This window comes from Aquabacterium sp. (assembly GCF_029946005.1).
Classification (GTDB): Bacteria; Pseudomonadota; Gammaproteobacteria; order Burkholderiales; family Burkholderiaceae_C; genus Aquabacterium.
On sequence record NZ_JAQSDR010000006.1, the window covers coordinates 57672 to 288357 of the forward strand.

Sequence of the window (230686 nt, forward strand, 5' to 3'; positions counted from 1 at the left end):
AACCAATGAACTTCACGACGTTATTTCAGGGCGCTTCTCACAGAGCAGACGAGCTTGCGGCCACGGTATCGAACGATGGGGATTCCTCAAACGAAGCGGAGATGTGCGCAAGCCCGATGAGTTTGAAGCGCTCGTTCGCAAACTGTGGCGCTACCAGTGGCTCCGCGAACCCGTCAAGTTCAGCGACGCTTGGTCCAATCTCTTCTTCGAGCTCACCCAGGGCAACCCTGACATCATTGTCAAGCTGTTCGCATCGGCACAGAGACGGGCACTCAACAGCAATCTTGAAGGATTAACGGAAGAGCTTATTCGTGAGACTTTTGCTGCTGAGTTCAACTCAGTGCATCGGCCACTACAAGCTGTTTCGACGCAAAATGCCGAAGAGCTAGTCCAGTTCATCGACATCGCTCCGGCAAACCTGAGGACCGGCCCTGGATTCGCAGAAGCGGCGAAGAAGCTCAATGTCGAGAAGTACGAAAATCCTTCGCTAACTGGCGCTCAACCATCCGCGCCCAGAGCTAAGCGACCACGCTCGACCGCGGTTGAGCAAACGCCTACGGTACCGGATGGCGCAAGCACGAAGCGTAAGAAGGTCGTCAACCTGGCAGACGCGCTTTCCGCTGGGCAGAAGGCGGACGTCGAAAAAAGGCTTCGCAAGTCCGGCGGTCTGGCTTCTTCACATGAAGAAATCTGACTGAGCAAACGCAATGCTCCGGATGCCGCGACCCTATCCAGGCGAACTGCTATCCAGCGCAGTTGTCAGGGGCTGCAGGGTCTTTGGACTTTCGTTGTCGAGCCTGGCTTCCAAGGTGATGAATCGGCAAGGGCTGACTCTGCCTCTATTCACCGTGTCTCCATTGAATCTTTACGCCGAGCTGTTCGACATGGAGCCGTCGTTGCTGCTTGCCAATCACTCGATAATTCCCTATGCCACGGCATTCAGTACGCGGGAATCGTATGAAAGAGTTGTCGATGCAGCGATAGCTACCGACGCTTCGTCCCTGCCACTCGGTGCGAGCATTCAAAGTGCCATTCACGGCATCGCTACCAAAAGGTTTTGCACTGAATGCGTTGCTGATGACCTTAGCCAGCTTGGTGAAAGCTACTGGCGCCTGGCTCACCAGCTCCCTGGCTCCTTTATTTGCACGACGCACAACACCGTCCTAAGGAAGACCCGAACGCCCATTGCGACGTCGTCCTCTCGGAAGCTTGAACTACCACAGCACACTGCCGGGCTCCCCTGCATCCCCCGACATCCAGGGGAAGTCTGGTCAGCGGTGGCGAAAGCGTCCCATTTGTATGCACAGCGCGGGCTGCGTCACCCTGAAAATCGCTGCGGGTCCTTCTACAGGAGTCTTGCTGAACGTTGCAACGCGGTCATGCCCGGGCGGGCCATCCAAAGCGACCTGGTAGCTCAAGCAGTCATTGACAGGTTCGGTGCGAACCTCCTAGAGCTTGCTGGCGCGGGGGTCTCAACCAATCGACAAAATTGGCCCACGCTGCTGCTCCAAAAGAATTCAGTCCTGCCGGCGGTCACACTCAAGCATCTCCTCCTTGAACAGCTACTGGCCGGCCGAGACTGTGAAGCCACTGACATGACGTTCAAACCTCCAGGGCCGCCAAGTCGCCCGAAAGAACGCCTGGACCGGCAATATGTGGCGGCAGCCAAGAAAGCCATCGTGGCCCTAGAAAAGGACGGACACCCGATAACCACCAAAGCGTTTCTATCGGAAGCGGGATGCTGGTCGGCCTATCGGCATCATCCGAAGGGCACATTCCCAGACCTTCAGACCCTCGTCACCAAGCTGCAGACCTCGACGAACGCCCATCGCCCGCAGGCCCTGATGATGTTGGAGTTCATTCCGGACTTGAAAGAGCTCGCCCTTGCCCGCAAGAGCGGCCAATGTTTCGAGTTCAAGTTAGGAACCCGACAGGACCTGGTCCAGGCCGGACACCTCCTTGACAGCAAGACGATGGCGGCACGGCTGGGACTGCATTGGAAGGAGATGAAGCCGATGCAACGGGAGGGGCGCATCCTCTGCATCGACTACATGCGCAGGGACCGATACCCCGCCTTTTGGTGCGACCCGAGATATGACCGGACCACGCTTGAGCAGGCCCACCTGTCAATCGCAAGCCTGCCTGTTCGGTTGCGTTGGCAAGCCCTTGTAATTGGGTCCCTCAAGCCGAGCAATGAAATCCGTTTTACACCGTTGGAACAGCTGGCCAAGGGAAACAAGCAGCGCTTCATCGGCGACGTAGCCGATGCAGTTGCCCACCTCGTGCAGTGAGCGCAACCCACGACATTTCAGTCTCGAACCGCGGTGCCTATACAGGTTCAGCTTAGGCAAAAGAAAGAGCGCCGGGGTTTCCCGCCGACGCTCTGGAGAAGTGCTCAAGCAAATGCTCAAGCATTGCGATGTTCTTACTTCAATGCCAAGCTGACTAGCAGCACGAGGTAAATCAACTCGCCCATGTCAATGGTCAACGTCGATTTTCCGAAGTTGTAGGTGTATTTCAAAGTTTGTCCTTATTGCTCGGGTATTGCAATTAGTAAAGTGGCTCTTGATTCGGCCCCCCGGTGCGCTAACACCCGGGGGCTTTTTTCTGGGCCTCGGGTGCTATCAAGCTGTTGGCCAATTTCCTTCAAAATCAACGACTTAGGTCAATCCTTCGTTGAACAAAAAATGAAATTAGAAGCGCGCCTGGCTTGAGCCGCCATACTGGCCGGACTCCCCCTCGCCGACGGAGTTTTCCAGCTTGGCCGAGTGGCATACCGGGGGCTAGGCGCGACACAAGCCCCGTCCTGACTAACCTCGGCTGCTCGAATCAGCATATCCGGCAAGCCCCCTCCGACTGGTTACTTGCTCCGAAGCCGCTTAGGAAGCATTCGGTTTAGCTCCGCGTCTGTGAAGAACAGTTCCTCATCGGCTTTAAGCGCCTTCTGAGCGGCCCCGTAGGCCTTCGCATTTGTGCGCGGAGCTCCCTTGTAAATCTCCTCAAGCAGTTGGTTGAGACGGTCGCGCTCCTTCCGAACCTCGTCCACCGCTCGGCCATCGTGCATATCCACTAAAAGGCTCAGAAGAGATTCGCGAACGCCCCAGAGCTGAGAGCCCACAACGGCGTGCTTCTGGGCTTGTTCACCAAGTGACGCCTCCTTGAAGTACAGCGTCAGGCTCAATAGGACCGTAGAAAGGACAGCGCCCACAATTGTTCCCACGCGAGAATCGCCGAAGACCGCAAACAGCAGACTGCCGGCGGCAAGTGCTGAGAGGCCAATCTCGACAGTCTTGATGAACCGGTAGTGCTGTATGTAGCCGTCCGCCATCTTCTCGTGGGTCTTATGGGTATACGCTGCTCTGCCATACATCTCCCGAAGCTGACCTTCCAGGGACGTAGTGGCGGAAGGGGTGGCCCCCGATTCAGGCTGGGAAAGTTGGACCATAAATTTCCCTAAATTTTTGCTTTGCAGAGCGCTCATACCCGCCCTTTAGGTATTCAAGGGCCTCAAGCGCACGCAGCTCCGCTTGGCGAGCTTTGTACTCAAATGGTCCTTTTCGGTACACATATGAGCCGCTCCCTGGAGCGAGCCAATGCTGCTGACTTGAGATTTGGTTGGCCAGGAAGTTGAAGAAGTCCCGGGTCATGTAGTCATAGTAGAGGTATGACTTATCGCGGTGGGCCCAGGACTCTATGAACTGATATGCCAAGGTATCGAGCAGCATTCCACCCATGGGGACACTGTTGTAGTCTCGCCAAGCCCGAGCCATCCGCGCTAGCTCTACTAAGTTCCCCTTACATAAGCTGTTGCGCGCAGAGAACGCGTCCATCTCCTTCTTGGGGTTGCACACCCGCCAGGAGCCTCCATTATTGGAATCAGCAAACGTATAGCTGCCGTCTTTGTTCAAAAATGCGGGTAATAGCTCGTAGGTAACGCCGTCATCAAAGGCTATGGCTACAACCTGCCCGTCTCCGAAGATAGCCGAAGTCGAATAGGTCTTTTGCACCGCCGCGCGCACCGCGCTCAGCAACGCTGATTGCTTGTTTCCCGAGTAGGCGTCGTACTTCTCATACGTTGCATAGGGTAGGACGTAAAGCAGGTCCACGTCACTGACGGAGGGAATTGCTGTGCTTCTCCCCATCGACCCAACATAGAAGCGATTAGCGGTATCGGAATCCAAGCTCCTAAAGTCTACGTTCAAGACTTTGGTAATGCGACCAGTCCGGTAGCCAAAGGACTGCCGCTTCTTTAAGTCAATACGAATATTGCCGCAGAAATCTGAAAACCATTCACCTACACCCATTTTTTTCCGTTCGTCGTCGGCCAGAGTTGAGGCCCTATTTTCCATTGAAGCACCGAAGGTATAGACCTGCGCCTATGCACAGGGCTAGGACACAACGAATACACGTACTTCAAGCTCCCCGTGTGTCTTCGACAGGTCTGTTTCTATTCCGCGGGGATTTCTCACTCGATGCTCGGGGTCATACACAAGGCAAAACAGCGATTTGCAGCTGGGGTGCGACTGATATTGAGCGATATCGAGAATCAGCTGCTCGCCAACTTCTTTCGCTCCCAAGCCTTTCCGGGTCATCTTGGCTTCCACTGAGATGGAGGCGTCCTTAAGCAAGAAGTCCATACGAGTTGACTTCCCCGCATAGCTGGGAACGACTTCTTCTGCGCGAACATCGTCGAAGAAGAGGTGGAGCGCCGAGTGTAGTAGGTCTTGCACGTCGTACTCGTCAACTACGTTTAGAGTCGGCCGGTTGTCATGCCGATGCCGCAGCTCCCGGACAACCAGCGAAAAGCGCGTGCATAGGCGCGCCAGCACGTCCTTTGGGTCAATCGCACTCACCGCATCGCTTGCCTTGCTTGCAATGAGCCTGTCCGTCCACGGGAACTTAACTCCGCATCCCCGGCAGAAAGGGGGAACTGGCGTAGTGCAGCCAAAGGCAATAACGCCAGGCACGGAGTAGTCACCGAGGATGTCTGCCAAACAGTTTGAACACTTGTGGACAGTGCTGGCCCCGCATTCCTCACAGAACTCTCTTCGGAACTCTGGCGAGCCATAGTACCGGTCGGTCTGTTGATGACCGTTCAAACAGACTTGCTGTGCGTCATAGCCTTCACGCATGTTGCCCCCTTACTCAGCCCTGTCCAACCGACGCAGCACGCTGGAATTGCTGCCAAACCATCTTGGCCAGCATCCCCTGCATCGCCGCGAAGATTCGTTCGTCCTTCAGCAACGCCCGGGGGACCTCGATGAGCCGAACGATGCGGGTCGTAATTTCCGCCTGCCGGATGCCTTGTGGGTCCCCGGACGGAAGAAAAATTTGGATTGTTTTGGCGCGGGGCTGCATGACTACTGACTCAAATGTTCAGCTTGAGCCGTTGGCTCTCGTACAGTCCGTCCAGTTCGAGCTGGTGGTTCTCCAGCCTGAAAAAGTAGAAGTTGCCGTCGTCACCGCGCTTTCCGACCATGAAAGCTCGCCCGTGGTGCTGACCCTTCGCCCCGGCCTTGGCCTTTTCCCATTCCTGAAGGAACTCGCCCTTGACTTCGACAAGCGCCTGCCCGGCAGCATGGGCGCGGCCTTTCACGGCCACCACAAAATCGGGGTAGAAGCCAGTTACACCGCCGGACCAAGCCCACAGTGCGACGGAGCCGGGCTTGTCCGAGGGATTTCGGTGCCACCAAATCACTTCGTCATCGGTGTCCAGCAAGTTGGCGAACTCGCGCTCGTCCTTGTTCAGGCCGGGCGGGAACACCCCGTAGATGTTGCGCGCGGAGCGCGGCAAGCCGGCAGCCTCAATGAGCGCATCCGGTACCGTGACATCCCGGACTTCCACAAGGCTTGCACGAACTCGCTTGTGCGCCTCGCGCACCAACTTGGGGTTTCTCACCAGCACGAGGTCAAGCTGCCGACGAATAACTTCAGCATCGGCTGGCACTGCTATTCCCTGGCGCACCAATGCATCCCGGAACCGGTCCTCCAAACGATTGAGGAAGTCACGCTCATCGACATCGCGGAAGGGGAGCGCCACCTGTTTAGCTCGCTCCGCAATCACAGAGGGCGAAAGCTGCGCGAGAATGCTCTCGTCCAACATCGACTCCTCTTCCGTAAAGAGGTCCTCCGTCCGTTGTGTGAGTTGCGTGCCGGTTCGGTCCCTGTCCCCCAAAACACGGGTGAAGTCCACGAGTCCGACGACCTGCTCTTCGAAATTGTCCGGCATGCTCGGAAGCAACTCAGTTTTCAAAGTCAGGGGCGCATCGGCTTTGCGCAGATATCGCTTCTTCGCGACAGCGGTAGCAGCGATGACATCAGCCAGCGTTGCGGACGCGGCAGGCGGGGTTGCCGGCGGTGCGGACCCCGACGCGGCCGCTCCTGCCGAAACGCCACCGCTGATGTTCAGCAAATCGAGTTGGCCGCGCCCTTGCAGTTGAGCAACAAGGTTCCTTGCGGTTTCCAAGACTTCGGCGCTAACGTTGCTCAGGCCCGTCGACCCCCTCTGCTGGGGAGGGGTCACAGTGGCCAGGCTTGCCTCCCCGTCACTCGTTGCGGCAAGAACAGTCTCGGATTCCCCTTGCGAATTGACCAACGTCACATCCGAAGAATCTGCGCCGACCTCTAAGGTCAGGATGGTTTGCTGGCCCAGCTGGGGCTCTTGAGCGCGCATGGCGTTAATCAGCCCTGCAGCGCCACGGAGGCCTTCTTGGTCCTCTTGGTTCGCCAAAAACACATACCCGTTCTTCAGCAGTTCAGGAACATCCTCGCGTCCCTGCAAAAGCCGGTGAACGCGCATGATGCGACCAACTACTTGGGTGCCGAATTCCCGGTCCCGAACGCCACGTAGCGCGGCAAGCGTGAAGGCCCGCGGTGCGTCGAAACCCATCGCGATTGCCATCTTGAAAATCAGCACCTCTGCAGACGGGTCGTTGGCGACTGCGGCTAGGTTGTTATCCGGCTCGTCTGATGTGTGCTTGCGCACCGAACCAGCAGGGAATCCCAGTTCGCTGACGAGAACCCGCTCCACATCGTCGACAGACTCGCCGCCGTTAGGAACCTGCACCAAGAGGAGCGGGGCGACGCCGACCCCCAGCTGTTCAAGCTCCAGCTTGATTCGGCGGTGCATGGATGCGGCCTGCGCCAGGGCGATTCTCTCGAAGTCCAACATCTTGGACTCGTTGCCGGACCGCGCAATGAACTTCACAGTCTTAACGCCGGCTTTGAGCAGGCCGGCCTCTACGCCCTGCTCGCGGGTGATGGTTGCCCATTCATCCGGGTTACCCAGTTTGTAGCCGGTCTTCTGGCTGAACTTGATGGCGTCCTCGTCGCGAGGGGTCGCCGTCATGAGCAACGCGTAATCAGGCTTCAAGATGGTCGAGAAAAACGTCGAGGCCTCTTGCGCCTTGTGCAACCCATGGTGGGCTTCATCGACTACGCATCCGATGCGGTACCCGAGTTCCCTGGCCTGCAAAATCAGGTCGTCCACAGAAAGACCGTCATCCCGAGTTTCGCGCAGGACGCGGCGCGCCAGGGTGGATGCGACAGACTGCCAGGAAAGGGCGTAAACGCCGCCAGGACGCAACGATTCGGTGAACCGGTCCGACTCGAGGGACAGCAACTTGACCGCCGGTGCCTCAGCCTGGAAGGTGCGCTGAGCCTGGCCGACCAGTCCTACGAAAGGCACGAACCAGAACCAGACCACCTTTTCATTGGTGGAGAAGGACTGCACGGTGTCCACGGCGATGAGGGTCTTGCCGACCCCCGTCGGGGCCTGGAGCATGACGGCCCCCTGGTTCAGTCGAATCTGCGTCAGCGTTTCGGCGCGGTCAGGCAGCCCAGAGAGTGCGTCGTACTGTGCCTTGAGGTGTTTGAATCGAGTGACCAGCGCATCGCGCATCTGGCACTGAAATTTCTTCAGAATCGTTGTCATTCTTCTTCTCCTCCACCGACCACCTGCTCAGGCCCGGCGTCCTCCAGTAGAGCGACTGATTTGCGAAAATTGCCGAGCAATGTGTCCGGCAGCGAAAAAACTTGTGCACGGGGCACTGCCGCAGCAAATCGTGGGGCGGCCCATGCGTAGCAAATCACCGGGCCCTTGTGTTCGCCGGCGGCCGCAGTGAACTTGGCGACATCGCTCGCCTTTGTGCCCGTTGGATAGGCAATTGCCACACCCTCCGCGGTCGTAATCCAACCCATCGTGCCGTTCAAAGTGGAAATCGGAAGCTGATGCGCCAACGACACCGCATTCCAAACGACCTGGTTAGTCAACTCGCGCTCGAGCCGATGGCGCAGGATTGGTCGAGCACGAAGGTACGCGAATGTCCCGCCGTTTTCCACAGGAAGCACACGGCGCAGACGCTGTGCGCAGACGTCGCGACAGATGTTCTTTTGCCGCTCTTCCTCGGTCCCGTCAATTCTGGCCTCCGTACTGGAGACGGCAATGAACGTGCGATTGCCCCCATCTTCGGCATTGAGCTTTGCCACAGCGTGCGCAGTGGTCCCGCTCCCTGCGAAGAAGTCAAGAATGATGTCGCCCGGTTTGGCCACGAAGGTAAGAAGCTGGGTAAGCAACTCAGTTGGTTTCGGGTTGTTGAACGGAAGAACATCCCCAAAAATAGCTTTTAACTCGTTTGGCCCTTTTCGGCCGTCCAACTCGATGACGCTCGGGAGCTTCGACAGGTAGTCCTTGGCGTAGACTTTGAGTTCAACAATCTTATTTTCGTCGGCGCCATAAAGAAGCTGGTCGTTGTCGATTAAGGACTTCATCGTGTCCCATGGAAACCGGTAACCCATCAGCGGTTGCTTACAGGGGCGGCCGGTCACGTCGTGTGGCACGTCATATCTATAGCCCTCTTTGCCAGGGTTGTGCACACTGCGGCTACCGGCATACACGCCCTTGTGGTCGATGAACTTGTAGTCGGAAAGGGGCCCCAAAAACGACTTGTTTTCTCGGTACCACTCTGTGTAGGCCGACTGAAGTTCGACGGGGTCACTGTGCTTCTCGGTCAGCTGACGCCCGATTTCGATGAGAAGCGTCTTTGCTCCAAATTCCGAAGATTTCCACACGGGTGCGTTGGCGGCCTTCTTCTTCGTGTACACCAGCACGTACTCGTGCTCGACAGCAATCCGCGTGGGATTGTTATCAGTGACATTGTTCCAAATGATATTGCCAACAAAGTTCTTCGGGCCGAAAACGCGGTCTAGCAGTAGTTTGAGGTTGTACAGCTCGGTGTCGTCGATGGACACCATGAAGACACCGTCGTCAGCCAAGAGGTCGCATGCCAGTTGCAAACGGGGGTACATGAACTCCAGCCAAGTGGAGTGCCGATACCTTGAATTCGGGTCGAAGAACTTATCGTTATAGACCCAACCCTGGCGGTTGGATGCAGTGCTGCCGGTGTTGTACGGCGGGTCGATGTAGACGACGTTGACGCGACCTGCATGTGTCATGAGCAGATGCCGGAGCACATCGAAGTTGTCGCCTTCAATGACTAAGTTCTTGTATGGCCCATCCCCGTGAGAGAGGTCGGAGACCAGTTCCAGCCCGACGAATTCGTCGTTAAGGTGCCTGTCTTTTTCGATTGCGTCTCGCTCCCAAACCAAGCCGAAATGGGCATGGGCATCGCGCTGCTTCAAAAGCTCGACAAGTTCAGGGGCAGAAAGATGCGAGTAGTCGCGTTGAGGCATGGATGCAGTTATTAGTTTTTGGTCGTTTTGGGCTCGGCCGGCGCAGACGCACGCGGCACTCTCTTCGGCTCGATGTGTAGCTTCTGGGCATACGCCTGCACCATCACCTCGAACATGTTGGTCAGCGAGCGCGTTTCGGCAGCTGCGCACAACTCCCAGAGCTCCCGTACTTCAGGAGTCATCTTGAGCGTCGTTGTGGAGGTTTTGGTTTTTGGTCTGGCCATGGTGTCAATGGATGTAGCACCCGCTCTTTAAATATTCCTAACGGCAATACTCTAACAGAGTGTACCGATTGCTAAGAAATTTGGCGTAATCAAACACGCTTCATATTTCATCGACTCATCGTCGGCATTTAAAAAATATCTTTTATGAAGTGCCTCTGCCTGTACCTCGCTGCCCTTTGTCTTAAATCTCACCTCGCGGAATAAAACCAATCTCTTTACGCTCAGCAGGCAATTTTCGAGGAGCTGAATATGGGTTGGATAGTTGGGTTAAGGGACACTTTTGAAGGCATCAAGCTGGTCGAACGAGACGAGGCTAGCGGTACCGTGAGTATCGTTTTTCCTGAGGAGGCCTCACTCTCCATCGCGTCAGACACTTCCAAGCAAAAATGGACAGGCCCCCAGACAGCTAGCTTCTCAGAATTTGAGCCCTGCACTGATGCTGCAACGCTAGACCGCTTGCGCATTCCACAAGACGCGCAACGGACCCAAACATTCTTCCAACTAACGCTAGGTGGTAAGCGGTATTACATTCCTTCGCAAGTGCTGATATCAGGCTTGTTTGGCGTGGACAAGCGCGCATCAAGATGGATGCTTACCCCAGCAGGCATACAAGTAGCGGGCTCAGTAACCATCGACAAACAAGGCGCTGGGCGACTCACAGCAGCCAAAGGTCAAAGAATATTTGACTATCGGCATGCATTCATCAAAGCACTTTTGACATGGACAACCTACTATCCCTGCGCGCGGAGAGCCGAAGCCAGCATATTTTTTAATGCATTGCGTGGCCGCTTTGATTTGAAGCTTCCCTCAGGAACGATGCTTGCCACCTTCCGCTTCGTTGACATAGAAAATGAGTCACTCATCACCAGCATTAGGGTGTCATCTGTATTTCCCTCAGAGTCGTCCACCGGCCAAGGACTAGGCAAGGAAATCGTGTTTCGCCTTCCCGTGGATGGCGCTCACCGAAAATTGCAGGCCGCGCGACAGTCGAAAGGCGACACCGACCTTGTCGCCTTTAAGACTCGTCCCAAACTGTCTGAATCCGAGTGGGCGGCCTGCAAGCCAATCATCGAATCCAAGAACAGGATTCGAAGTCCGCGCATTAAATATCGCCTTGAACAAATTATTGAAAAATTCGCACGAAAGACGGCTTGGCGTCAGCTGGGCTCGGACGCAGCGGATGCCTTGGCGACTCGGGTCTTCTTTGTGTCTTTACAGAAAGACGGGCGGTGGGAACGTATCAAGGAGGCCTTGGTTCAATGCAGACGACCAACACTTGATGCTTCCTGAGCTACTCAGTCTCAATTTCCAAACTCCCCCAGCTTGGCCTCGCGCACTCGGGGTGAAGTCGATTCAGTTACCCAGCCCGGGCATGCGAGGCCACCCACCAAAGGGGTCAATTGAGGGCGATGGCCGGCGCTCGCCTGCTGTTGAGTGGTGCAGGCCCGCATAGCTCCGGTACCGGCGAAACGACCCAACGACCACGCCAAGCACTCAAACACTCAAACACTCAAGCGAGTCTTCGGGCCTGATGACCTCGTAGGTCGCGTTGGCTGGCCTTAGAAACGTTTCGCTATAAGGACATAACAGGGTATTATTCGAGAACTTTTATGCAACTACCTGCCCCATCATTGGCCCCAGCACAACCACCTGCAATGGGGCAAGGTGACCCGCTCAATGCGGAGGCTGCGCTTCGAGCTATCCAATCCGGCGCGCGATATTTTTTCGAAACACGCGACTTCGCACAGCTCGTCCGACGCGACGTCAACAGTCCCGCCGTCAAGAAGGCGCTCCATCGCCTAGTGAAGCAAGGACTCGTGGTGCTGGCGACGAAACGGCCCGCAGGCTGGCTCATCGTACCGGCTGAGCAAGCACACTATGGGGCTCCTCCTGCGACATGGTGGCTGGACGACTGCTTGACGCGAATCGAGCCCCACTACTACGTCGCCCTGCTCTCAGCCGCGAGGCATTGGGGCTCAGCGCACTACGCCCTTCAAGATACCCAGGTGATGGTGGGCAAGCCGCGATTGGCGCTCACGCCGGGTCGGTTGAAAGTCGAGTTCTTCAGCAAACGTGCAATTGCCAAAACACCGACGATACAAGTCACGTCCGGCGTAGCACCGTGGCGAGTGAGCACCCGAGAAGCCACTCTATTGGACTTGATACGGCACCAGCCCGACATTGGTGGCATCGAAAGCGTCATCCGAATTGCACGGGACCTTTCCCCGAAGATTGAACTCGCCGGACTGACTCAGTCACTGACCGCCATGGGCCAAGTGCCCGTTGCACAGCGGCTGGGGTTCATCCTCGAACGTTTGGGCATGAAGAAGCCCGCGCAACGCGTGGCTGACTGGCTCAAGTCCCATCGGACAATACCGTACCGGTTGGAGCTGCAAGTGTCCATGGATGAGCGCAGCCTCGTCCGGGACGAACGCTGGAACATCCAATACGACGCCCGGCGGCTGAACATATTTGAGGAGATTGCTTGATTAGCGCACGTGAACTTTCAGCTTGGCGAGCGCATGCCCCTTGGACAAGTGACTTGATGGTCGAGCAGGACTACCTCCTGAGCAAGGCCGTTGCGGCCATTTTTGAGGATAAATTCTTGAAGAGCCACGTCGCGATGCGAGGCGGCACCGTCCTTCACAAAGGACACCTGGCTCCTGCGAGCCGATATTCGGAAGACATTGACCTCGTTCTGGTTGGAACTCGCCCAGCTGGTGACATCAAGAAGGCGCTTCATCGGGTACTCCGGCCTATTCTCGGCATCCCCTCTGAGTCGGTGCTTGCTGACCTTCAGCTTGCTGTACGAAATCTCGTTGCGAAATCGAAAATCCTCCGCACCACCTACACCTATGACCCGCGGAGCAGTGAGGCGGCATTCGCCCATCTCAAGGTGGAGACGAACATCAACGAAAATCACAGCTTCTTTCCACTCGTCCCAATTGACGTGCAAGTACCCGACGGCGAAGGCGGCGTTCGGCCTGTGTCCGTAGTCTCGTATGACCTCGACGAGATGCTCGGGACCAAATTGCGCGCCCTGCTACAGCGAGAGCATGGGCGCGACCTGTTCGACCTCTGGTGGTCTTGGGAAGTAACGAACCACCCGGCAGCCCTTGCGCGCGTGAACCCTGCGCGAGTTGGGGCCGCCTTTCGCTTCTACATGGGCCAAGAAGGCAGCGCATTTAAGGCTGCAGATGTCCAGCGCGAGCTCGACCGGCGCATGACGTCGAGAAAATTCTTGGCCGACATGGACGGCTTCATGCCAGCCGGACAAAGCTACTCACCTCAGCAGGCCTGCGAGAAGTTTTATCGTGTTTTCCTGCCGCATCTGGACGCATAGGAGAAGAGACGGCTCATCAAATGCACAGAGTGCGGACTCGACGTACGCGACAGTCAACTGCCAACGCGACAGGTTCAATTATCTCGCCCCGGGCGCGGAGTATCCAGGGCCGAAATTCCTGCAATCTGCGCAAGCTGTTGCTGCTCCCCCCGCTTTCCAGCGAATTGGAAAGCGGCAGCAGCAGCTAAACAAGCAGAGTTGGGCGCAGAGGGCGATTGGAAACAGCTTTAATGCCCTGCCCGCGCACCGGAAGTTAGCGCAACGGAAGCGACTATTTGTCAGGCTACTTTGCGAAACAGTGGTCGTTCCCAGGGATGCCTGGAAACGACTTTATTGTCCGCGACCACAATGGCCGATTGGTCGCCGATGGTCAGTCCGGCCAGCACACCGGACAGTCGCGCATCAGGCACTTGGCGCTGGATAGACTGGCGGATAGCCTGCCTGAGCCGGTCCACCGCACCGGCTGACCACCAATGGCCGGGCGATTGCAGCAACTGCGGTGGAGGGCCTTTTTTGTGGCGGACCGAACCACTTGCCCGCACGCCCTTGTCCAGCAGCCACAGGGCAACGTCAAAGCCGCCGGGGTTGCCAGTGGCAACGGGCGACTGCAAACGAACGGTCCAACGCCAGACCTGGCCCGCCTGCACCTGAGGCATGGCAGCGTCGAACCGCCAATACAGCATCACACGCTCTGGCATACCCTGCTCCAGGGCTTTGCCTTGAAGCGTGAGGCTTTGAACCGCCACATCGAATCCCAGGCTGCCAGCCCGCAGCGTGGGCAACCCCACCACCTGCCCTTGGAGCAACAGATCTTGGTCTTGCCATGAAGGTGGGAGGGTTTGCTGCGTCAGCGCGTGGGCACGCCAAGTTGTGCTGCCCCAAGCCAAGCAAGCACATGCCAGCCACACCAAGGGCCACGCGGCACGAAGCTTTGGCTTGCTGCGCATCAGCCAGACGCTCATCAACACCATCAGCACGGCCAAAGCGCAAGCACTCTGAGCCCAGGCCAAGGCGGTCAATCGGGATTGCTGCAGTTGCAATGCCAAGCCCACCACCCAGGCAGCCATGGCCATCGTCCACAGGCTCATGGAAGGCTGGAAGCGTGATGTGGAAGGGTGTCGTTGATCATCAAGCGGTCTCAGCGGTTGCCTCTGGAAAGAAGCAGATTGTTGCTGTCAACCGCACACTGGCAGGGCACCCCAACAGGTGATGGACAAAGCACCCCGGGGTGAGGTCAGTCGCGCACCGGGTCGATCGAAGTTGGCTTAAGCGCGACGGGGCGACCCGGCGGCTGCCAGGCCGGCGGCATCACCACATGCAGCAAGGCTGCCTTGAGGGTGGGGGCCTTGAGCATGTCCCGCCCCAAATCGATCCACGCGTCAAACTCGACCCGCAAGGGGTTGTAGCTGAGCTGTGGTTTGACCAGGCCATAGCGAATGGGAATGTCATCGCGCTCGGCCACGTAAGTGCCAAACAGGCGGTCAAAGATGATCAGCACGCCACCATAGTTGGCGTCCAGGTATTGCGGATTGCTGGCGTGGTGAACGCGGTGTGCCGAGGGCGTGTTGAACACGCCTTCCATCCAGCCCAATTTTGGGATCCAGGTGGCGTGAATCCAGAATTGGTACAGCAGGTTCAAGGTCAAGGTTTGCGCGACCAGTCTGGGCTCGAAGCCCAGCCACACCAAAGGCGAAAAGAAGATGAACGTGCCAGTGAGCTTGCCAAACAGGCCGATGCGCACGGCGGCCGTCAGGTTCAGCTCGTTGGGCGAGTGGTGCACCGAATGGTTGCACCAGAACCAGCGCACACGGTGAGCTGCTCGGTGAAACCAGTAGTAGCAAAACTCCTGGCCCAGGAACAGCAGCATCACCGTCTGCCAGCCATCCAGTTGCAGGTGGGTCAGGCGGTGCTCCTGCGCCCACTGCGTGACGGGGGTGGACAAGGCCAGGGGCACCGTGAGGTTGATGGTGATGCGCAGCACCAGGTCCAGGAAGGAGATGCCCGAGGCACGCCAGTCGTAGCGGGCCCGGCGGGACAACACCCAGGCCTCAAGCAGCGAGGCCAGCACGATGGCGGGCACCACCACGAACAACAAAATGGCGTCAATGTGGTCGAGCTGACTATTCATGGTGGGTGACCGCGCGGCTGGCCTTGTTCAAAGCACCTTGCATGGCTTGCTGCAGCGTCTCCACGCCGAACGGCTTGGGCAGCACGGCAATGCCCTCTTCGATGGCTCGGCACAACTCTTTCGTGTAACCCGTCACCAGCAGCACCGCCAGGCTGGGGTATTCACGCCGAATCATCGCCGCCAGGTCAATGCCACTGGCCTGCCCCGGCATGATGACATCGCTGATGACCAAGTCAACACTGTGGTGATGGCTCAACAGCCAAGGCTGCGCAGCATCGGCACTGCCCAGGTGGGTGACCTGGCAGCCCAGCGCACGGATCAGTTCACACGTGGCCTCGGCCACTTCGGGGTTGTCCTCGACCAGCAGCACCCTGGCCACCAAGGGTGGCACCGAAAGCAACACGTCTTCGGGCACCGCTTCAACCGGCGTCGCAGGGTCCACCGGCAAACGCATCACCACGCTGGTGCCTTCACCGTAGATCGATTTGACCACCACCTCGCCTTTGGCCTGCACGCAAAACCCGTAGACCTGACTGAGGCCCAATCCCGTGCCCTCGCCGGGCGCCTTGGTTGAAAAGAAGGGCTCGAAAATGCGGCCTCGGATGGCCTCCGGAATGCCCGCGCCGGTGTCGGCCACCACCAGCTCAACGGCGGTGCCACTCAACGTCGACCCTTCGGCCACCAGTTCGGCACGCTCCAGATTGCGGGAGCTGATGACCAGTTGACCACCGCTGGGCATGGCATCTCGCGCATTGATGACCAGGTTCAACAAGGCCAACTCCAACTCGGCCGGGTCCACGTGCAACTGATGCGTGTCGGCGGCCAGCTCAATGCTCAACTGCACAGAGCCGCCCAAGGTGGTTCTGAACAAATCGGAAAGCGCGGGCAGGCTGTCTTGCAGCAGGACCGCTTCCGGCCTGAGGGCCTGACGGCGCGAAAAGGCCAGCAGTTGCCGCGTCAGCTTGGTGCCTGCCGTCACCGCCCGGTTGATGGCCCCCAGCGGCTTGCTATCCTTGACGGCGGGGTACAACTGCCCCATCAGGTAGGCGTTGGTGTTGACCACCATCAGCAGGTTGTTGAAGTCGTGCGCCACCCCGCCGGTGAGCTGTCCCAGCGCCTCCAGCTTCTGGGAATGGCGAAGTGCTTCTTCGGCTCGCCGCCTTTGCTCGGACTCTTCCTGCAAGCGCCGCACGGCATTCAACTCTCTGGAGGCGCGCCTCAGTGCGACCGAGGCCACATAAGCCAGTGCCAGCCCTGCAGGGAAAGTGGCCGCCGCCAAAACCACCAGGCGGCTTTGCCACTGGGCCATCAAAGCCGCACGGTCAATGGAGGCAGCAACGTACACCGAGTAGGGAGCCAGCCGCCTGAGTGACACCAGCGGCCCTGCGTCATTGGTTTGCTCGGCGATTTCGGCGGAGAGCGCCGATGTGGCGTTGTCCTTGACCAGCTTGAAGATGTCCGCGTCCAAGGTCGCCTGACGCCCCCCTGCATCAGCTGCGGGGTAACGGGCCAGGACGGTGCCATCGTCACGCATCAATCGCACGTTCAGACCAGGTTCGGTCTCGGCCATCTTTCGGTAGAAATCAGTGAAGTATTGCGGCAGCAAGGCGACGGCCACCACGCCCAGAAAGCCGCCGTCTTCACTGCGCCTGCAGCGACTGACGTTGAAAAATTCGCTGCCTGTCGTCCCACCGATGGCCAGACTGGAGACAAACCACGCGTCCGAACGCTGCTTGCAAACGGTCAGGTAGTCCTGGTCTCGGACGTTCAAATCCGCAGGCACCGGGAACAGGCGATTGGACGCCAGGGCACGGCCGTCCTCGCCCCATATCCAGATCGACCGAATCTGCTCCACTTCGGAAACCGCCTGCACCAGCCGACGATGTAGAACTTCTTCCCGAGCGCGGATGTCCGCCGCCGATTGAGCGCCCAGCTCGTCCAGGATGAAATTGACGATGACGCCATTGGTTTCGATGACGCGCGAGGCGTGCTCCCGCACGATGGCGGCCGCTTGGTCAACCCGGGCGTGCCCTTCCTGCAGGGTTTGGCCCCGCGTGTACCACGCGATGCTGCAGAAAAACACCACCGGCAGGACCAGCGACATGGCGATCCACACGCGCAGCCACCACAGGGAGCCTTCAGACGGCGTCGCAGTGTCGTCGTCCGCAGCGTCAGGTCGGCTCACGCCGATGAAGCGCTCCAAGAAAAAGACCACGGCCAAGGCCGAGATGAAAAAGATGGCGACGTGGAGCTTGCTGGGGTGAGGATGCAGGCTCGGGATCAGTGCCCAAACCACGCAGCCCAACACCGTCCAGATCGCCGCAGCCCGCCCGGCCACGGCCTGCACCGCAATCAGCGCGGTGAACGCCAGGACAAAAGGAACGGCATCGGCCAGCCAGGGTTGCAGCAAGGCCCGCGTGCCCATGCCCACCACCACCCCCGCCAGCACCACACCATGCCAACGCCAGGATTTTTTTTCAGCTGAACCACTCAAGCCTTGTCTCCGATACGCCGACCACCAGGGAATGCTTGGCAGTCTACAACCGGCCGGGCCTTCCAGGAACAGGCTTGATCGGCCTGTGTCAACATGGTGGGGTTGTTGGCTGATGCAAACCCTATGCCCCATTTCTTGCAGAATCTGCGGTCTCGTCTGAGCAAGCTACACGACCTCTTCCATTGGCCGCTGGCTTCGCTGCGTGGCTACCTCACCGCCGTCATCATCGTGGCGACGGTGCCCATGTCCGGGCTGGCCTGTTACCTGGTCGTTCAGGAAACTCTGGCTGGCAACCAAGCACTGGAAGACAGTTTGCTGCGCACCGCGTCCACCTTCGCGCTCACGGTCGAGCGCGAGATGGTGTCGTCGATTGACGCGCTGGCCATCCTCTCGTATTCCGACTCGTTGCAGCGCGACGATGTGGCCGGATTTTTTGCCACGCTCACCGCCCTGCCCAAGATGCGCAGCACCTGGAGCAGCGCCTACCTGCTCGAACTCAACGGCGATGTGATCTTCAACACCCGTCAACCCCCGGGTAAACCCCTTGAAAAAATCAGCGACCGATCGGCCTTGGAACGCCTGATCCGCACCGGGGGGCCCGAGGTGACCAGCCTGATGGAAGGCCCCAACGGACAGCGCACCACCGGGGTTCTGGTGCCCGTGTTTGTGCAAGGCAAGGTCAAGTACGCGCTGGGGGCCTGGATCACGCCGGCGAACTGGCAAAAGCTCATGAACGGAGTGACCATCGCGCCCGGGGGCTTCGTGTCGATTTTTGACTCGCGTTTTCAGATCATCGCGCGCAGCCTGGATCCACAGCGCTTTGTCGGCCAACCTTTGCCACTGGGCGCTCAACAGGTAATGGGCGATCAGATCGCGGGCATTCAGCGCGCTCAGGTCGCGAGCGACAAGAGCACCGACGTGTACGTGGCCTGGAAACGCATCCCTCTGGCCAACTGGGGCATTGGCGTGGGCGTACCCGCAGCCCCCATCGACCGCAACCATGCCCGGTCGATTGCCACGGCGCTGGGTGCCGGTATGCTGTCTCTGGCGGCGGGCTTGGCACTGGCCATGCTGGTGGCCAGGCGCGTCACGAAGCCCTTGCAGCAGTTGGCTGTGGGCGGACCGCAGGCCGTGCAGCACCCCAGCGAGGTGCGAGAACTGGCCTTGCTGCAAAGCGCACTGCGCGTGCTGGAAATGCAGCGCGAGTTGGCCCGCGAACGGTTGCAGGCCAAGGCCGACGAGTTTGAAACCCTGTTTCAGAACAGTCCCATCGGCCTGGCCATCGCGCAGGACAAGGATTGCCACAGCGTTTTGCGCAATCCCGCGCTGGCCGCCATGTTCAATGAGCTGGAAGACGGCCACCTGCCACCGCACGTGGTGCTCAAGGAGGGGCAAGAACTGCTGCCCGATGAGCAACCCCTGAAGCACGCCGCCTTGACGGGCGCCAAAACCAGCGACGTCGAGCTGGACGTGGTGCACCAGGACGGCCGCGCGCTGCGCTTGATCGCCCACGCCGCGCCCTTGTACGACCACGCCGGCCGCCCTCGTGGGGCGATCGGCGCCTACACCGACATCACTGAGCGCAAGCACGCCGAAGAAGCCCTGATCACGGCCGAACGCCGCCTGCGCGAAAGCCAGCACATGGTGGAACTGGCACAGGCCGCCGGTCACGTGGGCTTTTTCGACTACGAGTTCGTGCCCGACCGCACCACCTGGACCTCAGGCATGGCCCCGCTCTTCGGCATCAAACTCGCGGAGTTCGACGGCACCTGGGACGCCTGGATCAAGCTCATTGACGAGAGCGACCGCCAACAGGTTCAGGACACCCTGCAAACGGCCACGCGCCAAAAGCAGGAGCAGGCCGTGTTCGAGTTCCGCACCAGCCTGCCGGATCGGTCGGTGCGCTGGCTGTCGGGCCGCGTGGTGCTGAAGTACGACGAATCCGGCCAACCCTTGCACATGATCGGCGTGATGGTCGATGCCACGCAGCAAAAGTCGGTGGAACTGGCCCGGGCCGATTTTGTGGCCCGAGAGCAGGCAGCGCGCGTGGAAGCCGAAAATGCCAACCGCGCCAAGGACGAGTTCCTGGCCATGCTGGGCCACGAATTGCGCAACCCCCTGGGCGCCATTGCCGCCGCCTCCGAAGTACTGAATCGTCTGGGTTCGGAAAACCCCGCCGCCTTGAGTGCCCGCCAGATCATCTCCCGCCAGACCCGGCACCTGGCCAGGCTGATGGACGACCTGCTGGACGTGGCCCGAGTGATCACCGGCAAGATCATGCTGACCCGCCACCCCCTGGACCTGGCCCAGGCCACCCAACGCCTGGTGACCACACTGGAGGTGTCCGGCATGCTGAAATCCCACACGCTTCAGATCGAGCTGGAAGAGGTCTGGGTGCAGGCCGACGGTACACGCATCGAGCAGATCATCTACAACCTGCTGACCAACGCGCTGAAGTACACCCCCGATGGTGGGCACGTCAAGGCCACCGTGCGCAAGGAAGGCGACATGGGTGTGCTGGAGGTCTCCGACAGCGGTGTGGGCATGACTGAGCCGCTGCTGTCGCGGGTGTTTGACCTGTTCGTGCAAGGTGACCGATCACTGGACCGTCGGCAAGGTGGGCTGGGCATTGGCCTGACCCTGGTCCGCCGCCTGACCGAGTTGCATGGCGGCAATGTCGCCGCGCGCAGTGAGGGGCATCAGCAAGGCAGCACCTTCATCGTTCGGCTGCCACTGGTAGCGCCTGAAAGCACTGCCCTGCCCGGCCCCCAGGACACGTCAATGCCGAATCGGCATGTGGTGGTGGTGGAGGACAACGAGGATGTCCGCGAAGCCCTGCAGGTTCTGTTGTCCCTGGCTGGCCACAGCGTGTTCACCGCCGAAGATGGCCAGGCCGGCGCCCAGCTGGTGATCGACACCCAACCTGACATCGCCTTGATCGACATCGGCCTGCCCAAGCTGAACGGCTATGAGGCTGCCCGACTCATTCGCCAGGCTGGCTACAAAGGCCAGTTGGTGGCCCTCTCAGGCTATGGTCAACCCAAGGACGTGGCACAGGCTCTGGAAGCCGGCTTTGACGCCCACCTGGTCAAGCCGGTGGATCCTCGGGCGTTGGAGGCGTTGATGAACAAGGTCTGAGTTCGGGCATGGCCATTGCTGGCATGAGGATGTGCAAGCCGCACGTTTCTCAAACGAAGGAGCACTTTCATGACTCAGCAAAACCAACCAGGTCAAAAGAACTCGCCCGCTCAGCAGCAAGGCGGCGATCGGCAACCACAAACCAATCGCCAGCAAGAGCAAGACCACAGCCAGCGTCATCAACCAGGCTCTGGTCAAATGGACTCACCCAGCAAGAATCAGTCACAGCAAGGCGGACAAGCCACCCGCAAGCCGTCTGACACCAAGACTGATCAGCGCTGAGACCTACTCACCATGAAGACTGCTGGGCAAGCTCACGCACTGCCCAGCCATGCGCCTTCAAGGCACTTCAGCGGGCCAGTCGGCTCAACAAAACCCCGGCGAGCAAACCAACGGCAATCGCGGTCAAAGGCTGTTCACGAATGTGGGTGCGGGCACTGTCCAGCCACTCACCCTCCCATGCCCCCAAGGCATCGGCCTTGGCATGCAGGGCCTCAGCTGCTTGGCTGGCGGCAGAATGAACGCCTTCAACCGCTGGCTTGACCTTGGCCACCACCGTGTCAATGGCCTCATGGGCTCGTTGGGCCACGCGGTCCACCGCAGCGCCAGATGTGAAGGCGTCGCCGTCTTGAAGCAAGGTTTGCGTTCTGTCATTCATCGAAATCTCCTGAGTTGAAAAGACCCACGAAAACTGGCAAATGGCATGCCTTGTGCATCAGATTGGAAAGACCGATGAAAAGCCGGGGCCTCAGGCCAGGAATCGGCAAGATTTTCTGAACCGTGTAAGCGCTGCCGCACACATGGTGCGCGTGGATTGAAACCAGCGTTCTGCCAACATACCAAAAGAGGAGCACTGCCCGCGCGGTCCGTCATGACAAGCCCACCGGTTTCTTCGACCCCCGCACAAGCCTTTGAGCTTGTGATGCGTGAAATGCCATTCCAGCGCTTCACTGAAAGCAGCGACGACGTATTCTGGCTGGCCGACCTGAACACCCAGCAGTTGGTCTACATCAATTCCCGCTTCGAGCATTTTTGGGGCATCGGCAGCGACGCGCTCCTGAAAGATCCGACGCGATGGAATCAAGCCGTGGTGAGCCAAGACGCCCACCTCTTGCCCACCCCCTTCTTCTCGGACACCGCTGCGTCCGAGAACTCCGTGCGCGAATACAGAATTGTGGACGCCCGAGGGCAAAGCCGCTGGATCCGCGATCGGCGCTTCTACGTGCGCGATGCTCAGGACAAAGCTGTGCGCGTGGGCGGCATCGCCGAGGACATCACCGAGCGCAAGCAGGCCGAGATTCAGCGGGAGCAAATGCTGCAACGCGAGCAAATGGCCCGCGGGGAGGCCGAGGCGCTGGCCTTGTCCAAGGATGAGTTCTTGGCGGTGGTCACCCATGAACTTCGCTCACCCTTGAACGCATTGCGCGGCTGGGCCCACGTGCTGCGTCGCGCCGGGCCGCTCAATGCGCTGCAGGAAAAAGCACTCGACGCCATCGACCGTAACACGCAGGCGCAAGCCCGCCTGGTGGACGATCTGCTGGACAGCCAACGCATTCTTTCAGGGACCTTTGAACTGCAGTGGGGACGTGCCAACCTGGCCTCGCTGATTGATGACGCGGCAGCGTCCATGCATGACCGGGCCGCCGTCAAGCGGATCACCCTGGACGTGAGCCACGACGACAGCATTGACGCCGTCTCGGCCGATGTGAACCGTTTGCGGCAGGCCGTGACCAACCTCTTGTCCAACGCCATCAAATTTTCGCCAGAAGATGGCATCGTCCATGTGCGCACGTTGCGCAAGCCCCAAGCCTTGGCCATTGAGGTGAAGGACAGCGGCATTGGCCTGGCCCCCACCCAATTGCCATTTCTGTTCAACCGATTCCAGCAAGCCGATAGCTCCAGCACCCGTCGGCAAAGCGGCCTGGGTCTGGGCCTGTCACTGGCCCAACAGGTGATTGAATTGCATGGCGGCCACATCCACGTCAGCAGCGAGGGTGTCGGTTTGGGCGCCACCTTCACCATCGAGTTGCCAGACCAACCCAGCCTCGCCGCCCCCCCCGCTTCGCAGCACCAGTTGCCCCTGAGCGCACTGGCGGGCAAGCGCGTGGTCGTGGTGGAGGATGACCCCGATGGCCGCGAGATCCTCGAGCTGCTGCTGCGAGACGCCAAAATCGAACTGCTCAGTTTTGACCGCGCGGCAGGTGCTTACGAACACCTGGCCCGCGCCCCCGCCGAAGAACAACCCCATGCCTTGATCTCGGACATCGCGATGCCGGATGAAGACGGCTATGCCTTCATCCACCGCGTTCGTGAAATGGAAGCTCGCCTGCACCGGCCTCGCCTGGTGGCTTTGGCACTGACGGCTTTCTCGCGCAAGGAAGACCGACAACGGGCACTGGCCGCAGGCTTCGACGAGCATGTGGGCAAGCCCATCGACTCGCAGATGGTGCTTCAAACGCTGGAAGCTGCCCTGGACAAAGCCGCTGCAGGGGTGACGACCTGAAAAAAAAGCGCTCCGAAGAGCGCCTTTCCCACCGTCGAGTGGGATTGAGTCGCGTGTGGGCGACTCAGGATTGACGACGGCGACGGTACATGCTGCCCGTGGCCACCAGGCCCGCCAGCATCAGTGCCAGGGTGGTGGGTTCCGGAACCGCGGTGGTGGCCGAGCTCAGCGAATAAAAACCGCCAAACCCGCCCGTGGCCTGACCCACCACGTTGTAGTAGTAAGCGCCAGGCGCACTGAGGTCAAACGTGTGGAAGGTGCTGCCGGTCGTGCCGTCGAAGGCATAGCTGCCCAGGAAGGCATCTTCAATACCGGTTTCCTTGTACAGCTTGACCATGCCGTTTTCGATGTTCAGCAAGCCGGGCGAGCCCAGGGCCACCGCAGAACTCACCACACTGGAACCTTCGCCCAGCACAAAAGAGAAGATGTCATTGATGTCGCCAGGTTCGGACAAATTGCTACCCAGCTCAAGCGTGCCGTGGTTGCCCCAATCGGTGGTATTGGCGTGCGCATTGAATGCCAGAACGCTGGCAATGGCGACGGCTAAAAATTTAAGGCCCATGTGTATTCCCCCATGTGAAAACAAACTCAAATCGAGTTCGGATTTATATAGCAAACGGTGTGCCCAACTCGTGACCGGGCGGATTTTTCAGTTTTGGGCCTGCCATTTGCCTGAAAGGTCGTGAGGCGAGATCACGGTGAACTCGTCCGACCCATCATCAGGAGTTTGACCATGAACAAAGACCAAGTGTCCGGCCGAGCCGAAGAAGTCAAGGGCAAGATCAAGGAAGCCGTGGGCAAGGCGACCGACAATGATCGACTGAAAGCCGAAGGCAAGGCCGATCAACTGACCGGCAAGGTCAAGGGTGGCTATGGCGATGCCAAGGAAAGGGTCAAGGACGCCATCGACAAGGCCTGACCTCTCGGGGGAGTGACGGTGCACTCGTCACTCCCTGTTAGCGCGTCATTTTTACGGCACCGTCTGCCTTCACCGCCCATGAACGACCACCCTGCTCTCCGGATGCGCCTGGGCCCTGCGCCCGCGCCGTCCCCGGTACCGCCCCACACCACCCCGGCCCCACCGCAAGCACCGTCACCACCACAGGGCCCGGATCTACCGCCCCCGGAGGTCGAAGACCCGCCCCCTGACGAGATCAAGATTCCGGTGCATGAACCCCCGGTGATGCCCACGCCGATGGCGTTGCTTGACGTCACGTCGAACCACTTGAAATTGGACCCACGCCATGACCTCACAGAACACCCCAGAACAATCGCTCTGGAAACTCATCCGCGACATCCGCTTTGGCATGCTGACCACGCAAACCGAATCGGGTGATCTGTGTTCGCACCCACTCACCACACAAAACCGGCAAGAGGACGAAGACTCAGTCCTTTGGTTCTTTATCTCGGCACGCAGTGACACCGTGCGTGATGTGCTGGCCCGACACAAGGTGAACGTGGCCTACGCCTCACCCGAGGACGACCGCTACGTGTCGATCAGCGGGCGGGCGCGCCTGGTCAATGACCCGGCGAAGAAACAAGCGCTGTGGTCGACCATGTCACAGGCTTGGTTTCCGGGGGGCGTTGATGACCCCGACTTGGCTTTGCTGGCCGTGGACATCCACCAGGCTGAATACTGGGATGTCAAGAGCAGCAAGATGGTTCAGTTGCTCAAGATGGCCAAAGCGGCCATCACCGGCAAACCGCCTTCCCACATGGGAGAGCATGAACAAGTGCACCTCGGGTGACCAACGCTGCGTTTGAGCAGACCTCCTTTTTTGGCCACAATCGGCGCCCAAGGCTGACCCTCGGGCGCCTGGGTGCGTTTGGGCTCGCCGATTTGCCCCTGCACACTTCGAAATCTCAGGGAAGTTACGGACACACAGCGGGTGATCGCTCATAATTGTTTTTGAACTGGTTTTTACACATTCAAGGATCTTGGAATGCCTCACGCATTGGTGGTGGATGACGAAGCCGACTCGGCTGAGATGATGGCCACATTGATCGCGATGGAAGGTTTCACCGTCGCGACAGCTGGCTCGCTGCGGGATGCACGCAAGCAACTCGCGCTGCAGGAACCCGACATTGTTCTGCTTGACCTGATGCTGCCCGATGGCAGCGGCATGCAGTTGTTTGACGACGGCAAGAACCTGGCCAACACCGAAGTCGTTTTGATCACCGGACACGCCAGCCTAGAGACCTCCATCCAGGCGTTGCGCCTGGGGGCCGTGGACTACCTGGTCAAGCCCGTCAACATGAAGCAGTTGCACGGCATCTTGTCGCGCGTGACCAAACCTTCGGCCCTGAAAGCTGAGGCGGCCGATCTGCAAACGGGCCTGGAAGAAGAAGGCCACTTTGGCTTGCTGTGGGGCCGCTCGGCCGTCATGCGCCATGTGTACGAGCAGATCCTGCGAGTGTCCGGCACGGCGGTGACGGTGTTCATCACCGGCGAAAGCGGCAGCGGCAAGGAAGTCGTGGCCAGCACGGTTCACGACCTGAGCCGTCGGCGCGGCAGGCCCTTCCTGGGCGTCAACTGCGGCGCCATCTCGCCCCACCTGATCGAAAGCGAAATCTTCGGTCACGAGAAAGGCAGCTTCACCGGCGCTGATCGGCAGCATCAGGGCTTCTTTGAACGCGCGAGTGGCGGCACGCTGTTCCTGGACGAAATCACCGAGATGCCATTGGAGCTTCAGGTCAAGCTGCTGCGCGTTCTGGAAACCGGCACGTTCATGCGCGTGGGCTCCACCCAGGTTCAGGAGACCGACGTGCGCATCATCGCGGCCACCAACCGCTCACCCATGCAAGCCGTGAAAGATGGCAAGCTGAGGGAAGACTTGCTGTACCGCTTGAATGTTTTCCCGATCCACCTGCCCGCCTTGCGCGAGCGGTCCGAAGACGTGCCTTTGATCGCCGAACACTTTCTGGAAGAGATTTCGCGCCGCGAAGGCCAGGTCAAGACCTTTGAACCGCAAGCCCTGAGCCGGTTGTCAGACTATGGCTGGCCTGGCAATGTTCGCGAGTTGCGCAACATTGTTCACCGTGCCTACGTCATGGCCCGTGGCAGCGTCATCATTGATGAGTGCCTGCCCACCACCGACACGCCTTTGCCCGTGCTGACGGGCGCACCAATGCTGTCGATCCGCGTGGGCACCACCTTGGCTGAAATCGAGCGTCAGGTGACGCTGGCCACCCTGGAGTACCTGGGGCGACACAAGGAGAAAACGGCAGCCACCCTCGGTGTCAGCCTGAAGACCTTGTACAACCGCCTCAAGGAGTACTCCACCGTGCCCGCCAGCATGGATGCCGACTTGCCCCCTGACTCCTCATCCTGGGGTGATCTGGGCCATTGAGCAAGCAAGGGCCGGAGCGCGGCTCAACGCTGATTGAGCGTCTGCTGCTCCGGTGTTGCTGCCGACCGCCGCCGGTAGAACGGGACCACCATGTCTTCAATTTCGGCAAAGGCTGCCTCGGCCAGGAGTTGGGCTTTGCGTGTGGCATACCAACCCTTGCGCGATTTGGACGCGTCCCTCGTCGCTTTGGTGGACTCGAATTCATCACGCAAGGCATGGCGTTGGTCAGAAGATGACTTCATCGTGAGCTCCATTGAAAAAATCAGCGGGTGAAAGCAGGCATGGCTGTCATGGTTTTTACCTTCATGCCCCAAGGCGCTTCGGCAAAAAAAGTGGACGACCGATCCAGCAACAATTGGTCGAGCCTTTTGAGGATGGACGGAATGTCCAACGGTTTTTGCCAAACTTCCAGGAACGTGGATTCGTTTAAATTTTGAACATCGGCCGCCGTCACCGCGATGGCAGGCACGGAGGACAAAACCGCTTGTCCGCGCAGACGCTTCAGCAATTCGGTGCCATGGCAATCCGGCAGGTTGAGGTCCAGCAACAACAAGGCTGGTGGTCGTTTGATGGCGGCTTGGTAGCCTTCCTCACCAGTGATGGCCACGGTCAACTCCAGGGAGGGCAATTGCGCAAACAGGGCCTGCATCAACTGCACGTTGACAGGATGATCTTCCACGTACAGGACCTGGGGGCGGGAGTGGTGGACAGCTGACACGTCGATTCCTCGGCGAGGTTGAGTTCACTTGGGGACAGCAAGCGTTATGCCACCCACCATCCCGTGTTTTTGCCTTCCAAAGGCGTCGCCATCCTCTCAAGTCGGAAAAGATTACGGAAAAGCGTGCAAGCCCGTGGCGATCTCACGCGGATGCTTCAAGAAGTAACCGATGTAGCTTCAGGCCCTTAGATTGCTCACACGGGAGTGCATTGGGCATTTGCCCCTTGCCGATGGAGACCTCGTCATGCCCGCAACGACAGAACAACCCGCCACGCACGCCGCCGAGGGAACTTGGCAAAGCCACCATGGCGGCGGGAATATGTGGCCCGTGGCACAGTTCGCCAAATCGAAGGAAGGCATGCCGTCGGAGTTGACAGCGGCCATGGCGATGGTCAAACGTGCTTGCGTCAAGGCCAGCCGCGACCTGGCACAGGTCAGTCCGGGCATGGCCGAGGCCATCGACTTGGCCACCTCGAACGTCATCTCGGACCCCTACACGGCCTTGCAGGTGGCGGCCAGTGTGGGCGTGGCCCACAATCTTTTGCCCGCCTTGGTTTGCTTGAACACTGAGTTGGAATTGACGGCCGCCTCGAAGCATCCGAAGACGAGCCAAGAACTCGTCCACCATGTGGACCAACTGATGCTGGCCCACCAGTCCATCCTGGCCGCCCTGCCCCGCGAACATCAACTGGTCATGCATCAAGGCACGTCGCGGCCCGTGCGCGAGCAAGTGGCCAAAGCCTTGACCCTCACCTTGCGCCTGCCTTTCACCGGCACCTTGAACACGCTTCCGATCGAGCGCGACACAGATCAGCTGGTCAGCCTGCATGGCACCTTGACATCAGCGGCGATGGCCCTGAACAACATCGCACAAGCCATGCGCAACTTGGCCTCGGCTCAACAAGATGCCATGCAGTGCGATGCGTTGGCCATGGTGTGTCGTCAGGTGACAGACAACGATGCTTGTCTGGCCACTCGGGCCCATGACGATGAAATCGACAGCCACAGTTTCAAGCCCCTGCTGGCCCACAAACTTTTGCAGAGCATTCGCCTGCTGACGGACGCGACCACGGTATTCACCGAGTACTTCGTGCGTGGCATCACGGTGAGCAGTGACCCCATCTCCCATGGCTTGGCCAGTTCATTGATGCTGGTCACTTCCAACAACACCATCCAAGCCGTTTGATGTTCACCCAGCACCACAGGAGATCAGCATGAACCGCAATCTTTACCACCTTGCCCTGGCCGCGTTGTTCACCGGGACTGTTTGGTCACTGCGCCAGCAGGGCCAGAAAAGACGCCAAGCGGCCTTGCGCTCCAGAGCCAAGCCCGAAGCGGTGCAGACCTGGGAACATGAAGGCGGGGCTTTGCCCCGCACTGGAAGTCAGATGGGCCCGGACCCCTCACTGCCGTGATTGAAGGGCAGTGCCGACCACGAAGTGGCGGCATTCCGATCCTCACCACCGCGCCGCCAATGCCTGTCCTTCACGATGGCGGCGATGAACTGCTCGGCCACATGTTCCAAAGCCAGTCCGTGTAGGTCGGTCACGATGCCATTGCCGGTGTGTTCATCAGCGCGGGATGGCACCGGAACACCAACTTCCCTCAGCAACTCAACCCCGTGTCCGGTGGCGGCGACCGACTTGCCCTGCTCGTACGCTTCTCGCATGAAGTGACGCGCGTCCGGGTCTTCTTGCAAGATGGCGATGCTGCCTATCCCGCCAGGGACATACACCGCATCGAACATCACCGAGGGCATGTCGAGCCAATGGTGATCAACCGGCACCTGCCGACCTGACTCACCCCAAAGGGGCCCAGCGCGGTTGGACACCACATTGACCTGGGCCCCGCCGCTTTCCAAAACACGGCGCACTGCATCAAGCTGGACCTCATTCAAACCATCGCTCGCCAGCACCGCCACTCGGCGCGATGCCAACACAGGCGATGGTGGTTCTGCTGCCATCGAGTCGGCCTGCAGCATGCCGAAGGCCGCGAGGGACGAGTCCATTGCAGCATCGATGAATGGTGGGTTTCTCATGAGGTCCTCATCGCCTGATCAGTTGAAGAGGAAATAAAGGATGACCAGCACGATCGTGGGAACACCCAACAACCAACCTAAAAAATACTTTCCCATTTTGTTTCTCCAGAGTTGCAGATGCCTGTATTCAGCAAAGCGCGTGCCTTCATCTCAGGCATGCCGATTGCCGTTGCGATGCATGATGAACAAACATGGCAAGACAGGGACGCTGCTGGTGTTGGGAATCCTGACCACGGCCATCGCCACCGTGGCCGTGTGCGAATACCAAGGCTGGCCCTTCCTGAGAGGCCCCCTGGAGCGCACCCTCAGTCAGAAGCTGCAGAGGCGCATCGTGTTGGGCGACCAATTCTCCCTTCACCTGCTGGGTGCCATTCGTCTGAGCACCAACGCCTTGACAATTGGCTCACCCGGTTCGGCTCCTGACCTCTTGAACGCCGTGAATGCTCGGCTTGACTTGCCCTACTCGACCGTTTTCGGATTGATGGGCGTTGGTCCCCGTGAACCCATCCGCATCACCTCACTTGAGCTCGACCGCATGGATGCCACCTTGAGCCGCGATGTTCAAGGTCAAGCCAACTGGCAATTTGCGCCAAAGTCGGCAAAGCCGACCGATTCGCCAGGCTTGGACCTGCCTCGCTTTGACAAGCTGGTCGTCAAAGCGGGTCGTTTGCAGATGCAGGACGACTTGATGAAATTGAACCTGGATGCCCAGGTCAGCACCACGGAAGGCGATCAGGCCCAAGGCGGCAGCGGCCTGCTGATCAATGGCAAGGGACATTACCTCAAGCGCCCCTTTGACCTTCGCATCAAGTCCAGTGGCGTGCTGCCATTGGCGGCCTCGCCCGACTCCGCCATGGCAGTGCCCATCACGGTGGAGGCCAGTGCCGGGCAGTCAAAGTTTCGCTTCAATGGCCAAGGGGTGGACGTTCTGACCCTGTCTGATCTGGATGGCACCCTGACCTTGTCAGGCCCATCCCTGGCAGCCGTGGGTGATGCCGTGGGGGTGACCTTGCCCACGACCACGCTGTTCTCATTGAAGGGCCGTTTGAGCAAGAAGGGTGATGTGTGGTCGCTCAAGCAAACCAACTTGGATGTGGGCACCAGTCAGTTGGGGGGCTCATTCACCTTTGACCGCCGACCCAAGGTTCCCTTGCTCACTGGCGAGTTGACAGGTTCACGCTTTGTCTTGAGCGACCTGGCCCCGGCCTTTGGCGCACAGGCTCCCGGTGCCAAGAATCCGCCCCCGCCGGGCGGCAGAGTCGTGCCGCAGCGAACGTTTGACATCCCCTCATTGCACGCGATGAACGCCGACCTGAAGGTGCGCTTGAAGCGCGTGGAGCTGGGCTCCTTGTTCGCACGGCCACTGGAACCTCTGGATGGGCAACTGAAGCTGCAATCAGGCGTGCTGACCATCTCGGACTTGCTGGCCAGCACCGCCGATGGGCGAGTCAACGGGCGCGTCAGCCTGGATGGCAATCCCAAGCCCCCCACCTGGAGTGCTGATGTGCATTGGCAAGGCATCCGCCTGGAGCAGTGGCTGAGCCCTCGCAACCAGTTTGTAGGGAAGGAAGAGCTGGACAAAGGCGCACAAAGTCGCTACGTGACCGGCCAGTTGGGAGGCCATGCCAAGCTGCACGGCCAAGGCAACTCGGCCTCTCAGATGCTCGCCACGATGGATGGCGACGCCCAGGCCTGGGTGCAGGATGGCACCGTTTCCCACCTGGTGGTGGAGGCCATTGGCCTGGACGTTGCCCAAGCCCTGGGTGTGGTGGTGATCGGCGATGATCTGATGCCCATGCACTGCGCCGCAGTCCGCGTGAAAGCGCAGCAAGGCGCCTTGAAGCCGGAGGTCGGGGTGATCGACACCAAGGATTCCACCATCCTGGTGTCGGGCTCGCTGTCACTGGTGGATGAAAGCCTGGATCTGGTCATGACCGCCAAGCCCAAGGACTTCAGCCCCCTGACCTTGCGGTCACCCTTGAGGGTGCAAGGCACATTTGCCGATCCCAAGTTCCGGCTGGAAGCCAAGCCCCTGGGCTTGAAGGTCATTTCCGCGGTAGCCTTGGGTTTCATCAACCCCCTGGCCAGCATCATTCCGCTGATCGACTTGGGCGACAAGACCGATGGCGGTTGTCAGCAGGCCCTGGCGAAACTCAAAGGCGACCGGCCCAAGGCCCAGGTGGCCCGTCCATGAAAAAAATTACGCAAGGACCCATGTCGATTACACCCCGTGTCACCCGCTCACTGAGCGTCTCGCTCCTCATGATGATCATGCTCGCCTTGACCGCCTGCAGCGTGGTCAGACTGGCTTACAACCAGGCCGATCACCTGGCTTACTGGCAGCTGAACCGCGCCTTTGACTTCAATGAAGAGCAGTCGGTGCAGGTGAAGGGCGCGATCAGGCAATGGTTCCAATGGCACCGCCGCACCCAATTGCCGGTGTACGTGCCTTTCCTGGCGCGCGCGGAGAAGGAGGCGCTGGCGCCGGTGTCGTCGACCCTGGCCTGCGAACGCCGCACGGAACTGGAGGGCTGGGGCCGCAAGGCCATCGACCAGGCGGTGCCCGCCATGGCCGATCTGGTCCTGTCGCTCAGCCCCGATCAGGTCAGGCACCTTGAAAAGCACCAGGCCAAAACCAACGAAGACTTCCGGGATGACTACCTGGAGGACGACGTCCAGGACCGCCACAAGGCCGCCGCCAAGTTCGTGTTCAAGGTGGCCGAGATTTTTTATGGCCGACTCAACGAATCACAACGCGACCACGTGAAAATCGAGATTGCCGCCCTGCACCTGAACGCGCAAAATGTGTACGAGGAGCGCCAGGTCTACCAGCGTGAGTTCGTTCAACTGATCCGCAAGCTCAGCGCCCAGAAAGCCACCCCGGCACAAGCCCAGGCGGCCCTGCGCGAGTTGTTCCAGCAGTTTTTCGACCCACCACGCGAACCTTTGCGCAGCCAACGCCAGCAGTGGATCGCGGCGGGCTGCAAGCTGACGTCAAGCCTGCATCAACAGACTACGCCGGAGCAGAAAGAAAAAGCCGCGCAACGCCTGCGCGACTGGGAGTCGGACCTGCGCATTTTGAACAAGCAACCCGCATGAACACGATGAACTACTTGCAAATCTATGGCGGCACCGCAGGGGTGATGCTGTTGCTGGACATACTTTGGCTGGGCTTCATCGCCAAGCCCTGGTACCAGCAAGGCATCGGGCACCTGATGGCCTCGCAGCCTAACCTGGCCATCGGCGCCTTGTTTTACCTGCTCTTTCCCTTGGGCTTGGTGATTTTTGCCGTGCTGCCCACGGGTGACGATGCAGGCTGGACAAAAGCCGCCTTGATGGGTGCCCTGTTCGGATTCTTTGCCTACGCCACCTACGACATCACCAACCTGGCCACCTTGCGCGACTGGCCCCTCAAACTGTCGATCATGGACGTGGTGTGGGGCAGCCTGGTCAGTGGCTTGGCTGCGGGCGCAGGCAAAGCCGTGCAGATCCACGTCGGACATGTCTGACAAATTCTTAGGCGACAGCCTACGGCCCGGTAGCCACCATGGAGCCACAGTCACAGGCATCTGAATCCGTCAAAAAGGTCTCTTCATGCTCCAAACACGACCGGTCCTCACCCTGGCTTTGACCGCGCTGATGACCTCTTTGAGCGCGGTGGCCTGGGCTGACGCCAAATTGCCAGTGTCGGCCGGCACCGGCCTGAACCCACAGCTGCCGAAGCCCGACAAGTCATTGATCCCCACGGTGAACATCGCCCCCGCCAAAGGGTGGCCCACCGGAGGCAAGCCCTCATCCGCCAGCGGAACCACCGTGGCCCGGTTTGCCGACAAGCTGGACCACCCCCGTTGGCTGTATGTGCTGCCCAATGGCGACGTGCTCGTGGCAGAAACCAACGCCCCCCCCAAGCCGGAAGATGGCAAAGGCCTCAAAGGCTGGGTGATGAAGAAGGTCATGAAGAAGGCAGGCGCTGGCGTGCCCAGCGCCAACCGCATCACCCTGCTGCGCGATGCCAACGCTGATGGCGTGGCCGAGACCAGAACCGTTTTCCTGCAGGGCCTGAATTCGCCTTTTGGCATGGCTCTGATCGGCAACATTTTTTACGTCGCCAACACCGATGCGGTCTGGAAGTACGCCTACAGCCCCGGCCAAAGCCAGATCACCGGATCCGGCACCAAGGTGGTCGACCTGCCCGGCGGGCCCATCAACCACCACTGGACCAAGAACCTGATCGCCAGCAAAGACGGCAGCAAGCTGTACGTGACCGTCGGCTCCAACAGCAACGTGGCCGAGAACGGCATGGACGCTGAAAAGGAGCGCGCCGCCATCCTGGAGGTGGACCTCAAAACCGGCAGCCGACGCGTCTTTGCCTCCGGCCTGCGCAACCCCAATGGTTTGGGCTGGGAACCCGAAAGCGGTGCCTTGTGGACCACTGTCAATGAACGCGATGAGCTGGGCAGCGACCTGGTGCCAGACTACATGACCTCGGTCCGCGATGGTGGGTTTTATGGCTGGCCCTACAGCTACTACGGCCAGCATGTTGATGACCGCGTCAAGCCTGCCAACCCTGGCTTGGTGGCCAAGGCCATCGTGCCCGACTATGCGCTGGGGCCACACACCGCTTCTTTGGGCCTGAGCTTCTCGCAAGGCACCACCTTGCCGCTGCAGTTCTCCAACGGCGTGTTCATCGGCCAGCATGGCTCCTGGAACCGCGAGCCCCGCAGTGGCTACAAGGTGATCTTCGTGCCCTTCAGCAAAGGCAAGCCCACTGGCGAGCAACCTCTGGATGTGCTGACCGACTTCGTCAACAAGGATGGCGATGCCCTGGGCCGTCCCGTGGGCGTGGTCATCGACAAGCAAGGCGCACTGCTGGTGGCCGATGACGTGGGCAATGTGATCTGGCGCGTCACGGCCCTGCCCACATCGCCGCCCCCACCAAAAACCCCCTGAAGGAGTTTTTCATCATGCTCAAACCCACCCTGGTTTCGCCCTTCCCTGTGCGCTACGAGGCGCGGTTTGAACACCTTGAAGATGACGAAGCCGCCACCGAGAAGGGCTTGTTGGAAACCTTGCGAGGCATCTCCGAGAAAACCGCCACCGCCACCGCCGAAGGCCATGGCTTGCGCAGCGTTCATGCCAAAAGCCATGGCCTGCTGCGCGGTGAGTTGAGGGTGCTCACGGGTTTGCCGCCAGTGCTGGCCCAAGGCCTGTTCACCTCACCCATGGCCTACCCCATCGTGATGCGCTTGTCGACCATCCCCGGTGACTTGCTGCACGACCGCGTGTCCACCCCACGGGGCATGGCGATCAAGGTGGTGGGGGTTGAAGGCGAGCGCTTGGCAGGCACCGAAGGCCAGGTCACGCAGGACTTCGTGCTGGTCAACGGCCCACGCTTCGCGGCACCCACTGGCAAGGGCTTCTTGAAAGGCTTGAAGCTGCTGGCCAGCACCACGAACAAAGCGCCCGGCTTGAAGAAAGTGTTCTCCGCCGTGGCCCGTGGGGCTGAAAAGGTCATTGAAAGCGTGGGCGGTGAAAGCACCACCTTGAAAAGCATCGGCGGCCACCCCGAAACCCACATCCTCGGCGAGACGTTTTATTCGCAGGTGCCCATGCTGCTGGGGCCTTACATGGCAAAGTTGTCAGTGGTTCCGGTCTCACCGGGCATGCTGTTGTTGAAGAACGCCCACCTGGATCTTCACGACAAGCCCAACGGCCTGCGCGATGCGGTGCTTGACTTCTTTTCAAGCCACAGCGCGGAGTGGGAGGTGCGCCTGCAGTTGTGCACCGACATCAACTTGATGCCCATTGAAGATGCCTTGGCCGAGTGGCCCGAAGCCGTCAGCGCTTACCTGCCTGTGGCCCGCGTCACAGTGCCTCCACAAACAGCATGGAGCGAAGCGCGCTCGGCGGTGATCGATGACACCTATTCCTTCAGCCCTTGGCATGGCTTGGCCGCACACCGTCCTTTGGGCGCCATCATGCGGCTGCGAAAGTCCGCCTACGAGATGTCCGCACAATTGCGTGCCAGTCAAAATCGCCAGGCCATCCAGGAGCCACGCTCCCTGGACGACCTCCCTGACTGACCTCAGGCCACCACGTGCTTGCGCCGACGGTCAACCGGAGGCACCTTCAGCAACTGGCGGTACTTGGTGACGGTGCGACGTGCCACCTGCAGCCCTTGTCGCGCCAGCTGACGGGCGATCTCCGCATCTGACAAAGGGCTGCTCAGATTCTCGGCATCAATCATGTCCTTGATGACCCCACGGATGGCCGTGGCCGAGCACTCACCGCCACTGGCCGTGGGCATGGCGCGCGAGAAGAAATACTTCAACTCGAACACGCCCACGGGGGTCGCCATGAACTTGTTGTTGGTCACGCGGCAGACGGTCGATTCGTGCAAACCCACCTCCTCGGCGATTTCACGCAAGCCCAGGGGCTTCATGGCCAAAGGGCCAAACTCCAGGAAGTGGTGCTGGCGCTTCAAGATGGCCTGCGACACCATCAGGATGGTCGAAAAGCGCTGCTCCACATTGCGCACCGTCCAGCGAGCTTCTTGCAGATTGGCGGCCAATTCGGCATGGTTGGAATCGCGGTGCTTCTGGAACAACTCAGCGTACATCTGGTTGATGCGCACGCGCGGCACCACGGCAGGGTTCAGCGAAGCCACCCATTCGCCACGCACTTGCTTGACGATGACATCGGGTGTCACGAACTGGGTGTCCGAGGCCGTGCCAAAACGCCAACCAGGCCGGGGATCCAGGTGACGGATGCGCTCACACGCGGCATCGATGTCGGCCGCCTTGCAACTCAGTGTCTTGGCCAGGCCAGCCACGTCCCGCTGGGCCAGCCGACTGAGGTAGTGCGTGGCGATGATGCGGGCCAAATCACGGACCTGCTCGTCTTCGATGGAAGGCACTTGCAACAGCAGGCATTCAGACACGCTGCGCGCACCCACCCCCATCGGGTCCAGGGTTTGAACCTGTTTGAGCGCGGCCTCCATCTCGGCCTCATCGGCAACCGGCGACAGCTCGGTCAAGGCCGATAACTCCATCAAGGGCGTGCGCAGGTAGCCGTCGTCATCCAGGGATTCAATGATCGTGACCACCAGCACCCGCTCACGGTCGCTCAAAGGCCAGGCATTCATCTGGTTGCGCAAGTAAGCGCGCAAGCCCAGGTCATCGGCCACCATGTCGATCATGCTGGTGTCGGAGTCGCCGCCTGAACCTGTGCGAGCCCCCGTGGCCGATTGCCAGCTGTCGCGCTCCCAGGAGGGCTCGGCATCGCTCATGGCCGAAGGGGTCTCGGCATCCATGGCTTCAGAGGCGGCCTCGGCCACCGGCTCGGCCACTGCAGGGGTCTCACTGGCATCGGACGCATCCGGACCGGCGGAGTCTTCCGGCTCCAGAAATGGATTCTTGCCCATCGCATCGCGCACTTCCTGGGCAAAGTCCAACGATGACAGTTGAAGAAGGCGCACCGCTTGCTGCAAGCGAGGGGTCAGAGTCTGATGCTGCCGGTGTTCCTGGCGAATGGCCGGTGAGTTCATGGGGCGTCTCTCTGAGGTGTCATGGGAGTGACTCTCTTTGCAACACCCGTGCCGGATTGATTGCCCTGGGAAAACTGCATTCAGATCGCCTTGATGGGCCTGCAAATTTCAAAAAACATGTGCGGTTTACCGCAACAACTGCCGATGGGCAGGGTTTTTGCTCTAACGCCTAGGTTTGGCCTGGCCGCCTGTCGGTTTTCCCTCCTTGAGGGTGCGGTTATAAACCTCGTCAGTCACGGGAGAACGGTCCGTGTCCACCAGCCCGCGTTCAATGTCCGCGTGGGCTTGCTTCATCTCAGGCCTGGGCTCGCTGGTCTGGCTGTCCGCAGACTCGTCATGCTCGTGCGGCAAACGGGGCGAAGACTTGCCCTTGACTCGGGGCAAGGTGTCACCTTGCGGGGGGGAGTTTTTTTCAGTGGGATTCATGCTCTTCAGCGGGCAATCCACGTGCCGATCTCGCCAACGGGTAATGCTCGTCCACCACGGCTCCCAACGCGCCACCGAGCAGCAGGATCTGCGCGGAGTAATACACCCACAGCATCACCACCACAAAAGAGCCTGCAGCCCCATAACTTGACGCCACACTGGCGTGGACCAGGTAGAGCCCGATCAGGTGCTTGCCCACAGAAAACATCACCGCGCTGCTGATCGCTCCCACCCACACGGCAAGGCGGCTGGGCTTTCTTTCAGGGAGCCAACGCAGCAGCGCGGCAAAGGCCATCACCAGCACGCACGTGGACACCGCCACGTCCACCAGCCCCATCAGTTCCGCCATGGTGGGGTAGCGGGTGGCCATGTAGGTGCTCAAGGCGGCCAGCACAGCGCTGAGCAGCAGGGAGACGATCGCCAGAAAACCAAACCCCAGGACCAGCGCAAACCCGATCAGGCGTGCGCGAACAAAGGTCGACAAGGCCGAGGACGGTGCGGGCACCACCCGCGCAATGGCATTGAGGGCGCGCCGCAACTCCGCAAACACCCCCGTGGCACCCACCAGCAAGGTGGCCACACCCAGTAGGCTGGCCCACAGGCCATTGGGGTGGCGCCAGGCTGACTCGATCATGGCTTCGATGCTTTTGGCGGCCGCCTGGCCCACCAGCCCTTCAATCTCGCCGACGATCTGCCCCCGGGCTGCGTCCTCACCAAACACTGCGCCCGCAATGGCGATGGCCACGACCAGCAAAGGCGCCACGGCGAACATCGTGTAAAAGGCGATGGCCGCCCCCAACTGAGGGCCCCGGTCATCCGACCAACGGATCACCGCTTTGACCAGGATCTGCAAGGGTTGCCGCAACATCGGCGGCATCAAACTCCAGAGTCGATCAAACCAGCTTGTCATGCCGTCAATAACGGTAACGCAGGCCCACCGTGGCCGTGTCCACGTTGTCACGGCCGGTCACGAACTTGAAATCATGCCGATTCAGGTCGGCCGAGGCTGACCATCTCTCGGACACATCCCAGTTCATGCCTACACCGTAAGAAAGCCCGAAGCCCTGTGCCGAACCGGTAGGGACTGCCGGATTGGTGGCCAAGTCCATGCGCGTGCGCGCATAGTTGGCGCCCAAACGGCCCGTCAGGCTCAAGCTTGAACCCAAAGGCAGCTCGCCCAACACGTTCACATTGATGCCTCTCACGCGGACAGCATTGCCCACATGCTCTAGGTTGCTCATGCGCATGTAAGCCAGCTCGAACCCCCAGCGCTGACTGAATTCTCCACCGCCGTACAAGGTGATGGCCCTGCCGCTGCGGCGACAAACCATGCCCTCGATGCAAGGCAAGCGGGCCGATCCAATGCTCAAGCCCACATGGTGCTTCTTCTGGCGTGGCGACCAAGCTCGAGCATTGGGACCCGATGCTTCGCTGCCGTATTCAAGGTTGCTGGCAAACGGCCCCTCCAGGGCAGGCGGTTCCCCAGGTGCATCCGCTGCATGGCTGAATTGCGAACAAACGCACAACATGAGCATCCACCACGTTCGTGGTAAGGCTGGTCGTTGCGGAAAGTTCATCGCGGCTCCTGGCATAAAAAAAGCGCGCTGCGCGGTGTGATCAAACAGTGATCAGCAACCGGCGTGCCGTGCATGGCGCGCCTTGACTGCGATGTGCATGCGGCACGCTGCTTGCCTGCCATCGTAGGCATCAGTGCACCTCTCCAATCGCTGGAAATGCGGCTGATTCATTGCTTCACCACCGCGTTGAAACGCATCAACCAAGGAAGACACCATGACGAACGACCAAATTGTTGACACACTCAACGACCTCATCGAAACCTCCAAGGATGGCGAGCAAGGATTCAATGCTTGCGCCAAGCACGTCACCAGCAGCGAGCTGAAAAGCCTGTTCATCCAACGTGCGGTCGAATGCCAACGCGCGGCAGCCGAGTTGCAGCCCTTTGTGTTGCAGTACGGCGGAAAGCCCGAGCAAAGCGGCAGCGTCGCCGGGGCCCTTCACCGCGGTTGGGTGGCTGTGCGCGACTCCCTGACCGGCTACAGCGATGAGGCCGTGCTGGAAGAGTGCGAGCGTGGCGAGGACACTGCCCTGGCTCGCTACCGCAAAGCCCTGAAGGAAGACGCCCTTCCCTCTGCATTGCGCGCGGTCATTGAGCGCCAGCTCATTGGCGTTCAACGCAATCACGACCAAGTTAAGTTGCTGCGCGATCAACACAAGGCCACCCTGTAGAAGCTTCTGCAGGCTTTACCCGCACTGAGGAGAAACCATGAAAACCAAACGTCAAATCTTGGGGCTGGCAGGCATCGCGGTGTCTGCCACCCTGGCCTTGAGCGCGTGCAACCGGCAGGATGATGTCAGCGCCAGAACAGCGAACTCCGCCGATACGCCACTGCAGGACAGCGCCATGGTGGCGGCCAATGATTCAGCCGCTTCTGCGTCACCCACGTATCCCACTGGCGACGCCAGTCTCACGCGGGACCCCGGCAGCACCATGAACAGCGAGCCGACATCGGCAGGCGTTCCCACCAACGCATCGCCCACCGCGGCTGCCACGGTGTTGAACGCGGAAGAGAAGAAGTTCCTGGCAGACGCGGCCCTTGGTGGCCAATATGAATTGGCCTTGGCGCAGTTGGCCACCGCGAATGCGTCGGATTCCTCGGTGAAGTCTTACGCCGCCATGCTGGTGAGCGACCACACCATGGCCAACCAGAAGTTGCAACTGCTGGCCCAGCGGCGCAATGTGGTGCTGCCCACCACCTTGCCCACGGACAAGCAGCAAGTGATTGACCGACTGACCAAGTTGACCGGTCCGGAGTTTGATCGGCAGTTCATCCAAATCGTGGGTTTGCATGACCACAAGACGGACATCGGCCTGTTTGAAAAAGCCAGCCGTGAAGCCAAGGACAACGAGGTTCGCGAGTTCGCCTCGTCCACCTTGCCCACCTTGCGGGCTCACCTCAGTGCGGCGCAGAACCTGTCTGCCAGCTTGAAAGGTGGCGCAGGCGCTTGAGGGGATGATGGCGTGGGCAGCCAGTCCTGTCAGGGCTGCTCATCGCCCCAGCCTTGAGGCCGGTTCCCCTGAGGCGCTTCTCGCTCCTGCGCAAACAACTCTTCCAGCTGCTGACGCCCCTGCTTGGCCATGGCCACCAAGGCCTTCTGATCCTTGTGGTGCGGCCAGAACTGGTCGAGCTGCTGCACGGAATGGCGGCGAAAACGCATGGCCATCTGCCTCGCATGGTGGGGATGCCAACCCATCAGCTCCAACACACTGCGCCCGCTCATCAGGGCCGAGTCCAGCGTCTCCCGCTCAATGAGTGTCACGCCTCGGTCCCGCAGCGCGTACCAGTGCTGAACATTGCGTGCCCGCGCCACGATGGCCAAGTGCGGAAAATGGGCTTTGGCCAGGTCCACCAGTTTCAAGCTCTGATCGACATCGTCAACCGCCACGACCAGCACCTTGGCGGCTGCCGCGCCTGCTACGCGCATCAGGTCGAGCCGGGTGGCGTCGCCGTAATGCACCCTGAAACCAAAGCCGCGCAAGGCCTCGACCTGTTCGGCATCGTGGTCCAGCACGGTGGCTTTCAGGCCATTGGCGTACATCAGCCGGGCCACGACCTGCCCGTAGCGACCAAAGCCGGCGATGATGACCGGCGCTTCCTGGCGCTGCGTCAGCGATGCATCTGGCGAAGGCGCTGCCAGCCTGGCAAAACGGGGCAGCACCCATCGGTCGATGGCAACCAGCAGCACAGGGGTGATGAGCATTGAGAGGGCCACGGTGCCAATCAGCAGTGATGACACCTCGGCGGAAAACACCTGAGCCCCCGCGGCCTGTTGGAACACCACGAACGCGAACTCGCCCCCTTGGGCCAGCAACAGCGTGAACACCGGCCGCTCGCCCACGGGCACTTGGACCAGCTTGGCCAAGCTCCACAGCACCACGCCCTTGATGGCCAGGAAGCCGAACAGAATGCCCACCACCAACCAAAGGTGCTGCGACAAGGCGCCAAAATCGATCGTCATCCCAACGGCCATGAAAAACAAGCCCAGCAGCAAACCCTTGAATGGCTCCACATCGGTTTCCAGCTCGCGCTTGTACTCGCTTTCGGCCAGCAACACCCCCCCGAGGAAAGCGCCCAACGCCATCGACAAGCCCACGGCTTGCATCAAGGCAGCGATGCCCACCACCAGCGCCAGCGAGGCGGCGGTGAAAATCTCTTGCGACTGGCTGCGCGCGATCCAGCGCAGGGCGTGGCGCAACAACAAACGCCCCACCACCACGATGCCCACGATGACGGTCAAAGCGCGCAAGGCCTCCAGCCCGGGGTTGCCCGCCGCCTCAGCCTTGGCGCCCAGCAGAGGGATCAAGGCCAGGATGGGGATGGCCGCCACGTCCTGGAACAACAAGATGGCGAAGCCTGCCTGTCCGGCCGAGGTGGGCAGCATGTTTCGCTCGTTCATCACCTGCAAGGCCACGGCGGTGGACGACAGGGCCAAACCAAGGCCCGCCACCACGGCGATCTGCCAGGAGACCCCAAAGGCCATCGCACCCGCCGTCAACGCCAGCGCGCAACCCACGAGCTGCAAACTGCCCCAGCCGAAGATGGGGCGGCGCAAGGCCCACAGGCGAGGCGGCTCCAGTTCCAGGCCAATCAGGAACAGCATCAGCACCACGCCAAATTCGGCAAAGTGCAGGATGGATTCGGTGTCGGCCACTAACTTCAGCCCGAAAGGGCCAATGGCAATGCCCGCCGCCAGGTAGCCGATGATTGAGCCGAGCCCGAGCTTCTTGGCCAAGGGCACCGCGATGATCGCGGCCGACAGGTAGACCAGGGTGCTGAGCAACCAGTTGCTGTGTTCCATGCTCAGGCGTCCTCGATCCGGCGATCGCGGACAGGCACTTCGCACAAGGGACACGCGTCCAGATCGGCCATCTCCGGCCATTGCGGGTAAGTGCTCAAGCGGTCTAGGTACACCTGGACGTGCGCCTCAAACTCCTGACGCGACACGGCGTGGGCGCCATGCAAAACCAGCGGCGGCAAGAAGCGCAGGCCACACAAGGCAGCCGTTTGCTCATAGGGCGGCAAGAAGGCGTCGAAAAAATAGCGGTTGTAGCCTTGGGGGCTGTAGGCCTCGGGCGTGCCCCCGGTGGTGGTCACCAGCCACAGGTCCTTGCCGCGCAATGCGTTACCGCCATGGCCGTAAGCCCAGCCCAGTGTCAGCACATCGTCCAGCCACAATTTCATCAGCGGCGGCATGCTGTACCAATGAATAGGGTGCTGCCACACGATCAAGTCGGCCTGCTCGGCCAGGGCTTGCTCTGCGGGCACGTCAATCACATGATCGGGGTACAGCGCGTACAGATCGCGCACAGTGACATTCGCCAGCGACTGCCCCGCGTGCATCAAGGCGCGGTTAACCCGCGAATGACGCAAATCAGGGTGCGCGGCGAGGACTAGGATGGAGGGAGCAGCCAACATTGGGGACCACAAAATGACGCAGGTGCGCCTTTGTACCCCAACAGGCCGCGCGGCCTGAAGGCCGACTTACTCTCCCAGCCAGTCCTTCAGTTCGTCGGCATGCTCTTGCTCATCGCTGAGGATGTCTTCCAACAGGCGGCGGGTGGTGGAATCCTTGTCGCCAATCAGGTCGATCATCTGGCTGTAGGTTTCGATGGCCACGCGTTCTGCCACCAGGTTCGCGCGAATCATGGCGGTCAAATCGAGCGATTCGTCGTACTCGGCATGACTGCGCTTGGTCAAGCTGTCGGGCGAGAAATCGGGTTCGCCCCCCAGTTGCGAGATGCGGGTGGCGAGGCGGTCGGCATGGGCCGCCTCCTCATTGGCGTGCACCAGGAACTCCTCGGCGATCTTGGGCGAGGAGCGGCCCTCGGCGGTGAAGTGGTGGCGCTTGTAGCGCAGCACGCACACCAATTCCGTGGCAAGCGCATCGTTCAACAGCTTGATGATGTCCTCACGCCAGGGCGCATCGTGAGGGGTCACCGCGCCTTTGTCCAAGCCAGATTTGGCGGCGTTGATCGCGGACTCATCCAGCACCAGTCGGTTGCCTGGGGCTTTTGATGTCGTGGGGGCGTCGGTGCTCATGGGGATGTCCTCGTCTGCTGGGGTGATGCCATGACTTCAATTTACGTTCGGCCACGGTCAGTCTGCATCGGCGCTGGGCGCGCGCGTTTGTAGGACATCACCGCATCTCAATCGGGCAAGGGGATCAAGAACCAGGTCTCCGGCCCCAGACCATCCCAACGCACGGCTTCACCCGGCTGCAGCACCTTGGCGCCTTGGCCGGACGCCTTGGCCATCTCCAACGTGGCGGCAGGTCGGCACAGCTTGAAGTGAAGCGTGTGGCCGCCGCGACGCACCGTCATGTCCGCATGCTGCCAGTGCGAGGGCAAGCACGGCTTGAAGGTCAAGCTGCCATCGCGTTGCTGCAGGCCAAAGATGGATTCGATGGCGGCGCGGTACAACCACGCCGCGGCACCGGTGTACCAACTCCACCCACCGCGCCCCACGTAGGGTGGCTGCGTGTAGACGTCCCCGGCCATCACATAGGGCTCGATGCCGTAGGCTGGGCCGCGAGTGGGGTGCGCGGTGCGGTGGGCCGGGCTCAAGTAGGTGAAATAGCGGTAAGCCGCGTCGCCATCGCCGCGCTGGGCCTGCGCCATGAGCGCCCAGACACCCGCGTGCGAGTACTGGCCGCCGTTTTCGCGCACACCGGGCGGGTAAGCCTGGATGTAGCCTGCGCTGGGCTCGGCATGCGCCAACGGTGGGTCGAGCAGCTTGATCAAGCCGGCTTGCTGATCCACCAGATGGGTTTCAACCGCCGACATCGCCATGCGCTGATTGGCCGGCGTGGATGCCTGCGACAGCACCGCCCATGCCTGGGCGATCAGGTCGATTCGGCACTCGGCGTTGGCGCTGGCGCCCAGGGCCTGGCCGTCGTCGAAGAAAGCGCGGCGGTACCACTGCCCATCCCAGGCGTGCTCCTGCAAGGCGTTTTTCCAGCCGGACATGGCCTCTTCCCAGCGCCGGGCACGGGCAGTCTCGCCCTGCCCTTTGGCGATGGGCACAAAGTCGGTCACGATGCGGCACAGGAACCAGGCCAGCCAGACCGACTCACCCCGGCCTTCCGAGCCAACCCGGTTCATGCCATCGTTCCAGTCGCCCACGCCCATCAGCGGCAAGCCGTGCACCCCCACCTTCAGGCTGCGGTCGATGGCGCGGGCGCAGTGCTCGTACAGGCTGGCGGTCTGGGCGCTGATGGTGGGCGTGTAGTAGGCGTCCTCTGCGCCTTCGGGGATGGGGGCACCTTCCAGGAAGGGGATTTCTTCGCTGAGCAGGCTGGCATCACCGGTGGTGTTCAGGTAGTGCACGCTGGCATAGGCCAGCCACAGCAGGTCGTCCGAGAAATGCGTGCGCACGCCAGCCCCCGTGGGCGCATGCCACCAATGCTGCACATCGCCTTCCGGGAACTGCCTTGAAGCGCCCAGCAGGATTTGCTGGCGCAGCATGTCGGGCGCCGAGCCTGCCAGGGCCAACGAGTCTTGCAACTGGTCTCTGAAACCAAAGGCGCCACCGGCCTGGTAGAAGCCAGCCTTGGACCACAGTCGGCAGGTGACCGTCTGGTAGAGCAACCAGCGGTTGACCATGGCATCAAACAAGGGGTCCGGGGTCTTGACGGTGGTGGCGCTCAGGCGCTCGTTCCAGTCTTCGCGCACCTGCTGCAGGCGCAAGCCGGGCGACACAAAGGCGCTGCTGACCGCCAGGTGCCGGGCTTCGTCCAGGCTGTTGGCATGGCCCAGCAGGAACACCTGCTCCACCTCCGTCCCCGGCTCCAGCGACAGCCGCACGGACAAGGCGGCGCACGGGTCGAGGCCCACGCCGCGCTTCTGTCCAAAGTAGTCGGGCACGACCAAGCGACCGCGAGCGTCGAAACACTCGCGGCGATCGCAGGTCCAATCATCGGACACGCCGGCATCGTCGATTTCGCTGACCATGGCCAGGAAGGCGGTGCCGCCGCCAAAGCCCGCCGAGTGCTCGCGCTGCGTGGCCAGCAGCGCGGTGATGCGCCGCGCGCCGCCAATGCCGCGCGGGTCGGGCAAGGTCTGCGTCAGGGTGCTGGTGCGCACTGAGTGGCGATCGGTTCGGTTGGCGCCCATGATCCACTCCACCAGGTTGATGGCGCGCAAGTTCAGTGTCTTGCTGCCCTGGTTGAGCAACTTGAGCCTGATCTGTTTGATGGACTGCCGGGGATCCACGCACCAGCTGACCTGCACGTCCAGATCGCCCTGCCGATGGCTGATCCGGGTGATGCCTTGCCCATGCCTGACGCGGTAGCTCACTGGCGCGCCCCCCAAACCAGCCGGTGTGACGTTCCAGACCTCGCGCGTCCGTTCGTCTTGCAGCAACAGCCACTCTCCGGAAGGGTCTCCAACGGGGTCGTTGGACCAAGGAGTGACCTGGTTCAAACGGCTGTTCACGGCCCAGGTGTAGCAGCCGCCCGCCTCCGATATCTGACCGCCAAAGGCGGGATTCGAGAGCACATTGATCCACGGACGCGTAGGCCGCTGGCTTGGCGTGACCTCAAAACGAAACTCACCACTGGCCTCGTCGAAAGTGCCGGTAGGTGGCCTTGGTGGTGAGCCGGGCGAGGTGCCCACGGGCACCGTCACCTGGGGTGGATAGCCGCGTTCTTCCAAGGCCTGCTCATGCCGCTCGCACCACTCGCTGATGTGGTGGGCCAGGGGGCGCCCATCGGCGTTCAGGTGCAGGCGGGCCAGGGTGTGCAGGGTGCTAAGGTCTTCCACCGACAACTCGTTGCTGCGCAGCACATAGAAACCCGATGCCGCCGTGGGACCAGGGTTGCCGGCGATGTCTGCGACATAGCGTTCGCGCAGGGTGCCAATGTCGCGCTGAAGCGCCATGAGGTAGGAGGTGGGCTCAGCATTGACGATCACCAGATCGCAAACCACCGCGCCCCAGGTCCACAGGCGCAGGGCCTGGGCCAGGGAGCGAACCAAGCCCAATCCTTGCGGAACACCGGCCGACACCAGCACGATGGGCCGGTCGCCTGAGATGCCGAAGCGCCACAGCAGCTTGCGGTCACACGCATTGGCCGGGCCTTCCTCGCTGAGGTTGATGGGGCGGGTCACCACCATGGCCAGTGCCGTGGTCAAGGTCTGGATGGCGGCGAAAGTCTCCGCATTGAGTCGCAGATCGCGCAACTTGATGCCTGCGAGCGTGGCCGACATCAAGGATGCTCGCTCAATGTGCGCGCGCTGGCGGTACTTGTCCATGACGGACCGCAAGGTCGCGACGTTGTCGGACGCCACCGTGCCCAAGGTCAGGCTGGCCTTGGATTGCGCCGGGATGCGCAGGCGCACTGACAAGGCCGCCACCGGATCCAGGCCCGTGTTCAACACCACCCCTTCGCCAGACTGCGATTGATCAGGCTCGGGTGGCGCGTCAAACAAACCCTGCGGGCGGCTCACATCGTGGTTGCGACCCAACCAGCGCAGGCGGTCGGTCTGGATGCGCACTTCGGTGATCAGCGCGGCATCGCCATCGGCCAGGAAGTGTGCGGCCGACAGGCCCTTCTCGGTGACCAGGCGAGGCCGACGCTCGAACATCAAAGCCTGCTGCGCGGCCACCCACTCCGCCCTGACAAACAGGTTGGAGAAGGCGGGGTGGGCCTCATCGGCGCGCGGGTCGGCCAAGGTCACATCGAAGGCGGACATGAACTCCAGGTCGATGTCGCGGTCGCTCACATTGCGGATCTCGACCTGGCGAAACTCGATGTCGTCTTCCGGGCTGACCCACACCGTGACGCGCGTTTCCAGCTCGGGCCAAATGGCCTCGAAGCTGACGCGTTCGGCGTGGTACGTGCTGTGGTAGTGGGCACCTGGGTCAGGCGCGGGGTGCTGCGTGAGTGACACCGGGATGGTCGCCTCGTCCCAACGCAGGTACATGAAGCTGCCGCAAGCATCGCGCAAAACATCATCTCGCCAACGCGTGATGCCCGCGTTGCCCCAGCGACTCCAGCCCGCACCGTTCGGACGCAAGGCCACGCTGTAGCGGCCATTGGACAAGAGGTGCGTAGGCTCCACGGCAGCAACGCCCGGCGCCACATCGCGCAACATGCCCAGTGCCTCGCGTTGATGGGCATCCGCGACGGTGCTGGCCGGCGGCGTGTGCAAGGTCGAGATCTCACGCGGTACGCGCTCGTGCAGCAAGGAGGCCACCGCCTCGACGTGCGCATTGGCCATGCCCCATCGGCGCGGCGCACCGCCGAGCAACACATTGGCCAGCGACACGATGCTCATGCCTTGGTGGTGGGCCATGAAGGTGCTGACGCGCGAGACGCGATCCACGCCGGTCTGGCGGGATGGCGAGAAATCCAATGCCTCGATCAAGCCATATTGTCCGCGGCCTCGCAACAGTTCGATGCGGCGCAGATTGCTCACAGCCTGGTGAGGCACCAGTTCTGCCGCCAGCACTGTGGCGTAAGGCGCAATGACCAGTTCATCCAAAGGCGTTCGCCTCAAGGCCAGACGGGGAACGCCTTGTGGTGAATACTGGTAAGCCAGGGTGTGGTCGCTGGCCGCATACGCGGACTCCGACATGCCCCAGGGGGTGCGCTGCTTGTGCGCGTAAGCCATTTGCTCCAGCACTGCGGCGTGCCCCGCGCTGTGCAACAAGCTGCCATGCGGCTCATCCAGCACCAATGAAGGCATCAGGTACTCGAACATCGAGCCCGACCATGATCGCAGCCCCGCATGCGTTCCCGCTGCATACGTGGGCCGACCCAATGCCGCCCAGTGGTTGACTGGCACATCGCCCTTGGCAATGGCCAGCAGACTGGTCAGACGAGACTCCGAGGCCAGCAGATCGTAGAAGCTGGCGTCCAGTTGCTGCTCGGCGATGCGGTAGCCGATGTGGAAGAGGTGCCGCTTGCGGTGGTACAGGAAGCTGTAGTCGGGTTCCCAGGCGATGCGCTTGAACTGCTTGGCCAGCTCGTCAAGGCGCGCGACGAGGGCCGGGTGCGCTTCGCCCTGCAGCACCTGGTCGCGCCAGGCCGACCGCAAGGTGCTCAGATGGTCGGCCAGGCACCACAGCAGGTTCTGGCTCTCCGGTCGGGCCTCGGCCAGGATCTGCAAGGCTTCCAGTTCCTGGCCCGCCTCCTTCAACAGCGACTGCCCGCCCTCGGGCATCTGAAGCCCTCTGCTCAAGGGATCAGCCAGGACCATCAGTTGCATCAGCACCTGATGACCCGGCAACTCGGCCAACATGGGCAGCATGGGCAACAAACGCTGGTGCGAGGCCTGCAAAGCCAGCCTGGTCGCTTGATCATCCAGCGGTGCTAGTCGCAACTCAAGGCAGGCCTGCGCCACGGCCAGCAAATGCCCACTCAGGTTGCCACTGTCCACCGTGGAGACATAGCTGGGCAACAAGGGACGCAAGGTTTCCGTGTCGTACCAGTTCAGGAAGTGGCCACGGTGGCGTTGCATCGCGAGCATGGAGGCCAAGGTGGCTTCCAGCCTGTCCAGCATGTCCAGAGTGCCAATCCAGCCAAACTGGCGAGCGCAGGCGGTGCTGAGCAGGTAAAGGCCAATGTTGGTCGGCGATGTCCGGTGCGCCACCATGTCATAAGGCAAGGTCTGCAGGTTGTCCGGTGGCAAATGGTGGTCCTGCGGGCCCACACAACGCTCGAACAGGCGCCAGGTGTCGCGGGCCAAGCCAGACAGGTAGAGCCGATCAGCCGAGGGCACAACATGCAGCCCCGCGTCCACACTCGGCCGACTGACCCACCAGGTCCACAAGGGCGACCCGGCCCACAGCAGGCACAGGCCCAAGCCCAGCCAGGGATGTGGCGAAGTGAAGAGCAACAAGGTGCCCAGGATCAGCGCTGCCGCCGTCACGTTTCGATGGCGCCAAATGGTGGCCGCCAAGGCCTGACTGGTGGATGCCTGTGCGGCCGCGGCCGTGGTCCACTCCAGCAGGTGCCGATGGCTGACCAGCATGCGGTACAGCGTGCGCACAATGGCATCGGCGGCCATCAAGGCCCCGTTCAACAACTGGGCCAGGTGCCACAGACCGGCCCCCACGGACCGAACCACGTCCGCCAGAGCCTGGCGGTAGAAGTGAGCCTTGGCGATGTCATCGCGGCTTGGGGCCAAGCCCGCCACAGCCCCCAGCAACGGTCCGCCCGAAAAGGCGATCAACACCAGGGCGATCACCGCCCACGGCGAAATCACACCGGTGGCCAGGGCCAAGGCCAGCAAGGCGAACGACATGGGCGCGACCAGGGAGCGGCGCAGGTTGTCGATCATCTTCCAGCGGTTGATGCCGCTGATGCTGAACCAGCCTCCACGGATCAGGAAGCTCAATAGTTGCCAGTCACCGCGGATCCACCGGTGCAAGCGCGAGGCCGCGACATCGGCGTGGAATGGCGCATCTTCAATCAGCGTGATGTCGGTGACCCCGGCGCAACGCACCAGGGATCCTTCCAGCAAGTCGTGACTCAGTACACGGCCTTGCGGCAAGCGGCCCGAGAGCACCGCGTGAACCGCCTGGACGTTCAGCAGACCTTTGCCGGTGAAGGAGCCTTCATCAAACACGTCCTGGTAGACCTCGGAGCTGGCCGCGCTGTAGGGATCGATGCCCAACTGGCCCGCGAACAACCAGTGAAAGCGGGTCATGTCTCTGGGGGCTGGCAGGGGCGTCACGATGCGGGGCTGCAAGATGCCATGCCCACTGATGACCCGGGTTCCCCGTGCGTCCAAGCGAGGCTGGTTGTGCGGATGCGCGGCCACGCCCACCAGGTCGCGCAAGCGGCCGGGGGGCAGTTGGGTATCGCTGTCCAGGGTGAGCACATAACGCGTATGCGGTGCGATGCTGGACGCCAGCCCCAAGTTCAGGAATGCGCTGGCATGCCCCGTGGCCAAAGCCTCCACCAAACGCTCCAGCTTGCCCCGTTTGCGCTCCCAGCCCATCCACGTCTGCTCGGTCTCGCTGAAGTGGCGCTCGCGGTGCAGCACGATGAAGCGCGGCGCCTCGTGGCCATCCACTGGAAATCGTTCGTTCAGCTCACCCAGGCGGTGCACCACGGCTTGCAGCAGGGCCGCGTCGGTGGGCAGGCTTGCCACATCGGCATCGGTCCAATCGGTCAGCAACGCGAACTGTGCATGGGGCTCCGGGTTGGCCAAGTAGTGCAGGCACAGTTGGTGGGTCAAGGCCTTCACCGACGCGGCATCGGTCAACATGGCCGGAATCACCACCATCACGCGGTGCTCTGATGGGATCCCGTCGCATAATGCCAGCCGTGGAAAACGGACCGGCCGCACCGACTCGCTGATCAGGCGGTTCACCATCGCCACCACGGCCTCGGAGGCCGGGAAGATCATCAAGATCACGGTCAGGCCCACCAACCAAGCAGGCCCCTGCCAGCCCACAGCCTGCGGCCCTTGGTGGCTCACCACCCAGGCCACCAAGGCCGCCGTGCCCAAAGCCAAGGCCGCCAGGTAAGCGGAAACCGCCCCTGCGCGCCAAGCGAAACGCCAAGCCATGGCCGCGTGTTCCTGCAGCCCCAGGGCACTCATCAGCTGAGGGCGCCCGGGACCTTGCAGCCAATGGCTGGCCACAGTCACATCGTCGGCGAACTCCTGCGGCATGGGGGATGCCTGCGCGCGGTTCATAAGCGCCAACAGCGCATGCGCCACGGACAGCTCGCTCCGCCCGCTGCGACGGGCCAGATCTTCAATGTCATGCAAGGTCTGACTGCGCGTGTCGTCGCGCTCGGCCTCGAAAGTCGGGGCCGACATCATCAGCTGCATCAGCGAACTGGTTTGCGCGACGATGTCGGTCCATTGCGCATCGCCAATCGCGCGCAAGGCGCTGATGGCGTTGCTCACGCTCAAGTTGTTGGCCGTGCGCTCGACGGGCTGCTGCATCTGCACGGCGGCCAGGTCGGGCAGGGTCTTGTTCAGCCACTCGTGGTAACGCTCATGTCCCACGCCAGCGATCTGCGTGTCCTGCAGGCGCTGGGCTATTTGAGTGAGGAAGGCGTGCCCGGTACCGCGCGCGTTCATCAAGGCCAACAGCGCGTCCAGTTGGTGGGGGCTGTAGGTTTCAATGCGGTCGCAGCACTGATTGGCCACCTCGCGCGCCGCCTGGCTGGCGGCCACGTTCTCGGCCAGGCGGCGCAGGTTCTCGATGAGCACCACGCGCAAAGTCGTGGGCAGGGCCCAAAGCTCGCCCAAGGTCAGGTCCCGAACTTCCTGGTAGGAACGCAGGAAGTGCGTGAGCAGGTCTTCATCAAAGGCGCTGTCGTTGTGGGCCACAAAGGCCCAGGCCACGCCGTAGACACGCGGCAAACCCGCCAGGGGCTCATCGATGAGCACGGGCAGGTCACGGAAATAGCGATGGGGCAAACCATCCCGGATTTCCTTGAGCTGCGCTTCGATCAGATGAAAATTGTCCAGCAGCCACTCGGCCGCTGGGCTCACGTCATGGCCGGTGATGGCCTGAGCGCTGATGTAGTGGTGAGCTTCGCGCAGAACGCGGATGTTGTCTCTCAGGCGGGGAAAGAACGCGGTCGACCGCAACGCCGCGTTGCGCGCCCGGTGGGTCGCCGCCAGACTGCGACCGTGGTCGGCAAAGCGGCTGACGCCAAAAATCTCGGAGCGGTTCGCGGGCGCCACCGGCCCACGGGAAGACGACAGGATGTCGCACACCTCTGCCGATGCTTCTGGCAGCAGCAGAAGCAGAGGAGATCGGGCCATGACGGCTCAGAGCGCCAAAGACGCTATGCCAATGATCATCGTCACCGTGACCAAGGAAGTCACAAAGCGCGGGGCCACAAAGCCATGGGCCGCCTCGGCCAGGCAATGCAGGCTGAACCAACGCCCCTTGGAGTCCTGGCAAACGTGGAAATGACCACTCAAAGACGACAGTTCCATGGGAGAGGTGTCTGCTGCGTCAGGGATCGAAGCGGTGCTCCAACGAGAAGAGAGGGTGCGTTGCGAGTTCATGCGAGACTCTCCTGGTGATTTTGAAGTCCATGCTAGGCCTCGCATCACCTCGCGTCTGTCGGCTCAACGCGTCGGGTCTGGTAGGACGTTTCCTACGCTTCGTCGCTTAACTCCAGGTTCGTCAGGTAAAGCCGCAGATCGAACTCGTGCTGGTGGTAATCGGGCTCCATGTGGAGGCACAGTTGGTAGAAAGCCTTGTCGTGCGCTTTCTCCTTCAAGTGCGCCAACTCGTGCACCACGATCATTTTGAGGAATTCAGGCGGGGTGTCCTTGAAAAGGGCTGCCACGCGAATTTCGCGCTTGGCCTTGAGCTTGCCGCCCTGCACGCGCGAGATTGCCGTGTGCGTGCCCAATGCATGCTGGATCATCTTGAGCTTGCCGTCAAATGCCACCTTGTGGATGGCGTCCGCATTGCGCATGTGGCGGGCTTTCAGGTCCAGCACGTAGTCGTACAAGGCCTTGTCGGTGCGCACCTCGTGCTTGTCGCCGTATTTGCGCTGCAGCACCTCGCCCAGTTTGCCCTGGTCGATGACCTTCTGCACCTGCACCAGCACGTGCTCCGGGTAACCCAACAGGTACTTCAAGCCACTCATGGCGCGATTTGCTCCGCGTAGTCGTACAAGGCGCCCAAGATGGTTTCGCCGCGCTCGTCGGCCGTCTCGCTGAGTTCATCGATGCGGTCAAAGAAGGCCTGCAGCGACAAGCCACCACCCACGCCATCGTGCAAGCGCTCAACCCGCAGTTGCTGCCAACGCTCCTGGTCAGAGGCGCTCAAGGTCTGCGGGAAATTGCGGGCGCGGTAGCGGAACAGCAATTCGTCAAGGCGCGGGTCTTCGAAACCGGTGCGGCGTTCGGCCAGCAGTTCGGGGCTCAAGGCCCGCAGGCGGTCCAGCGCGTTGCGGTCATCCTTGCTCAAGAAACCGCCGTACAAATCTTCATCGACATCCGCCGCCTGATCACGCGGCGGGCGCGCGAACACATCGGGCCAGATGCCCGCCATCGAAGCACCTTGGCGGGCCGCCACTTCAGCGTGGCGCAAGGCTTGATCCAGGTCCAGGCCCCACCGGGCCGCCACGGCGGGCGTGAGCGTCTTGAGGTTGCCGATCACGATGGGCGACTTGTTGATGTGGATGGAGCGCAGTGCCAGGCGGGTCATGCCCTCGGGCAGCTCATCGGCCTTGCTGAAGGTGCGCAGGCGGATGGCCTCGGCCTTGAGCGAGAACAGCTCGCTCGGGTCCACCGACAGGTCCCACACGATCAGCTCGTTCTTGTTGGTGGGGTGCGGGGCCAAGGGCCACACGATGGCCAGGCAGCCACGCTCCACCCCGTATTGGCCCGACACGTGCAGGAAAGGCTTGCCCACGCCGATCTCGGCCAGCACGGCGTCCTTCTTGCGCAACTTCAAGCAGAACTCGAACAGCTTGGGTTGCTTTTGCAAGATCAGGCGCGCCAGGCCAATGGTGGCGCGCACATCGGACAGCGCATCGTGCGCCGCCTCGTGCGACAGACCGTTGGCGGCCGTCAGGTGTTCGAGCTTGAATGAAGGGCGGCCATCGTCGTGCTTGGGCCATTCGATGCCTTCGGGGCGCAAGGCCCATGTACAACGCACCACGTCCAGCAAATCCCAGCGCCCGCAGTTGTTTTGCCATTCGCGGGCATAGGGGTCCATCAGGTTGCGCCAGAACAGGTGGCGCGTCACCTCGTCGTCAAAGCGGATGGTGTTGTAGCCCACGCCGACGGTGCCGGGCCAGGCCAGCTCGCGTTCGATGGCCTGGGCAAAGGCGTGCTCGGGCAGGCCTCGTTCCAGGCAGGTTTGCGGCAGGATGCCCGTGAGCAGACAGGCCTCGGGGTCGGGCAGGTAATCGGGCGCGGGCTGGCAGTAGTGCATCACCGGCTGGCCGACTTCGTTGAGCTGCGCGTCGGTGCGGATGCCCGCGAACTGCGCTGGCCGGTCGCGGCGGGGCACACGGCCAAAGGTCTCGTAGTCGTGCCAGAAGAAAGTGAACTCGCTCATGCCGCGTCCTGCACCCATTGGGGATCAATGCCTTGCTGGCGGCACCAGTCTTGCGCCATCGTTGAATAAGCCTCGTGATGAAACGAGAACCAGTCGTCTCGCAGCTCAGGCAAGGTCTGCATGGCTTCCCTGAAGGCCTCGAAAGGCTCGTCATCCTGGAACGCGGCGGTCAAGGTCGCGCGCGCCAAAGGGTTGCCCAACTGGGCGATGAAGGCGTCGATGACATGTAACGCAGGTTCCGCCTGCACCGACTCGATCCAGCGGTAGCGCGGGTTGGTGGCCAGATCGGGCGGCAAGGCTTCCAGCCCCTCGCCCGCGTAGATCACCTCGCCGCTGTCCAGGTCCAGGTAGTGGCTGGGGTCGTCCAGCTCATAGCGCGTGGCCAGGGCGATGATGAGGTCGTCCAGGTCAATGATCAAAGTCTTCATGGTGGTCATCACTCAAAGCGGATGTCAAAACGGGACGGGGCTCACGGTGTGCACCCATTCGCCCGTTCGCGGATGCTGCAGTTTCAACTCGGCCGCGTGCAGCAGCAAGCGACCGGCCTGGGCGCGCACGGCGGCACTGGCGTACAAGGGGTCACCCACGATGGCATGCCCGATCGACATCATGTGCACACGCAGCTGGTGAGAGCGGCCCGTCACCGGCTCAAGCTCAACCCGCGTCGTGTTGTGCAAGGCATCGCGCGCCACCACTTGCCAACGCGTCAAAGCGGGTTTGCCGTCGGCCCAATCCACCTTCTGGCGCGGCCGATTGGGCCAGTCGGTGATCAGGGGCAACGCCACTTCGCCAATGTCGGTTGCCATCTGGCCCGCCACCTGCGCCACGTAGCGTTTTTGCACCTGCCGCGTCTGGAAAAGCGCGCTCAAATCTCGGTGGACCTGCGCGCCCAGCGCCATCACCAGCAGGCCCGAAGTCTGCATATCCAGGCGATGCACGATCAAGGCTTGCGGGAACGCCAGCAGCACGCGCGAAGCCAGGCTGTCATGAAACTTCTCACCCCGACCCGGCACGCTCAGCAAACCGCTGGGTTTGTTGACAATCAGAAAAGTGTCGTCCGCGTAGGCGATGTCCAGCCCTGTGTGCGGCGGCGGCGCGTAATCGGCCAGCTGGTGCAGGGCCGCGCTGCCCGCCTCAAGCGGCTCAGTCATCATGAACGCAACCCCTCATCACCCCAAACCCGGACATCACAAAACCCCATGGCGCCAAGCCTAGCGCAGAACCTGGCAGGCCCTGCCACAATGGTATTTTCGCATCGCGTCTGTTTTGCACGGAGAGTCCACATGGCCAAAGTCCCCAAGCATGCGTTTGCCAAAACGCTCAAAACCTTCAAGACCGCATCGGGCAAATCGCTGCAGTTTTACTCGCTGCCCGAATTGACCAAGCAGTACCCCAACGTGGCGCGACTGCCCGTCTCCATCCGCATCGTGCTTGAATCCGTGCTGCGCAACTGCGATGGCAAAAAGGTCACCCCGGAACACGTGGCTGAGCTGGCCCAATGGCAAGCCGTGGCGCTGCGAACCGACGAAATCCCCTTTGTGGTGTCGCGGGTGGTGCTGCAAGACTTCACCGGCGTGCCACTGCTGGCCGACCTGGCCGCGATGCGCAATGTGGCCGCCAGCCTGGGCAAATCCCCCAAGTGCATCGAGCCCCTGGTGCCGGTGGACTTGGTGGTTGACCACTCCGTGATGATCGACCACTACGGCACCAAGAACTCGCTCGACCTGAACATGAAGCTGGAATTCCAGCGCAACCAGGAGCGCTACCAGTTCATGAAATGGGGCATGCAGGCGTTTGACACCTTTGGCGTCGTGCCCCCTGGCTTTGGCATCGTCCACCAGGTCAACCTGGAATACCTGGCGCGCGGCATTCACAAGACCAAGGATGGCGTGGCCTACCCCGACACCCTGGTCGGCACCGACAGCCACACCACCATGATCAACGGCATTGGCGTGGTGGGCTGGGGCGTCGGCGGCATTGAGGCCGAGGCCGGCATGCTGGGCCAGCCGGTGTACTTCCTGACGCCCGACGTCGTCGGCTTCGAGCTGACCGGCCAGTTGCGCGAAGGCGTGACCGCCACCGACCTGGTGCTGACCGTGACCGAAATCCTGCGCAAGGCCAAGGTGGTGGGCAAGTTCGTCGAGTTCTTTGGCTCCGGCACCACCACCCTGGCCCTGCCCGACCGCGCGACCATTGCCAACATGGCCCCCGAATACGGCGCCACCATGGGTTTCTTCCCGGTCGATGAAAAAACCATCGATTACTTCAAGGGCACCGGCCGCACCAAGGCCGAGATCGAAGCCTTTGAGGCGTATTTCAAGGCCCAGAAACTGTTCGGCATCCCGCAGGCAGGCGAGATCGACTACTCCAGCGTCGTCCAGCTGGATTTGGGCACCGTCACGCCCTCGCTGTCTGGCCCCAAGCGCCCGCAAGACCGGATTGAGCTGGGCAATGTGAAGAGCCAGTTCATCAACCTCTACAGCAAGAGCGCCGCCGACAACGGCTTCAACCAACCGGCCGACAAGCTGGGCCACCGCTACAGCCTGGGCGGCGGTGAAGTGGCACCGCCCGCCACAGCCACGCCCGCTGGCGCGCCCCGCCAGGTGGTGGAGATGGTGGCCAACCGACCCACGTTGGAATCGGCCAAAGGCAAGCCGGTCAAGAATGTCGAGGTGGTCAACATCGGCAATGGCGACGTGCTGATCGCCGCCATCACCTCCTGCACCAACACCTCCAACCCCAGCGTGCTGCTGGCCGCTGGCCTGTTGGCCAAGAAGGCCGTCGAAGCGGGCCTGAAGGTCAAGCCGCACGTCAAGACCTCGCTGGCGCCTGGCTCACGCATCGTCACCGAGTACCTGGAAAAAGCCGGCCTGCTGCCCTACCTTGAAAAGCTGGGCTTCACCCTGGCCGCCTATGGTTGCACCACCTGCATCGGCAACGCGGGTGACCTCACACCCGAGATCAACGAAGTCATCACCCGAAACGACCTGGTGTGTGCGGCCGTGCTGTCGGGCAACCGCAATTTCGAAGCCCGCATCCACCCCAACCTGAAGGCCAACTTCCTGGCCTCGCCGCCGCTGGTCGTGGCCTACGCCATCGCGGGCAACGTCACGAAGGATTTGATGACCGAGCCCGTAGGCCAAGGCAAGGGTAAGGATGGGAAAATTCGAGACGTCTACCTGGGCGACATCTGGCCCAGCAGCGACGAGATCTACAAGCTGCTCAAGTACGCCTTGAACGGCAAGGCCTACCGCGAGAACTACGACAAGGTCACCAGCGACCCGGGCAAGCTGTGGAACAAGATCAATGGCGTCAAGGGCAATGTGTATTCATGGCCCCAAAGCACCTACATTGCCGAGCCGCCCTTCTTCAAGGACTTCACCCAGGAACCCGTCTTCTCGGCGCCCGGCGTGACCGGCGCCCGCGTCATGGCCCTGTTCGGCGACTCGATCACCACCGACCACATCTCGCCCGCAGGCTCGTTCAAGGAGACCACGCCCGCTGGCCAATACCTGCTGGCGCATGGCGTGCAGAAGGCCGACTTCAACAGCTATGGCTCACGCCGGGGCAACCACGAAGTGATGATGCGCGGCACCTTTGCCAACGTGCGCATCAAGAACCTGATGCTGCCGCCCAAGCTTGACGGTTCGCGTGAGGAAGGCGGCTACACCCTGTACCAACTGGAGGGCGAAGACAAAGGGGCCAAGCTGCCCATTTACGACGCTGCCATGAAATACCAGGCCGCCAAAGTGCCCACCATCATTCTGGCGGGCGAGGAGTACGGCACTGGCTCCAGCCGCGACTGGGCCGCCAAAGGCACGCAGTTGCTGGGCATCAAGGCCGTGGTGGCGCGCAGCTTCGAGCGCATCCACCGCTCCAACCTGGTCGGCATGGGCGTGCTGCCCCTGCAGTTCAAGGGCACCGACACCTGGGAGACGCTGGGCCTGAAGGGCGACGAGACCCTCGACGTGCAACTGGGCGACGTGATCAAACCCCAGGCCGATGCCAAGCTGATCATCCACCGTCTGGATGGCAGCACGCAGGAGGTGACCGTCACGTTGCGCATCGACACGCCGATCGAGGTGGACTACTACCAGCACGGCGGCATCCTGCCGTTCGTGCTGAGGCAGTTGCTCGAGGCCTGACTCCTGTTTCAGGTGAAGATCTGTCGGCTGGCCCAACCGCCAGCCAGGCTCAAGGCCGCTGATCCACCAGGACAGCGGCCTTTTTCTCGTCAAAGCCGACTACCTTCACCTGCCCATCCTGTTCAATGACCGGCCGCTTGATGACGCTGGCGTTGGCCAGCATCAAAGCCTTGGCGCTGTCCGCATCGTTCACACCAGCCTTGATGGCGTCGTCCAGCTTGCGCCAGGTCGTGCCCTGCCGGTTGACCAGCACCTCCCAGCCCACCGCCTTGATCCAGGCGTCCAGCCGGTCCGCCGGCACGCCCTGCTTCTTGTAGTCGTGGAACTGGAACTCAAGGCCCTGCTCGGCCAGCCAGGTACGAGCCTTCTTCACCGTGTCGCAATGGGGGATCCCATAAACCGTCAACATCCGCAGCCCTTTCACCAAAGCCCCATTCTGCCTGCCCGCCCACGCGGTACGATGTTGCCCATGATGACGAACGCCGACCCCCAAGAACTGGCCAAATTCAGCGACCTGGCCCACCGCTGGTGGGACCCTGAAAGCGAGTTCCGCCCCCTGCACCAGATCAACCCCCTGAGGCTGGACTGGATCGACCAGCAAGCCCACATCGCGGGCAAACGCGTGGTGGATGTGGGCTGCGGCGGCGGCATCCTGGCCGAATCCATGGCCCGACGTGGCGCCAACGTGCTGGGCATCGACCTGGCCGACCGGCCCTTGAAAGTGGCACAACTTCACGCCATGGAAAGCGGCGTGGCCAACCTGGACTACCGCAGCATCTCTGCCGAAGCCCTGGCTGCCGAACAACCCGGTCAGTTCGACGTCGTCACCTGCATGGAAATGCTGGAGCACGTGCCCGACCCTTCGTCGGTGGTGCGGGCTTGCGCGCAGATGGCCAAACCGGGTGGCTGGATCTTCTTTTCCACGCTCAACCGCAACCCCAAGTCCTTCCTCTTCGCCATCGTGGGAGCAGAGTACCTGCTCAAGTTGCTGCCCAAAGGCACACACGAATTCGCCCGCTTCATCCGCCCGGCCGAACTGACCCGTTGGGCGCGTGAGGCCGATTTAGCGACCACGCAGATGAAGGGCCTGGAGTACAACCCCATCACCCGCCGCTATTGGCTGTCGGGCGACACCAGCGTCAACTACATGATCGCTTGCCGCAAGCCCGCCAGCGCATGAGCAGCGGCAGGTTGAACTGGACCGCGCCGCCCCAGGCGGTGCTGTTCGATCTGGACGGCACCCTGGCCGACACGGCGGGCGACCTGGGTGGTGCACTCAACCTCTTGCGGGTTCAACGCGGCCTGCCACCCATGCCGCTGGACTTGCTCCGCCCGCACGCTTCCGCTGGCGCGCGCGGCCTCATCGGCGTCGGCCTCGACATCCACCCCGGCCATGCCGAATACGACGATCTGCGACTGGCCTTCCTGGACGCCTACACGCAATGCCTGAGCGACACCACCGTGCTGTTCGACGGCGTGGCCGAGTTGTTGGATCAGCTTGAACAAGCAGGGCTGAAATGGGGCGTGGTCACCAACAAGCCCCACCGCTTCACCATCCCGGTGATGCAGGGACTGGGCCTGGACAAGCGAAGCATGAGCACCATCAGCGGTGACAGCACAGCCCACGCCAAGCCGCACCCCTTGCCCTTGCTGACCGCCTGCGAACAGATCCAATCAGATCCGGCCGCCACGCTGTATGTGGGCGATGACCTGCGCGACATTCAGGCCGCCCAAGCTGCCGGGATGCCCAGCGCCGCCGCAGCCTGGGGTTACCTGGGCCACAGCCACGACATCCGCGACTGGGGTGCGAGCGTGATCACCGAGCAGCCGCTGGATTTGCTGGCCGTGCTCGGTTTGAAACAACGCTGAGCGAGTGGGTTTTTAAGCCGACCGGCCGTAGTTGTCCTGGAAGCGGACGATGTCGTCTTCACCCAGGTAACTGCCCGACTGCACTTCGATGATCTCCAGCGGAATCGTGCCAGGGTTGACCAAGCGGTGCACCGTCCCCAGTGGGATGTAGGTGGACTGGTTCTCGGACAGCATCAAGACCTTGTCGCCATTGGTGACCTCGGCCGTGCCGCTGACCACGATCCAATGCTCGGCGCGGTGATGGTGCATCTGCAAGCTGAGGCTGGCCTTGGGCTTGACCATGATGCGCTTGACCTGGAAACGTGGCCCGAAATCGATCGAGTCATACCAGCCCCAAGGCCGGTGCACACGGCGGTGCACGGTGCCTTCGCTACGCTCTTGCAAAGCCAGCGTATTGACGATCTGTTTGACGTCCTGGCTGCAACTGCGGTCGGCCACCAGCACGGCATCGGGTGTTTCCACCACGACGATGTTGTCCAGGCCCACCGTGGCCACCAGGCGGCTGGTGGCATGGACCAAGGTATTGCGGCTGTTGTGCAGCAAGGCATCGCCCTGGCTCGCGTTGCCTTGGGCATCTTGAGGGCTGACCTGCCAGACGGCATCCCAGGCACCCAGATCGGACCAGCCCGCATCCAGCGGCACCATGCGCACCACGAAGCCGCTGGCCGGCTTGCCGGGGCACTGCTCCATCACCGCATAGTCGACCGACTCGGACGGCACTTGCGCAAACTCGGCCTTGCCGGGACGCACGAAACTGGCATCGGTGGTGCGCACGTCAAAAGACTTGCGCGTGGCCTGCAGGATGTCCGGGCGGAAATACTCCAGCGCGGCCAACCAGCGTGAGGCGCGCATCACGAACATGCCGCTGTTCCAGAAGTAGCCGCCCTCAGCCAGATAGCCCTTGGCAGTTTCCAGGTTGGGTTTCTCAACGAAAGCGACCACGCCGCGCGCACCGTCAGCCTGAGCCTGCTCGGTGCGGATGTAGCCAAAACCGGTTTCAGGGCGATCGGGCGTGATGCCCAAGATGACGATGTCACCTTTGGCGGCGCAACGCACCGCTGTTTGCAAGGCCTTGGTGTAAGCGGCCTCGTCGGTCACGGTCTGATCGGCGGGCGTCACCACCAGGATCGGGTCATCGCCCTGCGCCACGGCTTGCAAGGCGGCCAGCGCCACGGCAGGAGCGGTGTTGCGACCCACGGGTTCCAACAGCAGCGACGAAGGCTCACCCTTGAGTTCACGCAACTGGTCCAGCACGAGGAAGCGATGCTCTTCATTGCCGACCACGCAAGGCTTGGCGACCTCAATGTCTTCTGCGCCCAAGGATTGCAAACGCAGGTGCGCTTGCTGGAACAGGCTTTGATTGCCTTGCAGCACCAGGAACTGCTTGGGGTACAAGGCGCGAGACAGCGGCCAAAGGCGGGTGCCCGAGCCACCGGCCATGATCACGGGAAGCAAATTGAGTTTCATACGGTTCTATTCAGCAAATTTCAGGCCTGATTCCTGAACCAGGCCATTGGTCATCCAGCAAAGCCCTGGGGGTTGTTGAACTGCCAACGCCAGGAATCAGCACACATGTCGTCCAGGCCGCGCTGAGCCCTCCAACCCATGGTGTTGAGCGCATGCGCTGGATCAGCGTAGCAGGCATCGATGTCACCCGGACGACGAGGGGCGAAAACCACCGGAATGTCACGCCCCGAAGCCTTGCCATAAGCCTTCGCCAACTCCAGAACGCTGTAGCCCTGCCCTGTTCCCAGGTTCACCGTCAACGAGCGGTTCTGCTCGGCCAGGTACCGCAGTGCGGCCACATGTCCATCGGCCAGATCGCAGACGTGGATGTAGTCGCGCACACCGGTGCCATCTGGCGTGTCGTAGTCATTGCCGTAGATGTTCAAGTGCTCGCGCTTGCCGGCGGCGACCTGGGCCACGTAGGGCATCAGGTTGTTGGGAATGCCGCGCGGGTCTTCGCCAATCTGGCCGCTCTCATGGGCGCCCACGGGGTTGAAATAGCGCAGGTAAGCCACGTGCCAACTGCTGTCGCAACGCTCCAACTCGCGCAGAATTTCTTCGCCCATCAGCTTGGTCTGACCATAGGGATTGGTCACCCGCAAGGCCGCCTCTTCCGTGATGGGCAACTGGTCAGGCTTGCCATACACCGTGGCCGACGAGCTGAACACCAGATTGAACACGCCATGGCGTTTCATGGACTGGGCCACCGACAACAGACCGCCCAGGTTGTTTTCGAAGTAATCCAGGGGCTTTTCAACGGATTCGCCCACGGCCTTCAAAGCCGCGAAGTGCACCACCGCCGAAATGCCACCAAACTCGGATTGGCCCAGTTTGAAGCATTCGTCCAGCACGGTGGCGTCTCGCACATCGCCCTCGACAAACCGCGGTTTGATCTTTCCAAGGTGCTCCAGCCGTTGCAGCACTTTGGGCGAACTGTTGACGAAACTGTCCACACCCACCACGTCAAACCCGGCACTTTGCAGCGCCAACCAGGTGTGGGAGCCGATGTAGCCGGTGGCGCCGGTCAGGAGGATGCAAGGCATGGTCAACTCTCAGTCAATGGTGAAACTGGCACTGCAACTGAACTGGCGTCCATCATGGCCAACGCGTTGGGTGTTGGTGGACACCTGGGGATTACTTTCAGCCGACTGCTTGTATTGCTGGACCGTGCAGCCCAGGGCGATGGCGCGCGAGAAGTTGTAGTCGGATGAAAGTGATACCACGGTGTAGTCACTTGAGGTTTTCCCAGACAGACCAATCAGAGCAACAGAACGGGTTGTGGTCACGTCATACCGGTCCCAGCCCAAGCCAGCAGTAAAGCCTAACTTAGCGGTTGGCGTCCATCGCATCCGGCCATCCACGGAGGTGGTGACGCTGTTGATGGTGGTGTCCACGTACCGACCAGGTATTTGCTGAATTCTTTCTTCGAAAGTCTGAGGTAATTGCAAATTATTCCGTAGGCCAGTTCCGCTGCCATCGTTGTTGGTACCGCGTGATGCCGACAATGAATAAGTCGTCAACCCGGTAGGCTTGTAATCCCAATTCAAGCGCCCAGTGAATCCCTTGAAATCAGCATTCGAGTCTGATTTGTATGTATTCTTGGCATAACTCAAAACCGCATCCAGGCGGCTGAAGCCGGTCACCTGCCAATTGGTCGAAAAGTCAAGACTGTTTTGCTTGACTTCCTCCGGCACGCCAGCAACGATTTGGTTGGGGTACTTGCTGTTGGCGGTAGAGGCACCCACACCAAAACTCAACAAATCGCTGGTGTTGTAGACCAATCGCAACCCGCCTGAATTTTGCTCCCGGTTCTGATATTCATACGAAGCCAGCGAATATGAATTGCGTGCCATTCCTACCGAACCCAGCAACGACCAGCGCCCAGCGACCCCATATTGCACATTCGCCCCGACATTGTGCAAAGTCGCCATGTTCTTTGCCAGGCGATTACTCAGGAGATTGTTTTCAACCGAGTTCAGCCTTTCACTGGTGGAACCATTGAGCGCCACAACCCAGTTGGAGGCGATGCCCGACGTGAACCCCGCACTCAGGTCATAATTATTATTATCCTGATCTTTGAAGTTTTTATGCTTGTCAATACCAAACTTGCCAGAAGCCGTGTAAATCTGACGTCCATAGCTTTGATTAAAACCCAGGGTCACCCCGGTGCTCGAGACGACTTCGGTCTGATCTTCGGCATTTCTCGCGTAATTGCTGTCATAGGACACCACCTCGCTCAACTTCAGCGAAAAAGGCTCAGCATTGGCAGGCATCACACAGGCCAGCAAAGCAGCCACAGACACCGAACTCAGCGTGTATTGATTCAATTTTAGTTTCACAGCTAACCTCTTTCAGTAAGCGTTGCGGTCAAAGATCATCAGGCGGATGGTGCGGATGATGATCTGCAAATCAAGCCCCAGGGACCAGTTCCGCAGGTATTCCAGGTCAAACTCAACCCGAGCCTGCATCTTGTCGATGGTCTCGGTCTCACCGCGGTAACCGTTCACCTGCGCCCAACCGGTGATGCCAGGCCGCACCTTGTGGCGCACCATGTAAGCCTTGATCAAACGACGGTATTCCTCGTTGTGCGCTACGGCATGGGGGCGTGGGCCCACGATACTCATGCGCCCCTGCAGAACATTGATGAACTGCGGCAATTCGTCAAGGGAGGTTCTGCGGATGAACGCCCCAAAAGGCGTGATCCGTGAATCACCCTTGGTGGCCTGCTTGACCACCGCGCCGTTGTCTTGCGAGCGCATGGACCGGAATTTGTAGACGACGATCTCCTCGCCATCCAGACCATTGCGCTTTTGCCTGAAGATGGCTGGCCCCGGCGAGCTCAGTTTCACCCCGATGGCCAGGCCCAGCAAAATGGGCGAGATCAGCACCACGATGATGCTGCCCAGGACAATGTCAGACACCCGCTTGACCAGTTCATTGGTCCCTGTGAAGGGGGTTTCGCAAATGCCCACCACCGGCACGCCATTCATGTCCTGCAGGCGGCCCTGGATGATGCTGATGCCGAACACGTCCGGCACGAAATACAGCGAGGCCGTGGTGCCTTGCACGGCTTCCAGCAACTCCACAATGCGGGGCTGAGAGCCCAGCGGCAAGGTGATGTAGACCTCGTGGATGCTGTGGGCATAGACGTAGTTGGCGACATCGCGCAGGCCGCCCAGGCGCATGCTGACGGCCTCGGACAGCACGCGGCTGTCGGTGCGATCATCGAAATAGCCCACGAACTCGGTGCCCTGATCCAGGTTGCTTTGCAGGGCGCGGGCGACTTTTCCGCCCAGGGGCCCCGCCCCCACCACGATGGCGCGCCGACGGGCATTGGGCTGAGAGGCGCGGTGCTTCAGGATGGCCTTGCCAATCAGCACCGCAATCCACTGCAGCACCGGCGTTACCACCGCCCACGACAACATCACCGTGAAGTCGAAGAACATCAGGCTGTTGGTGGCATACCCGCAAAGCCACAGGATCAGCAACATGGACACCCATGAACTGGCAATGTCCACACCCGCTTCAAGGCGAGAGTCGTTGAACCGATTGCGTCCCGGGAAGGTCAGGGCGAACACGAGCAAACAAAGCGCCATCGATGCGCGCAAGACTGGCTCGTCGTAATACGCCATGGTGCCCAGCAGAGAAGCCACCGTGACCAGTGGCTCCAGGAAAGCTGCGATGAAAGACGTGACCGACTGCGGTGCGTTGAAAAACGTTCGGTTGTAGTTGCGGTTATTGAACATGTGCACCAGGGGCAGACCCCGAGGCCCCGGAAATCGTTGAACTCTGCCTACGTCATGGTCGGCGTAGACAGCCCATGACCACAGCTGGCCCAGGGTCGGGCGCCATGCATAAAGTCTGCCAACGATTGTGGCTCAAAAAACATGACAAATGAAACGGTGCACACCCCAATTGGTAGCCACCCGTTTCAACTGTCGGGCCACACCTACAATTAGTTCATGGCAATTAACCCCCTCTCCTGGATTGGCCCGCTGGCACTGCCGCGGCTTGCACTGCTGCTCAACCACGTGGTGGCCAGCGAACCCGTGGCCGTGGCCAAGCTCAAGGCGCACGTGGGCCGGACGGTCGACATCCGCTGGACTTCGTCGTTCGTGCCGCCTTTCGCCGCATGGCTGGCACCGGGCAGCACCAGTGCCGATTGGGCGCCCAAGCCCGTGCGGCTGACCGTCACCCCGGCCGGGCTGTTTGAGGTGGCCACCGCCGATGGCGCCACCGACGCCCCTGTGGGCCTGACGCTGACCGTCCACCTGACCGCCCCCTGGACCATGACGAGGCGAGCGCTGCAAGGCGAACGCCCCGAGGTCAGCATTGACGGCGATGCGGCACTGGCTGAAACGGCCTCCTGGCTGATGAAAAATCTGCGCTGGGACATCGAAGATGACCTGGCGCGCTGGTTGGGCAACACCCCCAGCCAGGTCCTTCGCTCGGTGGGCGAGGGCCTGAAGGAAACCGTGCTGCGCTGGCGCCCGGATGCGGGCCGTCGGCCTGGCTTTCACGACGCCAAACGCTGAGAAGCCGCGGGAACCCTGATGCGCGCCTTGTTCATTGGCTTGATCTTTTTACGCTACGGGCTGGACGCGCTGGCGCTGGACAGCCTGCGCCGCCCCAGCCTTCGCCTGCTGTCCCGAATCATTTCAACGGGGCGCCGCCTGCATGCCCCGCGCGGCGAGCGCTTGCGCCAGGCCCTTGAAAGCCTGGGGCCCGTGTTCGTGAAGTTCGGACAGATGTTGTCCACGCGCCGCGACCTGCTGCCCCCCGATGTGGCCGACGAACTCGCCAAGCTGCAGGATCGGGTCCCACCCTTCCCTGGTGAAGAGTCGATGAAGCTGGTAGAAAAAGCATTGGGCAAGCCCATTGCCGCCATCTTCAAGCAGTTCGACGCCGAACCCGTGGCTAGCGCCTCCATCGCACAGGTGCACTTTGCCGTGCTGCACGACGGGCGCGAGGTGGCCGTCAAGGTGCTGCGGCCCCGCATGCTGCGCGTGATCGATGACGACCTGGCTTTGATGCGCAAGCTGGCCGGTTGGGTGGAATTTTTATGGGCAGATGGCCGACGACTCAAGCCGCGCCTGGTCGTGGCCGAGTTCGACAAATACCTGCACGACGAGCTCGACCTGGTACGCGAAGCCGCCAATGCCGCGCAACTGCGCCGCAACATGAAGAACCTGGACCTGGTCCTGGTGCCCGAGATGATCTGGGACTACTGCACCGGCACCGTGATGGTGATGGAGCGCATGAAAGGCGTGCCGATCAGCCACCTGGCCCGCCTGCGCGATGCTGGCGTCGACATCAAAAAGCTGGCTCGCGATGGCGTGACCATCTTTTTCACTCAGGTGTTCCGCGATGGCTTCTTCCACGCTGACATGCACCCGGGCAACATCCAGGTCAGCCTGGCGCCTGAAACCTTCGGCCGCTACATCGCCCTGGATTTCGGCATCATCGGCACGCTGACGGAGGTCGACAAAGAGTACCTGTCGCAGAACTTCATCGCCTTCTTCCGCCGCGACTACAAACGCGTGGCGGAGCTGCACATCGAAAGCGGCTGGGTGCCAGCCAACACCCGGGTTGACGAACTGGAAGGCGCGGTGCGCACCGTGTGCGAGCCTTACTTCGACCGGCCGTTGAAGGATTTGTCGTTGGGATTGGTTTTGTTGCGTCTGTTTCAAATTTCACGACGATTCAATGTGGAGATCCAGCCACAACTGGTGCTGCTGCAAAAAACATTACTCAATGTCGAAGGCCTGGGTCGGCAGCTTGATCCTGATCTTGATTTGTGGAGCACCGCCAAGCCATTCCTGGAGCGCTGGATGAACGAGCAAGTTGGCTGGCGCGGCCTTCTGGAGCGGCTGAAACAGGAAGCCCCCCGCTACGCCAAACTCTTGCCCGAGTTGCCTCGCTTGCTCCACCAGAACCTGGAGCGCAGCGACGTCGGATTGCGGCGCGACCTGGCCGCCATCTTGAAAGAGCAACGCAAGACCAACCGCACCATGACGGCCGCCCTGTGGGTGGGCATGGGTTTCGTCATGGGACTGCTGGTGGCGCAACTCTTGCTGAAGCTGCACCTGGCCGGCATGATTTAGGCGAGCAAGGCCTTACACTGCGCGCCGATCCTCGGCCCGACAGTAGAAGGTTTTTGGCGACATGAACACCACTTTGCTCTGGTTTGTGATCCTGTACCTGGTGGGAACCATGGCCATCGGGGTCTACGCCGGCACACGCATCAAGAACACGACCGATTTCGCCGTCGCGGGGCGCAGCCTGCCCTTGGCCATGGTGATCACCACCACCTTCGCGACCTGGTTTGGGGCCGAAACGGTGATGGGCATCCCGGCCAAGTTCGTGCAGGGCGGTTTGAACGCGGTGGTTGAAGACCCCTTTGGGGCGTCCATGTGTTTGGTGCTGGTGGGCGCCTTTTTTGCCACCAAGCTGTACAAGATGAAGCTGCTGACCATCGGCGATTTCTACCGCGCCCGCTTTGGCGAAGGCGTGGAAATTTTCTGCTCGATCGCCATCATCCTGAGCTACCTGGGCTGGGTGGCGGCACAGATCACGGCCCTGGGCCTGGTGTTTTCGGTGTTGTCCGGTGGCCAGATCGAACCCTGGGTGGGCATGATCATCGGCACCAGCCTGGTGCTGGTCTACGTGTTGATCGGCGGCATGCTGGCCGTGGCGTGGACCGACTTCATCCAGATGATCGTGCTCGTCGTTGGCTTATCGGTGATCGCCGTGATGGCGAGCGAGCAGGCAGGCGGCGCGGACAAGGTCATCGCTCTGGCCCAGTCCAACGACTGGTTCAGGATCTGGCCGGAACACACCCCTTCGGGCTGGATCGCCTTCATCGCCGCGGCCATCACCATGATGTTTGGCTCCATCCCTCAGCAGGACGTTTTCCAGCGCGTGATGTCGGCCAAGGACAGCAAAACCGCCAGCCGCGGCGCGGTGATTGGCGGCTTCAGCTACCTGGCCTTTGCCTTTGTGCCGATGTTCATCGTAGCCGCGTCGATGATCATCATGCCGAGCGAGGCCCAGGCGCTGCTGGCCAATGACCCGCAAAAAGTGCTGCCCACGCTGATCCTGACGCACATGCCACTGGTAGCGCAGATCTTCTTCTTTGGCGCGCTGGTGTCGGCCATCAAGTCGACCTCGTCGGCCACGCTGCTGGCGCCCTCGACCAGCTTCGTCGAAAACATCCTTCGCAACATCAAGCCTGGCATGAGCGACAAGCAAGTGCTGCTGTCGCTGCGGATCACGATTTTCGTGTTCACCGCGCTGGTGTTGGCCTATGCCATCGCCATGCAAGGTACCCCCATTTACGACCTGGTGTCCTCCGCCTACCAAGTGCCTTTAGTGGCCGCCTTTGTGCCCCTGACGATGGGGCTGTACTGGAAGCGCTCGACCACGCAGGGCGCCGTGATGTCCATCGCCCTGGGCATTGGCACATGGGGCACTTTCATGCTCCATGCACCGTGGGGCGAAGCATTTCCCGGCCAGTTGGCGGGCCTGATCGCGGCGCTGATCGGCATGGTGGTGGGCTCACTGGCACCCCAGTTGATCAAGAACCACCACGATCGAAAGCACCACCTCGGCTGAGCAGGGCACGTAGAATACTGGTCTTACTGGAAAACCCGAAGGTTTGAGATGCCGATTTACGCCTACCGCTGTGAGTCTTGCGGTCATGCCAAGGACGTTTTGCAAAAAATGTCCGATCCCGTCCTGTCCACTTGCCCGGCCTGCGGGGCCGAAAGCTTCAAGAAGCAACTGACGGCAGCTGGGTTTCAATTGAAGGGCTCGGGTTGGTACGTGACCGATTTCCGCGGGGGCACCAGCACGGCCACTGCACCGGAATCGAAAGACAAGGCCGCCTCGGGCAGCCCCGACACGGCCGCGCCAGCCGCGACGCCATCGGCCACACCGGCCGCCCCTGCCAGCAGCACCACGCCGTCTTCGGGGGGCAGCTCGCCTGCCAGCACGGCCTGAACGACGGCCCATCCACAGATCGCACCCGCTGCGATCACCCGGCCTTTGCGGCCTCATCTTGAAGCGCATTTGTGAAGAAATACATCCTGACCGGCTTGCTCGTGTGGCTGCCTTTGACCATCACCATCTGGGTGATGATGCAGGTACTGGGCGTGCTGGATGGCGTCTTCGCCGGCCTGATCATCGCCGCGCAGACCGTGTTGCCCGAAAGCCTGCGCCCCGGCCTTGAATCGCTGAGGAGCATTCCTGGCCTGAGCGCCATCGTCATGGTGTCGGTGCTGCTGCTGACGGGGCTGGCCGTGACCAACTTCGCCGGCCAGTGGATCCTGGACCAGTCGAACCGGGTCTTCTCCAACATCCCGATCGTCAAATCCATTTACACCTCGGTCAAGCAGGTGTCGGACACCCTGTTTTCTAGCAGCGGCCAGGCGTTTCGCCATGCGGTGCTGGTGCAATACCCACGTGCGGGCTCCTGGACCATCGGCTTCGTCACTGGCAAGCCCAGTGGCGAGGTGGCGGCGCACCTCAGCGATGACCACCTGACCTTGTACGTGCCCACCACCCCCAACCCCACCTCGGGCTTCATGCTGATTGTGCCGCGCAGCGACGTGATCGAATTGCAAATGTCGGTGGACGAAGCCTTGAAATACATCATTTCCATGGGCGTGGTGGCCCCGCCGCTGCACGCGTCGGCGGTGATCAACCAAGTCAAGCCACGCCACACGGCCTGAGCACCTCAATCCTGAGGGACAATCGAGGGTTCCGGGCGGGCTCGCGCTTTTTGCGGCGGCCGCCCCACGAACACGATCGATCATCCGGAGAATAACGATGCGAACCACTTACTGCGGACTGGTCAGCGAAGCGCTGATGGGCCAGACCGTGACGCTGATGGGCTGGGCCCACCGTCGCCGCGATCACGGCGGCGTGATCTTCATTGACTTGCGCGACCGCGAAGGCCTGGTCCAGGTCGTCTGTGACCCCGACCGCGTTGACACCTTCAAGGTGGCCGAAGGCGTGCGCAACGAGTTCTGCCTGAAGCTGACCGGCCTGGTGCGCGCGCGCCCCGCTGGCACCGAAAACGCCGGACTGACCAGCGGAAAAATCGAAATCCTGGCCCACACCCTCGAAGTGCTGAACCCGAGCGTGACGCCGCCCTTCCCGCTGGACGACGAGAACCTGTCCGAAACGACACGCCTCACGCACCGCGTGCTCGACCTGCGCCGCCCCTACATGCAGAAGAACCTGCGCCTGCGCTACCGCGTGGCCATGGAAGCGCGCAAGTTCCTGGACGAGAACGGCTTCATCGACATCGAAACGCCGATGCTGACCAAATCGACGCCCGAAGGCGCGCGCGACTACCTCGTGCCCTCGCGCGTGAACGACGGCCAGTTCTTCGCCCTGCCCCAGTCGCCCCAGTTGTTCAAGCAATTGCTGATGGTGGCGGGCTTTGACCGCTACTACCAGATCACCAAATGCTTCCGCGACGAAGACCTGCGCGCGGATCGCCAGCCCGAATTCACCCAGATCGACATTGAGACGTCCTTCCTGGGCGAACAAGAGATCCGCGACATGTTCGAGGGCATGATCCGCCGCGTCTTCAAGACGGCGCTGGACGTGGACCTGGGCGACTACCCCGTCATGACCTATGCCGATGCCATGCACCTGTACGGCTCGGACAAGCCGGATCTGCGCGTCAAGCTCGAGTTCACCGAGCTGACCGACATCATGGCCTCGGTCGACTTCAAGGTGTTCTCGACGCCGGCCACGACCAAGGGTGGCCGCGTGGCCGCGCTGCGCGTGCCGGGTGGCAGCGCCATCAGCCGTGGTGAGATCGACGCCTACACCGAGTTCGTCAAGATCTACGGCGCCAAGGGCCTGGCCTGGATCAAGGTCAATGAGCTGGAAAAAGGCCGTGAAGGCCTGCAATCGCCCATCGTCAAGAACATCCATGACGAGGCCTTGAACGAGATCCTCAAGCGCACGGGCGCGCAAAACGGCGACCTGATTTTCTTCGGTGCCGACAAGGCCAAGGTGGTCAACGATGCCATTGGCGCCCTGCGCGTCAAGATCGGCCACAGCGACTTCGGCAAGAAGTCTGGCCTGTTCGAACACAAGTGGGCCCCGCTGTGGGTGGTCGACTTCCCGATGTTTGAGCACGACGAAGAAGGCGACCGCTGGAACGCGGTTCACCACCCGTTCACGGCGCCCAAAGACGGCCATGAAAACCTCATGGACACCGATCCCGAGAAGTGCATCGCCAAGGCCTACGACATGGTGTTGAACGGCTGGGAACTGGGTGGCGGCTCCATTCGGATTCACCGCGCCGAAGTGCAGAGCAAGGTCTTCAGCGCGCTGAAGATCGGGCCGGAAGAGGCGCAACTGAAGTTCGGCTTCCTGCTGGATGCGCTGCAATACGGCGCGCCTCCGCACGGTGGCCTGGCTTTCGGCTTGGACCGCTTGGTCACGCTGATGACCGGCGCCGAGTCGATCCGCGACGTGATCGCCTTCCCGAAGACGCAACGCGCCCAGTGCCTGCTGACGCACGCACCAAGCCCGGTCGACGAAAAGCAGTTGAAAGAGCTGCACATCCGACTACGCAATCCGCAGGCGGGCACGGCCACGGCCTGACCTCACTAAGAGGGATCGCCCCAGGGCGACATCCTCAGTACACTGCGCGGGCCGCCCTTTGGGGTGGCCCGTTTTCATTGGCCTTCAGGATATTGGACATGCAGCATTCACCTCACCGCATTCACCGCCACGCTTGGGCCTTGCTGTCAGCGGCAACGCTGTTGAGTCTGGGCCTGGCAGGTTGCGGCGACAAGGTCACCCAGCAGGCCAAGACGGAGCTGGGCCAGGGCGGCTCGGTGGTCTCGGGCTCGGCCGGGCCCAAGGGCGCGCAAGGCGCCGACGGTGGCCTGGTGACCTGCACGACGCCGGTGGCCACACTGGCCCTGGCCGAGAACCCCAACGGCTACACCATGACCTCGCATTACCAGTTGCCCGCTTCGCCCGTGCCACTGCTCAAACTGATCGCCCAGCAAAGCGGCTGCTTCCGCGTGGTGGACCGCGCGGCGGGCCTGCGCAGCACCATCCAGGAAAACGAACTGAAGGAAGCGGGCATCGTCCGATCCAACAGCACGGTGTCCAAGGGCAAGGGCTACGAAGCGCAGTACACCCTGGTGCCCAGCCTGACGTTCAGCGAACAGGATGCGGGCCGGGGCCTGAGCGGCGTGATCGCGGCCATCCCGGTGCTGCGCGACATCGCCGGGCTGGCGGGCCTGGTCGATCAGGTCAAGATCAAGGAAGCCCAAGTGGCCTTGCTGCTGACCGACAACGAAACCACCGAACAATTGGCCGCGTCCACCGGTTCAGTCAAGGTCACCGACCTGGGTGTGGGCGGATTCGTGGCGGGCAAGTTGGGCGGGGCGGGTGGCATGGGCTGGAGCAACTCCAACGAAGGCAAGGTGATCGCCGCGGCATTTTTCGATGCGCACAACAAGCTGGTGACCCAGGTGCGCGAGTTGCAAGCCAAACAATTGCCGCCGTCGGCGGCCGTGCTGGGCAAGCCATGAGCCAGCCTCCCGAGGCGAGTGCCGCTGTTCGCCCGCCCAAAATCCCGCTGTCGGTGCTGGTGGTGATCCACACGCCCGAGCTGGAGGTGCTGTTGATCGAGCGCACCCAGCAACCCGGTTTTTGGCAGAGCGTGACCGGGTCGAAAGACCTGGAGGATGAACCCTGGGACCTCACCGCCGCGCGTGAAGTGGCGGAAGAAACCGGCATCGTCATCGGCAGCCCCGCCGTGCCGATGGCCGCCCTGCAGGATTGGGCCATCGAGAACATTTACGAAATCTACCCGGTCTGGCGGCACCGCTACGCCCCCGGCGTGACCCACAACACCGAACGGGTTTTTGGGTTATGTGTGCCTCGTAACACCCCGGTCACGCTGGCACCCCGAGAGCACACCGCGTGGGCCTGGCTCCCCTTGCAAGAGGCGGCAGACCGCTGCTTTTCGCCGTCCAACGCCGAGGCGATTTTGCAACTGCCTCGATTTAGCGGGAAAGCCAACCCTTCAACGGGCTGAAAGACAGCCTCAGTTGCGGCTATGGTGTCAGGGTGAACGCCTTTGTTCGCGCCGCTGTTGGAATGATTCGCCGTGCTGAACCCTCTCCAGTCCTCGCTGTTGCCGCCCTCGACGCAGTCGTCCACGCACCTGCGGGTGGCCACGTACAACATCCACAAAGGCGTGCGAGGCATGGGCCCCACCAAACGCCTGGAAATCCACAACCTGAGCCTGGCGGTCGAGGCATTTGACGCCGACATCGTGTGTCTTCAGGAAGTGCGCCATTTCCACAGGGCCGAGGCCAGGCGCTTTTCGCGCACCGATTACGGGCCCATGTGCTGGCCGCAGCAGCCACAGGCCGATTTTCTAGCGCCCGAAGGCTATGAGGTGGCTTACCGCACCAACGCCACCACCAAAGATGGCGAGCATGGCAACGCTTTGCTGAGCCGCTGGCCCATGGGCAACATTGGCCACCACGACGTGTCTGACCACCGGTTCGAACAGCGCGGTTTTTTGCACGTGCCCGTGTTCTGGCGCGGCGTCGAGATCCACGTGATCGTGGTGCACCTGGGCCTGATCCACGCCAGCCGTGTGCGGCAGGCCGAGCACCTGGCTGCCCTGGTGATCAGAGATTTGCCGCCCGATGCACTGGTGGTGGTGGCGGGCGACTTCAACGACTGGAATGAGAAGCTCGACCCGGTGTTGCACACCGCCAATCTGAAACGCGCCGGCTTGCCCAAGGCCCCGAACACACCCACCTTCCCCTCGCGCATTCCAGTGCTGGCACTGGATCGGGTCTACACACGGGGCTTGACCTGCCAATCGGTGATGGTGCCGCGCGGTGGCGCTTGGCCGCGCATGTCGGACCACTTGCCCCTGGTGGTCGAACTGGACATCGACAACACCTGATGAACCCCCTGCCCGAACAGAGTTCGGCGCACGCGCTGCGCGGTTTGGCCTGGTATGGCCAGCGCAAGCCCATGTTCACGGGCGGCAACCAGGTCAGTTTGTTGAAGGGCGCCGCACAACAGTTCCCGGCCTTGTGCGCCAGCATCGACGCAGCCAAGCGGTCGGTGTGGATGGCCACCTACATGGTGTCGCCGGTTGGTCAAAGCCAGTCGGTGCTGCAGGCTTTGACCCGGGCTGCCCAGCGAGGCATCGATGTGCACTTCGTGGTGGACGGCGTCGGCTCGCGTGATGCCCCGGCCTCGCTTTGGCGAGACCTGGAGACAGCAGGCATCAAGCTGGTGGTGTATCGGCCTGTGCGTGGTTTGTTGAATTTGCTGGACTCGTCGCAATGGCGGCGCATGCACATGAAGCTGTGCGTGATCGACGATGCGGTGGGCTTCGTCGGTGGCATCAACCTGATCGATGACCGCTACGACCTGGCGCTGGGCTGGTCGTCAAACCCTCGATTGGACTATGCCTTGCAGGTGAACGGCCCCGCCGTCTTGCCGATGGCACACACGGTCAAGGCCATGTGGACCCGGGCCACGTTGGGCCGAGACTGGCGCGACGACATCGTTCACTGGATGGCCGATCACCGCAGCATGAAGCGACTGCGCGCTTTGTGGCTGAAAGCCCGTTTGCGGCTGTCACCGGGCGAGCAAAGGCATCTGTCGGCGGCCTCCGCCACCCACCTGCCCATGCGCTGCGCTTTTGTCTTGCGCGACAACCTGCTGCAGCGGCGCACCATTGAGCACGCAGCCTTGCAGGCGATCCAGCATGCGCGCACGCGGGTGGACATCATCACGCCTTACTTCTACCCCGCCCGCGCCTTGCGGCATGCGCTGCGCAACGCCGCCAAGCGCGGGGTGGTGGTCAGGCTGCTGTTGCAAGGCAAGGCGGACTACAGGATCGCAGCGATCGCAGCCCAGGTGCTGTACCACGACCTGCAACTTCACGGGGTCCGCATCTTTGAATACCAGCCGGCACTGCTGCATGCCAAGGTGCTTTGCGTGGACGATGAGTGGGCCACCATCGGTTCGTCCAACCTCGACCCCTTGTCGCTGGTGTTGAACCTGGAGGCCAACCTGGTGGTGCGCGACCGGGGCTTTGTGCGCACGCTGTCGGCCGCTTTGCTGCACGACTTTGAACAGAGCGTTGAGATCCCACCGCCACTGGTTCGGCAACGCAGCTGGATGACGCGAGTGCGGCGTTCAACCATCGCCTGGATGGCCAAAACTTACCTTCGATTGGCGGGCGTCACCGGGCGGTATTGAGGCGGGACAGCGTCGGCTCAGGGCAAACGCCACAAAGTGCCGTAGGGTGGCGAGGCGGGCCACTGAGCCGCCTGTTGCGGTGCTTGCTGCGGATGGTCATGGGCCCAACGCCGGGCCAGCATCCAGCCGGCGTGTGCGACCAACACGGCGTTGTGGCTGACAGGGGTCCAAGCCGCCGCCCTGGCCAACAAGGACTGCAGGGCTTCGCCACCCCCGGGGGCATGGGTGGCAAAAGCCTCGCACCACTGATCGATGTGATTTTGCGGAATGTCGCGCCAGGGCAGTCCATCCCACGTGCCGAAGTCCAACTCCAGCAAGGCGGGCATTTGCAGATGCGTCCAGCCCCAGCGCCTCAGATAGCGGCCCACCGAGGCGCAGCGCTGCAGGGGCGAGGTGTGCACCACCTTCGCCAGGCCATGCCGACGAGCGGCCTTTTGGATGCGTCGGGCCCAGCGCGTGGCCCGACGGGCGGGCACGGCCACATCGGTGCGTCCGATGCAGCGGCCTGCCACCTTCTCGGGTTGGGGATGGCGCCAAGCCCACAAGGTGGCTGGTTTTGCCGGATTGCTCATGCGAACCAGGAGGCCACTGCGGCCCCGTGCTTGACCACCGCCAACCAGGCGAGCAAGGCCGCGACTTCGCTGAATTGCTGGGCCGCTCCGAGCGTGTCGCCGGTGTAGCCGCCCAGGCGTTGTCGGTACCAACGCGCGCACACCAGGTTCACCACACCGCAGGCCAAGCAAGCGGCCAGCAAGGCGGGCAGAAGGAGGGCCAGGGGATCATTGAATGGCGAGGCCAGGAGCAGGCACAAGCTGGCCAACAGCACCCAGCACCAGGCGACCAAAACCGCACTGGACCGCACGCTCAAGGCCAGGGGCTTGGCCTTGGCATGCTCGATGTCACCCGCGTAGGGCAACCAGCGCATCAAGGTCACGGCCACGGCACGCGAGGCCGCGTGAGCCCAGATCAAGGCCAGCGCAGGCCACCACAGGCCGTGCTCGGCCAGGCCATCCAAGGTAGCCGCTTTCAGCCCGAGCATGAGGACCAGGCTGATGGCACCATAGGCTCCGATGCGCGAGTCCTTCATGATCAGCAGAGCTTTGTCGCGGCTGACGGTGCCACCCAATGCATCGCAGGTGTCGCTCAGGCCGTCTTCATGGAAGCCGCCGGTCAGCCACACAGTGGCCACCATGCTCAACACCACCGCGATAGCCGGGGGCCACACTTGGGCGGCAGCCCCCCAGACCAGCGCGCCAAAGGCACCGATGCCCAGGCCCACCAGCGACAGGTGACGCGCGCATTCGTTCAGCCAGTGCGCCTCGAAACCCACCCAGCGCGGCACGGGCACGCGGGTGAGGAACTGCACGGCCACCAAAAGCAGCCGCAGTTCATGCACGAGGCCTTGCGCCCGCATCAGGCGCCCTGCCCTTGGCCTGTTGAGCCGCCATCGGCGGTGCTGACACCGGCCGATTCAAAGCTGGCCATCTCGGCCAGGATGCGGCAGCTCGATTCCAGCAGGGGCCAGGCCAGCGCCGCGCCGGATCCCTCGCCCAGGCGCAAGCCGAGGTTGAGAAGCGGCTGCGCCTTCATGTGAGACAGCATGCGGGCATGGCCCTGCTCATCGGACTGGTGAGCGAACACGCAGCGTTGCAAGACCAGCGGCTGCAGCGCCTGCGCCACCAGGACCGCGCTGCTGGCGATGAAACCATCGACCACGATGACCCGGTTCTGCGCGGCGGCTTCCAGCACGGCGCCGACCATCATGGCGATCTCGAAACCACCCATGGCGGCCAACACCTGCAAGGGTTCAATGGCTTGCTCGTGGCGAGCCAGCACCTGGCGCAAGACGGCGAGCTTGCGCTGAACACCGGCGTCGTCCAGGCCCGTGCCGCGGCCCACGCAGTGCTCGATGGGCAGGCCGGTCAAGCGCGCCATGAGGAGGGCTGCGCTCGACGTGTTGCCGATGCCCATCTCGCCCAGCAACAAAGCATTGCCGGGCAGGCCACGCAGCACGTCGGCGCCCGCGTCCAGGGCCGACTGGCATTGGGCTGGGGTCATGGCGGGGCCCTGGCTGGCGTCGGCCGTGCCGGGTGCGATTTTGCGCAGTTGCAGGCCAGGGCGAGGCGCGAAGTCATGGGCCACGCCCGCGTCCACCACGGTCAGGGCCAGACCGTGCTGGCGGGCCAGCACGCTGACCGCTGCGCCTCCGGCCAGGAAGTTTTCCACCATTTGCCAGGTCACGTCGCTGGGGAACAGGGAAATGCCTTGTGCGGTCAAGCCATGGTCGCCCGCGAAAACCACCATCTGCGGCTGCGTCAATTGGGGCGCCTCGGTGCCCAGGATCAAGCCCAGTTGCAGGGCCAGGGCCTCCAGGCGGCCCAGCGATCCCAAGGGCTTGGTCTTGTGGTCGAGCAGGTGCTGCAGGCGCAGGGCGCGGGCGGGGTTGTGCAGGTTGGTGATGGCGTTCAGGTCGGTCATGGTTGGGATGCTCCGGCGTCGAAGCCCAGGGCTTGCGGGGTGGTGGCAGCGCAGCGCGCAATGGCATTGAAGATGTGGAGCAGGCCGCGTTCGATGGCGGCTGGTCCGGGCGACAGGATGTCGGACGATGGGATGTCTTGCATCATCGCGTTCAGGGCGGGGAAGCCTTCGCGGGCCAGCACCTTTTCAGGTTCGAAGCGCTGACCGCACCAGGCACCCATGATGAGCTGCGGCTCGGCTGCCAAGACCTGCTCCGGCGTGACGGCGCGCTCGCGCGAAGGAAAGCGCTGGGCGGTCTCGGCGAACACGTCGATGCCGCCCGCCAACTGGATGATCTCGCTGATCCAGGCAATGCCGCAGATCAGGGGCGAATGCCATTCTTCAAAGTAAACGCGGGGCTTGAAAGGCAGCCGCTGCGCGGCCTGAGCCACCTTGGATTGAATGGCTTCCAGCTCGCTGACCAAGCCCTCGGCAGCTTCGGTGCGCTGCACGACCTGCCCCAGTTGTCGGACCATGTCGGACACGCCAGCCAGGCTGCGGTGGTTGAACCACATCACCGCCACGCCAGCCTCGGCGCAGGCATCGAGCAAGGGGCGTTGAACTTCAGAAAATCCGATCACCAAATCGGGCTGGACATCGAGGATGCGCTCAAGCTTGCCGGTCTTGAAGCCGCTGACCTTGGGCTTGTCTTCGCGGGCCTGGGGCGGGTAAACCGTGAAACCCGAGATGCCTGCGATGCGGTCTTGCGCGCCCAGGCGGTAAAGCACATCGACCGATTCAGTCGACAGACAGGCAATGCGTTGAGGGCCTTGCGGTGTGTTCATGCGTGGGGGGATTTGAGGAGGTTCATGAGCGTGCCGGGGGCGAAGTGCTGGTTGATGAAGTCGGCCAAGCCGTCGAACACGGTGTCGAGTGATGGGGTCTGCAAGCCGAACAGCGCCTGCATGGCGGTGGGGGATTCGAACAAGCCGTGCAAGTAAATGCCCAACACGTTGCCTTGCTGCCAGCCCAGGGGTTCGCCCTGGGCGTTGTGAAGGATCTCCCGCAGCCCGCTTGGGTTGGGGGCGGCCACTGTGCGGCCATGGTGAATCTCGTAGCCTTGAACTTGGGTGCCGCTCAGGCCGGACCACGCGTGCGTCGCTTGCCCAAAGGTGGCCCGGGTCTCGAGCAGCAACTTGTCGCGCTCGAAGGTGGTCACCAGCGGCAGCAGGTTCAGGCCTGGGTTGGAAGTCGGCGCACCGGTGGACGTGGGGTCGGCTTCCACAGCCTCGGCATCGATCAGGGCCTGGCCCAGCATCTGCAGGCCACCGCACACGCCCAGCACGGCGCCACCTGCGGCCGCATGGCCTTGGATCGCGGCGTCCAGGCCTTGGCTTCGCAACCAGACCAGATCGGACGTGGTGTGCTTGGAGCCCGGTAGGATCACCCAATCAACGCCGACCAGATCGGCGGGATGGCGCGCCCAAATCAGGCGCACGCCGGGTGCGGCACGCAGAGGCTGGAACTCATCCAGGTTGCTGATGCGGGGATAGGCCACGATGGCGATGCGCTTGATGGCCTGGGCCGTGCCCGGCCCCGTGGCGTTGTCGTCGAACACGCCGTCTTCTTCGGGCAGGCCATGGCCGCGCCACATGGGCAGGACGGCCACGGTGGGCACGCCCGTCAAGGCTTGCAGTTGCTCGGGCCCGGGGGCCAACAAGGCGGCGTCGCCCCTGAATCGGTTCAGGACATAGCCGCGGATCAAGGCGCGTTCATGTGGTGGCAACAACTGGTGCGTGCCGAACAAATGGGCAAAGGCCCCGCCCCGGTCGATGTCGGTGACCAGCAGGCAAGCGGCCTGGGCCGCCAAGGCGGTGCGCATGTTGACGTAGTCGCTGTGGTGCAGGTTGATCTCGGCGGGCGAGCCCGCGCCTTCGATCACCACCACGTCGTTCTCGACCATCAAGGCTTGCAAGGCGTCGCGGGCAAAGGGCCACAGCTGCTCGCTGCGCTGGCGCCACGGCACCTGGTGCAGGTCGGGGCGCACCTCGCCCAGCACCACGACCTGGCTGGCGGTGTCGCGCTCGGGCTTGAGCAGCACCGGGTTCATGCGCACCTCCGGGCGGGCACGCGCGGCCAGGGCCTGGAAGTACTGCGCGCTGCCGATCTCCCCCAGGCGGCCGTTCAAGCCAGGCACGACCCGGGCGTTGTTGCTCATGTTCTGGGCTTTGAAGGGCGCCACTTTCAAACCTTGGCGCGCATACCAACGGCAGAGCGCCGTGGCCAGCCAGCTTTTGCCAGCGCCACTGGTGGTGCCCAGGACCATCACGGCTTTGGCACTCATGGGTTGATCTCCGCGTGGGCCAGCGCATGGAACAAGGCCTGTTGAGAGCCGGGCGCCTGGGCGCTCAAGCGCACCCACCCCGGCATGCCAAAGCTGGTGGCATCGCGCAGCTTGATGCCATGCGCTCGCAAGCCGTTGACCGACTGCGCAGGCCGCGCCAGCATGAAGGGCACCACGGATGGCTGGCAATGCCAACCCAGGCGCGTCAAGGCCATGGTCTGCGCGGCCATCCACAGCAGCAAGGTTTGGCGTGATCTGGCCAGCCAAGCTTGGGTGCCCGCCTGATGCCAAGCCTGCAACATGGCCACGCCTTCGGCCGATAAAACCCAACTGGGGGCCAGGGCCTGGACGTTTGCCACGCCCAGCAGGGCATCCTCAATGGGTGCGATCACATACCCGGCGCGCACACCGGTCAGGCCCAATGCTTTGTTGGGTGAACACAGCTGCCAGCATTGATCAGCGAACGCCGTGGGCACGGGATCCTGCCCCGTCAGGCGCAAAGGTTCGTAAGCGCGGTCCAGCACCACGGTCACGGGACGCTGACGCTTCAACTCGGCCAGCGCCGCCCAGAATGCTGGCGGCAGGGTTTGGCCCGTGGGGTTGCAGGGTTCGCACAACCAGACCAGCGAAGGGCCCACCTGCGCCTTCAAGGCAGCCAGCAAGGCCTCTCCATCGGCATGGCCCTGCGCATGAAGGCCCAAGGCCAGCGCGGCGGACCGGTAGTCGCCATAGCCCGGTTGCGGCACCCACACCTGACGCACGCCTTGCAAGGATGCAGCCAAGGTCAATCGGCGGATGGCCTCGCTGCTGCCCGCCGTGGGCAACACGCGCCCGGCCTCGACGTCCAGCACCTGGGCCAGGTACTCGCGCAAGGCTTGGTAGGCGGGATCAGGGTAACGCTGGCGATCGGCCGCGTGGATCGCTTGAACCACTTCGTCGGGCGCCCCCAGCGGGTTGGCGTTGCTGGAGAAATCATGGGCGATCGGCGGGCCGCTGTCGGGGCCACCGTGTTCGTTCAGGGGCGGCATCATCCGTGGCCTCCTTGTGCCCAGCAGGCAGACAACAACATGAGCAAGACACTCAACACGGCCGCCCACCACACCGCCCGCTGCGCCCAGGCCAAGGCTTGCGCGGTGTGCCGCGCCTCGGGCAACTGAGCAGATTCGTTCAACACGTACACCCCCGGCTTGCCCAAACGGACCTTCAGCAGCAAGGCCATTACGCCCATGGGCCACCCGCCGTTGGGCGATGGCGTGGCACGCGCCTGCCGCGTGATCGACGACCAGGTTGGCATGGCCCCTGCCGACAGGCACAGCAGCAAAGCCGTGATGCGAGCGGGCAGCCAAGACAGGATGTCGTCGGCACGGGCGGCCCATTTCCCGGCCCATTCGTAGCGACCGCGGTAGCCCCACATGGCATCGGCCGTGTTGGCGAAACGGTAGAGCGCGGCCGCGCCCAGGCCCCCCACGGCGAACCACAACAGGGGTGCCACCAGCGAATCGTTCAGGTTCTCGGCCAGCGATTCAATCGCGCTTTCACGCACGGCCACCTCGTCCAACTGGCTCACGTCGCGGCTGACCAGGCGTTGCAGTTGTGCCCTGCCTGCACCAAGGGATTCGCCCAAGGCCCCTTCGACCGAGGCCACCTCGTCACGCAGCATGCGCCACGCCAGCAGGGGTTTGAGCAGCACCCCCAGCAACAAGGTCTGCACATACCACGCGCATTCCGACAAGCCACGCTGTGCACCCCATGCCAACATCATGACCATCCCGCCGCCCACACACCAGGCCACCGCGCCACCCAGGAAAGCAAACCCCGGCCGCCAGGCACTCAGGCGCGGACCCAGCCAAGCCAGGTAACGACCCATGGCCACGACAGGGTGCGCCCACGTCGGCGGCTCGCCCCAAAGCCGGTCGATCAGCAAGGCCACGGTCATGGCCAGCAGGGGCACCCACGGCGACATCGGGTCAGTCTTCGATGCCGCGTTGGGCGGGCACGCCTGCATGGTAGTGGTGCTTGACGGCGGCCATCTCGGTCACGGTGTCCGCGATGTCGATCAACTCTTGGGGGCAGCCACGGCCCGTCAACATCACGTGGACATGGCTGGGGCGGTTGCGCAAGGCTTCGAGCACGGGTTCCAGCGGCACCCATCCGTAGCGCAGCGGGTACATGATCTCGTCGAGCACCACCATGAAATGCTCACCAGCGTTGATGGTTTCAAGCGCGCGGGCCCAGCCATCGCGGGCCAGTTGGGCCGAGTGCTCCAGGTCGCGGCTCTTCCAGCTGAAGCCGTCGCCCAATCCTTCAATGGGCACGCCGAGTTGCTCGAACACGCGGTGCTCGCCAAAGCGGGCACTGGGCACCTTCATGAACTGGTAGATCTTGACGGCCTTGCCACGGCCATGGGCACGCAGCGCCAGGCCAAAGGCCGAGGTGCTTTTGCCCTTGCCATCGCCGGTGTTGACCAGCAAGAGGCCACGGCGTTCGCCATCGGGTTTTTCAACCTGGCGGTCAACGGGGGGGGATTCGATTTCCATGAAGGTCTTTCCAATCTTGGGGGTCAGGGATCAGGCTCGGACGGGTCGGCGCAGTGCTTGCCACGATGCACCACCGACCACCAGCAAGGCCATCACAGCAGCGGCCAAGGCACGCGACAGCTCCCGGCCAACATCCATTTCAGCTTCGGGATTATCAGGCTGACGCTTCAGCAACAGGCCTTGAAGGCTGGGGGCCGACCTCGGCTCGTCCACTGGTTTTTGAACCGGCGCTGGACTAGGTTGCTGTGCGATGTGGGGCACTTCTGATTGGGTGGGCTCGTGCAACTGCTGCGCCACCCAATGCCGCACGGGCCCCATCTCACCGGGCAAGGGCGCCTCACGGGTCAGTTCCTTGTACAACTGGGCCACCTGCTGCTGAGTGGCCGCGTCGGGTTGCCAATACCCCATGCGCTGGGCCTGCACCAGGCGTTCCAGCGATTGGGCGTAGGCCTGTGGGTGCGTGCGCAGCCATTGCGGCAGCCCCAGCTTGTGCTTGTCTTGCACCAGCACTTCGTAGAAATTCTGCCAGTGGTCGGGGCGCACGGTGTCGGGCGCGGTCACTTGCCAGCCCCAGGCAAACTGCAAGGCCTTGAGCACTTGCAAGGTGCCTGAGTAGCCCTCGGCTTTCTGGGCTTGCAACCAGCCGGGGTGCAGGTAACGCGACTGCATCTCCAGCGCGATGCTGGTGGCGGCCGACTGCGTATGCACCTCGCTGGCGTCTTGCAGCTGGTTCACATACAAACCCAATGCTTCGGTCTTGCCCGCGCTGCGCGCCGCCGCCGCCAAACCGCCCAGGTACTGGAAGGGGTCATCGGACGTGACCATGGCGTACAGGTGCGAGGTGCGCGACAACACCGCCGCCTGCGTGTGCCGCAGGTGCGAGCCCAAGGCCTTGGCGGCCACGCCCTGGGGCAAGCCCTCCAGCGGTTCTCCATCAACATAGGGCTGGCTCATGCGCTGCAGGAACATCTCACCCAGGCGGCTGTCATCGCGTTGAACGCCTTCGGACTGAACCGCCGCCGACAAGCCCGTGCCGTAGTCGCCGCTCACGTTGCCGAACACCCGCGCCCGGGCCAACACCTGCGCCAGCGCACGCGGCACGCCTTCCTTGAGCAATTCAGCCGCGACCACGGCGGTGTTGCTGGAGACCGCATTGCCCGGCTCGGCCGTGGAGGCCGCCGCGACCGCCTGGTCCACCAAGGCCATCAAGGCCGGGAACTGGTCGCGGTAAGAACCGGTGATGCTGAGCAACACGTCCACGCGCGGACGCTGCAACACCGAAGCCGGGATGACATGCACGCCCGTCGGCCTGCCCGAGTCATCCCACACCGGTTCAACCCCCAAGGCCACCAGGGCTTGCGCCTCCATGATCCCTTGATGGCGCAAGGTCTCGCCCGCCCACAAGGACAAGGCCATGCGCGTGGGCGTTTGACCGCCATGCTCGGCACGCCAGGTCTTGAGCCAATCGTTGAACAAGCCTTTGGCCACCTCATGGGCTTGCCGGGTGGGCAGGCGACTGGGGTCCAGGCCTGTCAGGTTGCGGCCAGTGGGCAGGCTGTCGGGATTGCGGATGGGGTCGCCGCCATAAGCCGCGGTGATGAAGTGCCCCGACAGGGCCGTGAGCAATCCGGGCATCTCGCCTTCGGTGGACAGCAAGGCTTCCAGGGCTTGTGCCCGCTCGGCCAGCTTGAACAAGGCGGGGGAATCAATGGGCTTGCGCGCCGCTCGGTTGGGCACCGGTCCACTGGGCAAGGCGGGCCGCAGATCGAGCGTGCTGGCCTTTTGCGCGTCAAGCAAGGCGACGTCCAGCCAACGCGAAGGACGCGCCGTGGCCAGAGACTCGTGGTTGATCAGGAAGGCCTCGTCGATGTCTTCGCCCAGCGCCTCGATCAAGGGCTTGCGCAAGGCCTGCAAGATGGTCTGATGACGCTGTGCGGCTTCAGGCACCCGCCCAAACACCGCCAAGCCCTTGGGCTGGGAACTCTGCGCCAGCGTGTCCAAGTAGGGGTGCAGCAACTCCAGGAAGCCAGAAAAATCCGCCGCGATGCGCTCGGCCGTCCAACCCAGGTCACGGTGCAATTGGTGCTCCACGAAGTTGCCGATCAACTGGCGTTCCAACGCCTGCCGCGTGGGCCCGGCATCCACGGTTTCCCACTCGTGCATCAGCTCGTGCATGTGGGCCATCTTGGCCTCGAAACCCGCGGGCGAAAACACCGGCGTCTTGTGGCTGACCAGCACCGCGCGCCCACGCCGCTTGGCCGTCAACGCCTCACCCAGGTTGTCGACGATGTAGGGATAGACGACCGGCACATCGCCCAAGGGCAGCAAGGCGTCATCCCAGACGTCCAGGCTGCGCGCCTTGCCCGGTGCCCATTCCTGCGTGCCATGCGTGCCAAAGTGGATCAAGGCATCGGCCTGCCGGGCCCACAGGTACACCGCCAGGTAATGGTGGGACAACGGCGTCTTGCTGCGGTGCATGAAAGGGTTCTGGCCCAGGTGCAAGGTTTCTTCACGCGGCGGCTGGGGCAGCACTGCCAAGCGCCCGACCTGCATGCGCGGGATCACAAACACCCGTTGCCCCTGATAAGACACCACGTAGCGGCTGCTGCCCGGCGCGCCCCATTGCGCCTCGATGCGCTGGCGGACCTTGGCGGGCAGTGTCGCCCACCAGGCTTCGTAGTCTTTCAAGGGCAAGGCGGCGGCCTGGTTCTTGGCCAGCAAGGCCTGGAGGTCTGAGCCGGGGTAGTAGGCGGCCAGCATGGGCTTGAGCCCGTCGATCCACTGCGCTTCAGGCACGGCCTGCGTGGTGTACTCCGCCTGCGCCAAGCTGCCGGACACCTGCTCCAGGCTGCGCGGCACGTTGAGGAACGAGGCCCCGAAATTGCTGCCGCCCGGCGGGTAGTTGTAGACCATGGCCACCAGGCGTTTGTCGGCCACTGGCTTGGTTTGCAGGGCGATCAGGCGGCGCGCCTTCGCCACCACTGCCTGGGCCTGGCGTTCGATCAACTCAGGGCGACGGCCTTGGTCGGCGTGGGCGACCACCATGATCGGGTCCACGGCGCCCGCGCCTTCGGGCTGGGCCAGGTAAAACGGCACATCGCTTTGCGACAGGCCGCCCTCGTCCTGCTCCCAGGCCGCCGTGTCGGCAGACCGGTACGGCTGTGTCAACAGCACCGGCGCGCCCCAACGGGCGAACAAGGGCTGCAAAGCGGCACTTTGCGGCAGCAACTGGTGAATGACCACGACCTGAGCGTGCAGGTGACGATCTGCCCCATTGGCCCCATCGGGCCCAGGCACCTCCAACAAGCCAGACAAACCAGCCGCATCCACCTGCTGACCAAAAGCCGCGTAAGCAAACATGCCTTGCTTGGCGAACATGCGCAGCCACGCATCGATCCACTGGGTGGCGCCATTCACGAAGTGATACCGGTGCACCAACAACACCACCGCGGGTCGGCCACGCAGCGCACCTTGTGCTTGCTGCCATTGCGACAAAGCCTGGGCATCGGCAAACAAGCCGGGTGCGTCCGGGTGGTACAGACCACGGCTGGGCCAGGCCTGGGGTGCGGGCAGCTCAGGTGCTGGCAAGCCTTTGATGAGGGCCTTGGACAAAGCCAGGGCATGCTCGGTGTTGCGCTCGCCCCCCGCTTGCAGGTAGGCCGCGATGCCTTTCGCACCACCCTGCGGGGTGACCCACACCACGTTCCGGGCTTTCAGCAGAGGCTGACTCAGCAAATGCTCCAGGCGGGCCTGCGCGGTGACGTGCGGCGCATCAACCCACGCCATCGCCGAAGCTTCCAAGGCCGCATCCAGCGCCGAGGCCTCGGACGCGGTGAGCCTGCTGCTGCCCCGCAAGGGGTACTCGATGTGCTGCACGCTCAGGCCCTGCTGGCGAGCCAGCCGCTCGATCATGGCGGTGCGGGGAGCGGGCGTGACATCCGTGGTCAACCACAGCACCACGGGCGACGCCGCCTGCGCACTCACACACAGGCTCAGCAACAGCAACAGCCACACCAACAAGCACCGCACACCAGACATGGCCATGCTCAACGGCCTCCCGGCCCTGTGGCTGCCGCGGATTTAGGCGCCGAGGCACCCGACTCCGGCACGTACACGATGTTGCCATCATTGAGCTTGTAGGCCACGCCTGCGCGCTGGCCTTCACCGGCACCGGCAGTGCCCGCGCCCTTGAACTTGATTTCCTTGCCGTTCTCGCGCACCACCACCTCCATGTTGGGCTGGCCCGGGTTGCGGATGATGGTGACGTTGTCCTGCGCATTGCTCTGGCTTTGCGCGGCCACGGCCGTCAACAAGGCCACCACCAACACCAGGAAGACATCGACCAGGTTGACGGCCGACAGCATCGGGTCGTCGTCGTCTTCAGCCAACACGTGGATGTGCTTGAAGCTCACAGCGCCACCTCGCGCGCCTTGCGCACGTTCAACAGTTCGGCCAGCAACCAGCGGCGACGCACCGAGTAGACGGTCAGGCCGATGGACGCGGCCGCCAAGGCCAGCACCACCCCGGCGAAAGCGCCGCTGAACACTGACAAGGCCTGCTGCCCCTGGCCGGCGGCCACGCTTTGAAGCGCCGGGCCCAAGGGGATCATCGTGGCGATCAGGCCGAGCATCGGGCTCAGGCGGCTGAGCAAACGCACCGGCTCGATCTGCCGAACCACGGACAGTTCCAGCTCTTCCATCGACAGCTCGGGCGTGACGCGCAATGCCGTGTAGCGTGGATTGCGCCAGCGCTGCCAGCCCTCCATCATGGTCATGCCACCAGTCCACAAGGCATACACAAAGCCCAGGGCCACCAGCGTGAGCACAGGCCACAGCAGCGACTGCGCCACTTGAGAAAAACCAGATTCAATCATCATGTCGGGGCTCCAGGAGCGAACAAGGCGGAGACGGCCGCCGGATTGGAGGGAAAGTACAAATGCATGAAGGAGGCGTGCAAGCGGCCATCGCGGTAGATCCCTTCGGCCTTGCCCAATGGACGCTGCGGCAGCGTTGAAGCCACCGGGGTCATGGGGCTGTCCATGCTGGCGTGGTGGAAGGTGTGGCCCCGCAGGGCGCCCTCGGGCAAGGTCACGCCGTGCATGCCCAGGTTGACGAAGCGCTTTTGCAGTGCCGCCTTGCCGGGCATCAAACCGAGCATGGGGGCCACCTGTCCCTGCACATCACTGAGTGAATCCAGCAGGTACAGCATGCCGCCACACTCGGCCACCACAGGCTTGCCTTGGGCATGGTGGGCATGGATGGCGGCCTTCATGGCGCTGTTGTGCGCCAACTGGTGCAAGTGCAACTCGGGATAGCCGCCGGGCAGGTAGAGGCTGTCGGCCTCAGGTAAGGCGGCGTCACTCAAAGGCGAGAAGGAGATCAACTCCGCGCCCAGTTCGCGCAAGGTGTCCAGATTGGCCGGGTACAGGAAAGAGAACGCGGCATCGCGCGCCACGGCGATGCGCACTCCTTGCAAGCTACGCTCAAGGGCCACGCTCTGTTCGGACTGGGGCGGCTCAAAGTTCACTGGTGCTGGCAAGGCGGGTGACAAGCGGCCCAAGGCCTGCGCCGCCTGGTCGATGCGCTGCTCCAAGTCCGCGATTTCTTCGGCCTGCACCAAGCCCAGGTGCCGCGACGGCATGCCATAGGCCTCGTTGCGCGGCAGCGCGCCAAACCAGGCCATGCCCTCGGGCAGGCTTTCACGCAGCATCTGCGCGTGCGACTCGCTGCCCACCCGGTTGGCCAACACCCCAGCCATGGTCAAACCTGGGCGGTAGCTTGCCAAGCCCAAGGCGATGGCGCCAAAAGTTTGCGCCATGGCCGAACCGTCAATGACGGCCAGCACCGGCAAGCCAAAACGCATCGCGAGGCTCGCGCTGGAGGCATCGCCATCGTGCAAGCCCATCACGCCCTCCACCAGGATCAGGTCAGATTCGCACGCGGCCTGGTAAAGCATCTCTCGGCAATGCGCCTCGCCGCCCATCCACAGGTCCAACTGGTACACGGGCTGGCCGCTGGCACGCTCCAGGATCATCGGGTCCAGAAAATCAGGCCCAGTCTTGAAGACCCGCACGCGCAAGCCTTGCTGGCGGTGCCAACGGGCCAGGGCTGCCGTGGCGGTGGTCTTGCCCTGGCCGGAAGCCGGGGCGCTGATCAACACGGCGGGGCATTGCACGCTGGGCTTCCTCATGCGGTGTGAGGCATGGCCAACCACTGCCCCTCCACGTTGAACAACTTGAGCCGGTGGTCAAACACGTCTTGCAGCGCAGCGTGAGACGACGGCGCATCGACCGGGCCATGGTGGCGCACCAAGCCCTTGGCCATCACCACCAGGTCATCGGCCTGCAAGGCCATGTTCAGCTCGTGCAGCACGCTGACCACGGTCACGCCCTGCGTCACCAGCCCCCGCACGATGCACAGCCAGTCGGCCTGGTGCGGCGGATCCAGGTGGGCCAAGGGCTCGTCCATCAAAACGATGGGCGCCTGCACGGCCAATGCCCGTGCCAGCAATACGCGCTGACGTTCGCCGCCCGACAGGTGGGCCAGGGTGCGGTCCTTCCAGGCCCAGCAATGGGTTTGCGTCATGGCCTGTTGCACGGCGGCATGGTCGGCCGGGCTGGCAGGCGCCAACCACGCCTGGTGCGGCAAGCGGCCCAGCATGACCACGTCGAACGCACTCAGGTCATCGGCACCGGCTTCACTTTGCCCCAGCCAGGCCAAAGCGCGAGCGCGCTCCTTGGCGGGCCATTCATGCAGTGGTCGGCCCTGCAAGCCAATGTGCCCGACGAAAGTCTGCAAGCCCGCCAGGGTGCGCAACAGCGTGGACTTGCCCGCGCCATTGGGCCCGACGATGGCCGTCCAGCGGCCCGCTGGCAGCTTCAAGGAGATGGGGTGCAACACCAATTGCTTGGACAAATGCACCGACCGGATCTCAGCGCTCAGCGCGGTGGTGTGATGAGGCGTGTTCATGTCACCCACCCCGGTTCATGCGCCACAGCAAATAGCCACCACCCAACACGGCGGTGAGCACGCCCACCGGCAGCTCTTGCGGCGCCCACACCCAACGCGCGACGATGTCCGCCCCCAGCAGCAGCACGCCGCCAAACAGGGCTGACAGCACCAGCACCGGGCCATTGGTGGCATTGACGCGGCTGCGCACCAAGTGCGGCGCCACCAGGCCCACGAAGGAAATGAGACCCGCCTGCGCCACAGCCGCCCCGGTGGCCAGCGCCATGGCCGCGATCAGCAGCATGCGGACACCCGCCAGGCGCACGCCCAGACTCATGGCGGCCGAGTCGCCCAGGGTCAGGGCATCCAGCGCGCGGCTGCAACCAAAGGCCACCAGCGCGCTCACCACCAAGGTGCTCGCCAGGATCGTCACACTGTTCCAGCCCAGGAAGCCCGTCGTGCCCATCATGAAAGCCTGCATGGCCCGCATGATGTCGGGCACCATGAGCATGGTCAGCGCGCTCAAAGCACCCAGCACCACACCCACCACCACGCCGGCCAACAAGAGGCGCAAGGTGTGCTGCACGCCACGCGCCAGGATCAAGGTCAGTGAGACCGCACCCACCGCCCCCACGAAGGCCGCGCCGGTCAGGCCCAGGCGCAAGCTCCACGCCGATGCCACGGGCGAGACGCCCAACAAGGCCAACAACACCGCCACACCCAAGGCCGCTCCAGATGAGCTGCCCAAGAGGTAAGGATCCGCCAAAGGGTTGCGGAACAGGCCTTGCGCGATGGCGCCGCCCAGGCCCAGCAGGGCCCCGGCCAACCAGGCGCCCGCGCAACGCGGCGCGCGGATGTCCCACACGATCTGCATCGCCGTGGGATCACCCCAGGGCGGCGACCAACCCGTGCTGCCCACTGCCAGGCCCAAGGTCATGAAACCAAGCGTCACCACAACCAACACGAACAGCAAAGTGATCGGCCTCATCGAACCGCACCCGCCCCCATGGTCACCGCCGACGCACGCAAGCAGTTCGCCATGATCTGCGCCGCCTCCCCCATGCGCGGGCCGGGGCGCGACAAGACATCGCCCTGCTCCAAGGTGAACGCGCACACATGCTTGTCGCGCACCGCGCGGATGCGCTCCCAGCCTGGCCGTGCGCCCACGCCCGCCGAATGGCGCTGAGAAATCATGATGACCTGGGGATCGGCCCGCACCACGTACTCCGGGTTCAGCTTCGGAAACGGCCCCAAGCTGGTGGGCACGATGTTCTTGGCGCCCAGACGGGTCAGGGTTTCGCCAATGAAAGACGACTCGCCAGCGGCATAGGGCGCACTGTCAACTTCGTAGTAAACGCTCAGGCCTCGCGCGTTGACGGGCACCGTCTTGGCTGCGGCGTCCACCTGGGCCTCCAGCCGCTGCCACAAACGCAAGCCACCATCGGCGCTGCCCAGGATCTGGGCGACCTTGCCCGCCACGCGTTGCACATCCTTGTAAGTGCGGGGCTCCAGCGCCACCACCTTCAGGCCCAGCGACTCGAGCCGCTCGCTCACGCGCGATGACAAGGCCAGCAGCACCACATCGGGCTTGAGGGAGGCGATCAGCTCGATGTTGGCGTCGTCCAGACCCCCGGTCTTGGGCAGGTTGCGCACCGAAGCCGGGTGGTTGGAGTAGCGATCGGTGCCCACCAAGCGCGCGCACCCGCCCAGTTCACACACCGTCTCGGTCAACGATGGCAACAAGGTGATGATGCGGGTCGGCGGCGACTCCAGGCGCACGGTCACGCCGCGGTCATCGACCAGGGTCACGCCCGGCGCGGCATGGCTCACCTGCATTGCAGCAGCCATCAAGGCACACAGCATCCCCCACCGTATCGTCTTCATGCTCATGTCATTCCCCGTGCGGCGTCACCGGCCGCGTCCATGCCTGCCCCGCCACCATCAAGGTCACCTGGCCACAACGCTGTGCCACCGCCTGATTGAGCCAACCCAGTTCATCCACAAAGGCGCGCACCTCGCGCGACATGGGCACGATGCCCCAGCCCACCTCGTTGGACACGAAGACCACAGGCGATGGCAGGTGGGGCAACACCGCCAACAGCGCCCCGCGCTCCGCACGCCATGCGGTCAGATCGGCCTGGCCTTCCGCAGGCATCAGCCAATTGGTCAACCACAAGGTCAGGCAATCCACCAGCAGCAACCGCCCTGGCAAGGCCTGTGCACGCAAGGTCTCGGCCAGACGCAAGGGTGCCTCGGCCGTGGCCATGCCCACGGGCCGCTCTTGCTGATGGCGTTGGATGCGTTCGCGCATCTCATCGTCAAAGGCCAGCGCCGTGGCCACCACCGTCACGCTGTGCGCCTCCGACTGCCGCAGCCAGGCCTGCGCCAGCCGCTCGGCCTGGCGCGACTTGCCGCTGCGTTGTCCGCCAACGATCAGGTGGTGTTCGGGCATCACAACTCCGGTGTCCAGCGCACACCAATGATGGCCGTGCGTGGGGCGCTTGAGTAGGTTTGAGCGTTCTCGTACTTCTTGTCAGCCACGTTGTCGATGCGCGCAAGCAGGCGCCAGTGGGCGTTGATTCGGTAGAGCGCATCCACGTTCACCACTGTGTAGCCGCCCAGGGGCTTCTTGTTGGCCGCATCGTCAAAGCGCTTGCCCACAGCCAGCAACTGCGCGCCCAAGGTCCATTGTTTCAAATCCGTGTCGAGCCGCAGTGAGGCATGACGACGTGCCCGACGCTGAAGATCCGCATCATTGAGTGCGTTCTTGGAAGAATCAAAATCAATGGCCCCTGACAGGCGCACAGGCCCCAATGGCAAAGCCCCGTTCAGACTGATGCCCTTCAGGTGCGCCAACGCGGTGTTCCTGTAGCAATAAGCCGGGTCTTGCACACACGTTTTGGTGCTACCAGGAGGCCCGACGATGAGGTCGCTCACCCAGTTGTTGTAGGCTGTCATGCCCCATTGGGCCCCGTCTTTTTGATACCGCACGCCAACATCGGCGTTGCGCGAGGATTCAGCTTTGAGCGCGAGGTTACCGAATTGGCTGAAGCGTTGGTACAAGGTCGGCGCGCGATACCCCGTGCCCCAAGACGCGTGAACATTCCAATGTTCTGCGAAGTCCTGGCCCGCAGCCACCGATCCCGTGCTGTGCGCGCCAAACTCGCTGTCCCAATCGTTGCGCGCATTGAGTTGAATGGCCGTGCCATGCGCACGCCACGCGTAGCCCAAGCCCAGGCCGTCGTCGCTGCGCTGGCCTTCGCCAACGGTGCCTGACAAGACGACCTGGCTGTTTTCAAGCGTGTCTTCGCGGCGCTCCAGCAGCGTGGTCACAGAATGGGCGCCCCACTTGAGTTCATTGAGCCAGGAGGCCGTGTCCACGTGGGTTTCGGTGCGGTAGTTCTTGTCCAGCGGCGTGCGGTATTGGTCGACCGACCGCCCCCCCGTCACTTGGCTCGACCAGTGATCCCACCATTGCGCGGTCCATTGAAGTTTCAAATCACGCCGATCCCGCAAGGCGTAGTCATCGCGGCTGGCGACGGTTGAGTCATAACGGCTGAGCATGTGCTGCTGCGATGCGATCGCCTCGATCCGGTGTGCCGCCGAGGGCGTGAAACCAAAACGGAGGTTGCCCCCCTCCGTGATGTACCCATCCCGGTCGGCCATTCGGGTGCCTGGAACAGCATTGTTCTTCGCACTAAAGCCATCGCTCTGCTCTCTGGCCACCGAGACCGCGTAGTCAAACAGGCCCGTCGCACCGCTCAAGCCAGCATCGGCCTTCAAAAATCCCAACTCTCCAGCCGACAGGCCCAGCTCAACGCGCGCAGGGCCTTTGCCCTTCTTCGTGAAAATCTGGACCACGCCCGAAATCGCATCCGAGCCATACAAGGCGCTGACCGGGCCACGCACGATTTCGACGCGGTCAATCTGCGACAGGTTCAACAGCTGCCATGACGCGCCACCGCTACCGTTTTGCGTGTCGATCCGAACACCATCAACCAGCACGGCAATGAACCTGGTTTCACCACCGCGCAGGTACACATTGGCATCCGCGCCCGGCCCACCACTGCGCGCCACCTGGAACCCAGCGACGTGGCTCAGCAAGTCCACCATGGTGCCCGAAGTCTGCCGCTCAATGTCCTCTCTCGAAATCACGGTGACGTCGGCCAAGACCTGCGACAGAGGCACCGGGGTGCGCGTTGCCGTAACGACCAAGGGCTCGAGCGCGCCCTTGCCCGCCGTTTGCGCCCATGACGAGCACCCAAGGCACAACAAAGCTGCGCCCAACACCAAAGATTTGAAGTTATCCATGGTGCAGCCCATTAAAACTGGCGAGCCAGTGAGAGTTTGAAAGCCCGGCCGGGCTCGGGGTACAGCGCGCCGGTGGCGCAGCTGTAGGCGTAGTTGTAGCTGTTTTGATTGGTCAGATTGGCGCCCGACACCGCGACCGTCCAGGTCTTGTCAGACCAGGCGTAGCGTGCATCCAGCGTGGTCGAAGACGGGATCTTACGGGCGCATTGGTTGGATGCGTCGTCGTTGAAACGCATGGCCGCCAGATACTGCACCCCCAAGTCAATCAATTGGCGCTCATTGAAGCGGTAGGTTGTCCGCAAGGTCGCGCTTTCAGGAGCTACCAGGACTTGCTTTAAACCGGCGTTGGCGCCCGACCGGTAGGTGGCATTCACATGCTGCCAAGTCGCTGACCAGTCCCATGATGGCAGGGGGCTCCAGCGCCCTTCGAGCTCATAGCCTTGCCGACGCGTGGGGTCCAGGTTCGTGTTGGCAAACGCCATTGGATCGTAGGCAATCTCATCTCTGGTGGTCTGCAGGAACCAGCGCCACGTGGCGCTGCTCGCACCCTTCGCCCACTTCAACCCCAACTCGCGGTCGCGGTTTTCTTGCGGGCGCAAAGCTTGTTGAAGCGGGGTGTAGCGGTTTTCATCCACATTGGGCAAACGGTACGAAGACGCCCAACGCCCATACACATCCAGGCCCGTCAGCACGGTCTGACTCAAGGCCAACTCGGCCGCGTTCAGATGATTCTTGCGGTCATAGATGACAGCGGATGATTTGCCCTCCTTCTCGACGTGTTCGGTGCGCCAACCCGCCGCCAACCGGGTGCGGCTGGGAAAGGCCAAATTCGTGTGAATGAAGGCCGCGTGGCTCGATTGCTTCCCGGCTTCCGTGCCACTCACGAACGACCAGTCCTGCGCTTCAACGCCAACCACCCCACTGGCATCGATGGCCCCCCAATTGTCAGCGTAAGCCAATCGCGGCGACACTTGCGTATTGCGGCTGGTGCTATCGCTCGCAAAAGAAGACCCCACGTAGTAGCTGCGCGATTGACGCTCACGGGTACCCACATCGATCTGCGACGTCCACGCTCCCACCTTGTGTTCGACGTTGATCACCGACCGAGTCTCGTCCGTCTTGGCAAAATCCAGCGGTGTGTTCGCCTGGCGGGGATTTGCCGCGAACTGCGCGAAGCTCAAGGTCCCCGGCATCCCCGAATCGGTGTTTTCCTGCTGGACACGGCCCTTGATGCGCCAGCCTGCATGTGCCCACTGGATGCTCGCGCTGCCGCTGTCCTGCTTGTAATGAGCATTGTCCCGGTAGCCATCGCTGCGCACACTGCGCACCGCGGCATCCAGCGTCACATCGCCCAAGCCCCAGGTACCGCTGCCTTGGAGGTCATGGCCGTTGAAACTTTCAAACGCGGCGCTAACGCGCCCGCTAGAAATCGCTTGGTCGCCTCGCTTGAGGATCACGTTGATGACACCGGCGGAAGCACCTTCGCCCCACAACACGCTGGAGCCGCCACGAACGATTTCGATGCGCTCAATCTGGTCAAGCGGAATGGCCGACAAACGGGCCGGCATCAGCTCGTTCTCGCTGAGCCGGATGCCATCCACCATCACCACCATGTTCTGGTCTGCTACCTCGCCATAGCCCCGCAAGTCCAGGCGGTACTCGCGCCCACCCGAGAGGTCGGTCTTGGCGGAAACCCCGGCCAGCTTGCGAATGGCCTCATTGGCATCTGACACACCCGAGCGGGCAATCTGCTCCGAGGTGATCACCGAGGCGCCAATGGGCGCCGATTTCAGCAACTGAGGCATCCGACTCGCGGACACGAACACCGTCTGCAGCTCAGGCAATGCCGACACTTCAGCCGCGTGGACCTCTGCACCTGGCAGCCAGCCCCAAGACACCGCGACGGCCACGGCCGAACGCACCCCAGGTGCTAGGCGCACCGAATTCAAAAACAACATGATGGATACAACAGATAAAGGCTCGCGCCAGCGTCCCCGCAGGCAATGAGCGACATGGTGCAAAGCACCCCCTGTTGGCCGGTATCCGGGCTGAGCAGTACAACCCGTGCGGCCTTCCCAGATGCGTGGAGCATCCAGTGGCAAGAGAGCACGGGCGAAGGACTTGGCAAATGCGCCGAGCCCTTGACCACCGACCGTTGCGGGGGCAGCGCAGGTAGGGCGCGGCATGTGTGAATGCCTGAACCGTCCTGCTTCCCGTTTAACTGCACCAGGGAGAACCCCAGCGCGAGCACCAACACGGCGATTGTAAAGGACTTGGCAAGCAGGCCTACAATGACCGCCATGTCCAGAATCGATGATCTCACCGAGCGCGTTGAGCGGTTGCTGCTGCGTCACGAAGAGCTTCAGCGCACCCACGACCTGTTGCAGCAGCAACTGGACGTGACCACGCACGAGCGTGATTCTCTCAAGGCCCGATTGGCTGCAGCCCGGGCCCGCATCGACGCCCTGATCGACAAGCTGCCCGCGTCCTTGCCTGCCGACGCCTCCTCGACCCACTCGCCCGACGCATGAAACAAATCGAAGTCTCGATCATGGGCCAAAGCTATTTGCTGGGTTGCCCTGAAGGCGGAGAAGCGCGCCTGAAGGAAGCCGTCTCGCACGTGGACCGCGAAATGTGCGCCATCCGTGACAGCGGCAAGCTCAAAGCACGTGAGCGGATCGCGGTGCTGTCTGCGCTGAACCTGGCTTACGAGCTCACCGAGCGGCCTGCCGTCACCGCGCCTGCGGCCAGCACCACCGCCGATTCAGCCGACGTGCCATCGCCTGAACATGTGGATCGGCTCATTGCCCGCATCGACCAGGTGCTGGGCCAAGATGGTCACTTGATTTAAACCCCTTCGCAACGGGGTATTTCCACACCCATCAGGGCGCGGCGCACGTAGAATGAATTCGTTCGTCGCGTTCGTGGAAGCTTTTAATTCCTTGAACCGATGCTCTTAGAGCCAGGGCTTGGAACATTGCGAAGTGGGTGTGATCGTCTCGCGTCAGACGAACCCGAAGCCTCGCTGACCTCGCCCACCTGAATCCCCTGGGTTCAGGAACGCGGCAACCAGTGCGCGGCGAACACCTTATGTGTGCACGAACTGAATGCTGGCCAAGGCCACACGGTTCCCACCGGTGTCACGGGCACTGGCCATGGCGCGATCTGCGCTGCGCATCATCTCTTCGACCGAGCCCGCGGTGTGCGGAAAACTTGCCACCCCCATGCTCACCGAAAACGGAATCTGCTGCCCGTTGTGCGGCACGATGTGCCCCGCGCATTGACGGCGCAGTTGCTCCATCCTGGAATGGGCCGTGGCCAGGCCAACGCCCGACAGCAACACCACAAAGCGATCGCCACCCAGGCGGCACGGGGAGTCCATGGCGCGGGTGTTGGCGCGCAGCAAGCGGCCCAGGGCTTCGACCACGCGTTCGCCCCCCTCGGGCCCGTGCAGGCGCAGGATTTCTTCCAGCCCGTCGATCGACACCGAGACCAGCGCGAACTCGCGTTGCTCGCGGCTGGACAGGTCGGCCTCGCGGCGCAGTTGTTCTTCGAAGTGGGCGCGGTGGTACAGGCCGGAGGCGGCATCTCGCACCTGGTTGTCCTGCATGTCGCGGCGCAGGTTATCGTTGGCCTTTTGCTGGGCTTCCAGCTGCTGCAGCGCGGAGTGCAATTGGGTTTCGCGGCGCTTTTGTTCGGTCACGTCCTTCCAGACGGACAGCAACTTGCCCGCAGGGGCCGCCTGACCTTCTGCAGCGGGCGCTTGGCGCCACACGGTAAAGTCACGGCGTTCGCCGGAGCGCTCCAGGCGGTGCTCGGTCAAAAAGCCTTGGGTCAAGGACAGGGCCTGCTGATCAGCAGCGCGCAAGGCCACGGCCTGCACGGCATCGAAAAGATCCGCGTCCTGCGCGCCCACCACCGTGGTGCGCGGGCCGGCCAACAAACTGGAAGCGGCCTCGTTGGCCCACTCGTAACGTCCACTGGCCACATCCTTGACCAGCAAGGCCACCCCCAATTGATCAAGGGCATGCACCAGAGCGTCTGACAACACGCCTCTGGACAGTGTCTCCACAGCGTTTGAATCGGCCATAACGTTGATTGGTGTGATCATGAGTTCTTGGAACAACCCGGTGCATTCGAGCATGCATGGGGCCGAAGGCCTTCAGGGCCAAATCTTGGCTTAAATTAACGCGGCTGGCTGCCCTTCAAACATGGGATGTGAGCCACCTTTACAGTACTTGTGTGCGCTTTACCACGGTGCATTGACCTCTATTCCCCTCCTTGGTACCCGCCATGACCCAACTCACTGTTTTAGGTTGCGGCTTGATGGGCGCGCCGATGACGCGCCGCCTGCTCGCCGCTGGATTTTCGGTCACCGCCTGGAACCGCACGCGCGCCAAGGCCGAAGCCCTTGAATCCGCAGGGGCACTGCTGGCCAACTCGCCAGCGCAGGCCGTGGCGCGGGCCGACATCGTGATCACCATGCTGGAGCATGGCCAGGTGGTGGAAGAGGTCTTGTTTGGCCCGGCCACCGACAGCGCCGCCCAAGCCCTCAAGCCTGGCGCATTGGTGATCGACATGAGCTCAATCCTGCCCGAACAGGCCCGGGACCATGCCGCGCGTCTGGCTTTGTCGGGCGCCACCAGCCTGGACGCCCCCGTCTCGGGCGGCACCGTGGGCGCCGAAGCTGGCACCCTGGCCATCATGGTCGGAGGCCTGGCCGAAGACTTCGAACGCGCGCGGCCGGTGTTCGCGGCACTGGGTCGGCCTGTGCACGTCGGCCCCATCGGCAGCGGGCAACTGGCCAAGCTGGCCAACCAGATGATCGTGGGCATCACCTTGGGCGCGGTGGCCGAGGCCCTGCTGCTGGCCGAGCGCGGGGGTGCCGACCCAGCCAGGGTGCGAGAAGCCCTGCGCGGGGGCTTTGCCGAAAGCCGGATCCTGGAAGTGCATGGGCAGCGCATGGTCGATGGTGATTTCGCCAAACGCGGTTCGCTGGCCATCCAGCTCAAAGACCTGAACAACGCGCTCCACACCGCCTCAGCGATGGGTTTTGACGCGCCCATCACGCAGCGACTGGCCGCGCTGTACGCCGATGCGGCCCACCATGGCTTCGATCAGTTGGACCAATCCGGCGTGTTCTGCGAGTTGCAGCGCCGACAAAATCCACTGGTATTCAGCGACCCCGTGGTTTGATACACTGGTTTTGAAGGGCCGGTAGCTCAGTTGGGAGAGCGCTGCGTTCGCAATGCAGAGGTCGTCAGTTCGATCCTGATTCGGTCCACCAGTTTCAATGGTTGCGTCGGTCGTAGCCCTGTTTGACGTAGTAGCGCCGCTTGGCCTCGTACATGTGCTGGTCGGCCCGGTGCACCAGCGCCTCCATGCGTTCGCCATCCACACTGGTGGCCGAGCCAATGGCCAAGCTGATCTGCGAGCTGCCCGCGTTGAACTGGTTGTTCAGCGCCAGCAATTCACACAACTGCTCGACCCGTTTTTCGCACCCACGCGCATCGGTGTTGGGCAGCAGCAAGGCGAATTCGTCGCCCCCGATGCGAGAGGCCGTGCAGGGCCGGTCCACCGCCTTGCGCAGGACCTCGCCCACGCGGCGAAGCATGGCGTCGCCACCGGCATGGCCCAGTTCGTCATTGACGCCCTTGAGGTTGTTCAGGTCCACCACCACCACACTGATTGGCCAAGGGCCGTGGCGCTCCAGCCGGTTGATCTCGTCCGTGAAGAAGGATCGATTGCGCAGGCCGGTCAAGGCATCGTGCATGCCCAGGTACTCCAGGTAGGCCTCGGCTTTTTTACGCGCACTGATGTCGGTCAGGGACACCAGCACCTTGTCCCAACGCTCTTCGTGGCCAGGCAGCACCGAGAACTGCAGGTACACATGCACCTTCTCGCCGTCCAGCGCGTAGTTCACCACTTCGCGTTGCTGGAACAGCTTCCCATTCCACAAATCGACCAGTTGCTCGGCAAAATGCGGGCGCATGTCATCGCGGAAGACCTTGTCGGTTTGCGCCAGCAACGACACCTTGTCGGCAGCACGGAACATGTGCACGGTCTGCTGGTTGATGTCCAGCACGCGGATCTCTTGCAGGCAACGGGTCACGAATTCAGGGTGCACATCCAGGAAGACCCGAAAGTCGGCAATGCCTTGGCCTCGCACCTCTTCAATCAACTGTTTGATGCCCGTGAAGTCTTCCAGCCACAAGGAAACCGGTGAATGCTCGAACAGGCCTTTGGCCTCCAGCTCGCTGGTCCGCAAAGCGCGCTCGGTGCGCGAACGTTCGGTGGTGTCCTCGATCGCTAGCAGCACGCGCGACCACGTGTCCTCGTGGCCAGGCAGGATGTTGGCCTTCAGCGAAATCGACAGGCGCTCGCCATGCAAGGTGTAGTTCACGGTCTGGCTGGCAAACTGGGTGCGACCAGCCCACAACTGCGCCAGCTCTTCAATGTGCTGCTCGAACATGTCATCGCGGAACACCAGGTGCAATTGGGACGACAACTCGGCCAGATCCTGGGCACCATAGAGCGACAAGGTGCGTTGGTTCACCCTCAGGATGCGCAGGCACTTGGAGCACTCGGCCACGCGCTCAGGGTGTTGGCGCAAAAAGGCGCGCAGGTCGGTCACCCCTTGCTTGCGCCATTGCGTGAACAGCGTTTTCAAAGCGCTGTAGTCCTCCAGCCAAAGCGACACCGGTGCCAGCTCAAACATGTCGGCATAGAGATCGTCCATCGCGCGGGGTCTTTCCAGGGGGGCTCAAGTAGGGTGATCGACACGGTAGCAGATGCAACGAAGGCATGATGGCGTTTTTTCGTTTCTTCGCGCTGCCTCCATGACCTCCAGTTTCATGCGCACGGCCCTGGTTCTGGGACTGCTGACCGCCATCGGCCCGTTCGCCATCGACATGTACCTGCCCGCCTTGCCCGCCATCGGGCAAAGCTTGCACGCGGACACGGGCGAGGTGCAATGGAGCCTGATGGCTTTCTTCCTGTCGCTGGGCTTGTGCCAGCTGATCTACGGGCCGTGGTCGGACATGGTCGGGCGCAAGACGCCGCTGTATGTGGGGCTGGTGCTGTTCGCGGTGACCAGCGTGGCCTGCGGCCTGGCGCAAGACATCCACACCCTGACGGTCTGGCGCTTCATCCAGGGCATCGGGGCCTGCGCCACCATGGCCATCCCGCGCGCCATCGTGCGCGACCTGCACACCGGCACCGATGCCGCCCGGTTGATGTCCCTGCTCATGCTGGTGTTCAGCGTGTCACCCGTGCTGGCGCCCTTGGCAGGCAGCATCGCCATCGAACTGGCCAGCTGGCGCGCCGTGTTCTGGGCGGTCACGGTGGCGGCGGTGCTGGGTCTGGTGCTCACGGCAACCATGTTGCCCGAAACCCGCCCACCCGCTGACCGCATTGGCAGCAACCTCGCCAGCGCCTGGGCGGGCTACGTCACCCTGATGAAGGACCGGCACTTTCTGGGGCTGACCTTCATTGGTGGCTTCGGCATGGCCAGCTTTTTCGTCTACCTGGCCAACTCGTCCTTCGTGCTGATCCAGGGCTATGGGTTGACGCCAATGCTGTACAGCTTCTTCTTTTCGATCAATGCCGTGGCTTTCATCGGCACGGCGCAACTCACCGGCTGGCTCACCAAGCGATTTGGCATGCAGGGCGTCGTCAAAGTCGCGGCCATGGGCTACGTGCTGCCCCTGATCGTGCTGTGGGTGGTGTTTGCCATGGGCATGCAGCGTCTGGACGTGCTGGCCATCTTGCTGTTCATCGGCTACGGCTTCCTGGGCCTGATCATCCCCACCACCTCGGTGCTGGCGCTGGACAACCATGGCGCCATTGCTGGCACCGCCTCGGCCTTGCTGGGCACTCTGCAAATGGTGACCGGTGCGGTGGTGGTGGCGCTCATGGGGCTGTTCATGGACGGCTCAGCGCTGGCCATGGTAGCGGGCATCACCGTCTGCGCACTGATCACCTGGGCCTTGACCTTCCTGACCCTGCGCTCGCATGGGCATGCTGCGTCCTGAACGGCCTACCGGAACACGCTCACGGCCTCGACCAATCGCGCCGCCTGCTCTTTCAGCCCTTCAGACGCAGCGGCGCTTTGCTCCACCAATGCCGCGTTCTGCTGAGTGATCTGGTCCAGGTGGCTGACCGCCTGACCCACTTGGGTGATGCCGCTGCTCTGCTCGCGGGTCGCGGAACTGATCTCTGCGATCAGATCCGACACCCTTTGAACTTGGCTGACCACCTCGTCCATCGTTTTGCCGGCGTCGTCCACTTGCTTGGAGCCCGACTCCACCTTCTCGACGCTGGCATTGATCAGATGCTTGATCTCCTTGGCCGCCTCGGCGCTGCGTTGCGCCAGGCTGCGCACCTCGCTGGCCACCACGGCAAAGCCGCGCCCCTGCTCGCCCGCACGCGCGGCTTCCACCGCCGCGTTCAAGGCCAGGATGTTGGTCTGAAAAGCAATGCCATCAATGACCCCGATGATGTCGGCGATCTTCTTGGAACTGTGGGTGATGGCGTTCATGGTGTTGACCACGTCGGCCACGGCCTTGCCCCCCTTGCCCGCCGCCTTGCTGGCCGTGCCCGACAACTCGTTGGCCTGGGTCGCGGTGTCGGCGCTGCTTCTCACGGTGGCCGTCATCTGCGTCATCGTCGACGCGGTTTGCTGAACGCTGGACGCGGCAGCCTCGGTGCGCGAGGCCAGGTCGTTGTTCCCCTGCGCTATCTCGTTGATGGCCGTCTGCACGTTGACGACCTGCTCACTGACGTCATCGATCAACCAGCGGAACATCAAGCCCAATTGACTGATCGCGCGCAAGGTCAAACCGACCTCGTCGACACGGTTCATGTGGACAGCGTTTTGCGTTTCGCCCGAGGCCACGCGCAGGGCTTGCTGACACATCTGCTCCACAGGCCGGGACACTTGCGCTTCCAGCCACCATGCGGCCAACAGCGACAACACAGTCATGCCCGCGGCGAAGCCCGCCACCGCCATGCCACCCAAGCCCAGCACCCAAGCACCGATCACGCTGGCCGGCAGCATGGCCAGCAAGGCCGACCGAATGCGCCACCGCACCGGCATGGTCTGCAGCAGCGAGGTCCAACCCATGAGACCAGTGCGCACCACCAGCCCCTTGTGAAACTGGCGCCCTCCGGTCTGGCCGTCCTGGAACTTCTTGTACAGGCCTTGTGCCGCGTCAATTTCTTCGCGAGAAGCCTTGGTGCGCACCGACAGGTAGCCCGTGGGCCGACCATGGCGAACCACAGGCACAGCGCTGGCGCGCACCCAGTAGTGGTCACCAGTTTTGCGGCGGTTTTTCACGATGCCCGTCCACGGCTGACCCGCCTTCAACGTGGCCCACATGTCGGCGAACGCCTCCTTGGGCATGTCCGGGTGCCGGACCAGGTTGTGGGCTTGCCCCTGCAACTCTTCACGGCTGTAACCGCTGATCGACACAAATGCCGCGTTGGCGTAAGTGATGTGGCTTTGCACATCCGTCGTCGACATCAAGGTCGTGTCAGCGGGAAAATCAAACTCTTGTTGGGTGACGGGCTGGTTGTTGCGCATGAGGTCGGGACGGTGATCAGGGAAGCCACCTTGTTATCGGCTGGAATGCCCCCGACTTCATCTCATCATTTCGGTCAAATCGACGTTTTTAGCCGCCCGCGCGCTTCACCGTCCAGCCCTGTTTCTGCAGAAACGCCATGACCGTTTCGACATGGTCACCCTGCACTTCCACCACGCCATCCTTGACGGTGCCGCCACACCCACACGCGGCCTTGAGCTGTTTGCCCAACTGGTGGAGTGCCACCTCGTCCAGCGGCACGCCCTTGACCAAGGTCACGCCCTTGCCCTTGCGACCCTTGGTCTCGCGCGACACCCGCACGATGCCATCCGACGCAGGCAGGTTCAGCTTTTTGCTGCACACGCATTGCGCAACAGCTTGGCGGCATTCGGGGCAAGTGCGGCCCAGTTCGGTGGAGTAAACCAGCCCACCGCTGGATTTTTGAGGTTTCATGGCCTTGATGGATCTCTGTCACAGGGTTGACACCATACAGCGATACCGTCGACGCCATGAGCCCGACCGATGATGACTTGATCCGCCGCATCCACCGCGATCTGCAAGACAGCTACGACGAAGAGTTGGAACTCGAACTGGACGATGGCAACGACACCGACAAGGAAGGCCGCAAGCAGTACTTCAACGAGCTTTTCCGCCTACAAGGGGAACTCGTCAAGCTGCAGGACTGGGTGGTCAGCTCGGGTCACAAGGTCGTCATCCTGTTCGAAGGCCGCGATGCCGCCGGCAAAGGCGGTGTCATCAAGCGCATCACCCAGCGCCTGAACCCGCGCGTGGCCCGTGTGGCCGCCCTGCCCGCGCCCAACGACCGCGAACGCACGCAGTGGTACTTCCAGCGCTACGCCTCGCACCTGCCCGCCGCGGGCGAGATGGTGCTGTTCGATCGCAGCTGGTACAACCGCGCTGGCGTCGAACGCGTGATGGGCTTTTGCACCGACGACCAGTACGAAGAGTTCTTCCGCTCGGCACCCGAGTTCGAACGCATGCTGGTGCGCTCGGGCATTCAGCTGATCAAATACTGGTTCTCGATCTCGGACGACGAGCAGCAACTGCGCTTCATGGGCCGCATCCACGACCCGCTCAAGCAATGGAAGCTCAGCCCGATGGACCTGGAGTCGCGCCGCCGTTGGGAGGACTACACCCGGGCCAAGGAGGTCATGCTGGAGCGCACCCACATTGCCGAGGCGCCTTGGTGGGTGGTGCAGGCCGACGACAAAAAGAAGGCCCGGCTGAACTGCATCCACCACCTGCTGCAGCAAATGCCCTACCGTGAAATCGAACGCCCCGCCATCATCCTGCCGCCACGGGAACGCCACCAGGACTACGCCCGCCAGCCGGTGTCGCCCGACATCGTCGTGCCTGAAATCTACTGAATCTGCCGCTGCTTGACCCCGGATAGAACGTGGCGCACAGTGTCAAAGTCTTGGCACTGAGGACCCATCATGAAACCCTTCATGCTTGAACCGCGCATGCTGACCATGGGCGGTGTGTTCTACCCCACGGGCTATGTGTTCGCCATGTTCCCCAACCTGGCGGATGCCGACAAGGTCGGCGAGGCCTTGCAGGGCGCCGGATTCCACAGCGACGACATCATGCTGCTGAAACCCGAAGCCATCCTGGACCAGGTCAGCCCCACTGTACCGGCCGTGGCAGGCCCCATGCCTTCTGTTGGCAGCGAAGCAGCCACCGTGCGCCAATACACCCATCTGGCGCGCCAGGGCCACTGCGCGCTGCTGGTTCACGCGGCATCTGAACGCAGTACCCAGCGCCTGATGGAGGTCGTGCACACGGTGCCCTTTTCAATGGCCGAGAAGTACCACTTCCTGGCCATGGAGCGGCTGCACTGAGGCTGGCACCGGGCGGTGCAGGTCAGCCCGCTGATAGGGATACTGCCGCTGAGACAGCACCAAGGCCACCTTGATGACCGTTTGGTGCGTGTTGAAGGGCAGGCTGACAAAGGGCATGGCCGCCAACCAGGCGGCAGCGGTCAGCCATGCCCACCGTGGAATGCGCAGATGGGCCGGAGCCCTGAACCTCATGGCGCAAACGCTAACCAGGCATCCCAGAAGAAATCCCAACACCGTTTCAGACACCGAGTGCGCGTGGGTAGTGATGCGGGACACCGCGATCAGTGCGGCCAGGGCCAAGCCCATGGCCGCCCCCCACCAGGCGGTCGAGGCCTGCCTCCGGCGGGCAAAGACATGTCCCAGCACAGGGTAGATCGCCGCGGACAGCATGGCATGCCCCGAAAACCCAGTGAAGTCCAGCCAGGCAATGCCCAGCCCCCAGCCCAGGAAGGCAATCTTGGAGACCGAGGTGACGCCGATGGCCAAGCCCAAGGCCAAAGCCCAGGACCGCACCACGCGATGGGCATCAAACGCCATGAACACCAGTACCAGCGCGAAAGCGATGGGCAGGACGATGGGCGATTCGCCCAGGCGTGAAATCCAGAACCAGAAGGTATCGCTGCTCAACATGTGCACCAGTGCCGCGTGAATGGATGTGAGCATCCTGGGACGCTTTGGTTCCCATTCCGAGCGTGTAAATTGCGCGGATTATGGAGAGTCAACGTCCTCGGCCCTGATCTTCGCGGGGTTGGGGCTCCTGGGGCACGCAGATGATGCTGTAGCACCACTCGATGTCGCGCAAAGGCGTGCGCACCTCAGCCTGCTCGATGCGCAGGTCAAAGGGCGCCTGCAAACCTACCAGGTTGAAGTCCGCACGGTTCAAAACATCGGCCTGCAGCGTGGCGTGAACAGGCACCGTCAGGTGCATGGTGGTGCGCACAGGCACCTTGATGGCATCGCTCACCTGGCCACTGACCTTCACATCCAGCGCCAAAGGCAGCTGCACCTTGATGGGTACAGTCAAGTGCACCGGCACGTTGAAAGTGACGGGCACCATGACGTTCATGGCTGGCAGCCAAGACACCACCGGGATCTTCATCTGCACCTCGGTCGACACGGGGATGTCCTGGTCAAAACTGATGCTGGTGTCCACCGGCACGGTGGTGTTGATGACGGCCTGGGCGCTCAGCTGGTTCAGCAACTGCACGCTGACCACCTGGTCGATGGGCACGGCCACCTTGGACCGGGTGTCCAGTCGCAGGTGCAGAGGAGTGTGCACCTCAGCCCGCGCGGGCATGCCCGTCGGCAGACGCAAGGTAACCGTTTGATGGCGCAAAGCCACAACAGACTGCCAATGCTCGCGCACCTGCCAGGCCGCGGCCGCCATCAAAGCCACCCAGATCAACGCCGCGCTGGTCATCACCAAGGCCACATCGCGCCGACGCACCGGTCGGTGCCAACCCCGCCGCGCTGACGTCGTCGTCAAGGCTGCCCCTCTGGCCGACGTTCAAGCTTCACCGCCTGCAGCGGCAACTTGATTTCCATGTGGGTCAGACCAGCCTTCACGCTCTGACTCGGAAAACTCAAGGTCGCGTTGACGGGCGCAGTCACGGGCAGGCTGAAGGACTCACGGATCGGAACCACCGTGTTCATCACCGTGTCGATGCGAGCGCTCAAAGGCTCGGCCAGTCGGATCAACGCCGGGGTGTTCAAAGAGACCGGCACCTGCTTGCGCACCGGGATCACCAGGCGGATGGGCACGTCGGCCTTGAGCGGCACCTTGCCCTGGATCGGCAAAGTGACGGCAAAACCCAGGATGCGCGTCTTGACCTTGGTGTCCAAATCAATCACCTGATCCACATGCAAGGTGTGCTCGATGGGCACGTCAAAGTTGATCGGGACCGAGGTTTCAACGATGACGTTGAGCGGAATGGGATCGGTGATCGGGATGCGGAGTGTTTCGCGAACAGGCACTTTCAAGCGCAGGCTTTGGTCAATGCGCACCTCGATTTTGTTGCTGACCGAGGCCCGCACGGCCAACTCGGACGGCATGCTGATGCTGGCCTCCTGATCGCGCAACACCACGTGGGCGGCCAGATTCTGCCAGGCCCAATGAGCGCCAAAACCGGCCACGGCCGTCATCACAAGCAGCAAGGCCAGGGTGCTCAAGACCAAGGTGCGCCAGGTGAGGTGTGAGGACGGAGGCTCGTGCATATGCGCTCCACTCTACAGCACACCCGTGTGGTCAGATCTTCACTTGAACCACATGGGGGCAGGGCAAACACCGGATCTGCACGGTCGCACGCAGGGCCCCCGCCGCCAGAACAACCTGGTAATCGGACGAAAACCCGCCATCGGCCACCAGGGTGTGGATCCTCCATGGCCCCACACTCAGGCGAGACAACAGGCGCGTGGCACCGTCTCGGGCTGGCGAGACGATGGCCCGCCCTTCGGCCGCCTGGATCAACAAGGCCTCGATGTCCTGGGGGGCAGGCTTGCGGTGCGACACCAGGCGATGGTGGGCGCCAGGGGCATGGCCGCCCAGGTCCAATGCCTTGTCGGCCACGCTGGCTTCATGGGTGGGTTCGGGACTGCTCATCATTGCACCTTGAATTTGAATTTGCCATCCTTGCCCGCGCTCACCTTGATCCGGGCGATGGGCTGCCCCTCGGCCATGCGGGCCAGCACGCTGTCGGCGATTTCGGGCAGCAAGGTGCCATTGAGGATGTGGTCGACCGCCCGGGCGCCCGTGTCCACCTCGGTGCAGCGGTTGAGCACCGCCTCCATCAAGGCCTCGTCGTAGTCCAGCACTGCTTGGTGATTGGCCGCCACGCGCTGCGCGATGCGGTCCAGCTTGAGCCGGATCACGTTGAGCAACACGTCATCGCTCAAGGGGTAGTAAGGGACCACCTTGGTGCGCCCGATGAAGGCCGGCTTGAAGGTTTTATAGAGGGTCGGCCGCAGGGCCTCGGCCAGTGCCTCGGCATCGGGCAGCTCGCTCACCGCCTTCATCACCGTGCCACCGGCTGCTTCGTCATGCTTGAAACAGGCTTGCATGATGCTTTGCGAGCCCACGTTCGAGGTCAGGATGATGACCGTGTTGCGGAAGTCGATCTCGCGGCCTTCGGCATCGTCCATCAAGCCTTTGTCAAACACCTGGAAGAACATCTCCAGCACATCGGGGTGGGCCTTCTCGACCTCGTCCAGCAGGACGACGCTGTAGGGCTTGCGGCGCACGGCTTCGGTCAAAACGCCCCCCTCGCCGTAACCCACATACCCGGGGGGCGAGCCTTTCAGGCCGCTGACGCTGTGCGCCTCCTGGTACTCGCTCATGTTGATGGTGATGAGGTTGCGCTCGCCGCCGTACAGGATGTCGGCCAAGGCCAATGCGGTCTCGGTCTTGCCCACGCCGCTGGGGCCCACGAACAGGAACACGCCCTTGGGCTTGTTGGGATCCTCCAAGCCAGCACGTGCGGTGCGCACGCGTTGGGCGATGGCGGCCAAGGCGTGGTCCTGGCCAATCACGCGCTCTTGCAAGGTGGTGTGCAGCAGGCGCACGGTCTTGATCTCGTCCTTGACCATCTTGCCCAGCGGGATGCCGGTCCAGGCCGCCACGATCTCGGCGACCACATGGCCGTCAACCTGCATGGGCACCAGGGGCGCCTCGCCTTGCAAGGCGGCCAGCTCGGCCTGCTTGAGCGACAACAACTCATGCTCCGGGCTAGCGTGGGCGATGGCGATGGCCGCTTTCTTGCGCCCCCTGGTGGCCGCCTTCGCCCCATCATCGTGGGCCGATGCGAGAGCATCCGGCTCGCCAGCACTGGCGCGGTCTTCAAGCTTGGCGCGCAGATCACGGATGTCGTTGACGAGCTGCTGCTCGAAGGTCCAACGTTCTTCGTCCAAGGCCAACGTGGCCTGGATGGCCTCGCGTTCCACCTGCAACTCGTCGAGGCGGGCACCATGGCGCGCGCCGCTGGCAACCTCGCGTTTCAAGGCGCTGGATTCAGCGTCCAGGCGCTCCAGAAGTTTGCGCGCGTCTTCAATCCGGGCAGGCGTGGCGCTTTGGCCCAGAGCCACCTTGGCGCAGGCCGTGTCCAGCACGCTGATGGCCTTGTCGGGCAGCTGGCGTCCACTGATGTAGCGGGCAGACAGGCGGACGGCCTCCAGGATGGCCTCGTCGAACAGGCGCACGCCAAAGTGTTTTTCCATCAAGGGTGCCATGCCGCGCAGCATGGCGCAGGCCAGCTCTTCGCTGGGTTCCTCCACCTTGACGACCTGGAAACGCCGGGCCAGGGCCGCGTCTTTTTCAAAGTATTTTTTGTACTCGCCCCAGGTGGTGGCCGCGATGGTTCGCAGCTCGCCTCGGGCCAGCGCGGGCTTCAGCAAATTGGCCGCGTCATTCTGGCCCGCTTGCCCGCCCGCGCCGATCATGGTGTGCGCTTCATCGATGAACAAAATGATGGGATGCGGGCTCCTCTTGACCTCGTCGATCACGTTCTTCAGGCGGTTTTCAAATTCACCCTTGACCGAAGCACCCGCTTGCAGCAGGCCCATGTCCAGCACATGGATGGCCACGCCTTGCAAGGAAGACGGCACATCACCCAGGGCCACGCGCAGCGCCAGCCCCTCCACCACCGCAGTCTTGCCCACCCCCGCCTCGCCGGTCAGGATGGGGTTGTTCTGCCGACGGCGCATCAGGATGTCGATGGCCTGGCGGATCTCCGCGTCTCGGCCGATCACCGGATCGACCTTGCCATCCAGCGCCCGCTGCGTGAGGTTGGTGGTGAACTGGTCCAGCGCCGGGGTCTTGCCCGTCAGGGTGTCGCTGGCATGGGCCTCGTCCTCCTCCGTTGGCGACTGGGCGAGGTGCATTGCCTGCGCAGCCTCCTGCGAGCCCTGTGTCACCTCGGCCAATTTATGCTTGAGCTCCTCCAGCTTGAACCTGGCAAACAGCTTGGACCCGCGATAAGCCAACTGGCTGAGCGAGGGTTCGGTCAGCAAGGCCAGCAGCAGGTGGGCGCTGCGGATGCCCGATGCCTGCGACTCCAGCGAGGCGATCAACCAGCCATGCTCCAGCAGCACCGGTAAATGGTTGGAAAACACCGGCGTGCGGCTGTTGCCGGTTTTGAAGCGGGACAGCTCGGACTCCAGGTCACGCTGCAGTTCTGAAGTCGAGACGCCAAAGCGTCGGCACAGCACCACCAGGTCGCTTTGCGGCTGCTCCAGCAGGGCCAGGAACAGGTGCTCCAGGTCCACCTCGTAGTGCCCACGGCCCATGCACAGGCTGGCGGCACGCTCCGCCGCGCGGCGGGTGGTGTCATTGAGTTTGGAGATCAAGGTCTTGAGGTTCTGGCTCATGGGGATGACAGCGTTGAATGTTCTTGTGATGACGTGAGGTCAAGCCGCCGCGTGGATGTCATAACGCACATCGGCGCGGTCTTCGTTGGCAGGCCTGGTTTGCAAAAAGGTGTCCCAGCCCAGGCGGGCTTCGGTGGGCGCCCGGTCAGAGTTCAGCGAACTGCCCCGCACTTCGTCCTGCCGCAAGCGCACATTCACCTCGAACTCCAGGCTCACCCCGTTCAAGAGGGTCAGCAACTCGCGCAAGGCCAAAGCGCCGGGTGCGCCGGGCAAGAAGCGCCGGAACCGAACATGGTCCAACGGGCCCAGCACGATGCGCATGCGCAAATCGCGCTGCCACACCCGCTCGCCCAACATGACCGATTGCCCCAGGCCGCCATTGCCAGAACGGCCCAGGTAGTGGCGGCCAGCCTCGGGCAAGGTGTACCAGCGACCCACGAACTGCTCCAGCGCCACCGGCACGTCCAGGTAGCCTTGCAGCACCTGCTGCAACTGGCGCGCCGACAAGGTGCGTTGCTGCAAGGTGCCTGAATAAAAAGCCAGCGCCTCGTCGGCCACGCCTGTTCGCTCGGCGTCGTGTCGACCGCGCAGCGACTTCTGCCCGAGGCCCGCCAAGGCCAATGCCATCGGCATGAAGCGCTGGCGGCGATCGCCCTCGTACTGGATGTGCAGGCGGTGTTTCTTCCAGGCTTGGTAGAACAGCATCACCGCTCGGTGGCTGAACACGTCCATGAAGGCGCGCGCGGCATGGTCCTTCTGATACAGCTCGCGCTGAGCCAGCGACTCGGTGTAGAACAGCGGCAAGGTGCCAGTGACCCCCAACAGGCCCATGAACGCGGGCGTCAGGTCGATGCGCTCAACGTCTTCAGGGCCTTCAGGATGCTCGGCCGCACTGCCATCGGCACGCCGATGCACCAGCAAGGTTTCAATCTCGCTGGCAGGAAAGGCCAGCGAGATTGAATTACGGAAGTTCAGCTTGCTCAAACCTTCGGGCGTGACCAGCCAGCGTTCCAGCAGGCGCACTGCCTGGAAGAAACCAAACCGCTGCGGTTCACGCAGCAGTTGCTCGATCACACCAGCGGTTTGTCGCCGTTGCGGGGCGGACATGTCAGCACCTCTTCTTGCGTGCGCGCCGACACGATGGTCAACTGCGTGAAACTATTGACGTGAACATAAAGACCAAAGAAATGGTCCATCACCGCGGCCAGCAGGCCCAGGCCGGTGCCCACGAAGCTGTCTTCGTCCACGGTCAAGCGCACCTGGGTGCCCCGCACAAAGGTCGCAAAGGGCTCACCAGGCAGCCAGGCCGTGGTCGGGCGAAATGCCACCGCCACCAAGCCATCCACCTGTCGGCGGTTGGAAGCGCTGCGCGGCAGGTCGTACAGGCGCAGCATTTCCTTCAAGGCGTCGATGCCGCCTGAGGACAAGGACAAATGGTTCAAGGACAAGTGCGAGATCAAGCGCCACAACGTGCCGCGCCCACGCTCAAAGCGTTGACTGGCCGTGGGCTTGCGCAGCATCCTGATCTCACGAGCCAGGCTACCGCCTTCCAGGCTCAGGTCACCACCTGGCGCCCCAAAAGCCAACAAGGTGGGCAAATCACGGTTGGTGGCTGTGACGGTCAAAGACAAGGTTTCGGTCTGCGGCAAAGCAGGCTCGAAATCCACGTCCACGATAGAGATCTCGGTTTCGTAGCCCGGGCTTTGCTCGGCCAGATCGTCATCGCGGCGCGCATGCCAATAGCGACCCGGGGCCCGCCCGTCGCCTTGTTGCTTGGAGCGCTGCCGGCGCAGGGCGGCCAGATTGGGGGCCGACGCACTGAGTTCAGCCTCGTCAAACGGCAGCAGGTCGTCGTGCTTGAGCGAAAAGAAGGGGCGAAACTCATCGACCGACTCGCCATGCGGCGTTTGCAAGACGCGGTAAACACGGTCGATGGAGTAAACCTCGTGGCCAAACGCACGGCGGCTGTCGGGCAAGACCGGGTAGCTGGACGTCGTGTGGGTGATGCGGATCGGATCAGCTGGCTGGCTGAACAGGTTGACCACGGGCGTGCAACCCAAAACAAAGCTGCGGGCCTGGATGGTTTCCAGCAAGCGGGACTCGTCCGAGTCGGCGCGGATGCCCGACAGGAGCAGGTGCAAGGTCAAGGATCGCACGCTGTGGACCTCACCATCGCCACCGCCTGCAGGTGCCTGGCACAAGTTGCGCGGCACCGGAACGATCAGGTCAATGAAATTGAACTTGTCGGGGAAAGCGAAGTACTCGGTCAGCAGGCGGTAGGCCGCGTGCGAACGTGCATCGAAATCGATCAGGGCCTCGTCGTCAGCAAAGCCCGCCAGTTGGGGCGTGGGTTTGTCGACCCCGATGGACGCGGCCGACAGCCAGGGCTGGTGAGGCGCCACCTGAGTCATCACGCCCACCACCTTTTGACACAGCGCCTCGCGCAAGACGCTGACCTGCGAAGACTCACCATCCAGGTACACGCGCAAAGGCTGACCGGAAAGAACACTCCAGGACGCCTGGGGAGACAGCAGTTCCAGCGTGATGGACAACACCGAGGTCGCACCGGCAGGCAACCTCGTGCCCTCGGGTGCCAGCACTGAATTGCGGAACGCCGCGCTGGCGATGCGCACCGGCCGCAGTGTGACCGCCTGGGTCGTGCGGAACTTGCAGGTCACGCCTTTGACCGGACGAGCGTTCAGCAGGGTGCCACGGGACACTTCGGCGGACTTGCTCATTTGGCCGGCAGCCGCCCCCAGGTCAAACTGGGCAATGGAACAGGATGGGAAAGGCCGAAGGTAATGCGGGTAGAGCACCTCCAGCATGGATTCAGTGAACAACGGAAAGTCGTCGTCCAGCCGCTTGTGAACACGGGCTGCGAGCAAGGCGAAGGATTCGATCATCCGCTCGACATGAGGATCTTGAGACACGTCATTGGCCAGTTGCAAGCGCCCCGCGATCTTGGGGTAACGCTCGGCAAAGCTCATCGACGATTGCCGCAGCAACGCCAGTTCTCGCTCGTAATGGGGCAGCAAATTTTCCATGGCTAAGCGTTGCGTCCGCGAGAAACTTGGTAGCGTTGGCTGACCGGCTGCAAGACCGCGTCAAAGCTGACGATTTCGTTGGCCTCGTGGGCGATCAACAAGGCCTGGATGGCAAAGTGCAAGCGCTGACCGGGCCCCGGGGTGCTGCTCACCTGCACCATTGGGTTTTGCAGGCGCGGCTCGTGCACCAGCAACGCCGATCGGATGTCTTCGCAAATCAAAGCACGGTCACCCTGGTTGGCCAAGGACAGGGAGACAAAGTCCTTCAAACCAAAAGACAGCAAGGACTGCTGGCAATGCTTGAAGTTGCCCAACATGCCTTCCGGTAGGCCGCACCTTGAATTCAACAACGACTCGACGTCACGTGCCACGCTGTCCTTGAGCTGATCGATCGACGTGTGCCCCCGTTCGTCACGGTGGTCATCGGTCAACTTTTCCAGCAGATTGAGTCCAAACAAAGTCATCATGAAAAAACGGCGGCACGAGGCCGCCGTTTTCCTGTTCAGTCGATCAAGCGAAGGTCGAGGTGTTGGTGGCCAGGTTCCAGGCACCGGTGCCGGTGACCGAACCTTGGCTGCCGTCCAGCTTGGACGCCGAGTAAGCCCAATCCACGGCCGAGTACTTCAGACCGAAGGTTTCCTTGGGGATGCCTTCTTCCGAAACCGTGGGGGCCACGGACGAGATCAGCACGTTCTTCAACTTGATGACCAGGTACTTGACGCGGTCGTTCTTGGTGCCGCTGTTGAACGAACCCGTCTGGCCGCTGGAGCGGTAGAAGGTGATTTCGACTTCAGGGGTCACCAGGCCTTGCGACGCGGCTTGCCACAGCTTGGGGCTGGACGAGTCGATGTCCTTGACGAACACCATTTCGTCGTGCTCGCAACGCTCGGAGGTGTGACCACCGGCGGTCGAAGCCGAAGCCGACTTGGGTTGGCGGATCAAGTGGGCCCAGGAGTCCACTTCGATCGTGGGCTTGGCGTTCTGGCCAGTCGCAGCATTGCTGCCGTGAACGGCGTCACGCACGTCACCCTTGATGGCCGAGTTCTTGAACTCGATGTAGATGTCTTTCATTGTTTTTCCTTCCGTGATGTTTTTAAAGAAATGGATGCGCCTTAGGCACCGCTGGGCAGTTCTGCAACCAGGCGCAGCGACACCGACAACTCATCCAGCTGAAAATGCGGGCGCACAAATGCGACCGCACGGTACACCCCAGGTCGTCCGGGGACTTCCTGCACCTCGATGGATGCCTCCCTGAGGGGGTATTTGGCTTTGGCTTCTTGCGACGCACTGTCGTCGGCCAAAACATACTGAGCAATCCACGCATTGAGGAAGCTCTCAACATTGCCCGCCGAGGCAAAGCTGCCGATCTTGTCGCGCATCATCGCCTTGAGGTAGTGCGCAATGCGGCACACCGAGAAGATGTACTGCAGTTGCGACGCCAAGGTGGCGTTGGCGGTGGCGGCCGGGTTGTCGTATTTTTTGTGCTTTTGAACCGACTGAGCACCGAAAAACGCGGCGTAGTCGGTGTTCTTGCAATGGACCAGGGGGATGAAGCCCAGGTCGCTGAGTTCTTTCTCGCGGCGGTCTGTGATCGAGATCTCGGTCGGGCACTTCAAGGCCACTTCGCCATCATCGGTCTTGAAGGTGTGGGTGGGCAGGTCTTCGACCAGACCGCCACCTTCAACGCCGCGGATGGCCGCGCACCAGCCGTACATTTCGAACGCCGAAGTCAAGCGGGCGCCAAAGGCATAAGCGGCGTTCACCCATAGGTACTTGCTGTGATCGGTGCCGTCGATGTCTTCGACAAAATTGAAGCCTTCGGTGGTGTTGCCATCCTTGGGGTCAAAAGGCAGGCGACCCAGGAAGCGCGGCAAGGTCAAGGCCACATAACGGGCATCCTCGGACTCGCGGAAGGACTTCCACTTGGCGTACTCGACCGTGTCGAACACCTTGGCCATGTCGCGGGGCTTGCCCAGATCGGTGAAGGTGTCCAAGCCCATCAGCTCGGGCGAGGCCGCCGAGATGAAAGGTGCGTGGGCCGCAGCGGCCACGTGGGACATCTGATCCAGGAAGTACATGTCTTCCGCACCACGACCAGCTTCAAAATCGCCGATCAAAGCGGCGAAAGGTGCGCCACCAAAGGTGCCGAACTCTTCTTCGTAGACCTTCTTGAACAAGGCCGATTGGTCAAAGTCAATGGCCGTTTTGAAGTCCTTGACGAGCTCCTTTTTGGTGGCGTTGAACACCTTGATCTTGAGCTTTTCGCCGGTGGAGGTTTGCTTGCACAGGTAGTGCAGGCCGGTCCACGAGGACTCCAGCTTCTGGAACTCGGCGGCGTGCATCACCTCGCTGAGCTGGTCGGAAATCAAGCGGTCGATCTCGGCGATGCGGGCATCCAGCGTGGCCGACAGGTTGTCGGAGACCACCACCGTGCCCTGCAGGACTTCTTTGACCAACTCACCAATGATGTCCTTGGCACGGGCGTGCTCGGTGTCGGTCTTGGCGACCTTGCTCTTGGAAACGATGTCGTCCAGCAGGCTGAAAGCATCGGCGGCCACGGGCAGGCCATTGGATTGCAGTTGTGCGCTCATGGTGTCACTCCTCGGCTTGGTGGGTTTCTGCGCCCAGCTGCTTGAGCTGTTCGGTGTTGCTCAGGACAGCGCCCAGCACGTCTTCCAATTTTTCGTTGCCGGCCATCTTGTTGCGCAGGTCGGAAAGCTTGGTGCGGGCTTCCAGCAATTTGCGCAGAGGCTCGACCTGCTCAACCACCGACTCGGGGCGGAAGTCGTCGATCTTCTTGAAGTCGAGGTTGACGGCGAACTCGCCGCCATCGGCGCTGAGCTTGTTCTTGACGCGGTAGCTGGCGCGGGGCGCCATGCCGGACAGGACTTCGTCGAAGTTATCCAGGTCCACGTTGACGAACTTGCGGTCTTTCAAGCGCACCACTGGCTTGTCAGGATCAGGTTGCCCGGTGAAATCACCCATCACGCCCATCACAAAAGGCAACTCCTTTTGCTCGATCGAATCACCGATCTCGACGTCGTACGTCAATTGAACACGCGGGGGGCGAACACGCTCCAGACGCTTTTGAACACTGTCGTTTTTGGCCATGACAAAACTCCTCTCTGTGGAAACTGATTACTGCAAAGCACCAAAGGGGTTGTTGCGCCCTCCGGCCGCCGGTGGTGCGGCATTGAGCGCGCTCACCGGGCTGGTGGCCTGAGTTTTGGCTGCAGAGGCCACCACCGGTGCGGGAGCGGTGACCACGGGACGGGGGGGTGACGTGATGCGGCGAGCAGCGCGCACGGGCTTGGCCTCAACCGAAGAGGCGGCGGCCAAAGGGGGCACCAGGATGGGCTCGCCCAACGCTTCGCGGATCAACTTAGCCACGCTCTCTGCTTCTGTGCGGGCCGAGCCGTTGACTTCATTGGCCTTGCGCAGCTGCTCAAGCGCCTGAGCACTGACCCGCAAGCCGCTGACGGCCAGGATGCTTTTGGCCGTGAGGTCGGTGGTATCGCGCTGCAAGGTCTCTTGGGCTGCCGTGATGGCCTGGCCATATTGGCGCGCATCAAAATAGATCTGGGCTTTGCGCAACCAAGGTGTTTTGCTGGCCGGATCGACCTTGATGGCCGTGTCCAGCTGCAGCAAGGCGTCTTCGGTCTTGCCCAGCTTCTGGGCTTTGTCGGCCGCATCAAGACGCTCGGTCAGCTTCTCTGCGGTGGCGGCACTGGCTGCGGCTCCATCACCCTGCTTGGGGGCAATGCCGCAAGCCGTCAAGGCACACAGAAGGGAGGCCATCACCGCGCTGAGCAGGCCGCGGCGCACATGGGTATACAACAATTTGGGAACTCCCTGAACAGTTATGTTGAACTCGGCCACACGCTCTCGCTGTGGCCGACAGGACGAATTAAAGCCCAAAACATTCGAGCCACTTCTCCCCCTTTGGGGTGCGTTACAGACTCTTGCATTCGGTTGCAAATGACCCACCCCCTTGATGGGGGATGCCCATGAATCAAGTCATCGGTCTTCTTACACTAGCAGCATGAATACAGGGATGGAGACTCGATTGGCCGCGCTGTTGAGCGCCTGCATGCTGCTAGGTTTGAGTGGCTGCACATCAACACCCCCCCTCAAGGTCGCCCCCACCGAACTTGAGCGGCTGGGCATGCCGAAAGAAGCGGCCAGCGGCTCGGTCATGGACACGATTGGTGACTACAAGGACAAGGCACTGGAAGCGATTGGCCTGAAGAAGCCCGAGCTGCCAGAGGTTCCGGATGTCCAGTTGCCGGACCGCAAGATCATGTGGCGGCTTCATGCCAGTGACTCGCTCAACATCGCACCTTCTGGCGAGCCTGTGGCACTGCTCACCCGCATCTACAAGCTGCGCAGTCCCAATGCTTTCCTGCAAGCTCCCTATGAGGTGTTTGGGGACCCGGCCAAAGAGAAAGCACAGATGGGCGACGATGTGATCGAAACGCGAGAGGTTCAGATGATTCCAGGCCGACACGATGAAGTCCTCGACAAAGTCGCCCGCGAAGTCCGCTACATCGGCATCGTCGCGCTGTTCCGCAAACCAGCGCCGCAACGATGGCGCTATGCGTTTCGCAGTGAATCCGCCGAGAAGAGCGGCCTGTCCATCGGGCTGCATGCCTGTGCCATGAGCGTGCAAGTGGGCGAGCCCATCGGCCAGCCCTTGAACTTGGCGCGCTCCGTGGCCGTGCCTTGTCCTTAGAAAATTCAGTGAGTACACCTTGATCCAGTCACCCAAGATTCTTTGGGGCGAAGGCCTGTTCCTTCGCCCGCAGCACTTTCAGCAACAAGACGCGTACCACGAGTGGCGCCTGTCGCAGATGTCGCGCCTGTTGCACCCCTATGCCTGGGGCGTGCGCCACATCAAGGTCGATCCTGATGCCTTGCAGACCGGCCTTTTGCGCGTGCTGGAGTTGCAAGTGGTGTTCCCCGATGGCGAGTTGTTCAACGCACCTGCCGAAGACGAGCTGCCGCCGCCCGTCGCACTGGATTCGCTGCAGGCCTCCAATTCAAATGGGGCCAGTGGCCAGGAGCCGGTCTTCCACCTGGCACTGGCGCCCGTGCGTGCCAGCGGCACCAATTTCGCCGCATCTCGCGAAGAGGCCGACACCGCTGTGCGCTACTACCGCAGCCACTTGCAAGCCGCCGATGCCTACACCGATGCCGTGACCGCCGAGGTCACCGTGCTGCGCAAGTCCGCCAAGCTGTTGTCAGAGACCGAACCGCGCGCTCACCTGGTGTCCCTGCCCGTGCTTCGCATCAAGCGCACCGCCACCGGCAGCTTTGAGCACGATGGGCGCTTCATCCCACCCAGCCTGAATGTGCAAGCCTCAGCAGCGCTGGTGCTGCACCTGCGCCGTTTGCTGGATGTCTTGCAAGCCAAGGTGGACGCCCTGTATGGCCTGCACCGCGAGCCCAGCAAGAACATCATCGAGTTCAGGTCGGGCGACGTGGCGTCATTCTGGTTGCTGCACACCGCCAGTTCGGCGTTCGCAGGCCTGTCGCACCTGGCCAGGCACCCTGGCCTGCACCCCGAGCGGCTGTTTGAGAAACTGCTGGAGTTGGCCGGGGCCTTGCTGACGTTCTCCAAGACGTTCACCTTGGCCGATTTGCCCGCCTACGATCACCAGAACCCGGGGCCCGCGTTTGTTCGCCTGGACCACATCGTGCGCGAGTTGCTGGAGACGGTCATCTCCACCCGCTACTTCTCGATCGCCCTGACCGAGCATCAACCATCGTTCCACCTGGGGCGCCTGGACTCTGATCAGATCAAGCCAAGCACTCAGCTTTACCTGGGCGTGTCGGCCGCCATGTCGCCCTCGGAATTGGTCGATGTCGTGCCCATGCGCTTCAAGCTCGGGGCGCCCGAGGACGTTGACAAGCTGGTCCTGTCGGCCATGCCCGGGGTCAAGCTCGTGCACGCACCTCAAGTGCCCGCGGCCATCCCGGTTCGGCCAGGTTGCTACTACTTCACGCTGGAGCCTCGCGGATCGCTCTACGAACGCATGCTGCAGGCTCAGTCCATCACGGTCTATGCGCCGTCTGGCCTGAATGAACTCAAGCTGGAACTCATCGCGGTCAACCCGTGATGCGCCCCATGAATGACCACGAGGTGATTTGATGTCCACCGCCACCATCCCCACGCTGAATGCCGTTCGCGCCAAGGAAGCCAGCAGCCTGCTGGACCTGATGTACGACGGCTTTTACCTGCTGTTCCTGCTCAAGGCCAAGCACGCGCCCATTGAGGCCGAGGTGTTTCGCGAACGGGTCAAGCAGTTCCTGACCGCTTTTGAGCGCGGGGCCACCCGCATGCACGCCACCTCTGAAGACATCTACGCCTGCAAGTACGCGTTCTGCGCCACGGTGGACGAGGCCATTCTGATGTCGTCGTTCAAGGCCCGCGAATCCTGGCAGCGTTTGCCCCTGCAGTTGCAATTCTTTGGCGAGCAGTTGGCTGGCGAACAGTTTTTCGTCAAGCTGGAGGACCTGCGCTCACAAGGCGTGGCGCGCGTGGGCACGCTTGAAGTCTTCCACATGTGCTTGCTGCTGGGCTTTCAAGGCAAGTACCTGATCGAAGGCACTGAAAAACTGGGCTACCTGACCGCTCGCCTGGGTGATGAGATCTCACGCCTGAAAGGCAAACGCGCCGCCTTCGCGCCCAGCTGGGCCGCCCCCGACCAGGTGTCGCATCAGCTCAAGCATGAAGTGCCGCTGTGGGTCATCGGCTCGGTGTTCGGACTGCTGTCTTTGCTGGCTTTCGTGGGTCTGCGCTGGAACCTGAATCACTTCACGCAGCAGGCACTGGCCGAGCACCATGACATCGTGCAACTGGCGCCTCAGGTGGCCAACATCACGATCACCTTGCCTTGACACCAGACACACAAAGCAGGCCTCAGCCCTTGGTCCCGCGCTTGCCAGCCAGCTCTCGCAATTGCATCAGGCGCTCGCCAATCTTGATTTCCAGACCCCGTGACACGGGCTGGTAGAACGCTTGGGGCGCCATGCCATCCGGGAAATAATTTTCACCAGCGGCCACTGCATCGGGCTCATCGTGGGCATAGCGGTAGCCTTTGCTGAAGCCCAAATCTTTCATCAACTTGGTGGGCGCATTGCGCAGGTGCAAGGGCACGGGGCGCGTGGTGTCTTGCTTGACCCAAGCACGCACGGCCTTGTAGGCGTTGTAGGCCGCATTGCTCTTGGGCGCCATGGCCAGGTAGATCACGCATTGGGCCAAGGTCAACTCGCCCTCCGGCGTGCCAAGGCGCTCATAGGTGTCGGCCGCGTCCAAGGCCATGCGCAGCGCACGGGGATCGGCCAAGCCGATGTCTTCGCTGGCCATGCGGATCAGACGCCGCGTGATGTAGCGAGGATCAACGCCGCCATCCACCATGCGCACGAACCAATACAAGGCGGCGTCGGGGTCTGATCCGCGCACGGACTTGTGCAGGGCCGAAATGGTGTCGTAGAACTGATCGCCCCCCTTGTCATAGCGGCGCAGTTGTTCGCCCAAAGATTTCTCAAGCGCGGCCTCGTCGATCAGCGCTCGGCCCTTGAGCATGCCGGTCAAGGTCTCGTAGGTGTTGAGCAAGCGGCGGGCATCGCCATCCGCATAGGCGATCAAGCGCGTGGCGGCTTCTGGTGTCAACGCCGCACCTTGCAACGCTTCTTGTCCACGCGCCAGCAATTGCGCCATGGCTTCATCGTCCATGGACCGCAAGACATGCACGGTGGCCCGCGACAGCAGGGCCGCGTTGACCTCGAACGAAGGGTTCTCGGTGGTGGCCCCAATGAAGGTGAACAGGCCTGACTCCACGTGCGGCAGGAATGCGTCCTGCTGCGCCTTGTTGAACCGGTGCACCTCGTCCACGAACACAATGGTCCGCAGGCCATTGCGCTGGGCCAGCACCGCCTTGTCCACCGCTTCACGGATGTCCTTGACCCCGCCCAGCACGGCCGAAATGCTGAGGAATTGGGCCTCGAAGGCCTGGGCCATCAGGCGCGCCAGGGTGGTCTTGCCCACGCCGGGGGGGCCCCACAGGATCATGGAATGGGGCTGGCCGGACTCGAAAGCCACCCGCAAGGGCTGCCCGGCGCCCAGCAAGTGATCCTGCCCGACGACCTCGTCCAAGGCTTTGGGCCTCAGGCGTTCGGCCAAGGGGGCGGCCAAGGCCGCTTTGGCCGCGGCTGAGTCGCGTGGCATGTCTGGTGGATCCAATGGCAAAGACAGGCTTTCTTGCATGCGGTCATTGTCGCCGCTGCAGACCGGACCCTTGCATTGAGGGGGTTCAAGCCGAATCTGTGATCGTGACTAGACAAGCGTGACCGGCCATGACATAATGCGGGTTGACCCGATAACTGCTCGCCTGAATTTTCAGGCAAAACAGCTACCCGAGTTTTCGTTCATCCCCTCTGACCTTTTCAAGCCGAGTTGCACCGTCGGGTGTCAACTGATAGTCGTGTCTTGAGTCTCGGTTGGCGGCGATGCCGTCGCTTTCCAAACCGGCTCACCGTGACGCCTTGCGCTTTGGCTGCCCAGCCATCCGCCCTGTCACGCGATTCGGACACGAATCCACAGCGACCTCACCTGTTCCAGGTTGACCAACCATTTCGTTGGCACCTGGTCGCAGCGCTTTTGCCTTCTGGCTTCGCCGGAAGCGGCAGCGCTTTGTCCTGGCTTGAAAGAATAATCATGAATGAAGAATTGAACCCCGTTGCCGAACCGTCGAAGCTCGACGTGCTGGCCCGCGAACTCGACGCAGCTGAAGGCGTCAACGCCCCCGAAGAAGCCGATACCGATACTTCCGGTGGCCCACGTTTCTCGGACCTGGGTCTGGACGCCATGCTGATCAAGGCATTGACCGACTCCGGCTACACGCAACCGACCACGGTGCAGGTCCAGTCCATTCCCATGGCCATGAATGGCGCCGACCTGAAGGTCGCCGCCAGCACTGGCAGCGGCAAGACCGCCGCCTTCATGTTGCCCGCACTGCAACGCCTGATCACCGCCCGTGGCGATGGCAAGCGCCGCGAAAAAGGCACGGTCCATGGTCCCCGCATCCTGGTCCTGGCACCCACCCGCGAACTGGCCATGCAAGTCGCCAAGGCCGCATCGACCTATGGTCGCCACATGCAAGGCCTGCGCGTTGCCACCGTCGTTGGTGGTGTGCCTTACGCAGCTCAACTGAAGGCCCTGCGTGGTCCTCTGGATGTGCTGATCGCCACCCCTGGCCGCCTGATCGACCACTTGGGCACCGGCGTTTGCGTGCTGTCCAACCTGGAAGTGCTGGTCTTGGACGAAGCTGACCGCATGTTGGACATGGGCTTCATCGAAGACATCGAACACATCGCTGCTCAAACGCCCGCCGATCGCCAGACCCTGATGTTCAGCGCGACCTTCGCCGGTCACGTTGGCAAGCTGGCCGCGCGCTTGACCCGTCCCGATGCACAAAGCATTGACGTGGCCTCGCACACCGACAGCCATGAAAACATCGAACAGCGCCTGCACTACGCTGACCACTTCGCGCACAAGAACGACCTGCTGGACAGCCTGCTGACCCAGCGTGACGTCGACCAAGCCGTGATCTTCACCAGCACCCAACGCGACGCCGACATCCTGGCCGACCGTCTGGCCGACCTGGGCCACGAAGTCGCCGCCCTGCACGGTGGCATGCCCCAAGGCCGCCGCACCCGCGTGCTGCAAGCCTTGCGTCAACGTCAATTGAAGATCCTGGTGGCCACCGACGTCGCCGCCCGCGGCATCGACGTGCCCACGATCACTCACGTGATCAACTACGGCATGCCCATGAAGCCTGAAGATTACGTTCACCGCATTGGCCGTACCGGCCGTGCCGGTCGCAGTGGCTTGGCCGTGACGATCGCCGAACGCCGTGACATCCCCATGCTGCGCCGCATTGAGCGTTACACCACGCAGAACATCCCCGTGGCGACCATCGCCGGCCTGGAACCCAAGGCCCCGATGCAGTCCAGCGGACCGATGCGCACTGGCAAGCCCATGCCCGGTCACCGCGGCCCCCGTGAAGGTGGCTTTGGTGGTGGCGGCCGTTCGTACGGCGCCCCTCGTGAAGGCGGCTTCGGTGGCGGCGGTGGTGGTTTCGGTGGCGGCAACAACAACGGCGGCGGTTATCAAAACCGTGGCCCGCGTCGTGATGGCCCCGCTGAAGGTGGCTACAACAGCCGCCCCAGCTTCGGCAGCGATCAACCGCGTGGCGATTTCCGCCCTGCCGGTGGTGACGACCGTCCTGCTTTCGGTGGCGGCCCCCGTGGCGACAGCAAGCCTTCGTTTGGCGCCAACAAGCCCGCGTTCGGCGCCAACAAGCCTTCGTTTGGTGGCAAGCCTTCTTTCGGTGGCCCAAAGCCCTCGTTCGGCGGCAAGCCCTCCTTCGGTGGCCCGAAGCGCCAAGGTGGCGGCTTCAAGCGCGAAGACTGATCAATCAGTCAGACTGGACTGACCTCAGGGTTGGTCCAGCACATCCGCCCCTGCCGGGGGCGTGAATTGAAAACGGGTGGCTGGCAAAGTCACCCGTGATTCAAACTGGGCAAAGTCCAGTCTTGATCGTTGACCAAAGCCGTCCTCGATCACCAGCGCGGCCAACACACCCGCCTTGAACCCGACCCGCACCGAACGGAACTGTCCGTCCTTGTCGCGTGGTACCGCTTCCACCCATTCCAAATTTGAATCCGCGCCTGAGGCGGATGCCTTTGGCACGTCCTTCAGCGTGAAGTCCTTGTCCAGCGATCCGCCCGACAGGAGCGCCGCCGGTGTGGCACCCAATGCATTGCTCATGGGCCGCACTGTGACCTGGTTCAGGTCGGCATCCCACAGCCACACCTTTTGGCCGTCGCCCACGATCAACTGTTCGGTCGGTGTGCTGTAGGCAAAGCGGAATCGATTGGGCCTTTGGAACTCAAGACTGCCAGCAGACTTGCGGGTCTTCTTGCCATCGGGTGAAGTCACCAGTTGGGTGAAGTTGCCCCGGCCGGTGCTCACGTCCTTGACGAAAGCGCGCAAGGAAGCTACGCCATCGGCGTGGGCCAGGGGCGTGAGCAAGGCACCGACGGCCAGGCTCAGCACCGCGAATCTCCATCTGAACGGGGTCATCATATTTGTCGAATTGATCGTCATCAAGCGTCCCAGGGGGCGGCGGTTGCACCACCATCGCCAGTGCGGTTGGGCACCAGCAGCTCACGGTTGCCATTGGTGGCCATGTTGGACACCAGGCCTGATTTTTCCATCTGCTCCAGCAGACGAGCAGCGCGGTTGTAGCCGATGCGCAGATGGCGCTGCACCAGCGAGATCGAGGCTTTGCGGTGCTGCAGCACGATGGCCACAGCCTGGTCGTACATGGGGTCGGATTCAGAGTCGCCACCACCGCCTGGCGCGCCATCGCTGCCAGCGTCGCCGTCCAGCACGCCACCTTCGAGGATGCCCTCAATGTAGTTGGGTTCGCCCTGCGATTTGAGGTACTCGACCACGCGGTGCACTTCGTCGTCGCTGACAAAGGCGCCATGCACGCGCACTGGCAAGCCGCTGCCTGAGGACAGGTAAAGCATGTCACCCTGCCCCAACAAAGCTTCGGCGCCCATCTGGTCAAGGATGGTGCGGCTGTCGATCTTGCTGCTGACCTGGAAGGAGATCCGCGTGGGAATGTTGGCCTTGATCAGCCCTGTGATCACGTCAACGCTGGGGCGCTGCGTGGCCAAAATGAGGTGGACGCCCGAAGCCCGCGCCTTCTGCGCCAGGCGGGCAATCAACTCTTCGATCTTCTTGCCCACCACCATCATCAGGTCGGCCAACTCGTCAATGATGATGACGATGAAGGGCATGCGCTGTTGCGGCTCGGGCGACTCTGGCGTCAGGCTGAAGGGATTGGGCAGATGCTCGCCACGCGAGGCGGCCTCGTCGATTTTCTTGTTGTAGCCAGCCAGGTTGCGCACCCCCATCTTGCTCATGAGCTTGTAGCGGCGCTCCATCTCGCCCACCGCCCAGTTCAGCGCGTTGGACGCCTGTTTCATGTCGGTCACGACCGGGCACAACAGGTGCGGAATGCCTTCGTAGACGCTCATTTCCAGCATCTTCGGATCGATCAGGATCAGGCGAACATCGCGCGCCTCGGCTTTGTAGAGCAGGCTCAAGATCGTGGCATTGATGCCCACCGATTTGCCCGAGCCGGTGGTGCCGGCCACCAGGCAGTGCGGCATCTTGGTCAGGTCGGCCACCACGGGCGCGCCGATGATGTCCTTACCCAGGCCCACGGTCAGCATGGACTGCGCGTCGTTGTAGACCTGCGAGCCCAGGATCTCGGCCAGGCGGATCATCTGGCGCTTGGCGTTGGGCAGCTCCAGCGCCATCAGGTTCTTGCCCGGAATGGTTTCAACCACGCGGATCGACACCAGCGACAGCGAGCGCGCCAGGTCTTTGGCCAGGTTGACGATCTGCGAGCCCTTCACACCCGTGGCCGGTTCAATCTCGTAGCGCGTGATGACCGGGCCGGGCGAAGCCGCGACCACGCGCACTTCCACGCCAAAGTCCTTGAGCTTCTTCTCGATCATCCGGGACGTCATCTCCAGCGTCTCGGGCGTCACGGTTTCCATGCGGCCCTGGGCAGCGTCCAGCAGCGCGATCTGCGGCAGCTTGGTGTCGGCCATGTCAGAGAACAGCGGCTTTTGCTGCTCCTTGATGATGCGGTCGGACTTGGGCACCTCGACCATCGGCTTTTCGATCACCAGGGGAATGGGCTCCAGCGGCTGCTCGTGGCGGATCTCTTCGGCCACGCGTTCGCGCTCGATGGTGGCTTCTTCGCCGATGCGCAGATCAACGGCCTCTTCGCGCTTGGCCTCTCGGCGCTCGCGGACGCGCTCGAACAAGCCGCCAATGCGCTCGGCGATGTCCAACCATGAAAAATGCAGGGCCAGCGACAAGCCAGCAATCAGCAAGGCGATCCAAACCACGCCCGAGCCGTTGAAGCCGAGCCATTTGTGGCCGAACTGACCCAAGGTCATGCCCAGGATGCCACCAGCGTGCTCTCCGGCCAAAGTGGCTTCATGCCGGTACAGGCGCGACCATTCAAGCGCGCAACTGGCCGACATCAACAGGATCACGCCCAGCCAGAACAACCAGCGGGAGGGCCGCGCATCTGCCGACTGACTCAGTGGCAATGCGCCAGAAGGAATGAGGGAAACCGCCGTGTCACGACGCAACCAACGGGCCAGCGCACTGAGCCAGACTCGCGCGCCAACGATCAGCCCCCACCAGGCGGATTGTCCGAACAAAAACAGAGCGACATCAGAGGCGTAGGCGCCCAGGTGCCCGCCCCAATTGGCGGCATCCTGGTTCAAACCCGAGGTGGTGAAAGCCGCATCAAGCCGACTGTGGCTGGCCAGGGACAGCAAGGCCAGCACCAGCAGCACGCCGCCCATCAGCAAGCCAGCCTGGAAGCGAAAGGTATTTTCAAGCGGTGGGCCGGGCGGTTCGGGCACCACCACGACGGGACTGCGGTGCAGTCGCCCAGTCACGCGCGCAGACGCAGAAGCGTCCGGGCGTCGGTCGGATTTGGCGTCCGCAGACGCCTCATGGCGGAGTGAACCCAACGGAAAAGTCATGCCCGCATTGTGCGGGCATTTTCAAAGCAAGGGAGGCTGGGGGGACTCGCGTCAAGCGGTGGCCACCAAGCGCTCCTTGAGCACCACGCTGCCCGTTTCCTGGGTTTCGATCAAGCCACGCTCTTCCAGGTCCTTCATGACGCGGCTGACCATTTCGCGCGAGGCACCCACGTGTTTGGCCAGATCCTGGCGAGACACCTTGCCGCGAATGACCTTGGCACCGTCGTCTTCGTCGGCCATGTCCAGCAGGGCGCGGGCCACGCGGCCATAAACGTCCAGCAGGGCCAGGGATTCAATCTGGCGATCGGCATTGCGCAGGCGCTGCACCAGGCCGCGCAAAATTGCGTAGGACAGGCTGGAGTTTTCAGGCAAGCAACGGGCAAAATCTGCACGTCCCAGCACCAGCACATCGGTCTGCACTTCGGCGCGAACCGTGGCCGAATGGGGGTCGTTGTCGATCAGGCTCATTTCACCGAGGTAGTCACCGGCCTCCAGCACCGCCAGGATCACTTCACGGCCACGCTCGTCCGAGGCCACCACACGGGCGCGGCCCGTCAGGAGAATGAACAGAGAATTGGTCTTGCGACCCCGCTCGACGATGAGCTCCCCACGGCGATAGCGGCGTTTGACGACGCCCTCTGCGATGGCCTCGGCCTGTGCTGCCGTGAGCATCGAGAACAGCGGTACGCGCCGGATCAGGTCGAGATTGGACAGCATGGCCATGGAAAGCTCCTCATTGGATGAATTCGAGGTGAACCATTCACCTTATCTGTGTGAGACAAATCACCAGTCCCTACAATTTTCGGCAGGACTCCAGGAATTTGTAGGCACTTTATCGATTGCAAACCCTAATCCAAGCCCAAATATGAGGCTGGAAACCCGCACAGTTTGAACACCACAAGGAAAAACGATGTCTACCGCCCAACATAGCAACGTCCTGATCCTGGGATCGGGCCCCGCCGGCTACAGCGCCGCCATCTACGCTGCCCGCGCCAATTTGCACCCCACCCTGGTCACGGGCATGGCCCAGGGCGGACAACTGATGACCACCACCGAAGTGGACAACTGGCCAGCCGACGTGAACGGCGTTCAAGGCCCAGAGCTGATGCAGCGCTTTCAGGAGCACGCCGAGCGCTTTCACACCAAGATGCTGTACGACCACATCAACGAGGTTGACCTGTCCAAACGCCCCTTCACGCTCAAAGGTGACTCCGGCACCTACACCACCAACGCGCTGATCATCGCCACCGGAGCCTCGGCACAGTACCTGGGGCTGCCCTCTGAAGAAGCCTTCATGGGCCGCGGCGTGAGCGGCTGCGCCACCTGCGATGGCTTCTTTTACCGCGATGCTGTCGTTTGCGTGGTCGGCGGCGGCAACACCGCTGTGGAAGAAGCGCTTTACCTGTCGAACATTGCCTCCAAGGTACACCTGATCCACCGCCGCGACAAGTTCCGCGCCGAGGCCATCTTGATCGACAAGGTTCACGAGAAAGTGGCTGCGGGCAAAATCGAACTGCACCTGTTCAAGACCCTGGACGAAGTGCTGGGTGACCAGAGCGGCGTGACCGGCGTGCGCCTGAAAAGCACCGTGGACGAAAGCACCACCGAGCTGGAACTCAAGGGCTGCTTCATCGCCATTGGCCACAAGCCCAACACCGACATCTTCCAAGGCCAACTGGAGATGAAGGACGGCTACATCCTGACCAAGGGTGGCAGCAACGGCATGGCCACCATGACCAGCATTCCCGGCGTTTTTGCGGCTGGCGACGTGCAGGACCACATCTACCGCCAGGCCATCACCAGCGCTGGAACAGGCTGCATGGCGGCCCTGGATGCCCAGCGTTTCCTGGAGCAGGGCAGCGCTTGATGCACTGAAGTTGGCAGAGCTTGAGTTTTTGGTTATAATCTCAGTCTTTGCAAAATTCGTCCCGGTGTTCGGTGCTTGATTTCATGATTTTCATGAGTTGGGCGCCGTCACCGGAAGGGTGATGACCCAAGGGTTCAATTTTGAGTCCTTGTTCTGATCACTGCTTCGTCACACAAAGCGCAGCGGCAACAAGCGCAATCACAGCGAACGGAGAAGCGTCATGGCACGCGTCTGTCAAGTCACGGGTAAGGGCCCGATGGTGGGAAACAATGTTTCTCACGCGAATAACAAAACCAAGCGTCGTTTTCTGCCTAATCTGCAGTACCGTCGTTTTTGGGTCGAGAGCGAAAACCGTTGGGTGCGTCTGCGCATCAGCACATCGGCTTTGCGCTTGATCGACAAAGTGGGCATCGACCAGGTCCTGACCGACCTGCGTGCCCGTGGCCAACTGTGATCCGGGAGCTGAATCATGGCATCTAAAGGCGGACGCGAAAAGATCAAGCTGGAATCCACTGCGGGTACCGGCCACTTTTACACCACGACCAAGAACAAGAAGACCACGCCCAACAAGCTGGAATTCATGAAGTTCGACCCCAAGGCTCGCAAGCATGTGGCCTACAAGGAAATCAAGCTGAAGTAATTCAGACTGGTTTGCTTGTCGCAAGAACCCGCTCGGCGCAAGCTCAGCGGGTTTTTTCATGGCCGCATGGCAAAGGCAATGCTTGCCACCCATGAAAAAACCCCGCACTGCGGGGCTTATGAATCACATAGGAAGAGAGCGCAGGGAGCGCTCTCGCCTGCTCGCATCTATCAGGCGTGCGCGGCTCGCAGCTTGCGGGAGAAGTCTTCGAGGGCGGCCACACCACTGGCTTCGGCGCGCTGACACCAGCCCTGCAGATCGACCACCAATTGCTCGGCCGACACATTGGTGCGCGTCCACAGGGCGCGCAACTCTTCGCGCATCACGATCAGCTTGTCCAGCTTGGGATGAGCTTCACGCGCTTGAGAGATTTCGCTGCGCAAACCTTGTGGCACCTTGTCGTCATCGCGGTGCAGCCAGTGGCGCACGCGCTGCAACTTGTCGGCAGCGGCTTCCTGCCCGCCAGCTTTCAGCTTGGCCAACTCGGCCGAGCAGGCGGCGCTGACTTCACGAGCGTAACCGGCCATCAACTCGTAACGGTGGGCCACGATGGCCTCCAACGTCTTGGCATCGGCCACCGGACGGATATCGCCCAGCATCAGACGAGGAACGGTCTTGCGGACCTTGGCCAAGTGCATCATTTCCAGAGCACGGATATACCCCCAGCCAATGTCGAACTCGTAAGGCTTGACCGACAGCTTGGCCGAGGTGGGGTAGGTGTGGTGGTTGTTGTGCAGCTCTTCGCCACCAATGATGATGCCCCAGGGCGAGATGTTGGTGGAGGCATCGGGCGCCTCGAAATTGCGGTAACCCCACCAGTGGCCCAGACCGTTGATGATGCCCGCCGCCGTCACGGGGATCCACAGCATTTGCACGGCCCAGACCGTGATGCCAATGGCGCCGAACAGGAACAGGTCCAGCAACAACATCAGGATCACACCCCAATTGGCTTTGCCGGTGTAGACGACCTTTTCCACCCAGTCGTTGGGCGTGTTGTGCCCGTATTTTTTCAGAGTTTCCTGATTTTCAGCCTCGGCGGCATACAACTCGCGACCGCGCAGGAGCACAGTTTTGATGCCGTGGGCGACCGGACTGTGGGGGTCTTCTTCGGTTTCGCACTTGGCGTGGTGCTTGCGGTGGATGGCCACCCACTCTTTGGTGACGATGCTGGTCGTCAACCAAAGCCAGAAGCGGAAGAAATGCGACGGGAGGGGATGCAACTCCAGGGCGCGGTGCGCTTGAGCACGATGCAGGAAGATCGTGACAGAAGCGATGGTGATGTGGGTCAAGACGAGCGTGGCGACCAGAACTTGCCACCAACTGGCTTGAAGAATCCCATCAATCGACCATTGCACGAGCGTGTCGTGGACTGCACCCATGGACAGAAAATCAAACATTCAAAAACCTTTCGAACGGAACCAGCCATTGTAGGCGGCTCGCGGTAGATGGGTGCGCTCTCGTGTCAAAACAATAGGGGTTGCGGCGCCTTCCAATCAGCGTGGCAACCCTCGTGCCGTCCTGGGACCTGCGGCATTTTCCACGCTATCCAAGTTTGTTTCCAACGCCGGATATTGGGCGCCGGAAAAAAAGGCTCCGGCCGGTTCAATTCCCGTCAAGGGCATCGCCAATCTGGCTGCTGAGCAGCTCGGCCAAGGCTCGGCGATCGGCATGGCTGGCCGCCTGCAGGGGCAGCACCGTCACGTGGACCGTCAACTGGCGGGCCGTGACCACACCCCACAGGGACTGCCACAAGGTGGTATCGCCCACGAAAGCGGCGGCCGGACTGATGTCATGCAACTCATCGCAGTAACGCAGCGCAACCGGCTGCACCGGCTCTTTGGCGTCGATCGCAGCCTGCAACATGTTGGCGTGAAAATGCAGCAACTTGTGGCCATCGCCCGTGGTGCCCTCGGGAAACACGGCGACGGTGTACCCGTTTTGCAGCGCACTGGACATCAAACCCAGGACGCGCATGGCGTCTCGGCGGCGCTCACGCTGAAGGTACAAGGTGCCGGCGGCGGTCACCATGAAGCCCACAACTGGCCAGCCTGCCACTTCGGCCTTGGAGACGAAGCGCGAGGGCACGACCGAATTGATGGCCACGATGTCGAGCCAGGACACATGGTTGGACACCACCAATTTGGCGCCAGGGCGGGGGTGTCCCTTGACGACCAAGGTGACGCCCAGCACCTTGAGCATCTGCTGCGACCAGCGGCGCACCGTCTCATCCCGCTCATCAGCAGGTCGGTCGACATACGCAATGCGTGCCAGCCAAAGCCCGCGCACGATGTGCCCGACGATGCCCAACAGGCGCCAGGGTCCCATCACCCAGCTTGACCAAGTGCGACTCACCGGTGCTGTCGCGGAAAAGGCTTTGTCGGGCACAGCTTAGACAGCTTCGTGGGCGACTTGCCCTGCCACCAAGGTCAAGCGGACCCGGCCAGGCAGGTCTGTGCCTGACACCTCGAACGCGAAGGGCGTGTGCTTGCCCTGGCTGGTCAAAATGCTCGGAACAGCTTGCCAGCGCGCCGTGGGATCAAAAACGCAGACGTCGGCCACCCCACCCTGCACCAGGCGTCCGGCACTGGAAGACAGCGAACCCAAGGCATCACCCAGAACTTTGACCGGACCTGCGGTCACGACCGACAGGGCCTGCCGCAATCTGGCGGGATGGGCGGGTTCATGGTGCTCGGCGCCGGCCCATTTCAGGGCCAGGCTGAGCAGCAGCTCCAGGCCCGTGGCACCGGGTTCGGCTTCGCCGAAAGGCAAGGTTTTTTCGTCTTCGCTGACGGGGGTGTGGTCGGAGACCAGGGCATCAAGCGTGCCGTCGGCCAGTCCGGCTTGCAGGGCGTCGCGGTCGCGGCCCTGGCGCAATGGCGGGTTCAGGCGCATGGCCGAGTTGAAGTAGCCAATGTCCACGTCGGTCAACAACAGGGAGTTGATGCTGACGTCGGCAGTGATGGGCAGGCTCTGGGCTTTGGCCTGACGGACCAGGTCGACACCAGCGGCGCTGGAAATGCGGCACAAGTGAACCCGGGCGCCCGTGGCGCGCACCAATTCAATGATGGTGTGCAGCGCGATGGTTTCGGCGCTGGCGGGCACGCCCGACAGACCCAGGCGCGTGGCGACTGGGCCGCTGGCGGCCACGCCCTTGCCAAGCCAGGCGTCCTGAGGGCGCAGCCAGACGGTGTAGCCGAAGGTGGCGGCGTATTGCAGGGCGCGTTGAAGCACCTGGGTGTCGCGCACGGGCACTTCGGCTTGAGAAAAGCCCACGCAGCCGGCTTCGTGCAGCTCGGCCATCTCGGTCAGGGTTTCGCCCTTGAGGCCGCGCGTGAGTGCCCCCAAGGGGAACAGGCGGCAGCGGCTGAGCTTGCGGGCGCGAAACTTGAGCATCTCGACCAGGCCAGGCTCGTCCAGGGTGGGATCGGTGTCGGGCAGGCAAACCACGCTGGTGACCCCGCCAGCGGCGGCAGCAGCGAGCTCGGACTCAAGCATGCCTTCGTGCTCGTGGCCGGGTTCGCGCAGGCGCACGGCCAGGTCGACCAGGCCAGGGGCGACGATCAGGCCGGTGGCATCGATGATTCGGTCGGGCGTGAAGTCGGTCTTGGCGTCGCCGATCGCGGTGATGCGGCCACCGGTGATGGCCAGGTCACCGATTTGATCGAGGCTTGACGCGGGATCGACCAGGCGGCCGTTCTTGATGAGGATTTTCATGCTTCATTCCCGGCGATGATCGACATCACCGCCATGCGCACCGCGATGCCGAAGGTGACCTGGGGCAGGATGACACTTTGCTTGCCATCGGCCACGGCGGATTCGATCTCGACGCCCCGGTTGATGGGACCGGGGTGCATGACGATGGCATCGGGCTTGGCGTGGGCCAACTTTTCCTGGGTCAGGCCAAACTCTTTGAAGAACTCGCCCGCGCTGGGCAGCATGCCGCCAGACATGCGTTCATTCTGCAGGCGCAGCATGATGATGACGTCGGCATCCTTGATGCCTTCGACCATGTCGTGGCAGACGCGCACGCCCATCTCGCGCAGGTCGCCCGGCACCAGGGTGCGCGGGCCGACGACGCGCACTTCGGGCACGCCCAGCGTAGTCAAGGCGTGGATGTTGGAGCGGGCCACGCGCGAGTGCACGATGTCGCCCACGATGGCCACAGTCAGGTTGCTGAAGTCTTTTTTGTAGTGCCGGATGGTGAACATGTCCAGCAGCGCCTGCGTGGGGTGCGCGTGGCGGCCATCACCCGCGTTGACCACGTGCACGTGCGGGGCCACGTGCTGGGCGATCAGGTAAGGCGCGCCCGACTCGGCGTGGCGCACCACGAACATGTCAGCGTGCATGGCGCTCAGGTTGGCAATGGTGTCGAGCAGGCTTTCGCCCTTGGAGGCCGACGAGCGCGCGATGTCCAGGTTGATCACATCGGCGCTCAGGCGCTTGGCCGCGATCTCGAAGGTAGTGCGCGTGCGGGTGCTGTTCTCGAAGAACAGGTTGAACACGCTCTTGCCGCGCAGCAGCGGCACCTTCTTGACCTCGCGGTCATTGACGCTGAGGAAGGTCTCGGCCGTGTCCAGAATTTTGTGGATCACGGCCTTGGGCAGGCCTTCGGTGGACAGCAGGTGGATCAGCTCGCCGTGGCCGTTGAGCTGGGGATTGCGTTGCAGCTTGGCGGTCGTCATTCGACCCTCTCGAATTGGAACTGGAAACGTCCGTCGTCGGCGCGCACCAGGGACACGCGCTGGTCGGCCGGCAAGGTGATGCGGGCGGCGGACAGGGCCGGCTCGATGGGCAACTCGCGTCCGCCGCGGTCGACCAGCACCGCCAGGGTGACGCTGGCCGGGCGGCCGAAATCGAACATCTCGTTGATGACAGCGCGGATGGTGCGGCCGGTGTAAAGCACGTCGTCGATCAACAGGATGTGCCGGCCTTCGACGGAAAAAGGCAGTTGCGTGGCGTCGGTGGTGGCGGCCATGCCGCGCGAGCCATAGTCGTCACGGTGCAGTGCCGAGGAGATGACGCCGTGGGCTTCGGTGCGGCCCAGGTCCTGGCTCAGGCGCTCGGCCAGCCAAGCGCCGCCCGACCAGATGCCGACCAGGGCGGTGTCCGCCGTGACGATGCGGCGAACGCCGGACAGCAGGTTGGCGTATAGCGCCTCAGCGTCCAGGTGCAAGGTGTTTTGCTGATCGCTCACTCAAGCCCCTTTTTCGGAAAATTCAGGATGTTCGTTGAAAAACTGCTGCAGCAGGATGGCAGCGGACGCGGCGTCCAGGTCCCGGGCCCCATCCGCGTGGGCCTCGGTGGTGGAGTAACGCTCGTCCACCTCGTGCACCGGCAGCTTGAAGCGGCCTTGCAACTGGCGGGCAAAGCGGCGCGCGCGCAGGGTATTTTCATGCTCGGCGCCATCGGGGTGGAAAGGCACGCCCACCACCAGGGCATTCGGCCGCCATTCGTCGATCAGGCTGCCGATCTGCGCAAAGCGGGCATCGCCCTCGGCGGCGATGGTGCGCAAGGGCTGCGCCTGTCGCAGCAAGGTGTTGCCGCTGGCCACGCCCACCCGCTTGAGGCCGTAGTCGAAGGCCAAGTAGCTTTGGACCGCCACGCTCATCCGTGTCCGGCCTCGGAGGTGAGCATGCTGCGGTCGATGCCCAACAGAGACAGGGCCCGGTCGTAGCGCTCTTCCACCGGCGTGTCAAAGATGACGGCGGGCTCGGCGTTGACGTTGAGCCAGCCATTGCGGCCCAACTCGTCCTCCAGTTGCCCGGCGCCCCATCCTGCGTAGCCCAGGGTGATGAAGACCCGGCTGGGCCCGGCGCCGTTGGACAGGGCCTCCAGCACATCGCGCGAGGTGGTCATTTCCAGGCCACCCGGGATCTTCAAAGTGGAGCTGTAGTGACCGCCTTCGGCGTCAAGGCTGTCATGCAGGACAAAGCCGCGCTCAGTCTGCACCGGACCGCCGAAGTAGACTGGCCGGGACGCCAGGTCCTCGCGGTCCAGGCTCAAGTCCACTTTTTCGAATAAATTTCGCAGATTGATGTCGATGGGACGGTTGATGACGAGGCCCAAAGCCCCGTTTTCAGTGTGTTCACAGAGGTAAACAACCGCGCCCGCAAAGTTGCCATCGGTCATACCGGGCATGGCAATGAGGAACTGGTTGCTCAGATCGATAGAGGGTGCGCCTTCAGACATGCCATGATTTTAGACCCCACATGACCACTCAGTTTGATTCCGCCCTTGTCTGGTTCCGCCGCGACCTGCGCAGCACCGACCACGCCGCCCTGCACTACGCCCTGAAACAGGCCCGGCGCGTGTGGTGCGTGTTCGTGTTCGACACCGACATCCTGGATCCCCTGCCCCGCGCAGACCGCCGGGTGGTGTTCATTCGCGACAGCCTGGTCGAGTTGGACGATGCCCTGCGCCAACTGGCCACCGAGCGAGAAGCTCCGCACGCTGAGCACGCGGGCTTGATCGTTTTGCACGGCAGCGCACTCACGGAGATTCCCCGCTTGGCGCAGCAACTGGGCGTTCAAGCGGTGTTCGCCAACCACGACGACGAGCCCGACGCCCTGGTGCGCGACGCGAAAGTGCGGGGCAAACTGAGTGATGTGGGTGCAGCGCTGTTCACGTCCAAGGATCACGTGATTTTCGAGCGCAATGAAATCCTGACCGGCAACGACACGCCCTATGGCGTCTTCACGCCCTATAAAAACAACTGGCTGAAGAAGATAGACGAGTTTTACGTCAAGGCCTACCCGGTGGCCAGCCATGCGCAGCACCTGGCGGCCATCCCGGCCGATGTCGGTATGAAAGCGGCCAATGGTTCGCGCCTGCCCAGCCTGGGTGAACTCGGGTTCGAAGCCACCGATGCCCTGAAAGTGCCCGCCGGCATGAGCGGCGCCCAGGCCTTGCTGGATGACTTTCTGGAGCGCATGGACCAGTACCGCGACACCCGCGACTTCCCTGGTGTGAAGGGGCCCAGCTACCTGTCCACCCACTTGCGCTTTGGCACGGTGTCGATCCGTCTGCTGGCCAAGCTGGCCTGGGACCGCAGCAAGGCAGGTTCTGCGGGCGCGCAGACCTGGTTGTCCGAGTTGATCTGGCGCGATTTCTACCACCAGGTCATGCACCACCATCCCCATGTGATCGGCCACAGCTTCAAGCGCGAATACGACAAAATCAAGTGGTTGCACGGCGCCAAGGCCGAAGCGCGCTTTGCGGCCTGGTGTGGCGGACGCACCGGCTACCCCCTGGTGGACGCGGCCATGCGCCAGATCAACCAGACCGGCTACATGCATAACCGCCTGCGCATGGTCGTGGCCAGCTTTTTGATCAAAGATTTGGGCATCGACTGGCGCTGGGGCGAGCGCTACTTTGCCGAGAAGCTGCTCGACTTTGACCTAGCCGCCAACAACGGCGGCTGGCAATGGGCCGCCTCCACGGGCTGCGACGCCCAGCCCTACTTCCGCATTTTCAACCCCATCAACCAAAGCCAGAAGTTCGATGGGGCCGGCAAATTCATCCGCCGCTACGTGCCCGAGTTGGCCCACCTGAGCGACAAGGCCATCCATGCCCCCTGGCAGGGCGATCTGGGCGATGCCGTGGACTACCCCGCGCCCATCGTTCAACACGACGAGGCCCGGGCAGAAACCTTGGCGCGCTACGCGGTGGTCAAGGGCTAGAACAACTCGATGTTGCCGACCTTGTTGCCTTCGGTGGTGATGATGCCCTGGCTGACCAGGTTCTCAAAACACAGGGTTTGATTGCGGCCTTGGTGCTTGGCCTGGTAGACGGCCTGGTCGGCCCGCGAAAAAGCCGCACTCGGCGTGTCATGCGCGTGAACGCCGGTGAAGCCCAAGCTGACCGTGACCTGCCCCACTTGCGGAAAAGCATAGGCCTGCATGTTTTGCCGAAACCGCTCGAACACGCGCAGGGCGTGTTTTTCAGTGCCACCGCGCAGCAGCACCACGAACTCTTCGCCCCCAAAGCGGAACAGGCGGTCGTAGTGCCGGAAGGTCTGGCGCATGATCCGCGCCACCAGCACCAGCACTTCATCGCCAATCAAATGGCCGAAGCGGTCGTTGACGAGCTTGAAGTGGTCGATGTCGATGACGCCGAGCCAGAAGGTGTTCATCTGCGAACCACGGCGCTCGGCCTCACTCTCAGCATCTTCGGCGCTCAACTGCACCGGCATGGAGGCCTTGAGGAAGGTGGCGTCAAAAGTCTGACGGTTGAGCAAGCCGGTGAGCGAATCACGCTGGCTGGATTCCAGCAGGTTTTGGAAATTGCCGAACACGCGCAGCAAGGTCTGCATGGAGCGCAGGTCGCGCAAGGGCAAGGGCTGCGCCGAGCGAACTTCCAGCACGCCCGATTGGCCCAGTTCGGCGTGCAAGGTCAACACGGTCAACCAAGTGGCGCCGTCATCTTTGCCAGGGCCATCTTCGGCTTCATTCAAGGGGCGCTGCACCAACATGCGCGAGACCAGCGCCTCTTCCCGGGCGGGGAAATCTTCCATGAAAGGCATGGTGTCCGGGTCCAGCCAGGGCGGATCACTGATGGTCAATTGACCGCGCCTTGCCAACCCGGAACACAACCAGTGCTGATCCCCACCCTCCTGACCAAGAACACGGTAAACACCGACACTGGAGGCCCCCAACAGCTCTAAAACGCTTTGGGCCAAGGAGACGTCCAGCAGCTCACGATCGCGCTGGGCGGTCAGGTGCGCCAGTTGATCGATCGCGGCGGTGTCGGTGTCCACGAAATCAGGCGTTGCCACTCACAGCCGCCGCCTCTCGCTGCAAAGCGTAGCGGGCCACCAGAGCCAGCAGTTCTTCTTCCCCGTAAGGTTTGCCCAGATAGTGGTTGGCGCCAAGTTGCGTGGCGTAGTCGCGGTGCTTTTGGGCAATGCGCGACGAAATCATCACCACCGGCAAATCCTTCCAACGCTCGTGACCACGGATGTTTCGCACCAGGTCGAAACCATCCATGCGCGGCATTTCGATGTCGGACAGCACCACCACGGGGACCTCTTCGGCCAGGCGCTCCAGGGCGTCCATGCCATCCTTGGCCAGCACGACGCGGTAACCTTCACGCGCCAGCAAGCGCTGCGTGACGCGGCGCACAGTCAAGGAGTCGTCAACCACCAGAACCAGCGGCGGCAGGGCCTCGACGGCCACGGCAGCCGCCTGCTCCGCTTCGGTCTCTTCACCGTTGGCGACCGCGTGCAAAGCTGCCTTGGTGTAGGCCTGGGCCACATCGCCATAAACCGTGGCCAAAGCCACCGGGTTGTAGATCAGCGAGACTGCGCCCGAGGCAAGCAGGGTCATGCCCGCCAAGCCAGGCAGACGCGACAACTGCGGCCCCAGGTTCTTGACGACCACTTCGTGGTTGCCCAGCACTTCATCCACGTGCAGGGCAATGCGTTGCTGCGCCGAGCGCACCACGATCACCGGCAGTGAACGACCTTCGGCCACGCCGCGTGGACTGATTTGCAGCAAGGCGCCCAGCCAGTAAAACGGCAGGACCAGGTCGGCGAACTGGTAAGTGCCAAACTCATAGGCCTGCTCAACCTCGGCCGGTTTGGCGCGGCGCACCATCTCGATCAAATGGGTGGGGACCGCCACGGTGACGTCACCGCAGCGCAGCATCACCACCTTGGTGACCGCCGTGGTCAAAGGCAAGACCAACTTGAAGCTGGTGCCCTGCCCTGCCGCGGTGGACGTTTCAATGCGACCGCCCATGGCGTTCACTTCAGAACGAACCACGTCCATGCCGATGCCGCGTCCTGCCAGCTCGGTGACGGTGTCCGCCGTCGAAAAGCCGGGCGTGAAAATCATCTGGGCCAACTCGCCGGGCGGGACATCCGCGTCTGGTTGGACCAGGCCCATGGCGACGGCTTTCTGGCGAATGCGGTCCAGGTTCAGACCCGCGCCATCGTCGCGGAACTCCAGCGAAACTTCATTACCTTCCTGGCGCAGGGACACGGTCACCAGGCCCGCCGGGTCCTTGCCCGCCGCTTGGCGCACGGCCGGAACCTCGATGCCATGGGTGATGCAATTGCGAAGCAAGTGCTCGAAGGCACCCGTCATGCGCTCCAGCACGCCCCGGTCAACTTCGGTGGCCCCACCGACAATGTCCAGCTTGACTTGCTTGCCGGTTTCCTTGGCGGCCTGGCGCACCACGCGGTACAGGCGGTCAGACAAACCTTCGAACTCGACCATGCGCGTGCGCAGCAAGTCATCCTGCAGGTCGCGCGTCAGGCGGGCCTGCGCGGCCAGTTGGTCTTCGGCCACTTCGAGCGTGCGGTTCAAGGAGCGCTGCACCGTGGCCACGTCGTTCACCGACTCGGCCATCATGCGGGTCAACTCCTGGAAGCGCGTGTAACGGTCGAACTCAAGCGGATCGAAGGTCTGGCTGGCGGCACGGGCCGCTTCTAGGCGGGTGTTCAGCTGCGTGTCGGCTTGCAGTTCGATGTCACGCAACTGCTGGCGCAAACGGCCCAAGTTGTCGGTGAGGTCGGTGAGCGAACCACGGATCTGGCCCACTTGCGAAGCGATCCGCGTGCGGGCAATGCTGACCTCACCGGCGTGATTGACCAGGCGATCAAGCAGTTGCGGACGGACTCGCACCACGGCTTGCACCGCGGCTTGCGTGTTGTCACGCTTGGGCGCCACGGTCAGGCGGCGGCCATTGTTGGCCAGGGTGGTCCAGTCGATCACGGTTGGAGCCGCCACGGCGCCAAGCGCGTCAGCCGCCGGTGGCACCTCCGACGTCGGCAGGTCCGCGGGCGCCATGGAACTCACCACGGCGGTGGGCAGAGACTCCACCACGCGCGACACCGTTTCGACCGGCTCGGCCGGAGGCAGCGGCTTGCTGACCTCGGCATCGTAGATTTGCGCATCTCGTTGCGACAAGGCTTCGAATTCTTCAACCAGCGCATCAACGCGGGCTTCCAGGGGCTCGACCTCGTCACGCGTGATCGACTCGGAGCCAATCAGGTGCTCAATGGTGGTTTCAAGGCGGTGGGCCAATTCGCCCAAGCGCATGGCACCGGCCAGGCGTGCACCACCCTTGAAGGTGTGCAGGGTGCGCATACAGGCTGCAGGCGCGGCCGGGTGAGTGGGCTGGTCCAGCCACTGGCGCATCTGGCTGGCCAGCTGGGGCAGCAACTCCTGCGCTTCTTCTTCGAAAATGGGGAAGAGGTCGGGATCGACGGCGTCGTGCGCCTCCAGGTCGTCACGGTCGTCCAGGCCAGTGATGCTGTCGGCCTTGCGCATGACGGTCGAGACCGCAGGGTGCAGCACCTCCGGCAGCGAATCCAGCGATTTGATCTCGGCCTGACCCAAAGGGCTGGGCTGGGTCGGGATCATTTCGTCGTGGGACGACTGGTCAAACGACGAATCAGGCACCGCCGATTCATCGACCGAGTGCACCAGACGCAGGTGGCCATGGCTTCGGTTCTCATCCGAACCAGCTTCGCCCTCTTCGCCATCGCCGGTGTCGAGCTCGCCCAGCAAGCTGCGCGCTTCAAGGCGGCGCGAGGCGGTGTGGTCGTACACCTCCAGGCGACGCATCAAATCGTCGTTGGGCGTCTTGAGGAAACCAGCGGCGAATTGGTGCAGCAGGTGGCGGATGTCGTCGGCGGCTTCATTGAACAAGGCAGCCACTTCTGGCTCGCCGCGGCCCAAGGCATGGGCACGCATCAGGCTGTGCTCCAGCAGGCGCGCCAGTTGCGACAGTTCGGCGTAACCCACGGTGGCGGAATTGCCCGCCAGCGAGTGCGCCAGGGCAATCGCGTCTTCCGACACCGGATGGTGCAACTCCAGCGCCCATTCGCTCAGCGAGGTGCACAAGCGACGAGACTGCTCGTCGGCCTCGTTCAAGTAAATGTTGAACAGCGGGATGCTGATGCGCAACGGGCCGATGACCTTGACTTGGTCATCGGACTCGGCTGGGTACTCATTGGTCGAGGCAGTTTCGTCCACCACGGCGGCCTCATCCACAGGATGGGCGGCCGCCTCGTCGGCGAACACGCTGGGCTCGGATTCGAGGTACAGCGGCTGCGAATTTTCAAAGACCTCGGGCACCTGAACCTGGAGGGCCTCATCGGACACGAGGTCCAGGACGATGGCTGGCTCGGGCTCTGCGGGCAACGCTTCTTGCAGCAACCAATCGGATTCGGTGAGTTCGGCCGCCTCCGCTTGCACCTGAGGGACATCATCTTCAGGCGGCAACTCCAGGGTCAGCAAATCGCCATCAATGCTGGGCAGGTGGGAGTCGGTGAACGCCGATGGCTGGGTGACTGGTTCATCTTCAGATGCCGCCGACGCCTCCTGCTCGCCCCCCAGATCGACCAGGGGCAAGGTCAGGGCGGACAGGTCGTCTTCGGCCGGGGCCGAAGACTCTTCAGCCGCGAAAGATTGGACATCCGTGGCAGCGAAGGTGGAGCCGCCACCAATCGGCACGCGGCGCCCTTCCAGGCGCAAGGTGTCGGCAGCGCGCACCAGGTCGGCACTGTGCCAACCTTGGGCGCTTCGGGCTTCGATGGCCTTGGTCCAGCCGACCATGTACTCCAGCGCTTCGGCGGTGAAGCCCAGCAAGTCAGGGCTGGCTGGCGCTTGGGATGCCATCCAGGTGTTGAACAATTGCTCGCAGGCCCAGCCCGCTTCGCCGTAGTCGTTCAGACCGACCATGCGCGAGCTGCCCTTCAGGGTGTGGAAACCACGGCGCACGCTGGTGAGCAGGGTCACGTCATCCGGGTTGGTGAGCAAGCCCTCGGTGGCCTCCAGAGCGCTGGCGAGGACCTCGTTGGCCTCCTCCAGGAAGATGCCACGCATCTCGTCGTCTTCTTCCAGACCAGTGAGCTCGGCTGGCACCACCGGGGTGGGCATCAAAGGCGTGTGGCCGCTGTCGGTGAAGGCTTCACCAACGGGCAGGTCCAGGCCCACGGGCTCAGACACCGAATTCGCGAAATCGGCCATGACCTGCGCCACTTGCTCGCGGGCCAGCGTTTGAGCATCATGGTCATCCGAGGCCTGGGCCGTTGCCAAAGCCGCTTGGGCGGAGGCCACGGTGTCGGCCAATGCAGGCTGATCCTGCACCATGGGCGTATCAGCCAGCTTCTGCAATTCGTCCGAGACATCGCTCAAGGACACTTCGTCACGGGTGACCGATTCGACCACGGCTTCGGCTGCGGTCTGCACCTCATCGCGCTCGGCCTTTTGGGCAGCGGCTTCGACCGGGTCGGGCAAGGCCACGGGGATCGGTGCCGAACGCTCGCGGCCCATCAAGGGCGACAGCACGCCAGTGTCGGGATCGTACTTGAACAGCGCTTTGACCAGATTGGGCTGCACGTTCAGCATGTCAATCAGGAAGCCCAGCGCACCCAGGTTGGTGGCCAAGCGGTCGAACACGCCAGCGTCACCGGCTTCCTGAACATTGGTGTCGGGTTGCAGCAAGTGATCCACGTCTTCGCGCATGCGAACCGTGGCGTGGCCAGCCATGTCAAGGCCCAGCACGGCCAACACGCCTCGCATGGCCTGCAATTGCGTGGGCACGTTCACCAGCGAAGCGGGCTGAGTGGGATTGCGGAAGAACAGATCGATGTTCTTTTCGGCTTCGCTCAGGTTGCTGCGCAACTCCTGCACCACGCTGCCAATGGTCTGGCGGTCGGAAACCCGGCGGTACAGGTCTTCCATCCACGATTCCAGCGGCTGAGCCGGCTGGCCCTGGCGGACCGCGTCGATGCGGCTGGCCAGGCGATGGATGCGGTCTTTCTGCTCCGGGTGGTCGAACTCGCCGTCTTCCAGCGAGGCCTCCTGGTAGAGAAGGCTGGTGGCCACTTCCATGGCCAGACTGGGCTCGGGCGCCTGGCCCGACTGCACGGTCTGGTTCACGGCCTGAGACAGCGCCTCAGCCAGCACCTCGCCATCGGGGTACAGCCGCTTGAGCGACTCGGCCACCAGGGCGAATTGTTCGTTCAGACCGCCCAGGCGCAACAACTCGCCGCCCGCGACCGCCGACCAGCCATCCTTGGCCCCGCCCACGCGTTTGACCGCCTGTGCCACCCAGGCCGGGTCATAGCGACCCAGGCTGGATTCCAGCAGATTGACCGGCGCGTGTTGGTCCAGGCCAAAGGTACGGCGCACGTTCGACAACACCGAATTGGGCTTGGCATCCGAGCCCGATGCTTGCGCGCAGAAAAACAGCAACTCTTGCGCCAAGCGGTCAGAGGGTGTTTCCTTGCCCTGAACCAGCACACGCAATTGCTTGAGCAATGAGGACAACACGCGCTTGGCATGCACAGTCAGCGGCACATGGTCGCCAGCCAATGCTTCCAGGAAACCACTGGCCAGCATCCACGTGGCCGACTCGCGGTGTGCATGACGCTGCGACGAACCGCTGGCCAGCGAGGCGCACAAATCGGCCAGGGCCACCGCATCACGCGGCTGATTGCGGCGCAGCAAGGCCAGCAAGCCGGACTCGAAATCATCCACCGTGGCTTCATCCGCCGCACGGGGCGTGACCGACTCAGGCGGTGCCAAAGGTGCTTCCAGCGCCACCTTGGGCCAGTCCTGGCTCCACAGGTCGGTGGGACGCGGCAAGGTCGTGCCGGCCAGCGCCATCAGGGCTTCGTACTGGGGAAACAGCGCCAGCGCAGGCACATTCTTGCCGTTCAACCTACGCCCGATGTAGTCCATCAGCGCGAAGGAGCCACGCTCCACCGCCAACACAGCGGCTTCCGTGAGGGACGAAGGCCGGTTGATGAACTTCTGGACGACGGCTTCACTGGCGCGCAGCAAGGTGGCCCCCGCGGGCAAGCCCGCCAGCTCCAGCGCACCCACACCCTGGTGGATTTGCTGGCGCGCCTGCCGCAGCACGGCCGGGTCGCGCGCGTCCATGTCGGACAGGTCGGCCGAGCCGGCGTCCTTGAGGCCACGGTGCAGCGCTTTGTGCGCGGCATCCAGCGACTTGCGGAGTTCTTCCTGAACCCACGCCAAGGCGCTGAGATCGTCTGACATCGGGGCTGCTTGCATGCTGTCCATGGGGTCGACTCTTAAGCCTTAAGCGATCTTGAACCGGGACACCGACTGCTGGAGTTCGTCGGCGGTCTTGGACAGCTCTCGCACGAGCTGGGTCGTTGATCGGGTACCTTCACCGGTCTGCTCGGTCACCGCAAAAATGTGCTGGATGTTCGAGACGACCACATTTGCAGATTCAGCTTCACGCAAGGCTTGTGCGGAAATATGCTCAATCAGTTCAGCCAGTCGGCGTGACACACGGTCAATGTCGCCCAGCGCAGAGCCGGCGGCATCTGACAGACGAGCCCCTTCCACCACACCCTGGGTAGAGCGTTCCATGGCGGCCACGGCGTCTTGCGTGTCGGTCTGAATGGTGCGCACCAGCGCGGCAATCTGCTTGGTCGCGTCGCCGGAGCGTTCGGCCAGGCGCTGCACTTCTTCGGCCACCACAGAGAAGCCTCGTCCGGCTTCACCGGCAGAGGCCGCTTGAATGGCTGCGTTCAAGGCCAGCACGTTGGTCTGCTCGGTAATGTCCGAGATCAGCTCGGTGATTTCGCCAATCTCTTGCGACGACTCGCCCAGGCGCTTGATGCGCTTGGAGGTGTCCTGGATCTGGTCACGGATGGTGTTCATACCGCCGATGGCGTTCTGCACAGCGGTCAGACCGGTGTCGGCAGCGGCCAGCGACTGGCGCGCCACTTCGGCGGAGTGCTGGGCTTGTGCCGACACTTCGTTAATCCGACCCGCCATCTGCAGCACCGACTCGCCCGTTTCGCGAATTTCGCGCAGTTGTTCGTCGGAAGCGGCCAGCAGTTCGGTCGAGGTGGCTTCCACCTGTTGCGTGGTGTCGGTGGCACGTTGAACCGTGCTTTGCACCTGGGCGACCAAGCTGCGCAGCTCTTCCACCGTGAAGTTCACCGAGTCGGCGATGGCGCCGGTGATGTCTTCAGTCACCGTGGCCTGTTGGGTCAAGTCACCTTCAGCGACCATTTGCAGTTCATTCATCAAACGCAAAATGGCGGCCTGGTTGGCGTCGTTGACGCGCTTGGCTTCGCGCTCCTGGCGTTCGGCCTCCTGACGCTGGCCTTCGGCCAGTTGCCGACGCTGTGTCTGATCGGTGAAGAACACGCGCAAGAGGCCAAAGCCGGCCGCAACGGTGAGTGCCAGGAAGATCACGATCAACACGATGTTGACCAGGCCGATGCCCGCACCGCTGGACAAACGCGTTTGCACTTGTTCCAAGCCTTTGCGCAGCGGCTCGCTGTCGTCAATGATGGCCACTTGCGCATCGCGCGCGGCCACCAGGCCCTGGAGGGTGCCCAGAATGAAGGTCGATTGCGTGCGGGTCTGTTCGAACAGCTTTTGCAGGGCTTCGAGCGGTTCGCGCATCTCGGCGTCCTTGACGCCGTTCAGGTCCAGATCCTTGTTGCCGTTCAGCAGACCATCGACGATTTCCTTGAACGCGTTCAAGTCCTTGCCGAGCAAGAACACCGCCTCGGTCGACACGCCTTCCACTGTCAGGAACTCATTGGCCGACTTGCCGATGCGCTGCGTCAGCATGACCATCTGGTTCATGGCCATCAATTCGGCAGGCGTGGCGCCACCTTTTTCGATCTTGGCGGTGGCAATGCCTTCCGCCAGGTCCAACAGTTCAGACGACTGGCCGTTCACTTCGCGCAGGGCTTGGCTCACCTGGGTCAGCGTCTGCTTCTGCGCCAACACGAACTTCGCATTCTTTTCAGCACGGTCTACCAGGGGCAACAAGGGCAACAAAGGCTCTTTCGCCGTGGCAGGCACCTCGGTCAGGCCCAAAGAACTGTCACCCTGAGCCAAACCACGCACATTGCTGGCCAGCACCTTGGCGGAATCAGCCACCTCCTGGAAGGCCTGCGCACGACCGATCAAGGCCTGCGACACTGACTTCGCCAAGCGCTGCGACTGCATCAGCGCCTGACCGGTGGCCCCGGCTTGCGCAGCCCGGCGATCGGCGGAGTTGACCGACAGGAAGGCGCTGAGCATCAAGCCCAGACCACCCAGGATGAAGGCCCCAAACAAGACACGCTGCTGGCGCTCCAGCGACCAGTTGCCGATCACCGGCAAACCGGTGCGTGATTCGGCATTGGCTGCACCCAGGGCCTCGGCCTTGACACGGGCATCGTGGTAGTCCGGCGGGAATTCGGATGGGGCTGCCTCGGAAATGATCGAGTCCGGCGAGCCCCCTGCGCCCGGTTGGAGCGTGGACGATACCGAATGGTGGGTGTCAACGGCGTTGGCACCGGAAGAGGTCACTGGCGCCTCGGATGCCAGGGCCTCCGGCTGGACTTCGTCTTCGTCCTGCGACTTGCCCAGGTCCTTGATTCGACTCAGGAAACTCATGCCTTGTACTCCAGACGTCAAGCGTCGATCTTGAGAAAAGCCTCGTCTGCGGTCAGCGCAGCAAGGTCGAGTTCGTACCAGGCACGGCCCTTGTCATCGACCACTTGCTGGCCAATGAAATGGGGCGTGTCTGGTGAAGGGGTGCCGCCCGCCACCATGTCGGCCGGGTTTCTCAGTCCCAACAATCGGTCCACGACCAGGGCCACGTTGAGTTGCAGCGAGCTGTTCATCGCGACCAGGCGCCCAGCCTCCCGGGCCCCCTGCTCTTGCGACCAGCGTGCCACCGGCCGGGCCAGGCCCAGAAAAGCGGGCAGGTCTACCACGCCATGCAACTGCCCGCGCAGGTTGGCGACGCCCAAAAACCAAGGCTGGCTGTGCGGCACAGTTTGCAAAACAGACATGGGAAAGATCTCGCCCGCCTGATCAAGCGGCAGCAAAAAACCATGCCCGGCGATTTCCACCGCCAACCAGTTTCGGGTTGGCGCTTGCTCACGCGCCGCCTGCAACCGGGTGGCCAGGCGTTTCTGCAGATCCCGCAGGGCTTCTTTATTCGCCATGAATCAACCAAACGCCTTGATCTTGGCCAGCAACTCTTCAGGATCAACCGGCTTGACCACGTAGTCGCGCGCGCCCTGGCGCATGCCCCAGACGCGGTCGGTTTCCTGGTTTTTGCTGGTGCAAATGATGACCGGGACATCGGCAAAAGCCGGATCGCGGGTGATAGCCCGGGTGAGCTGAAAGCCGTTTTGACCGGGCATGACCACGTCCATCAGGATCAGGTCAGGCTTTTCTTCCTGGAGCCGGCGCAAGGCTTCTTCACCGTTTTCGGCGGTGCGCACCTTGAAACCTTTTTTGGTCAGCAGGTCAGACAGCACATGCAGTTCAGTCTTGGAATCGTCAACCAGCAGGATTTTTTGAATGGACATGATCGATCAACCTCTTGGCGAATTCTGTGGGCGCCGCCCTGGACGCAGAACCGAAAATGGTTCAATCAAGCACTGTACTGTGCCACCGCTTGGAGCAACTGATCCTTGGTGAAAGGCTTGGTCAAATAATCCTGAGACCCCACCATTCGTCCACGGGCTTTGTCAAAAAGACCGTCTTTGGATGACAACATGATCACGGGCGTGGCCGCGAAACGCGGGTTGCGCTTGATGATGGCGCAGGTCTGATAACCATCCAGCCGCGGCATGAGGATGTCGCAAAAGATGATGCTGGGTTCATGGTCATTGACCTTGGCCAGGGCGTCGAAACCGTCCTCGGCCAACAGCACTTCGTAACCACCCTGCTTCAGGAAAATCTCGGCGCTGCGCCGAATGGTGTTGCTGTCGTCAATCACCAGGATTTTCTTGGGCGCGGTGATTTCGGGAACATCGCTTAATACGGGCAAGCCAGTTTCAGTCACGGACCCATTCCTTTAATCAAAGTGGATGACGGCGATACCGTCAAATCTGAACCATTTCGAAATCTTCCTTGCGAGCACCACATTCGGGGCACACCCAATTCATGGGAATGTCCTCCCAACGCGTGCCGGGTGCAATGCCGTCTTCGGGCAGGCCGACAGCCTCGTCATAAATCCAGCCACAAATCAAACACATCCAGGTGCGGGAAGAGTTCACGTCTGTTCAAACCAGCTTGAATACAATGGGCTGATTGTAGCCATCCCACTCTTGTGAAAAACAAGGGTTTGTGGGCACCACAAGACGCTTGGCGCCGTGTGAGGCTTGCTAGGACGACTCCCGCCCATTGGTTTGAACACCGGGCCTGAACACCGTTAGACGCACCGAATGAACACTCCCACCGACGGCCCCCAGGTTGATCCCACCACCGAAGCCGAAGACTCCGGAACCCCGGCGTGCGTGATGAGCTTCAATGCCAGCGACCCCAGTGGCGCCAGTGGCATTGCGGCCGACATCGCCACCATGGCGTCCATGGGCGCGCACACCTTGCCGGTGATCACCAGCTTACTGATTCGCGACACCGCCGAGGTGTTTGAAATTCACGAAATCGACGCCGATGCGATCTCGGAGCAGGCACGCACCATCCTGGAAGACGCCACCATTTCGGCCTGGAAAGTCGGTTTTCTGGGCAGCGCCGAGGGCGTGAGCGTGGTCGCAGAAATCTTGTCCGACTACACCGATATTCCGCTGGTGTCTTATTTACCCAACGTCTCGTGGATGGAAGAGGACGCTCAAATGTCCTACCTGGAGGCTTTTCGCGAGCTGATCCTGCCCGCCACGCTGGTGTTGGTGGGAAACCACAAGACCCTGACGGACTTCCTGCTGCCCGAGTGGGAATCCGAGCGCCCGCCGTCCGCCCGCGAAATCGCGGTGGCCGCCAGCGAGAGCGGCTGTGGCTATGTGCTGGTGACCGGCATCCAGTTGCCCGACCAGTTCATCGACAACGTGCTGGCCTCGGCCCAAGGCGCGATTGCTGGCGAACGCTTTGAGCGTTTTGAGGCCAGCTTCGTGGGCGCGGGCGACACCTTGTCGGCCGCCCTGGCCGCCATCCTGGCCACAGAAACCTCGGTGGACATGGCCGTGTCGGAAGCCTTGAGCTTCCTGGACCAAGCGCTGGACTCGGGCTTCCGCCCTGGCATGGGTGGCGTCATCCCCGACCGCTTCTTCTGGGCACTGCCTCCTGGCGAAGAGGGCGAGGAAACCGCCAGCGAAGAAGTCGCCGCTGGCGAATCCGGCCTGACCGACAACGACATCTCCCCTTCCTCACGCAATGTCCACTAATGCAGCTTTGTTCGAGCGCGCACAGCGCTCCATCCCTGGCGGGGTGAACTCACCCGTGCGGGCTTTCAAGGCGGTGGGCGGAACTCCCCGCTTCATCGCCAAAGCGCACGGCGCCTACATGTGGGATGCCGAAGGCCAGCGCTACATCGACTACATCGGATCCTGGGGCCCGATGATCCTGGGCCATGGCCACCCCGAGGTGCTTGAGGCGGTCAAAAAGGCGGCGCTGGACGGGTTTTCATTCGGCGCGCCCACCGAGCGCGAGGTCGAGCTGGCCGAAGAGATCTTGAAGCTGGTGCCCAGCGCAGAGCAGGTGCGCCTGGTCAGCTCGGGCACGGAAGCGGCCATGAGCGCGATCCGCCTGGCCCGCGGCTTCACCGGCCGCAGCAAGCTGATCAAGTTCGAGGGCTGCTATCACGGCCATGCCGATGCTTTGTTGGTCAAGGCTGGTTCAGGCCTGGCCACCTTCGGCCACCCGACCAGCGCAGGCGTGCCGCCTGAAGTGGTGCAGCACACCTTGGTGCTGGAGTACAACAACGTCGAGCAGATCGAGCAAGCCTTTGCCGAAGTGGGTGGCGAGATCGCCTGCGTGATGATCGAGCCGATTGCGGGCAACATGAATTTTGTGCGGGCCTCCCTGCCGTTCATGAAACGTTTGCGCGAGTTGTGCACGCAGCATGGCGCGCTGCTGGTGTTTGACGAAGTGATGTCGGGTTTTCGCGTGGCCCTGGGTGGCGCGCAAAGCTTGTATGCCCAGCAGATCCCTGGCTTTGCGCCCGACCTGAGCGTGTTCGGCAAGGTGATCGGCGGCGGCATGCCGCTGGCGGCGTTTGCGGGCCCGGCCAAGGTCATGGCGCAGCTGGCACCCTTGGGGCCCGTCTACCAGGCCGGCACACTGTCAGGCAACCCGGTGGCCACGGCCTGCGGGTTGGCCACCTTGAAGGTCATCCAGCGCCCTGGCTTTTTCGAATCCTTGGCGCAGCGCACGCAAAGCCTGGTGCAAGGGCTGGTGGGCGCCGCCCAGCAGGTCGGCGTGCCTTTGGTGGGCGACAGCCAGGGCGGCATGTTTGGGTTTTTCTTTGCCGACAGCCTGCCGCAGCACTACCAGGCAGTGATGGCCCATGGGTCTGACAAGTTCAACCGCTTCTTCCACGCCATGCTGGACCGTGGCGTGTATCTTGCACCGGCCATGTACGAAGCTGGTTTCGTGAGTGCCGCGCACACCGAGCAGGACATCGCCGACACGGTGGCTGCCGCCGCACAAGCATTGGGTTGAGCATGCACATTCACATCCTTGGCATTTGCGGCACCTTCATGGGTGGTGTCGCCGCACTGGCCCGCGAGGCCGGTCACCGTGTGACGGGCTGCGACGCGGGCGTCTATCCGCCGATGAGCGACCAGTTGCGCGCGCTGGGCATTGAGTTGATCGAGGGCTACACCCCGGATCAGCTCGATTTGAAACCCGATTTGTTCGTGGTCGGCAACGTGGTCTCGCGCGGCAATCCGCTGATGGAGGCCATCCTCAACGCGGGCCTGCCCTACACCAGTGGCCCGCAATGGCTGAGCGAAAACGTGTTGCACGGTCGGCATGTGCTGGCCGTGGCGGGCACCCACGGCAAGACCACGACCACCTCCATGCTGACCTGGATTCTGGAGCGCGCCGGTTTGCAGCCGGGCTTCCTGGTCGGCGGTGTGCCGCAGAACTTCGGCGTGTCAGCACGGCTCGGCGAACTGGACGAGGCGAAGCGCCCTGCCAGCGGGCATCCCTTCGTGATCGAGGCCGATGAATACGACACCGCGTTTTTCGACAAGCGGAGCAAGTTCGTTCACTACCAGGCGCGCACCGCCGTCTTGAACAACCTGGAGTTTGACCACGCCGACATCTTTGCCGACCTGGCCGCCATCGAGACCCAGTTCCATCACCTGGTGCGCACCGTGCCGGGCCAAGGCCGCCTGGTGGTCAATGCTCGGGAAGAAAGCTTGCAGCGTGTGTTGGACCGTGGCTGCTGGAGCGATGTGGTTCGCTTTGGCGTGCGGGGCGACGTACCGGGCTTCCGGGCCCGTGGCGAACCACACGCCTTTGACGTGCTGAAGGCGGCCGTGCTGGTCGGCCGCGTCGAATGGCCCTTGATGGGCGAGCACAACCAGATGAACGCGCTGGCGGCCATTGCCGCCGCCGAACACGTGGGCGTGTCGCCGCAGGTGGCCTGCGAGGCTTTGGCGCAGTTCGCCAACGTCAAGCGCCGCCTGGAGTTGCGCGGTGAGGTCAAGGGCATCACGGTGTACGACGACTTTGCCCACCACCCCACGGCCATCCGCACGACGGTGGATGGGCTGCGCCGACGCATCGCCCCGGATCAACGCATCCTGGCGGTCTTTGAGCCGCGCTCCAACACCATGAAGCTGGGCACGATGAAGGCCCTGCTGCCCTGGTCGCTCGAAGAAGCCGACTTGTCGTTCTGCCACAGCGGTGGACTGGGTTGGGACGCGGCTGAAGCGCTCGCGCCCATGGGTGACCACGCGGTCGTGATCGACAACATCGACACGCTGGTGGCCAAGGTCGTGAAGGCCGCCAAGCCCGGGGACCAGATCCTGTGCATGAGCAATGGCGGGTTTGGCGGCATCCACGACAAGCTCCTCAAGGCGCTGGCCGCCACCTGATGCTGACCAACAAGACATTGCCCATGACCCCCAGCTCCTGCGACGTGCTGATCATCGGTGGCGGCCCGGCGGGCTCCACCGCAGCCGCCTTGCTGGCCCAACAAGGCATGGACGTGGTGCTGCTTGAAAAAGCGCAGCACCCGCGCTTCCACATCGGTGAATCACTGCTGCCCGCGAACCTGCCACTGCTGGACCAGTTGGGCGTGCGCGCCGAGGTCGAGGCGATGGCCATGCCCAAGTACGGCATCGAGTTCGTCTCGCCCTGGCACAAGGACCGCACCTTCCTTGAGTTCGGCGAGGCCTGGGACAAGTCCATGGACATGGCCTACCAGGTGCGCCGCTCTGACTTCGACCACATCCTGATCCGCCATGCCGCCAGCAAAGGCGCCAAGGTGCTGGAGAACTGCCAAGTCAAGGCGGTCGATTTCCTGCCGAAGGACGCTGGCGCCGTGGTGCAGGCCCAGCAGGCGGATGGCCAGAATGCGTCATGGCAAGCCAGGATCGTCATTGACGCCTCGGGCCGCGACACCTTCCTGGCCAACAAGCTGGGAACCAAGGTCAAGAACAAGAAGCACAACAGCGCCGCCCTGTTCGGCCACTTCACGGGCGCCCAGCGCCTGGAGGGCAAGCAAGAAGGCAACATCAGCTTGTTCTGGTTCGACCATGGCTGGTTCTGGTTCATTCCGCTGGCCGATGGCGCGACCAGCGTGGGCGCCGTGTGCTGGCCCACTTACCTCAAGACGCGCAAGAACAGCGTCGAAGAGTTCTTCATGGACACCATTGCCCTGTGCCCGCCACTGCAGGCCCGCTTGAAAGATGCCAAGCTGGTCTCGGAGGTCGAGGCCACCGGCAACTATTCCTACAGTTGCGATCGGGCGCGCGGCCCCAACTACCTGCTGCTGGGTGACGCCTTTGCCTTCATCGATCCGGTGTTTTCATCGGGCGTCTTCCTGGCCATGAACAGCGCCTTTGTGGCCGCCGACGTGGTGCACGCGCAGTTGCGAGAGCCGCGCAAGCTGGCCGCCGCGCACAAGCGCTTCGACCAGGTGATGTTGCGAGGTCCGCGCGAGTTCTCATGGTTCATCTACCGCGTGACCAATCCCACCATGCGCGACCTGTTCATGGGGCCGCGCAACATGTTCCGGGTCAAGGAAGCGGTGATGTCACTGTTCGCGGGCGACATCTTCCGCAAGACGCCGATATGGCCGTCGATCTACGTGTTCAAAGCCATCTATTACATCGGTTCGCTGTTGACGCTGAAACGCACGCTGGCGGCCGCACGCCGTCGCAAGATCAACATCAGCGACACGGCCCCCATCCGTTGACAAGAGGCAGGTCTTGAGTCATCTGCAGCTTGATTACATTGCATTGGAAGCCCTGGACGCATGGGCCGAGGGGCTTGAGCGCAGCCCTGCCACACGCCAGATCCTGGGCATGGCCGTGTTTGGCGCGGCCGAGGTGATCAACGGTTCTGCACTGCCAGCGCGATTGGCAGAAGCGGGATGGCCCCGCGTGGCGCTGCCGGTGCTGGGCGATGACACCGCTGCCTGGGTCGAGGTCTGGTCCGTGCCCGGCAACGCGCCTAAAGTGGTCCATGGCGAAGTCGCGGGTGTGGCCTATGCCCAATGCGCCGACCTGGTGTTCGCCTGGCTGGCCACGCCCTTGCCCACCCAAGACAAACTGCTGGAACAGGCCACGCAGCAAGCCTACGATGCCGTGTTTGGCGCTCTGGGCCAATTGGGCTGCCCGCACCCCTTGCGCTTCTGGAACTACCTGCCGGACATCCTTGGCGCCGGGCAAGGCGAAGAGCGTTACCGCATCTTCAACGTGGGCAGGCACGCCTCCTTTTTGGCGCATTCGACCATGGTCGATCCGAACCCACCGGCCGCCTGTGCGCTGGGCCATCCAGAAGGTGTAGGCGGGCCGCTGACGGTGTATGCGCTGGCATCCTCGCGCCCTGCGCAGCCGATCGAGAATCCGCGCCAGTTGAGCGCGTACCGCTACCCGCCACAGTATGGCTTGCGCAGCCCGACGTTTTCGCGCGCGGCACTGGCACCTGCTGGCGACGAAGAATGCGTGTTCATCTCCGGCACCGCCAGCATCGTGGGGCATGAAACCGTGCACCTGAACGACGTGCAAGCCCAGACCCATGAAACGCTGAACAACATCGAGGCCCTGATCGACCGCTTCCGCGCGGAGCGTCCCGGCAAAGTCTGGCAGGCCTCCAAGCTGCAGTTGAAAGCCTACGTTCGCCATGCCACCGATCTGCCGCAAGTGCGCCAGGTGGTGGAACAACGCCTGGGCACCGACGTGCCCTGTTTCTACCTGCAGGCCGTGGTCTGCCGTCCTGACCTGCTGGTCGAGATCGAAGCGACCACCGCCAGGAGCCATTGACCATGACCACACCAAGATGCCTGCGTTGGGCCCTGCTGCTGAGCACCGCAGGGGCGCTTTCACTGTCAGTTCAAGCCCAGCCTGAGGTGAAGAGCCAGATGAAGCCTTTGTGGGAGTTCGGCCTGGGCGCCGCCGCCTTGTCCCTGCCTGACTACCGGGGCTCTGATGAAGGCCGCGGCTATGTGCTGCCCCTGCCCTACCTGATCTACCGTGGCGAGGTGCTCAAGGCCAACCGCGATGGCGCCAGTGCGCGTTTGTTCGAGGGACCGCGCGTCAAACTGGGCCTGAACGCGAACGCCAGCCTGCCGGTGTCGAGCAAACGCAATCAAGCGCGCGAGGGCATGCCCAATCTGGCTGGATCGGTCGAGATCGGCCCAGCGCTGGACGTGCACCTGCTGCAATCGGCCAGTGGCGAAGTGCGCGTGAATTTTCGGCTGCCGGTCAGCGGCGGTGTCACGCTGGGCCAGGGCGACGTGTCGTCCACCGGCTGGCAAGCGGCACCCAACCTGAACATCGACATCGCGAATGTGGCGGGCTGGTCCGGCTGGAACCTGGGCGCTTTGGTGGGCCCCATCTACGCCAACCGCCGCCGCAACGCCTATTTTTACGACGTGGCGCCGCAGTACGCCCGCGCTGATCGCGCCGCCTACGCCAGCCGTGGCGGCTATGCTGGCAGCCAGTTCACCACCGCGCTGAGCAAACGCTTCGATCACTTCTGGGTGGGCGCCTTCGTCCGGTATGACACGCTGCAAGGCGCCGTCTTTGACGACAGCCCGCTGGTCAAGAAGAAGAGTTACCTGGCGGGAGGCATCGGCATCTCATGGATCATCGACCAGTCGTCCACGCTGGTGGCCGTCGACGACTGAAGCGCCCCATGCCGGACATGAAGACCCTGCGCGCCCTGGCCCAGTACCCGCTGTTTTACGCGGGCCTGCTACTCCTGGGCGTCATGTGCTTGGGCTTGTGCATGCTGGCCTGGGCGATCAGGCCTTTCGTGTCTCCGCAGAAAGGCCGCACCATCGGCCGCGCAGGCATCAGCCGCGGGTTTCGCCTGTACTTTGCCCTCACCACCTGGCTGGGCCTGACCCGCTTCGAACTGGAGGCGCTGGACGCATTGGATGGCCAGGCTTCCATGATCCTGGCGTGCAACCATCCCACTTTTCTGGACGCTGTTTTTCTGATCTCGCGGATCCGGAATGCGGGCTGCATCATGAAGGCCGATGTGCTCGACAACCCCTTTCTGGGCGCGGGTGCGCGGCTGGCCGACTTCATCCGCAACGACAGCCCGCGCAAAATGGTGCGACACGCGATCCGCGATTTGCGCCAGGGCAGTCACGTGCTGGTCTTCCCCGAAGGCACGCGCACCATCGGGCACCCGGTCAATGAGTTCAAGCCAGGCTTCGCGCTGATCGCCAAGGGCGCGAAAGTGCCGGTGCAAACCCTGTTCATCGAAAACAACTCGCCCTTTTTATGCAAGGGCTGGCCCATCCACCACCGCCCGCCCAGCTTCCCCATGGTCTACCGTGTGCGGCTGGGCAAGCGCTTCACCGTGGGCGATGACGCCAAGCTGTTCACGCGCGAACTGCAACACTATTTTGAGCATGAACTGGCCAGAGCAGAGCTGGCCATCACAGTGCAACCCTCCCCTTCCGAACGACCTGTCCATGACTGAAACGAGCCAGCCGCTCTCGCCTTCGACCACGCACCTCGTGCTGATTCCCAGCTACAACGCTGGCCGCCAGGTGTATGAAACGGTCAGGGCTGCGCGCCGCAATTGGTATCCCGTGTGGGTGGTGGTCGATGGCAGCACCGACGGCACGGCCCAAGGCCTGCAGGAGATGGCATCGCGCGATTCCGGGCTCAAGATTTTTGTGCTGCCCAGCAACCAAGGCAAGGGCGCGGCCGTGCTACGAGGTTTGCTTGAAGCGCGCGCAGCTGGCTTCACGCATGCACTGACCATGGACTCCGATGGGCAGCACCCTGCACCGCTGATCCCCGAGTTCATGAAAACCTCGATCCAGCGGCCGGAGACCATGGTGCTGGGCCGCCCGGTGTTCGATGCCAGCGCCCCGTTGCTGCGCGTGCGCGGGCGGCGTGTGTCCAACTGGTGGACCAATCTGGAAACCTTGGGCGCGGGCATCGCCGACTCACTTTATGGGTTCCGCGTGTATCCGGTGGCCGCATTGGCCAAGGTCATGGCGCGCCAACCGTGGATGCGCCGTTTCGACTTCGACACGGAAGCGGTGGTGAGATTGGCCTGGCGTGGCGTCAAGCCGCTCAACATTGATGCACCGGTGAAGTACCTGCTGCCTGAAGAAGGCGGTGTTTCACACTTTCGATACGGCCGCGACAACGTCCTGCTGACCTGGATGCATTTGCGGCTGATGCTGGAATTTGCGCTGCGCCTGCCGCTGCTGGTGACCCGCCGCTTGCTGCAGCGGCCACCCTTTCAGCGTTGATCAGTCCACCTCGACCAGGTTGCTGGTTTGCTGGTCGGTGATGACCTGCTTGAGCAAGTCCTGCTCGTCGAACACCACCTGGAACTCGGCGAAGCTCGACAACCAGAAACGCCAGGTTTTGGCATCCAGCTTGGGGTTCTCGCTGCTGACGGGGTAACCCACCGACATCAGCACCTGCGCCCGCGTCATGCCGGGCAGGACGCACCACGCGAATCGTTGACAGGCCCTGAAATACTCCCTCGCCTTGTTGAATGAAACGAGACTCAGGCTGCGATGCGCGATGCCTGATCACCGGCCTTGCGTTTGGCCGACCACAACCCCACTGCGGGCAACCAGGCCGTCAAACCCGGCGCCGTGATGACGGTGCTCACAATGGCCATCAGAACCAGCATGGTGAACATCTGCTGCGAGATCACGCCCAGGTCAAAACCGACGTTCAGCACGATCAACTCCATCAAAGCTCGGGTGTTCATCATGATGCCGATGACTTTGCCTTCGGCGTGGCTCAGGCCGGACCAGCGCGCCGCCAGGTAGCAGCCTCCGAACTTGCCCACCGTGGCCAGTGAAATCAGCAGCGCCGTCCACCCCCAGGCCGCGGCCGTGTCCAGCCCGCCAATGTTGGTGCGCAGGCCCGTGTAAGTGAAGAAAATCGGCAGGAAGAAGACCAGCACGAAGCCGCCGACTTTCTGCTTCCAGGCTTCGACCAGCTCGGTCTCGTCGTGCAGGATGACGCCAGCCATGAAGCCGCCGAAAATGGCAAAGATGCCCAACTGGTAGGTGGCGATGGCCGCTGCGAACATCACCGCCAGCAACAGCCCCATCAGGGTCGGCGGCAAGGCATCGTGGCCTTCCTTGAACCGGTGCGCCAGGCGCTTCACCAGGGGCCGCGCCACGTACCAGCTCAAGACAAAGAACGCCCCCACCATGAGCACCTTCAGGCCGAAGGCCATCGGCTCGAAGTGCGACACCGTGATGGTGGTGATCAAGGCCAGCAGCAACCACCCGACCACATCGTTGATAGCCGCGGCCGAGATGGCAATCACGCCCAGGGGGGTGCGGGTGATGTTGAACTCCATCATGATCCGGCCCAGGATGGGCAAGGCCGTGATGGAAAAGGCCGTGGCCACGAACAGCGCCGACGCCAGGGGGTCGGCCTGAGGCGACAGGATGGGCGCAAGAAAATAACCGCTGCCCAGGCCCAACACGAAGGGCACCACCAGGCCAGCCAGGGCCACACCCCACACCGCCCGGCGGTTGCGTTTTTCGGTGAGATGCGAGAAGTCGAACTCCATGCCAATCTGGAACATCAGCAGGATCAGGCCGATCTGCGAGAGGATGGTCAGCGGCCCGGCGGGCACCGATTGAAAAACGTAGTGGAAAACGTCCGGCATCAATAGCCCGAACAGCGAGGGGCCAAGCAGGATGCCCACCACGATTTCGCCCACCGCGGGCGACTGGCCCAGGCGTTGGGCCAAGGCGCCGCCCACGCGCGCGGCCACGACGATGACGATCAGCTGCAACAAGACGAAATACAACAGCATCTCGCTTTGGTGAACAGCGCTGGACGCCAGGCCCTGCGTGGCAGCTTGTGCGGTGCTCACGAGGGCATCCCCCCGTTGATGGAGATGACTTGCCCGCTGATGTAGGCGGCGGCATCAGAAGCGAGGAAGCCCACCAATTCGGCCACTTCCTTGGGTTGGCCAGCGCGCTTCATGGGCACCATCTGGGCAATGGCGGCGGCGTCAAAACTGCCTTCGGCCATGCTGCCCTGGATGATGCCCGGCGCCACCACATTGACGGTGATGCCCCGGCTGGCTAGCTCAAGCGACAAGGACTTGGAGGCGCCATGCAGGGCCGCCTTGGCCGCCGCGTAGTTGACCTGCCCCCGGTTGCCCAGCACGGCGGCGATCGAGGACACGCTGATGATGCGACCCCAGCGCGTCCGGATCATGGGCATGCTCAGGGGTTGCGTGACGTTGAAGAAACCATGCAGCGAAACGTCGATGACGCGCCGCCATTGCTCAGGGCTCATGCCCGGAAACACGGCATCGTCGTGGATGCCGGCGTTGTTGACCAGCACCTGGATGGGGCCTTGTTCCAGCAAGGCTTCCAGGCTGGCGGAGGTGGCTTGCGCATCGCTCACATCAAAGGCCACCGCGCTGGCTTGCCCCCCCGCGGCGATGATCTCGCTGACCACGGCTTCGGCCCGATCCAGGCGCGAGTTGGCATGGACGATGACGTGGTACTGGCTGGCCAGGCGTTTACAGATGGCCGAGCCGATGTCGCCGCTGCCCCCGGTCACCAGGGCACGTTTCAAAACGGGGGTGCTCATGGCAAGGTCTCCGTGGGCAAGAGGGCGCTGGCATCCATCACCACGGCGGCCCTGCCTTCGATCAAAAGGCGATCCGCATCGCGGACCGAGAATTCGTACATCACCAGGTTCTCGTCGCCCGACACGCGCCGGGCTTCGATCTGCAAGTCAGAGGTGCTGTCATCGAGCCGGACCACATGGGCCGACACGCTGCGCACGCTGGCCAAGAATCCAGCCTTGGGGCGCTGCCCGGCATCCCCTGGCGGCGCCGCCTGCAAACCGCCGTGCATGGCCATGGCCTGGGCGGCGTATTCGATGCCGCACAGCACGCCCAGCCGCCCGCCTGAACGCAATGGATTGGCGGGGTCGCGGTGGCTGCTGGCCTGACAGCGGATGTGCTCAGGGCTCCAGTCAATCACCGAATCGAGCAGGCACATAGTGCCCGCATGGGGAATGCGCGCGGCAATCTCGTCGCGGGTGATGGTCATCGTCATTGGCATGGGCTCAGCGCCACGGCCAGTTGGCGCTGGTTCAGGTAGTCGAGCACGATGCGTTGAGGCATCAAACCCGCGAGGCCCTTGGCGTTGGCCAAGGCGTGCAGCAGGGGCAATCCTCGCCCGGCGGGGATGGATTGCCGCAAGGCTTCCAGCTCAGCCCAAGGCAAGGTCGTGGGGGCTTCATCGCAGAGGCTCACGTCGATGGCGGCCAACGAGTGCGCGCTGGCGTGGGGCGACAACACCAAGGCCATGCCCAAGGATTGCGTGACGGGCCGGGCTTCGAGCAAGGGCGATGGGTAAGGCGCGTCGTAACACACCAGCAGAACACCACGGCGCTCGACCTTGACCTGGGTGATGGCTTCCAGCAGGCCTGCGCTGAAGCTGCCATCGAAGGCGCACAAGGTGGACGATGGCGCCACGGCCCGCGACACGATGCCCCAGTAACCGGAGGGCGCGTTGTGGACCGAGTTGGTGAAGCGCGTGGGCGAAATCAGGCGGTCACTGGCCAGGGCTTCGCACAGGACGTGGCAGTTGTCGCCCTCGCCGCTGGACGATGAGAACACGCTGGCCAACTGGTCGGCCTGCGCCTGGGCATGGTCCACGGCTTCCTGTGCCACTTGCAAGGCCAGCTTGACGAGGACACCCACACGGCGCCGCTCGGCAGGTGGCAAGCCCGCCGGTGGCACCACGATGGTGGGACTGGCCAAATAGGGCAGCAAGCCGGTCAGCACATCGCGGCCCTGCGCCCAATTGGGCAAGCCGGGGCCATTCAGGCCAATGCCATCAATGAACACGCGCACGGGGTTCGACATGGTCAAGCCCCCCGCCCGACGACCACGCTGGCATTGGCGCCGCCGAAGCCAAAGGAGTTGCTCAAGACGCGGTCCACCCGGGCTTGGCGCTGGTGTGTGAGGTAGTCGAGGTGGATGCTGGGGTCAAGGTGCGTCACGTTCAAACCAGCGGGCATGAAGCCGTCGCGGATGGCCAGCAAGCTGATCACGATTTCGATGCCGCCCGCCGCGCCCAAGGTGTGGCCTGTTGAGGCTTTGGTGGAACTGCAAGGCACCTGATCGCCAAAAACCGCGTGCACGGCCCGGCCTTCGGCCGCGTCATTGCTGGGGGTGCCGGTGCCATGCAGGTTGACGTAGTCGACCTGATCGGGGCGCAGGCCAGCGGCAGCCAGCGCGTCGCGAATGGCGATCTGCGCGCTGCGGCCCTCGGGGTGTGGCGATGACATGTGGTGGGCGTCGCTCGACTCGCCCACGCCCAGCAGGCGCATCGAGCCGACGGGGCCCTCACGCTGCACCAGCGCCAGCCCAACCGCCTCGCCAATCGAGATGCCATCGCGGGCCTGGTCGTAGGGCCGACAAGGTTGATCGGAGGTCAGCTCCAGGGAGCGGAACCCGTACAGCGTGGTCAGGCAGAGCGAGTCCACGCCACCCACGATGGCCGCGTCGATCAGGCCAGCCTGGATCATGCGGGCCGCGTTGCCAAAGGCCTTGGCGCTGGACGCGCAGGCCGCCGACAACACCACCGACGGGCCGCGCAGGCCAAAGTGGTGACAGAGGAAGTCGGCCACCGAGTAGGCGTTGTGGGTCTCGGCGTAACGGAAGCTCGCGGGCAAGGCGCCGGTGGCGGGATCTCGCTGGCGATAGGCCAGTTCGGTCTGCAGGATGCCCGCGGTGCTGGTGCCCATGAAGACGCCGACACGGTCGGCGCCATGCTCTCGGATGGCGTCGACCACGGCTTGCTCAAAACCATCCTGCTGCAAGCCGAGCAGCGCGAGCCGGTTGTTGCGGCAGTCAAAGCGGCTCAGGTCCTCGCGCAGTTGCACGGCATCCAGGCCTTCGACCTCGCCGATCCAGGTGTCGATGTCCACGGTTTCGAAGTCGCAGGGCTTCAGGCCGCTGCGTCCCGCCTGCAAGGCGGCCGAGGTCGCGGCCAGGCCGTGGCCCAGGCAACTGGTCATGGTGAAATGGGTGATGGCGAGGGGAGACACGGGCAAGATCCAGGTGCGGCGAAACGGAGGCGACTTTAACCGAGCCGGGCCACCAACAACACATTCGCGAAAGGGGTGCCCTGACTCAGGGGAATCGGGGCATCAAGCTGGAATCCCAGCCTCAGCAGCGCCGCTTGCCAATCAGTCAGTGCCCGGCAGTACAGGCGCGGCAAACGGTGCCCCCGGATGAAGGTCACCACGTGATCGACCCAGTTGCTGATCTTGAAAGGCAAGCCCGCGGACGCATCGCCCACCCGCAGCAACAGCACGCCATTGGGTGCCAGCGCGTCGCGCACGCGGGTCAGCACAGCATCTTGCGCCGCCATGTCGATGTAATGCAGCACATCCAGGATCACGACCACATCGCAAGGTTCGAACGGCACATCGCAGATGTCGCACAGCGTGAGGCGGGGCAGCGGACGCAAGCCTCCCAGCGCGGCCTGGGCGCGGTCCACGTCCTTGGGCATCAGCTCCACGCCGTGGAAGTCCTGAATTCGCGCTGCGGCAGGCCAATGCTCGGGCCAGCCGGGAGCATCGGGAAACGGTCGAACCCGAATGGACTCCTCATATTGCCGACGCGCCGCCAGCAGCCAGGAAGCCAGCAGCCCTTGCCCGCAACCGAGGTCGAGCACGCGGGCGTGGTCGGGAATCAGACCTTGCGCCAGCAAGGCCTTGAAGGCGGGATCGCCGCTCAGCTTGCCGCGGGCAAACCGCCATGCAAACTGGCCTGCGGGCCGGTAGGGCTCACAGGCCCGGTCAAGCAATGCGGAAAGCAAGGTCTTGGTCGCCTTGGTGTCTGGGCTCAAGGTAAAACAGTCCTCATGAAAAAGCGGCATCCAGGGTCACGGGATGCAGGTTGCGGGCACGGCACGCCTCCAGCAATCGAGGCAAGACCTCAAGGATCACGGGCGTGCCTGCTGCCGTGCGTGCGGCGTGGCCATCATGCAGCAGCAACAGGTCACCGGGCGACAGGTCGTCGATCAACCTGCGTGCCACGTAGTCGGCATCGCTGCGCACGGCGTCAAAACCGCGCCGGGTCCAGCTGGCCAGGCGCAGGTCGAGCTTGTGCAACACGGGATCAAGGAAGACATTTCGCAGACCGGCAGGGGCGCGGAAGAAACAGGGCAGGCGCCCCACGGTGTCGGCAATGGCGTCCTGCCCACGGCGGATTTCCTGCTCGATGCGTTTGAGGCCCGACACCGAAAAGGTGTGCCGGTGCGCATGGCTGTGGTTCTCGATGCGGTGGCCGCGCCGGACGATTTCACGCGCCAGCTCGGGATGCTGCAACACGCGAACGCCGATGCAAAAGAAGGTGGCCTTGACCTGGAACGCGTCCAGCAGGTCGAGCACCTGGGGCGTGACTTCCGGCTCAGGCCCATCGTCGAAGGTCAGGGCGATTTCACGCCGGGCGATGGCGGTGGGCGGCAGGCGCAGGATGTTGGGGCCGAGCAAGCGGCTGGTGGGCCACAGGCCGAGTGCCGTGACCGCCGCGTGGTTGGCGGCGACGCTGGCCAGTGCCTGAGGCCACAGTTCGGGCATGGCGGCCACGGCCACGCCCGCCGCCGCGTGCACACCGACCGAAGCCTTCAGGACCCACGGCATGCGCCACGGTGCGGACGGGCCACGGGCAACTTGGGCGGCGCTCGGCGAAGAAGGCATCAGGCCGCCATCTTGAACAAGAGCGCGTGCGTGTCGACCGCCACGAGGCCAGGCGGCAGTTGCGCGCGCAGCGAGGGCGCATCGCGCAAGGCCTGGCCAACGATCTCGGACGCCAGTTGTTCGAGCTGCGCCACATTGGCCCGTGCACGCTCACGGAAACCGGCGTCGTCAAGCTGGTCGCGCAGGCCAGCATTGAGTTCTGCGAACCAGGGCAGGCTGGCCTGGTCGAGCATGCAAGGCGGGTTGTCATCGCGGCGCGGGCCGTCGCTGGGCTGGGCGGCGGCCAAGTCGGTGGCCTCGCCCCATTGGCGCAGCAAGGTCTGGATGCCGCTGTTCAATTCGCGGGCACGCATCAGCGGCGCGTGCAGCTCCATCAGCGCGGCGCGATCGGCCAGGCGGCCCTGGAAGAACAGCAGGCACAGCACCCCCCAGTAGTAGGTGTAGTCCCACAAGACCTTGGTGGGCATGACGCGGGGGCTGCCGAACAGGGCGTACTGGCCTTCGTACAGCGACAAGGTGCTTTGGTAGAAGGACTGCATCACTTCGCCGTAGAACAGGGCTGGCATGCGCAGGGACTCACCGGCCTGATCGTGCTGGATCAGCTTGGTGATGTAGGTGTTGGAGATGGCGATGAAGTCGGAACCCGGTGAATAGAAGGGGTCGAGGAACAGGCCGGCATCGCCCGTGATGGCCCAGCGTTCGGCCGAGAAGACCTGCTTGCAACCATGAGAAAAATCGCGGAAGAAAGCGAAGTCCATCAAGGTGTCGCGGTGGCTTTCCAGGACCTCGTGCACGCAGGGCTGGTGCTCGGCAATCCAGGCCATGGCCTTGTCAAAGGTGTTCATGCCCTCCAGCGGGTGCATGTCGGCGTCGGCCACGATGCCCACCGAGTGCGCGCCCGATGACAAAGGAATGAGCCAGAGCCAGTAGCCAGCGCCACACAGGTGGTTGGTGGACATCCAGCGCGCGGCCGGGTCGCAGCGCTGGCGCCACTCGGGATCCTCGGCCCAGTTGTCGATCTCCAGCCGCGTGTTCAGGCGGAACCACACGGCGTTGGCATGGTGGCCATTGTCCTCGGCCAGATCGAGCTTGCGCTTGAGCAAACTGGCGCGGCCACTGGCATCGACCACCCACTTGGCACGCAGGGCCTGGCGCTTCACGCCGCCTTCACCGTCCGGGCATTCGATCTCCACCTCGTGCCCCTGATCTTTGTCCAGCTCAATGCGCTTGACTGCGGCACCTTCCGTGACCTGAACGCCCTGCCGCGTGGCTTCGAGCGCGAGGTGGTTTTCAAAGATGCCCCGGTCGATCTGCCAGCTGGGGGTCGACAGGTAGCGGCTCGCCCCCAATTCGGTCACGCTGGACAGGTCGGCCTCGCCTTCGCTGAAAAAGAAGCGAAACCCGAATTTGCGCAGGTGCTCGCTGTCCAGGTGGTCTTTCAGGCCAAGGATTTCGGAGAAGTAATGGGCGCCGATCTCGACGCTGGATTCGCCGACCTTGTGCGCCGCCAGGGGCGCTGGGCCCAGGCGCCGTTCCAGGACCTGGATGTCCAGGTGGGGCATGGTCTGCTTGAGCTGCAAGGCCAGTGTCAGGCCTGACAGGCCGCCGCCCATGATCAGCACGTCGTGCGAGGTGTCGGCCATCTTCGATCCTTGTGGGGTTCGGCACCGGGATGGGCACCATTCGTGGCGTGAATTTTAACGCCTGGCGCCTTGATTCCGCCCCGTAAGGGTCACGATCAATGACTGAGCCGGTGACAACCTGAAACGGAGCTCGGCCGCCTGTGGCTGACCGTTCGCAGCCAGGGCCTGGGCCAAAGGCAAGCCGACCGCCATGGGACTGCGGGGCATCAAGGCCTCGATGTCGGGATCGCAGCAGCCTGGAGGGGCTTCGATCAGCCTTTGGGTGGGCCCGTCTTGCAAGCGCAGCAACAATGTCCTGGGGGCACCGCCGTCGGCAGGCACGCGCTGGACGGGCGCCAGCACCAGCGCCAGTCCCACCAGCGCGGTGCTTTGGGTGATGGGCACGAGTGGACTCGGCGCTGGCATGTCGTAGGCCACCAGCAGCACCGACGCTTGCTCGCACACCACCTGGGTCGCGGCCTCCAGCAGACCTTGGGCAAAGCTTTGTGGCCCTGCGGAAATCGCGGTGGAGGCCTGCCGGTTGCCGACACCGATGGTCCAGTAGCCCGACGCCGCGTTGTGCACCGAATGGTGAAACTTGGTGGGCGACAGATGCTCTGGCGATTCGGCCAGGGTGGCACACAGGTAGTCGGTGAGCGCCAGATCGCCATGCGCAGAGGTGAACACCGAGCGCATCTCACGCGCGTCAAGCTTGGCTTCGCGGCAGGCTTGTTCGGCCACCGCCAGGGCCAGCAGCACCGTGGCGGGCGCCCGGCGGCGCTCCGCAGCAGGAAGCAGCGTGGTCTGGGGCTTGGTGGATGCGCTTGGGGCGGCGCCATGGGCATGGCCGTGCCAACGCGCGCGTGCATCGTCCCAACTGCCCAGGCCCTCGGCCCACAGGCCCACGCCCAGCACGGCCAGGTCCAAGCTGACGGCGCTCATCGGGCAAACACCAGCGAACAATTGTTGCCACCAAAGCCGAAGGAATTGCTCATGGCGATCTGGATGGGCGCGTCCACGGTCTGGCCTTGCAGCATGCGCCCGAAGTGCTCGCCCAGACAGGGGTCGGGCTGCTGGCCATGCAAGGTGCCCGGCACCCAGCCTTCTTTCAAGGCCAGCAAGGTCAGCACCGACTCCAGCACGCCAGCGGCGCCGAGGGCATGGCCGGTCCAGCCTTTGGTCGAACTCGCCCGTGTGCTGGTGGGGAAGACGTCGGCCACCGCCCGCGCTTCGACCTCGTCGTTCTTGGGTGTGGCGGTGCCATGCAGGTTGATGTAGTCCACCTCAGCAGGCCCGATGGCGGCCCGCGCCAGGGCCTGCCACATGGCATCACGGGCGCCCAGCCCTTCGGGGTGCGGCGAGGACATGTGGTGCGCGTCGGATGACTCACCGTGACCGATCAATTGCAAAGGGGCGCCCTGCCCCGCCTGGGTCGATGCACGCGCCAGCAGGACGAAACCGCCAGCCTCCGCCAGGTTGATGCCATCGCGTTCAGCGTGGAAGGGGCGGCACAAGTGGCTGGACACGAGGCCCAGTGAATTGAAGCCGAACAGCACGCTGTTGCACAGGCTGTCCACGCCGCCCACCACTGCCGCGTCCACCAGCCCGCAGCGGATCAGGCGTTCGGCCTGGGCGAAGACCTTGGCGCTCGATGAACACGCGGTGGCCACCGTCATGCAAGGCCCTGTGGTACCCAACACCTGCGCCACGAAGGCCCCCAGGGCATGGGGCGAATGAACTTCGGCATGCGACAAGTCGGGCGGGAATTGGCCATCAGCGCTCAGCCGCGTGTAGGCCTCTTCACTGGCGCCGATGCTAGAGGTGCTGGTGCCCATGAGCACCGCCACGCGGCTCGGGCCATGGCGTGCGATGGCCGCGCGGGCTTCGTCCAAAAAACCGTCTTGCGTCAAGGCCAACCAGGCGAGCCGATGGTTGCGGCAATCCCAGGCAGACCAGTGGCCTGGCAAGGGCAAGTCTTCCAGGCCATTGACCCGGCCGATGAAGGTGGGCAGGGCTAAGCGGGTGAAGTCATTAGGGCGCAGCGCTGTGCGGCTGCCGCGCACCAATGCACCCAAGGCCGCCCGGCCCGGCCCGGCGCCACTGGTGGCGGTGAAGGCCAGCACCGCCAATGGCGGCATGGCTTCAGGGCGCGACTGGCTCATGGGAGCGTGCCTCGGTGCGTGGCAAGGGCAGCTTGTCCAGCATCTGGCGCCACAGCGCGATCCAGGCCGGCCAGTCGTGCCCACCCTCCACCGTGAACACCTTGTCCGCCGGCAGCGCTTCGGCCACGGCCTGGTGGCCCATGGCGAAGCGGTCGCTCAGGCCGTAGCCCCAGTACAAGCTTGGCGGAGCTTCAGGCACCTGGTGCCGCGCGCGCGACTTGAGCCACAACCACAAGCGCCGATCTATGTCGTCCTCGGGCAGCGATTGACCTTCAGCGGGCCACGATGGCAGGCCGCCCGCGCGCACCACGTCCGCACTGATGTTGCGCGGGCCCAGGTAGGGCGCCAAGGCCACCACACCCGTGATGTGGCCGGGATGAGTGGCGGTGTAGACCAGCGAACCCATGCCTCCGATGGAAATGCCCGCCAGCCAGATCTGTTCGTAGCCTTGGTGGCGGGCCACCTCGATCACGTCCTGCTGCAGGCGCTCCAGGATGGTCTGGCCGGTGTAATAGGCCACATGGGCATCGACCAACTGGATGTCCACGTTCAGGTGCCGCTCGCGCACGGCCGCCACAAAGCCCTGGTCGATGAAGTCGCGCGGCGTGTCGTAGGCACCGGGCAGCATCACCAGCAAGGCTGGTGCGCGGCGGGTGCCAGCGCTGTGGGGCACGGCAAAGTCGAAGGTCGAATCCATGGGCATTTTCGAAAAGGTTAGCAGAGGCGCCATGCGCTTCATTCGGCGCCTCAGACCTGATCGGCGGCGGCCCCGGGGACCGCGTGGTGCAGCACCGCCGAAAGCACCAAAGCCAGGATTGCGCCCGGGCCCACGGTGGCGCCAATGGCGTGCAGCACCGGCACCTGCGACCATGCCAGCATGCCAAAGCCCGCCACGGTGGACAGGTTGGCAAACAGCATGGACGACAAGATGGATGCGCTGGGTGTGCCACGGTGGGTGCGCTGGTCGAAGAACAAAGCGTAGTTGGAGCCGATGGCCACGATCAGCAGCAAGCCCACCAGGTGGAACAGCGTCAGCGGCGGGCCGGTGGCGACCAGTCCGCCAGTGACGATGATGACCGTGCACAGCAAGGGCGTGACCACGCGCAGCAGGCGCCGGGGTGAGCGCAGCACCACGCCCAACAGGATGACGATGGCGCCCGCGCCCAGCATTGACAGGAAGAGCACTTCGCTCAGGTAGTCGGAATACAGCTTCTCGGATTCGGCCTTCAGGTCGATGAAGTGCACCTCGCCCACCTTCACCGACGACTTGAGCAGGCTGCGGATGCGGGCCGCGTCCACCGGCTGCGTTGGCTGGCCGGTCGCGGCATCGTCACTCGGTAGGCGCAAGCCCACCAGCGCGGTCCACTGACCCGACTGACGCATCAGCAGCGAGTCGACGCCCAGGGACAGCGAGGAGCCCTGCAGGTCGTCGCGGGTGAGCAGAGGCAGGGCCTTGGCCTGGGCCGCGTCGACAAAGAAGCCCTCGAACTTCTCGGTCTTGAGCGGCAGGCCTTTGGCCGCTGCCATGAAGTGAGCGCGCAAGGTCTCGGTGTCGGGCAAGGCCGCCTGGCGCTGGCGCTGCATGGCCTGGCTGGGCAGGTAGCGCGCGGGGCTGTCGGTGCCCAGCAGCATGCCGCTGTCCACCAGGGGCGCCAGGGCCGCGCTGGCCTGCTCCGCACCTTGCAGCGCGGCTTCCATCGTGGGCGCGCGGATCACGCCCAGGTAGCGCACATCGGGGGCCCCCAGGTCAGCACGCAGGCGCATGTCCAAAGCCTGGGCCTCGGCCGTGATGGGGCTGAGCGAGGTCAGCTCGCGGCTCCAGAGGCGATCGCGGTGCGTCCACAACACGGCCACGGCGGCCACGAGCAGCACGGGTACCAGCCACCGCGCTGCTGGCGCTTTGGCGGTCAGCCACGTCAGGCGCCGGTCAAGCACGGGCGTGGGCCTGATCTTGAAACCTTCGGGGATCAGGTGGGGCAAGAGGTAGCGCGTCACCAGCGCCGCCGAGATCACGCCCACGATGGAGAACAAGCCCAGTTGCGCCAGACCCGGAAAGCCCGACGCCAGCATCGAGGCAAAGCCGATCACCGAGGTGAGCACGCCCAGGCTGATCGTGGGCCAGAAGCCCGCCACATCGCGGCCATCGTGCCGCGCGCCCGTCGTGGCTTGGGCGCCGCCCTGCACGAAGAGGTAGATCGCGTAATCAACCGCCTCGCCAATCAGCGTGATGCCGAAGCCCAGCGTGATGCCATGCACCATCCCGAATCCCCAGGACACCGCAGCGATGCCGGCCAGCGCACCCGTGATCATTGGCAGCAGGCCCAACAGCAAGGCGCGCAGCGATCGGTACACACTCAGCAGCAGCGCAATGATGATGGCGAAGCCGATGGAGGCCAGGCGCGTGGCCTCGGACTCGATGGTCTGGCGCGAGTCGGTGGCGAACACCGCCGGGCCCGACACCACCAGCCGCGTCTGCTTCAGGCCTTCGCGCTTTTGGGCCTCGCCAAACTGCTGGCGAATGGCGTCGATGGCGCGTTGCTGCGCGTCCAGGTCTGAACCCTCGGCCTGGGTTTGCGCCACCAGCACGGCGCGCTTCTGATCGGGCGACACCCACACGCCATCCACCGTGGCCCGCTCGCCGCCAGAGTCCATGGCCTCGACCAGGTGCACCAGCTCGGCGGTGGGGTCGCGCGTCAACAGGGGTTGCAGCATCAGTCCCGCCGATGAGCCCAGCAAGTCCAGGCTGTCTTGCAAGGCCAGGCGCAGGCCTTCGGGCTGGAAGCGCGCTGGCGTGACATCGGGGCTCATCAGGTAGCGGTAGCGCAGCAACAACTCCTGATCGCGTTGGGCCGCGACGGGCTCGCCGTTGTTGACCGAGGCAAAGGGCGCGACTTTGTCGCCCGGCAAGGCGGGCAGTTTGCGCAAAGCTGACGCCAGGCTCTTGGACAAACGCGCCAAGCCACTGGCCGCCTCGGGGCCGCGGTCATCGGTCTCCACACCGATCAGGATCAGACGCGAGGCGGGGCCTTCTTTGAGCTGATCGATCAGCACGGCCTGTTCGGGCGTGGGCTTGCTCGGCAGGAAGGCCGAGAGGTCGGCCGAATAGCGCGCGCGGATCACCGCGGTGATCAGCAGCGCCAGCAAAACCAGCCAGACGAGCGTGGCCAGCAGCCCCCGTGAACGGCGAGCCGTCATGGTCAATTGGCGGGGGGCTGAGGCGTGACCGTCATCACCGAGCGGTCACCATTGCTTTGCAGGATCTCGATGGTGTCGACCTGCTCGCCCTGCCCGCTCAAGCGGATCTGGCTGACCATCACCGCGGCCTTGGCATTCAAGGGCTTCAAGAGCAGGCGCCAGCGTTCACGCTTGCCCTCCAGCTCAAGCTGGTAGTTGCGGTCCAGGCCCGCGCGGTCACCGGCCAATGTGGCGCGGATGCTTTCCACAAAAGCGCCCACTTCAGGGTATGACTGCAAGGGGATGCTGCGCTTGCGGCCCTTGCGCTCCAGCAGCAAGGTGTCCTTGTCCAGCACCAATGATTCGGGCGTGGGCTTGAGCGTGCGTTTTTCAAGGCGATCGGGCGCCCGGTAGCTCAACTCGCCCGAAGACTCCAGCGGCGTCTCGAGCGAGCTGAGGTACTTCAGTTCGACGAAAGTCGCGCGGCTGGATTGGGTCTGGGCCTGCAGGCGCATCAGTGTGTCGATGTTCCATTCTTCGGCCGCGTGCACCGCACCGTGGCCCAGCGCCAAGCCAAGGCCACAGGCCAGGGCCACCAGGGCATGCCGACGGGCCAGGGCCCATCCGCGCATCGCATCAAGGGCGCGGCTGTCCAAGCTCATCCCAGAAATCATAGAAATTGAACCAGTTGTAAGGTGCCTGACGGCAGTAGTGCTCCAGCCTGCTCACGTACAGGTCGATGGTCTGCTCGACCGTCGGCGCACCGGGCTTGGAGAAGTCGGCGATGTGCTCAAAATGTATCTCATAGCGGTTGCCCCCACGGTATAGCCCCACAATCAAGATGACCGGGCGTTTGAGCATCGCCGCCAGCCTGAACGGCCCGATCGGGAACCCCGCCGGGGTGCCCAGCAGATTGACCTGCCGACCCGACTCACCACTCAGCATGCGGTCGCAGAGCATGCCCACCATCTCGCCACGCTCCAGGGCGTGCTTGACGCGCAGCATCGAGTCGACATTGCCCAAGGGGATGATGTTGTGCTGGATCGCCGGGTTGATGGCCGCCAGGATCTGGTTCAGTTTGACCGCGTTGTCCTCGTACATGACCATGGACACGTTCAGGTCGTCCTGGCTGTCGCTGCTGGCGCGCACCGCCTCAAAGCTGCCCAGATGAGCGCCGATCATGATGGCGCCCCGGCCTTCGGCCAGGATGTCATGGGCCACGTCATGCCCAAACAGTTGGGTGTCGAACAGGTCGAAGCGCCCGTTGAGCAGGTAGAAGCGATCCAGGATGGTGGACGCGAAACAGAACACATGGCGAAAGCCATCGACCCAGCCAGGCTCGCGGCCCAGCACACGGCGCAGGTAGGCGATCGAAGCGCGGCGGGCCTTGGGCACCGCCAACACGAAGTACCAGGTGATGGGGTACAGCAGCAGGCGCGCTACCGGACGCCCTAGCCGCTGAGCCACCCACACGATGAAGCGCAAGGCCAGCATGTTGCTGCGCTCGGATTGCTGCATCCACACCGCCGCCACCTCAGGCCTCGCCTTCAAGAGTGGCCGCCTGGAGGGTGACCGTGGCGGTGGCCGCCACGCGGGCCGCCGCGTCAACGCCCACCCGGACTTCGATGCCATAGCGCCCCGGCGCGGTGGTCTTGTAGCTCAGGCTCAGCGATTCGCCCGGGCGCACCGGCACCAGGAACTTGGCGACCCCCACCTGCATCGACACGGGCGACAGCCCTTCCGCAGTGGCCAGGGCCTGCACCGCCTCGTCCAGCAAGACCACACCCGGCACGATGGGGTGCCCCGGAAAGTGACCCGCAAAAGCAGGGTGATCCGGCGCGATGCGCAAGGGCAAAAGGATGGGCAAGGCAGTCATGGTGCGGAAGTCGAAGAAGTCGGGATGCCAGCGTTCAAGCGCTCGGCCAAAGCCAAAATGGCCGCGTGCGGCAGCTTGCCAGTGGCATTGCGCGGTAAGGCCTGGACGAAATGCAAGGGTCGCGGCATGAAGGCAGGATCGATGCGCTGGCGCAGCGCCGCCATCACCCGTGGCGCATCCAGCTCGGGCGCCACCACCAGCGCGGCCAGGCGCTTCACGCTGCCCTGACTGTCGGCCGCATCGGCCTCGGGCCACAAGAATGCGCCATCAACCACCCCGGGAATGGCATTGAGCTGCAGGTTCAGGTAAGCCAGCGAGGTCCGCTTGCCCGCGATGTTCACCATGTCCGCCGAGCGGCCATGCAGGATGAAGCGAACAGCCGAGGCATCGCCTTCGCACAACTCCAGCACATCGTTCAAGGCCAGCGGGGCCTCGACGTGCCCGCCGCTGACCCAGGTCTGCCCATCCCGTTCTGCCAACCGCAGGCCTTCAAAAGACAGCCACTCCAGCGACCGGGCACTGCGGCGCGTGGCCAGTTGGCCGGTCTCGGTGCTGCCATAGACTTCCAGCAGCACGCCGCCACAGCGGGCTTCAGCCTCCTGGGCCAGCTGGGTGGACAGGGGTGCGGTCGCCGACACGATCAACTCCACGATGGGCACTTCGGCGGACTCGGCCAGCCAGGTTCGCAAATGGAAGGGCGTGGTGACCAGCACCTTGGGCGACGGCAAGGCCGACAGCGTGGCCGAAATGTCGGCCGGGTAGAAAGGCCGTTCAGCCACCATCGCGGCACCGCTCTGCCAGGCCACCAGCACCGTCGACTCCAGGCCATACATGTGCTGCGGCGGCACGGTGCCCACCAGGCAATGGCCGGAGGCTGCCGACACCCCGAGGCGCCGGGCTTCGGCCTGCACATTGCGAACCAGCGCGCCCCAATGCTTGACGTGCTCGGTGGGCCGCCCGGTGGACCCGGAGGTGAACACGCAGGCAATGACCTGGGACGCTTGGATCGCTGGGATCACCACCGGCTCGCCATCCCGCGCCGAAGGTGATGCCCCCTCATCTGCGGGCAAGGAAAATAGGCAAAGGGGCAAATCCACGGCCACTGGAGGTGCTTCGCTCAGGCAATAAACCTGTGGATGGATCTCGCGCATCTGCCGCACCATCTCCGGGTTGTGCGAGGGCGGCAGCAGGCTGACCTGGCGCCGCAAGATGGCCGCGGCCAGGCCCACGGCGAAGTGGTAGCGGTCGGTGCAGGCGTTCAGCACATGCGAACGATCTGGCAACTGGGCCGCCACGTGGCTCACGTCCTGCAGGAAATCGCGCACGGTCAGCACCCGCCCCTGTCGATGGGCGAATACCGCGTCCGCTGAGGCATGACTCAACAGCGGAAAAGTCAGTGGCGTGCCGTGCGGGCTCATCTCAGCGCGAATCATGAGTGGTCGGATTGGGCTCGGCCACTGGCCAGCCTTTGCGAAACGCCTGCACGCTGTCCAGGATGGAGCTGTGCCGGATGTTTCGCAGCTTGTACCGGCGCACGGCGTACTCGACCACGAACATCAAACCGATCAGTGGGCTGTTGAGCAGGTTCGAAAACACGGACCAGGCTTCAAGAGAGACCGCCGCGTACAGAAAGGCCGACGCCAGGGCGATGCCCGCGAAAAACAGCGCCCAGGCCAGCGTGACCGCGCGCGTGAAGGACATCACCTCGGGCGGCATGTCACCTCGGCGCATGATTCGCGCAAAGCGCGTCACCAGGGGCTCGCGCCCGCTGGCCAAGGTGTGACCGAACACCCAGCAAAAGGCCAGGTTCGTGCCCACGTGCTGCAGCACGTACAGCAGGTTGAGGTCGCCCTGCCAACGCGGCAGCAGCCAGCAGAGCCCCACCACCACCGCGACCGTCAAACCACCACCCCAGGCCGACCCCCAGCGCCCGGCCACGGCCGAGAACAGCATGCCCATCAGCGGCAGAAAATACAGGTAAGGCGCCCACGGCGAGCGCTGCAGCGTGGCCACATGGCAAGCCACCAGGTAGGCGGCCAGCAGCGAAAGCGCGCCCAAAAAGCCCAGGACGGCCAGCCAGACAGGAGGCGCTGCGGGCGACGAGGACTTCATGGCGTCAGCCCGCGACCTCACTTGGTCCGATGGGCGCCGACGTGCTGCGCCAGGCTGCGCAAAGAGCCGAAGATCTGCACATTGCGCTCATCGTCGGAACGCAACTGGAAGCCGTATTTCTTGGACACCACCAGCGCGATCTCGAGGATGTCGATCGAATCGAGCCCCAAGCCTTCACCATAGATGGGCCCGGAGGGATCGACCTCGGCCACCGTGAACTCCAGGTTCAGCGACTGGATGATCAGTTCGGTCAGCTCCAGCTCCAGCGCGGAATCAACAGGGGCGCCTTGGGAGGCGGCCTGGGGAGTAACTTCGCCGTCAACGGACGGGTTCTGCGCGGAAATCTGCATGGAATTGTCTGAAAAACAAAAAGAAGCGCCGTCCACCGGCCAACCCGCACAGGGTGCGCTTCAGGGTCCGGATGGGGGGCGATTTACTGGGCGGGAGTGCCCCGAATGATAAGCGAGAACAGCTTTCACAAAGCCCCCCTTCATGGGCGGTCAGGTGCCAACTTGTCCACGGCATCCGTGATCAAACCGTCCAATCCTGCCGCCCACAACACCCGAACGCGTTCGGCATCATTCACGGTGTAGGTCAGCACCTTCAGGCCGACTGCATGGGCCTGCGCGATGTTTTCGGCGTTCAGGTGAGGATGGTGCCCCACCACCGCCACACAGGCCAGGCCCAGGGCCGCATCGAGCCAGCCCGGACGCAACTCTTCCAGCAACAGGGCGCGAGGCAGATCCGGTGCCGCATCCCGGGCCGCCCGCAGGGCATCCATGCTGAAAGAGCTCAGCAAAGGCCACACCGCCTGCCCAGCCCAAAGGCGATGCACCCATCGCGCCACGACCTCGCCCGTCTGTTCATCTTGTCCCGGTGATGGCTTGATCTCCAGATTCACCATCAACTGGTTGGCTTGCAGCCACCGTGCCAGGGTTTCCAACCTCAGCAGCGGCTCTCCCGCGAAAATCGAGCTGTGCCAACTCCCCGCATCCAGCCTGGACAATTCGTCCCAGCGTTGGGCAGCCGCCGCGCCGTGGCCTGAGGTGGTGCGCCCCAGATCGGCGTCGTGCAGCAAAAAAGGCTCGCCGTCCGCGCTGAGCTTCACATCGCACTCGAACATGCGAAATCCGTGTGAAGCCCCCAGGCGAAACGCCGCCAGGGTGTTTTCAGGGGCCAGCTTGCCGGCGCCACGGTGCGCGATCCAGCGGGGATAGGGCCACGGGGTCGACGGCACTTGATCGGGTGAATTCATAACACCACAGCATAGCCCTGCGGCGGTGCGCCAGCGCTCGGGAGATCACCTGCTGCGGTAACATCACCCCTCAGGCGCGAAAACCGTCCGCACCCTGCTTTTCGCACTCCTTGCCGCCGTTTTTTTACCCCGGCCGCGCCTGGCGCCTCGACATGAACGCACCGCTCCCGCTGACCCAAATTCCCAACAATGCTGCCGAGGCCCACGCCGACGGCGCACCGCGCTTGCGCGAAATTCCCTACAACTACACCTCGTTTTCCGACCGCGAAATCGTGCAGCGCCTGCTGGGCCTGCGCGCTTGGGAATTGCTGAGCCAGTTGCGCACCGAGCGCCAGACTGGCCGCTCCGCCCGCATGCTGTACGAGGTTCTGGGCGACATCTGGGTCGTGCAGCGCAACCCCTACCTGCAAGACGACCTGCTGGACAACCCCAAGCGCCGGGGCCAGTTGATCGACGCCCTGCGCCACCGCCTGAGCGAGATCGACAAGCGCCGCACGCCCTCCAGCAACCCGATCGACGCCAACCGCGACACCCTGGTGGGCGAGTTGCTGGTGGCCGCCCGCGCCTGCATCGACCGTTTCGCTTTGAACTTCAAGCACGTGTACGACCTGCGCCAACGCGCCCGCAAGACGCTGGGCAAAGTCACCGCGGGCGACAACATCAAGTTCGATGGCCTGAGCCGTGTCTCGCACGTGACCGACGCCACCGACTGGCGTGTTGAGTACCCCTTCGTCGTGCTGACGCCAGACACCGAAGAAGAAATGGCCGCCCTGGTCAAGGGCTGCGTCGAGCTTGACCTGACCATCATCCCGCGCGGAGGTGGCACCGGCTACACCGGCGGCGCCGTGCCTTTGACGTGGCGCAGCGCGGTCATCAACACCGAAAAGCTGGAGCAGATGACCGAGGTCGAGATGGTCAGCCTGCCCGGCGTGGACCACCCCGTGGCCACCGTCTGGACCGGCGCCGGTGTGGTGACCCAGCGCGTGGCCGATGCGGCCGAGCGCGCGGGCTTCGTCTTCGCGGTCGATCCGACATCGGCCGAAGCATCGTGCGTGGGCGGCAACATCGCCATGAACGCGGGGGGCAAAAAGGCCGTGCTGTGGGGCACCGCCCTGGACAACTTGGCCAGCTGGCGCATGGTCACGCCCGACGCCCAATGGCTGGAAGTCGTGCGCCTGAACCACAACCTGGGCAAGATCCACGACATCCCCATGGCCAGCTTCGAGCTGCGCTACTTCGAGGCCGACGGCAAGACGCCGATCCGCACCGAACGCCTGGACATCCCCGGCCGCACCTTCCGCAAGGAAGGCCTGGGCAAAGACGTCACCGACAAGTTCCTCGCGGGCTTGCCGGGCATCCAGAAGGAAGGCTGCGATGGCCTGATCACCAGCGCGCGCTGGGTCGTGCACCGCATGCCCAAGCACGTGCGCACGGTGTGCCTGGAGTTCTTCGGCAACCCTAAGGACGCTGTGCCCTCGATCGTCGAGATCAAGGACTTCATGTTCACCGAGATGGCCCAGCCTGGCGGCGCCATCCTGGCCGGCCTTGAACATTTGGACGACCGCTACCTGCGCGCCGTCGGCTACGCCACCAAGAGCAAGCGTGGCGTGCTGCCCAAGATGGTCCTGATCGGCGACATCGTGGGCGACGACGAAAACCGCGTCGCGCTGGCCACCAGCCAGGTCATCCGCTTTGCCAATGGCCGCAGTGGCGAAGGCTTCGTGGCCGTGAGCGCGGATGCCCGCAAAAAGTTCTGGGCCGACCGCAAGCGCACCGCCGCCATCGCCAAGCACACCAACGCCTTCAAGGTGAACGAAGACGTGGTGATCCCGCTGCCGCGCATGGGCGAGTACACCCTGGGCATCGAGCGCATCAACATTGAGTTGAGCCTGCGCAACAAGCTGCAACTGCTGGATCGCCTCAAGGCCTTCATGTCCAACGGCCACCTGCCTTTGGGCAAGGTCGAGGACACCAGCGAGCTGCCCAGCCCTGAGCAACTGGAAGAGCGCGTGCAGCGCGCCCTGGCCCTGCTGGACGAAACACACGCCAAGTGGCAGTTCCTGCACGAGCGCATTGATGCCCCTTTGGCCGAGGTCGGTGATCAACTGGCCGCCCTGGGCTACGAACAGCACCGCAACGGCATCTACGCCCCGCAAGACGGTGACACGGTGTTCAACCTGCTGCAGACCTGGTCGATCCGCGTGAGCTGGAAGCGCGAGTTGCGCGACGAGTTCGCCAAGATCTTCAGCGGCTCGGCGATGGAGCCCATCCTGGCCGAGGCCAAGCGCATCCACAAAGAAGTGCTGCGCGGTCGCGTGTGGGCCGCCCTGCACATGCACGCCGGCGACGGCAATGTGCACACCAACCTGCCGGTCAACAGCGACAACTACGAGATGTTGCAGACGGCGCACGAAGCCGTGGCCCGCATCATGAAGCTGGCGCGTTCGCTGGACGGCGTGATCTCGGGTGAACACGGCATCGGCATCACCAAGCTCGAATTCATGAGCGATGCCGAACTGGCCGATTTCACCGCCTACAAGGCCAAGGTCGACCCGCATGGCCGCTTCAACAAGGGCAAGCTGCTGCGCGGCGCCGCCTTGAAGGGCCTGGGTGACGACGTGCACAACGCCGACCTGAGCGAGGCCTACACGCCCAGCTTCGGCCTGATGGGGCACGAGTCCCTGATCATGCAGCAGTCGGACATCGGCGAGATCGCCACCTCTGTGAAGGACTGCCTGCGCTGCGGTAAGTGCAAGCCGGTGTGCGCCACCCACGTGCCGCGCGCCAACCTGCTCTACAGCCCGCGCAACAAGATCCTGGCCACCTCGCTGCTGGTCGAGGCCTTCCTGTACGAAGAGCAAACGCGCCGGGGCGTGTCTATCAAGCACTGGGAAGAGTTCGAGGACGTGGCCGACCACTGCACGGTCTGCCACAAGTGCCTGTCGCCCTGCCCGGTCAACATCGACTTCGGCGACGTGTCGATGAACATGCGCAACCTGCTGCGCAAGATGGGCAAGAAGAGCTTCAGGCCCGGCAATGCCGCGGCCATGTTCATGCTCAACGCCACCAACCCCGAGACCATCAAGCTGGCCCGCTCGGCCATGGTGGGCGTGGGCATGAAGGCGCAGCGCATCGCCCACGACGTGATGAAGGTGGTGGCGCGCAAGCAAACCAGCGCTCCGCCAGCGTCGGTCGGCTCGGCGCCGATCAAAGAGCAGATCATCCACTTCATCAACAAGAAGTTGCCCGGTGGCCTGCCCAAGAAAACCGCGCGAGCCTTGCTCGACATCGAGGACAAGGACTACGTCCCCATCATCCGCAACCCCAAGCAGGCGGCGGACACCGAGGCGGTCTTCTACTTCCCGGGCTGCGGCTCCGAGCGCTTGTTCTCGCAAGTGGGCCTGGCCACGCAGGCCATGCTGTGGCATGCAGGTGTTCAGACCGTGCTGCCACCGGGCTACCTGTGCTGCGGTTACCCGCAACGCGGATCCGGCCAGTTCGACAAGGCCGAGAAGATGATCACCGACAACCGGGTGCTGTTCCACCGCGTGGCCAACACGCTGAACTACCTGGACATCAAGACGGTGGTGGTGAGCTGCGGCACCTGCTACGACCAGCTGCAGGGCTACCAGTTCGACAAGATCTTCCCTGGCTGCCGCATCATCGACATCCACGAGTACCTGCTGGAAAAGGGCATCACCCTGGCTGGCAAAAACTCGTACCTGTACCACGACCCCTGCCACAGCCCCATGAAGCTGCAAGAGCCGATGAAGACGGTCAAGGCGCTGGTGGGCGACAACGTGATCGAATCCAAACGCTGCTGCGGTGAATCAGGCACCTTGGGTGTCACACGCCCCGACATCTCCACGCAGATCCGCTTCCGCAAGGAAGAAGAGATCCTCAAGGGCGAGGCGCAGTTGCGCGCCGAGGGCAAGGTGGGCGCCAAGGAAAACGTCAAGATCCTGACCTCGTGCCCCAGCTGCCTGCAAGGCCTGAGCCGCTACGAAGACGACCTGCAGAACGGCCTGCTTGAGGCCGACTACATCGTGGTCGAGATGGCGCGCCAGATTCTGGGCGAGAACTGGATGCCCGACTACGTCAAGCGCGCCAACGAGGGCGGCATCGAACGCGTGCTGGTCTGACATGGGCCAGCTGGATACCACCCGCAAAGCCAGCTGCGAGCTGTGCCTGACCGACGGGGGATTCCTCGTCGTGCGCAATGCGAGGCTTCGGGTGATCCGTGTGCTGGATGTGGACTACCCCGGCTTTTACCGCCTGATCTGGAACGACCACGCTGCCGAGTTCACCGACTTGCCAACGGTCGATCGCGTCTACCTGATGGAAGCCTTGGCCAAAGTGGAATCCCTGGTGCGCGAGCACCTGCACCCCACCAAGGTGAACTTGGCCAGCTTGGGCAATGTGGTGCCCCACCTGCATTGGCATGTCATCGCGCGCTTTGCCGATGACAAACACTTTCCTCAGCCCATCTGGGGATCGGCGCAACGCGAGGTGGCTTCAAGCCATTGGGACGGCATGCGCGCCGAATTGAAGGCGCTGGACATCGCCATCCAGGCCGCGCTGAACTGAACAGCCGGAACGCCCTGGCTCACTTGCGAACGTGATTCAGCTCGGTGGGAAAGGGGTGGTTCAAGGCCACGGCCAAGGCCTCGTATTGCGATGCCACGGCGGGTTGATCCTGCTGGCGGAAATACACCGCCAGATCGTAAGCAGCCTGGTCATTGCCCAGCACGGCAGCGTATTGCAGCCACCCCAGCGTCAACCGCTCGTCCTTGGCCGCGCCGCGTTCACCGCGCTGATGCGCCTGCGACATGCGCATGGCCGCCACATGATCACCCAATGCAGCCCGGTGGATGTCTTGCGCCAACTCGGGCTTTGACTCGGCCAACGCGAAAGCACGGCGGTACAGGCGAACATCGGTGCGGGCCAGCACGGCCTCGGGTTTGGCGGCCTGGTCTTTCAAGCGGCGCGCCGTGGCGGCCCCTGCAGCCAATGGATAGCGTTCCAGGTAGTTGGTGGCCAGTTGGGTGATGTCTGCGGGCCAGGTGGCCTCGACCAGCGCCTGGCTCAAAGCCTGCTCAGAATCGCCGGGCTGGAACGTGGTGGCAGCCATCACCTGGCTGCACCACAACACCAAACCCACCGCACTCATCGAGATTATCTTGACCATGCCGCACCTCATCGCCATCGCATGGCTCCCAGTGTTGCAGGACACCCTGTAAGCAGGGGTGAAGCAAGCGGCACTAATGCCGCATTCGGTCAGCCGATGAAAACTTCGATCAGCTTTTTGCCAATCGAAACTGGCTGACCACCTCGGTCAAGGTGTGCGATTGCGACTTCAGGCTTTCTGCAGCCGCGGCCGACTGTTCGACCAAAGCGGCGTTCTGCTGCGTCATCTGGTCAAGTTGCGTGACCGCCGAGCTGACCTGCATGATGCCTTGCGACTCCTGCTCGGCCGCCAGGGTGATTTCGCCAATGATTTGCGTGACCCGCTGAACACCTTCGACGATGTCGTGCATGGACTTGCCCGCCTCGCCCACCAGCCGCGCACCGGTTTCAACCCGCTCGGACGAGGCGCTGATCAGCGTCTTGATCTCACGCGCAGCGCCTGCACTGCGTTGCGCCAGGGAACGAACCTCGGTGGCCACGACCGCGAAGCCACGGCCTTGCTCGCCTGCCCGCGCGGCTTCCACCGCAGCGTTCAAGGCCAGGATGTTGGTCTGAAAGGCAATGCCATCGATCACGCTGATGATCTCGTTGATCTTGCGCGAGGCGGTGTCGATCTCGGCCATGTTGGACACGACCTGGGACATGACTTCGCCACCACGACGCGCAGAGTCTGCCGCCGCGTTGGCCAATGAATCCGCCGAGCGGGCCGATTCCGCCGTGTGGCGCACCGTGCCGGTCAACTGCGCCATGGATGACGCCGTCTCTTGCAAGCTGGATGCCGTGTTCTCGGTGCGCTGGCTCAAATCCTGGTTGCCGGCCGCGATTTCGCTGGACGCCGTGCCAATGGAGTTGGCCGCCAGACGCACCGTGTTGATCGAGCTCGACAGCTGAGTCACCATGCGCCCCAAGGCCTGCAGCAACTGACCAATCTCATCGTCGTTGCGGCTTTCCAGCACCAGGTCAAAGTGCCCTTCGGCCACTTCGTCGGCGGCCTTCACGGCCATTTGCAGGTCACGGACCACCCGGCCCTGGCTGGTCCACGCGACCACCAAGGAACACAGTCCAGCCAGACCTGCCACCACGGCGATGCCGATCTGGGTGGCGCGGGACTTGGCCTCCAACGCCTCGACTTCGCCTTCTGCGTATTTCTGCACCCGCATCGTCAATGAGGACATCTGCTCGGCCGACTTCTTGAAGTAGCCATCGGCCGTTTGCAGGGCCGCCACGCCAGTGTTGGGGTCCATGGTGGACAGGTCGATGGCGTTGTCGGCCGCCTTGACGTAGTCCGTCAGGGACTGCTCGAACGCCTTGGTCGATTCCGCATCCAACTCGCCGGCCTTGAAACTGTCGGCCACCGCCTTTTGAATGGCCGCCACCGCGACGGGCAGGGCCTGCCGACGCTGTTTGACGTCGTCCTCGCTGAGCGAGGCAATCAAGGCAATCGTGCGATACAAGGAGACGTGGACATCGGAGAGCTTGCCCGCCACACCCACGATGGCCAATTGCTGCTGCAGGCTGCCGTCGTGCGTGCGTTGACTGGTCTGGCGGTCGTTGGACAGCACCCACACAAAGCCCAGCAAAGCCAGGAACAAGACGACGCTGGCCAGGACGGGCCCCGCCATCAGTTTGGTACGCAGTTTCATACTAGATTCCTGCGCCCAACTCAGACGCTGAGTGAAGGAAGGCGCAGTTATTTATAGATGCCGCCGCAAACCACGGTGTCTTCGAGCTTCTCGCAATACATGCTCTTGGGCTCGATCTTTTTGGTTTCGGGGTTGGTGAACTTGTAGTCCTGCCAGAAGGTGGCATTGGTCTTGGCCATGTCCACGCGCTCTTTCACGAAGGCCTTGCCGTCGATGTCTTTCAACTCGATCAGGTTCTTGCCGATCATCTTGGCATTAGCGCCGTGCGCCTTCACCGTGCCGTCCAGCGCATACACCGTGAGGTAAAGGTCCTGGTGGTGAAACTCGGCATTGGCTTTGTCGCTGATGTCAGCGTAGGCCTTGTCCTTGCCGGCCGACTTGACGTAGGCCACGCCCTTCTTGACCATGGCCACCGCATCATCCTTGTTGGCGCCACCTTCAGCGGCCTGGACGCTGAACGCCCCCACCGAAAGAGCCAGAGACAACATCAGCGCGAGTTTGGTTTTCATGTCAGTTTCCAATCAGTTTTGAAGGGTGAGACGAAATTCAAGGTCAGTCGGCCAAACCCATGTCCGGGCTCATCAACAGACCTTCGATGTCCAGCAGGATCACCATGCGATCGCCCACCTGGGCCAGCCCACGGATGAAGCCGGCGTCGATGGCCGAATGCATTTCAGGCGCGGGCCTGACGGACTCGGCCGGGATCTCCATCACGTCGCTCACCGAATCGACCACCGTGCCGATGGTGCGGTGCCCGATGTGCAAGACGATGGACACCGTGAAGGCGTTGTACTCCGCCGAAGCGCAGCCAAAGCGCAAACGCAGGTCAACGATAGGGACAATCGTGCCACGCAGGTTGACAACGCCCTTGAGGAAGTGCGATGCGTTGGCGATGCGGGTGGGGTTCTCGTAGCCGCGGATTTCCTGCACCTTCAGGATGTCGATGCCGTACTCTTCATCGCCCAGTCGAAAGGTCAGGTACTCGCGCGCCAGGTCGGTCTGCAGGTCCAGTTTTTCCATCATGCCCATGGCTTGTGCTCCAAGGTATTCATTGCTTGCGGGTGGTTCAGGTCAGTGGCGCGAACGACGCACCAGGCTGCCAACATCCAGAATCAACGCCACGCGGCCATCACCCATGATGGTGGCCCCCGAGATGTCGTTGACCTTGCGGTAATTGCTTTCCAGGTTTTTGACGACCACCTGCTGTTGGCCCAGAAGTTCGTCCACCAGCAGCGCCACGCGCCCGCCTTCTGCTTCCACCACCACCATGATCCCGCTGGTGTGCTCCCAGTCGAATCGGGGCACGCCGAAAACCTTCTCCAGCTCAATCACCGGCATGTACTCCTCGCGCACCTCAACCACGCGGCCCGAGCCACCGATGGTCTTGACCATCTCTTCATTGACCTGGAAGCTTTCCACCACCGACGACAGCGGCAAGATGTAGACCTCTTCGCCCACACCCACGCTCATGCCGTCCATGATGGCCAGGGTCAGTGGCAAGCGCACCGACACGCGCATGCCGTAGCCTTCGGCGGAGTCGATCTCCACCGTGCCACCCAACGAGGTGATGTTGCGCTTGACCACGTCCATGCCCACGCCTCGGCCCGACACGTCGGTGACCTCGTCGGCAGTCGAGAAACCAGGGGCGAAGATGAGGTTCCAGCAATCGCTGTCGGACATGGTGTCCGGCGCATCGATGCCCTTCTCGCGCGCCTTGCTGATCAGTTTTTCGCGGTTCAGGCCTCGGCCGTCATCACGAACTTCAATGACGATCGAGCCGCCTTGATGTGAAGCGGCCAAAGTGATGGTGCCAATTTCCGGTTTGCCCCTGGCCAGACGGTCGGCCGGCATTTCCACGCCATGGTCACAAGAATTGCGCACCAAGTGGGTCAGCGGGTCGGTGATCTTCTCGACCAGGCCCTTGTCCAGCTCGGTGGATTCACCCTGCATGACCAGCTCGACCTTCTTGCCCAGCTTGTTGGCGAGGTCGCGCAGCATGCGTGGGAAGCGGCTGAACACCGTCGACATCGGAATCATCCGGATCGACATCACGGCCTCTTGCAGGTCGCGGGTGTTGCGGTCCAGGTCGGTCAGCCCGCTGGTCAGTTGCTGGTAAAGCACCGGGTCCAGGCCACGGCTGTTCTGTGCCAGCATGGCTTGTGTGATGACCAACTCGCCCACCAGGTTGATGAGTTGGTCAACCTTTTCGACCGACACGCGGATGGTGGACGACTCAAGCCCCCCAGCTGCGGGCTTGTCCGCCTTGGCCGCAGGTTTGGCGAGCGCAGAAGACGCTGGCACCATTTCGGCAGAGGCCGATGAGGCGGAGGCAACGCTGCTCAAGGGCGCGCCAGGTGCGTTGTCAAAGAATCCGTAGCCGGGCTCTTCGTGGGCAGCCGCGGCGGCTCCCTCAAACAGGCCCTTGTCAGGATCGACCTCCACCCCGCCTTCAGTCCAGGGCAGGAAGACGACTTCTTCGCGCGACACGTGGAAGGTGAACAGGTCCAGCAAGTCTGATTCGGCCGATGCCGTTTCCAGCTTGAAGCGCCGGGTGTTGGCCTGATCAGGCAAACAGGGCAAATCTTCGATCGTGCCGAGGCCTTCGATTTCCTTGAACAGATCACGCAATTCGTCAGCCTGAGCCAGGTTGCTCAAAGGCCCGACACGCAGCTCGACCAGGCGCTTGCCCTTGGCAGGCGCTGCAACCACGGGCGCGGCAACTTGCGCCGCCACGACCGGCGCAGCCGCGATGGCCACCGGTGCTTCGCCCGCCACCAGGGCGCGCACGTTGAACAGCAGTTCAGTGGTGTCGATGGCATCGCCGCCATTGCCTTGATGGCGTGCCAGTTGCGCCTTGAGCGCATCGCCCGAGGCCAGCAGCACATCGACCATGCGGGCATTGGGGGCCAGTTCATGGCGGCGCAGCTTGTCCAGCAGCGTCTCCATCTGGTGCGTCAACTCGGCCACGTCGCTGAAGCCAAAGGTGGCCGCGCCACCCTTGATCGAGTGCGCGCAGCGGAAGATGGCGTTCAGTTCTTCGTCATCTGCCTGCGTGATGTCCAGGCCGAGCAGGAGCTGCTCCATGTTGTCCAGGTTCTCACCGGCTTCTTCAAAGAAGACTTGGTAAAACTGGCTAAGGTCAATCCCCGCGGATTGGCTGTTGTCGGTGTTCATCTCTGCCATGTCCGGCTCCTGAATATCTTGTGCGTGATCACTGCTTCAATCAATGCCTGATCGACTCGCTTCAACGAATCACCTTCTTGATGACTTCCAGCAATTTGTTGGGGTCGAAGGGCTTGACCAGCCAGCCTGTGGCACCAGCGGAGCGGCCCGCCATCTTCATCTGGTCACTGGACTCGGTCGTCAGGATCAGGATCGGCGTGGCCTTGAACTGCGGGTTCTCGCGCAGCTTCTTGGTCAGGCTGATGCCGTCCATGCGTGGCATGTTCTGGTCGGTCAGCACGAGGTCAAAACTGCGGCCCCCCGCTTTTTCCCAGGCGTCCTGGCCATCAACGGCTTCGACGACGTTGTAACCGGCGCTCTTGAGCGTGAAAGAAACCATCTGCCGCATTGAGGCTGAATCGTCGACGGCAAGGATTGAATGCATGTCGCTCTCCGGGGGCTTGAATAAAAACAAAACAGGTCAGGGGGCCAAAACAAAACCAATCAACGACGATCGGTATTTCGGCAAATGAGACGAAATCTTTAAAACAACTCCACAGACCCAGCGTCCATTTCGTCCTGGGTCACGGGATTGGGCTGGAGGGGTCCTTCGTCCACCACCGCCTCGCCATCGGGGTCATCGCCCATGGCATCCCTGGCAATCTGGTCGGCGCAACTGCGAAGGCGCCGGTTGGTGTGAACGATCAATTGCGTGGCCATGTCCTGGAACTGCAGCGCCGTCACCGTTCGGTATAGCGTCTGCAGCGTTTCCTGCAAGGCGGGGGGCAACTCCTTGCCGCCCTGGTCGATCACCGCGCCCAATTGGTTGGCCGCGCCATGAAAACCGTCGATCAAGGCACCGCAGGCGTCGTCCAGCAAACGCTGAAGTCGCTCCAAATCATTGGCCGCCGTCATCAAGTGGTCCTGCAAAGCAGCCGCCGCCAGCAGAGACATCTCCGGAGGCGGGCTACTCGCTTCGCTTTCTTCGTTGGTCAGCATCCATGACTCCACTGAACCTTGTTTCGGGGCCCCAAACTGCGGGACTGTCATATCGGTGCGCATGTCACACCGAGGTCATTCCCTATATCGGCAGGAAATGCGCGGGACTTGCGCGATTGTTAGAATTTTTCACTGATCCGGCCGCCGAGTAGTCACAATGACGCGGGAAAACTTGGCGCAAATCGAAGGATTGAAGGCCACCTGTGTCCCACCATTTCACGCCCCCCTCCTTTCCACGGCCGCCCGCGGCCCCCGCCCACGCGACCGCCGAATCGCCCGTTCGCCTCAGGGTCCTTCACCTGGAAGACAGCGAACCCGACCATGACCTGGTGATGATTCACCTGCGCCGGGGCGGCATCCTGGCCGAGGTGCTGCGCGTTGAAAACGAGGCCAGCCTGGCCGAAGCCCTCGAGCAGGAATGGGATTTGATCCTGTCGGACTACAACCTGCCCGGTTACTCCGGCCTGGCCGCCTTGGACAAGGTGCGCTCGCTGGGCAAGCTGGTGCCCTTCATCCTGGTGTCCGGCGAAATCGGCGAAGACATCGCCGTGCAAGCCATGCGCAACGGCGCCAACGACTACCTGCTCAAAAGCAACCTGGCCCGCCTGGCCCCGGCCGCGCTGCTGGCCATTGAGGCTAACCGCACCCGCATCGCCAAACAGTATGCCGACCTGGCCCTGACCCGCTCACGCCAGCAGATTCGTGAACTTGCCCAGCATTTGCAGACCACGATCGAGCAAGAGCGCGCCGCCATCGCCCGCGAAATCCACGATGACGTGGGTGGCGCGCTCACGGCCGTCAAGTTCGACCTGGCCTGGATCGCGCGGCATGCCACCACGCCCGACATCGCCGAGCACGCTCAACAGGCCATGGAGGCCGTCACCATGGCGCACGAAGCCACGCAGCGCATCATGCACAACCTGCGACCCGCCATCCTGGAGCAAGGCCTGGTGGCCGCCTTGCAATGGATGAGCGACCGCTTCGCCAAACGTACCGGCATCGCCACCGAGTTCCGCACCAGCCACGAGCAGATGGTGCTGTCGGCCGGCGTGCCGCTGGTGGCCTACCGTTTCGCGCAAGAGGCGCTCACCAATGTGTCCAAACATGCGCAAGCCACGCGCGTCAGCGTGGACCTGGCGCAGGCCGGCGGCGTGTTGTCACTTGAAATGAGCGACAACGGCAAAGGCCTGAGCCCCGAAGACCTGGCCAAGGCCAAATCATTCGGCATCCGGGGCTTGCATGAGCGGGCCGAAACCGTCGGCGGCTGGGTGGACATCAGCAGTGGCGCCAATGGCACAACCTTGATTCTGTCAGTGCCCTTGTCGGGCCCTGAAAACGGTTTCCTGGATGCAATTGCGCCAGAATTGAGCATCGATACCGTCGGTACCGAAGGCGACCCTGACGACCCCACCGCATGGGGCACCCAATGATCAAAGTGATTCTGTGTGACGACCACGCCTTGATCCGTCGCGGCATCCGCGACACCCTGGCCGATGCGGACGACATCGACGTCGTTGGCGAGGCGGGCGACTATGGCGAACTGCGCGAATTGCTGCGCTCCAAGTCGTGCGACGTGCTGGTGCTGGACATCAACCTGCCCGGCCGCAGCGGCCTGGACGTGCTGCACGTGCTCAAGGAAGAAGGCACCACCTTGAAGGTGCTGGTGGTGTCCATGTACCCCGAAGACCAGTACGCCATGCGCGCCTTGAAGGCCGGCGCGGCGGGTTACCTGAACAAAGGCAGCGACGCCGCCCAGATCGTTGCCGCCGTGCGCACCGTGTCGCAGGGCAAAAAATACGTGACGCCCGAGATGGCGCAGATGTTGGTCGACAACCTGACCACACCGGCCCCCGAAGACGCGCACCAGAAACTGTCCGACCGCGAGTTGCAAACCCTGGTCATGATCGCCTCGGGCAAGAAGCTGTCGGACATCGCCGAGAAACTGCTGCTCAGCCCCAAAACCGTCAGCGTCTACCGCGCCCGGGTGCTGGAGAAGCTGGGCCTGGCCAACAACTCCGAGCTCACGGTCTACGCCATCCGCAACGGCCTGGTGTAAGGCCCCGCGTCAGTCATTCGATGGGCGTGAGCTTGGCCATGCTCAACATCAACCACTTGGTGCCATGGCGCCCAAAGTTGACCTGCACACGCGCATCCGCGCCATTGCCTTCCAGCGTCAACACCACCCCTTCACCAAACTTGTTGTGGAACACACTCTGGCCTGAGCGCAGGCCACCCGCGGTCTTGGCTTGAGCCATCTTGCTGGGCAGAGGCGCGGTCAGGTCCTTGAAGTCGTCTTCCTTCTTGGCACCGTAATGGCTGCCACCCGAGCGGTAAGGCTGCACGCCCGCGCCCACCACCGACCCCATGCCCTTGCCACTGCTCCAGGCGTCCTGGTATGACTTGGCATAGCCCGAGCCAAAGCCTTGGTTGCGCGGCGTCAACCACTTCAAGGACTCCTCGGGCAACTCATCCAGGAAACGGCTCTTGATGTTGTAGCGCGTCTGGCCATGCAGCATGCGCGTCTGGCTGAAGCTGATGTGCAGGCGCCGTCGAGCGCGCGTGATGGCCACGTACATCAGACGGCGCTCTTCTTCCAGGCCATCGGTGTCGGTCATCGAGTTCTCGTGCGGGAACAAGCCCTCTTCTAGCCCGGTGATGAACACGCTGTCGAACTCCAGGCCCTTGGCCGCGTGGATGCTCATCAGTTGCACGGCGTCCTGACCGGCCTGCGCCTGGTTGTCGCCCGCCTCCAGGGCCGCGTGCGTCAGGAAGGCGACCAGGGGCGAGATGATCTCGCCAGTCTCGGCGTCGGGCAAGGTCTCCGCCAGAGCCACCGCGCGGGGCAAGCCTTCGGCGATGGTGCCAGGCAACTCGTCCACGGGCAGGCCCACGGCGTCCTTGCCAAAGCCTTCCACGGTCACGAAAGCTTCAGCGGCATTCACCAGCTCGGCCAAGTTCTCCAGGCGGTCCTGGCCTTCCTTCTCCAGGCGATAAAAGTCAGCCAAGCCACTGGCCTCCACCACGTGTTCGATGATCTCGCGCAAGGTCAGGCCTTGGGTCGCGGCGCGCATGGCATCGATCAAGGCATTGAACGCCAGCAAATTGCCCCCCGCCTTGCCCGGCACCGCCGTCACGCTTTGCCACAGGCTGCGGGCGCTGCCACGGGCGGCATCCTGCAATTGCTCTAGCGTGCGCGCGCCAATGCCCCGCGCCGGGAAGTTGACCACGCGCAGGTAACCGGTGTCGTCGTTCGGGTTCTCCAACAAGCGCAGGTAGGCCAGCGCGTGCTTGACTTCAGCGCGCTCGAAAAAGCGCAGCCCCCCGTACACCTTGTAAGGCACGCTGGCATTGAACAGCGCCGACTCGATCACGCGCGATTGCGCATTGCTGCGGTACAACACGGCCAGCTCTTTCAAGGCATGGCCTTCGCGCACCATCAGGCGGGCCTCCTCCACCAGCCACTGGGCCTCGGCGTAGTCGCTGCTGGCCTCGTAGATGCGGATGGGTTCGCCCTGCCCGGCATCTGTGCGCAGGTTCTTGCCCAGGCGGCGCGTGTTGGTCGAAATCAGCTTGTTGGCCGAATCCAGGATGTGCCCAAAGCTGCGGTAGTTCTGCTCCAGCTTGATGACGTGAGGCACGCGGAACTCGCGCTCAAAGTCCGCCATGTTGCCCACCTGCGCACCACGAAAAGCGTAGATGCTCTGGTCGTCATCGCCCACCGCGAACACGCTGTTGCCCGTTTCCTCTGGTCGTCCAGCAAACATCTTCAACCAGGCGTACTGCAAGCGGTTGGTGTCCTGGAACTCATCGACCAGGATGTGCTTGAAGCGCCGCTGGTAGTGGTCGCGCAACTCGGCATGGTCGCGCATCAACTCGTAGGTGCGCAGCATCAGCTCGGCAAAATCCACCACGCCCTCGCGCTGACATTGATCCTCATAGGCTTGGTACACCTCCAACTGCATGCGCCCCACTTCATCGCGCGGCGTGATGTCCTTGGGTCGCTTGCCATCGTCCTTGGCATTGGCGATGAAATAGCTGGTCTGCTTGGGAATGCACTTTTCTTCGTCGAACTTCAGGCCCTTGATGATGCGCTTGACGGCCGACAGCTGATCTTGCGTGTCCAGGATCTGGAAAGATTGCGGCAACCCCGCCAACTTGTGGTGCGCTCGCAAAAAGCGATTGCACAAGCCGTGGAAGGTGCCAATCCACAAACCACGCGTGTTGATCGGCAGCATCGCCGACAAGCGCGTCAGCATTTCCTTCGCCGCCTTGTTGGTGAACGTGACGGCCAAGACTCCTGCGGGCGATACCTGCCCGGTTTGCATCAGCCAGGCAATGCGTGTGGTCAACACGCGGGTTTTGCCCGACCCCGCCCCCGCCAGGATCAGCAGCGGGCCGGGCGGGGCGGTCACAGCCGCCAGTTGCTCGGCGTTGAGACCCACCAACAAGGGGGAATTGCCCTGCGGGCCGGTTTGGGGAAAGAATCCTGGGTCAGACGAATTTGAAATCATCTAAAAATTGTAGGCGGCATCCGCCAATATTCAGGGAAATAACATGTCGGCTAATTCCTCGCCCGGGGCTTCACCGCCTTCGGGCGCGTCTGCATTCATGGACCCCACCCGATTGACCGTGGACTACCACGATGGCCGCAGCGACCAGGCCCAAGCCGTGAGCATCTGGGTATCCCAAGGCATGCTTGAGTTGGCAGGCCACGGCATCTTGCGGCAGATTCCCATCCACCAGGTGCAATGGCCAGACCTGTCAGAGCCAGGGGTGTGCATCGTCACATTGCCAGGCGGTGGCACCCTGCGCACCGTGGACCACCTCGCTTGGGCAACGTGGCAGCAGCAACAAAACCTGATCCCAAGCAAAGCCCTCAAAACCCGCCAAAGTTGGCGCTGGAGCCTGACCGCAACGCTGTTGCTGCTGGCCATCTGTGCAACCAGCTATGTGTTTGCTTTGCCCACCAACAGCGGCTGAAGCTGGCGCCAGGTGCGCCAAACCCACAAGGCGCGAGTGCCCCAGGCCAACAGCCTTTGAGGACGACGCCTGAACAGCCAAACAGCCACGGCCACTACCACGGCGGGATGCGCCGCCAACCAACGCCCCCCCTGGTGGACACGATCCACCATCCGCAAAGCCGGCGCCAATGTGGCAGATGATTGGTGCGCCAAGCTGTAGCGCAACACCGCACTCTGATGCTGCAAAAGCTGTTTCTTGAGTGCAAGCTCCTGTAACCGTTTGGCAGTCATGGTGCATCAGCCTCCTGCTGCTTCGCCTGCCCGAGAGACATCAGGGCCTGACGATCGTGGTCCAACTCGGCCAAAGTGGCGCTCAGCAACCCCGTCGCGACCTGCCAATGGACATTCGCGCGCCAAGCCGCAGCCACGCAGGCCACGACAAAAAAAGCCGCCATCAAACCCAGCGCCAGCAGGCGGTGCTCATCCCAAAACAACACCGTGATGAAGGCCGCCACAAACAGCATGCCCATGCCGCCCAGCAGAAGGGCCACAGCCCCCCATGCCAGCACCTTGAGCAAGCGTAGTTTTTCTTCTTCGAACTCAGTGGCCAACAACGCCAGCCGAGTTTGAAAAATGGCCAACAACGTGGCCAACAAACCTTGCAGGGACGACAGCAAACCGCTTGACGGAGATGCTGTCGACTTGGTCGATTCAACCATCAGGCCCGACCCCACACCATGTCAACGTCGGCCAATCAGCATGCCCAGCAGCAAGCCCACGCCCGCCGCCACGCCCACCGATTTCCAGGGGTTCTCGTGGACATAACCGTCGGTCGCTTTGGCCGCAGCCTTGGCCTTGTCGATCACGGCCCCCTGGGCATCCAGCAACCCATCCTTGGCCCGCGCCAGCGTAGCCTGTGCCTTGGCACGCAACTCAACCACGCCAGCACTCGCATCGTGGGCCGTGGCGGCCAGCAAAGCTTCAGCATCCACCAGCACGGCTTTCAAGTCGGCCATCAATTTATCTTTTTGGGCTGCGCTCAGTTCAGACATCGTTTTCTCCTGGAGTGAATTAATTTCATCAATGGATGATCAGCAAGGGCAACTTGCTGTGGGACAACACGCTCTTGGTCAACGAGCCATGGATCAGCGCATCAAAGCCATGGCGGCCATGGGAGGCCATCACGATCAAATCGCACTTCTGGCGCACGGCCACGTCCACGATCGCTTGCTGGATGCCTTCGGTCACCATGAACTGGCCGTCGAAATGAACGCCGGCTTCCACCGCCCGGTCTGCGAAACGCTTCAGCACCTTGCGGGCATGCGCCTCGCAACTGGACTGGTGGTCCTGGATGGTCGCCGCCGTGTAAGCAATGGCGACCTGCTCCATCACCATGGGCGGCAGTGGCGGCTCCACGGTGAATCCGGTGATCGACGCCCCCAGCAGTTTGGCCAGTCCCACGCTGGTTTCGATCGCCTTGTCCGACAACTCGCTGTCATCGACGGGTACCAATAAGTGCTCGTACATTTGAACTCCTCCAGAGTGGCAAGCATCATCAATTCGTTCCATCGTAGGACCATTGCGCGACCCTTACAAGCCAATGGCCCGCTGACACGGCCCATAACCTTGATCCAGCGCATGATTTGCCAGCAATTGGCTTGCCCGCTGAAAAGCCCGTCCGCCCGCCTAAAATCGGGGCAACGCCGAGACCGCCGGGCTTTTCCGCGAACAGCACACCCCCACCATGACCGAACTTGCCAAATCCTTCGACCCCGCTCCGATTGAAGCCCAATGGGGCCCGCTGTGGGAGCAACGCGGCCTGTACACGCCCACCCTGGACCCCAGCAAGCCTTCGTTCTCGATCCAGCTGCCGCCGCCCAATGTGACGGGCACGCTGCACATGGGGCATGCCTTCAACCAGACCATCATGGATTCGCTGACGCGTTACCACCGCATGCTGGGGCACAACACCCTGTGGGTGCCCGGCACCGACCACGCCGGCATCGCCACCCAGATCGTGGTGGAGCGCCAGCTGCAAGAGCAAAAGCTGACGCGCCATCTGCTGGGCCGCAAGAACTTCGTCGCCCGCATCTGGGAATGGAAGGAAGAAAGCGGCACCACCATCACGCGCCAGATGCGACGCATGGGCGCCAGCGTGAGCTGGGAGCACGAATACTTCACCATGGACGAGAAGCTGTCCAAGGTGGTCACCGATACCTTCGTCACGCTGTTCGAGCAAGGCCTGATCTACCGCGGCAAGCGCCTGGTCAATTGGGATCCGGTCCTCAAGTCCGCCGTGTCTGACCTCGAAGTTGAGAGCGAGGAAGAAGAAGGCTCGATGTGGCACATCCGCTATCCGCTGGAAGACGGCAGCGCGTCGCTGGTCGTGGCCACCACCCGCCCCGAAACCATGCTGGGCGACACCGCCGTGATGGTTCACCCTGAGGACGAGCGTTACCAAGCCTTGATCGGCAAGAACGTCAAGCTGCCCTTGAGCGGCCGCCTGGTGCCCATCATCGCCGACGACTACGTCGACAAGGACTTCGGCACCGGCGTGGTCAAGGTCACGCCCGCGCACGACAACAACGACTATGCAGTCGGACAGCGCCATGGCCTGCCCATGATCACCATCTTCACGCTGGACGCGAAGGTGAACGACGAAGCGCCCGCCGCCTACCGTGGCCTGGACCGCTTCGTGGCCCGCAAGGAGATCGTGGCTGATCTGGAAGCGCAAGGCCTGCTGGTCGAGGTCAAGAAACACAAGCTGATGGTGCCGCGCTGCACCCGCACCGGTCAGATCATCGAGCCCATGCTCACCAACCAGTGGTTCGTGGCCATGAACAAGGCCGGTCCTTCGGTCAGTGGCCAGCCCGGCCAGAGCATCGCGCAAAAGGCCATCGACGTGGTCCAGAGCGGCGAAGTCAAGTTCGTGCCCGAGCAATGGGTCAACACCTATAACCAATGGATGAACAACATCCAGGACTGGTGCATCAGCCGCCAGCTGTGGTGGGGCCACCAAATCCCCGCCTGGTACGGCAACAACGGCGAAATCTTCGTGGCCCACAACGATGTGGAAGCCAAGGCCAAGGCCGCAGCTGCAGGCTACACCGGCAGCCTGACGCGCGACGAAGACGTGCTCGACACCTGGTACTCGTCCGCCCTGGTGCCCTTCTCGACCCTGGGCTGGCCCGAGAAGACCATCGAGCAGGACCTGTTCCTGCCCTCCAGCGTGCTGGTCACCGGCTACGACATCATCTTCTTCTGGGTCGCCCGGATGATCATGATGACCAAGCACTTCACCGGCAAGGTGCCCTTCAAGCACGTCTACATCCATGGCCTGGTGCGCGACGCCCAGGGCCAGAAAATGTCCAAGTCCGAAGGCAATGTGCTCGACCCCGTCGACCTGATCGACGGCATCGAACTGGCGCCGCTGCTGGACAAGCGCACCACCGGCCTGCGCAAGCCCGAAACCGCGCCCAAGGTCCGCAAGAACACCGAGAAGGAGTTCCCGGACGGCATTCCTGGCTACGGCGCCGACGCCCTGCGCTTCACCTTCGCCGCCCTGGCCAGCCTGGGCCGCAGCATCAACTTCGACAGCAAGCGCTGTGAGGGTTACCGCAATTTTTGCAACAAGCTGTGGAACGCCAGCAAGTTCGTGCTGATGAACTGCGAAGGCCAGGATTGCGGCCTCGTCAAGCACGAGCCCGGCCAGTGCGCAGCCAACGGTTACCTGGACTTCAGCCCGGCCGACCGCTGGATCGTCAGCGAACTGCAGCGCCTGGAAGCCACCGTCGAACAAGCCTTCGCCGACTTCCGCCTGGACAACGTCGCCACGGCCATCTACCAATTCGTGTGGGATGAGTACTGCGATTGGTACATCGAGATCGCCAAGGCCCAGCTCAACGCCGCCAAGGACAGCGGCAACGAAGCGCAACAACGCGCCACGCGCCGCACCCTGATCCGCGTGCTGGAAACCATCTTGCGCCTGATGCACCCCATCACGCCCTTCATCACCGAAGAATTGTGGCAAACCGTGGCCCCCGTGGCCGGCCGCAAAACCCTCGGTTCCGATGAGTCGATCGTGCGAGCGCCCTATCCCGTGCCCGACCTGAGCCGCATCGACCCGGAGTCCGACGCCTGGGTGGCCAAGCTCAAAGCGCTGGTGGGCGCCTGCCGCAACCTTCGCAGCGAAATGAGCCTGTCACCCGCCGAGCGCGTGCCCTTGCTGACCGTGGGCGACACCGCCTTCGTCACCCAGGCCGCACCGCTGATCAAGGCCTTGGCCAAGCTCAGCGAGGTCAAGGTGTTGGACGAATCGGCATTCACCAAGGCCACCAGCCTGGCCCCCGTGGCGGTGCAAGGTGAAATCCGCCTGGCCCTGCACGTTGAAATCGATGTTGAAGCCGAGCGCAAGCGCCTGGACAAGGAAATCCAGCGCCTGGAGGGTGAGATCGCCAAGGTTCACGGCAAATTGAGCAACGAAAGCTTCGTGGCCCGCGCACCAGCCGCCGTGGTCGAACAGGAGAAGCAACGCTTGTCCGACTTCACCGCCACACTGGAAAGGGTGCGTGAACAGTTCCAACGGCTAGGGTGATCCCTGGATGAGGGAACTATCCAAGTGAAAAATGCTCCATGGCTGACAACAATGAGCGCTGCACTGAGGAATCCAGAAAATGCAAATCACCAAGGCCATATTCCCGGTCGCCGGACTGGGCACCCGGTTCTTGCCCGCCACCAAGGCGCAGCCCAAGGAAATGCTGCCCGTGGTGGACAAACCGCTGATTCAATACGCGGTTGAAGAGGCCTACGAGGCTGGTATCCGAGAAATGATCTTCGTGACTGGACGGCACAAACGCCCCATCGAAGACCATTTCGACACCGCATTTGAACTGGAATATGAACTGGAGCAGGCGGGCAAGCTTGAACTGCTGAACGTCGTTCAATCCATCAAGCCCGCCGACATGGAGTGCGTGTTCGTCCGCCAACCCAAAAGCTTGGGGCTGGGGCACGCGGTGCTGTGCGGTGAACGGTTGGTCCGAGGCGAACCCTTCGCTGTCCTGCTGGCCGACGACTTGATGGTGGGCGACACGCCCGTGCTGCGCCAGATGGTTGAGCAATTCGAACAATGGCGTTCGTCCATCCTGGCTGTGCAAGAAGTTCCGCAGGAACAAACCAAACGCTACGGCATCGTGGCGGGCACCCAGGTCAACCCAAACCTGATGGATGTGTCGCGCATTGTCGAGAAACCAAGCCCTGAACAAGCGCCTTCACGCCTGGGCGTGGCCGGTCGCTACATCCTGACACCCGGTATTTTTGAGCAAATCCGCTCGCAACCTCGGGGCGTGGGCAATGAGATTCAGCTCACCGACGGTATCGCGGGTTTGTTGCGCCGAGAGAAGGTCTTTGCCTTTCAATACCAGGGCAAGCGCTATGACTGCGGCAGCAAGGAAGGCTTTCTGGAGGCCAACATTGAACTGGGCTTGCAACACAGCCAAGTCGGCCCTTGGCTCAAGCAATACCTGAAACAGCTCCAGCTGGACTGACGGCTCAAGCCTCCGGCGGACTCAGCTCCGCCAAGCCCAGCTCCGTCACAATCATGTTCACCAGCGCGCCGACCGAGGGGCGCCCAGTGTCGATGCAATGGTGCGCGGTCTCCTCATACAGAGGATGGCGCTGTTCATAAAGCTCACGCAATCTGGCCATTGGGTCCTTGACCTGCAGCAGCGGCCTTTGCGTGTCATGCCTCAAACGCCGAAACAATTCTTCAGGCGTTGAGCGCAGGTATATCACCGTCGCCCTCTCTCTGAGGTGCTGGCGGTTGGCCGGACGCAGTACCACGCCACCGCCGGTGGCGATCACCAGGGGCGCCCCTGCGGTGGCCTGACTCGTCAACTCATCGATGACCGCTTCTTCATGATCACGAAAGAGGCACTCACCATGCTGCTCGAAAAACAAGCGGATCGGCATGCCGATCCGCTCTTCCAGCACAGCGTCTGAATCGATGAAACGAGCCTTGATCCGCTTGGCCAGTTGCCGCCCGACGGTGGATTTACCACCACCCGGCAGCCCCACGAGTGCAATCACGGCATCCAAAATTCTCGCTCAGCGCAAAGCGCCCTTCTCGGAGACCACTTTGGGCGTCAAGAAGATCAGCAGTTCAGAACGCTTGGATTGCCTTGCCGTGTTCTTGAACAACACACCCAGGTAAGGGATGTCGCCAAGCACGGGCACTTTCTGCTCGTTGTTGGTTTCTTGTTGCAAGAAAATGCCACCGATCACCACCGTGCCGCCGTTCTCGACCAAGACCTGAGTTTGCACGTGCTTGGTGTCGATGGCATAGCCCGCGGTCGTCACTTGGCCCACGCTGTCCTTGTTGACGTCGACATCCAGGATGATGCTGCCTTCAGGGGTGATCTGCGGCGTCACTTCCAGCTTGAGGTTGGCCTTGCGGAAAGAAATGGCGGTCGCGCCGCTGGAGGTTGCCGTTTGATAAGGCAACTCGGTACCTTGCTCGATCAACGCCTTCACTTGGTCAGCGGTGATGACCCGAGGACTGGAGACGATCTTGCCGCGGCCGTCAGCTTCCAGCGCAGACAACTCCAGGTTCAAGAAACGTGTACCGCCCGAGTTGAACAAGGAAATGCCCAAGGTAGCCGGGTTGAAACCATTCAGAGCGGTGGCTGGGAGGCTCAAGAATTGCGAGTTGGGGATGAAATCCACCTCGTCAGAGACCTGCCCACTCAAACGACCTGCGCCCAGATAGCTGCCCGTGACCACTGAGCCTATTTTGCCCGTGCCATAGGAGCCGCCTCGGGTATTCGCTGCCCCCAGCTTCACACCCAATGACCGACCAAAGCTGTCGTCGGCTTCCACGATTCGAGCCTCGATCAACACTTGGCGGACTGGGATGTCAATCTTGCTGATCAGCTGCTGAATTTCTTCCAATTTGGATGGGATGTCATTGACGAAGAGCTGATTGGTGCGGGTCTCGTAGATGACACTGCCACGCGGCGAAAGGATCTTGGTGGTCGTGCTACCGCCGCCACCAGAGCCGCTGCCAGATTGAGTTCCCGTCAAACCCTTGGCGATTTCTTCCGCCTTGGTGTAATTGAGCTGGAAGGACTGCGTGCGCAGGGGCTCCAGGGCCGCCACTTGAGCCTTGGCTTCCAGGTCCAGCTTTTCCTTGGCGTTGATTTCATCCTTGGGCGCAATCCACAGCACATTGCCGCTCTTGCGAACACCCAGGCCTTTGGCCTGCAAGATGATGTCCAAAGCCTGATCCCAAGGCACATCCTTCAAGCGCAAGGTCACATTGCCCGTGACGGTGTCACTGGTCACCACGTTGAAGTTGGTGAAATCGGCAATGACCTGCAGCAAGGCACGCACTTCGATGTTCTGGAAATTCAGGGACAGCTTTTCACCTGAATAGCCTGGCCCTTGGGTCAGCTTGTTCGGATCAATCTTGCGCCGACGAACTTCCAACACGAACTGGTTGTCGCTTTGGTAGGCCGAATGCTCCCAATCACCACGGGCGTCCACGAGCAGCTTGACGCGCTCGCCGACCTGTGTGGCGCTGACGGTTTGCACCGGGGTGCCAAAATCTGCCACGTCAAAGCGGCGCTTCAGACGCTCAGGCAGACTGGCGCGCACAAATTCAACCACCAGGTTTTGGCCCTGCTGCTTGATGTCCACGCCAACTTGGTTGTTGGGCAGGTCCACGACCACCCGGCCTGCACCATCCTGGCCGCGGCGGAAGTCGATGTCCTTGAGGGCCAATGGCGACGCATTCTTGGCTTCAGCGAAATGCACGGTCTCTGGCGAGGTGGCCGTGCCAGTCTTGGCTTCGGTCACTGGAGCGGGGGACGACGCAGGCGACGGGTCGAGCACCAGGATCAGGGTTTTGCCCTGCAACTGCGCCCTGTACGTGGTGGGCTGACGCAAGTTCAAAACCAGACGGGTACGCTCTCCGGCTTGGGCCACATTCACGGTGCGCAGATTGCCTTGGTTGAGGTCCACCATGTTGCGACCCAGAGCACTGGTCACACCCGGCAAATCGATGGCAATGCGAGGCGGGGCCTGAACGACAAAGCCAGCGGGCACCAAGGCCAAAGGCTCGGACAACTCAATGCGAACCACATCAGAGCCAGCCTGTTGGCTACTGGTGATCGATTGAATGGCCGCTGCGGCCCAGGTCATGGGAGACACCAAAGCCAGCGACAGCCCAGCCAGCAAGACGCGCCACGGTTTCATAGTCAATTTCTCCTGCATGTGTTTCATCGCGCGGTCTCCTGGAGTTGCAGCGTGGTCGGGCGTTCAGTCCATTCGCCTGCGGCGTCCTGAACGATTTCACGCAACTCGATTTCGGTCTCGGTGATCTTCATGATCTTTCCGTAGTTCTGGCCAAGGTAATCCCCGGCCTTGACTTGATAAAGCAGGTTATCGACCCTGAGCAGTGCATAAGGAGCACCTTTACGATTCACGCTGCCCACCATGCTCATGGAATCCAGGGGATAGGCTTCCAAAGGCTCTTTGCGGCGGTTCAATTCAGCAGAAATGGCAGAGTTCGGCTGACGGGCTTCTTGCTTGAGGGCCACTGTCAGCTTTTGAGTGCTGAAGGGCTCCACGCCATCCGCACCAACATAAGCGCGAGGGTTGAACTTTTGCGGTGGCTTGAGCGGCGGCACACTGGGCTGCACTTCATGCCGCTGCTGGTCCATCCAGGCTTTCAATTCATCCTGTTCGGATGCGCAGCCCGCCAGCAGAGTCATCGCGGTCAAGGCCACCAAGGCCAGGTGAGGGCGACAGGTCATTTCTTGTCCCCTTTGTTGGCTTTGGCCTTGTCGACGCGCTGAGCTTCCACCTCGGCGGGATCAAGGTAACGGTAAGTCCGAGCCGTGGCTTCCATGAACAGGGCGCCACCAGAACCAGGGGTTGCGGCGGCGGGGGCGCCAATCGTCAAGTTGTGCAACGTCACGATCCGAGAAAGGTTGGCGATGTCGGCGGTGAAGGCGCCGATGTCGTGGTATCGGCCCGTCACGCGGATCGAGATCGGCAGCTCGGCGTAGTAGTCCTTGACGGACACCTGTCCGGGACGAAACAACTCAAACTCCAGACCACGGCCCAGGCCCGCCTGGTTGATGTCAGACAACAAGGCATCCATTTCGGCCTTGCCGGGCAGTTGCTTTTCAAGCTGCGTCACGTATTCCTGGACCTGCGTGCGTTGCTTGCGCAACTCATTCAGATTGATGGCCTGCGCCAGCTTGCTGCGGAACTCCTGCTTGAGTGCAGGCTCCTTGTCCCGCTCGGCGGTCAGTGCCTCGTCTTGGCTTTGGAGCAAGCCGAACCAGCCAAGTACCAGGACCACAACGGCAGCGAGCAGAAAAACGGCCAGTTTTGGCAGGATCGGCCACTGACCAGGTTCGTTGGGATTGAGCCCCCGGAACTGATCCTGCGCATCGGAAAACCAGGCGCTGAAGTCAATGTTGAAATTTGGGTTCGCCATGATGTGCCCGCCTCAAGACTTCGGGGCCGCGGAGGCAGCCGGACTCGGTGCTGACGCACCCGATGCCGCCGAAGCAGCTGGCGAGACATCCTGTGGACGCTTCAGACTCAGGCGAATGGAGAAGTCGAACAAGCGCTTGGGCTCGCGCACGTCCTTCGTCTGCTGTGCCGAGGCTTTGATTTCCTGCAGTTCGGGCTTTTCAAGCCACTCGGACTTGTAGGCGGTGTTGCGAAGGAACTCGGACACCCGCTCATTGGTCTGGGCAATGCCGGACACCATCACCGTTTGACCATCTTGCTTGATGGTTTTAAGGTAGATGCCTTCCGGCGTCTGGCGAACCAACTCATTGAGCAAGTGCACCGGCATGTTCCGGTCGATTTGCAAGTCTTCCACGGCCTTTTGGCGAGCCTTCAGGGACTCGATCTCCGCCTTCAAACCGGAGACGTCCTTGATGTCTTCTTCAAGCTTGTGGATCTCCGCACTGAGGAACTCGTTGCGTGCCTGCTGAGCAGCAATCATTTGCTGCTGAACCGCGTAGCCCAAAGCGACCAAGACGGCGCCAGCGACCACGGACAGGCCCAGGCCCACAAAGAAAGCCTGCTTGCGCAGCTTTCGCTTTTCCTCACGATGAGGCAGTAGGTTGATCAAAATCATGCGAGGAACCTCCGCATGGCCAATCCACACGCCGTGAGGTAAGACGGTGCTTCACGGCGAAGTTTGCTTTCGCGGATAGCAGAGCCCAGCTTCATGCCATCGAAGGGGTTGACGACCATGGAGGCAAAACCTGTCAACTCGGTCACCCTGTCCTTCAGACCAGGCAAGGAAGCTGTGCCGCCGGCCAGCATCACGTAGTGCACCTTGTGGTGCGGTGTGCTGGTGAAGAAATACTGCAAGGCTCGGCCAATTTCTTGCGACAGGCTGTCCACAAAGGGGCCCAGGATCGTGCTTTGAAAATCTTCAGGCAGGTCACCCGCCAGCTTCTTGGTCTCGGCTTCTTCAAACGAAAAACCGTACTGGCGCGAGATGAGTTGCGTCAACTGCGCGCCACCAAATGCCTGGTCACGGTCGTACAGCAACTCGTTGTCGCGCAAGACCTTCAAGCTGGTGTTCTCTGCCCCGATTTCAAACAAGGCCACCAAGGCATCCTTGCCCTCGCCGGGCAAGTTTTCAACCAGGCGCTGCACGGCCAAGCGCGAAGCATATGACTCGATGTCCAGGATGGCCGGTTTCAGACCCGCCGATTCGGCCAGGCCTTGACGATCCTGCACACGGTCTTTGCGAGACGCGGCGATCATGACCTCGACATCACCCGCCGATGTCGGGCTGGGCCCGACCACGCAGAAATCCAGGCTGACTTCGTCGAGAGAGAACGGAATGTATTGGTTGGCCTCGGCCTCCACCTGCATTTCCATTTCTTCTTCGCGCAGGCCCGCCGGCAACATGATTTTTTTCGTGATGACGGCCGACTGCGGCATCGCCATGGCCACGTGCTTGGTGCGGGTGCCGCTTTTGACGACGACCTTGCGCACGGCTTCCGCGACCTCGTCGAATTTTTCGATTTGACCGTCGGCGATCCAGCCCTTCTCGAAGGGCTCGGAGGCAAATCGTTCCAGGATGTATTCGCCAGACTGTGTCTGGCTTAGCTCGACCAGCTTCACGCTTGATGAACTGATGTCCAGTCCAATCATTGGCGGATGCTTGCGGCCCAAGAGCGTGTCAAGAAAGCTCACACCGTCCCCCACGCACCGACAACGGTGCTGGAATGTTAATAAACCACTTCAATGCTATCAGTAAAGGTTTTGTGTTTGAACGAAGTTAAAGCAGGGCAAATCCCAAGCACGTTGCGATATGCACACGCCTTACAGACAGTTGCAAATCCGACCAAGATGTGAATCAACTCAAAGTGTGCCATGGTGTACAGAGGTTCCAGCTTCTCGCGTTCTTATAATCCGGGCAGTGTCACAGGCCTGCCTCCATGAGCGATTCCGTTTCTTCCAAAGCCCCTTCCCGACCCAGCCCCTGGTGGGCAACCTGGCTTGTCAAACCTCTACTTGCCCTGATTGGACTTGGGCTGGCGGCGGCTTTGGGTGGCGCTTTGCTGGCAGGCATCGGGCTGGCGGTCGCATACCCTCAATTACCCGAGGTTGGCGGTTTATCTGACTACCAGCCCAAAATGCCGATGCGCGTTTATTCGGCAGATAACGTGCTAATTGGAGAGTTTGGCGAAGAAAAGCGTGATTTTCTGCCCATCAAACAAATTCCCAAAGTCATGCGGGAAGCAGTTTTGGCGATTGAAGACGCTCGTTTTTACAAACATGGAGGCGTGGACTACATCGGCGTGCTGCGCGCAGGCCTGGCCAATTTTGGTGAAGCTCGCAGCCAAGGGGCATCAACCATCACCATGCAGGTGGCCCGCAATTTCTACCTGCCCACCGAAAAAACCTTCACTCGCAAAATCTACGAGATGCTGCTGGCCTTGAAGATCGAAAGCCTGTTGAGCAAGGACCAGATCCTGGAGCTCTACATGAATCAGATTTACCTGGGGCAGCGCGCCTATGGCTTTTCCGCCGCCTGCGACACCTATTTTGGGAAACCCATCAAGGACATCACGGTGGCAGAAGCCGCCATGCTGGCCGGCCTGCCCAAAGCGCCATCCGCCTACAACCCGGTTCGCAACCCCAAGCGCGCGACGCTTCGCCAGCAGTACATCATCGACCGCATGTTCGACAACGGCTTCATCACCCAGGAACAACGGGATGAAGCCAAGGACGAGGAGCTGGCCTACCGAACCAAGGCCCCCGTGTCCGCGCACGCCGAGTACGCGGCAGAGGCCGCACGCGCCCTCATGCACGAGCAGTACGGTCCCGACGCGTACACGCGAGGCTTGAACGTCTACACCTCCGTTCGCATGCCTGAGCAGATCGCCGCCTACAAGGCCCTGCGCAAAGGTTTGATGGATTTTGACCGCCGCCAGGCGTGGCGTGGCCCAGAGGCCTACATCGATTTACCGGCCGACCCCAAGCAAGTGGATGTCCGCGTGGCTGAAGCCCTGGAAGAGCACCCGGACAGCGAGGCCATCCATGCAGGCGTCGTGATGTCAGCTGAGCCCAAGAAATTGGTGGTGGCCTTGCAATCCGGTGAGCAGATCACCATTGGCCCAGAAGGTCTGCGCGCCGTGGGCAATGCCCTGAACGACAAAGCCAACCCCAAGGTGCAAATCCGCCGTGGTGCCGTGGTGCGTTTGATGCAAAACGCCTCGGAGCAATGGACGGTGGTGCAACTGCCGGAGGTTGAAGGCGCCTTTGTTTCAATGGATCCCACCACCGGCCTGATCAAGGCCATGGTCGGCGGCTTCGACTTTGGCCGCAACAAGTTCAACCATGTCACTCAGGCATGGCGCCAGCCGGGCTCGAGCTTCAAGCCATTCATTTACTCGGCCGCTCTGGAAAAAGGATTCACCCCCGCCACCACCGTCAACGACGCCCCCTTGTTTTTTGACGCCGGCGTCACCGGAGGTCAGCCCTGGGAACCCAAAAACTACGACGGCAAGTTCGAAGGCCCCATGACCTTGCGCCGCGGCCTGGCCAAATCAAAAAACATGATCTCGATCCGGGTGCTGCGCTCCATCGGCACCAAGTATGCGCAGGACTGGGTCACCCGTTTTGGGTTCGATGCCGACAAGCACCCGGCTTACCTGACCATGGCCCTGGGTGCCGGTTCGGTCACGCCGATGCAGATGGCCGACGGCTATGCGGTGTTCGCCAATGGCGGCTACCGCGTCAACCCCATGCTGGTGCTGAAAGTGACCGACTCTCGGGGCCACGCGCTGGCCCAGTACCGCCCTGCCGTGCTGAACGAATCGATGCGTGCGATCGATGCACGCAACGCCTTCATGATGAGCAGCCTGCTGCAAGAGGTGACTCGGTCGGGCACGGCGGCCAAGGCCCAGGCCACCCTGAAGCGCCCCGATTTGTACGGCAAGACCGGCACCACCAATGACTCGATGGACGCCTGGTTCGCGGGCTACACGGCCCACACGGTGTCCGTGGTATGGATTGGCCACGACCAGCCGCGCAAACTGGGCGACAAGGAAACGGGCGGCGGCCTGGCCTTGCCCATCTGGATCGACTACATGGGCACGGCCCTGCGCGGCGTGCCGGTCGAAGAACCTTCGCAACCTGATGGCATGGTGAACATCGGCGGCGAATGGTTCTACGAGGAATACACCTCAGGCACCGGTGTTCGTGAATTGGCCGCCGAACCAGAAGATCTGGCCCCGGCCGCACCCGAACCGACCTCCCCTGACGAAAAGAAAGACATCCTGGACATGTTCGGCAACGGCAAACCCCAGTGAGCAACTCAGAAGCTCAGGGGCACGCTGGCTTGTTCGCTGGCACAGGCCGACAACAGCGCAAAGAATTCCTCGCCTGAGCGGGTATCCAGCCACCGGCCCTCACCCGCGTGGCGAAAGTGAAAACCGCCGCGCTTGGCGGCCAGCCACAACTCCTGCAAGGGCGGCTGGGCGTTGACGATGAGTTGAGTGCGATTGGGCAAGGTCAGCGTCAGCATGCCGCCAGATCGTGCGGAATCGATGTCCGCGACATCACCCTCCAGCCAGCGATCCACCTTGGTTTCGATGCGCGTCAGCACGGCCTGAATGGCATCGTTGTACTGCGCATCGGTCAGACCTGAAGGCGTGTTGAGGGCGTCCATCGAGGAATCCTTAGAATGTCGGCATGAAGAAACAGTCTCTGATTTTAGGCAGCATCGCAAAACCCCTGCCCGTGCTCGCCTTGCTGGGCATTTTGCTGCTTGGCGCCTGCGGCCAAAAAGGCCCCTTGTACCTGCCCTCGCCCGACCAAAGCGCCCCCTCTGCATCCTCTGGCACCAAGGCCAAGCCCACACCATGACACTGCCCGGCTCCCCCTTTCTGGCCTACCGTGGCCCTGATCTGTTTTTAGACGACCTCAAGCTGAGCGAGCTGGTGCGCGAGCATGGCAGCCCCCTGTACGTGTATTCGCGCCGCGCCATGCTGGCCGCGCTGGCACCGTATCAAAAGGCGCTGAAGGGCCGGGCTCACCTGGTGTGCTACGCCATCAAGGCCAACTCCAATTTGGCCGTGCTGCAAACCTTTGCCGAGGCAGGGTGTGGTTTTGACATTGTCTCGGCGGGTGAACTGGCACGGGTGCTGGCCGCCGGAGGCGATCCTGGCAAGGTGGTGTTTTCGGGCGTGGGCAAAACCCGCTCGGAAATGAAACTCGGCATTGAGGCTGGCGTGCGCTGCTTCAACGTTGAAAGCACGGCCGAATTGGAGGTCTTGTCAGAAGTGGCCAGCGGACTGGGCCGCCAGGCGCGGGTGAGCCTGCGTGTGAACCCGGATGTGGATGCGGGCACACACCCCTACATCTCGACGGGCCTGAAAGGCAACAAGTTTGGCATTGCCCATGAGGAAGCCGTGGCCACTTACCAGCGTGCAGCCGCGCTACCGGGCCTGGACGTGGTGGGCATTGATTGCCACATCGGCTCACAAATCACGGAAGTGGCACCCTACCTGGATGCGCTGGATCGCGTGCTAGACCTGATCGAGGCCATTGAATCGGTCGGCGTGTCCATTCACCACATGGACCTGGGTGGTGGCTTGGGCATCACGTACACGGATGAAACGCCACCTGCGGCGGATGTACTGATTGGCCAGTTGCTGGCGAAGATCGATGCCCGCGGCCACGGACACCGGGAACTCCTGTTTGAGCCAGGCCGCTCGCTCGTGGGCAACGCGGGTGTGCTGCTGACCGAGGTCTTGTTCCTCAAGCCGGGTGAACAAAAAAACTTCTGCGTGGTGGATGCCGCCATGAATGACCTGATGCGCCCCGCGCTGTACGAGGCCTACATGGGCATCGTCAATGTTCAGACGCGCGCTGAGACTGCCTCGCATGTTTGGGATGTGGTCGGGCCGGTCTGCGAATCAGGTGACTGGCTGGGCCGTGACCGCACATTGGCCGTGCAAGCCGGTGATGTGTTGGCGGTGTTGTCGGCGGGTGCTTATGGCATGACCATGGCCAGCAACTACAACACGCGTGGAAGGGCGGCTGAGTTGATGGTGGATGGGGACCAGGTTTGGGTGATTCGGGAGCGGGAAGCAGTGAAGAGCCTGTTCGAGCAGGAGCGGCTGATCAAGTAACTGCGTCTGGGGAGGCTCCAAATGAAAAAACCGCCCCGAGGGGCGGTTCTAATTTGGCCGAACGAAGGGAATCGATCAGAAGCTGTGGCGAATGCCAACGCCAAAATACGTGGACTTGCCGCCGGGGTTGATGTTGGCACCAGCAAACAGAGGCGTTTCGCGGAAACCCACTGCCGTGGCAATGACATCGGGGCCACCAACGACCGGGGCAGCAATGCCCATGCTGGCGGCAGTACCCTCGTCATCTCGCACCTGCACAGCGCGGGTGTACAACGATGTACGCTTGGACAAGGCGTACTCAGCACCCAGCATCACGCCAGTGTCCTTGCCTTTGGTGAAGTTCTTGAACTTGATCTGCGACACTTGGGCAGACAGGGTCCATTGGCCGACAGGAACACGGGTACCGATGACCATGAACTGCAGCTTCAAGTCATCGCTGTTATCAAAACCATACACGCCTTGACCAAGGGCTGCGTCAAACATGATGCCGGAACCTGGCATCACATACTTGGCGCCAATGTTGGCGGCTTGGTACTTGTCAAGAATGAAGGCAGACGTTGCAATCAATGCGTTGGGGCTGGCTGCGTTGTACACACCAAAGCGCGCACCATCGAATTCGTTTTGATGGTAGCCCAAGGTCATGTTGAAGGCTTCATTGAAAGCCATGTTACCGAAGGCGCCCGCTGCACGACCGGTTTTGTTTGTGGTGCTTTCCGTGCCACTGGAAGCATTGCCCAAGATGCCACCCACATTGCCATTGACCTGACCACCACGTGCTGCAGAAATCGTGCTCAATGAACCAGCATTGGGCGAGTAAGCGACGGAGCCGGTAAACCCACCAGCTTTGAGCCAGTAGCTGATCTGGTTGTCTTGGCGAACTTGCAAGTTGTTGGTGGCACCACCTTCGGTGAACAGGTCAGTCGCACCAAAGCGCTCACCGGTCACAAAAGCTGTGGAATAGAAAATGGGCGCGTATTGGCGGCCCAGGCGCACTTCGCCGAATGGCGTGGTCAAACCCACATAGCTTTGGCGGCCAAATATGCGGCCATCTTGCCCCAAAGCGCCGGTGTCATGGCCCAGTTGGCCTTCCAGGACAAATCCTGCAGAGTAACCATCACCCAAGACCTCAGTGCCCTTGAAGCCGAACGACGTTTGCGAAGTGCCGCTGGGGGACACGCGCGTCACACTGGACTTGACACCCTGCGTGGCGGGGTCGAGAGGAATCAAGCGGACGCCGGCAGTCTTGCTGACATGATCAACGCTGATGTCTGCGTGGCCATAAAGGGTGACGCTGGATTGAGCCATGGCGCTACCAGCACCCAGGGTTGCCAGAGCCACCGCGACGGCTTTGGTCAGAACGTTCTTTTGCATGGAGATCTCCTAGATATCCCCCTGAACCGGGGGTCGTCTGAGATTGTTGCCCAACCAACCGCCGGTGATTTAGAGGTTTGCGCTAGGTGTCGCAAAACGACAACATTCCTTCTGCAATGGTTTGCAGCATGGGCATGAAAAAAGGGGCCGAAGCCCCTTTGAACGAGATCAACTAACCTGGATCAGAAGGCGTGAGCGATGCCGAAGGCGATAGCACGCGAGCTTTTGCCCGCGGCAATAGCGACGGCAGTCGCATCAACACCCAACTGAGACAGCGACTCGTTGTTCACGTTAGTCACCAAGCCATACACCGAAGTGCGCTTGGACAGGTTGTACACAGCCTTGATCGAAGCGATGGTGGCATCGTCATGATCGCTGTTGGAAACAGCGTTGGCCACGTTGCTGGCTTGAGACAAGCTGGCCTGCACACTGAAGTTCTCAGTGATAGGCACGCCAATACGAATACCGGCAAGGCTCAGACGATCAGCGCCAGTAACTTGGCTTTCGGTGTCGTAGTAACCTGTCAACTTGAGCACGCCGAAGTCATAGCCAGCGTAGACCAAGGTTGCGTTGGCCTTGTCGCCTGCATTGGCTGTGATCAAACCAGTTTCGTCCTTGGCTGAGAGGTAGCCCAAGCCAGCGAAGAAAGGTCCTGCCAAATACTTAACGTTCAAGCCGTAGGACTTGCCAATGTCAGAGCCAGAAGTCGCTTCTGCGTTGTTGGCGGTCGCGGAGTTGCCAGCAGTGCTGTACTGCAATTGAGCCGACAGGCCTGGCAAGAAAGTGGGCAACACGTAAGTGATAGCGTTGTCAACGCGACGATACGTGTCGCCAGCGCGGGTCTTGGCGATCTTGAAGTCATCGTAGGTTTGAGCACCCAAAACCTTGGTGTCACCAGCCAATGCGCCGATCGACGAATCGATGCGACCCAGGCGCAGTTCGCCAAAACCACCTTGCAGGCCAACCCAAGCAGCGCGGTCAAAGAAGCGAGTCGTGCCGCCACCGTTGGCACCCGTGTCAGCCTTGACAGCGGTTTCCAGGGCGAAGTTGGCGCGCATACCGCCACCCAGGTCTTCAGAGCCCTTGAAACCCAAGCGCGAGGTGGCCAGGTTGTCAGAAGAGACGCGCGTCACGCCCTTGTCGCCCTTGACGTTTTCGATCGAAACATCGACCACGCCGTACATGGTGACGGAAGATTGGGCGAAAGCGCCCGAGGTAGCAGCCAGAGCAGCGATTGCCAGCAAAGTCTTTTTCATTGAATTCTCCAAAGTTGAACCAGAGGCCTCAGCGACGGTGCCCAACAGCAGCCCGCCGAAACTGAACGAATTGCAACAGACTTTTGCGATTGGCGTGATGACAGGGTTGTCATAAACCCCAATCCAATCGGCCTATCGTTGCTCAAAGGCAACACACCCAAGAAGCCGGATAATCGGTGCCCATGAGCATTCAAACCGATGACTTCGGAAGTTCGGCACGTCCCAAGCCCCCAACCGCCCCCGCGTTCGATGCCCCCAGGGTGGTCGCTGCGGGAGTGACCACCCCCCATGAAGAGGCGCTGGAGCGTGCATTGCGCCCCAAGGATTTGCATGAGTACGTGGGCCAGACCAAGGCACGCGAGCAACTGGAGATTTTCATTGGCGCGGCGCGCAAGCGGGGTGAAGCACTGGACCATGTGTTGCTGTTCGGCCCGCCAGGGCTGGGCAAGACCACGCTCAGCCACATCATCGCGACCGAGTTGGGCGTGAACCTGCGCCAGACCTCGGGGCCTGTGCTGGAAAAGCCCAAGGATCTGGCCGCCATCCTGACCAATCTGGAGCGGCACGATGTGCTGTTCATCGACGAGATCCACCGCTTGAGCCCGGTCGTCGAGGAAATCCTCTACCCCGCGCTGGAGGACTACCAGATCGACATCATGATCGGCGATGGTCCGGCGGCGCGCTCGATCAAGCTGGACTTGCAACCTTTCACCCTGGTGGGGGCAACGACGCGGGCGGGCATGCTGACCAATCCACTGAGGGACCGTTTCGGGATCGTGGCGCGCCTGGAGTTCTACACCGCCGAAGAACTGCAGCGCATCGTGACGCGATCGGCCAAGTTGTTGAATGCGCCCATCGATGAACAAGGCGCGCTGGAGTTGGCGCGCCGCTCACGGGGCACGCCGCGCATCGCCAACCGCCTGCTGCGCCGGGTGCGAGACTATGCCGAGGTGAAGGGCGATGGCCGCATCACCCGCCAGGTGGCCGACTTGGCCTTGGCGATGCTGGATGTGGACCCGTTGGGCCTGGACGTGATGGACCGCAAACTGCTGGAGGCGATCATCCACCGTTTTGATGGCGGGCCGGTGGGCCTGGACAACCTGGCGGCAGCCATTGGCGAAGAGCGGGAAACGATCGAGGATGTGATTGAGCCCTACCTGATCCAGCAAGGCTTTTTGCAACGCACGCCGCGCGGGCGCATGGCCACGGCGTCGGCGTTCAAGCACCTCGGGTTGAATCCACCTTCAGGGCCCGAGTTGCTGCTTTAACCAGCGCTGGGCTCAGCGGCGGCGCAGGAAGTGGGTGTATTCCTCTTGGTCGCCGTTGCGCTTGGTCTGCTGGTCAACCAGATCGTTGCCAGTCTGGCGGGCAAAGGCCTGGAAGTCGCGCACCGAACCGGGGTCGGTGGCCGAGACCTTGAGCACCTCACCACTGTGCATGTCCGACAAAGCCTTTTTGGCCTTGAGGATGGGCAGCGGGCAGGTCAGGCCTCGGGCGTCAAGTTCCTTGTTGATGTCCATGAATGAATGGTACCTCAGGCGGGGAACACGCCGGTGGAGAGATAACGGTCGCCGCGGTCGCAAACCACGAACACGATGGTGGCGTTGCTCACGGTTTGCGCCAGTTGCAGGGCCACCCAGCAGGCGCCGGCTGCAGAGATGCCGCCAAACAGGCCTTCTTCGCGGGCCAGCCGGCGGGCCATGTCTTCGGCGTCAAGCTGGCTGACGTGGATGATGTCATCGACCCGGCTGGGCTGGTAAATCTTGGGCAGGTAGGCCTCGGGCCATTTGCGGATGCCCGGAATGCGCGATCCTTCGCTGGGCTGGGCACCGACGATGCGCACGGCCGGGTTCTTCTCCTTGAGGAAATGTGAGACGCCGGTGATGGTGCCGGTGGTGCCCATGGCGCTGACGAAGTGGGTGACTTCGCCTTGCGTGTCGGCCCAAATTTCGGGGCCGGTGGTTTCGTAATGGATGCGGGGGTTGTCTTCGTTGGCGAATTGGTCGAGCACCAGGCCTTTGCCGTCGCGCACCATCTGGCCGGCCAGGTCACGCGCGTATTCCATGCCGCCGCTTTTGGGCGTGAGGATCAGTTCGGCGCCGAAGGCCTTCATGGTCTGGGCGCGCTCCACGCTGAGGTCTTCCGGCATGATCAAAATCATGCGGTAACCCCGGATGGCTGCGGCCATGGCCAGGGCGATGCCGGTGTTGCCTGAGGTGGCTTCGATCAGGGTGTCGCCGGGCTTGATCTGGCCGCGTTCTTCGGCGCGGCGGATCATGCTGATGGCGGGGCGGTCTTTGACGGAACCGGCGGGGTTGTTGCCTTCCAGCTTGGCGAGGATGACGTTGCCGCGCGCGTCGTTGTCGGCGCCGGGAATGCGTTGCAGGCGGACCATGGGGGTCTTGCCAATGACGTCTTCGAGCGTGGGGTAGTTCATCGTGTCAAACAGGTTCAGCGGTGTGCATTGAACCGGTATTGTGGCAGGCAACAAAAAACCCGCCATGCTTGGTCAAGCATGCGGGTTTTGATTGTTGGTGCCCCGGGCCGGAATCGAACCGGCACCCCTTTCGGGACCGGATTTTGAATCCGGCGCGTCTACCAATTTCACCACCAGGGCTCTGATGTGAGGGGTCAAAGTTTAGCATAGAAAGCTGACGCTTCCTGGGCGACCCGGCAAGGTCAAGGTGGCGGTGTTCGGCGGGGTTTGGGCCACGATCCGGCCCTGGCGGATGACGTGCAGGCGGGTGGCGCGCAAGCGGATGGCTTCGACCGGATCGCGGGCTTGCAGGACGACCAGGTCAGCGTTGCAGCCCACTTCCAGCCCGTAGCCTGACAGACCGAGGATCTTCGCGGGGGTGCTGGTGACGGCCTCGAAGCATTGGCGCATGGCGACCTGACTGGTCATCTGCGCAACGTGCAAACCCATGTGCGCCACTTCGAGCATGTCGCCGCTGCCCATGCCGTACCAGGGGTCCATCACGCAGTCATGGCCAAAGGCCACATCGATGCCCTGCGCCAGCAGCTCGGGCACGCGGGTCATGCCTCGGCGTTTGGGGTAGGTGTCGTGTCGGCCTTGCAGGGTGATGTTGATGAGGGGGTTGGCGATGGCGGCCACACCGGCCTCTTTGATCAGGGGCAGGAGCTTGCTGACGTAGTAGTTGTCCATGCTGTGCATGGAGGTGAGGTGCGAGCCGGCCACCCTGCCCTGCAAGCCCAGGCGTTGCGCATGGAAGGCCAGGGTTTCGATGTGGCGAGACATGGGGTCATCGGTTTCGTCGCAGTGCATGTCCACGCGCAGGCCCCGTTCGGCGGCCAGTTCGCACAGCAGGCGGACGGACTCGGCGCCGTCCTGCATGGTGCGTTCGTAGTGGGGGATGCCGCCGACCACGTCCACGCCCATGTCGAGGGCGCGCTTCAGTTGAACGAGTGCGTTGGGGCCCCGCAGGACGCCGTCTTGGGGGAAGGCGACCAGTTGCAGGTCGAGGTAGGGTTTGACGCGTTCGCGCACGTGCAGCAGGGCTTCGACGGCCAGCAGCTTCGGGTCGCACACATCGACGTGGGAGCGGATGGCGAGCAGGCCTTTGGCCACGGCCCAATCGCAATAGGCCAGGGCGCGCTCAACCAGGGCGTCTTGCGTGAGCTGGGGCTTGAGCTCGCCCCACAAGGCGATGCCTTCCAGCAAGGTGCCTGATTGGTTGATGCGGGGTTGGCCGTAGCTGAGGGTCGAGTCCATGTGGAAATGGGCATCGACGAACGGCGGGCTGACGAGTTGTCCGGCCACGTTGATCTCTTGCGCGGCGGGCGTGGACAGCGCGGGCTGCACGGCCACGATCTGGCTGCCTTGGATGCCAATGTCTTGATCGGCCAGGCCATCAGGCAGGGTGCAGTGTCGAAGGATGAGGTCCAGCACGAAAGCTCCTAGGCAATGACTTACCAAAGAGCCTAGCAGGCTTCACGCCATGCCTGTAAAGTGCTCACTTCATGTCAAAAAATGTTGAAGGGGAGACTTCCATGCTCAAGTGGCTGCGACTTGCATTGATGCTGGTGTTGTCCGTGCTGGTCACGGCCTGTGTCGATGGGTGGCTCAAACAAAAACCCGCCACCGCCAGCAGCGTCGCCGTGAACGACCCTCAGGAGTTCACCCTGGCCGACTGCAAACCGCGCATGCTTGATGGCTCCCCTGCGGTGGCCGTGATGTTCACGCAACCACTGGCGCGTTCGCAAGATTTTTCTCGGTCCATCAAGGCATTTGAGCGCGCCGAGGGTGAGTCGGAGGATGAGGCGCGCCCATTGAAGGGGCGCTGGGTGCTGGGCGACAACCCGCGCGTTCTGTACCTGCCTTACGCCCTGCCCGCCAAGCTTTACCGCATCGAGTTGACGGCCGACGTGGCGTCGCAATCGGGACGAAAGTTGCCGGCGGCCGTTCAGTGCAAGGTGACCAGCGAAGCCATGCCCGAGTCCTACTACTTTGCCAGCCGAGGTGTGGTGCTGCCCGCCGGGCAAAACGGCGGCCTGCCGGTGGTCAGCGTGAACACACCGGAAGTGGATGTGCAATTCCTGCGCATCGAGCAAAAGTCCTTGCCCGCGTTTCTGGAGCAGGTGGGCGGACGTCGGGTGCGCGAACATGAGGAAGGCAGCGACGATGAGGGCGAAAGCGAGGGCGGCGCAGACGACGACTACCGGCAATCAAGCCATTTGAAAGGCACGGTGGCGGGCTACTACCTGGACCAGTTGCGCGAGTCGGCCACCAGCGTGTACATGAGCCGCTTCACGACGGACCCCCGCAAGAACCGGCGAAATGTCAACTTCCTGCCGGTTGAAAAGATCAAGGAGCTTCAAGAGCCAGGCGTGTATGTGGCCGTCATGAATGCACCGGGCCGCTTCGGCTGGGACTATCAGGTGACGTACTTCTACGTCACCGACATTGGCTTGCATGTGCGCCGACATTCGGGTCAGACCGATGCATTCGCCACCTCGCTCAAGAGTGGCGAGGCACTGAGTGGCATCGACGTTTCGGTGATTGATGACAGCGGCAAGGCCATGGCACAAGCCAAGACAGACCGCGATGGCCATGCCGTTTTCCAGGGCAGCCTGGGCAAGGCCCGGGCCGTGCTGGCTCGGCGCGGCAAGGAGTTGTCGGTGCAGGCACTGCACGATCCAGCGTTGGACTTGTCGGAGTTCGACGTGGCGGGCCACCCCTCGCGCAATGTGTCGCTGTTCGTGTATTCGGGACGCGACATCTACCGCCCGGGCGAACAGTTCAACGTGTCCATTTTGGCGCGCGATGCGGATGGCAAGCCCCTGCCCACCACAGCCGCGGGCGCGCCTGCGCCATTGACCCTGACCCTGAAACAACCCAATGGCGAGAAGGTGCAGACCTTGATCGTTCGGCCTCAAGACAAAGGCACGGCCTACTACCAGCAGGCTTTGACGCTGGGCGCCAATGCGCCCACCGGCAAGTGGCTGGTTGAGGTCAAGACCGACCCGGGGGCCAAGCGTGCGGATGCGCAGTGGTCCTTCCAGGTCGAGGAGTTCTTGCCAGAGCGCATGAAGCTGAACCTGAAGGCCCCCGAAGAGGCGTTGGAAGGCGACGGTTCGCTGTCAGTGCGGGTTGAAGGCGATTACCTGTATGGCGCACCAGCAGCGGGCAATCGCTTGTTGGGCAGCGCCGTCACCGAGCGTCTGCGCAACCCCCTGCCCCAGGCTTGGCCCGGTTTCATTTTTGGTGATGTGAACGACGACAAGGTGAAGAAGCGTCAGGACCTGGGCGAGGTTGCCCTGGATGAGCAAGGGCATGCGGAAGTCTCGGTGCCCATGGAGATGGATGGTCGGCAATCGCCCATGAACGTGCGTGCCAGTTTCAGCTTGCTGGAAACCGGGGGCCGCCCGGTGGTACGGTCGTTGGAGCGCACCTGGTGGCCTGCGCCCACGCTGGTGGGCCTGCGCCCTCTGTTCGACCGCGATGTTGCGCAGGAAGGTGGGCTGGCCGAGTTTGAACTCATCCGCACGGATGCTTCTGGCAAGTTCGTCCCTGCCAAAGCCATTGCGATCAAGCTCATCCGGGAAGACCGCCAGTGGTATTGGCGTTACGACGACAACCGGGGCTGGAACAGCGGCTACAACGTCGAAGAAGAGCTGCTCGAAGCCCGCACGGTGACGCTGAAATCACGCCAGAAAATATCGTTGCCCGTGCAATACGGCAGCTATCGCCTGGAGCTTCATGACGCCGAGACCGGCCAGACCGCCCGCTACAAGTTCTACGCCGGCTGGGGGGCGCAGGATGCTGACGACATCGGCAATCGGCCAGACCGCGTCCAGCTGAAGCTGGAGGGCGCGCCCTACAAGCCTGGCGATGCGGCCCGCCTGACGATCACGCCACCCCACGACGGCCAGGCCCTGGTCACGGTGGAAGGCGACCGCGTGCTCTACCAACGCCGGGTCGAGGTCAGCACGCGGGGCACGACCATCGAGATCCCGGTGGACCCGAGCTGGAATCGCCATGACCTGTACATCGGCGTGGTGACCTTCCGTCCGGGCAGCGAAGGTGACCGCGTCACCCCCGCACGGGCATTGGGTTTGGTGCACCTGCCTTTGTCGAGGCAAGCCCGAACCCTGAAACTGTCGATGACCGCACCGGCCAAGACACAACCCGAGGTGAAGGTGCCTGTGAAGGTTCGCCTGACGGATGCTGCGGGCAATCCTTTCAAGGCTGGGCCAGCCATGGTCACCTTGTCTGCCGTGGATGTGGGCATTTTGAACATCACCCGTTTCGCCACCCCTGATCCGGCTGATTTTTTCTTTGGCAAACACCGCTATGACGCCGATGTGCTTGACCTTTACGGCAAGCTGATCGAGAAGATGGAGGGCACGATGGCCAAGCAGCGCTTTGGCGGTGATGCCAGCAAGCGCGACACGCAAAGCATGCCCCGCAAGGTCAAGCTGGTCGACCTGTTCAGTGGCCCAGTGATGCTCGATGCGCAGGGCGAGGCCACCATTGCCTTGCCCCTGCCAGACTTCAACGGCACTCTGCGCCTGATGGCCGTGGCCAGCACCGCCGACAGTTATGCCAACGCCGAGGTAGAGATGGTGGTCGCTGCGCCCATCGTGGCCGAATTGTCCATGCCACGCTTCATTGCCCCTGGCGACACCGCCACGCTGGCCTTGGACGTGACCAACCTCAGCGGCGCCCCCCAGGAGGTCTCGGTGAAGGCCGAAGCTGGGCAGCCCGTGCGCCTGATCGGCACGCTACCCACGGTGAAGTTGGCCGACAAGCAGCGGACGGTGATGCGCCTCACGGCCGAGGCCAGCGACGCCTTGGGCCTGGCACCCATCAAGCTGACCATCACGGCGGGCAAGCTCAGCCTGGTGCGTGAAGCGGCCCTGCAAGTGCAGCCCGCCACGCCCCAGGTCCGCGAGGTCCAGCGGGTGCGGCTCGACCCACAAGGCAGCCACCGCCTGACACCCACGCTGCTGGATGCCCTGTGGGCGGGGTCTGCCACGGTGGATGTCAGCATCTCCAACCGGCCGCCCATCAATGTGCGCGAGGTGGTGCAGGGCTTGTTGATGTATCCCTATGGCTGCCTGGAGCAAACCACCAGCAGCGCCTACCCGCTGGTCTTCATTGACGAAGAAGGCGCCAAGGCCGTGGGTTTGAGCCCCTTGTCTCGTGAAGAGCGGGCCAAGCGGCTGGACACCGCGTTCTCTCGTTTGGCCGGCATGCAGCAGCCCACCGGGGGGTTTGGCCTGTGGTCTACCAGCAGCCCCTATGAGGCCTGGTTGAGCGCCTATGCCACGGGCTTTTTGCAGGATGCCGCAGATGCAGGATTCGCAGTGCCGGACACGCTGCGCCAGCGTGCACTGGCCTCATTGCTGGAGCAGTTCCAACGGGCGCCTGGCTTGCAGACCAAGCCACCTGCCGTGCTGTCGCGCGATGCCAATGGCCTGCTGCGCGACTACCGTGAAATCGAGGCACTTCGCATGGCGCACCAGCGTTTGGCCGAGGCTGCGCACGAGGGCTACATCCTGGCGCGTGATCAGAAGGCGCCGCTGGCCACTTTGCGCACCCTGCACGACGACTACCGCGGCAATGCGCGCTCACCCCTCCCCCTGGTCCACCTGGGCCTGGCCCTCAAACTGATGGGCGATGAAGCCCGCGCCAAGGTGGCTTTCGACGAAGCCATGAGGCTCGGCTACGGCATTCAGCAGACCAGAGAGGGCTGGTACGACTGGCTGGGCGACTACGGCTCCGAGGTGCGCGACACCGCCCTGGCCTATGCCATGCTGGTCCGCCACAAGGTCAATCACCCGCAGCGCGAAAATCTGCTGGTGCGATTGGTCGGTCGCTTCGGCCAACGGCAGTACTACTCCACGCAAGAGCGCCTGGCTTTGTTCCTGGCGGCCCGCGCGGCTGGCGGCGATGCAACCCAGGCTTGGCAAGGCAGCATCAAGGTCGGCAACCGCACCGAGGCCATCAATGCCAAGGGCACCGAGCGGCGCAGCTTCGACGTCACCGCGCTCAAACGGGGCATCAGCCTGACCAGCACCGGCACCCAACCGCTGTTCGTCGAGGTCATCTCGCAGGGCTACCCGGTCAAGCCATTGGCCGCCCGCGACGACAGCATCGTCCTGGACCGCAGTTGGTGGAGCACCGACGGCAAAAGCATCACCACCCGCCAGTTCAAGACGGGCGAGATGTTCATTGTTCGCCTGCGCGTGCAAGCCAAGCAGCACATCAAGGATGGGCTGGTGGTCGACCGCATCCCCGCTGGTTTCGAAATCGAGAACCTGAACATCAGCCAAGGCACGCAAGCCAAGGACTACGCGGTTGAAGGCGTTAACCTGGCGGCCGCGATGGACAGCAAACGCATCCAGCACGTCGAGTTCAGGGACGACCGTTTCGTCGTTGCGGCAGACCTGGACAACAACCGTCAGGACTTCTTCTACCTGGTGCGCGCGGTCACGCCGGGCAAGTTCGTGGTGCCCGCGACCTTTGCCGAGGACATGTACCGACCCGAATTGCGGGGCGTGGGCAAGGCGGAACCTGACATCACCGTGCAGGATCCTCGGCAATCGCCATGAGCGCACGGCGGCGCCTGGGCATCCAGCGGGCAGCCTGGGCGGCACTCGCGCTGATCCTGTCTTTGGGGCTGCTTGACCGCTTGTTCCCCTTGCCCCTCAGTGGCGCCTCGGGAGGTTCGCTGGTGGTGGTGGCCAACGATGGCACGCCCTTGCGCGTCTGGCCCAGCCGGGATGGCGCGCTGCGCCAACAGGTCACCTTGAAAGAGGTGTCCCCTTTGTACCTGCAAGCCTTGCTGCGCTACGAAGACCACTGGTTCTACTGGCACCCTGGCGTCAATCCCTGGGCCATGGCCCGGGCGGCCTGGCAATGGGGGCGGCATGGGCGAATTGTTTCGGGCGGCTCCACCTTGACGATGCAAGTGGCCCGCATCATCGACCCAGCCCTGGCGCAGAGCGGACAGCGCAGCTTGCGCGCCAAGTTGCGCCAGATCGCCCGTGCCCTCCAGCTGGAAGTGCATTTGAGCAAATCAGAGATCCTGGCCCTGTATGTCAACCACGCGCCCATGGGCGGGCAGGTGGAAGGGGTGGAGATGGCCAGCCGGGCCTACCTGGGCAAAGGCTGCGCTCAGCTCAGCCCCGCGGAAGCGGCACTGTTGGTGGCCTTGCCGCAAACACCCTCCAGGCTGCGCCCCGACCGCGCGCCCGGCCTGGCCCAATCCGCACGCGACAAGGTCTTGCGGCGCATGGAGAGCAGCCAGGCGTGGTCCAGCGCGACCGTGAATGACGCCCGGCTTGAACGGGTCTTCGCGCCTCCGCTGCGTGCGCGTTGGCTGGCACCCCTGGCCGCAGAGCGGCTGCGCAGCGAGCACAGGCATGCGCGAAACGCCCGGCCCGCCGTCATCCGCAGCAACCTGGACCCGGGCATTCAAATGAGCCTGGAACGTGTCCTGCTGGACCGACTGACCAGCCTGCCCGACAAGGTGTCCATCGCGGCGCTGGTGGTCGAGAACGACAGCCTGGCGGTTCGCGGCTACGCGGGATCGGCTGACTTCACCGACAACCTGCGCTCGGCCCATGTGGACATGGTGCGCGGCGTGCGTTCCCCCGGATCTACGCTGAAGCCCTTTCTGTACGCGATGGCGCTCGACGATGGTTTGGTGCATTCCGAGAGCCTGCTGATCGATGCCCCGCAAAACTTTGGCGGCTATGCCCCGGGTAATTTCCAAGCGTCTTTCAGCGGTGCCGTGAGCGTGAGCGATGCCTTGCAACGCTCACTCAACGTGCCCGCCGTGGACCTGCTCGAACGCATTGGCCCCGCTCGTTTCGCCGCGCATTTGCGGCAAGCGGGGGTCAAGCTTCGGATGCCTTCCGGCGCGGACCCCAACCTCAGCATCATCCTGGGCGGCGCGGGCACCACGCTGGAAGAACTGGTGGGCGCCTACACCGCCTTGGCGCGCGGCGGCGTGGCTGGCCAGCCCCGGCTCACGCCCGACTCGCCCCTGGTGGAAACACGTTTGATGAGCCCTGGCGCGGCCTTCATTGTTCGGGAGATTCTGGAGAACGGCGGGCGGCCCGATGCACCGTTCAGAGAATCAAGCGACCGCATCGCCTGGAAAACCGGCACCAGCTTCGGTTTCAGAGACGCCTGGGCCGTGGGCGTCACCGATCGCTACACCGTGGGGGTGTGGGTAGGGCGCCCAGATGGCACGCCCAATCCGGGCCATTTTGGTGCCAACACCTCGGCCCCACTGGTGAAAGACCTGCTGAAGGCCCTGGGCCCGACGGCCACCAAGCCGCGCACGGTGCCAGCCCAAGTGCACACCGCCGACATCTGCTGGCCGCTGGGCCTTTCAAGCAGCGCCACGCCCGCCGATCAGTGCCGTGTTCGCCGCACGGCCTGGACGCTGGAGGGCGCCACGCCCCCCACCTTGCCCGACCGGGTGCAAGGCTCAGGCCTGCTTGACGTGGGCTGGGTCGATCCGGTGCACGGGCGACGCTGGCGCCCTGGCTGCGCACCCGCCCACGTCAAGCTCGAACGCACCGAGTTCGCCCGCTGGCCCACCTTGCTGCAGCCCTGGATCGGCAAGGACATGCGCAGCCCGGTCGAGAACCTGCCGTGGTCGCCAGCGTGCGGGTCGACGGGATGGCGTCACACCTTGCATGTGGCTGGCATCGAGCCGGGCAGCGTGCTGCGCCCCACCCCGGGACAAAAAAAGCTGACGTTTCGCGTGCAGGCCATTGGCACCCGCGAGCCCGTGACCTGGTTGCTCGATGGCCTGATCGTCGGGGCTACCAGTGCCGACAGCACCGCACTGCAAGTGACGCTGGATCGCGCGGGTGAGCACGCGCTGACCGCGCTGGACACGCAAGGCCGCTTCGAGCGTGTGCCGTTCAGCGTGCGCTAAACGGTGCCGAAAATGCGGTCTCCGGCATCGCCCAGGCCGGGCACGATGTAGCCGTGGTCGTTGAGGTGGCTGTCCAGCGAGGCGGTGATGATGGGCACGTCTGGGTGGTGCTTGAGCATGTTGGCCACGCCTTCCGGTGCGGTCAGCAGGCACAGCAGCTTGATGCTGGGGCAACCACATTCCTTGATGCGGTCAATCGCGGCCACGGCGGAGTTGCCGGTGGCCAGCATGGGATCGACCACGATGACTTGCCGCTCGGCGATGTCGGTGGGCACCTTGAAGTAGTACTCCACCGGTTCCAGGGTGCCAGGGTCGCGGTACAGGCCAATGTGGCCGACACGGGCCAGCGGTAGCAGGGAGAGCAGGCCATCGACCATGCCGTTGCCCGCGCGCAGGATGGACACCAAACACAGCTTCTTGCCGCTGATCACAGGTGAGTCAAAGGTGGTGATGGGGGTGGTGGTGGACAGCAGCTCGGTGGGCAGGTCGCGCGTGGCTTCGTACGCCAACATCTGGCTGACTTCACGCAGCAGGCTGCGAAAGCTCTCGGTGTTGGTGTCCTTGTTGCGCAGCCAGGTCAGTTTGTGCTGCACCAGGGGGTGATCGATGACAAGGAGGTTAGGGAAGTCGTGGGCCATGTCTAGTCCTTAAAAAACGGTGCCGTCGCTTTCGATGTGCACTGGCGGCACACCGCCGGGGCGCTTGGCCTGGGCAATTTTGCGCCCTGCCGCCCAGGTGCCGCCTTCCAGCACACGCGCCAAGGGGAATTGCTCCAGGCTCAGGCCCAATTCGCCGCGCACTGCTTCGGCCAGGTGGTCGAGCACAGCCACGGTCAGGGCGCGCCACTCCACGATGGGTTCGGCATCGACGGTCCAGCGCTGGGTGTGGAAGGACCGGTCGCGGGCCTGCAGAACACCCAGGTCCAGCAACAGGCCGCCGTTGCGGTATTCGGGCAGGCCGGTCAATTCGTCCAGGTCGGTGATGGTCAGGCCGGCGTCTTCCAGAGGCTCCAGCAGGGAGTAGGTCAACCATTGGCTGAGTTTGTGGAAGGGCACCCAGCCGTCAGGGGCCTGAGGGTGGCGCCAGCAATCGCCCAGGTTGACACCGTTCAATTGATGGCGACCAGACCAGATGTCACCCAGGGTGTTGAGCAGCACGGCCAGCACGGCCGAGGCCTTGATTTTGCCGGTGGGTGCATGGCGGAACAGCGTATCGACCAAATGGCCCGGACGCAGCAGGCCCGGCGCATCAGGGCGGCCGTAGACATCGGGGTGCTGCTCCAGCGCCAGCGAGAGGCGGCGCAGCAGGTCGGCTCGCCCTTCCAATCCGACCAGGGGGTTGTCGGTGCGCACCTGCAAGGCGCGCCCCACCGCCTGCGCGTCTACCTGGGCCAAGGCCTGGGCATCGGAGCGGGTCGGGTGCAGCGGGCTGCTGGACAAGGCGCCTTTGGCCCACCACCGCAAACTGGCCACGCCCAGGCCTTCGGATCGGGTCAAGGTTTGGCCCGTTTCCACGTCGGCATAGCCCCAGGCGGCCCCGGCACCGGCATCCAGCAAGACACTGATGACGACCAGGTCGACCCTGGCCCGAGCGCGCTCCAGGCGCGCCGAGTGGTCGTCCAGCCCATGCTGATGGGCCACCATGGCCCAGCGGTCCAGGCCACCCGCTTCGAAGTGTCGCCATCGGCTGTGGTAGGGCACCTGCAGATCCGGGTAACGCTCTCGGATCACCCCGGCCACGTAAGCGGCGGCCACTTCCACCCGCTCAGGATGCCAGGTGAAATGGGCGGATTGCCCGGCCTGGGCCAGCGCCATCAAGGCGGAGGCACTGCGCCGAACCGCCTGGGCGGTCAACAATGAGTCGGGCGTGAGCAAGGGCGGGAGGCCCCCCTGTTCTGCCACTCGCCCAGGTGCTTTCATGTTCATGACGGTCATTCCATCAACCCCCGCCCCTTGGGCAGGGCCAGTTCGCTCGCATCCGGGGTGTAGTGCGAGAAGTAGCCAGCGGCTTTCTTGGCGTCCATCTCCACCTGCGCGTCGGCGGGGATCAACTCTTCGGGGATGGGCACGCGCTCGACCACCTCAATGCCTTGCTCGACCAGGGCGCCGTGCTTCATGTCGCTCATCGAGGCCCAGCGGTCGATGCGCTTGATGCCCAGCCAATGGAACACATCGGGCATCAGTTGCTGGAAGCGCATGTCTTGCACGCCGGCCACGCACTCGGTGCGCGCGAAGTAAGTCTCGGCACGGTCGCCGCCCACCTGGCGTTTGCGGGCGTTGTAGACCAGGAACTTGGTGACCTCGCCCAGGGCGCGGCCTTCCTTGCGGTTGTAGATGACCAGGCCGACGCCGCCCTGCTGCGCCATCTCGATGCAGACCTCGATGCCATGGGCCAGGTAGGGGCGGCAGGTGCAGATGTCGGAGCCAAACACGTCGGAGCCGTTGCATTCGTCGTGGACCCGGCAAGCCACCTTGGTCGACGCCTGCCCCAGTTTGGAAACATCGCCAAAGAAATACAGCGTCATGCCGCCAATCGGCGGCAGGAAGACTTTGAGGTCGGGCCGCGTGACCAGCTCGGGGAACATGCCCGCGGTTTGCTCAAACAAGTTGCGGCGCAAAGCGCTTTCCTTGATGCCGAAGCGCTCGGCCAGGCCGGGCAGGTGCCAAACCGGGTCGATGGCCGCTTTGGTCACTTTCACGTCGCCGTTGGCTGCCAGGATGTCGCCATCGGGTTTGAGCCGCCCTGCTGCGATGGCGGCCACCAGCTCGGGCATGTTGATGTGGGCCTTGGTGATGGCGATGGTGGGCCGCACATCCATGCCCGCAGCGATCTGCTCGGCAAAGGCCACCGAGACCAGGTGACCCCAAGGATCCAACGACACGATCTTTTGCGGGTCGGCCCACTGTGGGTGCGGGCCAATGGTTTCGACCGGCGCCGTGTTGGTGAAATCGGGCTTGTGGTCGCGCTGCAAAGCGCCGGAGGCGACGGCCAGGGCCCGGTAAACCGAATAGGCGCCCGAGTGGGTGCCGATGACATTGCGCTGCGCCGGGCTGCCCACGCTGGCCACCAATGGCCCCCGCTCGGCCGCCGTGGGCGCCCCCCAGTGAATGGCGGGGGGACTGCCGGGCCCGCCACCGTGGCGGGCCGGGTGAGACGTGAGCACGATGTGGGCGGACATGAACGTGGTCTCCAGCGGTGGTGGCGCCGTCGATGTGCGGTGCCTGGTTCAAACCATAGCGAGTTACGTGCCAGCATGCTGTGACCGATTGCCGACACAAGCCCGAAATTGAACTTCCGCCCACGATCAATCACGGCGAATGAGGTTGTTCAAGGGGCCCTATGATGCGGATCTGTTCAGTCCATCACCTTTCGTGACCGCATGACTCCTCTGCCACCAATCACCCAGGCGCTGTTGCTCATCAACGTCGCGCTGTTCTGCATTGACGAAGCCTTGGGACATGTTTTGTCCTACTGGCTGGCCCTGTGGCCGCTGGAGTCGTCCCAGTTCTACCCCTGGCAGGTGGTGAGCTACGGCTTCATGCACGGCTCGTTCACCCACCTGTTCTTCAACATGATGGGCATCTGGATGTTCGGAGCCGAACTGGAGCGGGTCTGGGGGCCCAAGCGCTACATACAGTTCATGCTGGCCAGCATCTTCACGGCGGCCTTGACGCAATTGCTGATGACAGAACTGAACGGCTCGATGGCGCCCACGGTGGGCATCTCGGGGGGCTTGTTCGGCCTGCTGCTGGCCTTCGGGATGATGTTCCCCAACCGCATCATCGTGCCCCTGATCCCGCCCATTCCGATGAAGGCCAAGTACTTCGTCGCCCTGTTCGGTGGCCTGGAGTTGCTGTTTGGCGTAACAGGCACGCAGGCCGGTGTGGCGCACTTTGCGCACCTGGGCGGCATGCTGGGTGGCTGGCTGATGATCCGCTACTGGCGAGGCCAACCGCCCTTCCCGCCCAAGCGCCGAGGTGGCACGCCACCCGGCCGAAAAACTCACTGAACTGATCGCTTTGATGACGACAGCGCGATGCCCGCCACGATGAGCAGCAAAGCGCAGGGGTGGTACCAGCGAGGGTGTTGCCCCAGCAAAACGTAAGCCCACACGGCGGCGAAGATCGGGGTGAGGTTGATGAAGAAAGCCGCCAGGGTGGGGCCCACGGCTTGCACCCCCAGGCCCCAACACCGGTAAGCCACGATCGATGGCCCCAAGGCCACGAAAACCAGGCCCACGGCCAGCCTCATCAAGGGCGGCCAGGCATTGATGGCCTCAATGGCCGACGCCACCGGAACGGGTGCCGAGGCCGTGGGCACCGCCCATTCCAGCGCACTGCACAGCACGGCCCACCCCAGACCAAACAACACTTGCAGCCACAGGAACTCGGCCCAGCTCCAGGCTGGTCGTTGGTCGCCAGTCATGGACTGCGGGGGCCTGGCCAGCAACCAGCTGTAGAAAGCCCAGGCCAGGCTGGCCAGCAACATCAACAAGTCGCCCGGCACCAACTGCACCTGCAGCAAGGTGTGCCACTGGCCTTGCGCAATGACCAGCACCACCCCCATTGTGGACAGGGCTGCACCGCCCCACTGCCGACCACTGATGGGCTGGCCAAAGCACGCCGCTCCCACCAGCATCATCCACACCGGGATGCTGGCGCCGATCAGCGTGACATTCAAGGGCGAAGAGGTTTGCAGCGCCAGATACTGCAGGGCGTTGTAGGTGCCCACGCCCAAGGCCCCGATCAAGGCGAGGTAGCGCCACCGGGCACGCACTTGATCGGGTCGGCGCCAGACCTTCAAGGCCATGGGCGCCATCAGCGCCGCCACCAGGGCCCATCGCACGGCGTTCATCTGCACGGGGGGCATCAGCCCGACCAGCAAGCGGCCCACCACGGCATTGCCTGCCCACATGATCGGCGGCAGGGTCAGGAACAACAGCGTGCGGGCGTCGAATTTCAAGGCGGGCCACCAAGGGGTAGCCCGCCATTAGATCAGAGCATCAGGCTTGACGACGACGGCGCATGACCATCGGGACCAGCGCCAGGCCCGCCAGCGTCAAGGCCCAGGCCGAGGGCTCCGGCACGGCGGACAAGGCCGTCAATCCGATGATGGAACTCACCGGTGCGCCCGCCACACCGAACTCGCCGATCCAGGTGGCCAGGTTGCCACCCGGCGTCAACGAGATCGAATACAAACCGGTTTCGCCCGTGTCGCCATTGGTCAGCGCGGCAAAGGCCTTGCCCGACATGGTGATGTCAAAGCCAGCCACCGCGCTGGTGTTCACGCCCAAAGAGCCAATCAGTGTCTGGACACCGCTGGTGGGCAGGCCCTGCTGGTACAGGCTGTCCGACGCTGCATCAATGCCATAGAGCGCGGTGCCGGTGGCCGGGTTGGTGTCATTGTTGGCATAGGCCGAGGCCACGATCTGCAAGGTGCCACCACGGATGGTGTTGTCGGTGATCACCTTGCCAGCGTTCGGACCGCTCACCGCGATGCGCAGGTTCTCGGAGGCATTGCTGACCACGCGCAGCGAAGGCGCACCGCTGAGGTCGGCCACCGGGTTGAAGTCAAACCCGAAGGCCGTGCCACGCAGGCCGGTGAAGGTGTCACTGGTGTCGGAGGCATCGGCGGAGAGCGAGGCCACCAGGCTGGCCACGCCCGTGCTGGCATTCACGGTGTACAGGGTGCTGTTGGTGCCCAGCGCATAGACGACGCCGGTCGTGGGCCGCAGGTCAATGGCCCGCAAACGGTCATTGCCAATGAGGCCCGAGATGGTGGTGAGGCTGCCCATTGATGGCGCAGCCGTGTCGAAGTTGAAGAGCTTCTGGTCCGAGGTCAGGGCCAGCATGGATTCGGCCAACGCCGCCTGCCCAACAAAGGCGGACGACAGGAACACGGCGGCCGACGCCGTCAGCTTTGATTTCAATTTCATGGTGATTCACTCCTAGCTGTGTTGCAAAGGTCGGCCGATGTCATGGAATATCGGACCGACCAGAGAACTGGCCACGAGGACGCCAAACAGATGCAAAAGCGTGACTTTTTTTGCACCTACCCCATGTTCAGGGGGGTCGTCTGTGAAAAAGGCGGTCCAGCGCCACGTACACCACGGGCGTCGAATACAGCGTGAGCACCTGGCTGACCAGCAATCCGCCCACCACGGCGAAGCCCAACGGCTGACGCAGCTCGGCGCCAGTGCCCAGGCCCAGCATGAGTGGAATGGCCGCCAGCAAAGCCGCGATCGTGGTCATCAGGATGGGCCTGAATCGCGCCAGGCAGGCTTCGTGGATGGCTTCGCGCGGCGACAGCCCCCGTTCGCGCTGGGCCTGCAGGGCAAAGTCGATCAGCAGGATGCCGTTCTTCTTGACGATGCCGATGAGCAGCACCAGGCCGATCAGCGCCATCACGGAGAAGTCCATGCCGCTGACCCACAACAAGGCCACGGCCCCGAGCCCCGCCGAAGGCAAGGTCGACAGGATGGTGAGCGGGTGCACGAAGCTTTCGTAAAGCACACCCAGGATGATGTAGACGGCCAGCACGGCCGCCAGGATGAGGTAAGGCTGGGAGGCCAGCGAATCCTGAAAGGCCTGGGCCGCACCCTGAAAGCGCCCGGCCACGCTGGCGGGCACATTGAGTTCAGTGCGCGTCTGCGCCATCAGTTGAACCGCCTCGCCCAGAGACACGCCTGGCGCCAGGTTGAAGGACAAGTTCACCGCGGGCGACATGCCATTGTGGGCGATGGTGAGCGGGCCGTTGTCCAGAGGCTCGGCGCGGGCCACTTCGGCCAGAGGCACCATCTGGCCGGTCTTGGCCGAGCGCAGGTAGAGCCAGTCCAGGCTGTCAGCCCTGCCGCGCAAAGCAGGGTCGATCTCCAGCACCACCTGGTACTGCGTCACCTCGGTTTGCACCTCGCTGATCTGGCGCTGGCCATAGGCGTTGTAGAGCAGCTGGTTGATGTCGTCCACGTTCAGGCCGTGGCGGGCAGCGGCGGCGCGGTCGATGGTGAGGCGGGCCACGCCAGCCCCCAGTTGCAGGTCGTTCGATACATCGCGGAACTGCGGCAGGCGGCCCAGGCGCTCGGTGAGTCGGTCGGCCCAGGTGGCCAGCTCGTCGCTGTCATTGCTTTGCAAGGCGTATTGGTACTGGGTGCGGGCGGGGCCCGTGCCCAGGTTGATGTCCTGGGCCGAGCGCAGGTAGAGCATCACGCCGGGCACCTGGTTGAACTGGGGGCGCAAGCGGCCGATCAGCCCTTCGGCCGACACGTCGCGGTCGCCGCGGTCTTTCAGCACGATCCAGAAGCGCCCGCTCGACACGTTGGAGCTGCCGCCGGTGGCGCCCACCGAGTGCGCGAAGCCCTGCACGGCCGGGTCCTTGGCCACGATGGCGGCCAGGGCCTGGTGCTTGGCCACCATTTCATCAAACGACAGATCCTGCGCGCCCTGGGTGGTGCCCAGCACAAAGGCCGTGTCCTGCAGCGGGAAGAAGCCCTTCGGCACGGCCACATAGGCCGCCACGGCCACGGCCAGCGTGCCAAAGAACGCCGTGAGCATGGTGCGAGGGTGGTCCAGCGCCCAGCCCACGCTGCGACCATAGCCCGCGATGAAGCGGCTCAGCC

General features: G+C 62.6%; 204 protein-coding genes, 2 tRNA genes, 1 other RNA gene, 1 pseudogene and 1 riboswitch (2 of these 209 only partly in view). Of the genes and pseudogenes, 73 read left to right on the forward strand and 135 right to left on the reverse strand.

All coding sequences use genetic code 11. The annotated features are described in order from the left end of the window. From PSV38_RS03345 to PSV38_RS03350, 3 genes and pseudogenes are all read left to right on the forward strand, one after another. A protein-coding gene (locus tag PSV38_RS03345) for an ATP-binding protein (protein ID WP_300544832.1) crosses the window boundary here: on the forward strand, window positions 1–694 show its 3' end. It extends 872 nt beyond the left edge of the window; the window shows 694 of its 1566 coding nt (coding positions 873–1566); its start codon lies off the left edge, out of view; it ends in the stop codon at window positions 692–694. 22 nt (window positions 695–716) lie between these two features. Beyond that, window positions 717–1154, forward strand: a pseudogene (locus PSV38_RS20405) (TniQ family protein); the annotation flags it as partial. 441 nt (window positions 1155–1595) lie between these two features. Continuing rightward, complete coding sequence (locus PSV38_RS03350; RefSeq protein WP_300544834.1) at window positions 1596–2291, forward strand: hypothetical protein; 696 nt, start codon at window positions 1596–1598, stop codon at window positions 2289–2291. Between the two features lie 569 nt (window positions 2292–2860). On the opposite strand, the gene PSV38_RS03355 is transcribed toward PSV38_RS03350, so the two are convergent. The 7 genes from PSV38_RS03355 to PSV38_RS03385 are packed head-to-tail and all read right to left on the reverse strand — an operon-like array spanning window position 2861 to window position 9914. Further along, window positions 2861–3481: an SLATT domain-containing protein gene (locus tag PSV38_RS03355; RefSeq protein ID WP_300544837.1), complete on the reverse strand. Its 621-nt coding sequence runs from the start codon at window positions 3479–3481 to the stop codon at window positions 2861–2863. Continuing rightward, window positions 3423–4349 (reverse strand): nucleotidyltransferase, encoded by a 927-nt coding sequence (locus PSV38_RS03360; RefSeq protein ID WP_300544839.1) that lies wholly within the window; start codon window positions 4347–4349, stop codon window positions 3423–3425. Before PSV38_RS03360 ends, PSV38_RS03355 begins: the two co-directional genes overlap by 59 nt. 39 nt (window positions 4350–4388) lie before the next feature. Next, complete coding sequence (locus PSV38_RS03365; RefSeq protein ID WP_300544841.1) at window positions 4389–5132, reverse strand: DUF2321 domain-containing protein; 744 nt, start codon at window positions 5130–5132, stop codon at window positions 4389–4391. Window positions 5133–5145: 13 nt separating this feature from the next. Beyond that, complete coding sequence (locus tag PSV38_RS03370; protein WP_300544843.1) at window positions 5146–5358, reverse strand: hypothetical protein; 213 nt, start codon at window positions 5356–5358, stop codon at window positions 5146–5148. Between the two features lie 10 nt (window positions 5359–5368). Further along, window positions 5369–7933 (reverse strand): DEAD/DEAH box helicase family protein, encoded by a 2565-nt coding sequence (locus PSV38_RS03375; RefSeq protein WP_300544846.1) that lies wholly within the window; start codon window positions 7931–7933, stop codon window positions 5369–5371. Next, window positions 7930–9690 (reverse strand): site-specific DNA-methyltransferase, encoded by a 1761-nt coding sequence (locus PSV38_RS03380; protein WP_300544848.1) that lies wholly within the window; start codon window positions 9688–9690, stop codon window positions 7930–7932. Before PSV38_RS03380 ends, PSV38_RS03375 begins: the two co-directional genes overlap by 4 nt. Before the next feature lie 11 nt (window positions 9691–9701). Continuing rightward, a complete protein-coding gene (locus tag PSV38_RS03385; protein WP_300544850.1) occupies window positions 9702–9914 on the reverse strand; it encodes a hypothetical protein in 213 nt (70 codons plus the stop codon). A gap of 249 nt (window positions 9915–10163) precedes the next feature. Here PSV38_RS03385 and PSV38_RS03390 point away from each other — a divergent pair, with 249 nt between their 5' ends. The 3 genes from PSV38_RS03390 (at window position 10164) to PSV38_RS03400 (ending at window position 13257) form a co-directional block, all read left to right on the forward strand. Next, complete coding sequence (locus PSV38_RS03390) at window positions 10164–11204, forward strand: hypothetical protein (RefSeq protein WP_300544852.1); 1041 nt, start codon at window positions 10164–10166, stop codon at window positions 11202–11204. A 365-nt stretch (window positions 11205–11569) separates the two neighbouring features. Continuing rightward, entirely contained in the window at window positions 11570–12403 is an 834-nt protein-coding gene (locus PSV38_RS03395; RefSeq protein ID WP_300544855.1) for a type IV toxin-antitoxin system AbiEi family antitoxin, read from the forward strand. A gap of 56 nt (window positions 12404–12459) precedes the next feature. After that, a complete protein-coding gene (locus PSV38_RS03400) occupies window positions 12460–13257 on the forward strand; it encodes a nucleotidyl transferase AbiEii/AbiGii toxin family protein (protein ID WP_300544857.1) in 798 nt (265 codons plus the stop codon). Between the two features lie 278 nt (window positions 13258–13535). Here PSV38_RS03400 and PSV38_RS03405 read toward each other — a convergent pair whose 3' ends face one another. The 3 genes from PSV38_RS03405 to PSV38_RS03415 form a co-directional block, all read right to left on the reverse strand. Further along, entirely contained in the window at window positions 13536–14345 is an 810-nt protein-coding gene (locus tag PSV38_RS03405; protein ID WP_300544859.1) for a ComEC/Rec2 family competence protein, read from the reverse strand. A 146-nt stretch (window positions 14346–14491) separates the two neighbouring features. After that, a complete protein-coding gene (locus tag PSV38_RS03410) occupies window positions 14492–15385 on the reverse strand; it encodes a sterol desaturase family protein (protein ID WP_300544861.1) in 894 nt (297 codons plus the stop codon). After that, a complete protein-coding gene (locus tag PSV38_RS03415; RefSeq protein WP_300544863.1) occupies window positions 15378–17879 on the reverse strand; it encodes a hybrid sensor histidine kinase/response regulator in 2502 nt (833 codons plus the stop codon). Before PSV38_RS03415 ends, PSV38_RS03410 begins: the two co-directional genes overlap by 8 nt. Before the next feature lie 123 nt (window positions 17880–18002). Here PSV38_RS03415 and PSV38_RS03420 point away from each other — a divergent pair, with 123 nt between their 5' ends. Both PSV38_RS03420 and PSV38_RS03425 read left to right on the forward strand, forming a co-directional pair. Further along, window positions 18003–21017: an ATP-binding protein gene (locus PSV38_RS03420; protein ID WP_300544865.1), complete on the forward strand. Its 3015-nt coding sequence runs from the start codon at window positions 18003–18005 to the stop codon at window positions 21015–21017. Window positions 21018–21086: 69 nt separating this feature from the next. Then, entirely contained in the window at window positions 21087–21299 is a 213-nt protein-coding gene (locus PSV38_RS03425) for a hypothetical protein (RefSeq protein WP_300544868.1), read from the forward strand. Between the two features lie 67 nt (window positions 21300–21366). Here the strand turns inward: PSV38_RS03425 and PSV38_RS03430 are convergent, their stop codons facing one another. Beyond that, window positions 21367–21675 (reverse strand): hypothetical protein, encoded by a 309-nt coding sequence (locus tag PSV38_RS03430; RefSeq protein ID WP_300544870.1) that lies wholly within the window; start codon window positions 21673–21675, stop codon window positions 21367–21369. A gap of 264 nt (window positions 21676–21939) precedes the next feature. Here PSV38_RS03430 and PSV38_RS03435 point away from each other — a divergent pair, with 264 nt between their 5' ends. Next, on the forward strand, window positions 21940–23520 hold the full coding sequence (locus tag PSV38_RS03435) for an ATP-binding protein (protein WP_300544872.1): 1581 nt from the start codon (window positions 21940–21942) through the stop codon (window positions 23518–23520). Window positions 23521–23584: 64 nt separating this feature from the next. Here the strand turns inward: PSV38_RS03435 and PSV38_RS03440 are convergent, their stop codons facing one another. Beyond that, a complete protein-coding gene (locus PSV38_RS03440) occupies window positions 23585–24082 on the reverse strand; it encodes an FxDxF family PEP-CTERM protein (protein WP_300544874.1) in 498 nt (165 codons plus the stop codon). Window positions 24083–24253: 171 nt separating this feature from the next. On the opposite strand from PSV38_RS03440, the gene PSV38_RS03445 reads away from it, so the two are divergent. The 3 genes from PSV38_RS03445 (at window position 24254) to PSV38_RS03455 (ending at window position 26870) form a co-directional block, all read left to right on the forward strand. Next, window positions 24254–24439: a CsbD family protein gene (locus tag PSV38_RS03445; protein ID WP_300544876.1), complete on the forward strand. Its 186-nt coding sequence runs from the start codon at window positions 24254–24256 to the stop codon at window positions 24437–24439. A gap of 325 nt (window positions 24440–24764) precedes the next feature. Further along, the gene (locus PSV38_RS03450) at window positions 24765–25268 is read left to right on the forward strand and encodes a pyridoxamine 5'-phosphate oxidase family protein (RefSeq protein WP_300544878.1); all 504 of its coding nucleotides are present in this window, start codon (window positions 24765–24767) and stop codon (window positions 25266–25268) included. A gap of 195 nt (window positions 25269–25463) precedes the next feature. Beyond that, entirely contained in the window at window positions 25464–26870 is a 1407-nt protein-coding gene (locus PSV38_RS03455; RefSeq protein WP_300544880.1) for a sigma-54 dependent transcriptional regulator, read from the forward strand. Between the two features lie 23 nt (window positions 26871–26893). On the opposite strand, the gene PSV38_RS03460 is transcribed toward PSV38_RS03455, so the two are convergent. After that, window positions 26894–27112, reverse strand: coding sequence for a hypothetical protein (locus PSV38_RS03460; protein WP_300544883.1), 219 nt, complete (start codon window positions 27110–27112; stop codon window positions 26894–26896). A 20-nt stretch (window positions 27113–27132) separates the two neighbouring features. After that, window positions 27133–27588, reverse strand: a complete 456-nt coding sequence (locus PSV38_RS03465) for a response regulator (RefSeq protein ID WP_300544885.1) — start codon at window positions 27586–27588, stop codon at window positions 27133–27135. Window positions 27589–27832: 244 nt separating this feature from the next. Here PSV38_RS03465 and PSV38_RS03470 point away from each other — a divergent pair, with 244 nt between their 5' ends. Beyond that, the gene (locus PSV38_RS03470) at window positions 27833–28774 is read left to right on the forward strand and encodes a hypothetical protein (protein ID WP_300544888.1); all 942 of its coding nucleotides are present in this window, start codon (window positions 27833–27835) and stop codon (window positions 28772–28774) included. 28 nt (window positions 28775–28802) lie between these two features. Then, window positions 28803–29003 (forward strand): hypothetical protein, encoded by a 201-nt coding sequence (locus tag PSV38_RS03475; protein WP_300544891.1) that lies wholly within the window; start codon window positions 28803–28805, stop codon window positions 29001–29003. On the opposite strand, the gene PSV38_RS03480 is transcribed toward PSV38_RS03475, so the two are convergent. Further along, window positions 28973–29626 carry a DJ-1/PfpI family protein gene (locus tag PSV38_RS03480; protein ID WP_300544893.1) on the reverse strand — a complete coding sequence of 218 codons (654 nt, stop codon included), beginning with the start codon at window positions 29624–29626 and terminating at the stop codon, window positions 28973–28975. The two genes, PSV38_RS03475 and PSV38_RS03480, sit on opposite strands and share 31 nt — an antisense overlap. 178 nt (window positions 29627–29804) lie before the next feature. Between PSV38_RS03480 and PSV38_RS03485 the strand changes: the two genes are divergently transcribed. The 5 genes from PSV38_RS03485 (at window position 29805) to PSV38_RS03505 (ending at window position 35709) form a co-directional block, all read left to right on the forward strand. Next, window positions 29805–31820 (forward strand): AsmA family protein, encoded by a 2016-nt coding sequence (locus PSV38_RS03485; RefSeq protein ID WP_300544895.1) that lies wholly within the window; start codon window positions 29805–29807, stop codon window positions 31818–31820. A gap of 20 nt (window positions 31821–31840) precedes the next feature. Continuing rightward, complete coding sequence (locus PSV38_RS03490; RefSeq protein ID WP_300544897.1) at window positions 31841–32725, forward strand: DUF6279 family lipoprotein; 885 nt, start codon at window positions 31841–31843, stop codon at window positions 32723–32725. Further along, window positions 32722–33135: a DUF2177 family protein gene (locus tag PSV38_RS03495; protein WP_300544899.1), complete on the forward strand. Its 414-nt coding sequence runs from the start codon at window positions 32722–32724 to the stop codon at window positions 33133–33135. Before PSV38_RS03490 ends, PSV38_RS03495 begins: the two co-directional genes overlap by 4 nt. A gap of 130 nt (window positions 33136–33265) precedes the next feature. Continuing rightward, on the forward strand, window positions 33266–34576 hold the full coding sequence (locus tag PSV38_RS03500; protein WP_300545545.1) for a sorbosone dehydrogenase family protein: 1311 nt from the start codon (window positions 33266–33268) through the stop codon (window positions 34574–34576). Window positions 34577–34590: 14 nt separating this feature from the next. Next, a complete protein-coding gene (locus PSV38_RS03505) occupies window positions 34591–35709 on the forward strand; it encodes a catalase family protein (RefSeq protein WP_300544901.1) in 1119 nt (372 codons plus the stop codon). 2 nt (window positions 35710–35711) lie between these two features. Here the strand turns inward: PSV38_RS03505 and PSV38_RS03510 are convergent, their stop codons facing one another. The 4 genes from PSV38_RS03510 to PSV38_RS03525 all read right to left on the reverse strand — a co-directional run bounded on the left by PSV38_RS03510 (window position 35712) and on the right by PSV38_RS03525 (window position 38968). Then, entirely contained in the window at window positions 35712–37172 is a 1461-nt protein-coding gene (locus PSV38_RS03510) for an RNA polymerase factor sigma-54 (protein WP_300544903.1), read from the reverse strand. Between the two features lie 162 nt (window positions 37173–37334). After that, entirely contained in the window at window positions 37335–37556 is a 222-nt protein-coding gene (locus PSV38_RS03515) for a hypothetical protein (RefSeq protein ID WP_300544905.1), read from the reverse strand. A gap of 28 nt (window positions 37557–37584) precedes the next feature. Next, window positions 37585–38475 (reverse strand): YihY/virulence factor BrkB family protein, encoded by an 891-nt coding sequence (locus tag PSV38_RS03520; RefSeq protein ID WP_300544907.1) that lies wholly within the window; start codon window positions 38473–38475, stop codon window positions 37585–37587. Between the two features lie 37 nt (window positions 38476–38512). After that, window positions 38513–38968, reverse strand: coding sequence for a porin family protein (locus PSV38_RS03525; RefSeq protein ID WP_300544909.1), 456 nt, complete (start codon window positions 38966–38968; stop codon window positions 38513–38515). A 421-nt stretch (window positions 38969–39389) separates the two neighbouring features. On the opposite strand from PSV38_RS03525, the gene PSV38_RS03530 reads away from it, so the two are divergent. Together PSV38_RS03530 and PSV38_RS03535 are read left to right on the forward strand one after the other, a co-directional pair. Beyond that, window positions 39390–39845 carry a PA2169 family four-helix-bundle protein gene (locus PSV38_RS03530; RefSeq protein WP_300544911.1) on the forward strand — a complete coding sequence of 152 codons (456 nt, stop codon included), beginning with the start codon at window positions 39390–39392 and terminating at the stop codon, window positions 39843–39845. 37 nt (window positions 39846–39882) lie between these two features. Beyond that, window positions 39883–40626 carry a DUF4142 domain-containing protein gene (locus PSV38_RS03535; protein WP_300544913.1) on the forward strand — a complete coding sequence of 248 codons (744 nt, stop codon included), beginning with the start codon at window positions 39883–39885 and terminating at the stop codon, window positions 40624–40626. A gap of 29 nt (window positions 40627–40655) precedes the next feature. Here the strand turns inward: PSV38_RS03535 and kefC are convergent, their stop codons facing one another. The 9 genes from kefC to PSV38_RS03580 all read right to left on the reverse strand — a co-directional run bounded on the left by kefC (window position 40656) and on the right by PSV38_RS03580 (window position 55824). Beyond that, window positions 40656–42476, reverse strand: coding sequence for a glutathione-regulated potassium-efflux system protein KefC (gene kefC / locus PSV38_RS03540; protein ID WP_300544915.1), 1821 nt, complete (start codon window positions 42474–42476; stop codon window positions 40656–40658). 2 nt (window positions 42477–42478) lie between these two features. Beyond that, the gene (locus PSV38_RS03545; protein WP_300544917.1) at window positions 42479–43093 is read right to left on the reverse strand and encodes an NAD(P)H-dependent oxidoreductase; all 615 of its coding nucleotides are present in this window, start codon (window positions 43091–43093) and stop codon (window positions 42479–42481) included. A gap of 66 nt (window positions 43094–43159) precedes the next feature. Next, window positions 43160–43717 (reverse strand): ferritin-like domain-containing protein, encoded by a 558-nt coding sequence (locus tag PSV38_RS03550; protein ID WP_300544919.1) that lies wholly within the window; start codon window positions 43715–43717, stop codon window positions 43160–43162. Window positions 43718–43824: 107 nt separating this feature from the next. Then, window positions 43825–52410, reverse strand: coding sequence for a glucoamylase family protein (locus PSV38_RS03555; RefSeq protein WP_300544921.1), 8586 nt, complete (start codon window positions 52408–52410; stop codon window positions 43825–43827). Window positions 52411–52416: 6 nt separating this feature from the next. Further along, window positions 52417–52659 (reverse strand): hypothetical protein, encoded by a 243-nt coding sequence (locus PSV38_RS03560; RefSeq protein WP_300544923.1) that lies wholly within the window; start codon window positions 52657–52659, stop codon window positions 52417–52419. Between the two features lie 92 nt (window positions 52660–52751). Further along, window positions 52752–53252, reverse strand: a complete 501-nt coding sequence (locus PSV38_RS03565; RefSeq protein ID WP_300544925.1) for a M48 family metallopeptidase — start codon at window positions 53250–53252, stop codon at window positions 52752–52754. Further along, on the reverse strand, window positions 53249–54673 hold the full coding sequence (gene sbcB, locus PSV38_RS03570; protein WP_300544927.1) for an exodeoxyribonuclease I: 1425 nt from the start codon (window positions 54671–54673) through the stop codon (window positions 53249–53251). The genes PSV38_RS03565 and sbcB overlap by 4 nt, the downstream gene beginning before the upstream one ends. Further along, window positions 54670–55101, reverse strand: a complete 432-nt coding sequence (locus PSV38_RS03575) for a UPF0158 family protein (protein WP_300544929.1) — start codon at window positions 55099–55101, stop codon at window positions 54670–54672. The genes sbcB and PSV38_RS03575 overlap by 4 nt, the downstream gene beginning before the upstream one ends. A gap of 24 nt (window positions 55102–55125) precedes the next feature. Further along, window positions 55126–55824 (reverse strand): RluA family pseudouridine synthase, encoded by a 699-nt coding sequence (locus PSV38_RS03580; protein WP_300544931.1) that lies wholly within the window; start codon window positions 55822–55824, stop codon window positions 55126–55128. Between the two features lie 132 nt (window positions 55825–55956). On the opposite strand from PSV38_RS03580, the gene acnA reads away from it, so the two are divergent. Then, on the forward strand, window positions 55957–58818 hold the full coding sequence (gene acnA / locus PSV38_RS03585) for an aconitate hydratase AcnA (protein WP_300544933.1): 2862 nt from the start codon (window positions 55957–55959) through the stop codon (window positions 58816–58818). Window positions 58819–58867: 49 nt separating this feature from the next. On the opposite strand, the gene PSV38_RS03590 is transcribed toward acnA, so the two are convergent. Next, window positions 58868–59227 (reverse strand): ArsC family reductase, encoded by a 360-nt coding sequence (locus PSV38_RS03590; protein WP_300544935.1) that lies wholly within the window; start codon window positions 59225–59227, stop codon window positions 58868–58870. 63 nt (window positions 59228–59290) lie between these two features. On the opposite strand from PSV38_RS03590, the gene ubiG reads away from it, so the two are divergent. Beyond that, on the forward strand, window positions 59291–59998 hold the full coding sequence (gene ubiG, locus PSV38_RS03595) for a bifunctional 2-polyprenyl-6-hydroxyphenol methylase/3-demethylubiquinol 3-O-methyltransferase UbiG (RefSeq protein WP_300544937.1): 708 nt from the start codon (window positions 59291–59293) through the stop codon (window positions 59996–59998). Further along, window positions 59995–60687, forward strand: coding sequence for an HAD-IA family hydrolase (locus PSV38_RS03600; protein ID WP_300544940.1), 693 nt, complete (start codon window positions 59995–59997; stop codon window positions 60685–60687). The genes ubiG and PSV38_RS03600 overlap by 4 nt, the downstream gene beginning before the upstream one ends. Before the next feature lie 12 nt (window positions 60688–60699). On the opposite strand, the gene PSV38_RS03605 is transcribed toward PSV38_RS03600, so the two are convergent. Genes PSV38_RS03605 through PSV38_RS03620 form a run of 4 tightly spaced genes read right to left on the reverse strand, consistent with a single transcriptional unit; the run spans window position 60700 to window position 65939 of the window. After that, complete coding sequence (locus PSV38_RS03605) at window positions 60700–62154, reverse strand: mannose-1-phosphate guanylyltransferase/mannose-6-phosphate isomerase (protein WP_300544943.1); 1455 nt, start codon at window positions 62152–62154, stop codon at window positions 60700–60702. Window positions 62155–62204: 50 nt separating this feature from the next. Next, window positions 62205–63236 carry a UDP-glucose 4-epimerase GalE gene (gene galE, locus PSV38_RS03610; RefSeq protein WP_300544945.1) on the reverse strand — a complete coding sequence of 344 codons (1032 nt, stop codon included), beginning with the start codon at window positions 63234–63236 and terminating at the stop codon, window positions 62205–62207. 9 nt (window positions 63237–63245) lie between these two features. Continuing rightward, window positions 63246–64532: a hypothetical protein gene (locus PSV38_RS03615; RefSeq protein WP_300544948.1), complete on the reverse strand. Its 1287-nt coding sequence runs from the start codon at window positions 64530–64532 to the stop codon at window positions 63246–63248. Window positions 64533–64544: 12 nt separating this feature from the next. Further along, entirely contained in the window at window positions 64545–65939 is a 1395-nt protein-coding gene (locus PSV38_RS03620) for an undecaprenyl-phosphate glucose phosphotransferase (RefSeq protein WP_300544950.1), read from the reverse strand. Window positions 65940–66155: 216 nt separating this feature from the next. On the opposite strand from PSV38_RS03620, the gene PSV38_RS03625 reads away from it, so the two are divergent. From PSV38_RS03625 to clsB, 10 genes are all read left to right on the forward strand, one after another. Further along, window positions 66156–66728, forward strand: coding sequence for a hypothetical protein (locus tag PSV38_RS03625; RefSeq protein WP_300544952.1), 573 nt, complete (start codon window positions 66156–66158; stop codon window positions 66726–66728). Between the two features lie 18 nt (window positions 66729–66746). Further along, a complete protein-coding gene (ubiB, locus tag PSV38_RS03630) occupies window positions 66747–68297 on the forward strand; it encodes a ubiquinone biosynthesis regulatory protein kinase UbiB (RefSeq protein ID WP_300544955.1) in 1551 nt (516 codons plus the stop codon). A gap of 61 nt (window positions 68298–68358) precedes the next feature. After that, window positions 68359–69807, forward strand: coding sequence for a sodium:solute symporter family protein (locus PSV38_RS03635; RefSeq protein WP_300544957.1), 1449 nt, complete (start codon window positions 68359–68361; stop codon window positions 69805–69807). A gap of 48 nt (window positions 69808–69855) precedes the next feature. Next, window positions 69856–70194, forward strand: coding sequence for an FmdB family zinc ribbon protein (locus PSV38_RS03640; RefSeq protein ID WP_300544959.1), 339 nt, complete (start codon window positions 69856–69858; stop codon window positions 70192–70194). A 71-nt stretch (window positions 70195–70265) separates the two neighbouring features. Continuing rightward, window positions 70266–70925 (forward strand): DUF502 domain-containing protein, encoded by a 660-nt coding sequence (locus PSV38_RS03645; protein WP_300544961.1) that lies wholly within the window; start codon window positions 70266–70268, stop codon window positions 70923–70925. A gap of 97 nt (window positions 70926–71022) precedes the next feature. Beyond that, entirely contained in the window at window positions 71023–72822 is a 1800-nt protein-coding gene (gene aspS, locus PSV38_RS03650) for an aspartate--tRNA ligase (protein ID WP_300544964.1), read from the forward strand. A gap of 98 nt (window positions 72823–72920) precedes the next feature. Beyond that, a complete protein-coding gene (locus PSV38_RS03655; protein WP_300544966.1) occupies window positions 72921–73766 on the forward strand; it encodes a CsgG/HfaB family protein in 846 nt (281 codons plus the stop codon). Beyond that, window positions 73763–74275 carry a dihydroneopterin triphosphate diphosphatase gene (gene nudB, locus PSV38_RS03660; RefSeq protein ID WP_300544968.1) on the forward strand — a complete coding sequence of 171 codons (513 nt, stop codon included), beginning with the start codon at window positions 73763–73765 and terminating at the stop codon, window positions 74273–74275. The genes PSV38_RS03655 and nudB overlap by 4 nt, the downstream gene beginning before the upstream one ends. A gap of 75 nt (window positions 74276–74350) precedes the next feature. Further along, window positions 74351–75163: an endonuclease/exonuclease/phosphatase family protein gene (locus tag PSV38_RS03665; protein WP_300545548.1), complete on the forward strand. Its 813-nt coding sequence runs from the start codon at window positions 74351–74353 to the stop codon at window positions 75161–75163. Next, on the forward strand, window positions 75163–76476 hold the full coding sequence (clsB, locus tag PSV38_RS03670) for a cardiolipin synthase ClsB (protein WP_300544970.1): 1314 nt from the start codon (window positions 75163–75165) through the stop codon (window positions 76474–76476). The genes PSV38_RS03665 and clsB overlap by 1 nt, the downstream gene beginning before the upstream one ends. Window positions 76477–76493: 17 nt before the next feature. Here the strand turns inward: clsB and PSV38_RS03675 are convergent, their stop codons facing one another. From PSV38_RS03675 to PSV38_RS03760, 18 genes are read right to left on the reverse strand one after another with little or no spacing between them, the layout of a single operon-like run. Then, window positions 76494–77048, reverse strand: a complete 555-nt coding sequence (locus PSV38_RS03675; RefSeq protein WP_300544972.1) for a histidine phosphatase family protein — start codon at window positions 77046–77048, stop codon at window positions 76494–76496. Continuing rightward, entirely contained in the window at window positions 77045–77890 is an 846-nt protein-coding gene (locus tag PSV38_RS03680) for an adenosylcobinamide-GDP ribazoletransferase (RefSeq protein ID WP_300544975.1), read from the reverse strand. The genes PSV38_RS03675 and PSV38_RS03680 overlap by 4 nt, the downstream gene beginning before the upstream one ends. After that, window positions 77890–78954, reverse strand: coding sequence for a nicotinate-nucleotide--dimethylbenzimidazole phosphoribosyltransferase (cobT, locus tag PSV38_RS03685; protein WP_300544977.1), 1065 nt, complete (start codon window positions 78952–78954; stop codon window positions 77890–77892). The genes PSV38_RS03680 and cobT overlap by 1 nt, the downstream gene beginning before the upstream one ends. Beyond that, window positions 78951–79778, reverse strand: coding sequence for an ABC transporter substrate-binding protein (locus PSV38_RS03690; protein ID WP_300544979.1), 828 nt, complete (start codon window positions 79776–79778; stop codon window positions 78951–78953). Before PSV38_RS03690 ends, cobT begins: the two co-directional genes overlap by 4 nt. Then, window positions 79775–81277, reverse strand: coding sequence for a cobyric acid synthase (locus PSV38_RS03695; protein WP_300544981.1), 1503 nt, complete (start codon window positions 81275–81277; stop codon window positions 79775–79777). Before PSV38_RS03695 ends, PSV38_RS03690 begins: the two co-directional genes overlap by 4 nt. Beyond that, window positions 81274–82308 (reverse strand): pyridoxal phosphate-dependent aminotransferase, encoded by a 1035-nt coding sequence (locus PSV38_RS03700; RefSeq protein ID WP_300544983.1) that lies wholly within the window; start codon window positions 82306–82308, stop codon window positions 81274–81276. Before PSV38_RS03700 ends, PSV38_RS03695 begins: the two co-directional genes overlap by 4 nt. Then, window positions 82305–83240: an adenosylcobinamide-phosphate synthase CbiB gene (gene cbiB, locus PSV38_RS03705; protein ID WP_300544985.1), complete on the reverse strand. Its 936-nt coding sequence runs from the start codon at window positions 83238–83240 to the stop codon at window positions 82305–82307. The genes PSV38_RS03700 and cbiB overlap by 4 nt, the downstream gene beginning before the upstream one ends. A gap of 4 nt (window positions 83241–83244) precedes the next feature. Beyond that, entirely contained in the window at window positions 83245–83814 is a 570-nt protein-coding gene (cobO, locus tag PSV38_RS03710; protein ID WP_300544987.1) for a cob(I)yrinic acid a,c-diamide adenosyltransferase, read from the reverse strand. A gap of 30 nt (window positions 83815–83844) precedes the next feature. Further along, complete coding sequence (gene cobN, locus PSV38_RS03715) at window positions 83845–87858, reverse strand: cobaltochelatase subunit CobN (protein WP_300544989.1); 4014 nt, start codon at window positions 87856–87858, stop codon at window positions 83845–83847. A 2-nt stretch (window positions 87859–87860) separates the two neighbouring features. Continuing rightward, window positions 87861–88226 (reverse strand): DUF2149 domain-containing protein, encoded by a 366-nt coding sequence (locus tag PSV38_RS03720; protein ID WP_300544991.1) that lies wholly within the window; start codon window positions 88224–88226, stop codon window positions 87861–87863. After that, the gene (locus tag PSV38_RS03725) at window positions 88223–88690 is read right to left on the reverse strand and encodes a hypothetical protein (protein ID WP_300544993.1); all 468 of its coding nucleotides are present in this window, start codon (window positions 88688–88690) and stop codon (window positions 88223–88225) included. Before PSV38_RS03725 ends, PSV38_RS03720 begins: the two co-directional genes overlap by 4 nt. Next, window positions 88687–90003 carry a cobyrinate a,c-diamide synthase gene (locus PSV38_RS03730; protein WP_300544995.1) on the reverse strand — a complete coding sequence of 439 codons (1317 nt, stop codon included), beginning with the start codon at window positions 90001–90003 and terminating at the stop codon, window positions 88687–88689. The genes PSV38_RS03725 and PSV38_RS03730 overlap by 4 nt, the downstream gene beginning before the upstream one ends. Then, the gene (locus PSV38_RS03735; RefSeq protein ID WP_300544998.1) at window positions 90000–90782 is read right to left on the reverse strand and encodes an ABC transporter ATP-binding protein; all 783 of its coding nucleotides are present in this window, start codon (window positions 90780–90782) and stop codon (window positions 90000–90002) included. The genes PSV38_RS03730 and PSV38_RS03735 overlap by 4 nt, the downstream gene beginning before the upstream one ends. Before the next feature lies 1 nt (window position 90783). After that, window positions 90784–91749, reverse strand: a complete 966-nt coding sequence (locus tag PSV38_RS03740; protein ID WP_300545000.1) for an iron ABC transporter permease — start codon at window positions 91747–91749, stop codon at window positions 90784–90786. Beyond that, on the reverse strand, window positions 91746–92645 hold the full coding sequence (locus PSV38_RS03745) for a helical backbone metal receptor (RefSeq protein WP_300545003.1): 900 nt from the start codon (window positions 92643–92645) through the stop codon (window positions 91746–91748). The genes PSV38_RS03740 and PSV38_RS03745 overlap by 4 nt, the downstream gene beginning before the upstream one ends. A gap of 7 nt (window positions 92646–92652) precedes the next feature. Continuing rightward, window positions 92653–93213, reverse strand: a complete 561-nt coding sequence (cobU, locus tag PSV38_RS03750; protein WP_300545005.1) for a bifunctional adenosylcobinamide kinase/adenosylcobinamide-phosphate guanylyltransferase — start codon at window positions 93211–93213, stop codon at window positions 92653–92655. Next, window positions 93213–95072 (reverse strand): TonB-dependent receptor, encoded by a 1860-nt coding sequence (locus PSV38_RS03755; RefSeq protein ID WP_300545007.1) that lies wholly within the window; start codon window positions 95070–95072, stop codon window positions 93213–93215. The genes cobU and PSV38_RS03755 overlap by 1 nt, the downstream gene beginning before the upstream one ends. Window positions 95073–95083: 11 nt before the next feature. Then, the gene (locus PSV38_RS03760) at window positions 95084–97030 is read right to left on the reverse strand and encodes a TonB-dependent receptor plug domain-containing protein (RefSeq protein ID WP_300545009.1); all 1947 of its coding nucleotides are present in this window, start codon (window positions 97028–97030) and stop codon (window positions 95084–95086) included. A gap of 58 nt (window positions 97031–97088) precedes the next feature. Beyond that, window positions 97089–97342, reverse strand: a riboswitch (cobalamin riboswitch). Window positions 97343–97363: 21 nt separating this feature from the next. Between PSV38_RS03760 and PSV38_RS03765 the strand changes: the two genes are divergently transcribed. The 3 genes from PSV38_RS03765 to ssrS all read left to right on the forward strand — a co-directional run bounded on the left by PSV38_RS03765 (window position 97364) and on the right by ssrS (window position 98160). After that, complete coding sequence (locus PSV38_RS03765) at window positions 97364–97603, forward strand: DUF904 domain-containing protein (RefSeq protein WP_300545012.1); 240 nt, start codon at window positions 97364–97366, stop codon at window positions 97601–97603. Beyond that, entirely contained in the window at window positions 97600–97923 is a 324-nt protein-coding gene (locus PSV38_RS03770) for a cell division protein ZapA (protein ID WP_300545014.1), read from the forward strand. The genes PSV38_RS03765 and PSV38_RS03770 overlap by 4 nt, the downstream gene beginning before the upstream one ends. A gap of 58 nt (window positions 97924–97981) precedes the next feature. Beyond that, window positions 97982–98160, forward strand: a non-coding RNA gene (ssrS, locus tag PSV38_RS03775) — 6S RNA. Here ssrS and PSV38_RS03780 read toward each other — a convergent pair. After that, window positions 98161–99162: a sensor domain-containing diguanylate cyclase gene (locus PSV38_RS03780; RefSeq protein WP_300545017.1), complete on the reverse strand. Its 1002-nt coding sequence runs from the start codon at window positions 99160–99162 to the stop codon at window positions 98161–98163. 203 nt (window positions 99163–99365) lie between these two features. Between PSV38_RS03780 and PSV38_RS03785 the strand changes: the two genes are divergently transcribed. Together PSV38_RS03785 and PSV38_RS03790 are read left to right on the forward strand one after the other, a co-directional pair. After that, a complete protein-coding gene (locus tag PSV38_RS03785) occupies window positions 99366–100268 on the forward strand; it encodes an NAD(P)-dependent oxidoreductase (protein WP_300545020.1) in 903 nt (300 codons plus the stop codon). A 15-nt stretch (window positions 100269–100283) separates the two neighbouring features. Continuing rightward, window positions 100284–100359, forward strand: a tRNA-Ala gene (locus PSV38_RS03790). 3 nt (window positions 100360–100362) lie between these two features. On the opposite strand, the gene PSV38_RS03795 is transcribed toward PSV38_RS03790, so the two are convergent. Next, window positions 100363–101811, reverse strand: a complete 1449-nt coding sequence (locus tag PSV38_RS03795; RefSeq protein WP_300545022.1) for a GGDEF domain-containing protein — start codon at window positions 101809–101811, stop codon at window positions 100363–100365. 100 nt (window positions 101812–101911) lie between these two features. Here PSV38_RS03795 and PSV38_RS03800 point away from each other — a divergent pair, with 100 nt between their 5' ends. Next, window positions 101912–103105, forward strand: coding sequence for a multidrug effflux MFS transporter (locus tag PSV38_RS03800; protein ID WP_300545025.1), 1194 nt, complete (start codon window positions 101912–101914; stop codon window positions 103103–103105). A 5-nt stretch (window positions 103106–103110) separates the two neighbouring features. On the opposite strand, the gene PSV38_RS03805 is transcribed toward PSV38_RS03800, so the two are convergent. Further along, window positions 103111–104655: a PAS domain-containing methyl-accepting chemotaxis protein gene (locus PSV38_RS03805; RefSeq protein ID WP_300545028.1), complete on the reverse strand. Its 1545-nt coding sequence runs from the start codon at window positions 104653–104655 to the stop codon at window positions 103111–103113. Between the two features lie 88 nt (window positions 104656–104743). Continuing rightward, on the reverse strand, window positions 104744–105106 hold the full coding sequence (locus tag PSV38_RS03810) for a translation initiation factor Sui1 (RefSeq protein WP_300545030.1): 363 nt from the start codon (window positions 105104–105106) through the stop codon (window positions 104744–104746). Window positions 105107–105162: 56 nt separating this feature from the next. Here PSV38_RS03810 and ppk2 point away from each other — a divergent pair, with 56 nt between their 5' ends. Both ppk2 and PSV38_RS03820 read left to right on the forward strand, forming a co-directional pair. Continuing rightward, window positions 105163–106041 carry a polyphosphate kinase 2 gene (ppk2, locus tag PSV38_RS03815; RefSeq protein ID WP_300545032.1) on the forward strand — a complete coding sequence of 293 codons (879 nt, stop codon included), beginning with the start codon at window positions 105163–105165 and terminating at the stop codon, window positions 106039–106041. A 69-nt stretch (window positions 106042–106110) separates the two neighbouring features. Then, window positions 106111–106515, forward strand: coding sequence for a hypothetical protein (locus tag PSV38_RS03820; RefSeq protein WP_300545035.1), 405 nt, complete (start codon window positions 106111–106113; stop codon window positions 106513–106515). Here PSV38_RS03820 and PSV38_RS03825 read toward each other — a convergent pair. Genes PSV38_RS03825 through PSV38_RS03880 form a run of 12 tightly spaced genes read right to left on the reverse strand, consistent with a single transcriptional unit; the run spans window position 106468 to window position 118757 of the window. Beyond that, window positions 106468–107178, reverse strand: coding sequence for a phosphatase PAP2 family protein (locus PSV38_RS03825; RefSeq protein WP_300545037.1), 711 nt, complete (start codon window positions 107176–107178; stop codon window positions 106468–106470). The genes PSV38_RS03820 and PSV38_RS03825 overlap by 48 nt on opposite strands. A gap of 55 nt (window positions 107179–107233) precedes the next feature. After that, window positions 107234–108001, reverse strand: coding sequence for a hypothetical protein (locus PSV38_RS03830; RefSeq protein ID WP_300545040.1), 768 nt, complete (start codon window positions 107999–108001; stop codon window positions 107234–107236). Next, window positions 107998–108729 (reverse strand): hypothetical protein, encoded by a 732-nt coding sequence (locus PSV38_RS03835; protein WP_300545042.1) that lies wholly within the window; start codon window positions 108727–108729, stop codon window positions 107998–108000. Before PSV38_RS03835 ends, PSV38_RS03830 begins: the two co-directional genes overlap by 4 nt. Window positions 108730–108760: 31 nt before the next feature. Further along, complete coding sequence (locus PSV38_RS03840; protein WP_300545045.1) at window positions 108761–109114, reverse strand: hypothetical protein; 354 nt, start codon at window positions 109112–109114, stop codon at window positions 108761–108763. Next, the gene (tssH, locus tag PSV38_RS03845; RefSeq protein WP_300545047.1) at window positions 109114–111873 is read right to left on the reverse strand and encodes a type VI secretion system ATPase TssH; all 2760 of its coding nucleotides are present in this window, start codon (window positions 111871–111873) and stop codon (window positions 109114–109116) included. The genes PSV38_RS03840 and tssH overlap by 1 nt, the downstream gene beginning before the upstream one ends. Before the next feature lie 39 nt (window positions 111874–111912). After that, complete coding sequence (tssG, locus tag PSV38_RS03850; protein ID WP_300545049.1) at window positions 111913–112980, reverse strand: type VI secretion system baseplate subunit TssG; 1068 nt, start codon at window positions 112978–112980, stop codon at window positions 111913–111915. Beyond that, a complete protein-coding gene (gene tssF, locus PSV38_RS03855) occupies window positions 112944–114917 on the reverse strand; it encodes a type VI secretion system baseplate subunit TssF (RefSeq protein WP_300545051.1) in 1974 nt (657 codons plus the stop codon). The genes tssG and tssF overlap by 37 nt, the downstream gene beginning before the upstream one ends. A gap of 2 nt (window positions 114918–114919) precedes the next feature. After that, window positions 114920–115381 (reverse strand): type VI secretion system baseplate subunit TssE, encoded by a 462-nt coding sequence (gene tssE / locus PSV38_RS03860; RefSeq protein WP_300545054.1) that lies wholly within the window; start codon window positions 115379–115381, stop codon window positions 114920–114922. A gap of 46 nt (window positions 115382–115427) precedes the next feature. Further along, window positions 115428–115988, reverse strand: a complete 561-nt coding sequence (locus PSV38_RS03865; protein WP_300545056.1) for a type VI secretion system tube protein Hcp — start codon at window positions 115986–115988, stop codon at window positions 115428–115430. Window positions 115989–116029: 41 nt separating this feature from the next. Beyond that, window positions 116030–117508 (reverse strand): type VI secretion system contractile sheath large subunit, encoded by a 1479-nt coding sequence (gene tssC / locus PSV38_RS03870; RefSeq protein WP_300545058.1) that lies wholly within the window; start codon window positions 117506–117508, stop codon window positions 116030–116032. Between the two features lie 4 nt (window positions 117509–117512). After that, complete coding sequence (gene tssB, locus PSV38_RS03875) at window positions 117513–118028, reverse strand: type VI secretion system contractile sheath small subunit (protein WP_300545061.1); 516 nt, start codon at window positions 118026–118028, stop codon at window positions 117513–117515. Between the two features lie 27 nt (window positions 118029–118055). After that, window positions 118056–118757, reverse strand: a complete 702-nt coding sequence (locus tag PSV38_RS03880) for a hypothetical protein (RefSeq protein ID WP_300545063.1) — start codon at window positions 118755–118757, stop codon at window positions 118056–118058. Between the two features lie 214 nt (window positions 118758–118971). Between PSV38_RS03880 and tssJ the strand changes: the two genes are divergently transcribed. The 3 genes from tssJ to icmH are packed head-to-tail and all read left to right on the forward strand — an operon-like array spanning window position 118972 to window position 121817. Continuing rightward, on the forward strand, window positions 118972–119649 hold the full coding sequence (tssJ, locus tag PSV38_RS03885) for a type VI secretion system lipoprotein TssJ (protein ID WP_300545065.1): 678 nt from the start codon (window positions 118972–118974) through the stop codon (window positions 119647–119649). A 19-nt stretch (window positions 119650–119668) separates the two neighbouring features. After that, the gene (tssK, locus tag PSV38_RS03890) at window positions 119669–121036 is read left to right on the forward strand and encodes a type VI secretion system baseplate subunit TssK (RefSeq protein ID WP_300545068.1); all 1368 of its coding nucleotides are present in this window, start codon (window positions 119669–119671) and stop codon (window positions 121034–121036) included. A 31-nt stretch (window positions 121037–121067) separates the two neighbouring features. Beyond that, window positions 121068–121817, forward strand: coding sequence for a type IVB secretion system protein IcmH/DotU (gene icmH, locus PSV38_RS03895; protein ID WP_300545070.1), 750 nt, complete (start codon window positions 121068–121070; stop codon window positions 121815–121817). Between the two features lie 22 nt (window positions 121818–121839). Here the strand turns inward: icmH and PSV38_RS03900 are convergent, their stop codons facing one another. Further along, window positions 121840–123147, reverse strand: a complete 1308-nt coding sequence (locus PSV38_RS03900) for a replication-associated recombination protein A (protein ID WP_300545072.1) — start codon at window positions 123145–123147, stop codon at window positions 121840–121842. A 489-nt stretch (window positions 123148–123636) separates the two neighbouring features. Between PSV38_RS03900 and PSV38_RS03905 the strand changes: the two genes are divergently transcribed. Then, window positions 123637–125394 carry a DEAD/DEAH box helicase gene (locus PSV38_RS03905; protein WP_300545074.1) on the forward strand — a complete coding sequence of 586 codons (1758 nt, stop codon included), beginning with the start codon at window positions 123637–123639 and terminating at the stop codon, window positions 125392–125394. Window positions 125395–125418: 24 nt separating this feature from the next. Here PSV38_RS03905 and lolA read toward each other — a convergent pair whose 3' ends face one another. The 3 genes from lolA to PSV38_RS03920 form a co-directional block, all read right to left on the reverse strand. Further along, complete coding sequence (lolA, locus tag PSV38_RS03910; protein WP_300545076.1) at window positions 125419–126069, reverse strand: outer membrane lipoprotein chaperone LolA; 651 nt, start codon at window positions 126067–126069, stop codon at window positions 125419–125421. A 20-nt stretch (window positions 126070–126089) separates the two neighbouring features. Then, on the reverse strand, window positions 126090–128384 hold the full coding sequence (locus PSV38_RS03915) for a DNA translocase FtsK (RefSeq protein ID WP_300545551.1): 2295 nt from the start codon (window positions 128382–128384) through the stop codon (window positions 126090–126092). 234 nt (window positions 128385–128618) lie between these two features. Beyond that, window positions 128619–129290, reverse strand: a complete 672-nt coding sequence (locus tag PSV38_RS03920; protein ID WP_300545078.1) for a cyclic nucleotide-binding domain-containing protein — start codon at window positions 129288–129290, stop codon at window positions 128619–128621. Window positions 129291–129477: 187 nt separating this feature from the next. On the opposite strand from PSV38_RS03920, the gene trxB reads away from it, so the two are divergent. The 3 genes from trxB to rpmG all read left to right on the forward strand — a co-directional run bounded on the left by trxB (window position 129478) and on the right by rpmG (window position 131074). Next, window positions 129478–130434: a thioredoxin-disulfide reductase gene (gene trxB / locus PSV38_RS03925; protein WP_300545080.1), complete on the forward strand. Its 957-nt coding sequence runs from the start codon at window positions 129478–129480 to the stop codon at window positions 130432–130434. Between the two features lie 220 nt (window positions 130435–130654). Continuing rightward, window positions 130655–130888, forward strand: coding sequence for a 50S ribosomal protein L28 (rpmB, locus tag PSV38_RS03930; RefSeq protein WP_230181975.1), 234 nt, complete (start codon window positions 130655–130657; stop codon window positions 130886–130888). A 15-nt stretch (window positions 130889–130903) separates the two neighbouring features. Next, window positions 130904–131074, forward strand: coding sequence for a 50S ribosomal protein L33 (gene rpmG, locus PSV38_RS03935; protein WP_230181974.1), 171 nt, complete (start codon window positions 130904–130906; stop codon window positions 131072–131074). A 170-nt stretch (window positions 131075–131244) separates the two neighbouring features. On the opposite strand, the gene PSV38_RS03940 is transcribed toward rpmG, so the two are convergent. From PSV38_RS03940 to PSV38_RS03970, 7 genes are all read right to left on the reverse strand, one after another. After that, window positions 131245–132471 carry a fatty acid desaturase gene (locus PSV38_RS03940; protein WP_300545087.1) on the reverse strand — a complete coding sequence of 409 codons (1227 nt, stop codon included), beginning with the start codon at window positions 132469–132471 and terminating at the stop codon, window positions 131245–131247. A gap of 205 nt (window positions 132472–132676) precedes the next feature. Next, window positions 132677–133399 carry a lysophospholipid acyltransferase family protein gene (locus tag PSV38_RS03945; RefSeq protein ID WP_300545090.1) on the reverse strand — a complete coding sequence of 241 codons (723 nt, stop codon included), beginning with the start codon at window positions 133397–133399 and terminating at the stop codon, window positions 132677–132679. Between the two features lie 63 nt (window positions 133400–133462). Then, window positions 133463–134788, reverse strand: coding sequence for a dihydroorotase (locus PSV38_RS03950; RefSeq protein WP_300545092.1), 1326 nt, complete (start codon window positions 134786–134788; stop codon window positions 133463–133465). Beyond that, entirely contained in the window at window positions 134785–135756 is a 972-nt protein-coding gene (locus PSV38_RS03955) for an aspartate carbamoyltransferase catalytic subunit (RefSeq protein ID WP_300545096.1), read from the reverse strand. The genes PSV38_RS03950 and PSV38_RS03955 overlap by 4 nt, the downstream gene beginning before the upstream one ends. Further along, the gene (gene pyrR, locus PSV38_RS03960; RefSeq protein ID WP_300545098.1) at window positions 135753–136268 is read right to left on the reverse strand and encodes a bifunctional pyr operon transcriptional regulator/uracil phosphoribosyltransferase PyrR; all 516 of its coding nucleotides are present in this window, start codon (window positions 136266–136268) and stop codon (window positions 135753–135755) included. The genes PSV38_RS03955 and pyrR overlap by 4 nt, the downstream gene beginning before the upstream one ends. Further along, window positions 136269–136682 (reverse strand): Holliday junction resolvase RuvX, encoded by a 414-nt coding sequence (ruvX, locus tag PSV38_RS03965; protein ID WP_300545100.1) that lies wholly within the window; start codon window positions 136680–136682, stop codon window positions 136269–136271. It abuts the gene before it with no gap. Next, window positions 136679–137263, reverse strand: a complete 585-nt coding sequence (locus PSV38_RS03970) for a YqgE/AlgH family protein (protein WP_300545101.1) — start codon at window positions 137261–137263, stop codon at window positions 136679–136681. Before PSV38_RS03970 ends, ruvX begins: the two co-directional genes overlap by 4 nt. A 20-nt stretch (window positions 137264–137283) precedes the next feature. On the opposite strand from PSV38_RS03970, the gene PSV38_RS03975 reads away from it, so the two are divergent. Continuing rightward, complete coding sequence (locus PSV38_RS03975) at window positions 137284–138753, forward strand: deoxyribodipyrimidine photo-lyase (RefSeq protein WP_300545103.1); 1470 nt, start codon at window positions 137284–137286, stop codon at window positions 138751–138753. On the opposite strand, the gene PSV38_RS03980 is transcribed toward PSV38_RS03975, so the two are convergent. From PSV38_RS03980 to PSV38_RS04010, 7 genes are all read right to left on the reverse strand, one after another. Then, entirely contained in the window at window positions 138750–139847 is a 1098-nt protein-coding gene (locus tag PSV38_RS03980; RefSeq protein WP_300545105.1) for a GGDEF domain-containing protein, read from the reverse strand. The two genes, PSV38_RS03975 and PSV38_RS03980, sit on opposite strands and share 4 nt — an antisense overlap. Beyond that, the gene (locus PSV38_RS03985; RefSeq protein WP_300545107.1) at window positions 139834–146115 is read right to left on the reverse strand and encodes an Hpt domain-containing protein; all 6282 of its coding nucleotides are present in this window, start codon (window positions 146113–146115) and stop codon (window positions 139834–139836) included. The genes PSV38_RS03980 and PSV38_RS03985 overlap by 14 nt, the downstream gene beginning before the upstream one ends. Window positions 146116–146133: 18 nt before the next feature. Continuing rightward, on the reverse strand, window positions 146134–148467 hold the full coding sequence (locus PSV38_RS03990; RefSeq protein ID WP_300545110.1) for a methyl-accepting chemotaxis protein: 2334 nt from the start codon (window positions 148465–148467) through the stop codon (window positions 146134–146136). 17 nt (window positions 148468–148484) lie between these two features. Further along, window positions 148485–149024, reverse strand: coding sequence for a chemotaxis protein CheW (locus PSV38_RS03995; RefSeq protein WP_300545113.1), 540 nt, complete (start codon window positions 149022–149024; stop codon window positions 148485–148487). A gap of 3 nt (window positions 149025–149027) precedes the next feature. Beyond that, window positions 149028–149393, reverse strand: coding sequence for a response regulator (locus PSV38_RS04000; RefSeq protein WP_300545117.1), 366 nt, complete (start codon window positions 149391–149393; stop codon window positions 149028–149030). A gap of 65 nt (window positions 149394–149458) precedes the next feature. Further along, the gene (locus PSV38_RS04005) at window positions 149459–149872 is read right to left on the reverse strand and encodes a response regulator (protein ID WP_300545118.1); all 414 of its coding nucleotides are present in this window, start codon (window positions 149870–149872) and stop codon (window positions 149459–149461) included. 40 nt (window positions 149873–149912) lie between these two features. Beyond that, window positions 149913–150065 (reverse strand): rubredoxin, encoded by a 153-nt coding sequence (locus tag PSV38_RS04010; RefSeq protein ID WP_290661279.1) that lies wholly within the window; start codon window positions 150063–150065, stop codon window positions 149913–149915. A gap of 189 nt (window positions 150066–150254) precedes the next feature. Here PSV38_RS04010 and PSV38_RS04015 point away from each other — a divergent pair, with 189 nt between their 5' ends. The 8 genes from PSV38_RS04015 to PSV38_RS04050 are packed head-to-tail and all read left to right on the forward strand — an operon-like array spanning window position 150255 to window position 158722. Further along, window positions 150255–151208 (forward strand): bifunctional hydroxymethylpyrimidine kinase/phosphomethylpyrimidine kinase, encoded by a 954-nt coding sequence (locus PSV38_RS04015; RefSeq protein WP_366526636.1) that lies wholly within the window; start codon window positions 150255–150257, stop codon window positions 151206–151208. Continuing rightward, window positions 151198–152484, forward strand: a complete 1287-nt coding sequence (gene hemL / locus PSV38_RS04020; protein WP_300545119.1) for a glutamate-1-semialdehyde 2,1-aminomutase — start codon at window positions 151198–151200, stop codon at window positions 152482–152484. Before PSV38_RS04015 ends, hemL begins: the two co-directional genes overlap by 11 nt. Window positions 152485–152486: 2 nt before the next feature. Next, entirely contained in the window at window positions 152487–153869 is a 1383-nt protein-coding gene (gene mpl, locus PSV38_RS04025) for a UDP-N-acetylmuramate:L-alanyl-gamma-D-glutamyl-meso-diaminopimelate ligase (RefSeq protein WP_300545121.1), read from the forward strand. A gap of 23 nt (window positions 153870–153892) precedes the next feature. Further along, window positions 153893–155194, forward strand: a complete 1302-nt coding sequence (locus PSV38_RS04030; RefSeq protein WP_300545124.1) for an NAD(P)/FAD-dependent oxidoreductase — start codon at window positions 153893–153895, stop codon at window positions 155192–155194. Window positions 155195–155207: 13 nt separating this feature from the next. Then, the gene (locus PSV38_RS04035; protein ID WP_300545126.1) at window positions 155208–156263 is read left to right on the forward strand and encodes a hypothetical protein; all 1056 of its coding nucleotides are present in this window, start codon (window positions 155208–155210) and stop codon (window positions 156261–156263) included. A 2-nt stretch (window positions 156264–156265) separates the two neighbouring features. Further along, on the forward strand, window positions 156266–157129 hold the full coding sequence (locus PSV38_RS04040; protein WP_300545128.1) for a MipA/OmpV family protein: 864 nt from the start codon (window positions 156266–156268) through the stop codon (window positions 157127–157129). An 8-nt stretch (window positions 157130–157137) separates the two neighbouring features. After that, window positions 157138–157935, forward strand: a complete 798-nt coding sequence (locus PSV38_RS04045; RefSeq protein ID WP_300545130.1) for a lysophospholipid acyltransferase family protein — start codon at window positions 157138–157140, stop codon at window positions 157933–157935. Next, window positions 157928–158722 carry a glycosyltransferase family 2 protein gene (locus tag PSV38_RS04050; RefSeq protein WP_300545132.1) on the forward strand — a complete coding sequence of 265 codons (795 nt, stop codon included), beginning with the start codon at window positions 157928–157930 and terminating at the stop codon, window positions 158720–158722. Before PSV38_RS04045 ends, PSV38_RS04050 begins: the two co-directional genes overlap by 8 nt. Here the strand turns inward: PSV38_RS04050 and PSV38_RS04055 are convergent, their stop codons facing one another. The 20 genes from PSV38_RS04055 to ugpQ form a co-directional block, all read right to left on the reverse strand. Then, window positions 158723–158911 carry a hypothetical protein gene (locus tag PSV38_RS04055; RefSeq protein ID WP_300545135.1) on the reverse strand — a complete coding sequence of 63 codons (189 nt, stop codon included), beginning with the start codon at window positions 158909–158911 and terminating at the stop codon, window positions 158723–158725. 74 nt (window positions 158912–158985) lie between these two features. Continuing rightward, complete coding sequence (locus PSV38_RS04060; RefSeq protein WP_300545137.1) at window positions 158986–160323, reverse strand: cation:proton antiporter; 1338 nt, start codon at window positions 160321–160323, stop codon at window positions 158986–158988. Then, a complete protein-coding gene (gene fabG, locus PSV38_RS04065; protein WP_300545139.1) occupies window positions 160320–161054 on the reverse strand; it encodes a 3-oxoacyl-ACP reductase FabG in 735 nt (244 codons plus the stop codon). Before fabG ends, PSV38_RS04060 begins: the two co-directional genes overlap by 4 nt. Continuing rightward, window positions 161051–161527 carry a hotdog family protein gene (locus tag PSV38_RS04070; RefSeq protein ID WP_300545141.1) on the reverse strand — a complete coding sequence of 159 codons (477 nt, stop codon included), beginning with the start codon at window positions 161525–161527 and terminating at the stop codon, window positions 161051–161053. The genes fabG and PSV38_RS04070 overlap by 4 nt, the downstream gene beginning before the upstream one ends. After that, the gene (locus tag PSV38_RS04075; RefSeq protein ID WP_300545143.1) at window positions 161524–162342 is read right to left on the reverse strand and encodes a beta-ketoacyl synthase chain length factor; all 819 of its coding nucleotides are present in this window, start codon (window positions 162340–162342) and stop codon (window positions 161524–161526) included. The genes PSV38_RS04070 and PSV38_RS04075 overlap by 4 nt, the downstream gene beginning before the upstream one ends. A 2-nt stretch (window positions 162343–162344) precedes the next feature. After that, on the reverse strand, window positions 162345–163529 hold the full coding sequence (locus PSV38_RS04080; protein WP_300545146.1) for a beta-ketoacyl-[acyl-carrier-protein] synthase family protein: 1185 nt from the start codon (window positions 163527–163529) through the stop codon (window positions 162345–162347). A gap of 35 nt (window positions 163530–163564) precedes the next feature. Further along, the gene (locus PSV38_RS04085; protein ID WP_300545149.1) at window positions 163565–164335 is read right to left on the reverse strand and encodes a class I SAM-dependent methyltransferase; all 771 of its coding nucleotides are present in this window, start codon (window positions 164333–164335) and stop codon (window positions 163565–163567) included. A gap of 13 nt (window positions 164336–164348) precedes the next feature. Next, a complete protein-coding gene (locus PSV38_RS04090) occupies window positions 164349–165188 on the reverse strand; it encodes a polysaccharide deacetylase family protein (RefSeq protein WP_300545151.1) in 840 nt (279 codons plus the stop codon). Beyond that, window positions 165188–166831 (reverse strand): NAD(P)/FAD-dependent oxidoreductase, encoded by a 1644-nt coding sequence (locus PSV38_RS04095; protein ID WP_300545153.1) that lies wholly within the window; start codon window positions 166829–166831, stop codon window positions 165188–165190. The genes PSV38_RS04090 and PSV38_RS04095 overlap by 1 nt, the downstream gene beginning before the upstream one ends. 54 nt (window positions 166832–166885) lie before the next feature. Next, entirely contained in the window at window positions 166886–167752 is an 867-nt protein-coding gene (locus PSV38_RS04100; RefSeq protein ID WP_300545155.1) for a beta-ketoacyl synthase chain length factor, read from the reverse strand. Beyond that, window positions 167749–168972, reverse strand: coding sequence for a beta-ketoacyl-[acyl-carrier-protein] synthase family protein (locus PSV38_RS04105; RefSeq protein ID WP_300545158.1), 1224 nt, complete (start codon window positions 168970–168972; stop codon window positions 167749–167751). The genes PSV38_RS04100 and PSV38_RS04105 overlap by 4 nt, the downstream gene beginning before the upstream one ends. Then, the gene (locus PSV38_RS04110; RefSeq protein WP_300545160.1) at window positions 168953–169669 is read right to left on the reverse strand and encodes an alpha/beta hydrolase; all 717 of its coding nucleotides are present in this window, start codon (window positions 169667–169669) and stop codon (window positions 168953–168955) included. Before PSV38_RS04110 ends, PSV38_RS04105 begins: the two co-directional genes overlap by 20 nt. Window positions 169670–169719: 50 nt before the next feature. Next, window positions 169720–172167: an MMPL family transporter gene (locus PSV38_RS04115; RefSeq protein WP_300545163.1), complete on the reverse strand. Its 2448-nt coding sequence runs from the start codon at window positions 172165–172167 to the stop codon at window positions 169720–169722. 2 nt (window positions 172168–172169) lie between these two features. Continuing rightward, the gene (locus PSV38_RS04120) at window positions 172170–172808 is read right to left on the reverse strand and encodes a LolA-related protein (RefSeq protein WP_300545166.1); all 639 of its coding nucleotides are present in this window, start codon (window positions 172806–172808) and stop codon (window positions 172170–172172) included. Beyond that, entirely contained in the window at window positions 172783–173697 is a 915-nt protein-coding gene (locus PSV38_RS04125) for an acyl-CoA synthetase (RefSeq protein ID WP_300545169.1), read from the reverse strand. Before PSV38_RS04125 ends, PSV38_RS04120 begins: the two co-directional genes overlap by 26 nt. Next, window positions 173681–174022 carry a 3-hydroxyacyl-ACP dehydratase gene (locus PSV38_RS04130; RefSeq protein WP_300545171.1) on the reverse strand — a complete coding sequence of 114 codons (342 nt, stop codon included), beginning with the start codon at window positions 174020–174022 and terminating at the stop codon, window positions 173681–173683. Before PSV38_RS04130 ends, PSV38_RS04125 begins: the two co-directional genes overlap by 17 nt. Next, complete coding sequence (locus PSV38_RS04135) at window positions 174019–175455, reverse strand: AMP-binding protein (protein WP_300545173.1); 1437 nt, start codon at window positions 175453–175455, stop codon at window positions 174019–174021. Before PSV38_RS04135 ends, PSV38_RS04130 begins: the two co-directional genes overlap by 4 nt. Next, window positions 175442–176134, reverse strand: a complete 693-nt coding sequence (locus tag PSV38_RS04140) for a hypothetical protein (protein ID WP_300545175.1) — start codon at window positions 176132–176134, stop codon at window positions 175442–175444. The genes PSV38_RS04135 and PSV38_RS04140 overlap by 14 nt, the downstream gene beginning before the upstream one ends. Before the next feature lie 17 nt (window positions 176135–176151). Beyond that, the gene (locus PSV38_RS04145) at window positions 176152–176484 is read right to left on the reverse strand and encodes a phosphopantetheine-binding protein (RefSeq protein ID WP_300545178.1); all 333 of its coding nucleotides are present in this window, start codon (window positions 176482–176484) and stop codon (window positions 176152–176154) included. A 140-nt stretch (window positions 176485–176624) separates the two neighbouring features. Continuing rightward, the gene (gene ugpQ, locus PSV38_RS04150) at window positions 176625–177389 is read right to left on the reverse strand and encodes a glycerophosphodiester phosphodiesterase (protein WP_300545180.1); all 765 of its coding nucleotides are present in this window, start codon (window positions 177387–177389) and stop codon (window positions 176625–176627) included. A gap of 152 nt (window positions 177390–177541) precedes the next feature. On the opposite strand from ugpQ, the gene PSV38_RS04155 reads away from it, so the two are divergent. Both PSV38_RS04155 and PSV38_RS04160 read left to right on the forward strand, forming a co-directional pair. Then, entirely contained in the window at window positions 177542–181531 is a 3990-nt protein-coding gene (locus tag PSV38_RS04155; RefSeq protein WP_300545182.1) for an FAD/FMN-binding oxidoreductase, read from the forward strand. A gap of 1 nt (window position 181532) precedes the next feature. After that, on the forward strand, window positions 181533–181976 hold the full coding sequence (locus PSV38_RS04160) for an HIT family protein (protein WP_300545184.1): 444 nt from the start codon (window positions 181533–181535) through the stop codon (window positions 181974–181976). Window positions 181977–181995: 19 nt separating this feature from the next. Here PSV38_RS04160 and PSV38_RS04165 read toward each other — a convergent pair whose 3' ends face one another. The 6 genes from PSV38_RS04165 to PSV38_RS04190 form a co-directional block, all read right to left on the reverse strand. Continuing rightward, a complete protein-coding gene (locus PSV38_RS04165; protein WP_300545187.1) occupies window positions 181996–182577 on the reverse strand; it encodes a hypothetical protein in 582 nt (193 codons plus the stop codon). Window positions 182578–182686: 109 nt separating this feature from the next. Then, window positions 182687–184219 (reverse strand): methyl-accepting chemotaxis protein, encoded by a 1533-nt coding sequence (locus tag PSV38_RS04170; RefSeq protein ID WP_300545189.1) that lies wholly within the window; start codon window positions 184217–184219, stop codon window positions 182687–182689. A gap of 47 nt (window positions 184220–184266) precedes the next feature. Beyond that, the gene (locus PSV38_RS04175) at window positions 184267–184728 is read right to left on the reverse strand and encodes a cache domain-containing protein (protein WP_300545192.1); all 462 of its coding nucleotides are present in this window, start codon (window positions 184726–184728) and stop codon (window positions 184267–184269) included. A gap of 43 nt (window positions 184729–184771) precedes the next feature. After that, a complete protein-coding gene (locus tag PSV38_RS04180) occupies window positions 184772–185248 on the reverse strand; it encodes a chemotaxis protein CheW (protein ID WP_300545194.1) in 477 nt (158 codons plus the stop codon). A gap of 42 nt (window positions 185249–185290) precedes the next feature. Continuing rightward, window positions 185291–187402 (reverse strand): chemotaxis protein CheW, encoded by a 2112-nt coding sequence (locus tag PSV38_RS04185; RefSeq protein ID WP_300545196.1) that lies wholly within the window; start codon window positions 187400–187402, stop codon window positions 185291–185293. Window positions 187403–187463: 61 nt separating this feature from the next. Next, entirely contained in the window at window positions 187464–187826 is a 363-nt protein-coding gene (locus PSV38_RS04190; RefSeq protein WP_300545198.1) for a response regulator, read from the reverse strand. 201 nt (window positions 187827–188027) lie between these two features. Between PSV38_RS04190 and PSV38_RS20410 the strand changes: the two genes are divergently transcribed. From PSV38_RS20410 to PSV38_RS04205, 3 genes are all read left to right on the forward strand, one after another. Next, window positions 188028–188081, forward strand: a complete 54-nt coding sequence (locus tag PSV38_RS20410; protein WP_366526639.1) for a hypothetical protein — start codon at window positions 188028–188030, stop codon at window positions 188079–188081. 502 nt (window positions 188082–188583) lie between these two features. Continuing rightward, window positions 188584–189810, forward strand: a complete 1227-nt coding sequence (locus PSV38_RS04200) for a response regulator (protein WP_300545203.1) — start codon at window positions 188584–188586, stop codon at window positions 189808–189810. Then, window positions 189807–190436, forward strand: coding sequence for a response regulator transcription factor (locus PSV38_RS04205; RefSeq protein ID WP_300545205.1), 630 nt, complete (start codon window positions 189807–189809; stop codon window positions 190434–190436). The genes PSV38_RS04200 and PSV38_RS04205 overlap by 4 nt, the downstream gene beginning before the upstream one ends. Before the next feature lie 13 nt (window positions 190437–190449). Here the strand turns inward: PSV38_RS04205 and PSV38_RS04210 are convergent, their stop codons facing one another. Further along, the gene (locus tag PSV38_RS04210; protein WP_300545207.1) at window positions 190450–192891 is read right to left on the reverse strand and encodes a UvrD-helicase domain-containing protein; all 2442 of its coding nucleotides are present in this window, start codon (window positions 192889–192891) and stop codon (window positions 190450–190452) included. Window positions 192892–192934: 43 nt separating this feature from the next. On the opposite strand from PSV38_RS04210, the gene PSV38_RS04215 reads away from it, so the two are divergent. Then, window positions 192935–193360 carry a hypothetical protein gene (locus tag PSV38_RS04215; RefSeq protein ID WP_300545209.1) on the forward strand — a complete coding sequence of 142 codons (426 nt, stop codon included), beginning with the start codon at window positions 192935–192937 and terminating at the stop codon, window positions 193358–193360. On the opposite strand, the gene PSV38_RS20415 is transcribed toward PSV38_RS04215, so the two are convergent. The 4 genes from PSV38_RS20415 to PSV38_RS04230 are packed head-to-tail and all read right to left on the reverse strand — an operon-like array spanning window position 193327 to window position 194868. Further along, window positions 193327–193632: a YqjK family protein gene (locus PSV38_RS20415; RefSeq protein WP_366526637.1), complete on the reverse strand. Its 306-nt coding sequence runs from the start codon at window positions 193630–193632 to the stop codon at window positions 193327–193329. The two genes, PSV38_RS04215 and PSV38_RS20415, sit on opposite strands and share 34 nt — an antisense overlap. After that, window positions 193629–194060, reverse strand: coding sequence for a phage holin family protein (locus PSV38_RS04220; RefSeq protein WP_300545211.1), 432 nt, complete (start codon window positions 194058–194060; stop codon window positions 193629–193631). The genes PSV38_RS20415 and PSV38_RS04220 overlap by 4 nt, the downstream gene beginning before the upstream one ends. 21 nt (window positions 194061–194081) lie before the next feature. After that, window positions 194082–194384 (reverse strand): DUF883 family protein, encoded by a 303-nt coding sequence (locus PSV38_RS04225; RefSeq protein WP_290662120.1) that lies wholly within the window; start codon window positions 194382–194384, stop codon window positions 194082–194084. Window positions 194385–194421: 37 nt separating this feature from the next. Beyond that, window positions 194422–194868: a universal stress protein gene (locus PSV38_RS04230; RefSeq protein ID WP_300545213.1), complete on the reverse strand. Its 447-nt coding sequence runs from the start codon at window positions 194866–194868 to the stop codon at window positions 194422–194424. 217 nt (window positions 194869–195085) lie between these two features. Between PSV38_RS04230 and PSV38_RS04235 the strand changes: the two genes are divergently transcribed. Then, window positions 195086–197935, forward strand: coding sequence for a valine--tRNA ligase (locus PSV38_RS04235; protein ID WP_300545215.1), 2850 nt, complete (start codon window positions 195086–195088; stop codon window positions 197933–197935). A 79-nt stretch (window positions 197936–198014) separates the two neighbouring features. Further along, window positions 198015–198884 carry a UTP--glucose-1-phosphate uridylyltransferase GalU gene (gene galU, locus PSV38_RS04240; RefSeq protein ID WP_300545218.1) on the forward strand — a complete coding sequence of 290 codons (870 nt, stop codon included), beginning with the start codon at window positions 198015–198017 and terminating at the stop codon, window positions 198882–198884. A 4-nt stretch (window positions 198885–198888) separates the two neighbouring features. Here galU and PSV38_RS04245 read toward each other — a convergent pair whose 3' ends face one another. The 6 genes from PSV38_RS04245 to PSV38_RS04270 are packed head-to-tail and all read right to left on the reverse strand — an operon-like array spanning window position 198889 to window position 204573. Then, window positions 198889–199425 (reverse strand): shikimate kinase, encoded by a 537-nt coding sequence (locus PSV38_RS04245; protein WP_300545221.1) that lies wholly within the window; start codon window positions 199423–199425, stop codon window positions 198889–198891. Window positions 199426–199443: 18 nt separating this feature from the next. Continuing rightward, entirely contained in the window at window positions 199444–201591 is a 2148-nt protein-coding gene (locus tag PSV38_RS04250) for a type IV pilus secretin PilQ (protein WP_300545223.1), read from the reverse strand. Window positions 201592–201614: 23 nt separating this feature from the next. After that, window positions 201615–202109, reverse strand: coding sequence for a pilus assembly protein PilP (locus tag PSV38_RS04255; protein WP_300545558.1), 495 nt, complete (start codon window positions 202107–202109; stop codon window positions 201615–201617). A 38-nt stretch (window positions 202110–202147) separates the two neighbouring features. Continuing rightward, a complete protein-coding gene (locus PSV38_RS04260) occupies window positions 202148–202843 on the reverse strand; it encodes a type 4a pilus biogenesis protein PilO (protein WP_300545225.1) in 696 nt (231 codons plus the stop codon). A 12-nt stretch (window positions 202844–202855) separates the two neighbouring features. Next, window positions 202856–203497, reverse strand: a complete 642-nt coding sequence (locus PSV38_RS04265) for a PilN domain-containing protein (RefSeq protein WP_300545228.1) — start codon at window positions 203495–203497, stop codon at window positions 202856–202858. Further along, entirely contained in the window at window positions 203494–204573 is a 1080-nt protein-coding gene (locus tag PSV38_RS04270) for a pilus assembly protein PilM (protein WP_300545230.1), read from the reverse strand. The genes PSV38_RS04265 and PSV38_RS04270 overlap by 4 nt, the downstream gene beginning before the upstream one ends. A 245-nt stretch (window positions 204574–204818) precedes the next feature. Between PSV38_RS04270 and PSV38_RS04275 the strand changes: the two genes are divergently transcribed. Continuing rightward, on the forward strand, window positions 204819–207197 hold the full coding sequence (locus PSV38_RS04275) for a penicillin-binding protein 1A (RefSeq protein WP_300545232.1): 2379 nt from the start codon (window positions 204819–204821) through the stop codon (window positions 207195–207197). A 5-nt stretch (window positions 207198–207202) separates the two neighbouring features. Here the strand turns inward: PSV38_RS04275 and cyaY are convergent, their stop codons facing one another. After that, window positions 207203–207556 carry an iron donor protein CyaY gene (gene cyaY / locus PSV38_RS04280; protein ID WP_300545235.1) on the reverse strand — a complete coding sequence of 118 codons (354 nt, stop codon included), beginning with the start codon at window positions 207554–207556 and terminating at the stop codon, window positions 207203–207205. Window positions 207557–207579: 23 nt separating this feature from the next. Between cyaY and PSV38_RS04285 the strand changes: the two genes are divergently transcribed. Together PSV38_RS04285 and lysA are read left to right on the forward strand one after the other, a co-directional pair. Continuing rightward, window positions 207580–207753: a lipoprotein gene (locus PSV38_RS04285; protein ID WP_300545237.1), complete on the forward strand. Its 174-nt coding sequence runs from the start codon at window positions 207580–207582 to the stop codon at window positions 207751–207753. Then, window positions 207750–209021 carry a diaminopimelate decarboxylase gene (gene lysA, locus PSV38_RS04290; RefSeq protein ID WP_300545239.1) on the forward strand — a complete coding sequence of 424 codons (1272 nt, stop codon included), beginning with the start codon at window positions 207750–207752 and terminating at the stop codon, window positions 209019–209021. Before PSV38_RS04285 ends, lysA begins: the two co-directional genes overlap by 4 nt. A gap of 75 nt (window positions 209022–209096) precedes the next feature. Here the strand turns inward: lysA and PSV38_RS04295 are convergent, their stop codons facing one another. Together PSV38_RS04295 and PSV38_RS04300 are read right to left on the reverse strand one after the other, a co-directional pair. Next, on the reverse strand, window positions 209097–210392 hold the full coding sequence (locus PSV38_RS04295; protein ID WP_300545241.1) for a porin: 1296 nt from the start codon (window positions 210390–210392) through the stop codon (window positions 209097–209099). 182 nt (window positions 210393–210574) lie between these two features. Further along, window positions 210575–211648, reverse strand: a complete 1074-nt coding sequence (locus PSV38_RS04300; RefSeq protein WP_300545242.1) for a porin — start codon at window positions 211646–211648, stop codon at window positions 210575–210577. Window positions 211649–211830: 182 nt separating this feature from the next. Between PSV38_RS04300 and ruvB the strand changes: the two genes are divergently transcribed. Next, window positions 211831–212916 carry a Holliday junction branch migration DNA helicase RuvB gene (gene ruvB, locus PSV38_RS04305; RefSeq protein ID WP_300545244.1) on the forward strand — a complete coding sequence of 362 codons (1086 nt, stop codon included), beginning with the start codon at window positions 211831–211833 and terminating at the stop codon, window positions 212914–212916. Window positions 212917–212928: 12 nt separating this feature from the next. On the opposite strand, the gene PSV38_RS04310 is transcribed toward ruvB, so the two are convergent. The 4 genes from PSV38_RS04310 to PSV38_RS04325 all read right to left on the reverse strand — a co-directional run bounded on the left by PSV38_RS04310 (window position 212929) and on the right by PSV38_RS04325 (window position 215558). Then, on the reverse strand, window positions 212929–213168 hold the full coding sequence (locus tag PSV38_RS04310; RefSeq protein ID WP_300545246.1) for a sulfurtransferase TusA family protein: 240 nt from the start codon (window positions 213166–213168) through the stop codon (window positions 212929–212931). Between the two features lie 14 nt (window positions 213169–213182). After that, window positions 213183–214085, reverse strand: a complete 903-nt coding sequence (gene cysM, locus PSV38_RS04315; RefSeq protein ID WP_300545249.1) for a cysteine synthase CysM — start codon at window positions 214083–214085, stop codon at window positions 213183–213185. Window positions 214086–214180: 95 nt separating this feature from the next. After that, a tRNA-Leu gene (locus tag PSV38_RS04320) sits at window positions 214181–214265 on the reverse strand. 21 nt (window positions 214266–214286) lie between these two features. Beyond that, window positions 214287–215558 (reverse strand): amidohydrolase family protein, encoded by a 1272-nt coding sequence (locus PSV38_RS04325; protein WP_300545252.1) that lies wholly within the window; start codon window positions 215556–215558, stop codon window positions 214287–214289. Window positions 215559–215659: 101 nt separating this feature from the next. Between PSV38_RS04325 and PSV38_RS04330 the strand changes: the two genes are divergently transcribed. Both PSV38_RS04330 and pbpC read left to right on the forward strand, forming a co-directional pair. After that, window positions 215660–220726 (forward strand): alpha-2-macroglobulin, encoded by a 5067-nt coding sequence (locus PSV38_RS04330; protein WP_300545255.1) that lies wholly within the window; start codon window positions 215660–215662, stop codon window positions 220724–220726. After that, the gene (pbpC, locus tag PSV38_RS04335) at window positions 220723–223071 is read left to right on the forward strand and encodes a penicillin-binding protein 1C (RefSeq protein ID WP_300545258.1); all 2349 of its coding nucleotides are present in this window, start codon (window positions 220723–220725) and stop codon (window positions 223069–223071) included. Before PSV38_RS04330 ends, pbpC begins: the two co-directional genes overlap by 4 nt. On the opposite strand, the gene upp is transcribed toward pbpC, so the two are convergent. Genes upp through PSV38_RS04350 form a run of 3 tightly spaced genes read right to left on the reverse strand, consistent with a single transcriptional unit; the run spans window position 223068 to window position 226249 of the window. Then, window positions 223068–223709 (reverse strand): uracil phosphoribosyltransferase, encoded by a 642-nt coding sequence (gene upp, locus PSV38_RS04340; RefSeq protein WP_300545261.1) that lies wholly within the window; start codon window positions 223707–223709, stop codon window positions 223068–223070. The two genes, pbpC and upp, sit on opposite strands and share 4 nt — an antisense overlap. Window positions 223710–223718: 9 nt before the next feature. Continuing rightward, window positions 223719–224996, reverse strand: a complete 1278-nt coding sequence (locus tag PSV38_RS04345; RefSeq protein WP_300545264.1) for a DUF1688 family protein — start codon at window positions 224994–224996, stop codon at window positions 223719–223721. Window positions 224997–225001: 5 nt separating this feature from the next. Continuing rightward, on the reverse strand, window positions 225002–226249 hold the full coding sequence (locus PSV38_RS04350; RefSeq protein WP_300545267.1) for a GTP cyclohydrolase II: 1248 nt from the start codon (window positions 226247–226249) through the stop codon (window positions 225002–225004). Window positions 226250–226450: 201 nt separating this feature from the next. Here PSV38_RS04350 and PSV38_RS04355 point away from each other — a divergent pair, with 201 nt between their 5' ends. Further along, on the forward strand, window positions 226451–227080 hold the full coding sequence (locus PSV38_RS04355; protein ID WP_300545269.1) for a rhomboid family intramembrane serine protease: 630 nt from the start codon (window positions 226451–226453) through the stop codon (window positions 227078–227080). Here PSV38_RS04355 and PSV38_RS04360 read toward each other — a convergent pair. From PSV38_RS04360 to PSV38_RS04370, 3 genes are all read right to left on the reverse strand, one after another. Beyond that, the gene (locus PSV38_RS04360) at window positions 227074–228033 is read right to left on the reverse strand and encodes a DMT family transporter (protein ID WP_300545271.1); all 960 of its coding nucleotides are present in this window, start codon (window positions 228031–228033) and stop codon (window positions 227074–227076) included. The genes PSV38_RS04355 and PSV38_RS04360 overlap by 7 nt on opposite strands. A gap of 40 nt (window positions 228034–228073) precedes the next feature. Further along, window positions 228074–229006, reverse strand: a complete 933-nt coding sequence (locus PSV38_RS04365; protein WP_300545273.1) for a DUF4394 domain-containing protein — start codon at window positions 229004–229006, stop codon at window positions 228074–228076. A gap of 127 nt (window positions 229007–229133) precedes the next feature. Beyond that, a protein-coding gene (locus PSV38_RS04370; protein WP_300545276.1) for a multidrug efflux RND transporter permease subunit crosses the window boundary here: on the reverse strand, window positions 229134–230686 show its 3' portion. 1540 nt of this gene lie beyond the right edge of the window; only the last 1553 of its 3093 coding nucleotides appear in the window; its start codon lies beyond the right edge, outside the window; its stop codon occupies window positions 229134–229136.

Bases quoted from the DNA above. Each gene is read 5' to 3' on its own strand.
- PSV38_RS03975 (WP_300545103.1), top strand. From the start codon at position 137,284: ATGACCACTCAGTTTGATTCCGCCCTTGTCTGGTTCCGCCGCGACCTG.
- PSV38_RS03785 (WP_300545020.1), top strand. From the start codon at position 99,366: ATGACCCAACTCACTGTTTTAGGTTGCGGCTTGATGGGCGCGCCGATG.
- PSV38_RS03600 (WP_300544940.1), top strand. From the start codon at position 59,995: ATGAGCAGCGGCAGGTTGAACTGGACCGCGCCGCCCCAGGCGGTGCTG.
- cobN (WP_300544989.1), bottom strand. From the start codon at position 87,858: ATGGCCATGTCTGGTGTGCGGTGCTTGTTGGTGTGGCTGTTGCTGTTG.
- PSV38_RS04115 (WP_300545163.1), bottom strand. From the start codon at position 172,167: ATGACGGCTCGCCGTTCACGGGGGCTGCTGGCCACGCTCGTCTGGCTG.
- PSV38_RS03900 (WP_300545072.1), bottom strand. From the start codon at position 123,147: ATGCCACGCGACTCAGCCGCGGCCAAAGCGGCCTTGGCCGCCCCCTTG.
- ubiB (WP_300544955.1), top strand. From the start codon at position 66,747: ATGCGCGCCTTGTTCATTGGCTTGATCTTTTTACGCTACGGGCTGGAC.
- PSV38_RS04110 (WP_300545160.1), bottom strand. From the start codon at position 169,669: ATGGATTCGACCTTCGACTTTGCCGTGCCCCACAGCGCTGGCACCCGC.
- PSV38_RS03365 (WP_300544841.1), bottom strand. From the start codon at position 5,132: ATGCGTGAAGGCTATGACGCACAGCAAGTCTGTTTGAACGGTCATCAA.
- PSV38_RS03575 (WP_300544929.1), bottom strand. From the start codon at position 55,101: ATGAAGACTTTGATCATTGACCTGGACGACCTCATCATCGCCCTGGCC.
- PSV38_RS03500 (WP_300545545.1), top strand. From the start codon at position 33,266: ATGACCTCTTTGAGCGCGGTGGCCTGGGCTGACGCCAAATTGCCAGTG.
- PSV38_RS04295 (WP_300545241.1), bottom strand. From the start codon at position 210,392: ATGCAAAAGAACGTTCTGACCAAAGCCGTCGCGGTGGCTCTGGCAACC.
- PSV38_RS04235 (WP_300545215.1), top strand. From the start codon at position 195,086: ATGACCGAACTTGCCAAATCCTTCGACCCCGCTCCGATTGAAGCCCAA.
- PSV38_RS04105 (WP_300545158.1), bottom strand. From the start codon at position 168,972: ATGAGCCAGTCGCGCCCTGAAGCCATGCCGCCATTGGCGGTGCTGGCC.
- PSV38_RS03555 (WP_300544921.1), bottom strand. From the start codon at position 52,410: ATGGCCCGATCTCCTCTGCTTCTGCTGCTGCCAGAAGCATCGGCAGAG.
- PSV38_RS03780 (WP_300545017.1), bottom strand. From the start codon at position 99,162: ATGGCCGATTCAAACGCTGTGGAGACACTGTCCAGAGGCGTGTTGTCA.
- PSV38_RS04275 (WP_300545232.1), top strand. From the start codon at position 204,819: ATGAGCGATTCCGTTTCTTCCAAAGCCCCTTCCCGACCCAGCCCCTGG.
- PSV38_RS03680 (WP_300544975.1), bottom strand. From the start codon at position 77,890: ATGCGGGCGCAAGGCCTCGTGCATGAACTGCGGCTGCTTTTGGTGGCC.
- PSV38_RS04170 (WP_300545189.1), bottom strand. From the start codon at position 184,219: ATGAAACTGCGTACCAAACTGATGGCGGGGCCCGTCCTGGCCAGCGTC.
- PSV38_RS03375 (WP_300544846.1), bottom strand. From the start codon at position 7,933: ATGACAACGATTCTGAAGAAATTTCAGTGCCAGATGCGCGATGCGCTG.
- PSV38_RS04210 (WP_300545207.1), bottom strand. From the start codon at position 192,891: ATGATTTCAAATTCGTCTGACCCAGGATTCTTTCCCCAAACCGGCCCG.
- PSV38_RS04215 (WP_300545209.1), top strand. From the start codon at position 192,935: ATGTCGGCTAATTCCTCGCCCGGGGCTTCACCGCCTTCGGGCGCGTCT.
- PSV38_RS03355 (WP_300544837.1), bottom strand. From the start codon at position 3,481: ATGAGCGCTCTGCAAAGCAAAAATTTAGGGAAATTTATGGTCCAACTT.
- PSV38_RS04075 (WP_300545143.1), bottom strand. From the start codon at position 162,342: ATGTCGAACCCCGTGCGCGTGTTCATTGATGGCATTGGCCTGAATGGC.
- PSV38_RS03410 (WP_300544861.1), bottom strand. From the start codon at position 15,385: ATGAATAGTCAGCTCGACCACATTGACGCCATTTTGTTGTTCGTGGTG.
- aspS (WP_300544964.1), top strand. From the start codon at position 71,023: ATGCGAACCACTTACTGCGGACTGGTCAGCGAAGCGCTGATGGGCCAG.
- trxB (WP_300545080.1), top strand. From the start codon at position 129,478: ATGTCTACCGCCCAACATAGCAACGTCCTGATCCTGGGATCGGGCCCC.
- tssB (WP_300545061.1), bottom strand. From the start codon at position 118,028: ATGGCCAAAAACGACAGTGTTCAAAAGCGTCTGGAGCGTGTTCGCCCC.
- PSV38_RS03460 (WP_300544883.1), bottom strand. From the start codon at position 27,112: ATGAAGTCATCTTCTGACCAACGCCATGCCTTGCGTGATGAATTCGAG.
- tssJ (WP_300545065.1), top strand. From the start codon at position 118,972: ATGGAGACTCGATTGGCCGCGCTGTTGAGCGCCTGCATGCTGCTAGGT.
- cobO (WP_300544987.1), bottom strand. From the start codon at position 83,814: ATGGAAATCGAATCCCCCCCCGTTGACCGCCAGGTTGAAAAACCCGAT.
- PSV38_RS03395 (WP_300544855.1), top strand. From the start codon at position 11,570: ATGGGGCAAGGTGACCCGCTCAATGCGGAGGCTGCGCTTCGAGCTATC.
- PSV38_RS03920 (WP_300545078.1), bottom strand. From the start codon at position 129,290: ATGGCCATGCTGTCCAATCTCGACCTGATCCGGCGCGTACCGCTGTTC.
- PSV38_RS03905 (WP_300545074.1), top strand. From the start codon at position 123,637: ATGAATGAAGAATTGAACCCCGTTGCCGAACCGTCGAAGCTCGACGTG.
- PSV38_RS04040 (WP_300545128.1), top strand. From the start codon at position 156,266: ATGACCACACCAAGATGCCTGCGTTGGGCCCTGCTGCTGAGCACCGCA.
- PSV38_RS03655 (WP_300544966.1), top strand. From the start codon at position 72,921: ATGCAGCATTCACCTCACCGCATTCACCGCCACGCTTGGGCCTTGCTG.
- PSV38_RS03810 (WP_300545030.1), bottom strand. From the start codon at position 105,106: ATGAAACCTCAAAAATCCAGCGGTGGGCTGGTTTACTCCACCGAACTG.
- PSV38_RS03550 (WP_300544919.1), bottom strand. From the start codon at position 43,717: ATGAGCACCGACGCCCCCACGACATCAAAAGCCCCAGGCAACCGACTG.
- PSV38_RS03730 (WP_300544995.1), bottom strand. From the start codon at position 90,003: ATGAGGAAGCCCAGCGTGCAATGCCCCGCCGTGTTGATCAGCGCCCCG.
- icmH (WP_300545070.1), top strand. From the start codon at position 121,068: ATGTCCACCGCCACCATCCCCACGCTGAATGCCGTTCGCGCCAAGGAA.
- PSV38_RS03420 (WP_300544865.1), top strand. From the start codon at position 18,003: ATGCCCCATTTCTTGCAGAATCTGCGGTCTCGTCTGAGCAAGCTACAC.
- PSV38_RS03635 (WP_300544957.1), top strand. From the start codon at position 68,359: ATGAACACCACTTTGCTCTGGTTTGTGATCCTGTACCTGGTGGGAACC.
- PSV38_RS03675 (WP_300544972.1), bottom strand. From the start codon at position 77,048: ATGAGCAATCCGGCAAAACCAGCCACCTTGTGGGCTTGGCGCCATCCC.
- PSV38_RS04175 (WP_300545192.1), bottom strand. From the start codon at position 184,728: ATGAAAACCAAACTCGCGCTGATGTTGTCTCTGGCTCTTTCGGTGGGG.
- PSV38_RS04160 (WP_300545184.1), top strand. From the start codon at position 181,533: ATGGGCCAGCTGGATACCACCCGCAAAGCCAGCTGCGAGCTGTGCCTG.
- galE (WP_300544945.1), bottom strand. From the start codon at position 63,236: ATGCCTTGCATCCTCCTGACCGGCGCCACCGGCTACATCGGCTCCCAC.
- PSV38_RS03945 (WP_300545090.1), bottom strand. From the start codon at position 133,399: ATGGGACCCTGGCGCCTGTTGGGCATCGTCGGGCACATCGTGCGCGGG.
- PSV38_RS03820 (WP_300545035.1), top strand. From the start codon at position 106,111: ATGAAACCCTTCATGCTTGAACCGCGCATGCTGACCATGGGCGGTGTG.
- PSV38_RS03735 (WP_300544998.1), bottom strand. From the start codon at position 90,782: ATGAACACGCCTCATCACACCACCGCGCTGAGCGCTGAGATCCGGTCG.
- PSV38_RS03485 (WP_300544895.1), top strand. From the start codon at position 29,805: ATGATGAACAAACATGGCAAGACAGGGACGCTGCTGGTGTTGGGAATC.
- cyaY (WP_300545235.1), bottom strand. From the start codon at position 207,556: ATGGACGCCCTCAACACGCCTTCAGGTCTGACCGATGCGCAGTACAAC.
- cbiB (WP_300544985.1), bottom strand. From the start codon at position 83,240: ATGTCGCCGTGGGTGCCCCTGCTGGCCATGACCGTGGCCTTGCTGATC.
- PSV38_RS03755 (WP_300545007.1), bottom strand. From the start codon at position 95,072: ATGGATAACTTCAAATCTTTGGTGTTGGGCGCAGCTTTGTTGTGCCTT.
- PSV38_RS03865 (WP_300545056.1), bottom strand. From the start codon at position 115,988: ATGAAAGACATCTACATCGAGTTCAAGAACTCGGCCATCAAGGGTGAC.
- PSV38_RS04155 (WP_300545182.1), top strand. From the start codon at position 177,542: ATGAACGCACCGCTCCCGCTGACCCAAATTCCCAACAATGCTGCCGAG.
- PSV38_RS04055 (WP_300545135.1), bottom strand. From the start codon at position 158,911: ATGACGCGGGCGCAGGTGCTGATGTCGGTGGGTTACCCCGTCAGCAGC.
- PSV38_RS03455 (WP_300544880.1), top strand. From the start codon at position 25,464: ATGCCTCACGCATTGGTGGTGGATGACGAAGCCGACTCGGCTGAGATG.
- ruvX (WP_300545100.1), bottom strand. From the start codon at position 136,682: ATGAGCGTGGCGGTCCAAAGCTACTTGGCCTTCGACTACGGCCTCAAG.
- PSV38_RS03360 (WP_300544839.1), bottom strand. From the start codon at position 4,349: ATGGAAAATAGGGCCTCAACTCTGGCCGACGACGAACGGAAAAAAATG.
- rpmG (WP_230181974.1), top strand. From the start codon at position 130,904: ATGGCATCTAAAGGCGGACGCGAAAAGATCAAGCTGGAATCCACTGCG.
- PSV38_RS04090 (WP_300545151.1), bottom strand. From the start codon at position 165,188: ATGCCTTCTTCGCCGAGCGCCGCCCAAGTTGCCCGTGGCCCGTCCGCA.
- ugpQ (WP_300545180.1), bottom strand. From the start codon at position 177,389: ATGAATTCACCCGATCAAGTGCCGTCGACCCCGTGGCCCTATCCCCGC.
- PSV38_RS03590 (WP_300544935.1), bottom strand. From the start codon at position 59,227: ATGTTGACGGTTTATGGGATCCCCCATTGCGACACGGTGAAGAAGGCT.
- PSV38_RS04030 (WP_300545124.1), top strand. From the start codon at position 153,893: ATGACCCCCAGCTCCTGCGACGTGCTGATCATCGGTGGCGGCCCGGCG.
- PSV38_RS03990 (WP_300545110.1), bottom strand. From the start codon at position 148,467: ATGAGTTTCCTGAGTCGAATCAAGGACCTGGGCAAGTCGCAGGACGAA.
- pbpC (WP_300545258.1), top strand. From the start codon at position 220,723: ATGAGCGCACGGCGGCGCCTGGGCATCCAGCGGGCAGCCTGGGCGGCA.
- PSV38_RS03995 (WP_300545113.1), bottom strand. From the start codon at position 149,024: ATGGCGAATAAAGAAGCCCTGCGGGATCTGCAGAAACGCCTGGCCACC.
- PSV38_RS03825 (WP_300545037.1), bottom strand. From the start codon at position 107,178: ATGCTCACATCCATTCACGCGGCACTGGTGCACATGTTGAGCAGCGAT.
- PSV38_RS03740 (WP_300545000.1), bottom strand. From the start codon at position 91,749: ATGAGGCCGATCACTTTGCTGTTCGTGTTGGTTGTGGTGACGCTTGGT.
- cobU (WP_300545005.1), bottom strand. From the start codon at position 93,213: ATGCCCGAACACCACCTGATCGTTGGCGGACAACGCAGCGGCAAGTCG.
- PSV38_RS04180 (WP_300545194.1), bottom strand. From the start codon at position 185,248: ATGGGCATGATGGAAAAACTGGACCTGCAGACCGACCTGGCGCGCGAG.
- PSV38_RS03480 (WP_300544893.1), bottom strand. From the start codon at position 29,626: ATGAGAAACCCACCATTCATCGATGCTGCAATGGACTCGTCCCTCGCG.
- PSV38_RS04190 (WP_300545198.1), bottom strand. From the start codon at position 187,826: ATGCATTCAATCCTTGCCGTCGACGATTCAGCCTCAATGCGGCAGATG.
- PSV38_RS03725 (WP_300544993.1), bottom strand. From the start codon at position 88,690: ATGATGATTGAATCTGGTTTTTCTCAAGTGGCGCAGTCGCTGCTGTGG.
- lysA (WP_300545239.1), top strand. From the start codon at position 207,750: ATGACACTGCCCGGCTCCCCCTTTCTGGCCTACCGTGGCCCTGATCTG.
- kefC (WP_300544915.1), bottom strand. From the start codon at position 42,476: ATGGAACACAGCAACTGGTTGCTCAGCACCCTGGTCTACCTGTCGGCC.
- PSV38_RS03430 (WP_300544870.1), bottom strand. From the start codon at position 21,675: ATGAATGACAGAACGCAAACCTTGCTTCAAGACGGCGACGCCTTCACA.
- PSV38_RS04140 (WP_300545175.1), bottom strand. From the start codon at position 176,134: ATGAAGTCCTCGTCGCCCGCAGCGCCTCCTGTCTGGCTGGCCGTCCTG.
- PSV38_RS04205 (WP_300545205.1), top strand. From the start codon at position 189,807: ATGATCAAAGTGATTCTGTGTGACGACCACGCCTTGATCCGTCGCGGC.
- mpl (WP_300545121.1), top strand. From the start codon at position 152,487: ATGCACATTCACATCCTTGGCATTTGCGGCACCTTCATGGGTGGTGTC.
- upp (WP_300545261.1), bottom strand. From the start codon at position 223,709: ATGGCCCACGACTTCCCTAACCTCCTTGTCATCGATCACCCCCTGGTG.
- PSV38_RS04120 (WP_300545166.1), bottom strand. From the start codon at position 172,808: ATGAGCTTGGACAGCCGCGCCCTTGATGCGATGCGCGGATGGGCCCTG.
- PSV38_RS03620 (WP_300544950.1), bottom strand. From the start codon at position 65,939: ATGTTCAATAACCGCAACTACAACCGAACGTTTTTCAACGCACCGCAG.
- PSV38_RS04355 (WP_300545269.1), top strand. From the start codon at position 226,451: ATGACTCCTCTGCCACCAATCACCCAGGCGCTGTTGCTCATCAACGTC.
- PSV38_RS04250 (WP_300545223.1), bottom strand. From the start codon at position 201,591: ATGAAACCGTGGCGCGTCTTGCTGGCTGGGCTGTCGCTGGCTTTGGTG.
- PSV38_RS03800 (WP_300545025.1), top strand. From the start codon at position 101,912: ATGACCTCCAGTTTCATGCGCACGGCCCTGGTTCTGGGACTGCTGACC.
- PSV38_RS03605 (WP_300544943.1), bottom strand. From the start codon at position 62,154: ATGAAACTCAATTTGCTTCCCGTGATCATGGCCGGTGGCTCGGGCACC.
- cobT (WP_300544977.1), bottom strand. From the start codon at position 78,954: ATGACCGACCTGAACGCCATCACCAACCTGCACAACCCCGCCCGCGCC.
- PSV38_RS04070 (WP_300545141.1), bottom strand. From the start codon at position 161,527: ATGACGATGACCATCACCCGCGACGAGATTGCCGCGCGCATTCCCCAT.
- PSV38_RS04135 (WP_300545173.1), bottom strand. From the start codon at position 175,455: ATGATTCGCGCTGAGATGAGCCCGCACGGCACGCCACTGACTTTTCCG.
- tssE (WP_300545054.1), bottom strand. From the start codon at position 115,381: ATGACTTTGTTTGGACTCAATCTGCTGGAAAAGTTGACCGATGACCAC.
- PSV38_RS04220 (WP_300545211.1), bottom strand. From the start codon at position 194,060: ATGGTTGAATCGACCAAGTCGACAGCATCTCCGTCAAGCGGTTTGCTG.
- PSV38_RS03490 (WP_300544897.1), top strand. From the start codon at position 31,841: ATGTCGATTACACCCCGTGTCACCCGCTCACTGAGCGTCTCGCTCCTC.
- PSV38_RS04000 (WP_300545117.1), bottom strand. From the start codon at position 149,393: ATGTCCATTCAAAAAATCCTGCTGGTTGACGATTCCAAGACTGAACTG.
- ubiG (WP_300544937.1), top strand. From the start codon at position 59,291: ATGACGAACGCCGACCCCCAAGAACTGGCCAAATTCAGCGACCTGGCC.
- PSV38_RS04365 (WP_300545273.1), bottom strand. From the start codon at position 229,006: ATGAAATTGAAATCAAAGCTGACGGCGTCGGCCGCCGTGTTCCTGTCG.
- PSV38_RS03350 (WP_300544834.1), top strand. From the start codon at position 1,596: ATGACGTTCAAACCTCCAGGGCCGCCAAGTCGCCCGAAAGAACGCCTG.
- PSV38_RS04185 (WP_300545196.1), bottom strand. From the start codon at position 187,402: ATGGCAGAGATGAACACCGACAACAGCCAATCCGCGGGGATTGACCTT.
- PSV38_RS04095 (WP_300545153.1), bottom strand. From the start codon at position 166,831: ATGGCCGACACCTCGCACGACGTGCTGATCATGGGCGGCGGCCTGTCA.
- PSV38_RS03805 (WP_300545028.1), bottom strand. From the start codon at position 104,655: ATGCGCAACAACCAGCCCGTCACCCAACAAGAGTTTGATTTTCCCGCT.
- PSV38_RS03985 (WP_300545107.1), bottom strand. From the start codon at position 146,115: ATGGACAGCATGCAAGCAGCCCCGATGTCAGACGATCTCAGCGCCTTG.
- PSV38_RS04265 (WP_300545228.1), bottom strand. From the start codon at position 203,497: ATGATTTTGATCAACCTACTGCCTCATCGTGAGGAAAAGCGAAAGCTG.
- PSV38_RS03760 (WP_300545009.1), bottom strand. From the start codon at position 97,030: ATGTTGTTTTTGAATTCGGTGCGCCTAGCACCTGGGGTGCGTTCGGCC.
- PSV38_RS03695 (WP_300544981.1), bottom strand. From the start codon at position 81,277: ATGAGTGCCAAAGCCGTGATGGTCCTGGGCACCACCAGTGGCGCTGGC.
- fabG (WP_300545139.1), bottom strand. From the start codon at position 161,054: ATGAGCACCCCCGTTTTGAAACGTGCCCTGGTGACCGGGGGCAGCGGC.
- sbcB (WP_300544927.1), bottom strand. From the start codon at position 54,673: ATGAGCGAGTTCACTTTCTTCTGGCACGACTACGAGACCTTTGGCCGT.
- PSV38_RS03505 (WP_300544901.1), top strand. From the start codon at position 34,591: ATGCTCAAACCCACCCTGGTTTCGCCCTTCCCTGTGCGCTACGAGGCG.
- hemL (WP_300545119.1), top strand. From the start codon at position 151,198: ATGTCCACTAATGCAGCTTTGTTCGAGCGCGCACAGCGCTCCATCCCT.
- PSV38_RS03510 (WP_300544903.1), bottom strand. From the start codon at position 37,172: ATGAACTCACCGGCCATTCGCCAGGAACACCGGCAGCATCAGACTCTG.
- PSV38_RS03640 (WP_300544959.1), top strand. From the start codon at position 69,856: ATGCCGATTTACGCCTACCGCTGTGAGTCTTGCGGTCATGCCAAGGAC.
- PSV38_RS03390 (WP_300544852.1), top strand. From the start codon at position 10,164: ATGGGTTGGATAGTTGGGTTAAGGGACACTTTTGAAGGCATCAAGCTG.
- PSV38_RS03560 (WP_300544923.1), bottom strand. From the start codon at position 52,659: ATGAACTCGCAACGCACCCTCTCTTCTCGTTGGAGCACCGCTTCGATC.
- galU (WP_300545218.1), top strand. From the start codon at position 198,015: ATGCAAATCACCAAGGCCATATTCCCGGTCGCCGGACTGGGCACCCGG.
- PSV38_RS04230 (WP_300545213.1), bottom strand. From the start codon at position 194,868: ATGTACGAGCACTTATTGGTACCCGTCGATGACAGCGAGTTGTCGGAC.
- nudB (WP_300544968.1), top strand. From the start codon at position 73,763: ATGAGCCAGCCTCCCGAGGCGAGTGCCGCTGTTCGCCCGCCCAAAATC.
- PSV38_RS04330 (WP_300545255.1), top strand. From the start codon at position 215,660: ATGCTCAAGTGGCTGCGACTTGCATTGATGCTGGTGTTGTCCGTGCTG.
- PSV38_RS03495 (WP_300544899.1), top strand. From the start codon at position 32,722: ATGAACACGATGAACTACTTGCAAATCTATGGCGGCACCGCAGGGGTG.
- PSV38_RS04285 (WP_300545237.1), top strand. From the start codon at position 207,580: ATGAAGAAACAGTCTCTGATTTTAGGCAGCATCGCAAAACCCCTGCCC.
- PSV38_RS04050 (WP_300545132.1), top strand. From the start codon at position 157,928: ATGACTGAAACGAGCCAGCCGCTCTCGCCTTCGACCACGCACCTCGTG.
- rpmB (WP_230181975.1), top strand. From the start codon at position 130,655: ATGGCACGCGTCTGTCAAGTCACGGGTAAGGGCCCGATGGTGGGAAAC.
- PSV38_RS03690 (WP_300544979.1), bottom strand. From the start codon at position 79,778: ATGAACACACCGCAAGGCCCTCAACGCATTGCCTGTCTGTCGACTGAA.
- tssF (WP_300545051.1), bottom strand. From the start codon at position 114,917: ATGGAAAATTTGCTGCCCCATTACGAGCGAGAACTGGCGTTGCTGCGG.
- PSV38_RS03545 (WP_300544917.1), bottom strand. From the start codon at position 43,093: ATGTTGGCTGCTCCCTCCATCCTAGTCCTCGCCGCGCACCCTGATTTG.
- PSV38_RS03950 (WP_300545092.1), bottom strand. From the start codon at position 134,788: ATGAAAATCCTCATCAAGAACGGCCGCCTGGTCGATCCCGCGTCAAGC.
- PSV38_RS04255 (WP_300545558.1), bottom strand. From the start codon at position 202,109: ATGACTCTGCTGGCGGGCTGCGCATCCGAACAGGATGAATTGAAAGCC.
- PSV38_RS03440 (WP_300544874.1), bottom strand. From the start codon at position 24,082: ATGGGCCTTAAATTTTTAGCCGTCGCCATTGCCAGCGTTCTGGCATTC.
- PSV38_RS03435 (WP_300544872.1), top strand. From the start codon at position 21,940: ATGCGTGAAATGCCATTCCAGCGCTTCACTGAAAGCAGCGACGACGTA.
- PSV38_RS03385 (WP_300544850.1), bottom strand. From the start codon at position 9,914: ATGGCCAGACCAAAAACCAAAACCTCCACAACGACGCTCAAGATGACT.
- tssH (WP_300545047.1), bottom strand. From the start codon at position 111,873: ATGAGCCAGAACCTCAAGACCTTGATCTCCAAACTCAATGACACCACC.
- acnA (WP_300544933.1), top strand. From the start codon at position 55,957: ATGGCCAAAGTCCCCAAGCATGCGTTTGCCAAAACGCTCAAAACCTTC.
- PSV38_RS03530 (WP_300544911.1), top strand. From the start codon at position 39,390: ATGACGAACGACCAAATTGTTGACACACTCAACGACCTCATCGAAACC.
- PSV38_RS03370 (WP_300544843.1), bottom strand. From the start codon at position 5,358: ATGCAGCCCCGCGCCAAAACAATCCAAATTTTTCTTCCGTCCGGGGAC.
- PSV38_RS03835 (WP_300545042.1), bottom strand. From the start codon at position 108,729: ATGCACGAGCCTCCGTCCTCACACCTCACCTGGCGCACCTTGGTCTTG.
- PSV38_RS03745 (WP_300545003.1), bottom strand. From the start codon at position 92,645: ATGAAGACGATACGGTGGGGGATGCTGTGTGCCTTGATGGCTGCTGCA.
- tssC (WP_300545058.1), bottom strand. From the start codon at position 117,508: ATGAGCGCACAACTGCAATCCAATGGCCTGCCCGTGGCCGCCGATGCT.
- PSV38_RS03940 (WP_300545087.1), bottom strand. From the start codon at position 132,471: ATGTTTGATTTTCTGTCCATGGGTGCAGTCCACGACACGCTCGTGCAA.
- PSV38_RS03535 (WP_300544913.1), top strand. From the start codon at position 39,883: ATGAAAACCAAACGTCAAATCTTGGGGCTGGCAGGCATCGCGGTGTCT.
- PSV38_RS03425 (WP_300544868.1), top strand. From the start codon at position 21,087: ATGACTCAGCAAAACCAACCAGGTCAAAAGAACTCGCCCGCTCAGCAG.
- PSV38_RS03520 (WP_300544907.1), bottom strand. From the start codon at position 38,475: ATGCCGCCGATGTTGCGGCAACCCTTGCAGATCCTGGTCAAAGCGGTG.
- PSV38_RS03475 (WP_300544891.1), top strand. From the start codon at position 28,803: ATGAACCGCAATCTTTACCACCTTGCCCTGGCCGCGTTGTTCACCGGG.
- PSV38_RS03700 (WP_300544983.1), bottom strand. From the start codon at position 82,308: ATGATGCCGCCCCTGAACGAACACGGTGGCCCCGACAGCGGCCCGCCG.
- lolA (WP_300545076.1), bottom strand. From the start codon at position 126,069: ATGATGACCCCGTTCAGATGGAGATTCGCGGTGCTGAGCCTGGCCGTC.
- PSV38_RS03915 (WP_300545551.1), bottom strand. From the start codon at position 128,384: ATGGGCGGCGTGCTGCTGGTGCTGGCCTTGCTGTCCCTGGCCAGCCAC.
- PSV38_RS03970 (WP_300545101.1), bottom strand. From the start codon at position 137,263: ATGTCTGAAGGCGCACCCTCTATCGATCTGAGCAACCAGTTCCTCATT.
- PSV38_RS03955 (WP_300545096.1), bottom strand. From the start codon at position 135,756: ATGACGACCGCCAAGCTGCAACGCAATCCCCAGCTCAACGGCCACGGC.
- PSV38_RS03840 (WP_300545045.1), bottom strand. From the start codon at position 109,114: ATGAGCAGTCCCGAACCCACCCATGAAGCCAGCGTGGCCGACAAGGCA.
- cysM (WP_300545249.1), bottom strand. From the start codon at position 214,085: ATGAACTACCCCACGCTCGAAGACGTCATTGGCAAGACCCCCATGGTC.
- PSV38_RS04345 (WP_300545264.1), bottom strand. From the start codon at position 224,996: ATGAACATGAAAGCACCTGGGCGAGTGGCAGAACAGGGGGGCCTCCCG.
- PSV38_RS03450 (WP_300544878.1), top strand. From the start codon at position 24,765: ATGACCTCACAGAACACCCCAGAACAATCGCTCTGGAAACTCATCCGC.
- PSV38_RS03380 (WP_300544848.1), bottom strand. From the start codon at position 9,690: ATGCCTCAACGCGACTACTCGCATCTTTCTGCCCCTGAACTTGTCGAG.
- PSV38_RS03405 (WP_300544859.1), bottom strand. From the start codon at position 14,345: ATGAGCCTGTGGACGATGGCCATGGCTGCCTGGGTGGTGGGCTTGGCA.
- PSV38_RS03625 (WP_300544952.1), top strand. From the start codon at position 66,156: ATGGCAATTAACCCCCTCTCCTGGATTGGCCCGCTGGCACTGCCGCGG.
- PSV38_RS04045 (WP_300545130.1), top strand. From the start codon at position 157,138: ATGCCGGACATGAAGACCCTGCGCGCCCTGGCCCAGTACCCGCTGTTT.
- PSV38_RS03580 (WP_300544931.1), bottom strand. From the start codon at position 55,824: ATGACTGAGCCGCTTGAGGCGGGCAGCGCGGCCCTGCACCAGCTGGCC.
- PSV38_RS04350 (WP_300545267.1), bottom strand. From the start codon at position 226,249: ATGTCCGCCCACATCGTGCTCACGTCTCACCCGGCCCGCCACGGTGGC.
- PSV38_RS04015 (WP_366526636.1), top strand. From the start codon at position 150,255: ATGAACACTCCCACCGACGGCCCCCAGGTTGATCCCACCACCGAAGCC.
- PSV38_RS03770 (WP_300545014.1), top strand. From the start codon at position 97,600: ATGAAACAAATCGAAGTCTCGATCATGGGCCAAAGCTATTTGCTGGGT.
- PSV38_RS04010 (WP_290661279.1), bottom strand. From the start codon at position 150,065: ATGTGTTTGATTTGTGGCTGGATTTATGACGAGGCTGTCGGCCTGCCC.
- PSV38_RS03445 (WP_300544876.1), top strand. From the start codon at position 24,254: ATGAACAAAGACCAAGTGTCCGGCCGAGCCGAAGAAGTCAAGGGCAAG.
- PSV38_RS03565 (WP_300544925.1), bottom strand. From the start codon at position 53,252: ATGAGTGGCTTGAAGTACCTGTTGGGTTACCCGGAGCACGTGCTGGTG.
- PSV38_RS04130 (WP_300545171.1), bottom strand. From the start codon at position 174,022: ATGACTGCCTTGCCCATCCTTTTGCCCTTGCGCATCGCGCCGGATCAC.
- PSV38_RS04260 (WP_300545225.1), bottom strand. From the start codon at position 202,843: ATGGCGAACCCAAATTTCAACATTGACTTCAGCGCCTGGTTTTCCGAT.
- PSV38_RS04300 (WP_300545242.1), bottom strand. From the start codon at position 211,648: ATGAAAAAGACTTTGCTGGCAATCGCTGCTCTGGCTGCTACCTCGGGC.
- PSV38_RS20415 (WP_366526637.1), bottom strand. From the start codon at position 193,632: ATGACTGCCAAACGGTTACAGGAGCTTGCACTCAAGAAACAGCTTTTG.
- PSV38_RS03795 (WP_300545022.1), bottom strand. From the start codon at position 101,811: ATGGACGATCTCTATGCCGACATGTTTGAGCTGGCACCGGTGTCGCTT.
- PSV38_RS03400 (WP_300544857.1), top strand. From the start codon at position 12,460: ATGGTCGAGCAGGACTACCTCCTGAGCAAGGCCGTTGCGGCCATTTTT.
- ruvB (WP_300545244.1), top strand. From the start codon at position 211,831: ATGAGCATTCAAACCGATGACTTCGGAAGTTCGGCACGTCCCAAGCCC.
- PSV38_RS04100 (WP_300545155.1), bottom strand. From the start codon at position 167,752: ATGAGCGCCGTCAGCTTGGACCTGGCCGTGCTGGGCGTGGGCCTGTGG.
- clsB (WP_300544970.1), top strand. From the start codon at position 75,163: ATGAACCCCCTGCCCGAACAGAGTTCGGCGCACGCGCTGCGCGGTTTG.
- ppk2 (WP_300545032.1), top strand. From the start codon at position 105,163: ATGAGCCCGACCGATGATGACTTGATCCGCCGCATCCACCGCGATCTG.
- PSV38_RS04165 (WP_300545187.1), bottom strand. From the start codon at position 182,577: ATGGTCAAGATAATCTCGATGAGTGCGGTGGGTTTGGTGTTGTGGTGC.
- PSV38_RS04310 (WP_300545246.1), bottom strand. From the start codon at position 213,168: ATGGACATCAACAAGGAACTTGACGCCCGAGGCCTGACCTGCCCGCTG.
- PSV38_RS03765 (WP_300545012.1), top strand. From the start codon at position 97,364: ATGACCGCCATGTCCAGAATCGATGATCTCACCGAGCGCGTTGAGCGG.
- tssG (WP_300545049.1), bottom strand. From the start codon at position 112,980: ATGTCCGCCCCGCAACGGCGACAAACCGCTGGTGTGATCGAGCAACTG.
- PSV38_RS04145 (WP_300545178.1), bottom strand. From the start codon at position 176,484: ATGCAGATTTCCGCGCAGAACCCGTCCGTTGACGGCGAAGTTACTCCC.
- PSV38_RS03470 (WP_300544888.1), top strand. From the start codon at position 27,833: ATGCCCGCAACGACAGAACAACCCGCCACGCACGCCGCCGAGGGAACT.